Origin of the sequence: Pacificibacter maritimus (assembly GCF_003814915.1) — a bacterium.
GTDB classification, from domain to species: Bacteria; Pseudomonadota; Alphaproteobacteria; order Rhodobacterales; family Rhodobacteraceae; genus Celeribacter; species Celeribacter maritimus.
Map to the genome: position 1 here is coordinate 115,344 of NZ_RKQK01000001.1, position 228,771 is coordinate 344,114.

Genomic DNA, 228,771 nt, shown 5'->3' on the forward strand with positions numbered 1-228,771 from the left:
GCGTTTGAAAACCGATCACGTTGATCTCTACCAACTGCATTGGCCGAACCGTGGATCATACCATTTCCGCCAAAACTGGACCTACGACCCTGCGCAGCAACCGTCTAAAAACGAGATTCTGGACAACATGCGCGCGGTCAACGAGGTGATGGGCGACTTGCAAAAAGCGGGCAAGGTTCGCGCCTTTGGCACGTCAAATGAATCCGCATGGGGCATGGCGCAGTGGCAACGTGTGGCCGAGGAAACAGGCGGTCCGCGCATGGAGACCATCCAAAACGAATATTCCCTGCTGTGCCGCCTCTACGATACCGATTTGGCTGAATTTGCGGTGCACGAACAGGTGACTTTGCTGGCCTATTCTTGTTTGGGCTGTGGCCTTTTGACGGGCAAATATAATGGCGGCACCACAGTGGCACCTGACTCGCGCATGGGGTTGAATGGCGATCTGGGCGGACGTGTAACACCGCAGGTTTGGACCGCGACCCAAAGCTATTTGGATGTGGCGAAAAAGCACGGGATTGATCCTGTTGCCATGTCGATTGCTTGGACAATGACGCGCCCCTTTGACGTCATGCCTATCATTGGCGCGACATCTGTAGCGCAGTTGGAACAGTCTTTGGCGGGTGAAGATCTGGTCTTGTCGCAAGAGGTTTTGGATGACCTCACGCAAGCGCACCGCGCCCATGCGATGCCATTTTAATGCGGTTGCCGTTTGTGCCTGTGCGCAGCCTGAGCCGAGTATGTGCCTTGGGACTGATGGTGACTTTGATGGGCTGTATGCCTGACAATGAAGCCTCGGCCCCATTGGGCTACGGCTTGGCAGGCTATGATCCCAATGCGGAAGTGCGCGCAGAAGAAAGCTGTCTTGCGCGCGGTGGCACCTATGGAACAGGCGGGGCCGCGGGGCTTAAGGTTTGTTATGAGACGCCGAAAGACGCAGGAAAATCTTGCAGTAAATCAACGGATTGCGAGAGCCAGTGTTTGGCGCGCAGTAAATCTTGTGCGCCGCTCAAACCCGTGTTCGGCTGCTCATCTATATTGGACAGTTTAGGGCGCGAGGTTACGCTATGCACCGATTGAGTTTTCAGGTCACAGCCGCGCTTCTTATGGGGTTGACCCTGACCGCCTGTAGCAAGCCGAGCGAGGTTGCAGTGGGGCCACGCGATCAATCCGTGCCTATGTCGTCTATGGCTGGCTTTGATCCAGCACGTTTTTCTGGGCGGTGGTATGAGGTCGAAGCCTATGTGCCCGCGGGCGCTTCTTGTGTGATGGGCGCCGTCACCTTTAGCCCCCAAAAATCAGGTGATATGATCGTGACCGAAGGTCCATGTGCCGATGGTGCGCCGCGTCGAGGTGTGGCTATGCGCACAGGCCCTGGGCGTTTCACATTCGAAGGTGATGCGCTTTGGGTGCTTTGGGTCGATCAAAGCTACGATGCGGCGGTCATCGCGACCCCCACAGGCAAGGCGCATGTTCTGAGCCGTGCCTTGACCATTCCCGCCGACAAACGCCGTGCTGCGCGTGACATTTTAACGTGGAACGGCTTTGACATTTCAGGGCTGACCTCTGCGCGGCGCAAATAGTCCGACAAGAAAGGAAAGTTATATGCGTATTCTCTTTACAGGTGGGTCCGGCAAGGCGGGCAAACATGTTGTGCCCTATCTTTTGGCGCGTGGACACCGCGTGGTAAATGCTGATTTGGTGGCGCTTGACGTTGAGGGTGTCGACAATCTGATCGTGGATATTACAGACAGCGGGCAGGTGTTTAACGCTTTGACATCTTATGCAAATTTCGATGAACTTGAACCAGGCACAGGTGTACCAAAATTTGATGCCATCGTGCATTTCGCCGCCATTCCACGCATCATGATCAAGCCTGATAATGAAACCTACCGTATCAACACCATGAGCACATATAATGTGTTGGAAGCGGCAGTGAAGCTTGGGATCAAAAAGGTGATTTTTGCGTCAAGCGAGACCACCTATGGTGTTTGTTTTGCCGATGGCGAACGCAAACCTGACTATATTCCGCTGGATGAAGAACATCCCGTGATCCCCGAAGACAGTTATGCCATGTCCAAGGTTGTGAATGAGGTGACTGCAAAATCGTTCCATCAGCGGTCTGGCTTTGATATCTATGGCATTCGCATCAACAACGTGATCGAGCCGCATGAATATGCGCAGAATTTCCCTGATTATTGCGCAAATCCTGATCAACGCCGCCGCAATTTCTTTGCCTATATAGACACGCGCGATTTAGGACAAATGGTCGATTTGATGTTGCACAAAGACGGGTTGGGCTTTCAAATTTTCAACTGCGCAAATGAAGGCCATTCGGTTGATCTCACCACCGATCAAATCATTGAGCGCTATTATCAAGGCGTACCCCAAGCTGCCAAAATGGGAGAGGATGAAACATTCTTTTCCATTAAAAAAGCCAAAGACATGTTAGGGTTTGCCCCGCAATACGACTGGCGCAAACAGCTATAACAACTGAATAAGCAACGGATACGGCGCCTTAGCCTTGTAAAAGCGCCGTATCCGCAGTTCAAAATTTGTTGTCCTAGCCATTCCAAAACATCGTCAAAAGTTACCCTTTTTTGACTCGGCACTGTTACAGTTTGCCCCTATAGGCTGTCTATGACTCAGATTGATATGACCCCCGATTCCCATCCCGAGCGTAGCTATGCCACGCATGCGCGTAGTATTTTGATCCTTGGCCTGCCCCTTGCGGGCAGTCAATTGGCGCAATTTGCGGTGCATATGACGGATGTCATTATGATGGGGTGGTACGGGCTAGATGAATTGGCCGCGCTGGTTTTGGCAGCAGGCTATTGGTTTATCACATTTATTTTGCTCGGTGGTTTTGCCTTCGCCGTGATGCCTTTGGTGGCCAAAGCCATAGGTGAAAACGACACGACTTTGGTGCGCCGCGCGACGCGGATGGCGATGTGGCTGTCGGTGATCTTTGCTGTGCTGGTCTATCCAATATTTCTATTTTCCGAGAGCGCTTTGATCGCTTTGGGTCAACAGCCCCATATCGCAGCGCTTGCACAGCCCTATTTGATCATCACGGGGATTGAAATGATCCCTGCTTTGATTGTGGCTGTGTTTCGGTCGTATTTCTCAGCTCTTGAACGCACACGGGTTGTTTTGATGGCGGTCATCGCGGCAGTTGCCGTGAATTTCGTGCTCAACTACGCCTTTATATTTGGCAACTTTGGCCTGCCTGAAATGGGCATGGCGGGGGCTGCATTGGCATCTGTAATGGTCAGCACTTTGATGATGATTGGCTTGATGGTCTACGCACAGATCGCGACCCCTGAAAATGATCTGTTTCGCAATCTGTTCAAACCCGATTGGGACGTCTTTGCAGCCGTTTTCAAAATGGGCGTGCCTATCGGACTGACATCTTTGGCAGAAGTCAGCCTGTTCAATGTGGCAGCAATTATGATGGGTTGGATCGGGACAACCACTTTGGCCGCGCATGGCGTGGTACTGCAATTGTCAGCGATCGCCTTTATGATGCAACTGGGATTTGCGCAGGCCGCGACCATTCGGGCAGGCAATGCTTTTGGGCGCAAGGACGAGGCGGATTTGCGCCGTGGCGCTTTGGTTGTGACACTGCTGTCCTTGGGGATGGCTGCGATCACATGCCTTGTGTATTTGGCCTTTCCAGAGCAATTGATCGGCGTCTTTATTGCGCCAGATGAACCCGCACGTTTGGAGGTTTTGCAGATTGGTGCAACGCTTTTGATCTTTTCAGCGCTGTTTCAATTCTCAGATGGGGGACAAGTGATTGCCCTATCTTTGCTGCGTGGCTTGCAAGACACGGCGATCCCTATGTGGTTGGCCAGCCTGTCATATTGGGGCATCGGTTTGCCCATCGCCTATGTCTTGGGATTCGTCGTCGATTGGGGCGCATCTGGCGTTTGGATCGGACTTTTGGTCGGGCTAAGTGCCGCTTGGGTACTTATGGGCTGGCGTTTTTGGTTGATCAAATCGCGCCTGACAACAGTTGACTAAACAAGGTTTGAAGCGGGCTTTACCCTGCTTCAAGTCTCTTTGTTCAGAATGCGATCAGCTTTTTTGCGCACCAAAACCGTGCGCAGGTCGTGCATCGCCATCAAAATCGCATCTGTTACATTTTCAAGCTGTTCAGGTGTTGCACGCGATTGCGCCCAATGCGTTGTCAGGTTGAGGTAATCCACAGCACGGTGAATGTCATCGATATCGCGCTGCGCCAATAGCGCCACACGATCCGCCATCCATGTATCAATAGCTTGCATATCGGCGGCAGACAGGTCGCGGCCACCATGAGGTTTTACATCGCCGTTCTTGATATTGACGACGGCGATCTGATCCATTTCGATCCGTCGTTGACGGTTTTCTGTGTCAACACGGAACACAAAAGCGCCGTTTTCGCGCACACGAAAGTAATAGTCGGGCAGGTCTGCGCTCATTTAAAGTCTCTATATTTACTATGGTTTTACCAAGGGGCGCGGCAGTGATGCGCTGCGATGGGACCATGCTAACAGCCCCATCTCAGAGTTTCTAGGGCGTGTTAGCTTAAACCTGCGCAGAAGGTTTGAATGCGTGTGCAGGCGTCTAATAACGCATCATCTGATGTGGCATAAGAAACGCGGAAATTGGGAGACAATCCAAAAGCCGCGCCAAAGACCACTGCGACGCCGGTTTCTTCCAACAAAGCCGTTGCGAAAATTTCGTCATTTTCGATCAAAGTGCCCGCTTTAGATGTCTTGCCGATACAGCCTGAAATATCAGGGTAGACATAGAAAGCGCCCTCAGGTGTCGGGCAAGTGACGCCTTCGATATCATTTAGCATGCCGACCACCAGATTGCGGCGGCGCACAAACACCTCATTGTTCGCAGATAAATAATCTTGCGGTCCGTTCAAGGCCTCGACCGCTGCATATTGTGATACGGAACAGGGGTTAGACGTGGACTGCGATTGCACTTTGCGCATGGCTCCGATCAATTCCAATGGGCCTGCTGCATAGCCAATGCGCCAGCCCGTCATCGCATAGGCTTTCGAGACTCCATTGATGGTCAATGTGCGGTCGTAAAGCTTGGGTTCCACTTGCGCAGGGGTGCAAAACTTGAAGCCATCAAAGGCCAGATGTTCGTACATGTCATCGGTCATCACCCAAACATGAGGGTGGCGCAGCAAGACATCTGTGAGGGCTTTCAATTCATCATGGGTATAGCCCGCGCCTGTGGGATTCGAAGGCGAGTTGAAAATCAGCCATTTTGTTTTTGGCGTGATGGCCGCTTCCAGTTGCTCTGCTGTCATTTTAAAGTTGTTGGCCAATGTTGCTTCGACCGCAACAGGCGTGCCGCCAGCCAGTAAAACCATATCGGGGTAGGAGACCCAGTAGGGGGCTGGGATGATCACTTCATCGCCCTCATTACAAGTGGCCATCAGTGCGTTGTACAAAACCTGTTTGCCGCCTGAGGAGACAGACACCTGTTTGGGCTCATAGTCTAAGCCATTGTCACGCTTGAGTTTTGCGCAGATTGCCTGTTTTAACTCAATGATACCATCTACAGCTGTGTACTTGGTTTTGCCCGCATCAATGGCACGTTTCGCCGCGTCTTTGATGTTTTCAGGGGTGTCAAAATCAGGTTCGCCTGCGCCCAGACCAATCACATCTTTACCAGCAGCTTTCAGCTCTTGCGCTTTGGTGCTCACGGCAATGGTCGGGGATGGTTTTACACGGGCAAGCGTATCGGACAGGAATGGCATATCAGGACCTTTGGGACAATTGCGTTCGCCCTTTGATAGCCTTGCGTCGCACTTGCGCCAAGACGTCCCTTGCGCATCTTCAGATCAAAGTGCAAAAACAAGACAAAATGGAGATATCAATGTCACAGCAATCTCAATCCCCTCGTGTCGATGAGACGCATGAACACCGTTTGAAGCGCCTGAAAATCCGTGCTTGGCGGCGTGGTATTAAAGAAATGGATCTGTTGGTTGGCGGCTATGCAGATGCGCATTTGCACAAGATGACACCGCAAGAATTGGATGATTTTGAAATGCTCATGTCCGAGCATGATCAGGATCTTTTGGCATGGGCGACAGGGCAACATGAGGTTCCTGTTGAACTAAAGCCGACCCTAGATCGCATGCTGGCTTTTGCGGCTGACAAAGGCGTGGCGCATGGGGGGGTAATGTAGCCTATTATGGTTAACATAACACCCTGTTTTTATTCATATATATGAATACTCATTAATAGTTTGGAACTGCGGAAAATTTCCCTAAAAAAAGTCGCGTCATTTAACAGAATTTTGGGGAATTGCAGGCAAATTAAACTCCTACATACTAACGATGGAGTACCTAATGAGTATGCATTCCGCGATCACAAAACCCAATGAAGCAAGCTTTATGGGGCAATACCTAGAAGCCCTTTCTTTGGTCGAACGTCTGCACAGACTTCTTCTTGATGTTATCAAAGATGAATTCGAACGTGTCGGTGTTTTGGAAATCAATGCCGTTCAGGCCCTGTTGCTGTTTAATGTTGGCGAAAACGAAGTCACAGCGGGCGAACTGAAATCCCGTGGTTACTATCAGGGATCTAATGTCAGCTATAATCTAAAGAAATTGGTTGATATGGGCTATATGCACCACCAGCGCTGCGAAATTGACCGTAGGTCTGTGCGCGTAAAGCTAACAGAAAAAGGCCGCCATGTGTCTGAAACAGTCTCAGAATTGTTCGAACGTCACGCAGAAGGTCTAGAGAAAAAGGCAGTGCTAACACCGAGCCATATTGATGAAATCAACACATCATTGCGGCGAGTCGAACGCTACTGGACTGATCAAATCCGCTACATCTACTAAACGACCATACGGCGCGATAATGGACAGAACGTCCAGTCCGTCGCAAATTTAAACACAACACTTACACACTACCCAACCACATTCTAGATGCCACAAAGCGCCCCGCCACAACAGCGAGAGCGCCTTTTTTATGTCTAACGCCATGCGCAATTTGCGCTCAGCAATTTGGTCTTACCAGCTACCAGTGTTGCCCATAGAGGCCCAAGGTTCTTGTTCTGGCAAGCTGTCGCCCAGCTGAAGCAACTCAATCGAAATATTGTCAGGTGAGCGCACAAATGCCATATGCCCATCACGCGGCGGGCGGTTGATGATCACGCCATTGTCTTGCAAGCGTTGGCAAGTTTCATAAATATTTTCAACACCATAGGCCAAATGCCCGAAGTGACGGCTATCTGACGGCAAAGCATCATCGCCATCCCAGTTATATGTCAATTCGACGGGACAATCCTCATCACCCTCTGCGGCCATGAAAATTAATGAAAAACGCCCAGCTTCATTATCGATGCGGCGCGTTTCTTTTAATCCGAGCAATTCAAAAAACGCCATTGTTTTTTCAAGATCTTTAACGCGTACCATCGTGTGTAGATATTTCATGTGATGCTCCTTTATTTTGGGGGATAGTAACAAGGGCAGTCAAAACATCCAGAGCGAAGCTCGCGAAGCCCCTTTGCACTTTTAGTCTGATGAATTTCACCGTACAAATACCCAAGAGCCAAATGGGAGACGACAAGTGCAGCAGTATCACGACCAATTGCAGTTGATTTTGGACAAGGGCGAACGCACAATTGATCGCACTGGCACTGGCACCACCTCTTATTTTGGATTGCAAGCGCGCTATTCTATGGCCGATGGTTTTCCACTGGTGACGACCAAAAAACTACATTTGCGGTCGATTATGCACGAACTTTTGTGGTTTTTGACGGGCGATACCAATGTCAAATACCTGCAAGACAATGGTGTTTCGATTTGGAATGAATGGGCGGATGAGAATGGGGATCTTGGCCCCGTTTATGGCCATCAGTGGCGCCGTTTCCCCGCATTGGAAAAAACCAACGAGACCTTGAATGGCGAACCGCTGTTTATCGCCAATTCTGTTGACCAGATCCAAAACCTCTTGGATATGATCAAACATTCGCCAGACAGCCGCCGCTTGATGGTCTCTGCGTGGAATCCCGCGGATGTGCCCAATATGGCTTTACCTCCTTGTCATACTTTGTGGCAGGTGAAGATTCTCGGCGGGAAGCTACACCTGCAATTGTACCAGCGTTCTGCAGATATGTTCCTTGGTGTCCCGTTTAACATTGCATCCTATTCCATGCTTTTGCTGATGCTTGCACAGGTCACAGGCTATGAACCTGGTGATTTTGTTCATTCTATTGGCGATGCACATATCTATTCCAACCATATGGAACAGGTCGAATTGCAGTTGTCACGCAAACCCAAACCCTTGCCGCAACTGCGATTGAACCCTGATGTAAAATCCTTGTTCGATTTCAAATACGAGGATTTTGAAGTTCTCAACTACGACCCAGATCCGATGATCAAAGCCCCAGTGGCCGTATAAGTGCCCAATTTCAGGAGAGCATCATGATCACATTGATCGTCGCACGTGATCGCAATGGCGCGATTGGCAAAGGCAATGAAATCCCTTGGTATGCCCCAGAAGATTTGGCGTTTTTTAAACGCGAAACCTTGGGGGGCGCTTGTATTATGGGGCGCAACACATGGGATAGCCTTCCGTTTAAGCCTCTGAAAAATAGATTAAACTTGGTGGTCTCATCACAGGGTGTTGATCATGACCATGTGTTCACCACGCTGCCCGAAGCCATCGCATATGCGACGCAACACAATTATCGCCGTATCTATGGCATGGGCGGGTTTGGGATCTACAAAGCGATGCTGCCCATGGCTGACCGGCTTTTGATTACCGAAGTCGACCTTGAGATCGCAGAAGCTGACACGCATTTTCCCGAATTCGATCCCGATGATTGGACAGAACTTGGTCGTCAGCCTGTGCGTGCGTCTGATCCAAAGTGTGACCTAGTCGAATTTATGCGCAAAGCGTGATTTGATCTTGAGCTAAGACAAAGCAATCAGATCGGGCACATTGTTGCAGCTATCGAACCAATACGGCCAGTTTTGTGGTAAACTAAAATTGACCCACCACACCTTGTGGAGTAACTTTTGTGCATATGAGCAAAGCTCGGTTATGTTTGGAGTAGGAAAATGGTCGTGAAATCTTTTTTAGCTGCAGTGGCAATGGTCGGACTGTCTGGGGCTGCATTTGCAGACAGCACACAAGCCTACAGTCCAAGCGTTACATTGTTCGCTTACGAAAAAGGCGTTGAAAACTTTTGTCCCGCAGGCACGCAACCGATCCGCTACATGGGCGTCGTTTGCTGCGGTGTGCCCAATGCGACAGGTTATTCGGACGCGCCTGTGATCCATCGCAAGGTTGCACAGCGTATGGCCCCCACATATTCCGCGCGTATTCCTTTGGGGAAAAGCCCGAATTCTTACGACGGCATGTGATCCAAGACTTGATCTGATGCGTAGCCTTACCGAACAGGAGACGATATGCAGATCATAATACTATACATTTCGACCGTCGTGGTTTTCTTGGGCGTGGACGCTGTTTTTTTGAAAAACGTCCTGCGGCCAGTTTTCGAGACGCATCTCAACGATTGGTTGTTGGATGATTTTCGGATCGGTCCAGCTGCCGTGTTTTATCTGGCCTACATTGGGGGCGTTTTGTTCTTTGTATCATGGCCGGCGATGGATGCAGGCAGCTTAACCAGCGTGTTTTGGAAAGCGGCTTTGTTAGGGATGATGGCCTACGGCACATATGAATTCACAAATTACGCAACTTTGACCCGCTGGGATCCTACGATGGTGGCGATAGATGTGGTTTGGGGAGGTGTTTTGACAGGGCTTTCGGCGTCAGTCGGCCTATGGATTACACGTGCTGTAACTTAAGTCGTGGTCAAGGGTGAGTGAGTGCTCACCCTTGATCCGTTTTAGTCTTCTTGTACTTCAGATGTGATAAAGTCAGCCACTGCGACGCCTAAGCGGGCGTGTGCCTCTTCATTCAAATGAATGCCATCTACGGTCGATGTTTTGACAACGCTTCCAGCATCGAAAAAAGCTATGTCCCGCGCCTCGCACAGGGCTTTCAGGCCAGCTGTGACTTGTGCTGTTTTAGATGCGGCCCCCGCAAACTCATCTGCCAAAGGGCTGATTTCGGCGCAAAGTGGTGGCGCAATAATGATCGGTTCAAAACCACCATGGCGCGCTTGCATTTCATCAGACAGGCAGACATCCAGAAAAAATGAAGCGCCCGCGACAACATCACTTGGGCTCGCCTCAAAATGTGCTTTCAGATCGTTGGTGCCCAACATAATCACAACAGCATCAAGTGGCCCATGACTTTCAAGCGCCATAAATAGCCCTACGCGCCCATCCATATGTGGCCCCATCATCGGGCAAGGATACTGAAAAGTACGCCCTGGCAATCCTTCTTCTATCAAGGTCCAGCCTAGTTTTTCGGCCATGCCTATGGGCCAGCGCTGCGCCATACGGGGTTGGATGTGATCCAAGTCTGATATGGGCGGGGTGCCATAAGTATTGCTATCGCCAAAACATAGAATCGTCGGCATGGGGGGATCCTTACATAGAAAATGGCCCCCTTCATGCGATGGGAGCCAAGTGAATTCAAGTCATAGCAGGCGTCTTAAAGCGCTTGCAAATCCGTCGCAGAAGATCGGCCATCGCGACCTTCGCTCAGTTCAAATGAAATCTTTTGATTGTCTGCCAAACCTGTCATTCCTGCACGCTCAACCGCAGAGATGTGAACAAATACGTCACTGCCTCCGCCGTCAGGTGCAATAAAGCCGAAACCTTTTGTTGTGTTAAACCATTTTACAGTGCCAGTGGGCATGGGTCGTATCCTCTCAATATCTTTGCCGCAGCGTGCGGTAACCGGCGATGCACAGTCTTATTTTGGAAGCCGGTTCCGAAAAGGAGCGTCTTATATAGAAAGTGGCAGTCACCCTTAAACTGTGCCGCAACCGTGAAAAAACTCAAGCCACAAAATTGTAACGCTGCAATTTGACGAGAAAAAGCGTGATTTTGGGCTGATTTTTGCACGTAACATGGGCTAAAAGAGCCATAATCAGTGAAAAAACCAGAAAACAAGGACTGCGCTATGACTAAACTTTATGGGATCAAAGCCTGCGATACATGCCGTAAAGCGGCTAAAACTCTGGCTGTCGACATCTCAGATATTCGCGCAAACCCATTGCCTGCGTCAGATTTAAAACGGTTCTATGCGCAATTTGGCGACGCTTTGGTCAATACGCGCTCCACGACATGGCGGGGCCTATCCGAGGCGGAACGCGCCCGTCCGCCATTGGACTTATTATCTGAACACCCGACTTTGATGAAGCGGCCCGTTATTGAAAAAGACGGCGCACTTTTCTTAGGGTGGGGCAAGGATGTTCAGGCCGAATTGGGCGTCTAAACCCTTTTGCCTATGCGCTTTTTAACGATGGCATCCAGTGATACTGGGCCAGCACCAAGCCCGAGCAAAGTTAATAAACCGAGCACCCAATAGGCGCGTTGATCCAAAATCAGCGCGTCTGAAGCGCGGTCAAACCATGCACCAATCGTGGCCGCATCCGCGCCATGGCCCACAATGTCAGTCACGCTTTGCACCACGATAAATCCGATCATCCCCAAGGCTGCGGGGCGCGTGGCGAGCCCGATGATCAACAAGGCTGGCAAGATGAATTCTGCATATGTGCCTGCCATAATGACCAGCCAATGAAACGCGCCAAAGGCGGAAACATCATAGCCTGCGGCCTCCATTTGGCGCGGGAAAATTTGTGCGTAAGCCCCAAGGGAAGGGGTGAAGACTCCGTCCAATTTGGTCAAAGCTGAGGCCCAAAAATAGCGTGCCAAAACCGCTGCAAATACGAACCGCGCTAACAGTGGAAGGTGGCGCGCAGTAAAACGATCTAAGCGATCAAACATGGTCGTACTCCAATTTTGTGATGGCGGCCCCCGAGATGAGCGTGCTGATAAATGTGGTTAAATCTAGGCTGTCTGGCGCGACTTCGATGGCCTCGCCCAAGGGCATTCCTGCTTGCAGGGCTTCGATGATTTTGGCCGTGCCACTTGGAAATGCTGTGGCTATAGGATCTAGATCAGGTCGCGTGATGATGACATCTTGTGCCTGCGCGGTCGGTTTGGGGCCGCCCAGTGCCGCCCTACGGATGTCGCAGGCTGGAAACTTAAACCTGAGGACTAACATCGCGGGGGCGAACTGTACGCGCGCTGAAAATACATTCGGGTTTTCAAAGCTTTCAGCAGCTATGGGGGCGGCGTCCGCTGCATGATAACTGCGCCGCAACGCGTATTCGAGGGTGGCGACTTCAGCCAAATAGGGCAGGCCGGCGGCGGGTTGGAATTGCGCAATAAACTGGGCAAATTCTGCGCCATACAGTGCCAAAATGGGTGACCGAGGTGGGGTCTTACGAATGTAGATATCTGTCATCGCCGCGAAAAAATCTTTGCCGACAAGCGATTCTACTGCAGGAAACCCATCTTGCATCGCCGCTTTCAGGCCAACCATGATATTATTTTGGTAAACCGCGAACCGCTTTGGGGCAGCGCCCCCATCGGGACCGACGATGCCCTGTGGAACGGGTTTATTGGGATCCATCGCAGCCGAGATGAATTGTTTTTGGCTTATCGTCTGTGTCATGCGGAAACTGGTGTCAAAAGATCGGCTGCGCGTTGGGCTTCGGCTGTCAAAACAGACCATTCAGGCACATCTGTATCCCATTCAATCAAGGTCGGTTTGGGGCCGCTTTTGGCAATTGTATGCTGATAAAGCGCCCAGACAGGGTCGGCAACTTCGCGTCCGTGGCTGTCAATCAACAGTGGTGCGCCGTGATCGTCGATATCCTCATCATGTCCACCCAGATGGATTTCGCCGACAGCTGCAAGCGGGAAGGCATCTATATAAGCGCGCGCATCCATTTGTAGATTTGTCGCAGAGATAAAGACATTGTTTACATCCAGCAGCAATCCGCAACCTGTGCGCTTTGTCACCTCGGCTAGGAAGTCAACTTCGCTCAGAGTGCTTTCTGCAAACGCCAAATAGCTGGAGGGGTTTTCCAGCAACATTTGTCGCCCAAGCGTGTTTTGAACCTCGTCGATGTGATCGCAAACTGTTCTCAGCGTTGTCTCGGTATAGGGCAGGGGCAAAAGGTCATTATAAAAACCCATATCATGCGTGGACCAAGCAAGGTGTTCGGAAAAAGACGCAGGCTGCAGCCAGTCATTGAGATACTTCAACCGTCCTAGGTGGTCTGGATCAAGGCGGGTTTCTCCGCCGATCGACAGGCCAACACCGTGAACAGAGAGGGGAAAATGGTCAGATAAGGCGCGTAGTTGCGCCAAGGGGCGTCCGCCTGCGCCCATGTAATTTTCGGCATGGATTTCAAGCCATGTGACAGGGGCTGCACCTGCCAAAATATCGGAAAAGTGCTGCGGTTTATAGCCCACCCCCACAGAATTTGGCAGTGATTGTTCGATATGTGTCATTGCTTCCCCCCTTGTCTTTTTGATCAGAAAGTGAGCTGCCGCAACGGGGGCGGCAGCTCTGGCGTGCTTAGGACGCCATGTCGCGATCAAGTGGTTCCAACGACCCTTTGCGCATCATATCGTCCATGCCTGCTGGCAATTCCATTGTTTCACATGTGCCCGCTGGGACCAACGACCAAGCGTTGCCTTGGTAATCAACTGTCGAGGTGCCTGCGCAAGTTGTGCCTGGACCTGCTGCACAATCATTTTCACCTGCAAGTGAAACGCCGTAGCATTTTTCGGTTGCGCCTTCGGCTGCAGCCGTTGTTGCGTGAGCAGACAAAGCAGCAGCAAGAGCGCCAGCGAGTGCGATTGATTTTGTGTGTTTAGACATGAGGTATCTCCCAAAGTTTCATGCGTTTGCGCCAGATTTGGCGGTAAAGGCATGATGGGCGACAAGGGTTGTAACAGACCAGTCACAGGGTCGTGTCCCACGTGTGTGTCAGAAAATGAAACAAACGAAAATGTGTATTGCTTGTGAATGGTCATGAAAAAAGCGACCCTGAATGAGGGCCGCTTCTTTTTTTTTCAATAGCTTATCGTTTATGCAAGGTCGGGTGCAGTTGCTTCGATCTTGAGTTGCGCGATCAAGTCGTCCAAGCCCGAGACCGATGTTTGTTTCTCACCGAGGCGTCGAACTGAAACAGTTTTCTCTTCGACCTCACGTGCACCGACAGCCAATATTACAGGAACCTTGCCCAAAGAATGCTCGCGCACCTTGTAATTGATCTTTTCATTGCGGGTGTCTGCTTCGGCGCGCACACCTGCGGCACGCAGTTGCGCGACCACATCATGAACATAGTCATCTGCATCCGAAATAATCGTCGCAACAACCACCTGACGCGGGGCCAGCCAGAAGGGCAATTTACCCGCATGGGATTCGATCAAGATGCCGATGAAACGTTCGAATGAGCCCAAAACAGCGCGGTGCAACATCAAGGGGCGGTGCTTATTGCCATCTTGCCCGACATAGCTTGCATCCAGACGTTCGGGCAAGTTCGGATCAATTTGCAGCGTGCCACATTGCCAGTCGCGGCCAATCGCATCGGTCAAAACGAATTCCAACTTAGGCCCGTAAAACGCCCCTTCGCCTTCTTGGATTTCATACTCATAGCCCGCCGCTTTGATCCCGTTGGCCAAAGCCGCCTCGGCAGCATCCCAGCTTTCTTCAGACCCAACACGTTTTTCTGGGCGGGTGGACAGTTTGACTTTCCACTGATCAAAACCAAGATCCGCATAGACTTTCGCCAAAAACGTCACGAATTTCTTGGTTTCATCTTCGACTTGATCATCTGTACAGAAAATATGCGCATCATCTTGGGTAAAGCCGCGCACACGCATAATGCCGTGCAATGCGCCTGAGGGCTCATAGCGATTACACGAGCCAAATTCGGCCATGCGCAAGGGCAGGTCGCGATAGGATTTCAGGCCTTGGTTGAACACCTGCACGTGACAGGGGCAGTTCATTGGTTTCAGCGCATTGATGGCCTTTTCGCGGGCATGTTCTTCGTCGACTTCAACGATAAACATGTTTTCTTGGTAGTTTTCCCAGTGGCCCGATTTTTCCCACAGCTTGCGATCCACAACCTGTGGCGTGTTCACTTCGACATAGCCGTCGGCCTCTTGCATGCGGCGCATGTAGTCTTGCAATTGTGTGTAGATTTTCCAGCCATTCGGATGCCAAAAAATCTGACCTGGCGCTTCTTCTTGCATGTGGAACAGGTCCATTTCGCGGCCCAACTTGCGGTGGTCACGTTTGGCGGCTTCTTCCAGCATCGTCATATGCGCTTTTAGATCGTTGCGGTTTTTGAAGGCCACGCCGTAAATACGCTGCAACATCGGGCGTGAACTGTCGCCAAGCCAGTAGGCCCCTGCAACATGGGTCAATTTAAACCCGTCCGCAGGCACTTGGCCTGTGTTTTGCAAATGCGGCCCACGGCACAGATCTTGCCAATCGCCATGCCAATACATGCGCAGGTCTTCGCCTTCGGGGATCTTGTTGATCAGCTCGACTTTGAAGGGTTCGCCTGCATCCTCGTAATGTTTGATGGCGCGGGCGCGGTCCCAAGTTTCGGTTTTGACGTCATCGCGCGCATTGATGATTTTTTTCATCTCGGCTTCGATGGTGCCCAAATCTTCGGGTGTGAATGGCTCTTTGCGATCAAAGTCGTAGAACCAGCCATAGTCGCGCACAGGGCCGATGGTGACTTTGACATCAGGCCAGATCGCTTGCACGGCGCGCGCCATGATATGCGCCAGATCGTGACGGATCAGTTCAAGCGCTTGATCGTCATCTTGCAATGTGTGGATCGCCAAAGACGCATCCGCATGGATAGGCCATTGTAAATCAAAGTGATTGCCATCGACAGTTGCGGAGATTGCTTTTTTACCCAAAGACTTAGAAATGTCAGCAGCCACTTCGCCGGGCGTGATGCCTGCGTCATATTCGCGGATTGAACCATCTGGAAGGGTGAGTTTGACTTGGGCCATTTGGGCTCTCCTCGTCATTTTGGCGCCTACCAAGCGCCCGGTTGCGGGTCTGTGTTCGCCCGCTTTTTGGTCTTACAAAAGGGGCAAGTCAACCCATTTTGATGCTGGCTCACAATTGCAAACAGCGGTCGGCCTTGATACCGAGTATACAGATATACGGAGCGAGCGATGACAGAGTTTCTTGAAACGCCCTCAGGGCGCAAAATTGCCTATCACAGAACCGAAGGCACTGGGGTTGGCGTGGTTTTCCTAGGCGGCTTTATGTCCGATATGGAAGGCACCAAAGCTGTGGCTTTAGAGGTTTGGGCCAAATCTCAGGGGCGGTCGTTTTTGCGCTTTGATTATTCTGGCCACGGGCAAAGTTCAGGCGAATTTCAACAAGGCTGTATTGGCGATTGGGCCGAGGACGCACAGGTTGCAATCACGCAGTTGACATCAGGTCCGCAAATTTTGGTGGGGTCATCCATGGGGGGATGGATTTCTTTGCTTTTGACCCAGCGTCTGCCTACAGACAAGATCGCAGGGCTGATAGGTATCGCAGCCGCCCCTGATTTCACCGAAGACAGTATGTTTGCAGGGTTTTCTGAAGATCAACTCGCGGAATTGAACAGCACAGGTGTGGTGCTGCTGCCATCAGATTACGGCGCACCTTATCCGATCACCAAGCGCTTGATCGAAGATGGACGGCAAAATCTAGTCTTGCGCAGCCCTTTGCCTGCCCCTTTCCCTGTGCGGTTGTTGCAAGGCACGCAGGACACCTCCGTTGATCGCGCCGTTGCTTTGAAGCTGCTCGATCACATCGACGGCGATGATCTGCGTTTGTCCTTTGTTAAAGGGGCCGATCACAGTTTTTCCAGCCCCAGTTGTTTGACGCAAATTGAAGCGGCGCTGAGTGAAGTTTTGTCTGCACTTGAGGCATAATACACAGCGATCGCCATAGTCTCGGCGATTTGTAGCCGCAAAACGCTGAGCTGGCTTGACCCCGTGGCAATCCTTCGCATTCTGGGCGCAATTGATGGAAAAAAGGCGCAAACCAAGATGAACGAACCAGTTGTGCTTATCCCCGGATTTATGTCGGATGGGCGGGTTTTCGTAGATCAGATCCCCGCTTTAAGCCGCAATAGATCGGTGCAGGTTGCCCCTTTGTTGGGGGAAACTTTAGAAGACATAGCGGAATTCGTTTTGGCGCATGCACCGCCTAAATTTGCTGTTGCGGGCCATGATTTGGGTGCGACTGTTGCCACTGAAATCTTGCGCCGCGCTCCAAGCCGCGTGACCCGTTTGGCGCTGATCTGTGCATCAGCGCAAGGCGAAACACCAACTGCGGCCGCTGCACGAGAACCACGTTTGGTGCGCGCCAAAGCGGGACGTTTGGGGGAAGTGCTGTTAGAAGAATTGCCCAGCACCACTTTGGCCGAAAGCCCGCACCGCAATGCCATTCGGGATCACTGGATTGATATGGCTTTGGAAATAGGCACAGAAGCCTATCTGCGCCAGACCAAGATCATGCAGCGCCGCCCTGATTTTCAAAATGTCCTGCGTCGCGCGCGTTTGCCATGCATGGTGATCGGCGGGGCTGCAAACACCTTAGTGCCGCCTCGTCGCCAAGAATTTATGGCCGAACTTATGGCGCGCGCTGACTATGTTTTGCTGCACGGGGCAGGGCATCTACCAATGCTAGAGGCGCCAAACGCCTTGACGAAGGCATTGCTAGATTGGCTCGATATAGAAGCGCCCTTACTGTTGCGTTAAACACCAAGGGCCATCGAGACCGTGAAGATTGCGTCAGCCCGCGTTTTCGTCGATGAAATCTAACACCAGCGGGCGAATGTTATTGCGCCAGCTTTTACCTGCAAAGATGCCGTAGTGGCCCGCACCAGGCTCAAGGTGAAAAGCCTTTTTGCTGTCAGGCAGTCCAGTGCATAAATCAAGCGCAGCAACACATTGGCCGGGGGCGGAAATATCGTCTTTTTCGCCTTCAACCGCTTTTACGGCGACATTGGTGATTTGGCCGATGTCGACTTTTTTGCCTGCGACCACGAATTCATTCTTCGCGATTTCCAAGCCTTTAAAGATGCGGTCTACGGTCGATAGATAGAATTCAGCAGTCATGTCCATCACTGCCAGATATTCATCATAGAACTTATTGTGGCGGTCATGGTCGCTCGCCTCACCTTTGGCCGCGCGATTGATCTGATCGCTGAATGCTGTGGCATGGGTTTCGGCGTTCATCGAAATAAAAGACGAAAGCTGCAAAAGTCCCGGATAGACTTTGCGACCAACGCCTTTGTATTTAAAACCAACGCGTTGGATCATGCTGTGTTCAAGCTGGCCCATGGTGACGCTCCGCCCAAAGTCGGTCACATCCGTGGGCGCAGCGTCTGGATTGATCGGTCCGCCGATCAAGGTGAGTGATCTAGGCTGCGCTTTGGGATCGTCTTGCGCCAAATAGGCCGTGGCAGCTAATGTCAAAGGTGCGGGCTGGCAGACGGCAATGACGTGAATGTCTGGCCCTAAATGTTTCATAAATTCAACAAGGTATAATGTGTAATCTTCCACATCAAACTTGCCTTCGGACACGGGGATGTCACGCGCATTGTGCCAATCGGTGATATACAGTTCACAATCGGGTAGCAGCGAGATCACGGTTGAACGCAACAAGGTCGCGTAATGGCCAGACATGGGCGCGACCAATAAGACTTTGCGCGGCATTTCCTCACGTCCTTGTACCTTGAAATGCACCAGATCGCCGAAAGCCTTGTTCACTTCGATATCGATATCGACCAAATGATCGCGGCCATCTTCACCGACAACTGTGGTGATGCCCCAGTCAGGTTTTGTCGCCATGCGAGAAAAGGACCGTTCTGTGACTTCTCCCCATGCTGCCAGCCATTGCAGGGCAGGGTTTGGCATCAAAGCGGCCGCAGGATAGGCACCCATAGCTTGTGCAGACGCCCCCAACCATTGGTTGGTGGTGCGGAGGGTTTCCATCAAATCGTAGCTCGCCATTAACCGCATCTTGGTCTCCGTTCTGCCGAAATCTTCGGCCTATCTCGCGCTTGCCACTTGGAAACGCTGCGCCTTCGTGCTCTCTTTAAGGAGTGTATAGGCAATTCGTTTGTATGATATATTAAATTGCTGCAGGTGCATAATAATTTAAGCGAGGGCGACCAGATGACAACCCATGACGATGCTGGAAATGATGCAAAGGGCCGTGATTTGGATGTTATGACGGCCAATATCGCCAAAATCGAGGCTCTGTCGAACCGTTTGATTGCCGCGATGGCCCGCAAAAAACCTATACCCGTCGCGCTGCAAGGGCCAAGTCAGGATCTTTTCGCCAAGGCGTCATCGGCCTATGTGGCGGAAATGATCAACAATCCCGCGAAGATCATTGAACATCAGATCGGATATTGGGGTAAAACCATGACCCATCTGGCTGAGGCACAGACAAAGCTGGCCAAGGGCGATTACACGCCAGCGCCAGATGATGGTCCAAAGGATCGCAGATTTTCCAATCCTTTATGGGACACGCATCCCTACTTTAATTTCGTTAAACAACAGTATTTGTCCAATGCGCAGGCCATGACACAGGCCGTGCAGGATATCGAAGGGCTGAACGCGACCGACCGCAAGCGTATGGATTATTTTGCCAAACAGATCGTCGATATGCTGGCCCCAACCAATTTTCTGGCCACCAACCCTGACGCCTTGGAACAAGCTGTGGCGACCAATGGCGATAGTTTGGTGGCGGGGCTGGAAAACCTTGTGCGCGATGTGGAAAACAACGACGGTGAAGTTGTGGTGAGCTTGGCGGACACAGAGGCCTTTGAGGTCGGGCGCAATCTTGGCACAACCAAGGGGTCAGTTGTGTTTCGCAATCGCATGTTCGAATTGATCCAATATGCGCCCACGACTGAGCAGGTCCATGAAACGCCCCTGTTGATCTTTCCCCCATGGATAAACAAGTTTTATATCCTTGATATGAAAGAGAAAAACTCTCTGATCAAATGGGTTGTCGATCAGGGCTATACCCTGTTTGTAGTCTCTTGGGTGAACCCCGATGAAAGCTATGCACAGGTGGGGATGGACACCTATATCGACGAAGGTTTCCTGACCGCTATAGATCAAGTCAAACAGATTACGCACAGCGATCAGATCAACGTCACGGGCTATTGTATCGCGGGAACGACCCTTTCAATTGCCTTAGGACTGATGGCGCAGCGCAAGGATACATCTGTGAGATCCGCCACCTTTTTTACAACCTTGACCGATTTTTCAGATCAAGGCGAGGTAGGCGTCTTTTTGGATGACGATTTTGTCGATGGGATCGAAGCAGAGGCCACACGTGCGGGCATCATGCGATCCTTTTACATGTCGCGCACCTTTTCATACCTGCGTGCCAATGATTTGATCTATCAGCCTGCCATTCGATCCTACATGTTGGGCGAGGCGCCGCCTGCCTTTGACCTGCTGTACTGGAACGGCGATAGCACCAATTTGCCTGCAAAAATGGCTGTCGAATATTTACGAAACCTCTGCCAAGGTGATCTTTTGGCCACCACTGGATTTCCTGTTCTCGATCACACTGTACAACTGTCAGATGTTTCTGTGCCTGTTTGCGCTATTGGCTGCGAGACAGATCATATTGCCGCTTGGACCAGTTCTTACGCGGGTGTGCAGAAAATGGGATCGCCCGATAAAACCTTTATCCTCTCTGAGTCAGGACATATCGCAGGCATCGTAAATCCGCCCAGCAAGCTGAAATACGGCCATTATCTGAATGCCGATATGTCCTTGCCCGCTGAGGCTTGGAAGAAAGGCGCTGACTTTACCAAAGGCAGTTGGTGGCCCACTTGGGACGCATGGCTCAAACCGCAGTCAGGCCCATTGATTCCTGCGCGTCGCATTGGCGATTCTGGCGCTTCGGTTTTAGGTGACGCGCCTGGAACCTATGTGAAAGGCGGCTAAGGCTTTGCTAAGCTTGAGTTTTGGCAATCAAATGCTGCAATGCAGAAACTTCACTTGAAATGCTGCACTGCAGCACGTATATTGTTGCTGCGATACAAGCGGATCTGTTTGAGAATTCCCTCAGACGCCTCCGCACAGAACATAAGTTCAGGAGATTACACCATGGCCGCGAATGACGATTTTACAAAAATGATGAAAGACATGATGGGCGCGTTCCCAGTCGACATGACTGCATTTCAAGACGGTTTTAAAACCAATGCTTCACTTGGCGATAAAATGTCCAAGGTTGCTATTTCTGCAGCGGAGAAATCTTCCGAGATTTCAGCCAAATGGACAAAAGAAACTTTGGCAAAAGTGTCTGATATAACAGCCGTCAAAGACGAACCAACAGATTACACCAAAGCTTTGACAGATTTCGCTTCTGCGCAGGCTGAATTTGCTGCCGAAAACATGGCCGCTTTCGCAGAAGTTGCGAAAACAGTGCAAATGGAAACAGTCGAACTGATGCTTGCCGCGGGCAAAGACATGAGCGAAGACGTGACCGCAGCTGCCAAAAAAGCGACTGAAGAAGTAACCAAAGCGACGAAAAAAGCGACAGCGACAGCGAAATAAGCTGACGCATCTTTCGCGATCACACGTTTAAAAAGCAGGCCCCTTATTTCAGCGGGCCTGCTTTGCTATTTCTAGCTCTCGCTCACGGTTGATTTTCTATTTCCCCGCCTTTTCTTTTGCTTTTCATTCTGCGCAGGCATAGTCTCTTTAAACGCGAAACTTAGAAAGGCGAGCCCATGTCAGACAGCAAAAACGAGACGCTTTTGATCAAGCGATATGCGTCGCGCAGGCTCTACAATACCGAAACGTCTGACTATGTAACCCTTGATGATATATCGGTTTTCATTCGCGAAGGGCGCGATGTGCAAATCATTGACCTCAAGTCGGGCGATGATCTAACCCGTCAATATTTGCTCCAAATCATCGCCGAAAACGAAAGCAAAGGCGAAAGCGTTTTGCCACTTGATGTCTTAACGGATTTGGTGCGCAGCTACACGACCGAAGTCAATTCTGTGGTGCCGCAATTCTTGGCGCAAAGCTTTGAAATGCTACGTGGTGGGCCTGCTGGCATGATGGATAACATCGGCGCTGGGATACCCAAGATCCCCGGTATGGAAGCTCTGCAAGCACAACAAGAAGTGTTTTTAAAAGCGATGACAGGCGGCATGTCTGGCGTTTGGCCACCCCAATCCGCCTCCGCGCCCAAAGATGACGATGCAGCACGTGACAAAGAAGATCTGGCAACGATCAAACAACAATTGGCAGAGTTGCAAGAAAAACTATCAAAGATCACCTAGAGTCTTTGCCAGCCCAAAGACCTGAAAAGCCGCAGTGATTTGCGGCTTTTTCTATATTTCCCCCTCACAGCACAGCTAGGGGCTGACAGCCTGCCCATATCGCCCTAGCGTGCAATCAGAGATACAAAGGGTTTCGGAATGAATGATACTGCCGCACGGCTTAGTCTTTGGGGATTAGAAGTCTTCCTTGCCGCGGCTGACGAAGGCTCCGTTTCGGCAGCTGCCAAACGATTGGGGGCATCGCCATCCTCGGTGTCGCAACAATTGTCAAATTTAGAAACGGCCCTTGGAACTGAGGTGCTAAACCGTCGCGAACGCCCGATGACCCTGACACCTGCAGGGCGTATTTTGCGGCGACGGGCTTTGACGATTGTCAGCGAAGCCTCCCATGCACGATCCGAAATCGCAGGACTTGATCTGTCGCAACTCAGTTCTTTGCGTCTTGGAATGATTGAAGATTTCGAAGCTTCCGTGACCCCAAGCCTTTTATCGAATATGGCGGGGTCTTTGACGCATACGCGCTTTGAATTGGAAACGGGGCCGTCACACCGTTTGTTGGATCACTTGGAACACCGTAGCCTAGATGTGATTGTTGCCGCTGAATTTTCTGCTGCGGATTGGATCATCTCGCATCCGCTTTTGACCGATCCCTTTGTCGCAGTCACGCCCAAAGGGATGGGCGCGTCTTTAGATGACCTACAGGGCGTGGCTTTCATCGAATACACGCGTCGCCATGCGATGGGGCGCGAACTTGCCACGCATTTGTCGCACCAAGGGTTTCATCTGTCGCATCGGTTTGAAATGGACAGCTACCGCGCGATGATGGCCATGGTTGCAGGCGGTGTAGGCTGGACGATCTTGACAGCTCTTGGCGCGCAACATGCTGGGCGCTACGCCAATGAAATCGAAGTCCACCCTCTGCCTTTCGCGCCGATGTCGCGGGGTATTTCGGTCTCGGTACGCAAAGACGGGATGGAAGATATGGCCGCTGAAATAGCGGGGCAATTGCGGCCTTTGATCAATGCACAATTGGTCCAGCCCGTTATAGAGGCTTGCCCGTGGCTTGATGGACAATTGAAACTTTTAGCGTAAAACGCCGCGCAGTTGATCCGCACGACGTTCGATTTGTGCAATTTTTACAGACTACTCGGCAGCTTGAGCCAATGATTTCGCCGCCGCTGCGGCTTCGATCAAAGCGTTTGAAATATAGTCTAGATCGTTTTGCTTTAAGCGCGCAGGCAAGCGGGTGTCACAGGCCTTTGACAGCATTTCACGTGTTTTGGGCAAATCAGGTGTTTCGCCCAAGAATTTCCAATTCCAAAAGGCGCGCGCATTGTCGGTGGACAGGCCAAACACCTGTACAGAAACACCTCGATCTTTTGCTGCGGCTTGGAAAGCAAGCGCTTCATTGCGGCTGAAATCCACCAAGTTAAACTGCAAGCTATCAGGGGCACGCAGTTCTTTTTCCAACTTGTCGGGGACTGTCAAAAAAGGCGTAGCCTCTAGTTTTGCGGCCACATAATCATGATTGGCACGGCCATCGCGCACGCGGCGGGGCACTTCGCCCAATTGCGGACGCACGACGGTTGCAGACAGATTGGACAGACGTTGGTTGTACAGCGGCAATTGATTTTGCCAACGATCAAAGGCCGCATCAAGTTCGGCACTTGGGTTGTCTGTGTGTTTCTTCCAATTGTGCTCATAGGCGCCAGACATGATCACCGCGCGGGCGATGATGTTTTCATCGTCGGTCACCAAAATCCCGCCCTCGCCTGCGTTCAAAAGCTTGTAGGATTGGAATGAAAAACAACCGATTTTGCCGATGGTGCCGATATTTTTCCCGTCCCATACAGTGCCCAAAGAATGTGCGGCATCTTCGATCAAGGGGGTGTTATGGGCCGCGCAGAGTTCCACAATGGCATCCATATCTGACGTGTGGCCCCGCATGTGTGAAATCAAAACAGCGCCAATATCATCGGTGAGCTTGGCTTTGAAATCATCCATATCAATGCGGTAATTATCGCCACATTCGACCAAAACGGGCACACATTCCGCATGCACAACCGAAGAGGGCACAGCTGCGAATGTGAAAGCGGGGATCAGCACTTTCGTATCGCGCGGCAGGTCGAGTGCTTTGAGTGACAAGAATAAAGCGGCGGAGCATGACGAGACTGCCAGCGCATATTTTGACCCGAGCATCTGGGCAAATTCGCGTTCCAATAGGGTGACTGGCGCGTTTTCGGCAGCTGTATAGCGGAACAAATCGCCTGTGTTGAGCAGATTTTCGATCTGGGCGCGGGCGCTTTCAGGGATCGGTTCTGCATCGTATACATTTGGTCCAGAAGTCATGACTTTCACCATTCTTAAATTCTCTTTTCGGATTTACTGTATGAGTTCCGCAAATAAAAAGATATAGCTGTGGTCGCCCGCAGGCGGGTTTTTGCAAAAAATTCACATTCAAAGAAAACCGCGATTAGCGGATGATTTGCGGCCTAAAACGCAGCTTTTGACGCTTTTCTTGCGGCAAATGACGGTTCAAGCGTTTATTGACAGCGCCGAACAGCAGGATCACGATCAAGATCAACAGCACGAAATACCCCGCAACAATCGGGTAGGGCACGAAAGGATTAAAGGTCTTTTCTGCAAAATAGGACGCATAATACAAAGCATCGCCCTTTTGTTGCCAAGCGGGAAAGCCCGAGAAAAACACGATCGCAGTGGCGTGAAACAAAAAGATAGCTTCATTGGTATAAGCGGGCCAAGCGAGGCGCAGCATTGTCGGCCAGGTGATGCGTTTAAACCGCAGCCATCCGATCAGACCATATGCATCTGCCGCCTCAATATCACCTTTGGGGACTGAGCGCAGCGCACCGTAAAAGATTTCAGCGGTATAAGCGGATGTGTTGAAAAACAGCACAATCAATGCGCCCGCCCAAGCCCGCGTAAGATTGCCAGTTTCCAAAGTGATCCCGAAAATATCGATCCCCGCTTTGGGCAATTGTACAAAAAGTTCATAAGCCAAAAAGAATTGAATAAATAAAGGCGAGCCGCGAAATATAAAGATGAACCAATCCGCAGGTTTGCGCAGCCAAGGGGATGATGCGTTTTTCATCACCGCCAAAAGCGTGGCAAAGCCAAAACCAAGCGCGAGGGCAAGCACACCAAAATAGATGTTCCACAACATACCAGAACCGATCAAAGTCACCTGCTCACATAGGGTAATATCGGTTTTGGGCAGCAAACGCGGACCTTGGCCGATTGACCGAAGCGCATAATCTGAAATGGTTTGCAGGCAGCTCATGCGGCTTTCCTTTGTTGCTCACCTGCCATGGTGGCTTGGCCTTTGGACAGGCGGGCGGTGATGCGGGCCAAAACGATTTCAGAGAGCTTTGTGAAACTCAGGTAAAAAACCAAGAGCGCCAAGAAATACCACAAGCGCCAATCGGGGTGGGGATAGGTGAAATGACTGGTCTTGGCGGCCCCAAGTTCACGTGCCCAATAAACGATGTCTTCAACGCCCAAGAGGAACAAAAGCGGTGTGGATTTGATCAAAATCATCCAAAGGTTCGAGAGGCCAGGCAGGGCGTAAATCCACATTTGCGGCACTAAGATGCGCCAAAAACTTTGACGCGGAGTCATGCCATAGCTTTCTGCCGTCTCCAGTTGTGCGCGGGGCACAGCCCGCATTGCGCCTGAAATGACATTTGCAGAAAAAGCGCCAAACACGATGGCAAAAGCCAAAACCGCGAGAAGAAAGCCATAGATTTCATGCACTGTCTGCGGGGCACTGCCGAGGGGCAGTTTTGCCTCAGCGCAGACCAAAAAGTCATTGCCTTGCCGAATTGGATCGCTCCAATCGGGACATAAGATTTTATGGCGGATCGTTTCAAACCCTTGGTCCAAGGCCAAAGGCACGAAAAGAAAGAAGACGATATCAGGAACGCCGCGCACCATTGAGGTATAAAGCGTGCCAAACCAGCGCAAAGGCGCGATTTTGGATCGTGCCGCAATCGCCCCCAAAAAGCCAACGCCAAGCGCGATGGGCGCAGTCACCGCCAAAAGCGTGAGCACCACAAGGAAGCTTTGATAGAACAAAACATGTTTGCCTGTTGTGAGGTAACAGGCGAACCAGTTGAGGCCTTCCAGCGTTGAGGGGTCTGTGCACTGTGAAAACATGATGGGCTAACTTAGGGAAAGGGGCGGCGCTGACCCGCGCCGCCCCAAATCTGATTAGTAAGTGATGACGTCTTCGCCGAAGTATTTGACCAAGAGCGTGTTCAAAGATCCGTCCGCTTTCATCGCGTCGATTGCTGCATCGAATTTGGCTTTCAACTCGGTGTCGCTTTCGCGCAGACCGATGCCGATGCCGCCGCCCAGCAATACATTCTCGCCTTCAAACATAAAGCCTTGCTCAGCAACAAAAGGAGCAAGCGCGTCTTTGTCTGCGAAAACGGCATCAACTTCGCCATTTTTCACAGCTGCGATAGTGTCATCGAGCGTTGAAAATTCAACCAATGTTGCACCTGTTGTCGCGATGTGGCTGGCTTGGATGGTTGACGCTTGTGCCGCAATAACGCCGCTTGACAGGTCGACGCCTTCAGACATTACAACGTAAGCGGATGCGGTTGGTGGGTAGTAGTCTGTTGTGAAATCAATAACTTCATCGCGCTCGTCTGTGATCGACATGCCTGCGATGATCGCGTCATAGTTGCCAGACAAAAGGTTTGGAATAATGGTGTCCCATTCGTTTGTGACCCATTCACATGTCAGTTCTGCAATCGTACAAAGTGCATCGCCCACTTCGCGTTCAAAACCTGCAACTTCGCCGTTGTCATCGATGAAGTTATAGGGAGGGTAGGCGCCCTCTGTGCCCATGCGCACTGTATCTGCAAAGGCGGCGCCAGCTGAAAGCGCCAAAAGAGCTGTGGAAAGAACTAGTTTTTTCATTTTTGAATCTCCCGTTGGGGTGTGTGGTCGTCTTGGTATCAGTTTTATGCTGGCAAAGTGGCTTGTAAAAACTGTTGCAAGCGTTCTGATTTCGGGGCGCCAAATAGTTCATTTGGGCTGCCTTGTTCTTCGATAAGGCCTTGATGCAAGAACACAACTTGATCCGACACATCTGCCGCCATGCGCATATCATGGGTGACGATCATCATCGTGCGCCCTTCGCGTGCAAGGTCTTGGATAACGCGCACCACTTCTTGTTCCAATTCAGGATCAAGGGCCGAAGTTGGTTCATCAAACAACAGGGCTTTGGGTTCCATACATAATCCGCGTGCGATCGCGGCGCGTTGCTGTTGCCCCCCTGACAGTTGCGCGGGGTAGACATCGCATTTGTCACCGATGCCGACTTTATCAAGATAGCTGCGTGCGCTGGCTTCGACTTCGGCAGGGTCGCGGTTTAGAACCGTGATGGGTGCTTCCATGACGTTTTCTAGGATCGTCATGTGAGACCACAGATTGAACTGCTGAAAAACCATCGACAGGTTGGTTCGAATACGGGTGACTTGTTTGCGATCACTGGGATGACGGTTGGCGCCAGTCCCTTTCCATTTGATCGGTTCGCCTTGAAACAAAATCTCGCCGCTTTGGCTGTGCTCCAATAGATTGGCGCAGCGCAGCAAGGTCGATTTTCCAGATCCAGAAGATCCGATCAAAGACAAAACTTCGCCGCGTCCCGCAGTTACGGACACGCCTTTCAGCACGTCTAGATCGCCGTAGGATTTGTGCAAATCACGGATTTCGATCACAGGGTCGGTTTTTGAGTCATTGGTCAACATTAGACAGAGTAATGTAAAGTTTTGCTCCAGATGCAATGATCTTTGTGCAATTTCCGTAGCGTCACGAGAGAGAAAATACGCAAATGGACGCTAAACCAGCATAGCATCTGTGCCGCGCATGAATTCTGCGCAGGTAAAACGCGATTAAGCCGATCAATCAGCCTGATCTAATCTGTCTGATGCACGCTGACGCGCCTGCGCGCTTTCCATGTCCGTGAGACCTAACAGATTGGACACAAGGCGCAAAACCGTGTCTTCTGCGTGATCACGACTGCCATCAATCAGGACGACCGACCACATGGCTTCGATCACGCCAGCGCGGTCTTCAAAAGGCACCGCATCCTTGATCGCACGGGTAAAGCGCACTGTGTCTGGGGCCTCGGCTTCTAGGGTTTCCGCTTGCTGGCGCAGGTCCACCGCGCTTTGCTCATCTAGATCAAAGCGTTTGCGTAAAACAGCCGTGATTCTGGCCACCTCGGCAGGGTCATAGTGACCATCTGCGCGTGCGATCCGTACCAAAAGCGCCGCCAGAGCAAGGCTGGCATCGAATCCAGACAACCGATCTGGCTGCGGCTGGATGAGGTTTTTCAAAAATTCACCAAACATAAACAACACATAGAGCTTAGCGCGCAAAAGGAAAAGGTTCGGCGCAGTCACAACCGTGTTAGCGGGAGTGCCGCTAGTATTTTGAGGGCACGTATAGGTCTCGCGGCAGCACGGCACGTTCATAATCTTTGTTATAAACGCGTTCGGGAAGGGCGATTTCATCATGCGGCACATCTGTATAGGGGAACATCGACAAAAGATGATCTATACAGTTCAAGCGCGCGCGCTTTTTGTCATTGCCCTCAACGATATACCAAGGTGCTTCGGGAATATTGGTGCGTGCGAATGTGTCTTCTTTGGCTTTGGTGTAATCTTCCCAGCGCACGCGAGATTGCAGATCCATCGGCGACAGTTTCCACTGTTTCATCGGGTCATGAATGCGCATCAAAAACCGCATTTGCTGTTCTTCGTCAGAGACAGAAAACCAATATTTCACAACTTTAATACCAGAACGCACTAACATGCGTTCGAATTCGGGAACGTCTTGGAAAAACTGTTCCACTTGGTCTTCGTTGCAAAAGCCCATGACCCGTTCAACACCTGATCGATTGTACCACGACCGATCAAACAGCACCATTTCTCCGGCCGCAGGCAGATGCGGCACATAGCGTTGAAAATACCACTGTGACTTTTCGCGATCCGATGGGGCGGGCAAGGCGACTGTGCGTACGATGCGCGGATTTAGGCGCTGGGTGATGCGCTTGATCACGCCCCCTTTGCCTGCAGAATCGCGGCCTTCGAACAAAACGACGATCTTTTCGCCACTGTGCTGCACCCAATCTTGCAAACGGATCAATTCAGCTTGCAAGCGCAAGAGGTCGTAAAAATATTCAGGACGTTTCAAGGCATCTGGATGGGCTTTTTGGTATATTTTCTTGATTTCTTGGCTCAAAAGAGCGTCTTCAAGTTCAAGTTCAAACTCTTCGTCTAGAGTGTCTGCAAGTTCTGCTTCAAGCCAATCTTGCGCGTCTTTTTCAAATGCCATCTTTAAATTTTCCTCAAAGCGGTCCGCGAGTCATATGCCGCGAGCTTGCCTTAAATCATAGGAATATGACAGTTTCTTAATGCAATAGGATCGGCACCAAAGACGCCACCAACAAGGCTGCCATGGTCCAGTTGAACAGGGCCAAGCGGCGTGCGTTGGTCAAAAAACGCCGCAGTTCTGTGCCCATCCAAGCCCATAAAGTGATCGCGGGAAAATTCACCATCAAAAAACCAAGCCCCACAAATAGCGCAGCCAACCATGTGTCCCCTTGCGCATAATTTGTTTGTGCGCTGATCGCCATGATCACAGCTTTTGGATTGACCCATTGAAAGGCTGCAGCTTGCAAAAAGGTAAAGGGCTTGGCCGTCACATCGCCACCTTTCGGGGCGGCGGCATGTGCGATTTTCCATGCAAGCCAAAGCATATAAACGATAGAGACCACAGTCAGAACATTGCGCAGCATAGGCAGGCTATGAAACGCCTGCGCCAAGCCTAAACCGATCACAAAGACCATAAAAGAATGGCCCAGTGAGATGCCCAGCATATGCGGCAACGTGCGTTTAAATCCAAAGTTGGCCCCCGATGCCAAAAGCATCAGATTGTTCGGTCCTGGTGTGCCTGAGGCAACGAAGGCAAAGCCCAAGAGGGCCAAAAAAAGCGTCATATCCATGGGGTGAAATATAGGGGTGTTTTCGAATATTATATTGCAAAATAAGCTTGATATGCAGAATGTTTGCAATATAATTCGGTCATGGATCAATTAGACAGTAAAATATTGCGCCTTCTTGAGCGTGATGGCCGTTTGACGAATCTGCAACTCTCAGAGCAAATTGGATTGTCGCCTTCTGCCACATCGCGCCGTGTCACAGATTTGGAACGCAGCGGCGTGATTACGGGATACCGTGCTGTTTTGGATCGCGAAAAACTGGGGCAGGGGTTTTGCGCCTATGTCACAGTCGGCCTGTCCAAACATACCAAAGAATCGCAGCAGGCTTTTGAACGTGCTATTTCACGCGCCCCTGAGGTCAAAGAATGTCATAATGTGACGGGTGTGTTTGAATATATTTTGCGCGTGGAAACGGTGGATTTAACCCGCTACAAAACCTTTCACACCGACGTTTTAGGGGTTTTGCCGCAAGTCAATTCCATCACGTCTTATATCGTGATGGACAGTCCCAAAGATATGCGCGCGTAAACCCGCTTGTGCCTTGCGGCGGTTTATTGCTTTTGCGGCGCGCGCTGTACAAATCGGCGCTACTGTTTCGTTGTGCGCGTGATAAACATATTGGGTATTCAAACAAAGGCTTGCCCATGTACCGCCCAAAAAACTCTGCGATCGACGACCAAAATGTGCTGAGTGCAGCCGTGGATCAAATTGGATTTGGGGCTTTGGTTACCTTTCACGAGGGTGCTTTCGAAACCAGTTATCTGCCTGTCGTGATCAAACAAACGCAAACCGAATTCATCATAGAAGCCCATTGCGCGCGCGCCAACACCCATTGGAAAATCGCCGATAAAGGGACATCGATGTTTATGTTCCAAGGCCCGCATGCCTATGTTTCGGCGGGGCATTACGCAACCAAATCCGAGACGGGAAAGGTTGTGCCCACGTGGAACTATATCGTTGTGCATGCCCATGGCACGCTGCAAGCGATGAAAGACCCCAATTGGCTTGTTGCGCATTTAGATGAGCTGACGGCCAAAAACGAAGAGGGGCGCGCAGAGCCTTGGCAGGTGTCGGATGCACCTGTCGCCTATATCGCGGCTTTAAAACGCGGCATCGTGGGGTTACGCTTTCGGGTGAATAAGTTCGAAGGGCGTTGGAAGTTGGAACAAGCCACGCCAGCGAAAGATCGCGCAAGCTTGGTGCAAGGCCTGTCGAACGAGGGCGATATGGCGCGGGATTTGGCCGAGGCTTTGCATTATTTTCCGCAAGCAGAAGACTGAAAAACAACACAGTGATGACATGAAAAAAGGCGCCGCAAAGGGCGCCTTTCTTGATTTGGTTGAAGGCTTTTGGCCTTAGACCAAGCGCGAATTTTCTTTGGCGGCCCGCACGAAATCTTTGAACAATGGTGCAGGCGCAAAGGGTTTGGATTTCAATTCGGGGTGGAACTGAACGCCAATGTACCAAGGGTGATCTTGGATTTCGACGATCTCTGGCAAACGTCCATCGGGCGACATGCCTGAGAAGATCAAACCATGTTCTTCCAACTGCGCGCGGTATTTGGTGTCGACCTCATAGCGGTGACGGTGGCGTTCTTCGATTTCGGTTGTGCCATAGGCTTCGGCAACGCGAGATCCTGCTTTCAAAGTTGCAGAGTAGGCGCCCAAACGCATGGTGCCGCCTTTGTCATCGGTGGATTTGCGGCGTACTTTGTGGTTGCCTTGTACCCATTCTTTTAGGTGGTAAACGACAGGTTCAAAACGGTTTTTTCCAGCTTCGTGATCGAATTCTTCCGACCCTGCTGCTTCAATTCCTGCCAAGTTGCGGGCGGCTTCGATCACGGCCATCTGCATCCCCAAACAAATTCCAAGGTAGGGAATTTTGCGTTCGCGTGCGAATTGGGCCGCTTTGATTTTGCCTTCTGTGCCGCGCTCACCAAAGCCGCCTGGCACCAAGATCGCGTGGTAGCCCTCAAGATAGGGGGCTGCGTCTGCTGAATCGAACAGTTCCGCATCCACCCATTCAACTTTCACCTTAACACGGTTGGCCATGCCGCCATGTGTCAGCGCCTCTGCAATAGATTTATAGGCGTCTTCAAGCTGCACGTATTTGCCAACGATGGCGACTTTTACTTCGCCTTCAGGGTTAAACACGCGGTCTGCTACGTCATGCCAAACAGTGAGGTCTGGTTTTGGTGCAGGGGCAATGCCAAAGGCGTCAAGCACAGCTTGGTCCAAACCTTCGCGGTGGTAGGCAAGTGGCGCCTCGTAAATAGACTTCAAATCTGGGGCTGCAATCACATCTTCTTTGCGCACGTTACAGAATAGGGCGATTTTTTCGCGCTCTTTTTCTGGGATCGGGTGCTCAGAGCGGCAGACCAAAACATTTGGCTGCAAACCGATGGTGCGCAATTCCTTGACAGAGTGTTGCGTTGGCTTTGTCTTCAACTCACCAGAGGCCGCAATGTAAGGCAGAAGTGTGAGGTGCATGAAAATACATTCGCCGCGCGGTTTGTCTTGGGCAAACTGACGGATCGCTTCAAAGAAGGGCAGGCCTTCGATGTCGCCAACAGTGCCGCCGATTTCGCACAGCATAAAGTCAACTTCGTCGTCGCCGATATCAATAAAATCTTTGATTTCATTGGTCACATGCGGAATCACTTGGATCGTTTTACCCAAATAATCGCCGCGACGTTCTTTTTCCAAAACATTGGTGTAAACGCGGCCAGATGAAATCGAATCTGTATTGCGTGCGGCAACCCCAGTGAAGCGTTCGTAGTGGCCAAGATCCAAATCAGTTTCTGCGCCATCATCCGTGACAAACACTTCACCGTGTTCAAAGGGGCTCATCGTACCCGGATCGACATTGAGATAGGGGTCAAGCTTACGCAGACGAACGGTGTAGCCGCGTGCTTGGAGCAAGGCGCCCAAAGCTGCTGAGGCAAGGCCTTTGCCAAGTGAGGAAACAACACCGCCGGTGATGAAAACGTATCGTGCCATAATGGGTGTAGCTCCCGTGAGTGATCAAAAATAGCTTGGTACGCGGCGTTAAAAAAACGCCACGTTCACGGGATTTATGGACTAACAGATTCGGCAATCCCGCACAACCGAACCGCAACATATTGCGCGAAAAAACGCGCGATGCCCAAAGTATCGATAGGGTAGATTATTCAGCGCGTGGTGGTGCCAATGGCGCATCCGCAGCAGAAGGCGGCAGCAATGAGCTTCCATCTGGCAAGGCTGGCGTGGATGTGCCTGTTTCTTCCAAAACAACCCCGTCCAGGACAGAAGATGTTGCAGCATCGCGTCGCGCCAAGATGGTTAGGGCCAAAGATGTACAAATAAATCCAATCGCAAGGATCCATGTGATTTTGGACAAAGCCGAAGCCGCCGCGCGTCCGCTCATCACGTCGCCGCCACCGCCGCCACCCATACCAAGGCCGCCACCTTCTGAGCGCTGAAGCAAAACGATGCCAATCAAGCACAATGCAAGGATCAGGTGGACGATAAGGATGACGTTTTCCATGGGAGAGGCCTTCGGATGAGTTCGATGCGGGTATTTAGGTAAAATGCGCGGCGCACGCAACCCCCTGCGCTGCCTGTGAGGCAAATGAGATGAAAGTTTTCCGTAATAGTGGCAAACTTGGGTGAGTTTGTTAGCATCTGCACCGTATTCATGGGAATGTTTCTATGCGCTTTCAATCAAAATACCCGCGCCTAGATCTGCGCTTGGCGGCATTTATTGCGGCATCTAGCATATGTTTGATTTGGGTGTTTTTCACCAATAATGCCTTTTTTGATTGGGCGTTTACCCGTCATCAAAATACCTATTCATGGTTGATGCGCCCCATTTTGATTGTGCCTGTTTGCTGGGCGGCATGGCATCAAAGCCTGTCTGGGATCATGTTGGGAATCTTTTTGATGCTGTCATCCATGTTTTGGTTTCCAGCCCCGCAAATCCCAAATCCCGAGGTGGCTTTGTTTTTGCAAAGTGAGCGTGCGATTCTTCAAGCGGGGTGGACCTTGCAAAACATTAGCGGTGGTTTGGCTGTCTTGGCATACGGCGTATTCATTTTGCGCGCCTTCTGGTTGCGATCTTGGCGACTGGGATCGATGGGGCTTGTGATTGGCGCTATTGCAAAAGGCATGTGGTCGATTGTTTTTAGTCCTGATGCAGGTTTTGCGGCCTTGCCTTATGTTGCTGTCACTCTTTTGGGTGTCGCTGTTTTTGCGGTCTGGCGACATGTGGCATCAAATCGATGATGCGTTGCCATTTAAAGATGCTTTGATACAAACGGTTTATGTCTAAAGATATCACACTGCGCCCCGCAACATTGAATGACACCCATGCGATTGCCACGGTGCAGGTCGATGTGTGGAAATCCGCGTATAAAGGCATCGTGCCAGATGCTTTGATCGACCGAATGTCCGTCTTTGACCGTGAAAAAGGCTGGACCAAGATTTTGTCCAGCTATGCAGAAAACGGGCTGGGCGCTTGTTTTGTTGCGGAAATTGATGGTGAGATACAGGGCTTTGCATCCTGCGGCCATCAACGCGACCCTGATTTAGAGCAAGACTACCCAGGTGAAATTTCAGCAATCTATGTCCAAGACGCCCAGCAGCGCTGCGGGATAGGCCGTCGCCTGATGAAGACCTGTTTTGAGACGATGAACGCGATGGGGCTGCAAGGGGCTGCCCTTTGGGTCTTGGCTGAAAACCAACAGGCGCGGTCTTTCTACACTGCTTTGGGCGGTGAACTGATCACGCAGCGCGTGGAGGATCAGCCTGACGGCACGCTAAGCGAAGTGGCCTACGGTTGGCCCAAGCGCTCAGATCTGAGCTGAAACAAGAATCGTCTGTCGAAAATCAGAAAGCCAGCGCTGGTTGCGCGACCGAAACGATGCGTTTAGATGAGAATTTCAGGCCATTTCAACGAATTTAAGACAGCAAATGCAATGAAGCACGCGGATTTGCCCTTTTGAGGTTTCATCATAGGGCACCAATGGCTATACCGACGCGGGTTTCATCCAATCCAGAGGAATTAGGATATGGCAAACGTCGTCGTAGTCGGCGCCCAATGGGGTGACGAGGGTAAAGGCAAGATTGTAGATTGGCTTTCTGAGCGTGCAGATGTGATCGCACGTTTTCAAGGCGGTCATAACGCGGGTCATACGCTCGTTATCGATGGGAAAGTTTACAAACTCGCAGCACTGCCATCTGGCGTTGTGCGGGGTGGAAAACTGTCTGTGATCGGCAACGGTGTTGTGCTTGATCCGTGGCACTTGGTGAAAGAAATCGCATCAATTCAAGAACAAGGCGTGGATATTTCCCCCGAAAACTTGATGATTGCAGAAAATACGCCGCTTATTTTGCCAATTCATGGCGAACTTGACCGTGCGCGCGAAGAAGCGGCTTCAAAAGGCACAAAGATTGGCACCACAGGTCGTGGTATCGGGCCTGCTTACGAAGATAAAGTTGGCCGTCGTTCTGTGCGCGTGGCTGATTTGGCTGATGAGACCACGTTGATCGCGCGCGTTGATCGCGCTTTGCAGCATCACAATCCGTTGCGCAAGGGTCTGGGCATTGCCACGGTTGACCGCGATGAATTGATCCAGCAGCTCAAAGACATCGCGCCAAGCATCCTGCAATACGCAGCTCCTGTGTGGAAAGTTCTGTCCGAGAAACGCAAAGCAGGCAAGCGCATCTTGTTTGAAGGTGCTCAAGGCGCTTTGCTGGATATCGATTTCGGCACATACCCGTTTGTGACATCTTCAAACGTGATCGCAGGCCAAGCCGCTACAGGTGTTGGTATGGGACCAGGTGCGATTGATTACGTTTTGGGCATCGTAAAAGCCTATACAACACGCGTAGGCGAGGGGCCTTTCCCTGCGGAACTACAAGACGCAGATGGTCAGCGTTTGGGCGAACGTGGTCACGAATTTGGAACAAACACTGGCCGTCAACGCCGCTGTGGTTGGTTTGATGCCGTGCTTGTGCGTCAAACCTGTGCAACGTCAGGTGTGAACGGAATTTCATTCACAAAGCTTGATGTTTTGGATGGCTTTGAGACACTGAAAATTTGTGTTGGCTATGAACTTGACGGCAAAGAATTGGACTACTTGCCAACAGCCGCAGATCAGCAGGCGCGTTGCAAACCAATCTATGAAGAAATGCCTGGATGGTCAGAATCAACAGAAGGCGCACGGTCTTGGAATGATTTGCCTGCAAATGCAGTCAAATACGTCCGCCGCGTCGAAGAATTGATCGGTTGTCCCGTTGCGATGTTGTCGACTTCGCCTGAGCGTGAAGATACAATTCTGGTAACGGACCCGTTCGAAGATTAATCGGTAAGGAAGTGCACCATGGTCCTGTCTTATAAAACTCGTCGTCGTTTGGCCTTATTCGTGCTTGTGGTCGGCTTGCCCGTCTACATCGCGCTGTGCTGGAAAGTGACAAGCCTGTTTGATCGTCCTTCGATCTGGCTGGAACTGGCGGTTTATATCGGCATGGGCGTGATCTGGGCCTTTCCTTTGAAATCTTTATTCAAAGGGGTTGGTCAATCTGACCCCTCTGACCCACCCAAATAGGCGCTGGTTTCTCGGATTAGATACGCCCGACATCACTTAAAAAAGGCCGCTCGATTTGAGCGGCCTTTTTGTGTGTGTAAGCGTGTTCCTTGGTCCCGTTCTAGCTGGCTTGTGCATCTGGCTTGAAACGTGTGCCATCGGCGACAACGAATTGACCGCGCTTGATCTTGCGGATTTTACCTTGGCGCAAAAGCTGACCAAAAGACCGTAGACGTTCTTCCAGCGGAAATTCTTCTGGCATGGCTTCGCTTGCAAGGCGCATGATTTGGGGGCGTGTCACGGTTTCGCGACCTTCAACAAAATTGGAATAGGCCGTGGCCGCTTCCAACAGGTCGCTCAGCCCGTCAGCACCCAAGGTTTCAACATAATCTGCAAAAGATGCGACGCCCGCGTCTTTCAAAGATCCAGATTGCGCCTCATCACGTGCAACATTTTGAAAATCCATTTCTTCGTCTTGCTGTTCTTGAACAGCCAAGGCCGCAGCAGAGACACGACGGGGCCGTACTGGCGCGATATTTGCCCCAGGGACAATGTCTTTCGGGGCGTCGATGCGCTGTTCGGAGACAAGCATCAATGGAGCAAGACGACGCTCGGATGTTCCAGTTGATTCGCTAGGACGGCTCGGGCGCACAACGCGCGCCAAATCTTCGCGGTATTGATCCGCTTGGTGATCTTCGCCCTCTGCTTTGGCTGGGCTGACGTCTTTTTCGGCGCGTGTTGCTGCAACCGCTGCTTTTAGATGTTGGATCGCATTGCGACGGCGCGTGTTTTCCCCGTTTTCCATTTCGCGTTCTGCTGTGTCGAGCAGGCGTGATACGGATTTGTCGGATTCATCAAACACGTTGCGTGTGGCATCGTCGTCATCGACGTCGAAATCATCGTCATGCAGGCTGTCATCAAGGCGAAAATCGTTTTCTGCTGCTAAGTCGTCAGCTGGAGTTTCTTTTGCAAGATTATCGTCAAGGTTTGCAGCTTCTACAGCTTGAAAAACAGCAGGTTCTGCATCTTGAGTGCTTTCATCGACCTCATCTGAAATGATGTCTGCGGCGACTTCTGTTTGCGCATCTGGACGAGGCGTTACTTCGGCCAATTCGCGCATCAATTCGTCTTCTGCATCATCATCAAGGGATGAAGCGCCTAGTTCCTTACGCAATAACGCGGCCAAATCGTCATTTTCGTCCTCGCCGTCTTGATCTGACTGCGCAGCAATATCTTGGGTAGATGCTTCGGTTTCAGGTGTTTCATCCTCCGCAGCATTCAGCTTTTCAGCAAAGCTTGCAGGATCGAAAGGCGCGTCGTCAGAGACGGCCGCAGGCGCATCGGCGCGGCGCATTTTTACCACACGCGCGCGAACGCGGCGCAGCGGATCAGGTTGATCCGTCGATGTTGAGGTCTCAGCTTGCGTGGCTTTGGCGATATCTTCTGCCAAAGAGGGGTCCATCTCGTGCAAGGCAGAATCCGCGTCTTGTGTTGTGGTGTCGGCCGCAACCTCTGTGGCGTCTTCTATGTCGGCTTGCGCGTCTTGTGGAGTTTCTGCAACTTGATCTGCGATGTTTTTCAGGCTTTTTGCCTCTTGTGCATCGGTGTCATCAGGTGTGTTCTCAGCAACCTCAGCAACCTCAGCAACCTCAGCAACCTCAGCAACCTCAGCAACCTCAGCAACCTCAGCAACCTCAGCAACCTCAGCAACCTCAGCAACCTCAGCAACCTCAGCAACCTCAGCAACCTCAGCAACCTCAGCAACCTCAGCAACCTCAGCAACCTCAGCAACCTCAGCAACCTCAGCAACCTCAGCAATTTGCTGCTGTTGTTCTTCGGCTTCTTGTGCGGCTTTTGCTTTGGCCTCTGCCGCTGCTTTCAAACGCTTCTTTCGCGCAGCTTTCGCTGCTGTGCGTTGTTTCGCCGCTTGGGCTTGGGCTGCTAATTGTTCTTCATCATCGGAGCGCTCTGCGGATGTAGCAGTGCTTTGATCTGTCTCTTGAGTTGGCGCGGCCATAACGGCTGCTGCAGGTGACTGTTGGGTCACTTGTGTCGCATCTTCACCAGCTTCGTCATCTGCTGCGTGCTGATCTTCGGCGTAGTCAGACGTGTTGCGCTGAGATACTGCGGCGCGGATACGTTCCAGCTTGTCCGCGATCGAGGCGGATCCCGCGCTTGCGATTTTCGGTGTGGCGATATGTTCGGCGCTAGAGGGCGTAACAACCACGTCTTCTACTGCGGTGTCGTTTGCGTCAGCCAGTGCGTCGCTTGTTGAGACTTCCTTTGCACTTGAGGCATTTTTCACGGCGGCGACAGGCGCGGCCGCAACGGTTTCAAACGCCTTCCCTTTTGGATCGGCTTTTGGCGCATCAGATGGCGTAACATCTGAATTTTGCTTTTGTTTTTGCTTGGCAGCAGCTTTGCGTTGCAATGCGCGGGTGTTTCCAGGCTTGCCAGCTTTCTTTGCCTTCTTTTTCTTTCCAGCTTTTTTGACAGCAGATTTCTGAGCAGTGATATCTGTGTCTTTGGCGCTTGATGCGGGCTGAGCAGCTGCGACCATGGGGGAATCTAAAGAGGGGTTGGATGAATCAAGCTGACGCAAAACCACTCCGTTGTCTTGCACTTGAGCTTCGACGCGACGTTTGATTTCTTTTTCGGCAATTGAGTGCAACATATTGGCATCGGGGGTGGGCGGCTCTGCCCCGAAATAGCGGTCGTCTGCCGCGAGGTCCCGAAAGTATTCCGCAATGCCGCGCATTGTTGAAAAAGGATCATCGAATCCCTCTAGCGTACAGGAAAAGGTTCCATAGGAAACCGTAAGAATCTTGCTATCATTTACCATGTTAAACTCGCTTTCTACTCATGCTCAGCAACTGCATATTTACCATGAATTGGTTCGCAAATCAGAACAGAACAGTGAAAACAGATTGATTATTTCGTGTTTTAATTGTGGCATAAAGTTTAGTCTGACATAGTAGATGTGATGATTAACCCTATTCTATCATATCCCAAAGGCGTGACTTTGCTGGGGGGCGGGGCAGTGACGCCCCAGGCCCTAGAGGCCGCATTGCAGCTTGCGCCGCACCTTGTCGCAGCCGACGGGGCGGCTGATGTTGCTTTGGATTTAGGCTATCAGCCAGAGGCTGTGATCGGTGATTTTGACAGTTTGAGTGATCAGGCGCGTCAGAAATTACCACCCAGTTCTTTGTACCATATTACAGAACAAAACAGCACAGATTTTGAAAAATGTCTATCCTGCGTGGGGTCTAAGCTGATTTTGGGCCTTGGATTTATGGGGCGGCGTATTGATCATGAGCTCGCAGTTTACAACACTTTGGTGCGCTTTCCCCAAAAACGCTGTATCATCGTTGGAGAGATCGACATTTGTTTTCACGCTCCGCGCCATTTACAGATCGCCTTGGATATTGGCACGCGGGTGTCCTTGTTTCCCTTCAAGCCCGTCTCTGGCCGAAGTAAAGGTTTGCTTTGGCCTATTGATACAGTTCCCTTCGCGCCAGCGGGGCGGGTGGGCACGTCCAATGAGGCAAGCGCCGAAAACGTCGATTTGGAATTTTACGATGATGGGATGCTGATGATTCTTCCCAGACGCTGTTTGCCAAACCTGCTGGATGCGCTGGGCTATGATTTACCATAAAGGCAGTGCAACTATCGGCTTGGGCGCGTCACGATATAGATGGCTGCTGCGGTTATGCACAGCAGTTGAACAATCATAACCCCGAGTGGCACACCCAGAATGAAGCTGACACATAGAGTCAGCCCCATCATCCCAATCGCGAGTTTTTTGATCTTGGGGGCGATCGCGCCTGTGCGTTCCCAATCAAGGATCGGTGGCCCGAATGTCGAATGCTGTATCAACCAAGCGCGTAAATGTGGTGACCCTTTGGTGAAAAAATAAGCCGCAAGGATTAAAAATACGGTGGTTGGCAGCAAAGGCAACACCGCGCCGATCACGGCCAAGGCGATACAAGCCCATCCCAAAACGAGGTGTAAGACACGCGTTACTGCTTTTGACGGGCGTTGCATTATGGGGGGCTCCGGCCGGTAGGGCTTGGACTGGCCAAGCCTCAAGGGATGGGTTTTTGGCGTGGCGATAAGTGCTGGCTGTGCTCTACATAGTCAGCTTTGGGGCGCAATGAACCCCCCAAAGTGCAATTCACCCTATCACCATAGATCATGAGGCTCTATAAGAGGCTAACTTTGCCACATGTATTTGGGGCGCCATAAGGCCGTACTTGCATTACAAGCGTGCAGACAACCACGGAGAGCTCTATGTCTGATACTTTGTCCCCCATCGACACCGCCAAATTTGTGGCCGCGAAACGCGCTGTGCAATATGTTGAAAGCGGCATGAAGTTGGGCTTGGGTACAGGATCAACAGCGGCATGGATGGTGCGACTTTTGGGCGATATGGTGCGCAACGAAGGGCTAAGCATCACGGGCGTGCCCACATCCACACGCACCGCCGAATTGGCGCGTCAACAGGGCATCAAGGTGATGTCGTTGGATGAAGCCAAGTGGCTGGACTTGACCATTGATGGCGCAGATGAATTTGACAGCGAACTGAACCTGATCAAAGGGGGCGGCGGCGCTTTATTGCAAGAAAAAATCGTTGCCACCGCTTCGGATCAGATGATCGTGATCTCGGACATCTCTAAACAGGTCGACACTTTGGGCGCATTTCCATTGCCTGTCGAAGTGATCCCATTTGGTTGGCAAACCACCAAAGCCTTGGTGGAAGAAACGCTCGTGTCGATGGATGTGCTGGGCCAACGTTCGACCCTGCGCATGAATGGCAATGCGCCTTACTTTACCGATGAAGGCAATCACATCATCGACTTGCATGTGCAACGTATCGGCAATGCGCGACAATTGGCGTTGATTTTGAACCAAATTCCAGGCGTTGTGGAAAATGGATTGTTTATAGATATTTGCGATATCGTCGTGATCGGCCATGGTGATGGACGCGTGGAAACCCGTGACATCAATTCTGGTGAGACAACCGAAGATACCGTTCGTTTTGCGGAAAGCGAAAATATCTTTGCCGATATGGGCGCTGACTAAACCGTTATCATCGCGTTACAATCAAAGGTGCCGCGGGATCACATCATTCGATGTGGGGGGTGCTGTGCATGTTCAACGGGCGGCTCCGACACTATCAAGTTCTCATCGCGCTGAATACTTTGGCAATTTGCATCACGGATCACCTTTCGGTGAATAAGGGGGATCTGTATCGAAAAACTTGTTGTGCTGGGTTGTCATCTTTGAACTGGTGGGGGATTGTTAATGTAAATGTATATTTACCGTTGGATGATCGCATGAAAAATATTTCCCTCGCAGCCCTTATTTTATCAACCTCACTTGTTGCATTGCCTGTCGCGCTTGCCGCGCAAGAGGCAGATCAAGCCGCAGCAGAAACTCAGACTGCAGACGCGGCGGATGCCAAAGCCCAAGAAAAGGCCGATAAGCAAGCCGCACTTGTTGCGTTGCGTGACGCCCTGAAAACGCTACGCACCACTAAATCGGGTGATGCAGATGCACAGGCGCTTGCTTTGGTTCAATCCGCCGCTGATGAGGGGAATAAAGCGGCCGAAACGGGTTTGGCAGGGTATTTGATCTCGCGCGATTCCGAGGCTGCTGTTGCCTTGTATGAAAAGGCAATTGCATCGGGAAATATGAACGCAAGCTTTGGTCTTGCCAGAGAATACTGGTCGGGTCGAAACATTGAAAAAGACCGTGAGAAAGCCGCTTCATATATGGTGCAAGCCGTTGAGCAAGACAATAAAAACGCGATTTATACTTATGCATCGTGGCTTCCCCTGATTGATCGAGAAGGTGGCGCAAAAGCTGCGATCAGCCTGCTTGAGGATCACGCAGATATTCTGGATGAAGAAAAAGTGAAACCTTTGATGTCAGCGGCAAAGCTAAAAGGCGACCTAGACTTTGGGGCGCGCGCTGATGTTGCTGAGTGGATAAGTGATCTGCCTGCAAACCAGCAAGATGGCGAAAGATTTTCCATGATTGGTAAAGATAAAAACCTTTACGTCTGGTTGATGCAAGATGTCATGGCAAATGGTGGGCACTATTCTGGCGCTCAAAACGGCCTTTTGACATCCTCTACCATTCGCGGCTTTGCCAGCTTATGTGCAGATCTTGATATTGCTGATGACTGCGTTCGCGGACCATTGAATCGTCAATCTGCCCGCGCGCTGTCTCTCGCTTTGAAAGATGCTGCGAACTAACGAACACAGCGTAGACACATTAACGATTTTCCAAGGGCATGTGCTGAGCGCGTGCCCTTTGGCATTCGTCGGGGCTGCAATGATCTTTGCGTGATGACGGCTTGTACGTCTTTTCATCCGGACGCAAACCTCTTACATCTATGCCAAGTTTAGAAATGTTCCAAATTGGGTGATGACAGATGGCGTTTGATTTTGATCTCTTCGTAATTGGTGGTGGGTCTGGTGGTGTGCGTGCTGCCCGTTTGACCGCGGCAGGTGGCGCCAAGGCGGCCTTGGCCGAAGAGTTCCGCATGGGGGGCACCTGTGTGATCCGTGGCTGCGTTCCCAAAAAGATGATGGTGTTTGCGTCGCAGTATTCCGAAGCGGCAAAGGAAGCAGATAAATACGGTTGGGACATTTCTATCGGCGATTTCAATTGGCCGTCCTTTCAAGAGCGTCTCAGCACTGAATTGTCGCGTTTGGAAGGCATCTACACCAAAAATGCAAACAATGCTGGCGTTGAAATTTTTCATCAGCGCGCCACGATCAAAGACGCCCATACTGTTGTTTTGGCCGATGGCACTGAAAAGACGGCCAAACATATTTTGGTCGCCACAGGCGGTACGCCATTTGTGCCCGACAATGTGCCAGGCATTGAACATGTCATCACCTCCAACGAAATTTTCGATATCCCCGAGTTGCCCAAGCGTATCTTGATTGTGGGTGGGGGCTATATCGCGTCTGAATTCGCTTGTATTTTTAATGGTCTTGGGGTCGAGACATCACAATATTACCGTGGTGCACAGATTTTGCGTGGCTTTGATGATGAAGCACGCGGGCATCTGTCTGAATTAATTTCAGAACAGGGCGTTGATTTACATGTCGGCACTGATGTGGAACGGATCGACAAAAAAGACGATGGTCTGCATGTGAAATCAACCGACGGCAAAGTCAAAATCTTTGATGTGGTACTCTATGCCACTGGGCGTGCGCCAAACGTAAAAGATTTGGGTCTTGAAGATGTGGGTGTTGAACAAGGGCGCGGTGGCGAAATTGTTGTGGATGAATACAGCCAGACCAATATTCCATCTATCTATGCTGTGGGTGATGTCACCGACCGTATTCAACTGACACCCGTTGCTATTCGCGAAGCGGTCGCCTTTCATGAGACCGTGTTCAAAGGCAACCCGATGACGCCAGATCACGCCAATGTGCCCTCTGCTATTTTCACGCAACCCGAATACGGTGTTGTGGGATTGACTGAAGAACAAGCCCGCAAAGATGGCCCGATTGAAGTTTATTCCACCGCCTTCCGCCCCATGCAAAACGCCTTTATTGGCAAGCCAGAGCGCGTGATGTTCAAGTTGATTGTCTGTGCCAAGACACGCAAGGTTTTGGGCTGTCACATCATCGCGCCACATGCAGGCGAAATGATCCAGCTCGCGGGGGTTGCCGTTAAAATGGGGGCGACAAAAGAAGATTTCGACGCCACAGTCGCGGTACACCCGACAATGGCCGAAGAAATCGTGTTGATGAAAGAGCCTGTGCGCAGTTTTGACTAGAAGGTCAGAACCGCTTTGGGACGGTTTGAGGCAGTTTTTAGGGAAAAATCACCCTATTGCGGCGCGCTTTGACGCGCTGCCCTTGAAACCTGCCCCTAAAAAGAACACTTTACACCCGAGACGTGGCGCTGGGCGATAGAGCCCCAGCGTTTAAGGTTTTTGAGAGAGGAACAGACCTAGATGGCCAGCAATAACGGCGGACCATGGGGATCAAGCGGCGGTGGAAACCGCGGCAACGGATCTTCGGACAATGACAGCGGCAAGTCCAATGACGACCGTCGCCCCAAAGGTGGCAACCAGCCGCAAATCCCTGAGATCGACGAGTTGCTGGGCAAAGGCAACGAGTATCTAAAAGTCTTGATGGGGGGCAAGGGCGGCGGCAACGGATCCGCTCCGCGCGGTCCAAACGGGCAGGGCGGTATCCCCAAAGGTATGATCGGACTGGGCCTGCTTGGCGCTATTGGTGTCTGGTTTGTGAGCTCTTTCTATACAGTTCAAACCGAACAAAACGGTGTCGAGCTGTTCTTGGGTCAATATCATCGCACCACCACTGAGGGGCCACATTTGGCACCTTGGCCTTTCATCACCTACGAAAAAGTCAACGTCACTGGCCAGCGCTCTGAAAGCATTGGTGTGGCAGGATCTGGTGATAACGGCTTGATGCTGACCACGGACGAAAATATTGTTGATATCGATTTCCAAGTGGTTTGGAACATCAATGATTCATCCAAGTACTTGTTCAACTTGGCTGACCCACGCGGCACTGTGCGCGCTGTGTCTGAATCCTCCATGCGCGAAATCATTGCGTCTTCTGAACTGTCACCGATCCTTAACCGTGATCGTGGGCTGATTTCTGATACGGCCAAGATATTGATCCAATCCACATTGGATGGTCTGGATTCTGGTATTACTGTTGTGCGTGTCAACTTGGACAAGGCTGATCCGCCCAACGAAGTGATCAACGCCTTCCGCGATGTTCAGGCCGCAGAACAAGAACGTGACCGTTTGGAACGCCAAGCTGACGCCTATGCCAATACTGTTGTGGCTGGTGCACGTGGTACTGCTGCGCAGATCTTGGAAGAAGCCGAAGGATATCGCGCCCGCGTTGTCAATGAGGCCCAAGGTGAAGCATCACGTTTCACAGCCGTCTTAGGCGAATACAAAAATGCCCCCGAAGTGACACGCAAGCGTTTGTACCTAGAAACACTTGAAGAGGTCTACGGCGGTATCGATAAAATCATCTTGGATGAAAGCGCGGAAGGATCAGGCGTTGTACCGTATTTGCCGCTCAATGAACTCAAGAAAAACGGGGGGGCAAACTAATGAATAAGCTCGTAATCTTTTTCATCGCCCTCGTTGTGATTGCCGTTGTTGTTTTGTCGTCTGTGTTTATCGTTGATGAACGCCAAAAGGCTTTGGTGATCCAATTTGGTCAAATTAAAGCGGTCAAAGAAGATCCAGGTCTGGCCTTTAAAATCCCGGTGATCCAGGAGGTCGAATACTATGACGACCGTATTTTGTCGCTTGAGACAGCTGAAACCGAAGTCACCCCATCTGATGATCGCCGCCTCGTGGTTGATGCTTTCGCACGCTACCGCATTGTGGATGTGGTGAAATTCAAACGCGCTGTGTCTACAGGCGGCATGCGCAAAGCTGAAGTTGATCTTGAAGGTATTTTGATCGACCGTATCCGTGCAGTGCTGGGGGCTGACGGTGTAACATCAAACACCATCCTTTCGTCTGAACGGACTGTTTTGATGGAACAAATCACCCGCCAAGCAGATGCGCGTGCTGACCAATTGGGCGTTGATATTCTGGATGTGCGTTTGAAACAAACCAACCTTCCAGAGCAAAACTTGGATGCGACTTTTGCCCGTATGCGTGCAGAACGTGAACGTGAGGCTGCTGATGAACGTGCGCGTGGTGAAGAAGCCGCGCAACGCGTGCGCGCGCAGGCAGATCGCTCTGTTGTAGAACTTGAATCCATTGCCCGCAGACAGGCTGAAATTGCCCGTGGTGAAGCAGACGCAGAACGGAACCGCACCTTTGCGGAAGCCTTTGGTGAAGACCCTGAATTCTTTGAATTCTACCGGTCACTAAATGCTTACCGTCTTGGTCTTTCAGGTGACACAACCACCATGGTCCTGTCACCAGATTCCGAGTTCTTCGATTACTTTAAATCGTCTGAAGGTCGGTAATCACGCAAGTGTTACAGTTTTGAAAGGGGCCGGTCATCGTACTGGCCCCTTTTTTATGCCCTTGTTTTGAAAGATTTTTGGACCATATGCTAAAAGATAGGGGGAAATTTTTGCTATTTTCCGCTTTCAACCGTCACGTGCCTATCACATCGTGTTGAAGGAACGCGACTGACGTTGTGTTGCGGCAAATCATGCTTATCTCTACCCATAGGATACGCGCCCAGACTTTGCGCGTTCCATATACTAGCGTGTTTCACGGAGGAACGAGTCCAATGACCAAGGCAATCGCCATTCCCTTTAACAGCCCCGCACGGTGGACCGATATTCGGTTGATGTTCGTGGCTTTGCTCAGCGCTTTTGCACTGCTCTTGCAAACCGCCACAGCCGATGCACGCGGGGCGCCTGAAAGCTTTGCTGATCTGGCTGAAAAGGTTAGCCCAGCAGTTGTAAACATCACCACCACAACCATCGTTGAAGCATCCACAGAGACGATGCCGATGGTGCCAGAAGGGTCCCCCTTCGAAGACTTCTTCCGCGATTTCATGGAACGTGGTCAAAACCCAAACGGCAACACAGCCCCCCGTCGCAGTAATGCATTGGGATCGGGTTTCGTGATTTCCGAAGACGGTTTTATCGTGACCAATAACCACGTGATCGAAGGCGCAGATGAAATCGAAATCGAATTTTTCGAAGGTTTCTCACTGCCCGCCACTCTGGTCGGCACTGACCCCAAAACAGATATCGCAATTCTCAAAGTTGAAAGCGACAAGCCTCTGAAATTCGTCAATTTTGGTGATAGCGACACAGCTCGCATGGGGGATTGGGTTATGGCCATGGGCAACCCACTTGGCCAAGGGTTTTCCATCTCAGCAGGTATCGTTTCGCAGCGTGGCCGTGCTTTGCAAGGTGCCTATGATGATTACATCCAGACAGATGCAGCGATCAACCGCGGCAACTCAGGTGGCCCTTTGTTCAACATGGATGGCAATGTGATTGGCGTGAACACCGCGATCTTGTCACCCAATGGTGGCTCCATCGGGATCGGCTTTTCTATGGCATCCAATGTGGTGTCTAAAGTTGCTGATCAGTTGATCGAATTCGGTGAAACCCGTCGCGGTTGGTTGGGTGTAAAAATTCAAAACGTGACCGATGATATCGCCGAATCCAAAGGCATGGAAACAGCCTCTGGTGCTTTGATCAGCGATGTGCCCGAAGGCCCCTCCAAAGAGGCAGGTATCGAAGCGGGTGATGTGATCATTTCTTTCGATGGCAAAACGGTTGACGATGCCAATGCTTTGGTGCGTACGGTCGGCGAAGCTGAAGTCGGCAAAGCCGTGCGCGTAGTCGTGTTGCGCGATGGCAAAACCAAAACTTTGATGGTGACGCTCGGGCGCCGTGAAGAGGCTGAAAACACAGCATTCCCAGCCCCTGAAGCCGAAACCCCTGCCGAAGACACAACCATGCTTGGTCTGACCTTAACCCCGTTGAATGACGCGTTGCGCGAGGAACTTGTCGTACCACGCGGCGCAGAAGGTTTGGCTGTGGTCGATGTCGATGAAGCCTCAGAAGCCTTCGCAAAAGGCCTGCGTTCAGGGGATGTGATCGTCCAAGCTGGTCAGCAACCTGTCGCATCGGCTGATGACCTACGTGAACGCGTCGAGGCTGCGCGCGATGCAGGACGAAAAACTGTCTTGCTTTTGGTGCGCCGCGCAGGTGAACCGCGCTTTGTTGCCTTGGGTGTGGATGAGTAAAGGCACCCTCATAATCCAACAAAAAGGGCAGCGTGTTGGCTGCCCTTTTTCATGTCTGAACACTGCTAAAACAGCGGATTACTGTGCTGTGTCTCGGTCGTCACGGGGCAGGGCAACCAGTCCAAGTTTGCGCGCCGCAGCCAATGATAAAATCTCACTGTCCAAGCCCTGCGCGGATTGATAGGCGCGAATAGCGCGGCGCGTGGCGCGATCCATTTTGCCGTTGGCATTGCCCGAATACTGCCCGCGCACAGCCAAAGCGCGTTGGACCGATGCCACGAAATCGGGCGTCAGAGCATCTTCGCATAGGGTTTCAAACCACAGCTCTTTACGCTCGCGCACGATCTCTTGACGCGTTTCCGTACGGTAGGTCGCAGGGTATGACACCGTGCCGTCAGCACTGATTTGTGGGGGCTGCACGACGACCTGTTCTGTGACGGTTTCCACAATTGCAGGCGTTGTGTGGCGCCCAAAACATGCTGCGGGATCTGCACCAGGGGGCGCAGTCGCGGCATCACCCGCGCGCAGAATTTCATCATTGGGCGCAGCCATTTGACAGGCGGCAAGCCCCATGCACATCACGGCAGCGCTCCAGCGCAACCTGCGCGTTTGGTTGTAGAAAATAGAAGCCTGTTTCATTTGCTCACATGTCCATTTTAGGATCATTTGATCCACCTTAACGCGAATATCCGTTTCGCGAAAGGGACTGAATTTTGCACAGATCCGCGATAGGTCATGCCATTTGCCCAACATGGCGATTGGGGCTGAAAAAAAACGATATCGTGGGCAATCCTCTCTTTTCTTGGGCGCATTGGCACGATAGCGTCTCTCAACTCTAAATTTCTGAATGGTAGGATATCCGATGGCCAAAATCACTTATGTCGAATTCGGCGGTACAGAACATGTTGTAGACGTTCCAAACGGTCGCACGGTAATGGAAGGCGCGCGTGACAATGGCGTGCCTGGTATTGATGCGGATTGCGGCGGTGCTTGTGCCTGTTCGACCTGTCATGTCTACGTTGCACCTGAGTGGGTTGAAAAGCTCGCGCCGGTTGATGCGATGGAAGAAGATATGCTTGATTTCGCCTTTCAGCCTGATCCCGCGCGGTCACGTTTGACCTGCCAAATCAAAGTGACCGATGATTTGGACGGCTTGGTTGTGAACCTGCCAGAAAAACAAATCTAATGCGGAGGTTTGTCGCGGCAGCATTCCTTGCCGCCGCGCCAATTTCGGCATTTGCAGACTGCGTATCTGTGGTCTCGGCAAACTTGATCGAGCCCACGGATGCATATGGTCACGGGGCTGTGCCTAAGGGTGAATTTGCAGGGCTGTCACTTGGGTATCAAGGCGCTGGATCGCCCAGCATCCTGTCCAGTGAAATTCGCCTCAGCACTGAAACAGCTGTTTTTGAAGACACTCAGGCACGTGTTGTCGATTTGGATGCGGATGGCTGTGCAGAGGTTGTCGTCACAACATCAAACCAGCAAAGTGGTGCTTTTGTATCGGTTTACGGTATGGCGTTTGTGCCTCGTCCAAGTGCAGATATTCCCGCCAATAAACAAACCCAAACTGTGCCGATGGTTTTACCGCTCGGAAGCAATGCACCCATCGGTGCGCGCCATCGCTGGCTTGCGGTTGTCGGCATCGCCGATTTTGATGGGGATGGGGTGCAGGATATTGCCTATATTGATCGCCCGCATTTGGCCAAAACCTTGCGTGTTTTACGCACTGTTCCGTCAGGTATAGTGAAAGGGCGTCAAATGTTTACCTTTGACCCCTTAGCCAGTGTGACTGGATTGACCAACCACCACTATAAGGCCCCGCAGATCGAAGGTGGGTTGCGAACTTGCGCAGGTGAGGCGCCTGTGATTGTGACCGCCGATGCCGCTTGGGCGCATATTATTGAGACCCGCTATGATGCTGGAAACATGCGCAGCCAGAGAGTGGCCGCATATGTCAATGCCAAGAGCTTTGCCCCATTTTTACAGTGCGATGAAGCCAAATAACTTTTCAGGCGTTTGGTCAGTCATTTTTGGCTGGCATTCGTCATTTCCTATGTCAAAAAGAACATACAGGTTTTTATAAGGACACGCCCATGACTTCACATGTTTTGACAGTCGTCTGCCAATCCAAACGCGGAATTGTTGCGGCTATTTCGGGCAAACTCGCCGAACTTGGCTGCAATATCACAGACTCTGCGCAGTTTGATGATCCTGGCACGGGCCAGTTTTTTATGCGGGTGAGTTTCGTGTCTGAGACGGGCGCAGAGCAGGCCGAACTTGAACGCGGTTTTGGCCCTATCGGCCAAGATTTCGATATGCAATGGGCCATGCATGATGACGCGACCAAGATGAAAGTGATCTTGATGGTTTCGCGGTTTGGTCACTGTTTGAACGACCTTTTGTATCGTTGTCGTATCGGCGCTTTGCCGATTGATATCGTTGGCGTGATCTCAAATCACATGGACTATCAAAAGGTTGTGGTGAATCAAGATATTCCGTTCCACTGCATCAAAGTGACAAAAGAAAACAAACCGCAGGCTGAAGCAGCCATCATGCAGGTTGTGCAGGACACAGGTGCTGAGCTGATTGTTTTGGCGCGCTACATGCAGATTTTGTCAGATGATATGTGTCAGAAAATGTCAGGACGCATCATCAATATTCACCATTCATTCTTGCCGTCTTTCAAAGGGGCAAACCCCTATAAGCAAGCGTTTGAACGTGGCGTGAAACTGATCGGCGCAACGGCGCATTATGTGACGGCCGATCTGGATGAAGGGCCGATTATTGAACAAGACACAGTGCGCATCACCCATGCGCAAAGCCCAGAAGATTACGTGTCATTGGGGCGCGATGTCGAAGCGCAGGTTCTGTCGCGCGCTATACATGCGCATATCCATCACCGCGTGTTGATCAATGGCAATAAAACAGTGGTTTTCCCTGCCAGCCCTGGTTCCTACGCGTCAGAGCGTATGGGCTAATATCTGCGTTTTTCGCGTTAAAACAACAAAAAGGCGTGCCGTTCGAGCACGCCTTTTGCATTTGCTAACCCCGCTGTTGGCTTTGCCATCAGTCACATTCAAATCACGGGTTTCACCCATTGGGTTACAAGACCTTTATATGTGATTAACCTTAAGAAACAGTAAAGAATACCAATACCTTTTTACAGGGGGGCGCATACGAAAACGCCGCCTCAGATCTGGGCGGCGTCTTTTTTTGGTGCAAAGGATAGGATCAATTAAAGCGCGCGCCAGCCAATATCAGTGCGGTTGAACCCTTCGGGCCAATCGATTTGATCGACCATGGCATATGCGGCATCACGCGCCTCTTGCAAAGATGCGCCGCGCGCTGTCACATTCAAGACACGGCCGCCTGTGGCCACGATAGCGCCGTCTTTGCTGCCTGTTCCTGCGTGAAAGACCATGCGATTGCTATCAGCAGAAAGCGCGTCAAGACCTTTGATTTCAGTACCTTTTTTGTAGGCGGCAGGATATCCATTGGCGGCCATCACGACCGTGATCGCGTGATCATCGGCCCAATTGACTTGTGCCTGATCCAGCGTACCTTCGGCTGTGGCAATCAACAAATCCAGCGCTTGTGCGCCAAGGCGCATCATCAAAACCTGACACTCAGGATCACCAAAACGACAGTTATATTCCACAAGACGTGGTTGACCGTCTTTGATCATAAAGCCTGCGTAGAGAACACCTTGATAAGGCATGCCGCGCTTGGCCATTTCGACCACCGTTGGCTTAACGATTTCATCCATCGCTTTTTGTACAATGGCGTCATCCATGACTGGGGCAGGAGAATAGGCGCCCATGCCACCTGTGTTTGGGCCAGTGTCGCCGTCGCCGACGCGCTTGTGATCTTGGGCTGTGCCCACGGGCAATACGTTTTCGCCGTCACATAAGATAAACCAAGAGGCCTCTTCGCCCTCCATGAATTCTTCGATCACAACTTCCGCACCTGCCGCGCCAAATTCACCGCCGAACATGTCGTCAATCGCATCCAGTGCCTCGGCTTCGGTCATTGCAACAATCACACCTTTGCCTGCGGCCAGACCATCTGCCTTGACCACAATCGGTGCACCTTGGGCGCGAATATAGTCTTTCGCGGCATCCGCTTGGGTGAAATGCGCGTAGGCTGCAGTGGGCGCGCCAGACGCGTCACAGATTTCTTTGGTAAAGTTTTTTGATGCCTCAAGCTGTGCGGCCGCTTTCGAAGGCCCGAAGGTCAAAACATTGGCGGCGCGCAGAGTATCAGCAACGCCTGCGGCCAAGGGGGCTTCTGGGCCGATGATGACAAATTCTATCGCATTTTCTTCAACGAAACTTAACACCGCATCGCCGTCATTGATGTCAAAGCTTGCGCATTCTGCAATGGCTGCAATGCCTGCATTGCCTGGAGCGACGATCAGCTTGTCACATTTAGGGTTTTGCAACACGGCCCATGCCAATGCATGTTCACGTCCGCCAGATCCGAGAATGAGAATGTTCATCGCGCCAATTCCTATGCTTCACCTTTTGTTGTTGGCGTTCTAAGGTCTGGCTTAAGTTGACACAAGTCCTCCACCTCGCAAAACAAGGCCCATATAGTTAATGTCCGACCTTTTTGAAGATGACGCCCCAAATGGCACCTCCAACGCTCCTGAGTTTTCGGTCTCCGAATTGTCTGGTGCTGTCAAAAAGATGATCGAAGGCGAATTTGGCTTTGTGCGCGTGCGTGCAGAAGTGGGGCGCGTGTCTTTGCCGCGCTCTGGACATATGTATTTCGATCTCAAAGACGATAAGGCCGTGATCAATGCTGTGTCTTGGAAGGGTCAAGTCGCGAAAATGGAACACCGCCCAGAGGAAGGTATGGAGGTCATCGCCACAGGACGCATGACCACATTTCCGGGTGGATCGCGCTATCAGTTGATCGTTGAAAGCATTGAGCCTGCGGGCGCGGGTGCTTTGATGGCGATGTTGGAAAAGCGCAAAAAACAGCTGGCAGCCGAGGGGCTTTTTGATCCGCAGCGCAAGCAAGCTATCCCTTACCTTCCCGAAGTGATCGGCGTTGTGACATCGCCTTCTGGCGCTGTGATCCGCGATATTTTGCACCGTTTGCGCGATCGTTTTCCGCGCCATGTATTGCTTTGGCCTGTTGCGGTGCAGGGACAAAATTCCGCGCGCGAAGTCGCCAATGCGATCGAGCAATTCAATGCTTTGCCCAAGGGCGGCAAAATTCCGCGCCCTGATTTGTTGATCGTCGCGCGCGGAGGCGGTTCGGTCGAAGACCTGTGGGGCTTTAATGAAGAAATCGTGGTGCGCGCTGCTGCTGCTTCGAGTATTCCACTGATTTCCGCTGTGGGCCACGAGACAGATACCACATTGATCGATTTTGCCTCAGACATGCGCGCCCCTACGCCCACGGCCGCGGCTGAAATTGCGGTGCCTGTGCGACGCGAACTTTGGGTGACGATTCAAGAACAAAAGGGCCGTATGGCGCGGGGGCTGACCCAAGGTTTGGAACGTCGCCGCCAACGTTTAAATGATTTGGCGCGGATCATGCCCACCTCTGACCGCTTGTTAGATGCGCCGCGTCAGCGGTTTGATGTGTTAGAGGCGCGTTTGAAACAAGCGCTGACTTTGAGTGTCACCGCCAAGCGTCATCACCTAAACACAAGCGCCGCAGGGCTGCGTAAATCTGTTTTGACCGCCCAAGTGAATCGCAGTCGGGATCGTTTGACGTCGCTTTCGCGCAGTCTTGATCCCTCAAAGCTTGCGCAGGTGCTGCAGCGCAACCGTCAAGGGTTTGGTCAGCTTTCGATGCGCTTGTCGCGCGCGGCTCAAGGCCAAGAACAACAAAGACGTCAAAGACTTGAGCGCTTAGAAGCCATGCGCCAAGCTATGGGGTATGAAGAAACCCTGCGGCGTGGATATGCGGTGGTGCGCGATGCGCAAGATCAGTTGGTCACATCTGCCGATCAGGCGGATCGTATCGCACAGATCCAATTTGCAGATGGGCGCGTTGATGTTGGGGCAGGGCGCGAAGCTGCGCAACAGCCAGCCCAAAAACCCGTGCAAACAGAAAGACCCAAGCCAAAAGCCAAGCCCGTAAAAGGCGCAAGCGATGATCAAGGATCGTTGTTTTAAGGCGATCAAACAGCGCGAAGATCGTTTAAACGCCAAGCCCTGGCGCCATGCAAGACAAGCTTCCCAGTGAATCCCATGCCTCATAGACGACAGTGGACTCTCCTGCGTCGAATTCAGCGATTAGCTTGTCGTCTTCCAAATAAAAGGTCCAACATTGCGGGGCACTGTTATCTTGATAAGCGAAACAAATTTGGTCTGCTTCTTCGTACCAACGCCCTTCCAAACAGGTTTGTGACCCCGCAGCCCAACGCACACGTTTGTTTGGCAGATACTGCTCTGACCCATAGGGTTTGCCGTTTTCTGCAAAGGTCAGCGTTTTACCCGTGGCGTAGGCGTCAAACTGCGCCCCTGTTAAAGGCTCTGCCGCGAAGGTTTGCTGTGCGACGCAAAGCATAAAGATTGAATAGATGGCGTGTTTCATCATTTTGCGACCTTGCCACGAAATTGTTGGCGGGGCCAGTTTCTTCTTTTCGGTCAGTGAACTTCTGGCGCCGTCATCACCGTAATGCGGTCCACCCGCTTGTCCATCACGCGCCGCCACAAGGGCGGACAAAGCGCCAGTGTCGCCATAGTGGGTAAAGGGCGCGGCAAAAGGGGGTCATCGTCAGCCAGTTCCAGCCCCACATAGGGGGTCATCGGATGGGCGTGATGATCCGAATGGCGCGGCGCATTTAGCAAAAGGTATGAGCTAAACCAATGGGGGGAATTCCACGCGTGTTTGGGGCCAACGGGATCAAATTTACCATCAGCGCGCGGGTGGCGTCGCAAGCCGTAGTGTTGAACATAATCCGACAGCATCAATTGTGCGCTGGTGTATAAACAGATCAAAACATAGGCGAAAACACCGCCAAATCCGCCAATCAGGGCCGCGATACAAAGACATAAAACCGCGCCCAAAACATAGCTCACATAGGGATGTGCCCCGCGCGCTTTGCCGCGCGCCCTTTGTGTGTTTTCGGCAAGAAAGCCAGCTTTTAACGATCCGATCCACGCGCGCGGGAAGAACTGGTAAAAAGACATGCCTTTGGGCGCAGAATTGGGGTCTAGGTCAGTTGCGACATATTTGTGGTGCACCTTAGGGTGGGCTGAGGCATGGTGGCCAAAGAGCACTGAAATATACACCCAAGTACCAAGGCGGCGCAAAGTCGTATCGGTTCTATGGATTAATTCATGGGCGTTAGAATTTGAAACCTGTCCGCAGAATTGACCTGCGGCCAAAAACAACCAGATCTTTTGCCATCCCGTCAAAGTGTCATGCGAAAGGGCATAGATGACCATGGGCAGCACTGCGAAATGTGCCAGTGCTAAGGCAATCGAAAGCGTATTTGCTGCGGGGAATTCGGATTCTGGATCTTCTGGCCTGCGGGCAAATCGCACCAGCATATCCAAGGCGTAGGAAAACACGGTCATGTAAACCAAAGACATAGCGGGCCAGATCCCGCCCCAAAGGCTTGCTGTCATAATCAGAACAATCGGAGCCAAAGTGGTGACGGCAAAAAAGTAAACACTGTGTCGGCTGGTTTGTATGTCTTGTTCCATCGGGTCACTTTCAGGGCTGATGTGCCCTTTTATATACGCTTTGATTTGAAATCACGCCATAAAACACGCGACTTGGTGCGCTGGCCCTTCCATCTAAGGGGATTCGGCATTAAGTCTGCGCAATCTACAATATGGTGGGTCTTTATGTCGCTCTTTGGTAAGTTAAAAAACAGATTGCTTAAAACCTCGTCCAAACTGGACGAGGGGTTGGATGCAATTGTCTCAGAGAAAAGTGAAGACTTGGGGGGGGAACCTTCTGTGGATGCGACAGCTGAACAGGCTACGCCCACAGTTGATATCGCTGAAAAACCGTCCGTTTCACCAGCAACAAACCCAGTTGAGCCGCCCAAAGAGGCCAAACCAGACGCAGAGAAAACGCCCACAATCGCGACCCCGCCTGTTGAAGGTGAGGCAGCCGAAAAGCCAAGTCTGTTGGGGCGTGTTTTAGGGCGCAAAGCCAGCACAGCAGGCCCGCGCCGCGTGCTTGACGACGAGATGCTAGAGCAACTTGAAGAACTGTTGATCAGCACGGATATGGGCGTTGAAACTTCGTTGCGTGTGACTGCCGCTATGGCCGAAGGACGGTTTGGTCAAAAGCTGTCCTCTGTGGAAATCAAACAGCTTATGGCCGCAGAAATCGCGCGTATCATGGAACCTGTTGCCACCCCGATGCCGCTCTACCAAAAGACGCCACAGGTGATTTTGGTCGTCGGTGTCAATGGGTCGGGGAAAACCACAACAATCGGTAAACTTGCATCGCAATTTCGCGCCGCTGGCAAATCGGTTGTGATCGCGGCGGGCGATACATTTCGCGCGGCGGCTGTGGAACAATTGCAGGTTTGGGGGGATCGCGCAGGCGTACCTGTTTTAACCGCGCCCGAAGGATCTGATCCGGCGTCCTTGGCCTTTGATGCTATGACAAAAGCCCAAGAAAGCGGCGCTGATCTGCTGATGATTGACACAGCGGGTCGACTGCAAAACCGCGCTGACCTGATGGAAGAATTGACCAAGATCGTGCGCGTGATCCAAAAGAAAGATCCATCCGCGCCCCACAACACTTTGCTGGTGCTTGATGCCACGACCGGGCAAAATGCGCTGAACCAAGTGGACGCTTTTCAAAAGCTTGCCGATGTGTCTGGCTTGGTGATGACCAAGCTTGATGGCACTGCACGCGGTGGTGTTTTGGTGAGCCTCGCTGATAAATATGGTCTGCCGATCCATGCGATCGGTGTTGGGGAACAGATTGATGATCTGGCGCCCTTTGACCCCAAAGACTTTGCCACAGCCCTGATGGGCCTGGAGGACTAATGCTCGAAATTCGTAAAGCCGTTGGCCCCGACAATTGGGTGACCGAAGGCGATGGTGTCGCCCGCCGTGAAGCCATGCAGGATCTGTTCTTTGATCATGCGCTTTGCCCGTCTCAAACCGAAGAAGAATGGCCCGAAGATCGCCAACTTTATTCGGAAATGGTGGTTTTGGATGGTCCGCGCGTTGTGGGCACAGCTATGCTTGTGCTTGATCCTGAACGCGAAGATATCCAATTGCGCGTCTTTGGCGTGGGGCTTTTGCCTGAATATCGCACAGATTTCATTATCACGGCACTCGAGGAACAGCTGATCAAAGACAGCTACCTTGATGACAGTATCCCCTTTATCGAAGGGGCAGATGGACGCCTGATCACCAATCCTTTGGTCGAAATGGAAGGGCTTCCACTGCGCGCAAAGCGCTTGGCGGCTTGATACGCCCTGTATGACAGCTTGGATCACCTCACTTGAGGGTACCGAACTGGGGCATCAACTGGCGTTGATCCTTGCTGTTACGGCTGCCATTTTACATGCGTTTTTTGGCGCATTGCAAAAAGGGCGTCACGATCCTTGGTTATCACGCGGCGCGATGGATTTTTTCTACGGTATCATCGCAGCCCCTTTCGCTTTGTTCATCGTCCCATGGCCAGAACCGCATATGTGGCTGATATTTGCGGGCATGTTTGTCATTCACACCGCCTATAAAATTGCCCAAGCCTATACGTATACCAAAGGCGCCTACACTGTGGTTTATCCTGTCGTGCGCGGCACGGGGCCCTTGTTTACGGTGATCGGGGCAGGGATTGTTTTCGGTGAACATTTCTTACCTATGCAGTGGTTTGGTGTGTTTGTTCTTGTGTCGGGTATTTTTGGTTTGGCGATCTACAATTTGCGCACCATTACAATCGGTCGCGAGACAATGGTGCCAGCTTTGCTTTTGGCTGTTTTAACAGGCGGCTTTGTCGCGCTATACACGACCTATGATGCCTATGGCATTCGTGCGACCGCCGATCCCTTTACGTTTTTGGCTTGGTTCTTCTTTCTTGACGGCTTTGTGATGCCTGTGGTGGCCGCAGTGCGCTACCGTCGAATGGATATAAAGCCATCCCTGATGCCCTTAATGAAACGCGGATTTTTGGGCGGTATGATTGCCTATTTTTCCTTTGGTTTCATTATGTTGGCGACACGTTTGGACAATGTCGGTGAAGCGGCTGTGCTCCGCGAAACCTCGACCGTCTTTGCCGCCTTGATCGGCTGGTTGGTGCTAAAGGAAAAGGTCGGCCCACGGCGATTGATGCTGATGGCTTTGATCGCCTTGGGGGCTGTGATAGTGGAAATGGGTGGATAGTTTCAGGAGTCTTTGATGTCAGAGAAAAACGTAAAACCTTGGGTGAAAACGGCGCTTGAAATGGGGCCTGTTTTGGCATTTTTCATCGGCTTCGTTTTGTTGAAAGAACGCGAATTTATTGTGTTCGGCGAAACCTATACTGGCTTTGTCGCCATGACAGCTTTGTTCGTGCCGCTTTTGGCCCTGTCCACCCTTATCCTTTGGCGCCTGACGGGAAAACTGTCCGCGATGCAAATCATGACGCTTATTTTGGTCGTTGTTTTTGGCGGATTGACGATTTTCTTGAATGACGAACGGTTCTTTAAAATGAAACCCACGATGATCTATGCGCTTTTCGCGGTGATCTTGGGGTTTGGCCTGTTGCGCGGCAAAAGTTATCTGCGTGTGGTGATGGGAGAGTTTCTGCCGATGGATCACGCAGGCTGGATGACGTTGACCCTGCGCATCACGTTGCTGTTTGTCGCGCTGGCCTGTGCCAACGAATTGATTTGGCGCAATATGACGACAGACACTTGGGTCAAATTTAAAACCTTCGGTCTGCCGATTGTGATGTTCGGATTTTTCATGACCCAATCAGGCTTGCTACAGCGCCATGCGATCGCGGAAAAAGACAGGGATCCCTCTTAATTTCCTGTGACCGTATAGGGGAGATGGGCGATGGCCAAAGCCGCTTTCCCAGTCAGGTTTGCGCCCAAGATCAGCAAATCCTGACCGGGTTCGCCTTCAATCACACGGTTCATCAAGGCGCCGGAGCGCACCATTTTGATCAAAGCAGGGGACGAGGCGTAAGTGTCATGGTTGAGGAAATCACGCGATGACACATCACTGACGTCAATCACGGCGGCACCTGCGCGCCTGATGTCTTCGATGTTTTCAGTGGTGCCAACCCTTGGGTGACCGCCTGTCAAAACTGTAGACAGCTTCAAGGCTCGGTCGCGCCCAGAGGCCATGACTGCGACAAACTGCCGATCAAGATCGACATCTGCCATTTGCGCGCGAAACACATCTGTGTCGATATCGGGTTGCGCCAAAACCACGCCATCTATGCGCGATAGGGTTCTGGTGTCTTGTTCCAATGTCAGGCGTTTTAATGCTTCCATCGCCAAAAAACCGCCCATGGAGTGGGCTAATATGGTGATTTTTCGCGCTTGACTGCGCGCCAATGTGGCGAGCGTATTGGCCAGATCAGCACGAGCAAACAGCACGCTATCACGATCATAGGCATAGCCTGAAATCCGCGCAGAGGAAGGCCAGCCGAACAAAACAACAGGCATGTCCAATTCAAAATCTGTGGCAATTTGTGCGGCACGAAAGACTGAAGCCGCATAAGACACATTATACCCATGCACAAAGACCAAAAGATTCCCATCTGGATCGGTAGACCCGCGCAATTCACTGTTGAGATGTGAAATAAATGGCTGTGGGCCTTCGAATTTGTCAGTGCGCGCCACATAGAATTCGCGCTCGGGATCTAAGCTGCGTTTGGGAAAGGAGAATGACCCGAGTGTGCGATTGCTTGGGATCGAAATATCGTAGCTGAGATAAGACAATTCGCTGGCGCGGCCATCTTGGAACTGCTGCAATGTATCGGGTGACACAGTGCGATTGGTCACGGCCATGACTTTGCGCGTTACGGGTGTGCCAGAAAAGGGCGCAGATAAAAGTTTGGGCTGCGGGGCACAGGCCGAAAGACCTGCTGTTCCCGTTGCTAAAAGCCCCAAGGTCACCGAGCGCCGCGATAAATGTGTCATATGTTTTAAAGCCTATGCTGTCGCCTTAACCCTATAGCGCAAGCTTAAGGTTTTTGGCCAAACATATTCTTTTGAACCTCTTTATCTTTCGCAGCGTCATCTTTGCGTCTGTCTGCTCCCAAAGCGCGACCACGCTGAACAGCGGGGCGCGCACCGACTGTTTCAAGCCATCGTTTCATATGCGGCTTGTCGTCGAGCGTTTGTTGCTGACCTTCCCATAGGCTGGCCCAGCCCCAAATCGACATATCTGCGATAGAGTAAAAATCGCCCGCGACATATTCTGTTTTGGCCAGTTGGCGGTCCAAAACCCCATAAAGTCGCGCCGTTTCAGATCTGTAGCGATCTTGCGCATAGGGCAAAATCTGCGGCGGGTCCATCAAAGGCGCGTATTTCAAGAAATGATGCGCTTGCCCCGCCATGGGCCCAAGCCCCCCCATCTGCCACATCAACCATTGATCAACGGCAATTCTATCCCTTTGAGTCGGTCCACAAAACAGGCCTGTTTTGCGCGCGAGATACTGTAAAATCGCACCACTTTCAAAAATGGAAATAGGCGCGCCATCAGGCCCCGCTGGGTCAATAATGGCAGGCATTCGATTGTTTGGGGCTATGTCTAAAAACGCAGGCTTAAACTGATCCCCCGCACCGATATCTATGTAATGGGTCTTATAGGCCAACCCACATTCTTCGAGTGCGATTGAGATTTTCCAGCCGTTTGGCGTGGGCCAGTAATACAGATCGATGGGTTGCGACATGGTATTCCCCTTTGTTTAGATCCAGAATGTCGTCTTTCAAAGAAATGGCAAGGGCTGATCCAACCGCCGCCCAATACGCCGCCCAATCCATTGGCAAGAACCAAGTGCAGCATGCGGCATAGTAAGCACCCTCGTTTTCCGCCCAGTATATTGACAGGGACCGCAGGCGCCGATACCACATTGCCCAAAGACGCGGTGATTTGTTCACCGGATTGCGGGCCGCGTCGATGTAGGTCTTTGACTACATTTTTCATACCGCTAAAGAGGTCAGGACGAGACGCAATGCGCGCCCCCGCTCTTGATCACACTGGTACCTCAGTGGATCACACGGGGGTTTTTTATTGAGCTATAGGAGCCAGATATGGGCAATTCAAACTGGAAAATGCGCACGAAATTGGTGCATGAGGGTGCGCGCCGTTCGCAATATGGCGAAGTATCGGAAGCCCTGTTTTTGACCCAAGGTTTTGTCTATGACAGTGCTGAGGCCGCAGAACAGCGTTTCATTGAACTCGGGTCCGATGAATTCATCTATGCACGCTACGGCAACCCCACGACGCGCATGTTTGAAGATCGCATGGCCTCGATCTTAGGCTATGAAGATGCCTTTGCCTGTGCATCAGGTATGGCGGCCGTCAATGGCGCTTTGATGTCGTTGCTCAAAGCAGGCGATCATGTGGTGTCTTCGCGGGCCTTGTTTGGATCTTGCTTGTATATCCTAGAAGACATTTTGGTGCGCTTCGGTGTTGAACTCACTTTGGTTGATGGCACCGATTTGGACGCATGGAAAACAGCCATTCGCGACGACACGGCCTTGGTGTTTTTGGAAAGTATTTCCAACCCGACTTTGGAAGTGATCGACCTGAAACAGGTCTGTGATATCGCCCATGCCAAAGGCGCGATTGTTGTAGCAGATGATGCCATGGCGACGCCGATCTTTTCATATGCACAAAGATGCGGTGCTGATCTGACCGTTGTTTCAACCACCAAACATGTGGATGGTCAGGGCCGCGTTTTGGGCGGGATTATCGCAGGTAGCAAAGAGGTTATTCGCGGCCAAGTCGAAGCCTATATGAAGCACACAGGCGGCGCGATGAGCCCGTTTCATGCATGGGTCCAACTCAAATCTTTGGAAACTCTCGATCTGCGCGTACGCCAGCAATCCAGCACAGCTTTGGCCATCGCTGAGGCTTTGAACGGGCATGCCAAATTGAATGCTGTGCGTTTTCCAACGCATGAGGCGCATCCGCAATATGAATTGGCGAAATCCCAATGCGAAAGCGCTGGCACTGTTTTGGCAATTGATGTGAAAGGCGGCAAGGACGCTTGTTTCAAGTTTCTGAATGCCTTGGATATTTTTACGATTTCCAACAATTTCGCCGATGCAAAATCCATCGCAACACACCCAGCCACCACCACTCATGCGCGTTTGCCACAAGAGCAAAAAGACGTTTTGGGGATCACAGAGGGCTTGGTGCGCATTTCGGCAGGCTTAGAAGACCCATCCGATTTGATCGCCGATCTCAAGGCGGCTTTGGAACAGGCTTAAACGACTTTGCGCGCTCAAGAAATTGGGCGCGCCAAAAAATTCTTAATAAAATTTTAGGTCCAATCCTGTTTGTTCCGCGTAACCTTTATAAATATGGGCAGAAGGCCTATATTGAGTTTGCCGGCGAAGGAAATTGCCAATGAACATTCGCGAGACCAATATGAACAAAGATGATGATCACTCAGAGGTGCGCGCAGCCCTAGATTTGTTACGGACTTGGGCGACGCATGCGACACCAACTGAAGTGGCTGAACTTGATCCAGCGATCGCGCGTTTGTTGCCTCAATCGCAAGACTTAGCCAATTATCCTGCTCTGCGCCGTGCCTATCCCGAAGATTTCGCAGTGGATCAAGCTTACCGCGATACGCTGCCTGATCTGCAAAATGGTCCTGAAAGCCTGATAAAAGGCGCGAAACAACACATTCAACATGTTGGGATTTCCAATTTTCGTCTACCCATTCGGTTTCACACCCGTGATAATGGCGATTTGACGCTGGAAACCTCTGTGACGGGCACTGTGTCGCTCGAGGCAGAGAAAAAAGGCATCAACATGTCCCGCATCATGCGGTCTTATTACAAACATGCCGAACGGACCTTTTCGTTTGATGTGATTGAAGCCGCTCTTGACGACTATATTACTGATCTAGAAAGCTTTGATGCGCGCATTCAAATGCGCTTTTCCTTCCCGATGAAAGTGCCCTCATTGCGCTCTGGTTTGGAAGGCTATCAATATTACGATATCGCGTTGGAACTGGTCGAGCAGGGCGGTGTTCGCAGCAAAATCATGCATCTGGATTATGTGTACAGCTCAACCTGTCCTTGCTCGTTGGAACTGTCCGAACATGCGCGCGCCACACGTCAGCAATTGGCCACGCCGCATTCGCAACGCTCGGTGGCGCGCATTTCTATCGAAATCCTGCCTGACCAAAATATTCTGTGGTTCGAAGACCTGATTGATCTGTGTCGCCAAGCGGTCAGTACAGAAACCCAAGTCATGGTAAAGCGTGAAGACGAACAAGCCTTTGCAGAATTAAACGCAGCCAATCCGATTTTTGTCGAAGATGCCGCGCGATTGTTCTGCCAAGCCATGCAAAGCGATGGCAGGATCGGCGATTTCCGTGTGATTGCATCGCATCAAGAAAGCCTGCATTCCCATGATGCTGTTTCAATTTTGACCGAAGGCGATACATTCGCAGCCAATAGTCTGGATCCAAAACTCTTTAGCACCTTGATCCACGTGGGCTAAGTACGGCTTTGGGCGCGGCTGACTGTCGCGCCCGATGCACCCTGTGATTTCGCGGCTTTCCTTTGCCCCCTTAGCGGTATAGGACAGCCCGCGATGAAACGTTTTCTTCACATACTGCTGTTTTTGGGCGTGGCCTGTGGTCTGATTGTGCCTAAATCCACGGTTCTCTTGGCGGAACTGGGCGTGATCAGCGGACAGGTTATTGTGATCTGTACAGGCGAGGGCTTGCAGAAAATCACGCTCGATGCAGATGGCAACCCTGTTGAAGTCGATATGGAAACAGATCCTTGTGCCTTGAGCCATGTGATCGCAGGCGCCGATCTGTCTAATTTTGGTGCGCCTTATCCCAGCTTTGTTGAATTGGCGAATTATCCACGCCCCCACGAAGTCGCGGGGCCTGGTGCTGCCTTTACCAATCCGTTTTCACGCGCTCCGCCCGTGGTTTGATTTGATCTCACTTTAAATTTCAAATTCAAACCTCCCATGTAAACAGCAGCCCTTGGCGGGCGCTCTATCATGGCAATTCGGAGAGACCCAATGGTCACGACTGATCAAGTCACGCCGTCAACAGACAGGCAAACCCCCAACCTGCATTTTGCCAAGTTTTACCGCGCCGCATGGCGTTGGCATTTTTATGCAGGGCTATATGTCATTCCCTTTTTCATCATGCTTGCGACCACTGGGATGCTTATGATGTGGATCGCCTTTATCGATGGGCGCGATGGTGAACGTACACAGGTTACCCCGCAAGAGGCACCTTTGGCAGTCTCTATCCAAGCTCAAGCGGCGCTTGAGGCCATCCCAAGCGGCAATTTGGTCCAGTATGTTGCCCCGCGTGCCGATGATCTGGCGGCAATCTTTCGCATAGACCGTGATGGCGAAGCGATGATGGTGGTTTTGGACCCTTACACCGCCAAGGTGCTGGACAGTTTTCCGCGCAGGTCTGGGCTTTATGATCTGCTTGATAATATTCATGGATCGCTTTTGCTTGGGGTCACGGGCGACCGTATGATCGAAATTGCTGCCTCTTTGGGGATGATCTTAATCGCGACAGGCCTGTTCATGTGGTGGCCGCGCGCGGGGGCGGGACCGTCAAAATCTGCACTGCGCCCAAATCTAGCGGCAGGGGGGCGTAGCCTTTGGAAAAGCCTGCATAGCGTTGTTGGGTTTTGGTCAGCCGCAATGCTGGTGATCTTTCTAATCTCTGGCCTATCTTGGGCGGGTGTGTGGGGCGAAAAAATGGTCCAAGCTTGGTCAAGCTTTCCAGCCCAAAAATGGGGAGCACCACTATCGGATGTGACCCATGCATCTATGAATGAAGGGCCAAAAGAAGTGCCTTGGGTGCTCGAGCAAACCCCCATGCCTGCCTCTGGATCTTTGGCGGGCAAAGACGGGATTGCGGCAGGTGTGCCTGTCACATTGGACAGTATAGATGCCCTTGCGCGCGCAATCGGATTTGAGGCGCGTTACCAGTTGAACCTGCCCAAGGGGGACACAGGCGTTTGGACAATGAGCCGCGATTCCATGAACACGGATAGCGTCAACCCCATGTCGGATCGTACTGTGCATATCGATCAATACAGTGGTAAAATATTGGCTGATGTAAAATTCGCCGACTATGGCTGGATGGGCAAAGCCATGGCGGTTGGGATCGCCTTTCACATGGGCACTGTGGGGTTGCCGATTATTTTGCTGAATTCGGTGTTTTGCCTGTCGATCGTGTTTCTGTGCATTTCAGGCGTTGTCATGTGGCTTAAACGTCGCCCTGCTGGTCAAAAGGGATTGGTGCCTCCGCCCGCGCCCCGCGATATGCCGCTGTGGAAGGGGGCTGTGGTTTTGGCCTTGGTGCTTGGGGCAGCCTTTCCCATGGCTGGGCTTGCGATGATTTTTGCTCTGGCTATCGATTTTTGCGTGATATCGCCTTTGGTACGGCGCAAACGCGCAACAATTTAACTTCAAAACGAGGGCCAAATGATCACGTTTGGCCCTTGCTGCACGTCACGTCTTGACTTGTAACTTGCACAAGGCCAAGCCTGTCAAAATGGATGATTTAAGACCTGTCGGATATGTAATCGGCTTTCTCGTGGCCGCATTGGGTTTGACCATGCTCATCCCGATGGGCGTTGGTTTGTTTGCGGATAACGGCGAATGGGAAGTGTTCTTTGAAGCAGGGGTCATTACCTTTGTTGCAGGCGGGGCAATTGCTTTGGCCTGTTCCAATGGCGTGTCAGACCGCTTGTCTATTCAACAGATTTTTCTTTTAACGACAGTGATTTGGATCGCTTTGCCGCTGTTTGGCGGTTTGCCATTCATGCTGGGCGCGACCGAAGCCTCTTTGACCGATGCATTTTTTGAAGCCATGTCTGGGGTCACAACCACAGGGGCCACGGTCTTTATTGGCCTTGATGATTTGCCGCCGGGTATTTTGCTGTGGCGGTCTATGCTGCAATGGTTTGGCGGCGTCGGGATCATTGTTGTCGCCATGGTGTTTTTGCCCGAACTGCGCGTGGGCGGCATGCAGGTTTTTCGGTCTGAAGCCTTTGACACCGATGGCAAGGTTTTGCCGCGTGCCGCACAGATCGCCAACAGGATTTCCAGCATCTATGTGGTGCTGACCTTGATGTGCTACCTGAGTTACATTCTGGTGGGCATGCCTGCTTTTGATGCGCTGAACCATGCCTTGACGACCATCTCTACAGGCGGTTTTTCCACCCATGACGCGTCTTTTGGTGTGTATCAGGGGCCAGCGGAATATGTCGCTGCCGTCTATATGATTCTTGCCTCATTGCCCTTTGTGCGCTACGTGCAATTGCTACAAGGGACGGCAAAACCACTGTGGCGGGACACGCAAATCCATGCCTATCTGGCGGTGATTTTCACCTTTGTAATCTTGTTTTCCATCTACCGTATGGTCGTGAACGATGATCACCTTGAACATTCGCTGCGTGAAGGTTTGTTCAATGTCACATCGATCATTTCAGGCACGGGTTATGCGTCTGTCGACTATCAGCTCTGGGGCGCTTTCCCTGCGGTGGCCTTCTTTTTCATTGGGTTGATTGGAGGCTGTGCGGGGTCGACCGCCTGTTCGATCAAGATTTTCCGCTATCAATTGCTGATTGCATCTGTAAGAGCGCAAATTCGAAATATCCACTCGCCACACGGTATTTTTGTGCCGCGCTATCAAGGGCGTGCAGTTTCAGAAGATGTCCTGTCATCGGTCATGGCATTTTTCAGCATGTTTATCGTTACTTTAGGGGTCACAGCCGTGCTTTTGGCTGCAACGGGACTTGATTTTGTCACTGCTATATCGGGCGCGGTTGCGACTTTGGCCTGTATTGGGCCAGGCCTTGGGGAAATTATTGGGCCTGCGGGAAATTATGCGACCATAAACGAACCTGCAAAATGGATTCTCGCCATCGCAATGCTCGTGGGGCGGCTTGAAGTCATGTCGGTGTATGCGCTGTTTACCATTCGGTTCTGGCGCGGATAGGGCAGGGGCGCGATTGGCCTCACCGTCAACAAGATGTAAAAAAGCCCCGCATGATACATTCAGCGGGGCTTTTCAGTTGTGTGATGTCTTAGTTCCAGCAACTCACCAAAGTGGTGACGTCGCGCCCGTAGGTGACCAATTCCAAATCTGATAGGTCACGGTCTGAATCGGCTGCTGAGACTGTGATGCCATTGCTCGATAAAAATCCGCTGATCATTTCGATGTCATAGGCGAACCCTGTATCTTCAGGCAGGGCGCGGTCTGTATTTGGTGCAGGAGTCAACATGCCGATCACGCCACCAGAGCTTGCCAAAACAGGCCCTCCAAAATCGCCAGCCTGTGTCGCGACGGACAGGCGCAAGATCCCCTCTTCGCCATTCAGCCCCTTATGTTCGGCCATCATTCCATAGCTCAATGACGCAGCGCCTAAGCGGCCTTCATAGGGGTAACCCGAAACCATGATTTCCGATTGTAACCTTGGCAAACGCAGATCGAAATTGGCCTGCGCCAAGGGGGATAAGTTTCCGTTTGGTGTCAGCAAGGCCATGCCTTCTTGCGTGGCGGTCACGGTTGCGGGATATGTGTCATCCAACAAAATTTGCGTGCATTGATCGACGACAGAACTTGCGGTCAAAACAGATCCAGCGGCGTCCACATAAAACCCAGACCCTGTGATATCGGCACGACGGATATCTAGCCCAGCCAACAAATCAATATCTTGCGCTGCGCCATCGCCGTAAGCATCAGGCAAAACAGCCTCGGTGGCGGACCATTTGCGCATCGCAGCCAAGGCCATGTCGCGGCGCTGAAAATCGCCATTGGGCCAAATTAAAGTAAAGCCTTTGATCGCCCCATTTTGCAGGCGCGCTTCCGTGGTCGAAGTCATATCGGCATCGCGACCCGTTAGGGTAAAGCTGTTTGAATCGCGGCTGCGCGGCCCTTCTAGGGGAACAATTTCAAGGGTTTGCATGATTTCGTACAAACCGCCCAAGGTCGCCTCATCCCCTGATTGCGAAATCAACAGCACTTCGACACCGCTGTCGTCTTTGGCTTTGTATTTGGCAAAAGGCGGTACATATGAATCGAATTCGACCAAGCCAAGCGGCAAGTCGATTGTCAGCCCTGCAACATCATCATCGACTGAGGTTAATCCAAGGCTGGCCACAAAGTCGCGGTAAGTCCCGACCACTTCGTTGCGCTGTTTGGTGGTCAAAATGCCAGTCGCTTCATAGCCTTTGTCGGCCTGCCAAGCGGCCATTGAACCGCGTGTGCCACGCCCGAAAGATCCATCAATGGTGGATTTGTAAAAGCCAGCAAAACGCAATGCGATTTGCAATTCTTCGCGTTCGGCGCGGGTCAGGGTTGCTTCTGATCTGCGCGCTTCAGCAGGCGTTTCTTCGGCTGGCAAAGGTTCGGCAGGTTGCTCTATTGGGGTCGCTTCAACGGCTTGTTGGCTGGGAGCCTCAACATTGGCTTGCGGCGTTTCGACGGGTGCAAGTGTCGCCAAGCCGCCCACAGGCCAGAACTGTTGGCGAAAATTTGCGCCATCTGAAATATAGCTGTCGCGCGGGATCAACCCTTGGGCGCGCAAATTTCGGCGCGCCAAATCTGCATCTTGATCCGTTGCATATGGTCCCAAAACAATCGCATGCCAACGGCCTGCCAATTTGAATCCTGCCACATTGGTCAGCGTATTTGCGTAGACGCGTGCAGATTGGGTTGCTGCGGTTAATGTGGGTTGAGCTTCGATTTGAACCCATGCATCAGCCAATGCCGTACCAGAGTAAAGTGAGGCGGCAAGTCCCAGTTGGAGGGCAACAAAGTAACGTGTCATAAAAAGCCTTGGTCCTGATTGAGTGTTTCACTCTTTTCTTTGTGTTGAACAAGAAAGCACCAAAGCACCAAGGTCAATGTCTGGACCGATGTTTTTAATCGGATTTAGGCCCAAGCTGCGCGATTGTCGCGCCTTTGACACGGCCAAATCACACTATCAAGGCGAATGGTGGGAATGAAGCCCAATATGGTCCGGCTTTCGATTGACGCGCCTGCAGCGCTTGCCTATTTACAAGCCGCATTCACCTTTGAAAATATGCGCGCTCTTGGGGGCGCAACGGACAGCAGACAGACACAGATTGACAAGGGATATCCATGTCGCAGACACTTGAAAAACCCCGCTCCTTTCAGGAGATCATCCTAAGACTTCAGGCCTATTGGGCCGCAAAAGGCTGCGCTATTTTGCAACCTTACGACATGGAAGTTGGCGCGGGCACATTTCACCCTGCGACGACTTTGCGATCTTTGGGCTCAACCCCTTGGGCTGCGGCCTATGTGCAGCCTTCGCGTCGTCCAACCGATGGGCGTTACGGCGAAAACCCCAATCGTTTGCAACATTACTACCAGTACCAAGTTTTGATCAAACCAAGCCCCCCTGAGTTACAAGAGCTGTACCTTGGGTCTTTGCAAGCCATCGGTATCGACGCAAAGTTGCACGATATTCGCTTTGTCGAAGATGATTGGGAATCCCCCACATTGGGCGCTTGGGGTCTTGGCTGGGAAGTATGGTGCGACGGCATGGAAGTGTCGCAATTCACTTATTTCCAACAAGTCGGCGGCCATGACTGCGCGCCTGTTTCTGGCGAATTGACCTACGGTCTAGAACGCTTGGCTATGTATATCTTGGGCGCGGACCACGTGATGGATATGCCGTTTAACGATCCAAGCGCGCCGACACCGCTCACTTATGGTGATGTGTTCAAACAAACCGAAGAAGAATACGCACGCCACAACTTTGATGCCGCAGACACAGAAAAGCTGTTGCGCAATTTTGAAGAAGCCGAAAAAGAATGCCACGCTTTACTTGATCTGCCCGCTGAAGATCCCAAAACTGGCAAACGCATCATCATGGCGCATCCCGCTTATGATCAATGCATCAAGGCCTCACATATCTTCAACCTATTGGATGCGCGCGGCGTGATTTCTGTAACCGAACGCCAAGCCTATATTGGCCGTGTGCGCGCCTTGTCGAAAGCCTGTGCTGATGCATTCGTGCAAACCAAAGCTGGCGGATATAGTGCCGAGGCTGCACAATGAAAGGCTCCATCGTGGCAGGCGGGATAGTTGCATTCACGGCCATCTTCGGCGCGGGGTTATACTATAGCCAGACCTATGCCTATTATGAGCCAATCAACACCAGCGCGGTTGAGGCGCAGGTCTCAGCCACAACCCTTTCTGGCACGCGCGAGGATTTGCTGGCCGAAAACTTCGAAGGTATTGATGCGGATACATCGCCCATCAAATACCGCGCCTGTTTTTCGACCCCACTGTCACAGGCCATGTTGACTGAAACCTTTGTGATCCACGACGCGCCGACCCCTTTGACCGCGCCCTCATGGTTCGACTGTTTCGACGCGCAAACTTTGACGGCCGATCTAGAAGCAGGGGCTGCAATTGCCTTTATGGGCACAGAAAATATCACCTATGGTGTGGACCGCGTTGTCGCCGTCTACCCAGATGGTCGCGCCTATGCGTGGCACCAAATTAATGACTGTGGCGCAACCGTTTATGACGGTGAAGTCGCCCCCGAAGGCTGTCCGCCAGCCCCAACATTTGTTGGCGAATAAGCCGAAAAGGATAGAACCATGCCCGATCTTTTGATTGAATTGTTTTCCGAAGAAATTCCAGCGCGTATGCAAAAACGTGCCGCTGAGGATTTGAAAAAAATGGTCACAGACGGCCTTGTTGAAGCGGGTTTGACCTATGCTTCTGCGGGGGCTTTTGCCACGCCGCGCCGCCTTGTGTTGTCCATCGAAGATCTTCTGGCCCAAAGCCCGACCACGGTCGAAGAACGCAAAGGCCCCCGCGTTGACGCCCCCGAAAAAGCCCTGACAGGTTTCTTGCGCGGCGCAGGTGTGGCCAAGGAAGATTTGGAAATCCGTGATGAGAAAAAGGGCCAAGTTTACTTTGCCAAAATCACCAAAAAAGGCCGCCCTGCTGCGCCGATTATTGCAGAGGTTTTGGAAAATGCGATCCGCAATTTCCCATGGCCAAAGTCAATGCGTTGGGGCACAGGTAGCCTAAAATGGGTGCGTCCTTTGCATTCGATCTTGTGCATCTTGAGCGCTGAAGATGGTGCCGAAGTGGTTGCACTTGAGGTCGATGGCATCAAAGTTGGCAAATCCACGCGCGGTCACCGTTTCATGGCGCCAGACGCCTTTGATGTGAATAATTTCGATGATTACAGCAACAAGTTGAAATCCGCATTCGTGATGCTCGACGCCAATGAACGTGCTGATCACATCTGGCATGATGCGACGAACCAAGCCTTTGCGCAAGGGTTGGAAGTGGTTGAAGACAAAGGTCTTTTGGCCGAAGTCGCAGGGCTGGTCGAATGGCCCGTTGTGTTGATGGGCAATATTGGCGCAGACTTTTTAAACCTGCCGCCAGAGGTATTGCAGACCTCGATGAAAGAACACCAAAAGTTCTTTTCCGTGCGCAATCCCAAAACGGGACGCATTGAAAAATTCGTCACGGTTGCCAACCGTGAAACCGCAGACCAAGGCGCGACGATTTTGGCAGGCAACGAAAAAGTGCTTTCTGCGCGCTTGGCCGATGCAAAATTTTTCTGGGATAATGACATCCGCACCGTGGAGCGTGAGGGCTTCGAAGCCATGGCCGCGCCTTTGGCCAATGTCACATTCCACAACAAACTTGGCAGCCAAGCCGATCGCATTGGACGCATTGCGGCTTTGGCCCGCGAAATCGCGCCTATTGTGGGCGCCGATGCGGATGAAGCAGAGCTGGCAGCCAAAGTGGTCAAGGCCGATCTGTCCTCTGAAATGGTCTATGAATTCCCAGAATTGCAAGGGATCATGGGGCGTTACTACGCAAAAAAAGCGGGTCTTTCGGATGCTGTGGCCGACGCCTGCCGCGATCACTATTCGCCACTTGGCCCGTCTGACGATGTGCCAACCGATCCTGTGTCCGTTGTCGTGGCTTTGGCCGATAAACTCGACACATTGACGGGCTTCTGGGCGATTGATGAGAAACCAACGGGCTCGAAAGACCCGTTCGCGCTGCGTCGTGCTGCTTTGGGTGTTATTCGGTTAATCCTAACCAATGATCTGCGGTTGTCTTTGAGTGCCGTATTGTCCAATGGATATGAGGGTGCGGATGCGACTGACCTTCTTTCCTTCTTCCACGACCGCCTGAAAGTCTTCCTCAAAGACGAAGGCATTCGTCACGACGTGATCGATGCTTGCCTCGCGATGGATGGGGCGGATGACATCACTTTGCTGGTTAAACGTGCACGGGCTTTGTCTGAAACACTTGCCACAGAAGACGGACAAAACCTGATCCAAGGCTTCAAACGCGCCAATAACATTTTGACGCAGGCCGAAGAAAAAGATGGCGTTGAATATTCCTTTGGCCCTGACATCAAATTCGCCGAAGACGATGCGGAAAAGGCGTTGTTTACAGCCCTCGACACCGCAGAGGCCGCGATCAAACCCGCTATGGCGGATGAAGATTTCACCAGCGCCATGTCCGCAATGGCCGCATTGCGCAGCAGCGTGGATGCGTTTTTCGAAGCGGTGCAGGTCAATGCCGACAACGATGTGGTGCGCCGCAATCGTTTGAATTTGCTGGGCCGTATTCGTGATGTCTGTCTTGCGGTTGCAGATTTGACCAAGCTCGACGGGTAAATCCCACTAAAAGCAGCGCGGGGTGCATGTTTTGATTGCACCTCGCCGCTTTAGGCGCTTAATCTTTGGGCTCAAAGGGAGTGCCGCAGTGCAGCAAAAACACGACAGTCTAGGATATACCCGCATTCGGCGCGTGGCCCCCATTGCGGTCAATACCCATGGTGGACGGGCCAAGTGTCTGCAGCGTTTGATCCGCTTGGATCTGCCTGTGCCAGAAACTGTCGCCCTGTCATTTGATGCCGTGCGAAAACTGGCCGATGGGCAATCGGTCGATGTCAAAGACATGCTGAACAGCTTTGGTCCAAGGCCGCTTTTATGTGTCCGCCCTTCCTCAGAAGACCCCGATTGGGGTGGTCCTGGTGCGATGCTCAACATTGGCATGAATGATCAACGCCACGCGGAATTGACGAAAAGTCACGGGGCCGAGGTTGCCGATGCGCTCTATCTTCGATTTGTGCAATCTTATGCCATTCATATCGAACGTTTGGACCCCGAAGAGTTCGAAAATGAAAAGTCACTCCCGTCAGACCAAGCGCTAAAAGCCGCGCTTGATGCCTATGAAAACGAAACCGACGAGGCCTTTCCGCAAGAGGTCGAGGTGCAGGTGTTTAAGGTTTTGCGTTCGATGGCGCGGGCGTGGTTGGGGACAACCGCACGATTGCTGCGCCAAGCAAAAGGCGCGCCCGCCGATGCGGGGCTGGGGCTTATCGTTCAGGCCATGTCTTTTGGTGTAGGGCCTGGTGAAAGTGGTACAGGGCTGATCCAGATGATCGACGAAGACACAGGTGCTCCGTTGATCCGTGGGCGTTATAAGCGCCAATCTTTGGGGCGTTTTCGCCTGAGCGATGACACAAAAGCACTCTACCTGACAAGCGACCCGCGTGGGCCATCCTTGGAACAGGATTGTCCAGATGTGTTCGACAAGCTGACCACATATAGTGCTCTGTGCCGCAGCAAGCTGCGCGAAGAAATGCAGATCGAATTTGTTGTGGAAAACGGCAAGCTTGCGATCTTGGATGCGGTGCGGGTGAACCGATCTACGCGTGCAGCCTTGCGCACGGCCGTGCAATTGGCCGAAGACGGTATCATTCCAAAATCCGAGGCTGTGCTGCGCATTCCGCCGCGCTCTTTAACCGAATTGTTACACCCGCAAATTGATCCCTCCACCCAGCGCGATGTGATTGCCAGCGGCATTGCCGCCAGTCCAGGTGGCGCTGTGGGGCGCTTGGTGTTTTCATCGGCGGCAGCTCAGGCATCCAGTGCGCGCGGTGAATCCTGCATCTTGGTGCGCCGCGAAACTGCCCCTGAAGACATTCGCGGCATGCATTCTTCGGTTGGCGTGCTTACCGAACGTGGGGGCGTGACATCACATGCGGCTGTGATCGCGCGCGGCATGGGGGTGCCTTGCGTGGTCGGGGCCTCTGTCAGCATAAACACGCGTAGCAAAACAATCACCGCCAGTGACGGACGTGTCTTGAAGGAAGGTGATACGATCACGCTGGATGGGTCTGCCGGCCAAGCGCTGTTGGGCGCCACAAAAATGCTGCCGCCTGCCAAAGACTATTGGTATTTGCAACTGATGGATTGGGCGGATGACATTCGTGATATAGATGTGCGTGCCAATGCCGATACGCCTGCTGATGCTGCGATGGCACGTGGGTTTAAGGCGCAAGGCATCGGTCTATGCCGCACAGAGCATATGTTTTTCGATGGTGACAGATTAACGGTGATGCGCGAAATGATTTTTGCCGCCACCGATGCAGATCGCCAAGAAGCGATTGCGCGCCTTTTGCCAATGCAGCGGTCCGATTTTATTGAATTGTTCCGCATTATGCAGGGGCAACCTGTATGTATTCGCCTGCTTGATCCGCCGTTGCATGAATTTTTGCCCTCGGACAGGGCAGGGGCCAAAGAACTGGCCGAAGCTTTGGACATGCCTTTGTCGGATGTGACGCGGCGCATTGAATGGTTGTCAGAATTTAACCCGATGCTTGGGATGCGGGGCGTGCGTTTGGGCATCACCTTCCCTGAAATTTATGCAATGCAGGCCCGCGCTATTTTTGAAGCCACGATTGAAGCTTCGAAAATTGGTGATCCAGTTGTGCCCGAGGTCATGATACCCTTGGTCTCTGCGATGCGAGAAGTCGAAATGGTGAAAACCCAAGTCGATGCCGTCGCCGCAGCTGTGCGCAACGAAAAGGGGGCTGATTTCACCTATCGCCTTGGCGTGATGGTTGAAACGCCACGTGCCGCATTGCGTGCTCATGAAATTGCCCAACATGCAGCGTTTCTGTCTTTTGGTACCAACGACCTGACACAAATGGCCTATGGGTTGTCGCGTGATGATGCAGGGCGGTTTATGAACTCATATATTCAGCAAGGCGTCTTCCCCGAAGACCCTTTTCATACGCTGGATGTTGATGGGGTCGGCGAACTTTTGACCATTGGCGCAGACCGTGGTCGCAAAGCCGCGCCAGATATCACATTGTCCGTTTGTGGCGAACACGGGGGCAACCCCGAATCTATCGCCTTTTGTCGGGCTGCGGGATTTGATTATGTGTCCTGTTCGCCCTTCCGCGTGCCTGTTGCGCGCTTGGCCGCTGCGCAATTAGTCGCCGCCGAAGAAAAGGCGTCAAACTTGCGGCGTAAGTGACTTGATTGCTTTGATATTTTAGCGCCTTCAGTCCAGAAAAGCGCTGGAATTCTACCCGCTTTCGCGGCGCTGGCAGCGGTCAAAACGCCCGTGGGTGGACCTTTTTTCATTTTTGGTCTAAATCAGCGCTCGAAAAGGCGCGCAAAGTTTATTTTTTACGCGCTTGAAACAAAGATAAAGACGTGAAAATGAGATTGAAAACCTTTGCAATGACAGCTCTGATTGGGGCGCTAAGCCTTCCTTTTGGGGCCTTGGCAGACGTGACCCTCAGTACGTCCAATCACCCCGATCCCGTGATTGACGCTGAAGTTTCTTCATTTATCGACTCTCATGTGACACAGATTTTGGAACATGAGCGTGCCTCAGTTCAGGCGCTTGAAACAGATGCCATTGCAAGAATTTTGGCCAATTTCAAACCACAGGCAAAACCAACCCCGCCCCTGAAAGTGGAATATACCAAAAGCTTTTTGGCCGAATTGCCTCAAGCCACTGGTGGCGAAGCGCTGGAATGTTTGACCGAGGCTTTGTATTTCGAAGCGCGTGGTGAAAGCGTTAAGGGTCAATTCGCGGTCGCGGAAGTGATCATGAACCGCGTTTCATCTGCGAAGTTTCCGAATTCTGTCTGCGGTGTGATCCAACAAGGTACGGGCAAGAAATACCAATGCCAGTTTACATATACCTGTGACGGACGCGCAGAAGTCATACATGAAAAATCCGCTTGGAACCGCTTGAGCAAGATTGCACGTTTGATGCTTGATGGTGCGCCGCGTCGTTTGACCGAAGGTGCCACACATTATCACACAACAGCCGTAAATCCCCGTTGGGCGCGCATTTTTCCACGCACAGCGTCGATTGGTGTGCATCGTTTTTACCGCATGCCGCGCGCTTAAGGAAAGCTGACGCTTATAGATTATGTGCTTTTCAAGCCCTGCCAAATCTGGTGGGGCTTTGCTTTTTCCGACATAGCACTTGGACAGCAGCGCGAAAACCGATAGCAAGGCGCAACAGGTTTTTGGGCGGGTGTTCCGCATAGATCCCACTATTTTACGTCTCCACAGAGGAACCTCTTGTCCAATGTCAGATATTAAACTTGCGTTTGAACACCCCGAAGCGCGCGCCAGTGTCACAGGTGGTGATGCCCCTTTAGATCGACTGTCTTTACGCGATCATGTGGTCGAAGTTGAAATCGGCGCGTTCCAAGCTGAACGCGGTGTGTCGCAACGGGTGAGTTTCAATATCGTGGTTGAATTGACCCCCGCTACAGGCCCGATTGATGATGATGTGGACCGCATTCTATCCTATGACGCCTTGACCGAAGCCATTCATATCGAATTGGCAGCCGAGCGGTTGAATTTGCTCGAAACCCTAGCAGAACGCATCGCCACCCGCATTCTAACAGAGCCGCGCGCCTTTCGTGTGTTTGTACGCATCGAAAAACTCGACCGTGGGCCTGGCGCATTGGGGGTGGAAATCGTGCGGTCAGATACGCAGATGAATACAGCTGCGACTGTGATTGACGCGCCAGCCCTGCATCCGATCATCGCCTATATCGATCCAGTCGTTTTGGATGAGGCGGCTTTGAAGACCTTGCTCGATCAGCTTTCAAACGCGGCGCGCCCTGTCATTTTGGCCGTAGGCTTACCCCAAGGCGACTGGCCAAAATCCCACACCAAAGTGACCCAACGGCGTATTGATCTTTTGGCGATTGAACAAAACGCGTGGGTTTTGGCCTCGCGTGATGCGCGCTGTGTTGTGCGCGCGTCACGAACCGAATTGGATTGGGCGATCAAGCAAGGCCAGCTTTCGGTCTGGGCACCCTCTAAAATGGTACTGGATTCGGTGAACGGACCTAAAGGCAATGCTTTGGATATGGCCGCTTGGCTGGGGGCAGAATTGGGCGCGACCGCGCTTTTGGTGATGGGCGAAGATTTGCCACAAGAGTGTAACATTCCAGTTCGGCCTCTTGACCCCGAAGGCCCTGTGACCCCTTTGTAAGTCGCAAAAGGATCATAAATGCCTGACGAGACATTCTATTACCGACCTTTGGTTCAAACGGGGCCAACCCGTCCTGACGGCGCATTGGAATTGGCTGGGGGATGGACTTGGTTCACCCATGTGGAACGTCTTGCACGTGATCAAGCCGCCCAGATTATGCCTGCAAAAGACATCCCGCCCCACGCTTTAAGCCGTCTCACGCAGCCCCGCGCGCAAATCGCAGGTCTTGATATGGGGCAGGTGTCTTTGATGGGCATCTTGAATGTTACGCCTGATAGTTTTTCCGATGGCGGCAAATTTATTGCGCCACAAGCGGCCATCGATCACGCCCTAACCATGTGTGAGGCTGGCGCGGATATGATCGATATCGGTGGCGAAAGCACGCGCCCTGGTGCTGCCTATGTTGACCCGCTTGATGAAATAAACCGAACAGCCCCCATCATCCGTGCCATTCGTGATGTCAGCGCTGTTCCCATGTCGATTGATACCCGTAAAGCCGATGTGGCGGATCATGCCGTGCAAGCAGGGGCGACTTTAATCAACGATGTTTACGCCTTTACCCATGATCCAGATTTGGCCAAAGTTGCAGCCCAGTCTCGCGTGCCTGTGTGTTTGATGCATGCCCAAGGCGATCCCGAAGTCATGCAAGACAATCCTGCCTATAAAAACGTGTTGCTGGATGTCTACGACTTTTTGGACGCCCGTATCAAATTGGCCGAAGCAGCAGGTATTCCGCGTGACCAGATTATGGTCGATCCCGGTATCGGATTTGGCAAAACGGTTGCCCATAATCTTGAAATACTGTCACGGATTTCCCTGTTTCACAGCCTTGGCTGTGCCATTTTACTCGGTGCCTCGCGCAAACGCTTTATCGGGGCGATAGGGCAGGAACCTGATGCGATCCAACGTTTGGGTGGCTCAATTGCTGTTGCTTTGCAAGGTGTTGCTCAAGGCGTGCAAGTCCTGCGTGTTCACGATATAAAACAAACAAAACAAGCGCTTGCCCTGTGGCTTGCCGCGAGCAGTGGAGAATATAACGATGTCCCGTAAGTTTTTTGGCACCGATGGTGTGCGTGGCCGCGCCAACTCCAGTCCTATGACCGCAGAGATGGCGCTCAAACTTGGGGCCGCAGCGGGGCGCTATTTTCGCCGCGATGGCGGTGGTGAGCACCGTGTCATCATCGGCAAAGACACGCGCCTGTCTGGATATATGTTTGAAACGGCGATGACCGCGGGTTTCACCTCGACGGGGATGAATGTGTTTTTGCTCGGCCCCGTGCCGACCCCTGCGGTTGGTATGATGACCACGTCGATGCGCGCAGATGTGGGGGTGATGATTTCAGCCTCGCATAACCCTGCCGAAGACAACGGTATCAAGTTCTTTGGCCCTGATGGGTTCAAGCTCTCCGACGAGGCTGAAGAAGAAATCGAACGCCTTTTGATGGGCACAATCGAACCCGCACAGGCCCGCAACATTGGGCGTGCCAAACGCATTGATGATGCGCGGTTTCGCTATAACGAACGGATCAAAAGCACGCTGCCACGCGGTATGACCCTTGCGGGCCTTAAGGTTGTGATCGATTGCGCCAATGGAGCCGCCTATAAGACCGCGCCAGAAGTGCTTTGGGAACTTGGGGCGGATGTGATCCCCGTTGGAACTGTGCCCAATGGTTACAATATCAACGACAATTGTGGGTCAACTTCGCCGCAAACTGCGGCCGAGGCGGTGATTGCGCATGGGGCTGATGTGGGTATCTGTCTTGATGGTGATGCAGACCGTGTGATGATTTTAGATGAACACGGCCAAGTGGCAGATGGCGATCAGTTGATGGCGCTATTGGCCAAAAGCTGGGCGGATCAAGGCAAGCTTGCAGGCGGCGCTTTGGTGGCCACTGTGATGTCAAATCTTGGGTTGGAGCGCTATTTGATCGAACAAGGTCTGCGCCTCGAACGCACAGCCGTGGGGGACCGCTATGTTGTCGAACGGATGCGCCAAGGTGGGTTTAACTTGGGCGGCGAACAATCGGGCCATGTGGTTATGACCGATTATGCCACAACAGGCGATGGGCTTTTGGCGGGGCTGCAATTTTTGGCCGCGATGATCGAGACGGGTAAAAAGGCATCCGAGCTGTCGCAAACCTTTGAAACCGTACCACAATTGTTGAAAAATGTGCGCTACGCGACAGGGCAGACACCGCTGGACAATGACGCTGTGAAACGGGCGATTAACGATGCAGAAAGCAAACTGTCAGGGAATGGGCGCTTGCTTATTCGCAAATCTGGCACGGAACCTTTGATCCGCGTGATGGCTGAAAGCAGTGATGAAGATACTTTGAACGCTGCTGTGAATAGCATTGTCGCCGCTGTGGAAAGCGCCACGCGCTAACGCCTTCGTTGGTTTGATGAAACGCAAAGGCCCGCGGTTTCCCGTGGGCCTTTTGTCGTTCAAGTTGTTTTGTCTGCGCGCCTAGCGCCCCAGCGGAATTGTGATGCCCGTGCCGACAACACCGTAAAAATCATCATCATATCCTGTGGCCACATTCACAAAAATATATTTGTGGTTCAGTTGTATAGACGGCGCGATCCCCGTGTAGCCATCGCCGAATGAATGAATATAGGCGCCAACAATGCCCGCTTGTGTGTATTGGCCGATATCCCACATTTTGGCAGCAGACAGGTGCAATGCAGTGGCTGATTTGCTGTCTTTGTAGGCGCCGATGCTGTAATTCAGCCCAGCCAAGCGGTCTTCCCATGTCAAAATAACGCCCGGATTGAATTCATTGAAATCCGATGACTCTCCCCAATCACCAAAGTGATGTGAAGCCAGCGGAATTTGCAAAACATCAGGGGCAAGTGATCCATCTGCTGTGGCTGCAAGCGGGGCAAGGGCCACGGATAGGGCGGTGAAAAACGATTTGATTTGCATAATGGGCCTATGGATTTGAAACCTTAAAGCCACGCTACCGCGCAGTCTGCGCGGAGCCAAAGAAAAAGGGCGCCCCAAGGGACGCCCTTTCAAACATGTTGCGCGATGGTCGCGTGAGATCGCTTAGTTGCGCTCTTTGTCGACCATTTTGCCTGCGGAAATCCAAGGCATCATAGCGCGCAATTTTGCGCCAGTTTCTTCGAGCAGGTGCTCGTCGTTTGCACGGCGAGACGCTTTGATTGTTGGTTGGCCAACAGCGTTTTCAAGCATGAAGTCACGTACGAATTTACCAGATTGGATGTCTGCAAGAGACTCTTTCATGGCTTTCTTTGTTGCTTCGTATGGCAAGATGCGCGGACCAGTCACGTATTGACCGTACTCAGCTGTGTTAGAGATTGAGTAGTCCATGTTCGCAATACCGCCTTCGTAGATCAAGTCCACGATAAGTTTGGTTTCGTGTAGACACTCAAAGTACGCCATTTCAGGTGCATAGCCAGCTTCAACAAGTGTTTCAAAGCCGCAACGGATCAATTCAACGATACCGCCACAAAGAACAGCCTGCTCACCGAACAAGTCAGTTTCACATTCTTCACGGAAGTTTGTCTCAATGATGCCTGAACGACCGCCGCCGATAGCGGAACAGTATGACAGGCCGATTTCCAAAGCTTTGCCAGTTGAGTTCGTGTCAACAGCAACAAGGCATGGCACGCCGCCGCCTTTGGTGTATTCGCCGCGCACTGTGTGGCCTGGGCCTTTTGGCGCCATCATGATCACGTCAACGCCTTCTTTTGGCTCGATCAAGCCGAAGTGTACGTTCAAACCGTGTGCAAACGCGATTGCGGCACCTGGCTTGATGTTGTCGTGAACGTATTTTTTGTAAGTCTCTGCCTGAAGTTCGTCGGGCATTGTGAACATGATCACGTCACACCATGCAGCCGCTTCTGCGATACCCATAACAGTGAGGCCTTCAGCTTCTGCTTTTTTCGCAGATGGAGAGCCTTCACGAAGAGCCACAACAAGGTTTTTTGCGCCAGAATCACGCAGGTTCAACGCGTGTGCGTGACCTTGAGAGCCGTAGCCCAAGATTGCAACTTTAGCTTCTTTGATGAGATTTACATCGCAATCGCGATCGTAATAAACGCGCATGATGGGCGCTCCTTTTATGGGTTATATCGTCTGGAGGGCATAATAGGGGATGAAACAACAAAGGCGAGTTCAAAATTTGACGATTTACCGTTGTTTGTGATAAAATCATTCGTGATATAATGCAAAGATGGTGATTTAATGCAGATAGATGACACGGACCGCAGGATTTTGCGTCAATTGCAAGCAGACCCAGAGGAAGCGGTGACCATTTTGGCGGCCCGTGCCAATGTGACGGCCGCGACCTTTGCACGCCGTGTGGAAAAGATGCGTGAAAACGGCGTGATCCTTGCTATTCGCGACGAAATCAATTGGCGCGCGCTGGGGTATACCGTCGAAGTGTCCTTGCGCTTTACCTTGGACAAAACCGAACCGCGTGCTTTTGATCAATTTATAGAGGCTGCGCGTGGGGTGCCTGAGGTCATTTCTATCGGTACATTTTTAGGTCAAGTGGATGTGCGCCTTTTGGTGATCGCGCGTGATATGGCGGATTATCAGCGGATTTACCGCGATAAAATCCTGACACTGCCGCATATTTCAGACATCGAAGCGCTTATGCATGTGGCGCAAGTCAAAGACCGCCAAGAGGTGCCTGTGTGATGCTGGAGCTGGATGATATTGATCGCGCTTTGATGCAAGCCCTATGCGTTGATGCGACCCAATCGGCTGGCGCTTTGGGGCGCGCATTCAACTTAAGTCAGCCTGCCACTTGGCGGCGGATCAAGCGCCTGCGCGATGCAGGGGTGTTTGGACCGCGCCGTGTTGATTTAAACCTTGAAAAATTGGGTGTCGGGGTGACGGTGTTCTTGGGTATCAAGCTGGCCACCAAAGGTCGCGTGTCTTTGGAAGACTTCGAACGGGCGGTCAGCGCCATTCCCGAAGTGCAAACTGTGCAGCATGTTTTGGGGGTTTACGATTACCGCCTGCGGGTTGTTGCGCAGGATTTACCTGATTTCGAACGCGTGCTGAGGCGGCGGGTGATGACCCTGCCTGGTGTGGGCAATATCGAGGCCAATGTGCTCTTGTCCGAGGAACGCAGGGCAGGGCCGATTTAAATCTGGCGGCATAAAAAAGGGGCCAGATGGCCCCCTTTGTGCGTTTAGTTGTGCGTTTAAAAATCGAGCGGCTATGCCCCCAAAATACGCGTTACCATTTCTGTGGTATCGCCACTTAGGTTCGGCGTGCCCAAGATGCGTTTCAACTGATCCTTGATCATACTTTGGCGATCTGCATCATACCGTTTCCACGTCTCGAAAGCCCCGCACATACGCGCGGTGGTTTGCGGGTTGAGCGGATCCAGCTTGATCAACCAATCGGCCAGAAGCTTGTAGGCCGCGCCATCAGGGGCGTGAAAACCGCCATGGTTGCCCTGCAAAGCGCCAAAGACCGCACGGAAGCGGTTTGGATTTTTCATATCAAAATCAGAATGATGCGTTAAATTTTGCGCGATATGCGCTGCTTCTAGTGGGGCTGCGACTGCGATTTGCATCATGAACCACTTATCCATCACCAAACGGTCATGGAACCACTGAGCATAGAAACTGGCCAATTCTTCTTGGCCTATACCCGCAGACAAAAGCGCCATCAAAGCGCCTGCCTGTTCGGTCATATTGTCTGCTGTTTCGAACAGCTTTTGCGCGGCTTTGCCTTGGTCATTCAAGGTGAGCAAAGACAATACCGCCATGCGCAGGGCGCGTTTGCCCGACCCTTCGGCATCAGGTTTGAAAGCACCCGCATCGTTTTTGTCATAAAGGTCTGGCAATATGTCTTGCAAGAAGCTGGCCAAGATATGACGCAGTTCTTCGCGTTGCTCATAAATCGCCATCGGGTCAGGCGTCGTTCCTGCGTCAAATAGCGTTTGCGCGATATCATCTTGGGATGGCAAAGCCAGACAAAGCGCACGAAACGCAGGATCTTTCGTCTCATCGCTGAGCATCGTTTTCAGCGCATCCAGATAGTCTGTCGTCGGCGGCGTGCCTTCGGTGATCATGGCGACCAATGTGTCTTTGGCCAACATGCGCCCCATTTCCCACACATTGAACGGGTCTGTGTCATGGGCCAGCAAAAATGCGCGTGTCTTTGCGTCAATGTCGCGTTGCAAAATCACAGGCGCGGAAAAGTCGCGCAGGATCGACGTCACTGGGCGTTCTGCGAGGTTGTCGAAGGTAAAGCTCTGCGTGCTTTCAGTCATTTCCAGCACTGTGTTTGGCACCACTTCGCTGCCATCTGGCGCGATCAACCCGATCATAATGGGTAAGACTTGTGGGCGTTTATCATCTTGGCCGGGGGTGGGGGGCGTCGATTGCGTAAAGGTCAGCGTCAAACTGCCGTCAGCCCAGCTTTCAGTCACAGACAGGCGCGGCGTGCCTGCTTGGGAATACCATTGTTGGAAATGTGTAAGATCGCGCCCTGTCACATCTTCAAAAGCTTTGATCCAATCTTCGATGGTTACGGCCTGTCCATCATGGCGTTCAAAATACAGATTGCAGCCTTTGTAATAGGCTTCATCCCCGATCAAACGGCGCAGCATGCCGATGATTTCAGCGCCTTTTTCATAGACCGTTGCCGTATAGAAATTGTTGATTTCTACAAAGCTTTCAGGGCGGACATTATGGGCCAGTGGGCCATTGTCTTCGCGGAATTGGCGCGCACGCAATTGCAGAACTTCTTCAATGCGTTTAACGGCATGGCTGCGCATGTCGCCCGAAAACATTTGATCGCGGTAGACGGTCAGGCCCTCTTTCAAACACAGTTGAAACCAATCGCGACAGGTGATGCGATTGCCTGTCCAGTTGTGGAAATATTCATGGGCGATGATGCCTTCGACGCGCTCGAAAGTGGCATCCGTCGATGTTTCAGCAGAGGCCAAAACACAAGAGCTGTTAAAGATGTTCAGACCCTTGTTTTCCATAGCGCCCATGTTGAAATCATCCACGGCCACAATATTGAAAATGTCCAAGTCGTATTCACGCCCGTAAACCTGTTCATCCCAGCGCATGGAATCGATCAAAGCCTGCAGACCAAAGGCACATTTGTCTTCATCGCCTTTGCGAACGTAGATATTCAGATCGACGGTTTTACCAGACATGGTTGTGAACTGACCTGAGTGGGCCAAAAGGTCGCCTGACACCAAGGCAAAAAGATAGGCAGGTTTGGGCCAAGGGTCGTGCCATTCCGCCCAGCCCTCGCCAGAGGCCTGCGGGTTGCCGTTTGACAGCATAACGGGCAGATCGCTTTCGACGCGCACCGTAAAGACGCCCATCACATCGGGGCGGTCTGGGTAATATGTGATCTTGCGAAACCCTTCGGCCTCGCATTGGGTGCAATACATGCCCGATGACATATATAGCCCCTCTAGTGCCGTATTGGTTTCTGGTGAAATTTCCACTTCTGCTTCGAAGGTGAAAGGGCCATCAGGCAAATCTGCCTGTTTCACAATCAAATGCCTGTCTGTTTGCTCATGTGGGATCGCCGCGCCATTGATGCGCGCGGACAACAAAGTTAGATCCTCGCCGTTCAAAATCAGATCGCCTGTATTGGCCTCATTTGGTTTGAAAACGATCTTAGACATCACGCGCGTTGCACGCGGGGCAAGTTTGAATGTCAAATGCACCGTGTCGACCCAATGATGGGGTTCAGCGTAGTCTTTTAGAAAAATCGTTTGGGGGGCGAGGGCTGTCATACCGGACTTTCACTTTACTCTGAATCTGTGTTGGCCTGACCGTAGTGCGGGGCTGTGGCAGCTGCAAGGTACTGTCTTTGGTCGGATAGCTTTGATGCTGCGCTGAGTGCCTAAATCTTAGTCATCTGCGTCAACATTTCTTATGTGCGTTTCTATACAGGGCCCTGCGCGGCGATCTCGCTTTTCTTCATCTGGCTCAAGCCTATGTTGAGTGAGCAAGACTAAGAAAGGATGCCCCCATGACACGGCCCATCGTTGGAATTATCGGCAATAATGATCTGTTACACGGGGATTATCCAGTTGTCAGCAGCGGCAAAATCAATGTGGATGCCATTGCGCAGGTGGCAGATTGTGTCCCCTTGGTGATCCCAGCTGATCCAAACATTATGCAGGTCGAAGAGCTGTTGGAAATCTGTGATGGTTTCATGTTGACAGGCGGGCGCCCAAATGTGCACCCCGAAGAATACGGCGAAATAGCAACCGAGGCGCATGGCACATTTGATCGCGATCGTGATGCGGTTGCGCTGCCTTTGGTGCGCGCCTGTGTGGAGCGCGGTCAACCTATATTTGGCATTTGTCGTGGGTTCCAAGAGGTGAACGTGGCCATGGGCGGCACGCTTTATCCCGAAATTCGCGATTTGCCAGGGCGGGACAATCACCGCATGCCCCCTGATGGCACGCCAGAGGAAAAGTTTGCCCTACGCCACGAAGTGACCGTGAGCGAAGGGGGCGTGTTTCACAAAGTACTTGGGGCGACCAAGGTCATGACAAATACATTGCACGGCCAAGGAATCAAAACAGCGGGTCCGCGGGTTGTGATTGATGGCTATGCGCCCGATGGCACGCCTGAGGCTATATATATTAAGGATGCAAAGGGCTTTACCCTGTCGGTTCAATGGCATCCCGAATGGAATGCCGCGCTTGATCCTGTGTCGCGCGCTTTGTTTTCTGCCTTTGGACGCGCAGTAAAAGACTATGCGCTCGCTCAAAACTAAGTCTTATCGCGCGCAGACAAATCCTTTTCCATGCGGAAATTTTCGATCCCAACACCGTTCCGTATAATCACCTGTTGCGCTGTCACGCGCCAACCGCGCTTTTCTAAAAACCTTTTGGCCAGATGCGAGGCTTGGGTATCTATGACCTCCAGCCCTTTGGCTCGGGCCTCAGCTTCGCATGCCTCATAAAGCGCGCGCGCGGTGCCTTTGCCCATCTCATTTGGTAAAACGTAGGCAAAATCGATATGGCCATCATCGCCCATGACAAAAAAGCCAACCAAACGCCCAAAGCGCGTGGCACCTAGGGAAAATCCCGTTGTGATATATGCGGACAAATCAATATCCATGGCGCTGGGGGCCCAAGCAAAGCGTTGCTCTTGCGTATAGTGAGACTGTGCGCCGATATGGACAGCCTGATAAAATACCTCGGCACAGGCTTTGGCATCTGATTGGGTGAGGGGGCGAAGCTTCATGGTTTCATCCTAGCGCGCTTGTCGCGGAACTGCCAATCCCACGTGACGTCGGGGGTGATAGAAACCTAGCTGTAGGGTGAACTTTTGTCAGGCGGGGTTAAATCGACCTGATATGTTAGTTCCGCTTTCCCCCGCCTTTGCTTTGCGCTATGACGCTACGTGACTTTTGATTGGGCCACATAGAATTTCACTATGATGGCACAGCTTTAATCTGCGGCGATATGTGTAAATGCGCTTGATATACGGGCTAAAAGACGCTGGTATGCCGCAGAAAATTGGCTGACCATGTTTATCGCGGAATGTTAGCGCAACAATGTTGTGCTGCTAAAAACTTCTGCTAGGGATTGTGCGACGTCAAAAGACTTTGACTGGGGAAGAAGAGGAAAAATACGTGAAGATCGGTGTTCCTAAGGAATTATTTGAAGGCGAGGCGCGCGTCGCCTTAACGCCTGACAGTGCCAAACAGCTGCAAAAGCTTGGCTACGATTGTTTGATTGAAACGGGCGCAGGGGCGCTCGCTGGCTTTGCTGACAAAGATTATAACGACGCGGGTGTCGAAGTGGTGAAAACCGCCGCAGCATTGTGGAAAGCCGCTGACATCGTTGCCAAAGTACGCCAGCCCAATGAGGCTGAACTCAAGCGTCTGACCAAAGGTAAGACCTTGATTTCCTTCTTTAACCCTGCGGCGAATGACGCAGGTATGGAAGCCGCGAAATCCAAAGGCGCCAATGTGATTGCCATGGAAATGGTGCCACGCATTTCACGCGCTCAAAAAATGGATGCTTTGTCATCTATGGCCAATATCGCGGGCTACCGTGCGGTGATCGAAGCGTCAAACAACTTCGGGCGTTTCTTTACAGGTCAGATCACGGCCGCTGGTAAAGTGCCCCCTGCGAAGGTTTTGGTTGTGGGCGCTGGTGTTGCTGGCTTGGCCGCGATCGGCACATCCACATCGCTTGGCGCGATCACATATGCATTCGACGTGCGTCCAGAAGTGGCCGAACAAGTCGAATCCATGGGCGCTGAATTCGTCTACCTCGACTTCGAAGAAGAACAAGCAGACGGCGCAGCAACTGGCGGGTATGCCTCAGTGTCCAGCCCAGAATTCCGCGAAGCCCAGCTTGCGAAATTCCGTGAATTGGCCCCTGAGGTTGATATCGTCATCACCACAGCGCTTATTCCAAACCGCGAAGCCCCTGAGCTTTGGACAGAGGACATGGTTTCAGCCATGAAGCCTGGTTCTGTCATCGTCGATTTGGCGGCTGAAAAAGGTGGCAACTGCAAGCTGACCGTGATGGACGAGAAAATCGTCACAGAAAACGGCGTGACCATCATCGGTTACACAGATTTCCCATCGCGCATGGCCGCACAAGCCTCGACTTTATACGCGACCAACATCCGTCACATGATGACTGACTTGACCCCTGAAAAAGACGGTCAAATCAATCACGACATGGAAGACGATGTGATCCGTGGCGCGACTGTGACCTACGCAGGCGAAATCACATTCCCGCCGCCCCCTCCTAAAATTGCAGCCATCGCAGCCAAACCTAAAGAGGCTGTGAAAGAACTTACACCCGAAGAAAAACGCGCCGAAGAAGTGGCCGCGTTTAAAAAGCAAACCAAAAACCAAGTCACTTTGCTGGCCGTTGGCGGTGCTTTGTTGCTGGCCGTTGGCCTTGTGGCGCCAGCCAGCTTTATGCAGCACTTTATCGTGTTTGTTCTGTCTGTCTTCATCGGTTTCCAAGTGATTTGGGGCGTTGCGCACAGCTTGCACACACCGCTTATGGCTGTGACCAATGCGATTTCATCCATCATCATCTTGGGTGCTTTGATGCAGATCGGATCAGGATCCTTCCTTGTGATCCTATTGGCGGCTTTGTCTGTCTTTATGGCAGGTATCAATATCTTTGGCGGCTTCCTCGTCACACGGCGCATGCTTGCCATGTTCCAGAAATCTTAAGGAGTATAGGATTATGGAATTCGGATTTACGACAGCGGCCTATGTGGTCGCAGCGGTTCTTTTCATCCTGTCTTTGGGTGGTTTGTCTGGCCAAGAAAGCGCAAAACGCGCTGTATGGTATGGTATCGTGGGTATGGCTTTGGCTGTATTCGCGACGCTTGTGGGACCGGGCGCTGGCCTTTGGTTCTTGTCCCTCTTGCTGATCGCCGCTGGTGGCGCGATTGGCTATGTTGTGGCGACACGCGTGCAAATGACTGAAATGCCGCAACTTGTGGCTGCGATGCACTCACTTGTGGGTTTGGCTGCGGTTTTTGTCGGCTTGATCGCGCATATCGAATTGGGTCGCGTTTTGGGCATGGATCATGCCACACGCGAAACACTTGATGGTTTTGCAGGCTTGCTTGCACATAAATCAGCGGTTGAGATCAACATCCTGCGCGTTGAATTGTTCTTGGGCGTCTTCATCGGTGCTGTGACATTCACGGGCTCTGTTGTGGCTTACGGCAAACTTGCGGGCAAATTGTCTTCAAACGCCTCTAAGCTTCCAGGCGGCCACATGCTGAACGCGGGCGCTGCGGCGCTCTCACTGATCTGCTTGATCTGGTACTTTAACACAGGCGGCTTCTTCCCGCTGTTCATCATGACCTTGGCGGCTTTGTTTATCGGTTACCACTTGATCATGGGTATCGGCGGCGCGGATATGCCAGTTGTTGTCTCCATGTTGAACTCCTACTCAGGTTGGGCGGCAGCTGCGATTGGTTTCTCACTCGGCAACGACCTGTTGATCGTTGTGGGCGCTCTTGTTGGCTCTTCAGGTGCGATCTTGTCCTACATCATGTGTAAGGCGATGAACCGTTCGTTTGTTTCTGTGATCTTGGGCGGCTTTGGCGGCACAACTGGTCCTGCAATGGAAGTTGAAGGCGAACAGGTTGCGATCGATGCGGATGGTGTTGCCACAGCTTTGAACGAAGCGGACAGCGTTATCATCGTGCCAGGCTACGGTATGGCGGTTGCACAAGCGCAAGCGGCTGTGTCTGAGCTCACAAACAAGTTGCGCGGCAAAGGCAAAAACGTGCGTTTCGCCATTCACCCCGTCGCTGGCCGCCTGCCAGGTCACATGAACGTTCTTTTGGCTGAAGCCAAAGTGCCATATGACATCGTGATGGAAATGGACGAGATCAACGAAGACTTCCCTGAAACGGATGTTGTCATCGTGATCGGGTCTAATGATATCGTGAACCCTGCGGCGCAAGAAGATCCAAATTCACCCATCGCGGGCATGCCTGTGTTGGAAGTTTGGAAAGCCAAGCAGGTGTTCGTATCAAAACGCGGTCAAGGGACTGGGTACTCTGGTATCGAAAACCCACTGTTCTACAAAGAAAACACACGTATGTTCTATGGCGATGCCAAGGATTCAGTGAACGCTTTGTTGCCTAAGATTGACTAAGTTAAATCAGGCTGAATGATTAAAAAGGGCGCCTTTCGGGGCGCCCTTTGTGCATTTCTGGCTGTGCCTATTGATCTGCGCTATGCTTGCTGAATGGTGACACTGCTGCTGAGGCTTTGACCCTTTACATGGATCGCCTCAACGGTTGGTTCCGTGCGTCCCAGCCATGCCAGAGCATGCGCTTCATCAAGGGTCACATCGTGGTGAAAATTGCTCATGCTGTCCACAACTTGATCGGCCATGCGCATCATTCCATAAATGGCTTCGCAGGATACCAAGATCATGACTTTGCTATCTTCGTCAAATCTATCAAAGGATTTGTTGATACTTAGAAAACTGCGGTACACTTCTAAATACCGACTATCGAAATCCGTCAATTCGCGTGCGTCCACCAATGTCGGATAGCTTGCGGAAAAATCAGGCCGATATGTATAGCTTGAGATCAGGTCAGCGCCAGCACTGGCTGTCATGTTGCCAGACAGCGTAAGTATCGAAATTTTTAGATCGTGATAAATGTCTACTCTGCGAAGCATGCGAACCAACCTTGTTGGACATCAACGTCGATGAAATCTATTAAAACTTACCCGCTATGGTTGCGCCAAATGCGCAGAAAGTCGAGAAAAACTTTCATCCTTGTTTTATTCCCCACCTTCTACTGCGCGATGTCATATCTTTTATGCCATTATTTCAATAGACTGACTGAAATGTGTTCGCCTGTTATGACCTTGTTTAACGACAGATAACACGGCCTGTGCCAAGGTGATTTCATGGAATACCTCTTTGCATATGGCGCAGGATTGCTGACCTTGATCAATCCCTGCGTGTTGCCAATCTTACCGATTGTGCTCGCGAGCGCGATGCAATCGGGGCGGGGTGGTCCGCTTTATATGGCCGTGGGTATGTCCGTGTCTTTTGTCGTTTTCGGCATGTTCGTGACCACATTTGGCTTTGCCATCGGCTTGGATGAACAGCGTTTGGGGCAAATCGGTGCCGTGATGATGCTGGTGTTTGGCGTCATCTTGTTGGTCCCCGCACTTTCAGAACGCTTTTCCAGCCTCACTGCGCGCTTTGCCAATTCTGCTGACGCTCAAATCGATCAGCTTCAACGTGGCAGTGTCGCGGGGCAGGTCGGGACAGGCGCCCTGCTTGGCATCGTGTGGAGCCCCTGTATTGGTCCAACCTTGGGGGGCGCGATTGCTTTGGCGTCGCAGGGGGAAAGTTTAGGGCGGGCTGCGCTGATTATGACCGCCTTTGCGCTGGGTGTTTCGACACTCATCCTTGGCCTAGGCTATGGCGCGCGGTCGTGGGTGTCGCAAAACCAAAAGTTGATGCAGGCGATTGCTGCAAAATCGCGTCCGATTTTGGGGGCGGTGTTCTGTGTCGTCGGCCTTGGGCTTTTACTAAAAATTCACCATGTGATCGAAATCTGGGCGATCCAGAACTTGCCCGCTTGGCTGATCGATCTATCTGTTTCGCTGTAACCTACAGGAGATTTGTAACCTATGAAACGCCGTGATTTTATTCTCACAAGTGCTGCGCTTGTTTCTACATCTTTTGCGGCAACGCCTTTGGTTGCAGCTGTTCCCTATGTTGAAGGGTTGGTTGCCACTGAACTGGCCGCTGGTGCAACAGTGTTCTTGGATTTCAAAGCCTCATGGTGCACCACATGTGCGGCCCAAGAACGTGTTATCGAAAAGCTGAAAGCTGAAAACCCTGCCTATGAAAAATCGGTGGTCTTCATTGATGTCGATTGGGATGAATTCGGCCGTTCTGATTTGGTCAAGCGCTTGAACGTGCCGCGTCGCTCGACCTTGATCGTTTTGAAAGGCGATGCAGAAATTGGCCGTATTGTTGCGGGCACCAACGAGGCTGAGATCAAAATGCTGATGGATCGCGCACTCGCGACCACTTTGGCGTAAATCTAGCTTGCATCGGTCTTGATATGCCGTCCCATGCGCGTGCCTCTTGCGCTTTCAGGACAACAGCTTATTGCTAGTTTTGTTGTTGAATTTCGGAGCTGACCATGCCTGTAAAAAACCGCCTTGCTGATATGCAGCCACAAATCGCTGAATGGCGTCAAGACATTCACGCGCATCCTGAACTGTTGTTTGAAGTGCACCGCACGGCGAAAAAAGTGGCAGATCTATTGCGCGAGTTTGGCTGTGATGAGGTTGTCGAAGGCATCGGCCGCACGGGGGTTGTTGGCGTGATTAAGGGGCGTCAAACAGTCTCTGGTCGCACGATTGGCCTGCGTGCTGATATGGATGCCTTGCCGATTTTAGAAGAAACTGGCGCTGAATATGCATCGACCAACGCTGGTGTGATGCATGCTTGTGGTCATGACGGGCATACTTCAATGCTGTTGGGCGCTGCGCAATATTTGGCAGAAACCCGCAACTTTGACGGCACCTGCGTGGTGATCTTTCAGCCCGCAGAGGAAGGCGGCGGTGGCGGTCTTGAGATGTGTAAAGACGGTATGATGAGCCGCTGGAACATCGACGAAGTCTACGGCATGCACAATTGGCCTGGTCAGCCATTGGGTCAGTTTGCCATCCGCACTGGTCCTTTTTTCGCTGCAACAGATCAGTTTACAATTAAAGTCGAAGGAAAGGGCGGCCATGCGGCCAAGCCCCATGAAGCCATCGATAGCACCGTTGTGGCCTCGCATCTGGTGGTTGCCTTGCAAACCATCGCAGCGCGCAATGTGGACCCGACCGAACAGATCGTTGTCTCAGTCACGTCATTTGAAACCTCATCGAAAGCGCATAATGTCTTGCCGCAATTTGTTGATTTGCGCGGTACGGTGCGCAGCCTCGATAAAGATGTGCGCCTACAAGGGCAACGCAGGGTTGAGGCCATCGCCGCAGGTATAGCCGCCACATTTGGGGCTGAGATTACCGTCGATTACGAGTTGGGCTATCCTGTTATGGTGAACCACGCGCGTGAAACTCAATACGCGATTGAAGCCGCCACCAAGGTTGCGGGCTCATGCGACCACGCGCCTTTGGTGATGGGCGGTGAAGATTTTGCCTATATGCTAGAAGAACGCCCTGGCGCCTATATTTTGGTTGGCAATGGTGACAGTGCCCCTGTGCATCACCCTAAGTTCAACTTCAATGATGAAATTCTGCCCATTGGGGCCTCGTGGTATGCCGAAATGGTTGAAAGCCGATTACCTGTCGCCTAAGGGGATAGCCCTTTTGCGTGGCAGTCAGGCGTTTTTCGGTAATGGAAAAATCTTGTCATAGAGGTAGTTAAAGACGAAAGCATAGATCACGTAGAAAACGATCAAGCTGATGTCCAAAACCAAAGCCTGCCAAAGACTGATCCGCAGATAGAGCGCGATCAGGGGGAGGGTGACAATCAATAGCCCAACTTCAAACAGAAAACTGTGCAACACCCGCAAAGGCAGGGTTTTGTGAACCGTGCCGCGCAGCCGTTTTGAAGCACGGTCAAACAGGATGTTGAAGATGTAATTCCACAGGGTGGCGATCAATGAAATCGCAATGGCGACCACACCTATATCGCCAACTTTCATATTAAAGCCGTATAATGCCAATGGGATAACCAACAGCAGCCCGATAATTTCAAAGCTAACGACATGGCGAATTCTATCTGCAGTGCTGCGCATCATGACCTCTTGTTCCTCTGGGTCGTCCCAGTGATTATACCCGCATCAGGTCCAAGCCCTGTTTTTGGGGGAGGTCGTCCTCACAGCTCAAATATAGCTGTGCTCAAACGGATGTCTAGCCCGTGGGCCTGAGATTTATCCGCCAGTATGCGACATGTGGCGGGTCATTTTCCCGCCTTCCACCTGACGTGAATAATCGAAATCATGCCCCTTAGGTTTGCGGGCAATCGCTGCTTCTATTGCCGCAATCAAAGGCGCATCACTGGCCGAGCTGCGCATAATATCGCGCAAAGATGCGCTGTCTTCTTGGCCCAAACACATAAACAATTCGCCCGTGCAGGTCATGCGCACGCGGTTGCAGCTTTCGCAAAAATTATGTGTCAAAGGCGTGATGAAACCGATCTTTTGATCCGTTTCATCCAAGCGTTCATAGCGCGCAGGGCCGCCCGTGCGCTCGCTCAATTGCGTAAGCGAGTATTTTGTTGCTAGATGCTTGCGCAAATCTTCGAGTGACCAATATTGCCCAACGCGGTCTTCGCCGCCTAAATCGCCCATGGGCATGACTTCGATGAAGGTCAGGTCCATGTCATTGGCAGCGCACCACTGCGTCAGTTCAAACACTTCGTCTTCGTTAAAACCTTTCAAAGCGACAGTGTTGATTTTGACCCGCAATCCAGCTTTGCGCGCGGCCTCAATGCCGCGCAAAACCTGTTCCAGCTTCCCCCAGCGTGTAACACGGGCAAATTTATCGGCATCCAGCGTGTCCAGCGATACATTTATGCGACGCACGCCAGCTGCAAACAGGTCATCCGCAAAACGTTCTAACTGTGATCCGTTGGTGGTCAGGGTCAATTCATGTAAGGCGCCACTCTCAAGATGGCGCGACATTGCGCGGAAAAATGACATGATATCGCGGCGCACCAAAGGTTCACCGCCCGTGATCCGTAACTTATTGACGCCAAGCCCGATAAAGGTTGAACACATGCGGTCCAGCTCTTCTAGCGTCAGCAATTCTTTTTTGGGTAAAAACGTCATGTTTTCAGCCATGCAATAGACACAGCGAAAATCGCAGCGATCTGTCACAGATACGCGCAAATAATTAATTTCACGCGCAAAAGGGTCAATCAAGCGCGGTGTCGTATTGGGGCTATGTGTCAAGGTTTGCGTCATTCTAAAACACTAAGGCGCTTGACCTAAAGAGCCAAGCGCCATCTCACGTAAATCTGCGCAAACTTTAGCTGTCTTATTCGTCGTGAGCGATGATATCATCATCCGCGTCAAGGTCATCACCCGCGTCATCTTGGGGACCACGGTAAATCGCACGCGCGCGCTTGTAATCGTGTTTCGCCAAGCTGCGCAGCCAAGACTGTGCCGTGCGGTGCACATCTTTACTTTCATCAGCAATGGCATCGGGCAGCCACTCACAAATACGATCAATCGCGATGGTTTCACGCTCAGAGGGGTGGGGGGCTTTTGCCAAAAATTCAGTCAAACCCAAAGCTGCGCGGCGCTGCAAAGCATCTTCGTGGCGCATCAACTTGTAGACTTTGTTTATGCGTGAATTGTCTGCCGCCAGACGGCGTTGACCCGCAGAGCATAGCGCATCGATTTCTGCCCAAGTGGTCGCCTGTGCCAACCAATCGGTGATATGGGCCCAAACATCTTGGTCGTCTTTGATCCGTGCTTGGGTCAGCAATTTCGCAGCCATCAAACGCGCATCGAAAATGCCAGACATCCACAAAGCATTTGCAAGCTCTAGACGTTCGGGAAAGGCCACTTCTTTGCGCCATGCGCGGGCCATATCTTCCAAACGACCTGGAGCAATACCAATATAGGTGTTGGAGGCACCAAAGTGAGATTTCTGTTTCGCAGCGCGTGCTTCATCCGCTTCGGCATTGAGTGCATCAATTGCAGTTTCGGGTGTCATATCAGAGTGTCCTTTTTCGAGACAAAGTAAGGCAAAAGACGCATATCCTGCGGCAAGCTTTGTCTCCTATAGCACGCTTTACGCGCTGGCTAGAGGAGAATCCAAATTGGGTTTGCGCCAGTTGATAATTTTGGCGCCAAGCCCTAGCGAAATAGAATAGGGCCAGCGCCTATTCCACTGTCACAGATTTCGCCAGATTACGCGGTTGATCCACATCTGTGCCTTTGGCAACGGCTGTATGATAGGCCAAAAGTTGCGCGGGAACGGCGTATAAAATTGGGGCCAAGGCATCGGGCACAGTTGGCATTTGAATGCTTTGCCAAACGCCGTCACTTGCCTCTTTCAATCCCTGTTCGTCAGAAATCAACAAGACTTTGCCGCCCCGTGCCATGACTTCTTGCATGTTGGACACGGTTTTTTCAAACAGCTTGTCACGTGGGGCCAAGACGATGATCGGAGTGTGTTGATCGACAAGCGCAATAGGTCCGTGTTTCAATTCGCCTGAGGCATAGCCCTCTGCATGTATGTAGCTGATTTCTTTCAGTTTTAAAGCGCCTTCAAGAGCCAAAGGATACATGGCGCCACGGCCCAAAAACAAAATGTCACTTGATTCGGCCAGCTGGGCTGCAACATTGGCAATGGCGTCACTTTGTTCCAGTGCCACGTTCAAAAGGCCAGGCAAACTGCGCAAATGCGTCAGTTGGGTTTTGACATCTTCATCGCTTAACGCGCCGCGATCTTGTGCGGCTTTTAAGGCGAGCATCAACAGCACTGTGAGCTGGCACGAAAACGCTTTTGTCGAGGCCACGCCCACTTCGACACCCGCCAAAATAGGCAAAGACATATCGCTTTCGCGCGCCATCGAACTTTCACTGGAATTGGTCACGGTCAAAATACTGGCGGCTTTGCCCGCTGTGTAGCGCAAAGCGGCCAAAGTGTCTGCCGTTTCGCCCGATTGGCTGACATAGATTGCCAAAGTGCGTGGGCTGATCGGCGCTTCGCGGTAGCGGAATTCGGACGCAATATCGACCTCGACGGGGATTTTAGCGATCTGTTCGAACCAGTATTTGGCGGTAAAACAGGCGTAGAATGCCGTGCCACAGGCCACCATAACGATGCGGTCATATTGCGTGAAATCAATGTCGGGATCGGGCAAAACAACCGACCCGCCGTCTTCAGACATGTAGAAATTTAACGCCTCGGAAATCACAGTGGGCTGTTCGGCAATTTCTTTTGACATGAAATGCTTGTGGCCCGCTTTTTCGATCCGCGTTGCATCGATCTTAATTTCGCGGCGGGCGCGTTGCACTTGGGCACCGCTTTCATCGAAAATTTCAAGGCTGGTGCGTGTCAGAATCGCGCGGTCGCCTTCTTCCATATAGGTCACTTGATCCGTCATAGGAGCCAGCGCGATGGCATCGGAGCCAATAAACATTTCGCCGTCCCCGTGGCCGATGGCCAAAGGCGACCCTTTGCGCGCTGCGATCATCAGATCATCTTGGCCTTCGAACAAGAAACACAAAGCGAAAGCACCTGTGAGAGCATCAATCGTCGCATTGGCCGCCTCAATCGGGGATTTTCCAGCATCAACAAAGCTTTGCGCCAAAAGCGCGACGGTTTCTGTGTCTGTTTCTGTGACGAATTTATAGCCTTTTGTGGCCAGCATTTCGCGCAATTCGCGGAAATTTTCGACGATGCCATTGTGCACAACGGCCACAGGGCCCGCCTTATGCGGGTGGGCATTTGTGACGCTCGGCGCTCCATGTGTGGCCCAACGGGTGTGGCCAATGCCAGATTTACCCGCCAAAGGATTATGCACCAACTCATCGGATAGATTAACCAATTTGCCGACCGCGCGACGGCGATCTAACACGCCTGCGTTCACAGTCGCGATGCCAGCGCTGTCATAGCCGCGATATTCAAGACGTTTGAGTGCTTCAACCAAAATAGGGGCAGCTTCATGCTTGCCCAAGACACCGACAATACCACACATATTATTGACCTTTCTCGGCTTTTTTCGCCTTGAGGGCGCGTAACTTTAAAAACAGCTTTACGGCCAGCATGGGTTTATTTTCTTGTTTAGCACGCGCGAGCGCCAATGCGCCATCGGGCACATCTTTGGTAATCACCGATCCGCTGGCGGTCATAGCCTCAGTGCCGACAGTGACGGGGGCAACAAGCATGGTGTTTGAGCCAATAAAAGCATCACGGCCTACAGTGGTGCGATGCTTGAACACGCCATCATAGTTGCAAGTGATTGTACCCGCACCGATATTTGCGCCATCGCCGATATCTGCATCGCCAATATACGTGAGATGGCCCACTTTGGTGCCTTCCCCGATTTGCGCGTTTTTCACTTCTACGAAATTGCCAACATGGGCGTTGTTTGCCAGCTCTGCACCTGGGCGCAAGCGCGCGAAGGGGCCAGCATCAGCGCCCGTGGATACGTGACAGCCCTCAAGATGGCTGAAAGATTTGATCCGCGCACCGCTTTCAATCGTCACATTCGGACCAAAGACGACATTAGGATCAATCACAGCATCGCGGCCGATATAGGTATCCAGCGAGAAAAACACAGTTTCAGGGGCCACAAGCGTTACACCATTTTCTAGCATTTCAGCGCGTTTGGCAGCTTGAAACAACCCCTCTGCACGGGCCAGTTCTGCGCGGGTGTTGACGCCCAAAGTCTCAGATTCATCGCAGGCTACGGATGTGGCTGTCAGGCCTGTTTTCCAAGCGATTTCAACCACATCAGGCAGATAATATTCGCCAGAGGCATTGTCGTTTCCAACTTGTGACAACAGCCCAAATAGGGTCTTTGCATCTCCACATAGCACGCCTGAGTTGCACAGGGTGATCGCGCGTTCTTCTTCCGTTGCGTCTTTGAATTCTACAATGCGCGCAAGTTTATCGCCTTGCATTACCAAACGGCCATAACGGCCCGCGTCGGCGGCCTCAAATCCAAGCACCACCACATCGTGGGTCGCACGCGCGCTTTGCATATTTTCTAAGGTCTGAGCAGAAATAAATGGTGTGTCGCCGTAAAGCACAAAGACATCGCCTTCGAAATCTTTCAAAGCCTCTTTGGCCTGCAAAACAGCATGAGCAGTGCCAAGTTGTTCAGTCTGGGTGGCAATCTCAATAGTGTCATCCATAGCACGCGCCGCTGCCGCGACCTGTTCGCCGCCATGGCCGACAACAACAACAGTACGTTCGGGACAAAGCGCGGCGCCCGCATTCAGCCCATGGGCAAACAACGGAGCATTGCCTATTTGGTGCAACACTTTTGGCAGGTCCGAATTCATGCGTGATCCCTGTCCAGCGGCAAGTAAAATGAGGGCTGTAGCCATTGTTTTGTCCCGATCTGCTCTTTTCTTTATCTGTGTGTCGTTTTACCCATGTCGCATAGCACCGCAAGGGGCGGAGCTTCACATATTTTGACCGCAAGTTACATCAGGTGACACATCTCGGCATCCCTTCGCCGATTGGTCAATGTAAAGTAAGGGGAATATTTTGAAAGGGCTGACGATGCGCTGCGTTATTTTCGATCTCGATGGAACCTTGGCAGACACTTCGGCCGATTTGATTGCTTCGGCCAATTATTGTTTCAACGCGTTGGGTTATGGAGATGTCTTAGATCCGATCAAAGATGCATCAACGGCCTTTCACGGGGGGCGGGCGATGTTGAATTTGGGGTTTGGGCGGGTCAAACCTGACTTTGATCAAACAGATATCGACACGCAATATCCGGTGTTATTACAGGCCTATGGTGACGCAATAAATGTTCACACCAAACTCTATGATGGGGCGGTTGAGGCCATCGAAGGCCTGAAATCCGCGGGCTACGCCGTGGGGGTTTGCACCAATAAGCCCAGCGGTTTGGCGGAAAACTTGCTGCAAAAACTGGGCGTGCGCGATTTGTTTGCGTCGATGATTGGCGCGGATACCCTGCCTGTGCGCAAACCAGATCCTGCGCCCTATGAGGCTGCGGTTGAACAGGCGGGGGGCACTTTGGCGATGAGTTATCTTGTGGGCGATACCATAACGGATCGCAAAACAGCAGCGGCTGCGGGCGTGCCTTGTGCGCTTGTGACCTTCGGGCCTGATGGAGAGGCTGTGCGCGCGTTAAAACCCGAAGCCTTATTGTCATCATATGCCGATTTGGCGCGCGTCACCAAGGAGCTGATCGGATGAGCGAAGTCTTCAAAGGCAATTTTACCCAGCAAGAACCGATCTCAGAAGACGCAATCGAAGCGGCCGTAGCCGTGATGCGATCAGGCCGCTTGCATCGCTATAATACCTTGCCAAATGAGGCGGGGGAGGTGGCTGAGCTTGAGCAAGAGTTTGCCGCCTCTGTCGGGGCCAAGTATTGTCTTGCCGTGGCTTCGGGTGGCTACGCCTTAGGCTGCGCTTTGCGTGCTGTCGGCGTGGGGGCAGGGGATACGGTTTTGACCAATGCGTTTACGCTTGCGCCTGTTCCTGGTGCAATCTCGGCCTTGGGCGCTACGCCTGTTTTTGTTGGCGTGACCGACGGTTTGGTGATTGATCTGGATGATTTGCAGGTCAAAATTCATACCAGCGGCGCAAAGGTTTTGATGCTGTCACATATGCGTGGCCACATCGTGGATATGGATGCTTTGATGTATATCTGTAATGGCGCAGGTGTGATCGTGATCGAAGATTGTGCACATACGATGGGGGCCACTTGGGATGGCGTTCCATCAGGGCGCCACGGGGCGGTGGGCTGCTATTCCACACAGACCTACAAGCATATTAACTCAGGCGAGGGCGGATTTCTCGTCACCGATGATGATGAGATAGCGGCAAAAGCCATCATGTTATCAGGGTCTTATATGTTATACGGCAAACATACAGCCGCCCCCGCGCCGCAGGTGTTTGAGGCGATCAAATATGACACACCGAATGTATCGGGGCGGATGGATCATCTGCGCGCTGCGATCTTGCGCGTGCAATTGCGGAATTTGCCAGCGCAGGTCGAACATTGGAATGCGCGCTACAGGACCGTTGAAAATGGTCTGCGGGATGTAGAGGGGCTCACGATCATTCAGCGCCCCCAAGCCGAAGGCTATGTTGGGTCATCGTTTCAGTTTTTGCTGCTTGATTGGCCTGACGACAAGATCGAAGCTTTGGTTGCAGCCTGCCTCAAGCGCGGTGTTGAATTGAAATGGTTTGGCGCGCCCGAACCTGTGGCATTCACCTCGCGCTATGACAGTTGGCGCTATGTCGATCCGCAGCCTTTGCCCGATAGTGATCGCGTTTTGAAAGCTATCGTAGACATGCGCTTGCCTTTGACGTTTTCGGTTGAGGATTGCGCCCAGTTGGCGCGGATCATCAAAGATGAAGTTCTCGCGACCCTGTAGTGGGCTGTACAACACGGGAGCAAAGCGGACAGTCTATTGCGACCTTCGCTGTGTTTTGGCGCGATCATTCTGGCTGGAGTGCAGGGGGGGGAACTCGAAATCCGACTAAAAATATCAGGTAATCACTTCGAATCAACATTGGTGATTAAGGGTTAATCAACTGTGTCCACCTGCGACAAAAAACTTTGTACTTGCCTTGAAACAAAGGCTTTTCAATGCCTCCGCTGTGTTGACCCCACCCCCGCAGAGGGCTAAACCACTTGCAGCTTTAGCACACGCGCGCCCGCTATCCCGTGGGCCCATATAAGGAGCCGCTCGTGGAAGACTTGCTTCGGGATTTTCTCCCAGTCATAATTTTTCTCGGCCTCGCCATCGCGCTGGGTCTTGTTTTCATTTTTGCAGCCTTGATCATTGCCGTGCGCAATCCTGATCCTGAAAAGGTGTCTGCCTACGAATGTGGGTTTAACGCTTTTGACGATGCGCGGATGAAATTCGATGTTCGTTTTTACTTGGTATCGATCCTCTTCATCATCTTCGATCTGGAAATCGCATTCCTCTTTCCTTGGGCCGTCGCGTTCAAAGATGTGGGTCTTGTTGGGTTCTGGTCTATGATGGTGTTCTTGGGCGTGCTCACAGTGGGCTTTGCCTATGAGTGGAAAAAAGGAGCCTTGGAATGGGCGTGATCACTTCTGCCAATACAGCTGGCGCGGATAAAGAAGTCGCGACGCAGGCTTTGAACAACGAATTGCAAGACAAAGGCTTTTTGCTGACGTCGACAGAAGACATCATCAACTGGGCCCGCACAGGGTCGTTGCACTGGATGACCTTTGGTCTGGCGTGCTGCGCGGTTGAAATGATGCACACATCTATGCCGCGTTACGATCTTGAACGTTTCGGCACAGCGCCGCGCGCCTCCCCACGTCAATCTGACTTGATGATCGTGGCTGGCACGCTGACCAACAAAATGGCGCCAGCTCTGCGTAAGGTTTACGACCAAATGCCAGAACCGCGTTACGTGATCTCGATGGGGTCTTGTGCGAACGGCGGCGGGTACTACCATTACTCTTATTCTGTTGTACGTGGTTGTGATCGGATTGTGCCTGTCGACATTTATGTGCCTGGCTGCCCTCCGACAGCCGAAGCCTTGCTGTATGGTATCATGCAACTGCAACGCAAAATGCGCCGCACTGGCACGATTGCCCGCTAAGGAGACGGACCTATGAGCGAAGCTCTCGAAATTCTTGCAGCTCACCTAGAGCTCAAACGCCCTGATGATGTTGTCTCAACCGAGATTACTTTTGGCGAATTGACGGTCACAGTGTCCCCTGCGGGCATCGTTGACTTTGTCGAGTTTCTGAAAACGGATGCGACTTGCAAATTCTCAAGTCTTGTTGACATCACGGCAATTGATAACCCGTCGCGCCCTGAGCGTTTCGATGTGGTGTATCATTTCTTGTCGATGTACCAAAACCACCGCATCCGCATCAAAACGGCTGTGCGTGAAGATGAAATGATCGCATCTATTGTTGATGTGCATCCGTCAGCAAATTGGTTTGAGCGTGAAGTCTTTGACATGTTCGGCATTATCTTTTCAGGCCACCCTGATTTGCGTCGTCTGCTCACTGACTACGGTTTCCGTGGCTATCCTTTGCGCAAAGATTTTCCGACAACAGGCTATACTGAAGTTCGGTATGATGACGAACTCAAGCGCGTGGTCTACGAACCTGTGTCCTTGACGCAAGAATACCGCCAGTTTGACAATCTGTCCCCTTGGGAAGGCGCGAAATACATCCTTCCAGGTGATGAAAAGCAAGAGGCCTGATAAGTGACGCAACCTGTGTTCATGTTCTGTGTCGGTGCGACCAAGGCGGGTACGTCTTGGCTGTACGACTATTTGCATGGGCACCCTGATTGCAAACTTCAGGCCGTGAAAGAATCGCATTTTTTCGACACGATCGAAAAGCCGCATATGAAGCCGCAAATCGATACGTGGAAAAACAACCGCGATACTTTTAAGCTCCGTTTGGCGCAGGCCACTCTGGCTGGGGATAGCGCAAAGATCGACCGTTTAAGCCGTCAAATCGAGGCCCTCAACAGCTTGATCAAGGCTGTGCGCAAACGCGATGAAGGCTTGGATCAATATTTGGCCTATGTGCGTTCCGACAGCGATAACGCGAAATTGGTTGGCGATTTAACACCGTCTTATGCTTTGCTGGGCGAGGCACGGTTGGACAGCATGTCAAAACTTGATGAGGATGTCAGGTTTGTCTTTTTGATGCGTGATCCGATTGATCGCCTTTGGTCCCATGTGCGGATGACTGCCAAACGCAGTACGGATAGTGCGGCAGAATTCGAAGCCAAAGCGCGCGCCGTGTTGAAACGCACTGCGAATGGCGGCGAAACCCATATCACCACGCGCGGGGATTACCCTGCGATTGTGCAAAAATTACAACGTGTGATCCCAAAGGATCGGTTGCATTTCGAATTCTTCGAAGAGCTTTTGACCGATGCTGGGGTGCGTAAACTCTGTGATTTCTTGGGCATTTCTTATGTGCCCGCAGAAACTGATCGTAAAGTCCACGAAGGCAAAAGCCTGAACATGGATGATGAAATGCTTGGCTGGGCGGCTGACGTAACAGCGCCGCACTATGCTTTTGTGAAAGAAACCTTCGGTGCGCTTCCTCAGCGGTGGCAAACCAATATGGCGAGGGTCAACTAGATGGATGGCAACGTGAGCGACGTATTGACGGGCGAACAAAAGATCCGCAACTTTAACATCAACTTTGGGCCTCAGCACCCTGCGGCGCACGGCGTTTTGCGTATGGTGTTGGAACTTGACGGCGAAATCGTTGAGCGGGCTGACCCGCATATCGGCCTTTTGCACCGTGGCACTGAAAAGTTGATGGAAAGCCGCACTTACCTGCAAAACCTTCCCTACTTGGATCGCCTCGATTATGTGGCGCCGATGAACCAAGAACACGCTTGGTGTCTGGCGATTGAACGTCTTGCAGGCGTCGAAGTGCCGCGTCGTGCCTCTTTGATCCGCGTGCTGTTTTCTGAGATTGGCCGCGTGTTGAACCACCTTTTGAACGTCACCACGCAGGCGATGGATGTCGGCGCGCTCACACCACCGCTTTGGGGGTTTGAAGAACGTGAAAAGCTGATGATCTTTTACGAACGGGCTTGTGGCGCACGCTTGCACGCGGCCTATTTCCGTCCAGGTGGTGTGCACCAAGACCTGCCGCCAAAGCTAATTGACGATATCGAAACATGGGCCAATGAATTCCCGAAAATGATCGCGGACATTCATACGCTTTTGACCGAAAACCGTATCTTCAAACAGCGTAACGCAGATATCGGCATCATTTCCGAACAGGAGATCCTTGATTGGGGGTACTCTGGCGTGATGGTGCGTGGTTCAGGTTTGGCGTGGGATTTGCGTCGCTCTGAGCCTTATGAGCTTTACGACGAGTTTGATTTCAAAATCCCTGTGGGCAAGAACGGCGATTGCTATGATCGCTACCTCGTGCGCATGGCGGAAATGGAAGAATCCACCAAGATCATTCTGCAAGCGATTGAAAAATTGCGAGCCCCCGAGGGCCAAGGTGATGTGCTTGCGCGTGGTAAACTCACACCGCCCAAACGCGGCGATATGAAAACCTCAATGGAAGCGCTGATCCACCACTTTAAGCTCTACACAGAAGGGTTCAAATTGCCTGCAGGCGAAGTCTACGCCGCTGTGGAAGCGCCAAAAGGCGAATTCGGCGTTTACATGGTGTCTGACGGCACCAACAAACCTTACCGTGCTAAACTCCGCGCTCCGGGGTTCTTGCACCTTCAATCGATGGATCATGTTGCGAAGGGTCACCAATTGGCTGACGTTGCAGCGCTCATCGGCACTATGGATATCGTATTTGGGGAGGTGGACCGCTAATGCTACGCCGTCTGCACGCTGAACAACCCGCTTCTTTTGAATTCACACCCGCCAATCAGACATGGGCTGAAGCTCAGATCACAAAGTACCCCGAGGGGCGTCAGCAATCTGCTGTTATTCCTCTTTTGTGGCGTGCACAGGAACAAGAAAGTTGGTTGACCAAGCCCGCGATCGAACACATCGCTGACATGTTGGGCATGCCTTACATTCGCGTGCTCGAAGTGGCGACATTCTACTTTATGTTCCAACTCAAACCCGTGGGAACAGTCGCGCATATCCAAATCTGTGGCACATTGTCTTGCATGATTTGTGGCGCCGAAGACCTGATGGCCGTGGCAAAAGAAAAAATCTCACCCACGCCGCATACTGTGTCTGCGGATGGCAAGTTTTCTTGGGAAGAAGTCGAATGTCTTGGCGCCTGTTCAAACGCCCCTATGGCGCAGATTGGCAAAGACTATTACGAAGATCTTTCCACCGAAAACTTTGCAAAATTGATCGATGATATGGCGGCTGGCAATGTGCCGCTTCCGGGTCCTCAAAACGGTCGTTTCGCGGCTGAACCTTTGTCTGGCCTCACCTCTCTGGATCAAGGCGAAACTGATACAAATCAATACAATGCCTCAGTCGCTTTGGCGGCTGAAATTGGCGACACGCTCAAGCGCATTGATGGCACCGAAGTGCCATTGCTGACACCTTGGTTGGATGGCGGCAAGCGCACGGGCGCGAAACCACCGAAACCTGCCGCGACCGCTAAGTCTGCCGTACAGCAAGCCGCAGATCAGAAAGCTGTGAAAAGCTCTGCGACCTCTAAAGGCAAGCCTAAGACAGAAGTCAAAGGCAATACACCAACCAAATCAACTGCTAAAGTTGACAAAACACCTGCGGCAGCTGCGCCAGCCTCCGTTGCAGAACAAAAGAAACCCCGCACCATGAAAGCCCCCCGCAAAGCAGGGGCCGATGATCTGAAAATGATTAAAGGTGTCGGACCGAAGCTTGAACAAACACTCAATGAATTGGGATTTTGGCATTTTGACCAAGTGGCAAAATGGACACCCGCCGAAATTGCTTGGGTTGATGATAACTTGAAATTCAAAGGTCGCATTGAGCGCGACGGTTGGATTGATCAAGCGAAAACCCTAGCTGAAGGTGGTACAACCGAATTCTCAAAACGCGCTAAATACTGATTTTACGACCAAACGGGCCATAGCCAATAAGAGCCAAGCCCAAGTTCAACAGGGACAGTAAGGAGTACGGAAATGACTGAGACAACTTCGGGGAAGACCCAAAAGATTTGGCTGATTGCGGCCATTTCGGGCATTGTGGCGTTTTTGGCGCTGCTTTCATTGGCTGGTTATTCGACAGTGGCATCACTGATCGTCGGTGTATTGGTTGCCATTTTGGTGGCGATTTTGCTTTGGATTGGGTGGTTCAAAGACGTTGAGGCTGAAGAGACCGTTTCATCTTCTGCTTCACCTTCGATACCTGCCTCTGAAGCGGTCTCTACTGACGGTGTTGTTTCGGCAGGACCGACAAAAACATCTGCAGGCGTGGTTGAGCCTGTCACAGATACTGTTCCAAGTGCAGCACTTGATATGGGATCTGTGGCAACGACCTCTGCTGCTGCTGAGGCTGTAGAACCTGCCGCCAAACCAGAGGCCGCAGCGGCACCTGTGGCGACAGCGGCAGTTAAAAAATCAACTGCTAAGAAAACTGCAACGGCAAAACCCGCAGCAAAAGCCAAGCCAGCCGCAAAAGCCAAGCCAGCCGCAAAAGCAACGACTGCTAAAACGGCGACTGCTAAAACGGCGACCGCAAAGCCTGCTGCGAAAAAAGCCGAGCCTGCGAAAGCAGCTGATGCAAAAGCTAAGGCAGCGAAACCTGCAACAAAAGCGCCAACAAAGGCGCCCGTGGCCAAAGACGGCAAACCGCCAGTTTTGACCGCAGCACGCGCCGAAGGGGCTGACGATTTAAAATTGCTCAAGGGTGTTGGTCCGAAATTGGAACAAACGCTAAATTCTTTGGGCTTTTACCATTTCGATCAGATCGCTGGCTGGCGCAAAAAAGAAATTGAATGGGTGGATAACAATCTTAAATTCAAAGGTCGCATTGAACGCGACGGTTGGGTTGCCCAAGCAAAAATTCTCGCCAAAGGCGGGGAAACTGAATTTTCCAAGCGCTCTAAGAAATAGAGTGTGAGGTAGACTGAAGATATGTCCCAAGACACGGATCAGTATTTGGCGAAGAAAACGCGGCTTGTGTCGCTTGTCATCGCAGGTGCTATGATTTTGTGGATTGGGGCGCAATGGATCGGCAGCTTACTGGGTATCGATACCCGATATGCAGTGCTGTTCGATCTCTTGGCGCTCGCGGCTTTTGCTTGGGCGTTTGTGGTGATTTATCAGATTTGGCGTGCGCGCCAAAAAGGCTGAAGGAACAAAGCTATGCTCAAAGATCAAGATCGGATCTTTACCAATATCTACGGAATGCATGATCGCAGCCTAAAGGGCGCGATGTCGCGTGGGCATTGGGACGGCACCGCCGGCATCATCAAAAAAGGTCGTGACTGGATCATCGACCAGATGAAGGCCTCTGGATTGCGTGGTCGTGGCGGCGCGGGTTTCCCGACTGGGTTGAAATGGTCGTTTATGCCAAAAGAATCTGATGGTCGCCCATCATATTTGGTGATCAACGCCGATGAATCCGAGCCAGGTACATGTAAAGACCGCGAAATCATGCGCCACGATCCGCACACGCTGATCGAAGGGGCTTTGATCGCGTCCTTTGCGATGAATGCCAATGCTTGTTACATTTATCTGCGCGGCGAATACATTCGTGAGCGTGAGGCGTTACAGCTCGCGATTGATGAATGTTACGCGGCGGGTCTTGTTGGTAAAAATGCATCGAAATCTGGTTGGGATTTTGATATTTACCTGCACCACGGTGCTGGCGCTTATATTTGTGGTGAAGAAACCGCATTGCTGGAAAGCCTTGAGGGCAAAAAAGGCATGCCACGGATGAAGCCACCGTTCCCTGCTGGTGCGGGACTTTATGGTTGCCCGACCACTGTGAACAACGTTGAATCTATCGCTGTGGCTCCGACTATTTTGCGCCGTGGTCCTGAATGGTTTGCAGGCTTTGGTCGCGCCAATAACGCAGGCACAAAACTGTTTGCGATTTCTGGCCACGTCAACAACCCTTGTGTTGTCGAAGAAGCCATGTCGATCACATTCGAAGAGCTGATCGAAAAGCACTGCGGCGGTATTCGCGGCGGTTGGGACAACCTTTTGGCTGTGATCCCTGGTGGGTCTTCTGTGCCATTGGTGCGCGGCGAAAAGATGCAAGACGCAATCATGGATTTTGATTACCTGCGCGGTGAGCTTGGCTCGGGCCTTGGCACGGCGGCGGTTATCGTCATGGACAAATCCACTGATATCATTAAAGCCATCCACCGCTTGTCTATGTTCTATAAGCACGAGTCATGTGGGCAATGTACGCCATGCCGCGAAGGCACAGGCTGGATGATGCGCGTGATGGATCGCTTGGTGAAAGGCGAAGCAGAGCTGGAAGAAATCGACATGCTTTGGGACGTGACCAAACAGGTTGAAGGTCACACAATCTGTGCCCTCGGCGATGCGGCAGCTTGGCCGATCCAAGGTCTGATCCGCAACTTCCGCGAAGAAATCGAAGACCGTATCAAAGCGCAAAAATCGGGCCGTATGGGCGCGATGGCGGCGGAGTAAACATCATAATGCAGCCCATTGGCACACATATCGCGGAACTGAACATCGGACGGCTGATTGCGCCGACCGATGATCCGCGCGTGGCTGATTTCATGGGCGCATTGGATCTGGTGAACGGGCTTGGAAAACGCATGCCAGGCTTCGTGTGGATGATGGAAGGTTCGGGTGAACCAGCCACTGGAAATACTGAAAACAGCATTGGCGATGATCCACAATTCGTCGCCAATATGACCGTATGGGAAGACGTACAAAGCCTAGAGCATTTCGTTTTCATCACGGTGCATAAAAAATTCTACGACCGCCGCGAAGAGTGGTTCCAAATCTTGGGTGGCCAGCACTTTGTTATGTGGTACGTAGAGGTCGGGCATAAGCCCAGCTTGGATGAGGCGCTCGAACGCCTTGCCTATAAAGACGAACATGGGGACAGCGACTATGCCTTTGGCTGGTCGTATCTGAAAGAGGCGCAACTACATGTGACAAAAGCATGCGCGCCACAGACTATGGAGTCTTCTTATGCACAGCTATAAATCTGTTTTTTGGGCCGCAACTTTGGTGGCCAGCATCGCTGGAACAGCATCTGCGAAATCTTTGCGCGATGAGCCAACGATTGATCGCCCGATGCTAAGTGTCGCTTTGGCGATAGAAATTTCTGATAAATGCTCCAGCATTGAGGCACGCAAACTCAAGGGATTGAATTACCTTTGGGGGTTAAAATCTGCGGCGTCAAAACTGGGGTATTCAGATGACGAAATCAAAGAATATGTGGAAAGCGATGCGGAAAAATCCCGTATCCGCGGTCTCGGCGAAGCTTACGTGCGCTCTAAGGGATTGAACCCGACCAGCGATGCGGATCTTTGCACATTGGGCGAACAAGAAATTGCTTCAAATACCCTCACAGGGTCTTTGTTGCGCAGTCGAAATTGAGGGCCTAGGCCCTTGTCTTCAGTTTCCCGCGAGTTTCGTGGGTGAAATCATACTGGCGCTGTAAAAAGCGTCTTACAAATACCGAAGGTGCGGCGCAGTTCCGCGTGCGGCACCTTCATGAAACACAGGTGACGTGATATGGCAGATACGCGCAAACTTATCATTGACGGAAATGAAGTCGAAGTCGATCCGGCGATGACCCTCTTGCAGGCTTGTGAAGTCGCAGGCATCGAAGTGCCGCGCTTTTGCTACCACGAGCGTCTTTCAATTGCTGGCAACTGCCGCATGTGTCTGGTTGAGGTCGTGGGCGGCCCGCCCAAACCCGCAGCCTCATGTGCGATGCAGGTCAAGGATTTGCGTCCCGGCCCAGAAGGTCAACCGCCCGTTGTAAAAACCAATTCACCGATGGTCAAAAAGGCCCGCGAAGGTGTGATGGAATTCTTGCTCATCAACCACCCGCTGGATTGTCCGATTTGTGACCAAGGCGGCGAATGTGATTTGCAAGACCAAGCCATGGCATATGGTGTTGATTTCTCACGTTTCACCGAAGCCAAACGCGCGACCGAAGATCTGGATCTCGGCCCTCTCGTGGCGACAACCATGACGCGCTGTATTTCTTGTACCCGCTGTGTGCGCTTCACGACTGAGGTCGCGGGCATCACGCAAATGGGCCAAACAGGGCGCGGCGAAGATTCTGAAATCACCAGCTATTTGAACGAAACATTGGTATCTAACCTGCAAGGCAATATCATTGATCTTTGCCCCGTTGGTGCGCTGACATCCAAACCCTACGCCTTTACAGCGCGTCCTTGGGAATTGACCAAAACGGAAACCATCGATGTGATGGACGCTTTGGGGTCAAACATCCGTGTGGATACAAAAGGCCGCGAAGTGATGCGCATTTTGCCACGCAACCATGACGGCGTGAACGAAGAATGGATTTCCGATAAAACGCGTTTCGTTTGGGATGGCCTGCGTCGTCAGCGTTTGGACACACCCTACATCCGCGAAAACGGCAAGTTGCGCAAAGCCAGCTGGTCAGAAGCTTTGGCATTCGCGGCCAAGGGCATGAAAGGCAAAAAGATCGCTGGCCTTATCGGTGATCTCGTGTCTGTCGAAGCTGCCTTTGCCTTGAAGCAATTGGTGGAAAGCCTCGGCGGCAAGGTTGAATCCCGTGTCGATGGGGCGAAATTGCCTGCGGGCAATCGCTCTGCTTATGTGGGCACGGCCACGATTGCTGATATCGATGATGCGGATATGATCCAATTGATCGGAACGAACCCGCGCGAAGAAGCCCCAGTGTTGAACGCGCGTATCCGTGCGGCTTGGGCGCGTGGTGCAGATATAGGTCTGATCGGTGAAGCTGTCGATCTGACTTACGATTACCACCATGTTGGCACAGATCGTGCCGCTTTGGTTGAACTGGCGGATCGTGAAATCTCTGCTGAAACACGCGATGAGAAAAACACTTTGGTTATTGTCGGGCAGGGTGCCTTGCAAGAGGCGGACGGCGAAGCAGTTTTGTCGCAAGCGATGAAATTGGCAGAAAACACTGGTTCTAAATTGTTGATCCTGCACACAGCTGCGTCACGCGTTGGCGCTCTGGATATCGGTGCGGTGACCGATGGGGGGCTTGACGCCGCATTGGACGGTGCCGAAGTGATCTATAACTTGGGCGCTGACGAGGTGGAAATTTCTGGCGAAGCCTTCGTGATCTACCAAGGATCGCATGGGGATCGTGGTGCACACCGTGCTGACGTGATCTTGCCTGGTGCGGCTTACACAGAAGAATCCGGCTTGTTCGTCAATACAGAAGGCCGCCCACAACTGGCCGCACGTGCGTCTTTCCCTCCTGGGGATGCAAAAGAAAACTGGGCCATTTTGCGCGCTTTGTCAGCGGAACTGGATGCAACATTGGCCTATTCCACAATCGCAGGCCTGCGCTCTGAGTTGATGGAAGTTGCACCGCATTTTGCTGATCTTGATGTTGTGGCTGAAAATGCATGGAACCGTGTCCCATTGCGCAAACCAGCCAAAGCGTCTGTGCGCTACACGGTTAAAGATTTCTATCTCACCAACCCAATCGCACGGGCGTCAACTTTGATGGCTGAATTGTCTGCCGCTGCCAAAGCGCGCAGCCAAGAAACATTGGCTGCTGAGTAAACATGACGGCTGCGCACACATATAAAGCTGCTTTTCACAGTGCCACCAAAATTGCCCTTGGGTGTGTTTTGTTGGCCACTGTGGTGGGCTGTGCGCAACCCGATGCTGAGGTCACGCGCGCCGCGGCCACACCGACTTATTTGGGGGTGGAAACACGCCTTTTGGACGGGGATTTGGTGAATTTCATTGTTTCAATGAAAGATACCACAAGCCAAAACGACGTAGCAGCATATTCTGAATGTGCCGCTGCGCAATACGCACTGATCCGAGGTTTCGGGTTTGCGCGTCACTTACGAACAAATGTCTCACAAGAGGCTGGAATTTGGCGTGCAGATGCTGTTTACACCATCTCATCAGCGCTCCCAGATGGTTTGCGAACGATTGATGCAGAAGTCATCGTTTCAAACTGCCGCGAATTTAGAATACCGACGGTGTGAAGGACTACGAAATGGTCGAATTTTTCACGACAACAAATTTGGGCATTGCGCTCTTGATCCTCGGACAATGTCTGTTGGTTCTTTTGCCTTTGCTCGCTGCTCTTGCCTTCTTGATGTATGGCGATCGCAAAGTCTGGGCGGCTGTCCAGATGCGCAAAGGCCCCAATGTGGTTGGTGTCTTTGGTTTGCTGCAATCATTTGCAGACCTTTTGAAATATGTGGTCAAAGAGGTGGTTGTACCTGCAGGCGCTGACAAATTTGTCTTCTACCTTGCTCCAATGATCACCTTTGTGATGGCAGTCATCGCTTGGGCTGCAATTCCTTGGAATGACGGCTGGGTGATCTCGGATCTCAATGTCGCGATCTTGTACATTTTCGCGATCTCATCGCTGGAAGTTTACGGCGTGATCATGGGGGGCTGGGCCTCTAACTCAAAATATCCCTTCTTGGGCGCATTGCGGTCAGCAGCGCAGATGATTTCCTACGAAGTTTCAATCGGGCTGATCATTATTGGCGTTATCATCTCATCAGGGTCTATGAACTTCGGTGACATCGTTGCCGCACAAGATGGACGCTTTGGCATCTTCTCTTGGTACTGGATCCCGCATTTCCCAATGGTGGTGTTGTTCTTTGTGTCAGCCTTGGCTGAAACCAACCGCCCCCCATTTGATTTGCCAGAAGCGGAATCCGAATTGGTTGCTGGCTACCAAGTTGAATATTCTTCAACACCGTTCTTGTTGTTCATGATCGGTGAATTGATGGCCATTGTTTTGATGTGTGCCTTGATCACGCTCATGTTCTTTGGTGGTTGGTTGTCACCTATCCCAGGCCTGCCTGATGGCATTTTCTGGATGATCCTAAAAATGGGTTTCTTCTTCTTTATCTTCGCAATGGTAAAGGCGATCACTCCGCGCTACCGCTACGACCAATTGATGCGCATCGGCTGGAAAGTCTTCTTGCCATTGTCCCTCGCATGGGTCGTTCTCGTGGCGTTCTTTGCGCAATTCGGTGCATTCGGCGGCGCATATGCTCGCTGGGCGATTGGAGGCTAAATCATGGCTCAAGCAAAATCAGATTTCGACTACACCCGCGCGGTCAAATACTTCTTGATGACAGATGTCATCGCCGGTTTCCGGATCGGTCTGCGGTATTTCTTTAGCCCGAAAGCGACGATCAACTACCCGCATGAAAAGGGGCCTTTGTCGCCTCGTTTTCGCGGGGAACATGCGTTGCGTCGTTACCCGAATGGCGAAGAACGCTGCATCGCATGTAAATTGTGCGAGGCCGTGTGCCCCGCGCAAGCGATCACCATCGACGCGGAACCCCGCGATGATGGCTCGCGCCGCACAACGCGTTACGACATCGATATGACGAAATGCATTTACTGTGGGTTCTGCCAAGAAGCCTGCCCAGTGGATGCGATCGTCGAAGGCCCGAACTTTGAATTCGCAACCGAAACCCGCGAAGAGCTGTTCTATGATAAGGAAAAGCTTTTGGATAACGGTGCGCGTTGGGAAGCGGAAATTGCCCGCAATCTTGAATTGGATGCGCCTTACCGATGAACGATTTTAAAAAGCTATTCGAAGATATGACTGCCCAAGGCCAAAAAATGGCTGAAGCATTCAATCCAGCGCTCAAAGATTTTGAGATGCCGAAACTCGATAAGCTTTTTCCCACACTGTCCAAAGATCAAATGGACATGCTGTGGGGCACGAAATTGAACCCCGAGGGTTTGGACGCCAAAACGCGTCTTCTCGTGGTTTTGGCCGGTCAAACGGTTTTGGGTGTGCAAGCAGAGGCGCCGTTTAAAGCGGTTTTGCGCAACGCACTTAAAGCAGGGGCCACACAACAACAGATCGGTGAAACGATCACTCAAATGTCGATGCTGGGCGGTTTGCCAGCAATGTCAAAGGCGCTTGGCCTCGCAGCCGAGGTTTTCGCCGAAAAGCAGGAGGACAGTGCATGACTGTCGCGGATTACGCATTTTACCTTTTCGCCATCCTATTGGTGGCATCGGGTCTGTTTACAGTGGTGGCGCGCAACCCCGTCCACTCTGTGCTCTGGCTCATTTTGACTTTCTTGTCCGCTTCGGGCCTCTTCGTGCTTTTGGGCGCGGAATTTGTCGCGATGCTTTTGATCATCGTCTACGTCGGCGCTGTTATGGTGCTCTTCTTGTTTGTGGTGATGATGTTGGATGTCGATTTTGCGCAGTTGCGCGGTGGCATGGCCAAGTTTATGCCCTTTGCATTGCTCATCGGCATCGTTGTCTTAATGCAATTGTCAATCGCCTTTGGCGACTGGACTGCAGCTGATGGATCACAAGCACTGCGTGCTGCTGTCACGCCAGACCTTACCGAAGTCCATAACACCGCCGCTTTGGGTCAGTTGATGTATGATGACTTCTTGTTGTTGTTCCAACTTGCAGGCTTGATTTTGCTGACCGCGATGATCGGCGCGATTGTTTTGACATTGCGTCACAACCCGAACGTAAAACGCCAAAACGTGATGGCGCAGATGCACCGCGATCCAGCCAAAGCGATGGAATTGAAAGACGTAAAATCAGGGCAGGGGCTTTAAAGCCTTTGCGCCGATTGTAAAACCGACGGGCGGACCACTGCCCTGAACTGAAAAGCCGCCATCAAGGCGCGAAAAAAGAACTGAGGGACGACATGGTCGGACTTGAACATTACCTAGCAGTCGCAGCAGCGCTGTTTGTCATCGGGATTTTCGGGCTCTTTTTGAACCGAAAGAACGTGATCATCATTTTGATGTCCGTTGAATTGATCCTGTTGTCGGTCAACATAAATCTTGTGGCTTTCTCATCCTTTGCGGGTGATTTGGTCGGTCAGATTTTCACCATGCTGGTCCTCACGGTCGCAGCAGCCGAGGCCGCAATCGGTCTGGCTATTCTTGTAGGCTTCTTCCGCAACCGCGGCACGATTGATGTCGAAGACGTCAATGTGATGAAAGGGTAAGGGCACATGGAAAAGATTATCCTCTTTGCCCCACTGTTGGGCGCGCTGATCGGCGGCTTTGGCTGGCGTATCATTGGCGAAAAAAACGCGCAGTATTTGACAACAGGTTTGCTTATGCTTGCAGCCTTTTTGTCATGGATCGTGTTTTTGACCTTTGACGGCACCACGCAGCACATCGAATTGTTCCGTTGGATTGAAAGCGGTGAGTTGTCGACATCTTGGGGCATTCGCCTTGATCGTCTGACTGCGATTATGTTTATCGTTATCAACACTGTATCGGCCTTGGTTCACCTGTATTCCTTCGGATACATGGCCCATGACGAAAACTTTTCTGATGACGAACCTTACCGCGCTCGTTTCTTTGCCTACCTGTCGTTCTTTACCTTCTCGATGCTCATGCTCGTGACCTCCGACAACTTGGTGCAAATGTTCTTTGGTTGGGAAGGCGTGGGCGTTGCCTCATACTTGCTAATCGGGTTCTACTTCAAAAAGCCATCCGCAGGTGCGGCCTCTATGAAAGCCTTTATCGTCAACCGTGTGGGTGACTTCGGCTTTGCGCTTGGTATTTTTGGCCTGTTTTACTTGACGGGTTCTATCGACATGGATGTGGTTTTCGCGAAAGCGCCTGAACTGGCGAACACGCAACTACATTTCTTGTGGACAGACTGGAATGCGGCGAACTTGCTGGCATTCTTACTGTTCGTCGGTGCGATGGGTAAATCAGCGCAACTGTTCTTGCACACTTGGTTGCCAGACGCGATGGAAGGCCCGACACCTGTGTCTGCTTTGATCCACGCGGCGACCATGGTGACGGCGGGTGTATTCTTGGTGGCACGTATGTCGCCATTGTTTGAATACGCACCGCAAGCTCAGACATTCATCGTCTACATCGGCGCGTCGACTGCTTTCTTCGCGGCGACTGTTGGCTTGGTGCAAAACGACATCAAGCGCGTCATTGCTTATTCAACCTGTTCGCAGCTCGGCTACATGTTTGTGGCTGTTGGCGTTGGCGCTTACGGTCCTGCGATGTTCCACCTTTTGACGCACGCCTTCTTTAAGGCGATGTTGTTCTTGGGCGCAGGTTCTGTCATTCACGCGATGCACCACGAACAAGACATGCGCAACTACGGTGGTTTGCGTAAGAAAATTCCAGCAACATACTGGGCCATGATGATTGGCACGCTGGCCATTACAGGTGTTGGTATTCCTTTCACGCATTTCGGTTTCGCAGGCTTCTTCTCTAAAGACGCGATCATCGAAAGTGCTTATGCGTCAGGTATTAGCTACGCATTCTGGATGCTGGTTGTGGCGGCTTTGTTTACATCCTTCTATTCATGGCGCCTGATTTTCTTGACCTTTTACGGCAAACCTCGCGGCGACAAGCACACACATGATCACGCGCACGAAAGCCCGAAAGTCATGTTGATCCCTCTTGGCGTTTTGGCCTTCGGTGCGGTCTTTGCTGGGATGATCTGGTACGGATCTTTCTTTGGTGATCACAACAAACACAATGAGTTCTTTGGCATCCCGACACATCACGCAGAAGCAGATGGCGCACATGGCGATGATCACAGCGGTGATGCTGCTGACGATCATGGCGTGGATACGCATGCCTCAGAAGAAGTCACTGCAGAGGACCACGGCGTTGATTTGGTTGTGGGCGAAGCACCTCAGGGCGCGATCTATATCGCAGCAGACAACACAATCTTGGATGATGCGCACCATGTACCTGCTTGGGTAATCTTGTCGCCATTTATCGCGATGGTGCTAGGTTTTATCACGGCTTGGGTGTTTTACATCAAAAAGCCCGATCTGCCGCGCAAACTGTCGGAAGATCAGCAGCCATTGTACCAGTTCTTGTTGAACAAATGGTACTTTGACGAACTCTACACCGCGATTTTCGTCAAGCCATCCTTGGCCTTAGGCCGCTTCTTGTGGCAGCGCGGTGATGTGAAAACTATCGATGGCGCCATCAATGGTTTGGCGCTTGGCATCGTGCCGTTCTTTACGCGACTTGCGGGTCGTTTGCAGTCCGGCTTTATCTTTACTTATGCATTCGCGATGGTTCTGGGGATCGTTGTTTTGATCACCTGGATGTCGATCGGCGGAGGGGCTCACTAATGGATTACGTCCTTTCCTTTATCACCTTTCTTCCGGCTGTAGCGGCTTTGGTTCTTGCGCTTTTCTTGCGCGGGGATGACGAAATTGCGCAGCTGAATGCAAAACGTCTTGCGCTCTTTGCAACGGTGATCACTTTCTTGATCTCGCTTTTTGTGATCGCACAATTCGACCCCAGCAACACAGGGTTCCAAATGGTCGAACAGGCCGAGTGGATCATGGGCTTGCAATATAAAATGGGCGTCGACGGAATTTCGGTTCTGTTTGTCATGCTCACAACATTCCTTATGCCGCTGGTGATCTGGTCGGCTTGGGATGTGAAAATCCGCGTTAAAGAATACATGATCGCGTTCTTGTTGCTCGAAACGCTGATGCTCGGCGTGTTCTGTGCGCTTGATTTGATGCTGTTCTATGTCTTCTTTGAAGCTGGCCTGATCCCGATGTTCTTGATCATCGGCATTTGGGGCGGGGCGAACCGCATCTATGCATCGTTCAAATTCTTCCTCTACACATTCCTTGGCTCTGTCTTGATGTTGGTTGCGATGATCGCGATGTACATGGATGCGGGCACCACAGATATTGTTGCCTTGATGGCGCATGAGTTTTCGACTGAAAGCTTTAGCGTCTTGGGCATTCATGTTGTTGGCGGCGTTCAATTGCTGGCGTTCTTGGCCTTCTTCGCGTCCTTCGCGGTGAAAATGCCAATGTGGCCCGTGCACACTTGGTTGCCTGATGCACACGTGCAAGCGCCAACAGCAGGTTCTGTCGTGCTGGCCGCGATCTTGTTGAAAATGGGTGGCTACGGTTTCTTGCGCTTCTCGATCCCGATGTTCCCAGTGGCGTCACACATGATGGCGGATATCATTTTGTGGTTGTCTGCCATCGCGATTGTCTACACGTCATTGGTCGCCTTGGTGCAATCTGACATGAAAAAGCTCATCGCTTATTCATCAGTTGCGCACATGGGCTATGTGACGGCGGGTATCTTTTCGCTGAACCAACAAGGTGTTGATGGTGCGATCTTCCAAATGATCTCACACGGGTTCATTTCTGGCGCACTCTTCTTGAGCGTCGGTGTGATCTACGACCGTATGCACACACGCGAAATCGATGCCTACGGTGGTCTCGTCAACCGCATGCCAGCTTACGCTTTGGTTTTCATGTTCTTCACTATGGCCAACGTTGGTTTGCCAGGTACATCTGGGTTTGTCGGTGAATTCTTGACGCTAATGGGCATGTTCCAAGCCAACACTTGGGTTGCGATGATCGCGACAACGGGTGTTATTTTCTCAGCAGCTTACGCCTTGTGGCTTTACCGCCGCGTGGTCTTGGGGGAGCTGATCAAGGAAAGCTTGAAAACGATCCAAGACCTCACCCCGCGCGAAAAATGGATCATTGCGCCGCTTGTGGCTATGACATTGCTTTTGGGCGTTTACCCGAGCTTGGTCACAGACATCATTGGCCCATCAGTGACAGACCTACTTATCAACTATAATGCTGCATTGCCGACTGAAACTGTCGCCGCAGCCGTAACCCACTAAGGAGCCGCGATCATGACTTCTGTTGATTTTTCGATCGTCCTTCCAGAGTTCCTTCTGGCTGTCTACGCCTTGGCGGCGCTACTTTTTGCTGTCTACACGGGCAAAGACAAAACAGCGGGGCTTATCTCTTGGTTGACCGCTGCTGTCTTTGTGGTGCTCGCAATCCTCATCGGATCGCGCAGCACAGGCGCGCAGTCTGCATTCAACGGCATGTTTGTCGATGACGCTTTCGCCCGCTTTGCCAAAGTCGGTATTTTGCTGGCTGGCGCTGCTGTTTTGGCGATGTCGCAAGACTACTTGAAAAAGCACGATATGCTGAAATTTGAATTGCCAATCATTGTTGCGCTTTCGACCATTGGTATGATGGTTATGGTGTCTGCTGGCGATTTGATGGCGCTCTACATGGGCTTGGAACTGATGTCTTTGGCGCTTTATGTTCTCGCGTCTTTCCGCCGCGATTCAACACGGTCTTCGGAAGCGGGTCTTAAATACTTCGTGCTTGGGTCCTTGTCTTCGGGCTTGCTGCTGTATGGCGCATCCTTGACATACGGTTTCGCTGGAACCACCAACTTTGCGGGCATTCTGTCTGTTGTAAAAGATGGCGCACCTTTGGGCGTGTTGTTTGGCTTGGTCTTCATGATCACAGGTATGGCGTTTAAAGTGTCGGCCGTTCCCTTCCACATGTGGACACCTGATGTTTACGAAGGCGCGCCAACACCCGTGACCGCTTTCTTTGCAACAGCGCCAAAACTCGCTGCTATGGCTTTGTTTGCACGCGTTCTGCATGACGCATTCGGTGGTATTTCCAGCGATTGGTCACAGGTCGTCGCTTTGATCGCTGTCGCGTCTATGTTCCTTGGTGCCATCGCAGGTATCGGCCAAAAAGACATCAAACGCTTGATGGCCTATTCTTCGATCTCACACATGGGCTTTGCCTTGATCGGTGTCGCATCAGGTACAGTTGGCGGTGTTCAAGCGGCGCTGATCTACATGGCGATCTACATTGTGATGAACATCGGCACATTCGCCTTTATCATGACAATGGAACGTGACGGTCAACCCGTGACAGAAATCAAAGCGCTCAACAGCTACTGGAAAGTAAGCCCGACAAAATCATTGGCGGTGTTGTTTTTGATGTTCTCAATGGCTGGTGTTCCGCCAATGGTCGGGTTCTTCGGCAAATTGGCAGTGCTTCAGGCCGCGGTTGAGGCCAATATGACTTGGCTTGCAACGGCGGGCGTGGTCGCATCCGTTATCGGTGCATTCTACTACCTGCGTGTGGTCTACTACATGTTCTTTGGGAGCGATGTCGAACCGCTTGATGATACCAAAGGTGGTGTCGCAAATATCGCGGTGCTTGTGGTTGGTTTGATCATGTTGGTCGGTATTATCAACCTGTTTGGTGTGGATACACTGGCTCTAACTGCGGCAGAGGCTCTTGTCCGCTAACCTGCATAGCTGGCCCGAAGGGGTAGGGCGAATTGTCTTACCGCAAACGGACAGTACGATGAAAGAGGCCGCGCGCGTTGCGGCCTCTTCCCCGTTTTCTCAATGGATTCTTGCGCTGGATCAAACTGCTGGTCACGGGCGTCGCGGACGGCCTTGGACGATGCCCAAAGGCAATTTTGCAGCCACGCTGGTGAGCTTTCCTGATGAACCGCCCCAGCAGGTTGCGCTGCGCTCTTTTGTGGCTGCCCTTGCCTTGTTTGATGCGGTTGCGACTGTCACAGGCCGCGCAGATCTGATGGCACTGAAATGGCCCAATGATGTTTTGCTGAATGGGGGGAAGTTCGCGGGCATTTTGCTAGAACGCAGCGCCAATCATCTGTCTGTTGGCATAGGGGCCAATCTGGCCGCTGCGCCGATCGCGGCAAATGTTGAGCCTAGCCCGTTTCCGCCTGTGTCTTTGGTCGGAGAAGCGGGGATACTTGTAACGCCCGAAGACTTTCTGAACGCTCTGGCCCCTGCTTATGCCCATTGGGAAACGCAACTGATGACTTATGGCTTTGATCCGATCCGCACCGCATGGCTGGCGCGTGCTGCCAAATTGGGCGAACCTATCAGGGCGCGCACCACGACTGCGGAACATCATGGAACATTTGAAACCATTGATGATCAAGGCAATCTTGTCTTGCGCCAGTCCCAAGGCGCGCTTTCAATTCCAGCCGCTGAGGTCTTTTTCTAATGCTTCTATGTATCGACACTGGCAACACAAATACGGTGTTTTCCATATGGAACGGCACTGAATTTATCGCCACATGGCGCACATCGACCGAGGTTCAGCGCACGGCCGATCAATATTATGTCTGGCTCTCGACTTTGATGAACTTTCAAAAGATTGAAGCCAATATCACAGAAGTGATCATTTCCTCAACCGTGCCACGTGTGGTGTTCAACCTACGGGTTTTCGCCAATCGTTACTTTGATTGCAGGCCTTTGGTGGTTGGCAAGCCTGAGTGTTTGCTGCCCATTGATGCACGTGTGGACGAGGGGACAACCGTTGGCCCCGACCGTTTGGTCAATACTGCAGCGGCTTATGATCGTTTTGGCGGCAATCTGATTGTGGTTGATTTCGGCACTGCAACCACGTTTGACGTTGTGGCAGATGATGGCGCCTATGTGGGGGGGGTGATTTCACCAGGTGTGAACACATCTTTAGAAAGCCTGCATTTAAAAGCCGCAGCCTTGCCGCATGTGGATGTGACCATGCCCTCCAAGGTCATCGGCACCAATACCGTGGCCTGTATGCAATCTGGTATTTTTTGGGGCTATGTCGGTTTGGTCCGTGAAACCTGTAACCGAATTAAAGACGAATATTCCCACCCGATGCGGGTGATTGCGACTGGTGGCCTTGCGCCGCTGTTCAATCAGGGCCACAAGCTCTTTGACGAATTCGATGAATTCCTAACCATTCATGGCCTTGTGGTCATCCATCAATATAATAAGGACCAAGGCAACTTATGAGTAAGAACCGTCTATTGTACCTGCCGCTCGGCGGCGCTGGCGAAATCGGCATGAACTGCTACGTTTATGGCTACGGGCCTGCTGGTAAAGAGCGTTTGATCGTTGTCGACCTTGGCGTGACCTTCCCTGACATGGATGGCACACCTGGCGTTGATTTGATTTTCGCTGACATCGCATGGCTTGAAGAGCGCAAAGATCAGATCGATGCCATCTATATCACGCACGCGCATGAAGATCACATTGGCGCGATTGGCCACCTGTGGCCGCGTTTGGGCGCGCCTATTTATGCACGTAAATTTACATCCCATTTGGGTCGTCTCAAATTTGACGAACATGGTTTGGATCAAAATCAGATCATCACTGTGGGGGCTTGGCCTGAACAGACCAAAACTGGCCCGTTCAATGTGGGCTTTTTGCCTGTGTCGCACTCAATTCCTGAAAGTTCCGCGCTTGTGATCGACACGCCTGAGGGCCGCATCGTGCACACTGGCGATTTTAAAGTGGACCGCACACCGCTTGTGGGCGAGGCCTTTGATGACGATCTATGGGCGGATGTGTCCAAGGATGGCGTTTTGGCGCTTGTTTGCGATTCCACGAATGTGTTCACACCCCACGCAGGCCGTTCAGAGGCCGAGGTTGTGGAGCCGTTGACACAATTGATGAAAGATCTTCCGGGTTTGGTCGCTGCGACGACCTTTGCTTCCAACGTGGCCCGTGTGAAAACATTGGCCGAAGCAGGTGTCGCCGCAGGCCGTTCGGTGGTGTTGATGGGGCGCGCGATGCGCCGCATGGTCACCGCTGGGATCGAAACTGGCGTGATCAAGAATTTTCCGACAACTTTGTCGCCCGATAATGCAGGCGATGTACCACGCGAAAATCTGTTGCTTTTGACCACAGGGTCACAAGGCGAACGCCGCGCTGCGACTGCGCAATTGTCGCGTGGTAAATACTTGGGCATGAAACTGGCCGAAGGCGATACAGTGATCTTTTCGTCTAAAACTATTCCGGGCAATGAGACTTCTGTAAGCCGGATCGTGAACTCATTTTCCGAAATGGGCGTTGATGTGATCACAGATTCAGATGGGCTTTACCATGTGTCGGGGCACGCCAACCGCCCTGATATTTCCGAAGTCCATAACATCGTGAAACCCAATTTGGTCATCCCGATGCACGGTGAACACCGTCATTTGCGCGCTCATGCGCGCTTGGCCGAAGAAAATGGTTACAAAGCGATCATTGCGCCGAATGGAACAGGTGTTGATTTGGCATCGGGTGCCGCAAAAGTTGTTGAGTTCGTTGAAACTGGCCGTACCTATTTGGATGGCTCCATTCAAATAGGCGCTATGGATGGTGTCGTCCGCGACCGCATTCGCTTGGCTTTGAACGGTTTGGTCGTGTGCACTGTGATCATCGAAGATGACGCGCCCTTGGGCGATTGCTGGTGTGAAATCAAAGGCCTGCCAGAAACGGGCAAGTCAAACGCGTCTTTGGTGGATGTCCTAGAAGAAGATCTAAACCAATTCATGATGCGTGCTAAAAAACGCACTTTGTCGGATGATGACAAGCTCGAAGAAGAAATGCGCCGTATCATTCGTCGCACTGCGCAGATCGAGATTGGCAAAAAACCCGAAGTTCAGATCGTTATTTCGCGTCTTTCAAACTGATCTGAAAGCCGATCAAAATTTCAAAGGCCCGTTGTTCTCAGCGGGCCTTTTGTTTTGCGAGCCTGTCAGGATACGCGATGCAAAATGTAAAAAGCCCCGCACATTTCTGTGCGAGGCTTTGAGTGTTGTGTGCTGATGGTCGCTGGCTTAGCTTGCCAAGCGATCTTCAAAGCTGAGTGCGATAAAGGTTGGCAAGTGATCGCCAAGTCCCACAACAGTGTTCTTTTCATCACGCGGGTAACGTCCACGACCACGATTGCCAGAGTTGCGGTTGGTGTCGCGATCATTGCTCGGGCGATCTGTGTGTGTGTTGCGCTGATCAGTCGCCTTCGTGCCTTGCGTGGTGCTTTCAATTGGCTGTACGGCTTGTTGCGCGTTGTCATCGCTATTCGCGTTTGAACGTCCTCGACCACGTCCACCACGGCTGCGCGGGGCGGGGCGATCAGATGTAGCTTCGGCAGATTGCGCTTGTATTTCAGTGGGCGCATTGTCTGCTTCTGCAACTTCAGTCGGCTTATCCTCTGTGGTCGCTTGTTCTGTGGCGGTCGCAGATTTTTCCGCAGAGGAGCGGCGCCGGCGTGTCCGTGTACGCTTGGGTTTTTCAGTCTGTGCGGCGTCATCGGCTTCTGGAGCCTCTGCCGATTTCGCCTCAGTGGCCTCAGCTTTGGCTGCTTCAGGTGCAGCTGCACTTGGGTTGCCAAACGGATTGTCCAAACGTGGGATCGCTTTCGCAAGCAATCGTTCTACGTCTTCAAAGTTTTTCTCGTCACGTGGTTCACAAAGCATAATTGCTTTGCCATCACGTCCCGCACGACCTGTGCGACCAATACGGTGCACGTAATCCTCAGGATGGCCAGGCACGTCAAAGTTAAACACATGGGTAACTGACGGTACATCGAGACCGCGTGCAGCTACATCAGAGGCCACGAGGATTTTGATCTCGCCATTGCGGAAGCGTTCGAGCGTGGCGTTACGTTGAGATTGATCCAGATCGCCATGAATGGGGGCAGTATCATACCCGTATTTTTTCAAAGACTTGGCAACGATATCTACATCAGTTTTGCGGTTGCAAAAGATGATCGCGTTATCAAGTGTTTCTTTTTCAGCATCAATCAAGGCACGCAAAAGTTTGCGTTTTTCAGTCGCCGCACGATCACGGCGTTCGGCTTTCACCATCACGACATGCTGTTCAATTTGCTCTGAAGCAGAAGACTGACGCGCGATTTCAACACGCGCGGGGGCTGATAGGAACGTGTTGGTGATACGTTCGATTTCAGGGGCCATAGTGGCCGAGAAAAATAGCGTTTGGCGTGTGAAAGGTGTCAGACCAAAGATGCGTTCGATATCGGGGATAAAACCCATATCAAGCATACGGTCGGCTTCATCAACCACCATGATTTTCACATCGGTCAAAATCAATTTGCCACGTTCAAAATGGTCCAGCAGACGACCCGGTGTGGCGATCAAAACATCGACACCTTTGTCGATCAGCTTGTCTTGTTCTTTGAAGGACACGCCACCGATCAGCAAAGCTTTGGTAAGCTTGTGATACTTGGTGTAAGTGTCGAAATTTTCAGCAACCTGCGCGGCCAATTCGCGTGTGGGGCACAGCACCAGCGAACGCGGCATCCGCGCGCGTGCGCGGCCTCTTGCGAGGCGAGTGATCATCGGCAAAGTGAAAGAAGCGGTTTTGCCTGTGCCTGTTTGAGCGATGCCCAAAACGTCTTTGCCCTCAAGAGCTGGGGGAATCGCCCCAGCCTGAATCGGCGTCGGCTCCGTATAGCCAGCATCATCAATCGCTTTGAGAACCTTTTTATCAAGGTTAAGATCGGTAAATTTTATCATGTATATCCGTGGTTTTACGGACATATCAGCGCCCGTTTCGTCGAATAGGGTTTCCGGCTTGATTGCCACCTCGCGCTTCGAGGCCCTTAAAAGCTGGCTTTCACTACCCCAAAATGACCCAAAGGTCAATGAAAGGCTGTGGGCGTTCTCGGTTACGAAAATGGCCCCTACTCAAAAAGAGTGGGGGCCATTGGATTTAGGGGTATGCGGGACGTTTTAGACCATCAATTCGCGTGTCGATGACAAAGTCAGATCAGGGTAGTCGCGCTCAACGCGGTCGATGTCCCATTGTAGCCGCGTCATATAAACCACATCCCCGTTATGGTCGTGAGATATGTGCTGTTGATTGACCGACACAAAGGCATCGACCTTGGCTTTTGGCCCTGTAACCCAGCGCGCTGAGGTGAATTGTGATTGACCAAAGCTCACTGGCAGGCCGTATTCCATCTCAATGCGCGAGGCCAAAACTTCGAATTGCAAAGCGCCGACAACGCCGACGATAAAGCCCGATCCAATCGCGGGTTTAAACACTTTAGCAGCACCTTCTTCGGCGAATTGCATCAGCGCTTTTTCCAAATGTTTGGATTTCATCGGATCGCCTGCGCGCACCGATTGCAACAATTCTGGCGCGAATGACGGAATGCCTGTCACGCGAATGTCTTCGCCTTCGGTCAATGTATCGCCGATGCGCAATTGCCCGTGGTTTGGGATACCTATGATATCGCCCGCCCATGCTTCTTCCGCCAATTCACGGTCAGAGGCCAAAAACAGCACGGGGTTTGAAATCGCCATCTGTTTTTTCGAACGCACATGCGTCAATTTCATCCCGCGTTTAAAGTGCCCAGAGGCCAGACGCACAAAAGCCACGCGGTCGCGGTGTTTCGGATCCATGTTGGCTTGGACTTTAAACACAAAGCCCATAACTTTTTTCTCGTCAGGAGCAATTGAACGCGGCTGCGCTGTTTGCACTTGGGGCAGGGGGCCGTAATCGCCCATACCATCCATAAGCTCTTTGACACCAAAGGAATTGATTGCAGAACCGAACCAGATGGGGGTCATGGAGCCTTCTAAAAACGCCTCGCGGTCGAAGGCTGGCAACAGCTCGCGTGCCATTTCCAGCTCTTCTTTGAGCTGCTCAAGCTGCGCTGCGGGCACATGTTCCGCCAACTTCGGATCATCCAAACCGTCGATTTGCACGCTTTCCGCAACCTTATTGCGATCGGCGCGGTCCATGATTTCCAGACGATCATTCAAAATATCATAGCAACCAACAAAATCGCGCCCCACACCGATGGGCCATGAGGCTGGCGTCACGTCAATCGCTAGGTTTTCTTGAATTTCATCAATAATTTCAAATGTATCACGGCTTTCGCGATCCATCTTATTACAGAATGTCAAGATCGGCAGATCGCGCATACGGCAGACTTCGAAAAGTTTCTGCGTTTGGCTTTCAACGCCTTTTGCCCCGTCAATCACCATGATCGCGGCATCTACGGCCGTCAAAGTGCGGTAGGTGTCTTCCGAGAAATCCGAGTGACCAGGCGTATCAACGAGATTAAAGCGGTACTTGCGAAAATCAAACGACATAGCAGAAGCAGACACGGAGATGCCGCGGTCTTTTTCCATCTGCATAAAGTCTGAACGCGTGCGGCGTGCTTCGCCTTTGGCACGCACCTGACCCGCCATCTGGATCGCCCCGCCGTAGAGAAGGAATTTCTCAGTCAGCGTGGTTTTCCCAGCGTCAGGGTGCGAAATAATCGCAAAAGTGCGCCGACGGGCAATTTCGTCAGGCAAATCAAGGGCGGTATGTGAAGCATTGGTCATGGGGCTGTCTATAGCTGTGCGCGATCCTGCGAGCAAGAATGAAGACAGACCCATATCAATTTGTCTGATCAGGATTTAGCGCGACAGTGAAACCGATGTGGTGGTTTGATAGGAAAAGCCATTCAAATAGAGCGTGCTGTCGCCTTTGGTGAAGGCAAATCCTTTTTTCGATTTTGTGCCCGCTGAATAACCGTTGGCCACAAGTGACTTGCGAACATAGGCACCTGCTTCTTGCACACCGAAAAAGTTTCCGAGGCCGATGGTACAGGTTTTGCCTGTGGCGTTAAAGGTTGTGTTGGACAGGTTGATCCGATCCATCGTTGTTGTGCCACGGGGTTTTTTATAGCCAACAAGCGCCTTTTTATAGCCAAGCGATGCCATTTTTTCCGCAGAAACAGGCGTGCCCTGTGCCAAAGTTGTGTAACAGATGGGAAGCAACGGCGCGAATTCTTGGGAAATCGTTTGGGCTGCCGAAGCCGCAGTCGCCGCGCGTTGCTGGGATTTTTGTTCTTGATACGCAGGATCAGACGTCTGACATCCTGCTAAAATAGTCACACTTACCGCAGTAATAGCACCGAGCTTTGCAATCGACATGGGGCCCTCAATATTTTGGTTCGAAATGGTTCATGCGAAACTTGAACAAAGCGCACTGCCAAGTAAAATTACACATAGTTCATGTACTAGGTCTATGTGCAAGCTCTACGAGGTTGCGACCGAACGCAACAGTTTTGCAGCGTCTTCGGGCTCTATCAACATTTCTGAAAGCTCAAACCCGCGCGTAGGTTCGTGAAATTCCACTGAACTGGATAAACGCGCCTGCACATCTGCTGGCAGATATGGCTTGACCTGCGTGTCCACAAACATGCTTTCGGCCGCAATGCCTTCGGCATAGATGATCTCGTGATTGTCGAACAATAGCTGGTAATATTCAACAAAACCGCCGTCTGATTGTACCACGTTAACGCCGTTGACCAAAAGCTTGGCCTTCACCAAAACTTCGGCGCGATCTGCGCGCAGGCGATCTTTGCGTTGATAAATAAAAATGCGGTGATTGGGACTGACCGTCAGATCATTTTCGTTATTCAACGCCCCTTTTTTGATGATAATCGGCGCGAATGATCCCGTCGCGCGTACCGTTTGGTGGCCGATCCAACGCACTTCGCGGGGGCCATGATCGCGGGTCAAAACACGGTCGCCAACATTTAACTGCTCAATCGGTTTTTGCAGACCATTGGCCATGGTAATTAAAGTGCGACGCGTGAAGGACACACAAGCCACTTCAGCCAAGCGTGTGCGGGCATTTTCACGATCCAGCGTGACAGCCGAATAATCTTGTTTCTCTAGTAAGGGTGCGAGAGGCAACATATAGGTCGCCTCAATCATGCCCCTGTCGTCGGTTTCAACCAAAATCAGAACTTCGACTGTGGCTCCGTCTGGTGCCATCAAGGTGACGACACAGTCCAAATGCACATCGGCGCCAACAACCCCAAGGTCGGATCCTTCGGCGATCGTAATGGCATTGTCGTGTACGTTAATGGCCAGACGTGCGCGTTCAGCGTTATTTTCCAGCTGATAGGTGTCATCCAGCTCAATCTCATCCGCATGAGAAATGGGATCGCCAAAATTCGCGCCGTTGATAACGCGAAAATCCTCTGCCAAATAGACAGGCAGATTTTGGGTCGGCACTGCCCCACTGTTTAAAGTGAGTGAATTTTCAAGATCTGGTAAATCTGTGTGCATTGGGTTCATCATACTCGTACAGTCGTCACGGCGCGGACCCGTGTTCGCCCGTCGTGACCTCCTGCAATCTTGGCAGAATCGTTTGGCCGTGCGGATATATTTCGTTGTGCGCTTAGATTTTGCCAGAAAATGAAATGATTGTATACCGTTACACTGGGGAACATTGTGCAGGACCTCTTACAAAACTTTGTTATTTGAACGGTATTGACGAACAATGGCGTCAATTGGGCGAAATTGGACAGAACAGGGAAACTTTACTGAAAAATTTGCCACAATTATTAATTTTTACTTCGGTTTTTATCTATTTTCATTGGCGAAACTGGACTGAATTGCGCGGAAATTGGACAGGCCGATTCCCCAAAATGCTAGGTCAGTCTGACTTGTTCTGATCTTCATACTGTGATCATCTCTGCTCAAACGACGCGATTTACACGATGGATCGCGAAAATCGCCTTGGACACTGAGGCGAAAGAAGTAAGCAAAAATTGAGAGGGATATCGAATGGATCTGGGAATCACAGGGAAACGCGCATTGGTCTGCGCATCGTCCAAAGGCTTGGGGCGCGGTTGCGCAGAGGCATTGGCAGAGGCGGGTGTCGATTTGATATTGAATGCGCGGGGGCAAGACGCGCTTGAAGCCACAGCAGCCTATATTCGGGACAGGTATAAGGTTAACGTCACAGCCATCGCCGCCGACATCACAACCGACGCAGGGCGCGCTGAGGTGCTGAAAGCCGCAGGCGACATCGACATTTTGGTCACGAATGCGGGTGGCCCGCCCCCTGGATTATGGACCGATTGGGATCGCGATGATTTTATCGCAGCTCTCGATGCCAACATGTTGACCCCAATTGCTTTGATCAAAGCCCTCGTGCCTGCGATGATGACGCGCGGCTGGGGTCGTGTTGTGAATATCACGTCGGTCTCTGTTAAGGCGCCTATTCCTGTTTTGGGCCTCTCGAATGCGGCGCGTACAGGCCTTACGGGCTATGTCGCAGGCACCGCGCGCCAAGTGGCGGGCAGTGGTGTGACAATAAACAACCTGTTGCCGGGCCTGCATGATACAGACCGCATGATCGCGCTCGATACTGCGGCGTCAAAAAGTTCTGGCGACAGCTTTGATGACGTGCGCGCGGCAAAATACGCGGCGATCCCAGCAGGGCGATATGGTGATGCGGCGGAATTTGGGGCCACCTGCGCCTTTATGTGTTCGCAACATGCGGGCTTTATGGTTGGGCAAAATATCTTGCTGGATGGTGGTGCGACCGTTTCCACCATGTAAAATGGCCCGCGACGGTGGATTTTTTCCATCGCCGCGGTCCATCTCGGCCCGACTGGTTGCCAAGCGTTTGGGCCGCTGATAGGACATGGCACCCTTAGAGTTTTTGTCGGATACTGCGTATGAATACCCAAGTCCAAGATCCAGTGTCTCCTAAGCCCATGCCTGAACCTGCCCGATTGGAAATTCGCAACCTGCGCAGAAACTTCCAAGGGCGTGAGGTCGTAAGTGATGTTTCGCTCAAGGTCATGCCGGGCCAAGTGACTTGTCTTTTAGGGCCCTCGGGCTGTGGTAAATCCACGACTTTGCGTATGATTGCTGGCGTTGACATGCAAGACAGTGGCGAAATTTACGTCGACGGTGCGCTGGTCTGTGACACGGTGCACCGCGTGCCCCCTGAAGCGCGCTCTATTGGGCTGATGTTCCAAGATTTCGCGCTTTTTCCCCATCTCAGCGTCGCGCAGAATGTCGGATTTGGTCTCAGTGGCACGCGCGGTGAAAAACAAGCACGCATCGAAGATTTACTCGAAAAAGTAGGGCTTCTGTCGGCCTTGAAAAAATTTCCCCACGAACTTTCGGGGGGCGAACAGCAACGTGTCGCTTTGGCCCGCGCGCTGGCGCCACGCCCGTCTGTTATGCTTATGGATGAACCTTTTTCAGGTCTGGATGAACGTCTCAAAGATGAAATTCGCGATAGCACGCTAGAAGTGCTTAAAGCAGAAGGCGCGGCTGTTTTATTGGTGACGCATGAACCCGATGAAGCCATGCGCATGGCCGATGAAATCGCACTAATGCGCGATGGGCGGATCGTGCAACAAGGGGCGCCATACAATATTTACAACGCGCCTGTTGATAAACGCTCTGCAGCCTTTTTTAGCGATATCAATGTTATACGTGGCGAAGTGCAGGGCGCTTTGGTCTCTACTGCATTTGGCGAATTCCTCTGCCCTGGTCATGCGGATGGCACGCCCGTCGATATCGTGATCCGCCCTCAGCACTTGCGGATCGACTTTGATCGTGCAGGGCGCGGCCCCAATCCGACCCCTCAAGACGGTACGCCCGCGCGCGGTATCGTTGAGCGGTCGCGCTTTATGGGGCGCGAAAGTTTAGTGGAATTTCGAATGGATTTTGATGGATCTTTGCTACGTGCCACAGTGCCATCGGTGTTCTTGCCCAAGGTCGGAACGCCGCTCTGGTTGATGCTGCGCCGCGAACGTTGTTTCGTTTTTCCCGCGCTGTAATGCCTCTAAAGTCTGTTGGGCGCTTGCCTCAGCTTTAGAAAATCGTCCAGCCCAGTGCCAACCTCGTCATCAAACGTCGCGCCAGTGTCGATCAAAGATTGAATGCGATCGACACGAAATTCGCAAAAATCGCGCTGTGATCTGCACCACGCAACCATGGTCCAAACCCGCCCCCAATAGTTCAACTGCAAGGGGTGGATCAACTCTGTGCTTTGCGCTCCGTCTTCGGATAAGAAACTGATCCGAATGAGTTTTTTATTGCGCACTGCATCGCGCAATAGGGGCATATGTTTAAACCCCGCTGCGGTATCTGCGAAGGGATGGATGGCAAACCCCCATTGCGTGCTGGGCGGACCTGTGTTTTCGGGCAGGGCGGCATCAATTTTAACAGCCAGACTTTGCGCTGATTTCGCCAGCTCAGGATCTGTGGCCTCGGTCAAAATCGCGACAGCCAGATGTAGGGCTTCGAACTCGCCCATGCTCAAATTCAAAGGCGGCAATGTGACTTGTGCCGTCACGCGATACCCTGCACCAGGCGTGCCATCGACGGGTAACCCAGAAGCGCGCAGGGTCGCCATGTCGCGCCAAATTGTGCGCGGCGTTACCGCAAGTGCGTCGCCCAAGTCGCGGGCTTTGTGCAGTTCCCCATCGCGCAAAATTTGGATCAGTGCCATAAGTCGGTCACTGCGCTGCGCCGCTGATTGCTTGCGTCCTGTCATAACGATCCTTGGTGGTTGTCTTTGCGGGAGGGAGCGCAGAAATGCGATTCGATTGCTCTAAAATACACTGCATATTAACTGACATAAACCTGTCAGTAGTGCGATGATGCTCTCACATTGCGCGCCAATGTTGTGCAAGCAGACAAAATTGCGCATTTCGCGCTTTTCCTCGGCGAAATCTTCGTTACTTCTAAGACAGATGAATTTTTAGGCGGGTGAAAGCACCCCGCACACAGGAGAAAGACTATGCTGAACAATATCGGTATTCCGGGCCTTTTGCTGATCGCTGTTGTGGTCTTGGTTCTTTTTGGTCGCGGCAAAGTGTCGGGTCTAATGGGCGAAGTGGGTAAGGGCATCACAGCGTTCAAAAAAGGTGTGAATGATGGCACCAAAGAAATCGAAGACGAAGCCGCAAAAGTTGATGAAGAAGCCTCTGAGACTGTTGAAAAAGACAAAGTCTAAGCTTTCATTCTTTTTCAATTTCGGCGCTTGGGCGATCTTGTTTTGTAGGTCGCCCCTGTGCTTTGCGTGGCGTTTTTGAAAGGCGGCTCAACATGTTTGACATTGGTATGTCTGAACTTTTGATCATTGGGATCGTGGCCCTTATCGTGGTTGGGCCGAAAGATTTGCCAGGGATGTTTCGCACCCTTGGCCGCTTTACTGCCAAAATCAAAGCCATGGGACGCGAGTTTTCGCGTGCAATGGAAAACGCCGCGGACGAAGCGGGCGTTGGTGAGATCAAAGACAGTTTGAACGCGGCTGCAAACCCGAAAAAATTTGGCTTGGACAAGTTGAAAGAGGCGGCTTCTGATTTTGAAGATTGGAACCCGCTGAATGCAAAAGCCCCACCCAAAATCGAGATGACCGAAGCGCGCGCGGCTGAAGCTAAGAAAATTAGCGAAAGTGCTGCGGCTAAGGCAACGGCGCGCAAGGCAGCGCAAGACACCGCAGATCAGGGTGATGTGACGCCTGCCAAACCTGTTGCTGCAAAGGCAGCTGCCAAGAAGGCACCCGCGAAAAAAGCACCTGCGAAAAAGCCAGCGGCAAAGGCAGCACCAGCGAAAAAAGCACCCAGCAAAACAACAACCCAAAAAGCTGGCAGCAAAACTGCCGCGAAAAAAGCAGCTCCCAAATCTAAGAAAGAAGGCGACGCATGAGCCAGAATGAAATGCTTCATGACGAAGTTGAAGACAGCTCAGCGCCATTAATCGAACATTTAGCGGAATTGCGCACTCGGCTTATCCGCGCTGTTTTGGCGTTTTTCGTGGGTATGGTGATTTGTTTCACCTTCGGCGGGGCGATCTTGGATTTCTTGCTGATGCCAATTGAAAAAACCATGCGCAGTTTGGGCAATCCCAACCCTGTGATGCAATACACAGCGCCGCAAGAATATTTCTTTACCTTGATCCGCATTTCGATGGTTGGCGGCTTGATGTTGTCCTTTCCTGTGATCGGCACGCAGCTTTGGCGCTTTGTTGCCCCTGGTCTGTACCGCAATGAAAAGAATGCGTTTTTGCCGTTTCTCATTGCATCGCCAGCATTGTTTTTGCTGGGCGCGGCCTTTGCGCATTACGTTGTTGTGCCTCTGGCGATGGCGTTTTTCTTAGGCTTTGCGGATCTGCCATCCTTTGTTGCAGCCCTCGTGGTGGCGCAAGGGGATGCCGATGTGGCCTCCGTCAAATCGGGCATCGACATCGTGTTTAACGGTAAGGTGAACGAGACGCTTGATATCACTTTGAAAATGATCGTGGCCTTTGGTCTGTGTTTCCAACTGCCTGTGCTTTTGACATTGATGGGCAAGGCGGGTCTGGCCACAGCACATGGTCTGCGGTCAACGCGCAAATACGCGGTTGTCGGCATTTTGCTGGTCGCAGCTTTGGTGACACCGCCTGATGTGACCACCCAGTTGATCTTGTTTGTGGTGGTTTATGGCCTCTATGAGGTGTCGATTTTCCTTGTGGGACGTGTTGAGAAAAAACGCACAGAGGAATTGCGTGCGGCGGGGATTTTGGACGAAGACGAAGACTTGTATGACGACTATGAAGATCACGAATAAAAGGGTCAGTCATGGCGCATAAAACGATGAAACGTATTGCAGAGGCCTTGGAACGCATGGCGCCTGCGCCCCAAAAGACGCCCGATTTAGAGGCGGCAGATGCCTTTGTTTGGCACACGGGGCCTGATCGGCTGGAACCAGTGCACAAGGTTTCGCGTGTTGATGTGGATCTGTTGGTCGGTATTGATCGGTCGCGTGATACTTTGTTGAAAAACACGCTTCAGTTCGCCAATGGCATGCCTGCGAATAATGCTTTGCTTTGGGGCGCGCGCGGTATGGGTAAATCATCCTTGGTCAAGGCTGTGCATGGGGCGATTTGTGCCCAAGGCCTGCCTTTGAAAATCGTCGAAATGCAGCGCGAAGACTTGCCATCTGTGGCGCGCCTTTTAGGTCATTTGCGTAGCTCGAAACATCGTTTCTTGCTGTTTTGTGATGACTTGTCGTTCAGTCATGACGATCAGCATTACAAATCGTTGAAAGCGGTCTTAGATGGCGGGATCGAAGGGCGTCCTGAAAATGTGCTGTTTTATGCCACGTCAAATCGTCGTCATTTGATGCCGCGCGATATGATCGAAAACGAACGCTCATCTGGGATTAACCCCTCGGAAGCTGTCGAAGAAAAGGTGTCTTTGTCAGATCGTTTTGGCCTGTGGCTTGGGTTCCACCCGTGCAGCCAAGACGACTATCTGGCAATGATCCGTGGCTACTGTGATGCGCATAAAGTCGTCATCGACGACGAGACCCTGCGCGCTGAGGCCATCGAATGGCAGGCCACACGTGGATCGCGTTCGGGCCGCGTGGCTTGGCAGTATTTTGTCGATTTGGCGGGTCGCGAGGGCGTGACTTTGTCGTAACCCCAGCGCGCATACTGTGTAAGAATGAAAAAAGCCGCCCAAGTCCGAGGGGCGGCTTTTTTTGATAAAACGTGGTCTTAGTTCAGGTAGGGAGAAGGATCTACCGTTTGCGTTCCCTTAAATACCATGAACTGCAAGGCATTGAATTCATTCGAAGTCACCTTGGCAATCGACTGACCTTTGGACACTTTGTCACCCTTTTTCACCGACAGATTGTCGATGAAGCTATAGGCGGTCTGCAAGCCGTCTCCGTGATCAATCACGACGATTTGCACCCCATCTGCATTGGTCGATACCAGTTTCACAGTGCCCGCTTTGGCCGCTTGCACATTGGTCCCAGAGGGGGCGGAGAACAGGACAAATTTTGATTTGTCTTTATCGTAATCACGAATGATTGGCCCTGACACGGGTTTGGTCATTTCAGCGCTAGATGTCTGAGTGCTGCCTAAATTGGCTGCAGGCTTCACAGGCGCGGCGGGCGCTGGTGTGGCTTCTTTTACATCTGGCAAAGGCTCGGCCGCAGATGGCGGCGTCGGTGCAGCTGATCCTGTGCCTGGCGTGGGTTCTGCGGCAACAGGCGCTGTTGTGGTCGCTGCTTTTACAGGGATCAAAACATAGCGGCCTTCTTGGACGGCCAAATCTGATCCCAGTCCGTTCCAGTCAGACAAAGCCCGAACCGAGATACCGTATTTGCGTGCGATAGAATAGGCGGTTTCGCCGCGCTGAACTTGGTGACGCACAGGTTCGGTTGAAATGTTCGACATGTTTTGCTGCAGGGTCGGTGTCGCAGCTGCCGATGGTGCAGGGGCATCCAGCGGTTTGGATGTGAGCGCCTCATTGGCCAAGGATGTCACATCAATGCGTTCGCCTGTCGCGATCGTTCCTGTCGGTGTGGCAACGGTTGAGACCTGATCAACACGGCGCGGCAAGGCGATGACTTCACCCGCGCGCAGGGTCACGCCCATAGGGATACCGTTGTACTGCGCCAATTCTTGCGACGACATACCAATACGGTTGGCCAATGTGTCGATAGTGTCATTCTTGCGTGCGATGGCAACTTGGTAGTTGGGGTAGGAAATGATGCCATTGGCATCAGGTTTTGGTTTGGCAACTGTCTGTGCCTCAAGGGCTGCGGGGGCCGTCGAAAAAGCATCTGTCAGCCCGCGTAGATCAAAGTCGAGAGGCTTATCACAGGCCGTCAAGGCAAGGGCCGCACAGCCTGTAAAGGCAAGGCGACGCAAACTGTTTTTACTTTGGGCTGGCAATTGAATAAATGTCATAGCTCGATCCTCAGTTTTCGGGTCATTGCCCGCAGGGGGAGTAGTCTCCCCAGAAAATTGGCCCAAACGCGGGCGGTTACTCTTGACCCATCCCTTCAAGCAAAGGGACAAAACGCACTGAGCGCAGTTCTTGATAGTCAAAGCCTTTTTCAAGGCGCGTGACTTTAATCAGGCTTTGCACCGTATCGGACTGGCCCACAGGCACAACCATAATACCGCCAACACGCAGCTGCGCCAAGAGGGGGCCAGGCGGGTCTTCTGCGGCGGCAGTCACGATGATGCGATCAAACGGCGCTTGGTCGGTCAAACCATGACTGCCGTCCGCTGAAAAGGCGGTGATATTGACGATGCCAAGCATGTCAAACACCTCTTGCGCTTCGCGCACCAAACGCGAAAACCGATCAACGGTATAGACACGCCGCGCCAATTGGCTGAGCACAGCTGCCTGATAGCCCGACCCTGTGCCGACTTCCAAAACCTTATCGCGCGGCTGCACATCTAAAGCTTGGGTCATCAAGCCCACAACCGAAGGCTGGGAAATGGTTTGGCCGCATGCAATGGGCAAAGGCATGTCGTCATATGCACGATCTGCAAAATGCCCCCGCACAAAAGCTCCGCGATCAATGCGCTCCATTGCTGACAAGGTGCGCTTGTCTGTCACCCCTTTTGAGCGCAGGGTGTAGAGAAATTGCATTTGTTGTTCAGGGCCAAAGTTCATTTTAGCGCAGCCTCAACGTCATTCATTGCATCATGGGCCGTGAGATCAGCACGCATTGGCGTTACAGAAATCTGCCCAGCCATATTGGCGCTGACATCTGTCCCTTTGCCTGTCTCAACATTTTGCGGTGATCCTGTCACCCATAGAAAACGGCGCCCCGATGGGGACATCTGCGCTTCTACCCCAAAGCCAGATCCCTGTCTGCGGCCCTGACGGGTCACAGCTATACCGCCTGTTTGTGCGGCAGGCACAGGGGGGAAATTGACGTTGTAGAACAGGTTGTAGTCCTCGCCGCCCCAAGGGGCCGAAGACAATAACTTGCGGATCACAGCGGCACCGTGGGCTTTAGCGCTTTCAAAGGGATCGTCTAAATCTTTGTTTTCGTCACCAAAAAATTGGCTCAAAGCGATGGCTTTGACATCTTGCAACGCGGCTTCCATCGCTGCCCCGATCGTGCCCGAATACATGCAATTTTCGCCTGCGTTATTGCCGCGATTGACGCCGGACAATACCAAATCAGGCCGCTGAGGCATCACGTCATATAGCGCGGCCAATACGCAATCTGCGGGCGACCCTTCGGCGGCCCAGCGACGCGGGCCAAGTTCGGATATCATCGTGGGATGGGCATAGGAAATACAATGCGCAACGCCCGATTGTTCAAAGGCAGGGGCGACAACCCAGACTTCACCCTCTGGGCCTGCAAGCTGATGCGCGATGCTTTCCAAAGTCGCCAAACCTGGCGCGTTAATACCGTCATCGTTGGTGATAAGAATGCGCATCTGTCCGCCGCCCTTTGCCCTCAAGTTCTCTCCTCCATAAAGCAGGTCGCGAATCACAGCAAGACAGGGTTGCGTCTTGTTGGCGGTTGAGCGCATTCTTTGTTGGAAATCGGAGATATTTTTATGCCCAAACCTGTTTTAGATGCCATTGCGGTGAGTGCTGTTGATATTGCGCGTGCCAAAGAATTTTACACTTTGCTTGGCTTCGACTTCGAAGGCGGTTTTGAAAGTGATGATCATGTGGAACCGATACGGCGTTTGGGCGAACCGCGTTTGATGATCGACAGTGCCGCTTTGATGGAGAAACTGACAGGCGAGGTGCCGCGCGCGCCGAACCATTCGATTTTTGCCATGCTCTGCGCCACACCCGCCGAAGTGGATGAACATGTGGCCAAAATCAAAGCGGCTGGTTTTGATGTTTTGACCGCACCTTGGGATGCTTTTTGGGGCCAGCGATACGCCACTGTGGCCGATGCAGATGGCTACCGCATCGATCTTTTTGCACCGCTCGCCCCTGCTGCCACAGCTTAGATTAGGCCTAGGCTTTTCAACAAACGTGGGGCTTCGTCACGTGGATGGGTCAGTGCCGCTTTGCCTTCACCGGGGTGAAAACGTGCCCGTGTGCCTGTTGGCATCGGATTGGGCTGCACAATGTGAATACGCGGTGCTTTTTCTGAATTCTGCGTTTCTGCCTGCCAACTTTTGGCCATGGCGATCTGCGCGGCTTTCGCAGCGCCGTAAGCGCCATAGAATTTTTCCCCTGCGTGAGGATCATCGAAAAACATAACATCCGCGCGGCGAGGGCCCATGTTTAACAGTGGGCCAACCATTGGGATCAACTTGCCTGTGGCCGTGACATTGGTGCCAATGGTGCGGTCAAAATCTTTCGGGTCCAAGTGATCTGCTGGCGATAAAAGTTGCGCATAGATCGCCGTATGCGCCCAGAAATCCAGATAGCCCCAGCGGTCGTAAATGCCGCGACACAGATGCGCCATAGCATCTGGATTGGTGATATCCATAGGCGCTAAAGTCGCATCGCCACCCTTGGCTTTGATCCGATCATCTAGCTCTTCAAGTGCGCCTGTGGTCTTGGCCACGGCAACGATGTGATACTCAGGCGCAAGCGCTTCGGCCAAATGAAATCCAAGGCCGCGTGACGCCCCTGTGATCAGGGCAATTTTTGTTTTCTCAGTCATAGGCTTGGTCTGCTTTCGAAAGGCTGAAGGGTCAAGACGAAAAGGGGGGCAGCAGGCGCTCTATTGGACACTGCCAAGATCGTCGCGGTTTACGGTGCCTGTGGCCTCGTAAAGCGCCAAAAGATCGTCCAAAGAAATATCGGTCGCGCCACCAAAAAGCTGCGCCTTCGGGCGGGACTCCCTATCGGAAAACGTGAGTGCGACGGCCGCGCCCAAGGGGGCGACGGGCCCAAGCTCTGACGACAGTTTGCCAACCGCCGTTTCAGGTGCAGGACCACCGTCAAAGGTCTCAACATAGGCGTAAAAACAATCATCAGGCACCTTGACCCAAATCGCGAAAATCACGTGATCTTCGGATCCACGGATCGCCAATGTCAAAGCGGCGCAGATGAAACGCTGGTCGGAAAAACGGCAAAGTTCTGATGCCAGTTGGTCATCACCGACTTTGATAAATGGCTCAGCGCCACGTTCGCCATGGGTCCACGCGCTGGGGTGGTCAAAGCCGATATCCATCACGCCGCCCATATCTTGTAAGGCGCGCCAGCGGGGATCGAGGTCTAAAGGTGATGTCATACTGTGGCCTTTGCCAAATAGGATCTGTGCCCCTGTCCCATAAAAGAACCGCCGCCCCAAATCAATGGGGCGGCGGTGGAATGATAGTCTGTGGCAAGCCCGCTTATTCTGCGGCGGTCTTCATTTCAAAACCTTTGGCGATCATATCGCTTGGCACCACGGGATATTCGCCAGAGAAACAGGCATCGCAATATTTTGGCGCTTTCGCATCGCGGCCCTCAGGCACGCCAGCGGCGCGGTAAAGCCCGTCTAGCGAGATGAACTGCAATGAATCCACACCCAAATGCGCACACATTTCATCGACAGACATATTCGCCGCCAATAATTTATCGCGGTCAGGCGTATCCACGCCGTAAAAACATGGCCACATGGTGGGCGGTGAGGCAATTCGGAAATGCACTTCGGCGGCACCCGCATCCAGCAACATGTCTTTGATCTTTTGCGATGTCGTTCCGCGCACCACAGAATCATCGACCAAGATGATGCGCTTGCCGCGGATCAGCGCACGGTTCACATTGAGTTTCAGACGCACGCCCATGTTACGGATCTGCTCTGACGGCTCAATAAAGGTGCGGCCCATATATTGGTTGCGGATGATACCCATGCCGTAAGGAATGCCAGATTCATGGCTAAAGCCAATCGCAGCTGGCGTGCCTGAATCTGGGACTGGGCAAACAAGATCGGCCTCAACAGGTGTTTCGCGTGCCAGTTCTACGCCGATTTGGCGGCGTGTTTCATAGACAGAGCGCCCGCCCAAAATACTGTCTGGGCGTGAGAAATAGACCTGTTCGAAGATGCAAAAACGGCTGGCTGTGCGTTCAAACGGGTGGTAGCTTTCTACTTTCCCATCAGAAATGACAACCATTTCGCCTGGTTCGATTTCGCGCACGAATTCTGCGCCGATGATGTCTAAGGCGCAGGTTTCAGATGAAAGCGCATAGCCCTTTTCACCGACTTTGCCCAACACAAGTGGTCGCACACCGCGTGGGTCGCGCACACCGATCAATTTGGTGCGGGTCATGGCGACCACTGAAAACGCACCTTCGACGCGGCGCAGGGCATCTTTCATCCGCTCAGGAATGTTGCGCTGCAAAGAGCGCGCCATCAAGTGAATGATACATTCGGAATCTGAGGAAGATTGAAAGATCGACCCGCGGTCAATCAATTCACGTTTCAGTGCATCGGCATTTGTGATGTTGCCGTTATGGGCGATCGCGGCCCCGCCCATGGAAAATTCTCCAAAGAAGGGCTGCACATCACGGATCGCCGTGGCGCCTTTTGAGCCTGCTGTTGAATAACGAACATGGCCAATGCCAACTTCGCCTGGCAGGGTTTCCATAACTTTTTGGCTGGTAAAGTTATCGCGTACATAGCCAAAGCGACGTGCGGAGTTAAAGCCAACTTCGGGGTCGAATGTGACGATCCCGCCTGCTTCTTGTCCACGGTGCTGAAGCGCGTGTAGGCCGAGTGCGATAAAGTTGGCTGCGTCGGCCATGCCGACAACGCCAAACACGCCGCACTCTTCTTTCAATTTATCGTCGTCAAACGGGTTTGCAGGGGGCATCTGGCGCATGGCATCAGGCTCCGAATCCAAGGGCGTGCATTTCGTCTTTCGTTTAGAGCCTATCGGGGGATATGTCACGAAAGGATCACAAAAGAATTTCGAATGTTTGGTCAAACTTTGCGATTTTCCCGCTTTGCTCTTTGGGAAACCGATCCTTCAATATAGAATTGGCGACCCAAGCTTGCCGCCTGTGTCGCCAATTTTGAAAAGAATTTCGGATCAAACCTATTCAGTACAGATGCTGACCAGACCTTCGTAGCGTGCTGTGATCCAACCTGGCGCATCTTCTGGAATGCTTTCATCAAGGCGGCTTTGTGAACGGTCAAAGACTTTGACGGTGCGCGAATCTTCCAAAACGGCGATGCGGTCGCCTGTGGAAATGCGGTCCACGATGACCAAAGTGATCGCAACCAAAACAACACCACGGATCACGCCGAACAAAAAGCCCAAGCCCTGATCAATACTGCCAAGCGCCGAGCGCTGGATGGCGGATGATAACAAAGGCGTAAAAATCGATACGATGATCAAAGCCAAAGCGAAAACGCCGAAAAAACCACCAATTACGGATAATTCGCAACTGTCGGATATGTAACCGCCCAAAACGGGAACTTCTTTGACCAAAGGCACCGCCTTGGGGGCAAAAAGATACCCTAAAACGGCCGCAACGATCCAGCCAGCAATGGCCATGCCTTCGCGAACAAAACCGCGAGAATAGGCCAAAAGCGCGGATACAATGATCACCAGCGCAACGATAGCATCAACAATGGTAAAGCCGTCCATGAAGCTTTGCCTTTCTATATATCGGGTTTGTGCACCACCCGTTTATCCCTCACGTGCTAAATAGATCGCAGTAAATACGCACTATCAACCCGCACCAAAAACTTCGCCAACAAAGCCCACTAGATCGTCCATATAGCGAATCTGCATGCCTGTTCCATCACCAGCTTTAGACCGAGATGGGGCGATTGCCGATGAAAAACCAAGTTTTTGCGCTTCTTTCAACCTGTTTTCTGTTTGATTTACGGGTCTGAGGCCTCCAGACAACGACAGTTCCCCGAAAACCACACAGTCTTTAGGGATTGCTGTGTCTTCTCGCGCGGATAAAAGCGCGGCCGCCACGGCTAAATCTGCGGCGGGTTCCGACACTTTCATGCCACCCGCGACGTTCAAATAGACATCAAGCCCAGCAAAAGGAATACCGCAACGCGATTCGAGCACGGCCAAGATCATCGACAAGCGGCCCCCGTCCCAACCCACAACCGTGCGTCGTGCTTGGGCATTAGGGGAGGGGGCAACGAGCGCTTGGAATTCGACCAGCACGGGTCGCGTGCCTTCGATTCCTGCGAAGACAACAGACCCTGCGGTGGGTTTGTCACGCTCAGATAGAAACAAGGCCGATGGGTTTGTCACTTCGCTCAATCCATCGCCTGTCATTTCAAAGACGCCGATTTCTTGCGCAGGACCGAAGCGGTTTTTGACAGCACGCAACAAACGGAAATGATGGCCGCGTTCCCCTTCGAAATACAAAACCGTGTCGACCATATGTTCGACCACACGTGGCCCTGCAAGCTGCCCGTCTTTGGTGACATGGCCGACGATGATCACTGCCACATTGCGCGATTTGGCAAAGGTCACGATTTCATGGGCCGCAGCACGCACTTGGCTGACAGATCCAGGCGCACTTTCGACGTTATCGGCCCACATGGTTTGAATAGAATCGATCACGACCAGATCGGGGGCTTCGGTTTCCAGCGTTGTTAAAATATCGCGCAGATTGGTTTCTGCGGCCAATTGCACGGGGGCATCCCCCAAGCCCAATCGCTGGGCCCGCATACGGACCTGTGCGCTTGATTCCTCGCCCGAGACATAAATCGTTTTCAACCCCGCGGTCGCAAAACGCGCAGCAGCCTGCAACATCAATGTGGATTTACCGATGCCCGGATCGCCGCCCACCAAAATGGCTGAGGCAGGCACCAGTCCGCCGCCCAAAACGCGGTCCAATTCGCCCATGCCGCATTGCGTGCGGGGGGGCGGGGCTTCTTTGGTGGATAGGTCGCTTAAAGGCACCTGTTTGCCACGCATCCCGCCCAAGGTTTTCTTGGCAGGTCCAGATGTGGATAGGGGCTTTTCTTCGACGATAGTGTTCCAGTCGCCGCAGCTGTCACAGCGCCCCGACCATTTGGTGAAACTGGCAGCACAGGCGCTACAGGTGTATTTTACTTGGGCTTTGGCCATGGTGTGCTCCGCTCGTTATTGATTTTGTTCGCGCTATGTTCTTGTTGGTTTGTTTTAGCGTCATGCGCGCGCATCATTCAACCCCATCTGCGACAGTTGAGCCTTTTCTGCTGCACAAACTGATCACCAGCGCGGTGAGCACGCAGGCCGTAAACAAATACAGCCCCCATGCGACATCTAGGCGGCCAATGCGCAGCCCTTTTGCCAAAGTGATGTAAATAGCGATGAGAAAGATATCCGCCATCGCCAAACGCGCCAAAACGAAGATGGCGGGTTTTAACTTTGCGGGCAGGTATCCGGAGAAAGTCAGTTCTACGGCTATGACTTTGATGATCGGGGCAAATACCGCGAAAAACACCACGATGCTTGCCAGCACAATATCCGTTTCCCACAGGCTTTTTATGCCCGACAGCACCGATATTTCGGTCATGCCAAACAGCGGTAAAAGCCCCGCACGCAGCAAAGGGGCTGTCCAAGCGAGGGGAAAGAAAATCAGCAAAGACAGGTTTAATGCGCGCAATATCTTAGCCGTGAAGTCGCGCTTTGGTGCAGGCCTGTGCAACATCTGCGATTTTGTCATGGTCCTAATTTGGCCGATCAAGCCCTGTCGTGCGCAAGTCACCTAAGTCCGCGGCGGGGCTCGATTTTCCGCTTGCGCTGGGGGATAGAGCGATCACTTTTCCCTCGTTATCTGTTGGGGCAGACAGGGGCAATTCGCCTTGTTCGTCATCTAATTCATATCCCAACTGAGGCAGGATTTCTTTCAGGTCTTTTTCAAGACGATCCATTTGACGGTTGGCTTCTAGTTCTGAAGCTTCAACATCGCGTTGCCAGCGCTGCAACTCTTGAGTCACCGTTAAAGCAAGGCTTAGGTTTTCATTGAATGTATCGAGTTCTTGCTGGCGTTGACGCAGAAAATCGCGGGCGCGGGTGACTTTGTCTTTTGAATAGACCAAAGCCAAATCGCGGGTCATATGCGACATCTGCGCGGCCAATTCTAAAATCTCTGGTTCCAAATGCCCCAGATCGGGATGTTTGCGTGCATGTTCCAAACGGGCGCGTACATCTTCGAACTCTGTGGACAGCGCAAAAACGCCTTCGCGGTCTGCCGCATGTGACATGCGATAGGCTGTGGCGATGTCTTTCATCGAAATCTTAAAATCACGATGGCTGCGTTCCAAACGCTGGATTTGATATACGCTGGGCAAAAAGGCGCAAAGCCCGACCAGCACAGCTGTGCCTGTGATTTGCAGCCAAAGCGCGCTGTCTGGAGCACTGTCAGGACCAAGGGGCATCCAAGGGATCACGTTGAAAGCAGACAGAATAGTCGCCACCGATGCCGCCGCCGCCAGCCCAATCAGAATCCACATCGATATGATTTGGAACAGATTGCGTAGGTTTTGCTTGGCCGTCATCGCGGCTGGTTCTGGTAACTCTGACATCATTAATTCCCCAAGATTAACTACCGAATAGGTAACCAAACTAAGGCGTAAAAATCAATGTTTTAGGGGAATATTTGGATATTGTCCCATGTGAGGAAACAAAGGCGGGACTTTGAGTGGTTTAGCTTCAAATCCTGTGATGACCTAAGGTTAGATCAGAAAAAGCGACGGGTGATCAGCGCAAAGTTTCAATCGGCCCCGTCGGCGCGCCGGTAATGAATTGCTGCACATAGGGGTCTTGCCCTGAATCGATATCCGCGGCCTTGCCAGTCCAACGAATTTTACCGCCGTGCAGCATGGCCACTTTATCGGCAATGGCGCGCACGGATGTCATGTCATGGGTGATGGTCATCGCCGTCGCGCCCATTTCTACGACGATCTCGCGGATCAAATCATTGATGACCCCCGCCATGATCGGGTCCAGCCCTGTCGTGGGTTCGTCAAAGAAAATGATTTCAGGATCGGCTGCGATAGCACGGGCCAGCCCCACACGTTTTTGCATGCCTCCCGACAGCTCAGCGGGGAATTGGTCGGCCACATCGGGGGACAGCCCCACACGGCGCAGCTTTTCAATGGCAATTTCGCGGGCCTCTGAATGAGGGCGTTTTAAGGTGCCGCGCAACAGGCGAAAGGCGACATTTTGCCAAACAGGAATGGAATCAAACAGCGCAGCCCCTTGGAACAGCATGCCAAATCGGGACAAAAATGCATCGCGGTCTCCTGTCTGCGTCACCTCTTCGCCATCGACTTTGATCACGCCTTGATCAGGGGCAATCAGGCCCAAGATGCATTTGAGCGTCACAGATTTCCCTGTGCCTGATCCGCCGATAATCACAAAGCTTTCACCACGCGCAACCGACAGGTCAACACCGCGCAAAATCTGTTTAGACCCAAAAGATTTATGGACGCCAGAAAGTTCAATCATATCGCGAAAAATGCCTGTGTCAGAATGAAGTTCGCCGCAAGTATTAAGATCGCTGCGGCCACAACAGAAGATTTGGTTGCATTGCCCACGCCCTGTGCGCCGCGCCCCGATTGCATGCCGTAATAGCAGCCCATCAGTGTGGCGATAAATCCGAATGCCGCGCCTTTTGCGAGCGATGAAATGATATCGCTGGGTTCAAGGAAATTCACTGTGTTTTGCAGATAGGTTGCCGGATTAAAGCCTAAGGATTGCGTGGCCAAAAGCCAGCCGCCAAAGATCCCGATGATGTCCCCCACAGCCACCAGCAAAGGCACAGAGATAAGCCCCGCCAGAACGCGAGGCACGGTGAGATACTTCATCGGATGGGTCGAGAGTGTGACCAAAGCGTCGATTTGTTCGGTGACCTTCATGGTTGCGATTTCTGCCGCGACCGAGGCCGTGACCCGTGCTGCAATCATCAGGCCAACCAAAACAGGACCAAGTTCGCGCACCATGCCGATGGCGACAATCTGCGGCACCACGGCTTCGACTGAAAAGCGCGATCCCCCTGAATAGATTTGCAACGCCAAGGCTCCGCCTGTGAACAGAGCTGTTAGCCCCACCACGGGTAGGGATAAAAATCCAACATTTATAAGGCTTTGGGTGAACTCTCTTAGGTAAAACGGTGGCGTGACCATATGTCTGAGCGTCGATAGCGCAAAGAGGACGATCCGACCGATTCCCGCCAAAGCGCCAAGGCTTGTACGCCCGATGGTGGCCAAAAGACGCGTGACTGCGTTCGACGTTAAACCCGTTGTCATGGGCGATACCTGCGTGTGTAGCGGTGGCCCAATGATGTCAAAACTTCATAACCGATCGTGCCTGCAATATCGGCCAAATCATCAACCGTCTGATGAGCGCATAAAAGATCAAGCGACCGTGGTTTATGATCAAGATGGGTGACATCCACTGTGATCAAATCCATCGATACGCGCCCTAAAAGTGGGCAGGGGGTGTCGCCATCAAACAGCACAGATTGATTTGAAATATGCCGCGTTATCCCATCTGCATAGCCCGCAGCAACTGTGGCCACACGTGAGGGGGTTTCTGCGATCCAAGAATTGCCGTATCCGACGGTTTCACCAACGGCCACGTCGCGAATTTGAATGACGGGGCATTCGACGCGCACTGTGGGTTCGGCATCGTCAAAAGGCAAACCGCCGTATAGACCGATGCCAGGACGTGTGAGATCAAAATGATAGTCCGCTCCCAGTAATATGCCGCCTGTCGCAGCCAAGGATCGCGGTACATCTAACCCGTCTGTCATGTCTTTAAACGCCGCCAATTGCTGGGCGTTCATGGGATGATTTGGTTCATCGGCGCAGGCCAAATGCGACATCACCAGCATAGGTTTTTTGCCAATCACCAAGTCGCGCACCGTGCTCCATTCGTTGGCTTCAAGCCCCAAGCGGTTCATCCCAGTGTCGAGTTGTACACCGAAAGGATGATCAGGCAAGGCATTGAAATGGCGGGTGATTTGATCAAGCGAATTGAGCATTGGGGTCAATTGCATATCTAAAACCATATCAGTGTCGCCAGCCATATGGCCGCTAAAAATGCAGATGCGCGGTGTGGGTCCAACAGCTTGGCGCAGGATCACACCTTCCTCGACTGCTGCGACGAAAAAGGTTTTCACGCCCGCTTTCATCAATGCGCGCGCGACTTTGCCAACGCCAAGCCCATATCCGTCGGCTTTGACCACTGCGCAGGTTTGAACAGAAGCATCAGATTTTGCATCAAGTGCGCGCCAATTGCGCGTCACTGCGCCCAGATCGATATGAAGTATAGATGTGCCCATAAACGTGTTTTGACGGGCTACGGCATTGGGTGCAAGCCAAATCCGAAGCCTGTCTGTCTCCTAAAACTCGATAAACTTAGTATTCTTCGGCGTCTGGCAAATGATGTTCGTAAGCCAAATTACCAAAGCGCGTGAATTCCGCTGTGAACGACAAGGTCACAGTCCCGATCGGACCGTGACGCTGTTTGCCCAAAATGACTTCGGCCTTGGCGTGCAGGCGTTCCATTTCCTCTTGCCAAGCTGCGATGGCTTCGTGGTTGTGATCATCTGGCTTTTCACGCTCTTTGTAATACTCACCGCGATACACAAACATGACAACATCGGCATCTTGCTCGATTGAACCAGATTCACGCAAATCCGACAGTTGAGGGCGTTTGTCGTCGCGGCTTTCCACCGTCCGCGACAGCTGGGACAGGGCGATCACAGGGATGTTCAATTCTTTGGCGATGGCTTTTAGACCCATGGAAATTTCGCCGATTTCCTGCACACGGTTGCCTTGGGTGCTGGGCGTTCCGCGCACCAATTGCAAATAGTCGACGATCAAAACATCCAAACCATGCGTACGTTTCAGGCGCCGCGCACGTGCTGCCAATTGCGAAATCGGTAGGGCAGGCGTGTCATCAATATATAATGGACAGGTCTCAAGCGTTTTTGCCGCTTCAATGAGGCGGCGAAATTCGTCTTCTTCCATGTCACCTTGGCGAATTTTATGCGATGAAATCTCAGCCGCTTCGGCCAAAATACGTGCAGCCAACTGTTCGGCGCTCATCTCAAGCGAATAAAACCCAACAACGCCGCCTTGAATTGCGCCCTCTTTGCCTTCAGGTGTCATGCCCTTTTTATAGGCTTTTGCCACATTATAGGCGATGTTGGTCGCAAGCGAGGTTTTCCCCATTGATGGACGTCCCGCCAAAATGATCAAATCCGATTTGTGCAAACCGCCCATCTTTTTATCGAGATCAATCAAGCCAGACGAAATCCCCGCCATGCCGCCCCCGCGCTCGTAGGCCGCGTTGGCATTCAAAACAGCTTGGGTCACGGCGGAAAGAAAGGATTTAAAGCCCGTATCGGCCTTGCCTTGTTCTGAGAGCGAGTACAGCTTTTGTTCAGCGGATACGATCTGTTCAACAGGTTCGCGCGCATCCAAACCGCTGGCGGCAGACCCTGCAATTTCATTGCCCAGTTCAATCAACTGGCGACGAATATACAGATCGTAAATCAGTTGCGCATAGTCGCGCACAGCATAGGTGGAAATCGCTGAGGCTGCCAAACGCGCCAGATAGGCTGGGCCGCCCAATTCCTGCAAACCTTTATGGTCTTCCATATAGGCTTTTAGCGTCACGGGCGAGGCAAGCATGTTTTTCGCAATCCGTTCTGCCGCTTTTTCGTAAATATCGCGGTGAACTGGATCGTAGAAATGTTCAGACATGATCACAGATGCAATTTTGTCGAACACATCATTGTTGGTCAAAAGTGCGCCCAAAAGCTGTTGTTCGGCTTCTGTATTGTGGGGCATCGCACCATCGTAAGATGAAATCACCGTGCCAGATTGCGTTGCCACGGCTGTGCCTGCCTCGCTGTGCATTTCTGATGTGTTCGCTGTGTCAGGCATATCTGTATAGCCTGGATCGTCCGAATTCTGCGTGTCCTTGAGCGTTGCGATATCGTCATTCATCCGGTGCGGCCTTGTCGTTTTCATGGGTTGTTGTGTTGTAACGACCCTGATGGGGAAGGTTCAATCTGTATCTTTCTGTGGATAACTTCACCCCTACTGAATCTAGCGTGAAGTGCCTTTTGTCCCTCTAAATCTTGTAAATCGGTGGTAAGAAAAAATAAACGCCGCAGATTGACCTGCGGCGTTTTTCAGCTTGCGCATTTCGGGATGACCCGAATGTTTATGTCTTTTTATTGGCCTCTTGCCAGTCGCGTGGCGCGTTGAGAAACTTCTCAACTTCGGCCAAGGTCTCGGCATCAAAGGCTTTTTGCAGTTTGGCTTCCGCCAAGACATCCCACCATGTGCACAAAGAATGCAGTTGAATGCCGTGATCGCCCAAGGTTTTTTCTGTCTCGGGGAAAATGCCATAGTAAAAAATCACAGCCGTATGCGCACAGGTTGCGCCTGTGTCGCGGATCGCGTCAACAAACGACAATTTCGACCCGCCATCTGTTGTGAGATCTTCGACCAAGAGCACGCGCTCGCCTTCGGTCATTTTACCTTCGATCCGCGCGTTGCGCCCATAACCTTTAGGTTTTTTACGCACGTATGTCATTGGCAATGCCAAGCGTTCAGCAACCATGGCCGCAAATGGAATACCTGCCGTTTCGCCGCCTGCGATGTTGTCGAAGGCTTCAAAACCCGCATCGCGCATCACGGTGACCGATAGGAAATCCATCAAGGTCGACCGAATACGTGGGTATGAAATCAATTTACGGCAATCCACGTAGGTCGGGCTAGGCAAGCCTGATGCCAATGTGAAGGGCTCAGCTGAGTTGAAATCAACGGCTTTGATTTCAAGCAACATGCGCGCAGTCAGGCGGGCAATTTCCGTGGAGTCTGGAAAGGAAGTAGGGATCATAACTGTGTCCTTGGTATCTTAAATCTTAGGCCTCAACCGACCAATGCAGCGGCATCAGCGGGTCGAAAACAGTGACGGGGCCTTCGGGCGTGGCAATGTTTTTGGGGTACTCTACGGGCGCACCTTTGCGCAGGGTGATCGTGCCTTCGTTGACTGGCAGCCCATAGTGATTGGGGCCGTTGAGTGATGTAAATGCTTCAAGGTTGTGCAGTTTACCTTCGGCTTCAAAGACTTCTGCCAGAATTGACAATGTGTTTGTCGCGGTAAAACAGCCTGCGCAGCCACATGCATTTTCTTTCAAATGGTCTAAATGCGGTGCGGAATCTGTGCCCAAGAAAAAGCGCTTATCCCCTGATGTCGCCGCCTCGACCAATGCCAAGCGGTGTTCTTCGCGTTTGGCCACTGGCAGGCAGTAGTAATGGGGTTTGATACCGCCAACCAAGATGTGGTTGCGGTTGATGACGAGGTGGTGCGTTGTGATGGTCGCAGCCAAACCGCTGTCGGCCGATTTCGCGTAATCCACACCATCTTTCGTGGTGATATGTTCCATCACGACCTTCAAATCAGGGTTGGCGCGGCGGATTGGGTCCAAAATCGTATCGATGAACACGGCTTCGCGGTCGAAAATATCCACGTCAGCCGTTGTCACTTCGCCGTGCAAACACAAAGGCAGGCCTATTTCGGCCATTTTTTCCAGCACAGCACGCACGTTGTCAAAGTTACGCACGCCTGAATTGGAATTGGTCGTTGCCCCCGCTGGGTACAATTTCACCGCTTTCACCAAACCGCTGGCATGTGCGGCTGCCACATCATCTGCATCCGTGTCTTCGGTCAAATACAGGGTCATCAGCGGTGTGAAATCTGCGCCCTTTGGCAAAGCGGCCAAAATGCGATCGCGATAGTCACTGGCATCGGAACTTTTGACCACAGGGGGCACAAGGTTCGGCATGATGATAGCACGGGCAAAATGGCGTGCAGTTTCGGGCAAGACGGCCTGCATCATAGCGCCATCGCGCAGGTGCAAATGCCAGTCATCGGGGCGGCGGAGTGTGAGTGTATCGGTCATGGCTTTCGCATAGCGCGTCTGGCGCAAAAGCGCTAGAGGGCGCGCGTCAGATGCTGTGCCATTTTTTTGAACAGCTGGTCATATTTCCCTGCCGTTTTCTTTGGTGACGAAGTTTTGTTGGCTTTGGCACAGGTTTGCCTGCCGCGCAGCACAGACTATGAATGGGGGGACGCAGGGCAAGGTAATTCACGTGTCACCTGTGCGAAAAGCGCATGCGAATTTGTCTCCTCATGGGGTTCGATGCGGACCGAAGTGACTTGGCGCAAGGAATAAAATCGCGGATCATTCAACACTGTGTCGGGCAGTTTTGCGATATCAAAGACTTCATGGGCTGTCTGTTCAATCACAAGCTCGCCTGCGAAACCTGAGAAAGGGCCTGAGTTGCGCAATTGCACAAAGCGCGTTTCCAACGCATGTTCGCGCGCGCGCAGTTCCGCGATTGAGTTCTTGATTTGAGCGAGTTCATCAACGGGCGAGTTGGACATTTGCATTTTAACGACTTTCTATCGTGGGGGCTGGGTGAGGGTTGCGGCCAGTGGGAGTAAGGTTATGCGGGCATTCCTATGATGCGGCGCGACACAAACGGCGTGTCGTGATCGATCAACTTTGGCATCTGTTGCAGATCTTCGCCTTGCGCCACATGGGCGTCATAGTCCGATTGTAAGGCTTGCGTGTCCTCAAGCGCTTCTTGATCGGCGGACAAGGGCATTTCGTCATCGTCGATGTTAAAAGCGGCTTCCAGATCGTCATCATAGAGCCCGCCGAGGGGCTGCAGTTGCGGATGATCCGTTGCGCGCAGATCAGCGGGGCTGTCGTGTTCTTGTGCTGTTTGTGCAATTTCATGTGCATCCAAAATCTGCACTGAGAGGTCGGGTCCATCGGTCACTGCGTCTGTCGGTATATTCAGCGCGGCAAAATCAGCTTCGGTCTGTGCTGTCGCCGCGGTCAAAGGGGCCTCGTCTAGGTGGTCGGCTAGCTGGTCGTCGGGTAGCTGGTCGTCGTGCGGTGCGTCAAATTGTGCTGCGCTTGTCTCGCTATCGAAAACATCAACTGTTTCAGCATCACATTGGGGTTGCGCTATGTCTTCAGAGAATTCTGCAGATGCATCGGGATCAATTGGGTCAAATTCAGGAGCCGCTGAGAGTTCTGTAGCGTCGGTTTCAATGTCAGTTGCGGGGGCGTATTCCGTCTCATACAATGTCTCGGCAGGCGTCGGCATCGTGATCAATTCGGAAGGCGCGGCCTGCACAGCATCGGCGGCAGATTTAGAACGGGGCCAAAGCAACACATAGGTTTGCTTGGCTTGGGTATACATCGCAGGATCGTTCAGAATATCGACAGGCAAAAGGGTGGTATCAAGCGACCGTGTGGTGCGGGTTTCGATCACTGCAACACGGTCACCGCCGTTGATGCGCTGCACCGAAAGCTCTGACGCGTTGGCACGAATTTCATCGCATAATTCTTCTTCGCGCTCGCGCAATTCTGATAGGGTTTTACGCAAGGCAGTCAGTTCGTCGACGGCAGGCAGCACCATATTATTCATAATCAAGATCTCCTTAACCACCATTTGAGGGCGAGTCGGTTAAAAAAGTCCGAATTGCCCACGGCTTGATGGCAAGTAGATCAAGTTTTTGACATTTTTTTTGATATCCCCTCAAAATAGCATCCGCTTTGAGGGGCTGCGGATTAATCCGCGGTGTCAGCCTTGTCCGATAGGTTTTGCCGCGCTGCTTTTAAAGCTTTACGAAACCGCCAACCATTGCGGGATTTCAACGCATGTTCGCACAATTGTATCGTCAACTGAGGGCGCTTTTTCGAGGTTACTTCAGTTAAAAGGCGACGCAAATAGCCCCCGTGTTCACGTCGATTGCGTAGGGCTTGTGTCAATTTGCGTTGGGTTAAACCATCACTCATGGCCGCTTTAACAATCGGTTCTATGGCCTTCATTTCGAGGAGTTCGAATTCGGGGTCAGTGCCAAAGTTGCGGATGGGGCGCAAAGTGGTGTGGGGTCGATTGAACAAAGCCGCGTGCATGGCATCATCTGGTACAGTTGGATCATAAAGAACCCAGACGTTATCTGCGGCATCCACCATATCTGGGGCAAAGCCATAGCGGGTTGAAAAATCCATACGGCGCAGGCCATCAAAGCGTTTGTCCCACGAGGCAAGGCGGGCATCCAATGTGGCTTGTGGCGCGATTGCGATCACAGTGGCGCCGGGGGCTGCGACAGAATAAGCGCTTGCTGCATATCCGCTGGCACCTGCGCCATAGAAAACGACCTTGTCAAAATCTTCAAAAAAGCCTTCTTCAACGAGGCGATCAAAATAGCCGTATATAAAGTGACTGCGGAACCAATGAGATTTCAGATCTTGCGCATGGGCCAAGATCGTCAGGTGTGACCAATCGTGACTTTGGGCCAATGTGTGACCAATGGGCAGGCCAGTATCACTGCGCTCTGTGATGCTTTCATAGGTTTCGAAGGTCACCAAAAGACTTGGGGATCTGTCGCCAAACATCACGCTATGATCTGGTCCTAGGGGTTCAAAATACCCAATATCTTCGCCAAGATCTTCGACCGCATCCAGCCATTGCTCGACAGGCAGATCCGAAATGTCATCCATTTCAGCTGTCGGGCCTTTGATGGTTTGGTTTGTATCTGGTGTTAACTTATCCATGTCTCACGCGTCTTTCGAGGTAAACCTAAAGTGTGCTCACGTTTGGCAGGGGCCATTGAGGGCACTTAAACTTGGTTAACTGATGACTCGTCATTAGGGCGTTTTAGCGTTCTTCAAAAGGAGATTTTTGCCTAAATGGTTAAATGTTTCTTACAGCGAAACGGTCACCGCTTGAATGTATTATTGATCAAAAAACATCACAGACTAGGGCGGAATTGTGACGGGCTTTCAAGGGAATCAAGTCTTCGCTTGCTTTTCAAAGCTGGCCATCAACGCCGCGCAAAAGTCATGGTTGCGCAGACCATCCATGTGGTCGCGTGCAGGTAAATCGGATTCGAAGCGTCTACGACCAAGAGCATGCAGTCGCAATGTGATCGCGGGGGAGGTCTATGACAAAATCGCGCCGATGGTCACAGCGCCAAGGCCGATCGCGGAAATCATCAAAGCCACCAAATTAAGCGCAATGACGCGCTGTAAACGGGCGCGTATGTCTTCGTCTGTCCCACCTTGTTTTTTGGCTTTTGCAGCTTGCACGATGCAATAGATCAAAAGGGCCACGCCACTTAGGGTTAAGGCAACGCCTGCATAAATTAAAATGTCCATCGCTGGTCCCTTTCGACTGCTGTGCCAATATGATCTGTCGCCTACAGTGCATGGGCCATTTGTGCAAGTTTTTGCGACTCCATTGGCGATTTTATAACTGATCTGATCCATTGGCGCGGGGGCAACAGTTTGCCGATTGCGCCCGTTCACGGTGGGGCTGTCTCTTGCTTTGAAGGCAAGGTGGCGCTAGGGATCACCGCAACTTATGGCCCCGCGCCAATTCACATTTGAAAATAAAGGTCCCGCTATGATCGATGATGACAACACCCCCTCTGGCCCAGATGCATCTTACCGTGTAACGGCCGATGAGTTGCGCCAATTCGTTGAACGCTATGAGCGTCTTGAAATGGAAAAGAAAGACATCGCGGATCAGCAAAAAGAAGTGATGGCCGAAGCCAAGGGGCGCGGATATGACACGAAAGTGCTGCGCAAAGTGATCGCCTTGCGTAAAAAATCTACCGATGAAATTGCCGAAGAAGAAGCTGTGCTGGAAATGTACAAAGAAGCGCTGGGCATGGGGTGATATTGGTCATCCCTTGTGACGAGATTGCCATTGGGCCGCGCCAGAAAGACCTTGCATGACGCAGATACGCCTGAGAACAAAGACCATGAAGCGACGCATTGTGTTGTCTTTTCTGGCTTTGATCTTGGGCTTTTCTTTAGGGCTTTTGGCCTTTGGTGGCAGTCCTGTTTTGGCGGCGCTATGCCCGCAGTGTTTCGGTTTTAGCAAAGTTAGCCCGAATTTATATATTGAAGCGCGCGCCTCGGGCCGTGGCCCAGAGCTGTTGAACCGTATTCAAAGTGCCAAGCAAAAGATCGCACCCGCTTTTGAAGGGCTGCCTGCCGCCGCGCAGCCCAAAGCCCCACGGATCGTGGCCTGCGTGACGCCAACTTGCGACTCCTTTATGGGCGGGGCAAATACCTTGGCCGAAGCATACGGCGCACAGTTTATCTATCTCGGCCCAAGTGGTTTGGATCGGTCGATCATCGCCCATGAGCTGGTGCATACGACCTTGTCGCAGGTTTTGGGCTGGCGACAAAAACACAGTTTTCCTGCTTGGGTGGATGAAGGATTGGCTGTCTATATCAGTGATGATCCGCGCTTTGATCTTGATCCAGCAACCTGTCAGGTATCGATTGACCCTTGGCCAGAAAAAGCCCGCGATTGGCGACATATAACAGGTCAAAACGGCGCGGCACAAAGTGCGGCCTATTACGGATCAGCGGGCTGTGCTGTTTCTAAATGGTTTGCGACGCATCCTGAAAAGGATTTGCACGATCTCTTGACGCTGCATATGACGCCTTGAGGTCTGTGTCATGCAAGACGAAAACACTTCTATTGGCCCCAATTGGGGCCTGACGTCCTAGGGTTGAATAAACCGTACACCTGGAATGTCTTCGATCTCGTATAGGTCATCTTCATAGCGATCGGTAAGCCGCGTGATCAGCGCATCATCCCATCCAGGTAGGTCTATTTCTTCTTCGATGGCGTCTTCGTCGACGTATTTGTCAAGAAAAGCCGCCAAAATGCGGCGTCTTTGCAGTTCGTTTTGCGGCCTATGCGTATTCAAATAAGTGCGCAGGCGCTTCATGCCCTCGCGTTTCATAATCATCGCCAAAATATCTAAACCGCCATCAATAGGCACCATCGGGCCAAGTCCCGCAAGTTCGCGCATAATCTGCGCCCATGTGAGCGGAGTGTCTTCATAAGCAAAAACAGTCACAGGCACGTCAGGGCAGGCCGCGCGCACCGATTTGATAAAATCCGACCACAGAATGCTATCCAGATCCGTTTCCCCAATGAATTCTGCATAGCCCGCAGGGTCGGGGACGGCTTCTGGAATAAAGGTCGCAGGATTGCGCACCCCTATGTGAAATTCCATTTCGCTATTGGGAAAGACATTGCGCAGCCATTTCAGCTTAAACTGCGCTTTGCCATACAGGCGTCCACCATGAAAAATTGCCTGCGGTTGACAGATCAGATCTTCGTAGCTCATGACCACCCGGTCGCAGGCGTCCATCTCTGTGATGTCTTCTATGATGATCTGTTCTGCTTCTGCCGTGGCGCGGCTGTTTTTCACCCGCTTCATCATCTGCGGCAAAACTTCGCGGTACCGCGCGGGAGAAGGCACGATAATGCCGTGCTGTTCTAGGGTCGACCTGTTTTTCAACAACCCCCGCATCAAAGTGGAGCCGTAAGTGTAATGCGCGCCGATATGGAAAGAAATATTCATAAAAGCGGCCTTTTCTCGCGTCATATTAAGACCTGACATTGCGTCAGTATCCTTGGTGTGTGTGGGGGTAGTATATGCGCTTTTCTGGACAGTTAAACTGGTTTCGCGTATGCGGTGCGTAGAATGACCTACCAAATTTATCAACCACTGCGCTGCGCCGCCTGAACTGGGGTTTTAAATGTCACTGGCACCTGCCTCATCCGATAAGTCTACTCCCAGTCCAAAATCGCGTTTGAAGCGGGTCAAAGGCATCAGCATTTGGTCTTTGGGGGCAGCGGTGATCGCCGCATTCGTTTTGTTGCCTATTTTGGCTGTGCTTTGGGTGGCGCTCAATCCAACAGAAAATATCTGGCCGCATTTGATGGCCACGACTTTACCACGCTACGCTATCACCACGGCTGTTTTGACATTTGGTGTGGCCTGTCTTGCAGCCTGTGTCGGCACAGGCGCGGCTTGGCTTGTTACGATGTATCGTTTTCCTTTGTCCAAACCTTTGCAATGGTTACTTTTGTTGCCCTTGGCGATTCCTGCCTATGTCGGGGCCTATGCTTTGGTCGATTTTCTGGAATACGCGGGCCCTGTGCAAACTTTGTTACGTGATCTGTTTGGCTGGCGGTCCTCACGTGATTACGCTTTTCCTGAAATCAGATCTCTTGGATCTGCCATCATCGTCTTGGCTGCGGCTTTAACCCCATACGTGTTTTTAATGACACGGGCTGCATTTCGGGAACAATCTGGATCGATCTATGAAGTGTCGCGCGCATTGGGGGCAGGGGGATTTGCACGGTTTTGGCGGGTCGGTGTGCCCATGGCGCGTCCCGCCATTGCAGCAGGCACCGCGATCGTCATGATGGAAACCGTATCGGATTATGGAACAGTTTCTTATTTCGCTGTGCAAACCCTGACCACGGGAATCTTTTCCACTTGGCTAGAGGCAGGGAACGCAGGCGGGGCGGCGCAAATCGCATCTGTCGTCTTGTTGGTCGTGTTTTTGATCATCGCCTTTGAAAAACTCTCTCGCGGTCGGGCCCGTTACCACGGGGGGGCGCGTCATCCGCGTCCGATCACTGCGATCAGACTAATAGGGTGGCGCGCGGCTTTCGCCTGTGTGGCCTGCCTTGTTCCGTTTCTTGTGGGCTTTGTGTTGCCCGTCTCCGTTATCTCTATGCATGCGCTGGGCGAGCCTGAGCAATGGGTCAAACCGGGTTTGATCCAAGCCTTCCGCAACACAATAACTGTCGCGGGGAGTGCTGCTTTCATAACCGTGGCCGCGGCTTTGTTTATGGTTTATGGCGTACGCCTTACGGGGCGCAATCTGCCGCGCCTTTTATTGCCATTTTCAACCCTCGGTTACGCAGCCCCTGGCGCTGTGCTGGGGATCGGTATTTTGATTCCTCTGGCGGCCTTCGACAATGCCTTGGCTGATGGGATTCTCGCGCTCACAGGGCATGATATCGGGCTTTTGTTAACTGGGTCTGCCTTTGCCATTATTTTTGCCTATGTGGTTCGGTTCTTTGCTATCGCGCAGGGCGCTGCTGATTCCGCTATGGGACGGATTGCGCCCTCTTTACCCATGGCTGCCCGCTCTTTGGGGCAAACCTTGGGGGGCACGTTGCGCCGTGTCTATATCCCCCTCATTCGTGGTTCTGTTGGAACCGCTTTGCTGTTGGTTTTTGTAGATTGCGTGAAAGAATTACCTGCGACACTTCTGTTGCGCCCCTTTAACTTCAATACCTTGGCCACGCGCGTGCATGAAAAGGCATCCTTGGAGCACCTTGAAGAAGCCTCTCCTGCGGCGCTTTTGGTCATCGGTGTCAGTTTGGTCGCGGTGATTTTAATGGCGCGGTCAAAAGATGCCTCTGACGTGACCTAACCAAAATGGAATCGCGTGAGCAGATGCGACCAATGTGAACAGACGAGTCGCCCAAATCCTATGAATCGATCCGCAAATGGCTTTATTGTGATTTGTTAAAGGGTGGGGGCACAAGATTTTTTAGGCCAACAGAGCGCTATTTTTAGACGCTTGATTTGTGGTTTTTCTAACAAAAAAAGGGCTTTGCTGTGATGTCGATCGCAGCCTCTCTAAAACTTTTAAAAATAGTTCAAAAAACCCTCAAAAATCCTCTTGCACCCCCCCAGTAAAATCCTTAAACGACCCTCAGTGCCCCTATAGCTCAGCTGGTAGAGCAACTGATTTGTAATCAGTAGGTCCGCGGTTCGAGTCCGTGTGGGGGCACCATTTTCACATCCAGTAATATACCAAGACATCCGATAAGCCATTTGTTATAAGGGTTTTGCGGCGTTTCTTTGTCCGATGGCGTTTTAGGCCGTCCGATACGATGCCCCCAGATTGGGGGGCTTTCTGGGGGCTCCGCGTTGGACGTGAAAAAGCGAGGCCCCCAATGCCATTAAGTGATTCAAAGATTCGAAATTTGAAACCCAAAGACAAATCGTTCAAAGTTTCTGACTTTGAGGGGCTCTATATTTTGGTGAAACCCAACGGCTCCAAGCTTTGGAATTTCAAATACCGTTTGCATGGCGCGGAAAGGAAATTATCGATTGGAGCCTATCCCGATGTCAGCTTGGCGCAGGCGCGTAAAATCAAGTCTGAAGCCCGTGCACAGGTCGCAGCAGGCATCGACCCAAGCGAGGCCAAGCAAGAGGCCAAGGCCCAAGCCCGCGAAGCGCATGGCAACACATTTGAGAAAATCGGCGCGGCGTTTCTCAACAAGCAACAGATCGAAGGCAAATCCAAAGCCACTTTGGACAAGACGGCCTATCACCTGAAATTGGCGAACGCAGCTTTTGGGCGCAAACCGATCACAGAAATCACTGCGCCGATGATTTTGAAATGCCTGCGCAAGGTCGAGGCCAAGGGCAACTATGAGACCGCTCACCGCCTGCGCGCCCGCATTGGCTCTGTCTTTCGTTATGCCGTGGCCAGCGGGCTAGCGGAGACTGATCCTACCTATGCCCTCAAAGACGCGCTGATAAAACCAACCCGCGTGCACCGCGCCGCAATCACCGATCCCAAAGCCTTTGGCGCGCTGTTGCGTGAGGTGGACGCCTTTGAGGGGCAGGTGACCACGCGTATTGGTCTGAAATTCTTGGCCCTCACAGCCCAAAGACCAGGCGAGGTGCGTCATGCAAAATGGGAAGAGTTTGATTTTCAGGAAAAAGTCTGGGCATTGCCCGCCGCTAAAATGAAAATGCGCCGCGATCACTATGTGCCACTGTCAGAGCAAGCCATCGCACTTTTAAATGAGTTGCGCATGATCACGGGCAATGGGGTTTATTTGTTCCCCTCTTTGCGTTCTTGGCAACGTCCCATGTCAGAAAATACCCTTAACGCAGCTTTGCGTCGCATGGGGTATTCTGGTGAGGAAATGACTGCCCACGGCTTTCGCGCGAGCTTTTCAACCTTGGCCAACCAAAGCGGCCTGTGGAATCCCGACGCGATTGAAGTGGCTCTTGCACATGTTGAGCGCAACGAGGTGCGCAAAGCCTATAATCGCGGGCATTATTGGGATGAACGCGTAAAGCTTGCAGATTGGTGGGCGACGGTATTGGATGATCTCAGACAAGGTTAAAAGGTGTTTGAGAAACGATGTCTGATAGAGATCAATTGGTTCGCATGGCGGTGGAACGCCATTTCATTGAGTGGGCCTACAACGAAAAAGTTGAGAATGCTTTGTGTTTAGGTGCTTCTTACGAGCGCAATGTGGATTTGTTGATCGAAAAAGTGAGTTTTGCGCGCAGTGCTGTTGAGGCTGAACTTAAAACGTTTCCTGAGCAGCAGCTCCGTTATGCCGCTGGACTAGATGGGGCAATATTAGATGTTCATTTAGAGCAAAAGCTTTCCAAGCTGTGTTCTGATGCTCGTGGATATTTACCAAGCTATTCACGGTACGAATTGATCTCAATTGGCATGTATCCAGATGAGCTTGCAGACTACAGCCATTGGGCAATGCGGGATCAATTTGATTCACACGATTTCGTCTGGCTTTCTATAGGGTTAGAGCCTGATGAAAGGTTAGTTAAGTATTTGGGACAAGCTCAAGATACTGTTCGTCCTCCTAAGCTTGATGCAACTTTGAAAAAAGAGGCTGAACGGCGGCTGGCATTGATAACTACAGCGCAAAAACTTGACCCAATTCTTAAGCATGTAAAAATTGAGTTGGCCTATGAGTGGTATAATACCGTCGAATTAGATGCACCAATTGGTTTTCAAAATGCTTTAAAAATAGGGTGGGAACGCCTCCAAAAAGCGTCCAAAGCAGTGATAGAGGATACACCTTACGCTAATGACAAAGCTCCCGATCCGCGCGCTATTCGCACACTTTCTCAGATCATAGCTGCGATGGCCATTGATGGTTATGGCTTTGACCCCAATTCCAAGCGGAGCGCGATTCCTAAGGAAATAGAATCGGCGTGTGATACATTTGGAATCAGTGTGACAAAAGAAACCATTCTCAAATATATAAGACTTGGTTTGAAAGATGCAGACATAGGAAACTAATCGTTGAACGAATAGATTTAATTAAGTATCTGAATTTTAACAATTAAGCTATTTCGTTTATGCGTTTCGCTATTCGCCCTCACCACAATAAAACCATGTCAGCCTTGTTCCATCTTTAACGAACGAGGTGACACAATGTCATTTGAGCAGAACTTTCCTCGCACAGGGTTTGTGCGACTTTCCCAAATTCTAGGACCCAAAGGTCCGATTCCAGTTTCCAAGTCCACTTGGTGGCAAGGCGTCAAAGACGGGCTATTCCCAAAACCGCAAAAATTAGGCCCTCGCACAACCGTGTGGAAGGCCGAAGACATCCGCGCTTTGTTTGAGGGGACAGGGCATGAGTAAGCGAGCCAACCCGATGGCTGTAAAAGCTGCCCTCACATACGATATTTTCGAGGCCGCAAAAGCGCTCGACAAATCCCCCGCAACGATCCGCAATTGGATCAAAGACGGCTTGCCCGCAATGACATCGAGTAAGCCCTATCTGATCTCGGGGGCTGACATTCGCGACTATTTACGCGCCAAATATCAAGCCTCAAAATCGCCATTGGCACCTGATGAGCTGCGTTGCTTGTCTTGTCGGGCAGGGCGCAGGCCCGTTGATATGTCTGTCGTAGCCTATCTCAACACCCCCCAAACCACGCGCTTGCATGGCGTTTGCGTGCGCTGCGGAGGGCGTGCGAGCCGCATTATTTCCAACGCCAAGCGCGATGAGTTTGCCCAAACCTTCCAAATCAAAAGCAATGCAAACAGCGATGCCTAAATGACGCCGATGTCATCCGTCTAAACTTACATTTACATAGGAGCGCCACATGACGCGTAAAATCCACGAAGAAAACGAACGAATGAAGCGCCGCTATTTGCAATATCGCAAACGCGCACAACGCAAAGACATTAAGTCAGTCGAGAAAGATGCCGAAGGCATTTTGCGGTTTGAACAAAGCACAGGCTTCAAAAGCTTTAAGCGCTTTCACATCGAGCAAGTAATCAAGTTCCAAGACCAACTTGAAACCCAGATGAGCAAGGCCACAGGCAAGCCTTTGTCGAAATCGACCATTCGCAGCATCTTGATGGCCAACAAGCGGTTCTTCTTTTGGCTCGCAGATCAAAACGGATACAAAAGCCGCATTCGCCATACCGACGCTGATTATTTCAACATGGACGCTAAGGGCGCGCGGGTGGCAAGTGCTGTGCGTGATACGCCTTATCCGTCTATGGAAATGGCCCGCCATGCATTTTCATATATGCCCGAAGTCACTGAGATCGATAGGCGCAACAAAGCGCTGTTCGCGTTCTTTATGCTGACAGGTGCGCGGGACGGGGCCGTGGCGTCTTTGCGCCTTAAACATATCAACCTGATCGACGGCTGCGTGTATCAAGATGCGCGCGAGGTGAAGACCAAGAATTCCAAGACCTTTACGACTTATTTTCTACCGCTTGATGCCGAATATCTGGCCTCGTTCACGGATTGGGTCACATATTTGCGCACTGAAAAGCTCTTTGGCCCTGATGACGCTTTGTTCCCACCTCCGCGCATTCAGGCTGTGGACGGGGCTTTCACTGTGACAGGCCTCAAACGCGAGATTTACCAAAACGCCAATGCTATCCGCGCTGCCATCAAAGAGGCATTCTTGCGCGCAGATCTGCCCCAATTCACCCCGCACGCCTTTCGCAAAACCTTGGTGAAATGGGCCGATACAGCCTATCCAACCCGCGAAGCCTTCAAAGCCTTTTCGCAAAATATCGGCCATTCCAGCGTCATCACCACCGTCAGCGCCTATTGCCCTGTTGCGATTGAACGACAAGCGGAGTTGATAAAAAAGAAGTCCTAGATTGAAACTCTTTAAAATGCGTGGCTTACTCCGAAGATAGGATTATTTATTTTGGGGAAACGCGTGGATATTGAAGCGTTTATTGAGCGTTGGCAGGGGTCTGGTGGTAGCGAAATGGCGACCGCGCAGACCTTTTCTATTGAATTGACAGACCTTTTAGGGGTCGAACGCCCGTATGTGTCCGACAAAGATGGTGACTTTCTGGACTATCGCTTTGAGCGCCCTGTCACGCTGACCCATACTGGTCGCACCCGCAATGGGCGCATCGATCTATATAAAAAGGGCCACTTTATCCTTGAGGCCAAACAATTCACGTCCACCGACATCAAAGACAAAAACACCCTTGATATGTTTCTCGCCAAAGACACGCCCAAACAATCGGGACATGGCAAACGCGGCACCGCTAAATTCGATGACACCATGCTCAAAGCGCGTAACCAAGCCGACAATTACGCCCGCGCTGTCTCCAAAGAGGACGGTTGGCCGCCGTTCTTGATGATTGTCGATGTTGGCCATGTGATCGAGCTGTATTCTGATTTCTCAGGCCAAGGGCAGGGCTATACCCAATTCCCCGATGGCAACCGCTATCGCATTTATCTTGAGGACCTACGCCAACCCGAAACGCTTGATCTGTTGCGCGCGATTTGGATGGACCCGCAAAGCCTTGATCCGTCGCTGAAATCCGCCGAGGTCACCCGCGATATTGCAGCACATCTGGCCGAGCTTGGCAAAAGCTTTGAGGGGCAAGGCCATGACAGCGAAACCGTGGCGCGGTTTTTGATGCGCTGCCTGTTTTCCATGTTTGCCGAAGACGTCGATCTGATCCCTTATGGCAGCTTTACCGAGCTTCTTAAAAAACTACGTGGCCACCCCGAACATGCCGAGCCCTCTTTGAAAGGCCTCTGGCAGACCATGGATGGCGGCGGGTTTTCTCAGGTGCTGATGCATGACCTCAAACGCTTCAACGGTGGGCTGTTCAAAGACGCCGATGCCCTGCCTTTGGACAACGTACAGCTTGGCCTATTGATCGAAGCCGCCGAGGCCGATTGGAAACAGGTCGAACCGGCTATTTTCGGCACTTTGCTGGAGCGCGCTTTGGATGCCAAGCAACGCCACAAACTGGGGGCGCATTACACCCCGCGCGCCTATGTCGAACGCCTCGTGACGCCGACGATCATGGAGCCCCTGCGCGAGGATTGGCGCAACGTCCAGATCGCTGTGCAACGCCTCAACGCGGATGGCAAAACCGATAAGGCGCTCGATCTGGTCAAGGACTTCCACCACGACCTGTGCGAGGTGCGGGTTTTGGACCCTGCCTGTGGCTCGGGCAACTTCCTATACGTCGCTTTGGAAATGATGAAACGGCTTGAGGGCGAGGTCACTGCTCTTATGTATGAATTGGGCGATACCAAGCCACTCTACACAGTCGACCCGCATCAATTCCTTGGCATCGAGCTGAACACTTGGGCCGCCAATGTGGCCGAGCTGGTGCTGTGGATCGGCTATCTGCAATGGCACTACCGCACCCATGGCATCGCGGCACCCTCTGAGCCTGTGTTGCGTGATTTCAAGAACATTGAAAACCGTGACGCCGTGCTGGAGTGGTCCGCGCGCACGCCGCGTGTGGATGACACGGGCGCGCCTGTGACCCGTTGGGACGGGGTGACAACCATCCGCCACCAAGTCACCGGCGAAGAGGTGCCAGACCCCGAGGCCCGTGTGCAGGTCTATGACTATGCCAAACCCAAAGCGACGACGTGGCCCAAGGCGACCTTTATCGTCGGCAATCCGCCGTTTATTGGCGCCAGCCGTCTGCGCGACAGTCTGGGCGATGGCTATGTCGAGGCTTTGTGGTCCGCCTATCCCAAAATGCCGCAAAGCGCGGATTTGGTGATGTTTTGGTGGGATAAGGCCGCTTTGGCAGCGAGAGGCTTTAATGCCAAAACTGGTGCAGGCACGCGGCGCTTTGGCCTGATCACCACCAACTCTTTGCGCCAGACGTTTAATCGTCGCGTGCTGGAGCCGCATTTGAACGACGCGAAAAAACCGCTGTCGCTATTGTTCGCGGTGCCAGATCACCCTTGGGTGGATACACAGTTGGCAGCGGCTGTGCGTATTGGGATGACTGTTGGTGCATTGGGTAATCATACTGGTCGGCTTTTAACCATTGTGACAGAGACAACGGACAAGAAAGATGACGTCAACGGTCGGTCGGTGACCTTTGAGACCGAGATTGGAAAGATTTTCCCAAATCTAAAAATTGGGGCGAATGTAGTAGGGGCAAAGCCCTTACAGGCAAATTTGGGGTTGTCGTCTAGGGGCGTCCAATTGATTGGGTCAGGTTTTATTGTCTCGCCCGAAAAAGCAAAGTCACTTGGGCTGGGAACCGTACCAAACACAGACAATCATATACGAGAATACCGAAATGGCCGTGACCTCACTGCAACCCCACGAGGTGTGATGGTCATTGATCTATTCGGCTTAACCGAGCAAGAAGTGCGCACTCACTTTCCATTGGTCTATCAACATTTAGCGGACACAGTGAAGCCAGACCGCGACCAGAACAATCGTGATTCATATCGCAAAAAATGGTGGATTCATGGTGAACCCCGTAAAGAATTACGTCCTGCACTTAATGGGCTGGTAAAGTATGTCGCGACGGTCGAAACATCAAAGCACCGGTTTTTCACGATGCTTGATCACAAAATCCTACCTGACAACAAATTGATTGCACTTGCCGTCAATGGAGTTGAAAGCTTTTCGATACTCTCATCGAGAATTCATGAAGTTTGGGCGCTGGCAACGGGATCTCAACTCGGCCCAACGCCCGTTTATGTAAAAACTCTTTCATTTGACGCCTTCCCATTCCCCGACCTCACAGACCCCCAAAAGGAAAGGCTCCGCGGCTTGGGTGAAGAGCTTGACGCGCACAGAAAACGCCAGCAGGCGGCGCATCCGAAACTGACGCTGACCAATATGTACAACGTGCTGGAAAAACTCCGCGCGGGTGAAGGCATTGAGGGCAAGGACAAAGAGATTTACGACCAAGGTCTGATTGGAATCTTGCGCGATCTGCATGATCAAATCGACGCCGCCGTGGCCGATGCTTACGGCTGGCCCAAAGACCTGAGCGACGAAGACATCTTGATGCGCCTTGTCGATCTCAACAAAACCCGCGCCGCAGAGGAAGCCACAGGTCACATCCGCTGGCTGCGCCCCGAATACCAGAACCCCACAGGCGTGCAGGTGGAAAAAGGCAAGACCGCAGATATGGATTTGGGCGTTGTCGCCAAGGTCGAAAAAGCCCCATGGCCCAAAGGCCTGCCGGATCAAATCGCCGCCGTGCGCGAGGCGCTGGTGGATATGGGCGAGGCCTCCCCCGAACAAATCGCCCGCTGTTTCTCCCGCGCGCGCACCACAGCCGTGCAGCCTTTGCTGGAAAGTTTGGCAGCGCTTGGGCAGGCGGATAAATTGGATGACGGGAAATATGCAGCCTGAAGACATGACGCCCGCGCAACTGCGCAAACGTATAAAGGCCTTGAATGCCGATACGCCGCGTTACAAAGCGCTAGAAGCCGCGCTGGGCGAGGGGGTCGGATATGGGCATGCTTGGTACGCCACGCAAAAGGAACATTGGTTAGGCTGGTTGTCAGAATATTCGGGGGCTGGGGCATATGGGCGTAAAGTCGGCCCAAAGCGTTCTGCGCAGTTTGTCTATAATCATATTCAGTGTGCGCCAATGTTGTTTTGGTTGTCCGAAGCGCTTGATGTTGAGGATGAACTGTTGGACGACGCCTTTGCTGCGGTTCTTGCGGCCCCTGCGCGAAATGCAAGCCAATGCGCGGCGCTTAGACGGGTGATATCATGGCAGAAAGTGCATGCAATTCTCGTAGCACAATCGCCCCCAACACTGGTGGGCAAGATTAGAAATGCGATTTTGTAGATACCGATGGAATGCTTGCAAAAAAGGCATTTGGGGGCCTCAATGGGGGCTTTGGTGTAAATCGAATTTATTTTTAAAATTTAGATCAGATAATTAGCATGTAAATGAGGGTCCGTGTGGGGCACCATTTTCACATCCAGTAATATCCCAAGACATCCGATAAGCCCTTTGTTATAAGGGTTTTGCGGCGTTTCTTTGTCCGGCTGGGTTTATGCTGTTCGATACGATACGCCCAGTGACATTTACTGTTTCAAGGTTTCTAACTTTGAGGGGTTCTATATTTTGGCACAAACAATGTTTCAAAGTTCTGTCTGTTCAAATACCGTTTTGCTTGGCACAGAAAGCGAACAAAGCAGGCGTCTAGGACACTAGGGACGCCTCAGGTTTAGAAAAAATTACGACGGACACCTGCGAAAAAATACTGGTATTTCAAGCGTTAAATAGATAGGTAAAACTGTCTTTATTCAGGTGCCTTATGAAAGTTTACATCCATATTGGATTTCCAAAGTGTGCGTCGTCTTCACTGCAGGCTACTCTATTTGAAAATGAAGCAAAACTTAAGAAAAATGGCGTGTTGTATCCCAAACTGGGACGCCAAGTTGGTGGGTATCGAAACCATACACCTATTATAAAACTTGATTTTCCAGTCGCTGAGTATGTGGAAGGTGCGTTGAAAGAGGCCTCCAGCAACAAATGTGATAAAATTATTATTTCTACAGAAAGCATTGTCGATAATTTGAGACTTGAGAGAGTTCAGGAACGATGCAACACTTTAGCGCAGAACTTTAAAAGTCATGCGGATGTGTCTGTTGTAACTTTTTCTAGATCTCCTTCTTCCGTGATAAATTCATCATTTGCGCAATTCCTAAAAGCAGGTTTGTGGGCCTTAAATAGAGATGAATTTTTCAAATCCACGGACGGAACAATAGACGGATTTCTCGATTTCTTTCATGAAAAGTGGGGCTTTGATCTGTGGCAGTTTGAAAACTTGTACAAGATGGCCATCGAGGTCTTTGAAGTTGATAGCCTTGTTGATTTTCGCATTCAGGATGGCACTGATGTCATTGAAACGTTCACTAACTTTGTGGAAAATGGCCTAAGCTTGACCCCGAGTTCGGTCACGAATAAACGTTTTTCACTCGAAAAACTGTACTTGATTAGGCAATTTATTTCTCAATATGGCTTGGCCAGTTTTCAAGAAAACGCTCCTATTCTGAAGGGGCAAGTTACATTCGACAAAAAAATCATTTCATCCGAACAAGCTCAACGCGACGGGATGTTGTTATCGCGTAAATACAGTCTGCTTTTGAATGAACTCGACACCAGAACACAGGGTGTAAAGGTCTTTGCTAAAAATGACTTGCTGCGCAGCTAACTTCTGAAAGCAGCTTAACGTCAACGCCATTGGTTCTGTATGCGGCGTGGTTTTCCTGTGTTGAAGCTTGAGCGTTTGACAAAGCTAAAGCGCATTTAACATTGCTGTTGGCGCTTGATCGTGCAGTGATAGGAACCTTTGCGGGGGGAGAAGCTCAGGCCTATTAAACTCAGGTTCAGTAAACCCATGTTCAGTAAACCTAGGCCCAATAAACTCAGGCGCGTCACTCACGAATAAACACCTGTAGATCAGCAACATTCGTGCCCGTCGCGCCGATTTTCAACAGATCTCCTGTGGCCTCTAGTGCATGGTAACTATCGTTGCGCGCAAGCACATCATCAAGATCAAGCCCTGCTGCAACCAAGCGCGCAGTCGTCGCATCATCCACAATTCCACCCGCTGCATCCGTCGGCCCATCACGTCCATCCGTGCCGCCAGACAAAAAGGTAAAATTGGTGATCCCCTGCGCCTTTGCGCGCTTTACGACCTGTAGGCAGAGTTCTTGATTGCGTCCGCCCAGTCCATCCCCAGTCAGGGCCACGGTCGTTTCACCACCAAACAAATACACACCTTTCCCTTCACCAGCGCTTTGGGAAAAGTCGATGATCTTTTGCGCGGCCTCCCCCACATCGCCCACCAATGGCGAAGGATAAACATGCACGGGCGCCTCAGCTTGTGCGAGCGCAACCATAGCATCAACCGAATGTTGATTTGATCCGACAAGAGTGATTTCACTGTCAGGCAAAGGACCAAGATCGGGTTCTGGCGCAGTTAAATGTTCTTGCACCGAGCGTGGCATTTTTTCCCAAATATTTAGATGCTTCAATGCTGTCACAGCATCCTCGCGGGTTCCGATTGGGGCGATAGAAGGACCTGAAGCAATCACACGCAGGTCGTTATCTACCACGTCAGACAGCGCGAGTGTGGTGACAAATGAGGGGGCTGCAGCGCGCAATAGGCCGCCGCCTTTCAGGCGGGACAATTGTTGGCGCACAAGGTTCATGGTGCCGATATCGGCGCCTGATGCCAAAAGGACTGCATTGACTTTGGCTTTGTCTTCAAGGCTTACGCCCATCACAGGGGCAGGTAAAAGCGCAGAACCGCCGCCAGAAATCAATATGACCACATCGCCTTGCGCCATGCTTAACGCCTCTTCCACCCGCAGCGCGGCGCATGCGCCTTCTGCATCAGGAATAGGGTGGGCGGCTGCGATGACTTCTGCGCCCGCTAAGGGCATAGCATTTTCGTAATTGGTTACGACGATAACAGTTTCTGGTGACATGTGGCGCAGGGCTGCCTGTGTCATAGCGCGCGCGGCTTTACCAATCGCGATGAGAGTGGGGTTTGAAAATTTAGCCCCTGCAAGGGCTGCTTCGACGCCCCGCTCTGGATCTGCGGCGTCGACACCCGCAGTAAAGTAATTCATCGCGCGGGTGCGCGTATCCATATAACTATGGGGCTCAGGCGGGGCTGAAAGTACGGTATGCATACCTTAGTCTTGCATGTGTCGCGCCCGAGGTCCAGCGGCGTTACACAAATACGCGAAACAGAAAAAGAACATGCGTGCGATGTTGCTAACTTGTTTTGAATTCAGCGTTTTTGCCCTAATTTTAGTCGATCTACATCACCGATCAGTCTTTCGAAAAAGTGGCCTCACAAAAATTTGTAAAGCGCGCTGGTGTCTAGGTCTTACTCTGCATCAGCGTCAGGCAACCTATGCGGCGCCTTGTACAGGTTTGATGCTAAATTAGGCTTTTTTGACGTGCAACGACCACAGCATGTGTGCGATTTTTCGCATCCAATTTGGTACAAATCGAACGCATCTTCATTTTAATGGCCACTTCAGTGCTGTCCGTTTCCGCGGCGATCATTTTGTTGGTTTTACCTTCCGAGACAGCCATCAAAATGAATCGCTCCCGATCATCAATTTGAATTTGCGTATCCGTGATCTTAGCGCCTCGGCGCGACAATGCCATCGGCACAAACTCATTTCCGTCCGCGATCAATCGCAAAGTTGTGGCAAAGCTTTTAAAGGGCTGTTCTTTTGAGATAAATCCTTTGGCCCCTAGTTCGATTGCACGCCAAATAAATTCGTCATCCGACGTGCCTGAAAACACCACCACAGCGCTATTCTTAGCCACCTCTATCACCTGCGACACCGACCGCAGTCCATCCATCCCAGGCATAGAGATGTCGAGCATTATAATATCAAACCGACGTTCATCACTTTGTAGGAGTTCCAGCGTGGCTGTTAAGTTTGAACTGGTTTCGCTCGTAAAATCTGGTTCACTGTTTAACACTGCTTGCAAGGCATCAGCCACAAGGCTGTGATCATCTGCGATCAAAACAGAAATTTTTTCAACGGAACTGGATTGCAAAGGAAACTCTGACACAAGATGCCTATGGGTTAAAAGGGTTCACATAATGATATTCACCCTGTTTAACCGCGAAATCTTTAGAAAATGACAATTTTTATAGCCCTCCAGTTTCGGGATAAAACTAGGATGATTGGCAACCGAAGTATCAAGGTCCGATTTTAGCAAAATTTAATCATATTGGAGCATGCTCATCGGCATGACAAAATATATCTTCGCTCAAATGCTATACGCCCCGCTTTCGAAAAACACATCCAACGCGACCAATGCTATGACAGGCCTAAAAGGCATCTGGCTTTGCGCTTTGACCGTGGTAACTCTCATCATGTCGTCCATGCCCGTGGCAGCAGACGGCCCAGTGCTGTTGTCTGTTATCAACAAATCGACGGATCAAACCGTTCATCTGACTGACAAAGACTTAACATCGCTTCCGCAACAGAGCTTTGAAACAGGCACGACATGGACAGAAGGTACACAAACCTATCAGGGACCATCGCTAAGTTCAGTTTTAAACCTGACAGGGCAGGTTGACGCAAAGGCGCAAATCAAATTTACCGCGGCCAATGACTATGCAAGCATCGTATCCCTTGACCTGATTTCGAACCAATACCCGATTGTCGCAAATCGCATTGATGGCGCAGAGTTTTCGGTCAGGCAAAAAGGTCCGCTGTGGATCATGTACCCTTTTGATACCTTCCCAGACTACAAATCGGAATCTTACTTTTCAGCGGCAGCTTGGCAGGTAATCAAGATTGAAATCATTCCCGAATGAATTTGTTTGCACAGGATGCTGGGTCACCACGGCGCACAGCGATCGACCGGCTGCGATTCACAATTGTGGGTATCGCAGCCAGCATAATGATCGTCCTATTGATCACGATGTCGGCCTTTATCTCAAGTAAGGTGCGTGAATTTTCATTCGCGCGCAGCGACAGTTTGACATGGAATGTCTCGCAGGTAGAGGTCGATTTTCGCAGGTTTCAGGTGGCGCTCGCGCAATCTATAATTCAGTCCAGCCCGTCAATTGCGCTGTCCAAAGCTGATCTCTCGCAAACGACACAAAGCTTCGATCTCTTTTATGCCCGTATCGACGTGATCCTATCGACCTCAAAGTCATATAGCTATGACCCCACCTTGATAGATGACATCGAAAAAATCGTTCAATTCCGCGATACCTTAGTGGAGGATATTGATAGACCAGACACTAAGTTTCAGTCGGATTTGAAACGATGGATGCAAGTCTCTGCAGACATCGAAAACACGATCAGGGGGGTTGTAACACGATCGTTGCAAGATGCGGCTGTACGCCAAGAAGATGCGCGTGCTTCACTTCATTCCGCGTTAGAACGTTATCTGATAATCTCGCTGGCAGTATTGTTTTTTGCCTGTGCGACGATTGCGATCATGATGTATCTGCAGCGTCAAATTTTTCGAAAATCAGAACAACAAAAAAGAATATCTTCTTTTTTAAATAACGTCTTAACCGCCTCACAAGATGTTATATTTATTCTTAACTCGGACTATTGCGTTATTGAATTGAACCCTGCTGCATTGCGGTTCTTAGACTCTGCGCGCGATGATGTGGTCGGGGCATCAATACTGGAAAGTTTCACCCCAAAACGATTGCAAAGCTCCTTTCAAGAGGCATTGGATAGTATCTTAAATCAACCCTCCAACAGTCGAAATGGCGTTGTGCGCAAACAAGTCTGGGCTCGCAAAACTGCAAAAAAACTAGTGCCAGGTGAGCTCACCATGGTCAGAGACGTAGGGCTGAACGGGGAACCAATCCTGATTGGCTTTTTTAGAGATACCTCCAGAGAGCTGAATGCATTGCGCATAACGCGGCGTGCTTTAGGCGCAGCCCGACGCGATGCGGCTGCCAAAAGCCTGTTTTTGGCCACGATGAGCCACGAAATGCGCACCCCATTGCACAGCGTCATTGCCGCGCTCGATATTATAGACGCAGAACCGTTGAGCGCCGCCACCAATGCCTATATCGCACAGGCCAAGCTCGCGAGTGAAACCGCCCTTGCGCAAACAAACAACGTCTTAGACATTACAAAAGACAAAGCGCAGAACAGCCATAAAGACGTCTCGGCATATAAACCAAAAGAAATTATTCAAAATATCTGTACGCAGGTGGATGCTCTTGCGCAAAAACGCCAAACGAAGATCACCTTCACATGGTCTGGACCCGAAACCAATTATGGCACGCCCAAACTTGTCTTAAAAGCAATGTATAATTTGGTCTCAAACGCTCTTAAATTTACGGAAAGCGGCGTCATTACCATCAAAGGCGAAAATGCGATGAGTGAAGGTCGGCTCATCACCCGCTTTGAGGTGACGGACACAGGTATCGGAATCAAAGAGCACCTGTTCTCAAGCATCTTTGAAGACTTCTATTCAGATACATCAAACGGCGATGGCACTTTGCCTGGAACAGGGCTTGGTCTGGGCATTGTTAAGCGTTCTGTTGAAGCCATGGGGGGGACATATGGCTTCTCGTCACAAGAAGGAGTGGGGAGTACATTTTGGATTAGCTTCCCTTCACAGATCACTGGAACGCAGTTGAATGACGGCGCAGAAACACTAAAAATTGACAAAGAGCCACCCGTCGAAAGCCCCCAAGGCGATGTTGCGGCACCAAAGTCCCTGACAATTTTGGTCGTTGAAGACCACGCTATGAATCGCCAGTTTCTTCAAATTATGCTTGAACGTATGGGGCATCATGTGGAAACGGCAAAAGACGGCTATGAAGGCGTGCAATCCGCCTATCAGACCGCGTTTGATCTTGTTCTAACCGACATCAACATGCCGCAAATTGATGGACGAAACAGTGCTGTTTGTATGCGCCTATGTGGCAAATCCAAACACGCCTGCATTATCGCGGTGACAGCACAAACAACAATGGAAAACGAGGAAACATTAGATATTTTTGCCGATGGCATCGATGGCATCATCACAAAACCGTTCACACAGACGCAACTTAAAGATCGCATTTCAGAGATCTTACAAGAACGTAATGAAGCCCTCGAAGACCACCCTCAAACAGAGCAGCCGCAACATCCGCAACAAGAACTGATTGATATCGGCATGGATCCCGCTGAAATCGCGGATATGCTCGATGAAGCCGTTACAGATGCACAGACCCTACAGGCAAAGTTGCAGCCTGCGCTGACAGATCCACAGGGTGTCGATTGGACCAAATTGGCATCTGAGGCACATTATGCGGCAGGTGGACTTTTTGCCCTTGGCGTCCACGAAATGGGATCCGTTTTGATCGCAATCGAAGTCGCTATAAATGCGTCGAATGAACGCCGTTTGCAGGGATTGATGTGGCTTCTAGCAGCAGAAATCGCTGCGCAAAAATCCTTAGAGCGGGTCTCATAAGTCTCTTGGGAAAACCGCTTAGCTGCGGCAATTTTCTTAAATTTTATCGTCAAAAAACGACAAAAAAATTAAATACACTGATGCAAAATTTTCTGCGACGGAAAAGACAGGTTGAGCCGTATCCATTAAGAACGGTTCGCCAATGAAAGCTATATCTGTGCGCAAAAAAATCATTTTTATCAGCCTCGCCGCCGCAGCCCTATTGGGGTTGTATGCCTTTTCTCTCGGACGTCCCGATGCTTCGAAAGCTGGACAAGAGACGGCGGAAGGGCAAGCCGAAGCACCGCGAGATCCTGCTGCGGGTCAGCGCCGCGCAGGTGGTGGAGGCGGACGCCAAGCCACAACAGTGATCACCCAGCCGCTTGAACTTCTGCCCTATCTTACGGTGTTAAACGCAATGGGTGTTTCGTCTTCCGCGCAAAGTGTTGAAGTCGTCGCAAGTGCCGCAGGTGAAGTGGTCGCACTTGATATTGCCGCCAATACGCGGGTCGAGGCGGGTGATGTTTTGCTGCAACAAGATGCGCGCACACAGTCATTGAACCTTGAAATCGCGCAAGCTCAATTGGACCAAGCCACTGAAACCGTGGCCCGTTATGAACGTTTGCGCGCAAACGGCAGTTCCACTGTGACGGACGTGACCCTATCCGATGCTCGCATTGCGCAGCGGCTGGCTGAGGCCAATGTGGGTCTCGCCGAAATTGCCTTAGAAGATCGCACAGTCCGCGCGCCCATCGCGGGTAAGTTGGGACAAAGTGATGTCGAAATCGGCGACACTTTGAGTGCCAATTCCGCAATCGTGACCATCGACAATGATGCCGCGCTGCAAGTGACATTTGAATTGCCTGAGCGCGCCATCTCAATGTTATCTGATGTTTCCACAGTCGCAGCCAGTACGCCAAGCTTCATTGGGCGTGTTTTTGACGCCGAAATCCTATCCTATGACAGCCGTCTCGATAGTGTCACCCGATCTGTCACAGTCAAAGCGCAGATCGATAACAGCTCTGGCGAATTGTGGCCTGGTATGACCTTTTCGGTACGAATTGAAAAAGAAAGCGAACCGACCGCAGCAATTGCATCAACTGCGGTAACTTGGTCTCGCGATGGGGCGAGTGTCTGGATTGATGCGCAGGGCAAAGCACAGCAGGTGCCGATCACAATCGTGTCTCGCCGTGACGAAACAGTTTGGATTGATGCTGATATCGAAGAAGGTCAGCCTATCGTGACCGAAGGCGCACATAAATTGCGCGAGGGCGCGGCCCTTCAGGCGCAATCGGCATTTCAACCTCGCGGTGAGCGCCCTGAACAACCCCCGCGCAGTGACGACACAGCTTCACGAGAGCTTGCGCCCGAAACGAATAAGCAGGGCGACACGCCAACCCCCACAGCTGGTGAGGACAGATCATGAGCACGCCAAACAACACCGCACAAAAAGCGGGAAAATCTGGCATGGCCGATCTTTTTGTTGGCCGTCCCCTTTTAGGTATCGTACTGAACTTACTGATTTTAATCGCGGGCCTAACCGCGTTGGGGTCTGTTGATGTGCGAGAAATGCCTAATGTGGACCAACCTGTCTTGTCGGTGCGCACTCAATATGAAGGCGCTGTGGCCAAAACGGTTGACCAAGAGATCACGCAGGTTTTGGAGGATGCGCTGAGTGCGCTTGAGGGGCTGACCTATATGGAGTCCACTTCCTCTACAGGGTCCAGCCGCATCACAATTGATTTGTCAGATAGCACTGATGTGGATGTGGCAGCAAATGAAGCACGTGAAATTGTTGCCGCGACCCTGCGCCAACTGCCAAGCAATTTAGAAGACGACCCAACAGTTTCCAAAAGCGACAGCAATGCCGATGCCATCGTACGCTTGGCCTTGCTTGGCGATGCCAGTTTTGACGAATTGACCGAACTGGCGGAAACCACCATCTATGATCGCCTTTCAACCATTGATGGCATTGCAGAGGTCACCGTTCTGGGCGCGCGCTCAAATGAGTTTCGTGTCTCTTTGGATATGCGGTCCTTGTTCAGCCGCGGATTGGTTGTCTCTGATGTCACCAATGCACTGACCACTTTGCGCGATGATACGCCTCTTGGGTCTTTAAGCACTGACAGTCAGACTTTGGCTTTACGGGTCGGAAATGCCGATGCGACAGTTGAAACCATTGAAAACGTTTCGATAAACCCGACCACCCGCGTGTCAGACGTGGCTTTTGTTCAACTTGTGCCAGAAGACAATGACGTATCTTCGCGCGTGAATGGTCAATCTGCGGTCAGTATTGATATCACCCGCCAATCCGTGGGCAATACGTTGACGATTTCTCAAGCTGTAAATGAAGCTGTGGTTGAATTGCGTGAAGTCCTGCCAGAAGGCATCGAATTGGTAATCACAGCCGACGACGGCATTTTTATCGAAGGATCAATTGACGAGGTGGTGAAATCCATCGGCATGGCGACTGCCATCGTTGTGGCTGTGATCTTTGGCTTTTTGCGCTCGCCTCGTGCCACGATCATCCCTGCTGTCACGATCCCAGTGTCATTGGTCGGTACAATCGCTGCGATCTGGCTGACAGGATTTTCTGTCAACTCCATTAGTCTGTTGGCACTTGTTTTGGCCACTGGGATGGTGGTCGATGATGCGATCGTTGTCATCGAAAACATCGTGCGCAAGCGCAAACAAGGCCTTGGTGCTTTCGCGGCTGCTGCCGAAGGGACCAACGAAGTGTTCTTTGCCGTGATTTCAACGACAGCCACCTTGGCGGCCGTGTTTATCCCGATTTCGTTTTTGCCAGGTCAAGCGGGGGGCGTATTCAGTGAATTTGGCTTTGTTTTGGCCTTTGCTGTTACCTTATCGTCTCTTACAGCACTCACTTTGGCGCCAGTCATGGCGGCATTCTTGGATCCAGGAAAACCCGGCAAATCCACGGTTGAAAAGATAAAGCCAAGCAAAGCCTCGGAAATGTTTGATCGGATCATGGACCGCGCCATCAAAGCGCCAGTTGTGGTGGTTTGTGTTGCGCTTGCATTTGCAATGATCGCCTTGTTCGCATCGCAAAACATATCATCGACGGTGACACCTCAAGAAGATCGCGGATTTTTCTTGATACAAGCGCGCGGCGCGTCAGACACAACGGTAGACTACCTTGACACCCAAGTTGACATGATCGAGGACATCCTTGATCCCTACCGCGAGGAAGGCCAAATCGAGGCTATCCAAAGCATCATCGGGATCGGTGGCGGCACCAGCGCTTTTATTATCGTGCGCTTGCCACTTTGGGCGGATCGCGATTTTTCCCAGTCTGAATTGGTCGCAGAAATCAGCGCAAAATTAGGGTCTGTTCCTGGCGTGCAGGTCAGCGCGCGCACAACCAACAGTTTGAATATTCGGGGCGCGGGCCAAGGTCTTGGTTTTGCCGTCACTGGTAAAAATGTCGATGACATGACCGAAGCCGCAGATGCATTGGTTGCTGCTATGGCTCAAGACGACACGTTTTTGAACCCACAGCTGTCTGGGGATCGTGTGCAGGTGGAATATGAGGTCCAAGTCGATCCAGAAATGGCCAGCGTATTCGGGTTAAGCGAAGCGGAAATTACCCAAACCATCAGCACGATGATCCAAGGCAGAGTGCCTGTGACCGTCTTTGAAAACGATACAGAAACCGATGTAAATGTCGTGCCTGCGGGGCCGCCAATCGACGATCCCACCGATATTGAATCTATCTTCTTGCGTCTGCCAAGTGGGGGGTATGTGCCTGTGTCATCGGCCGCAACAATCACACCCGTGGTCAGTAAATCGGCGATCACACGTCTGGGCGGCACACTTGCGGTCCAAGCACAGGCCAATCTCGGTGAAGGTGTTGATTTGGGCACTTCGATGACGCGGCTGACAGCTTTGGCTGACGAGATATTGCCAGACAATATGGGCATTACCTTCACTGGTGAAGCGGCTTCATTGTCGGATGGGCAATCCGCTATGTATAAGGTGTTTGGCATTGCCATCTTGATCGTTTTCCTTGTGCTTGCTGCGCAGTTTGAAAGCGTTGCAAGTTCTGTCGTGATCATCTTGACGGTGCCCTTCGGCTTGGCCGCTGCGCTGTTTGCGATATATTTATCTGGCGGTTCGCTGAACTATTACAGTCAAATTGGCTTGGTCATGTTGATTGGGGTGATGGCGAAAAACGGGATTTTGATCGTCGAATTTGCCAATCAGTTACGCGAAGAGGGGCAAGACATTGACAGCGCCATTCGGGATTCTCTGCGCTTGCGTATTCGTCCTGTTATGATGACCATGGTCTCGACTGTTTTCGGTGGTTTGCCACTCGTATTGACCTCAGGCGCGGGGGCTGAGGCACGTATCGCCGTTGGTTGGGTCATTGTCGGAGGCTTGGGATTTGCCACGATCTTCACGCTATTTTTGACGCCTATCCTGTATCGCTACATCACGGTCTGGGCAACAGAACCTGGTATGGCGACGAAACGTCTGCGACGCGAAACCTCGCAAGCCACATCCTGAGCGCGACATGGCAAGCCCCTTCAACATAGCTGTTGCCGGAAATAAAACGTTCTTGGCAAAACATGATAGGAGATTGACGATGAAGACGTGAGGGGCGCCATTTGCACTGGAAAACCTGCCAAGTTTTCCTAAGGTTCCAAGGGCGCGTTTAGGCCTGTTTCAGTTCGCCAATTGGCACATATGAGGCCATTGGCAAGGGGATATCTTCGGCGGGATGCACTGTGCATGGCGTTTGCGGTGATGTGAAACAATTCTCTCACTCTGTCCTTGCTACTTGTTGTTTCGCTCGTCTAGGCTCATCATGGGCCTGAACGGCTGGGTGTATAAGGAACGACTATGAAACTCACGCGACGCGATGCTTTGACACTTGGGTTGGGGGCGACGGCTGCATCATTGCTGCCAACGCGGGCCAGTTCTGCATCGGCGGATGCCATTGCTGAGTTTACGCATGGCGCTGAAATTGGTCTGGGCGATATGACCCTGCATGTGCCGAGCAAAGTTTCCGTCGGCGCGGAGGTTCCCATTCAGATTACGGCGACTGGGGCTGTTTGCGTTCTTGTTTTAGCCACAGAAAACCCGCGTCCAAATGTGGCGACCTTTAGCTTTGGTCCTATGCTGTCCGCTCAAACCGTGACGACCCGTATCAGGCTGTCTAAAACCCAAGACATTATCGCCATAGCGAAAATGGATGATGGTCGGTTCGTGAAAAGTCAATCCAAGGTTGCGATCACGCAAGACCTGTAGCTGACAGAAAACCAACGCAAAAAGGAGCTTTGGCCAATGGCATTAGGTGTTATTCCGCATGTGGATCTGCCGCAATCTGTTGCGATTGGCGAAACTGTTGTGTTGAAAACCTCAATCACGCATCCGATGGAATCTGGCCTGCGCAAAGACAGCAATGGCAAGGTTATCCCAAGATCTATCATCAATCGTTTCTCATGCGATTTTAACGACCAACCTGTGATAGACGTCAAAATGGAAGCCGCCATCGCGCAAAATCCGTATTTCGAATTCACCGCTGTGGTGCATGAGTCTGGTACTTTCACATTCCGGTGGTATGACGACGATGGTGATATCTATGTTGAAACGAAAGATATCGCCGTTGTGTAGCAATGAGATTTTGGAATGAAAATGGACTGGATCGATCGGTTTGCGGGGCTGTCTTCGTTGGATGCGGCTTTGCGCGATATTTTGGTTTCGAAATCCAAAATCGTTACCCTGCCCAAAAATTCTGTGTTGTTTGGCCCCTCCAAGACGCCTGACAATTTATTGCTTCTTTTGGACGGCGTGGTGCGTGTGCAGCAGGTCAGCGAAGCAGGTCGCGACATCGTGCTCTACCGCGTATATGCGGGGGAAAGCTGCGTTTTAACAACGGCATGCTTGCTGGCATATGATGATTATTCCGCTGAAGGGATCGCAGAAACCGAAGTCGAAGCCGTGGCCATTCCGCGTGTTGTGTTTGATGATCTTGTGGCAGGCTCAAAGCCGTTTCGCAATTTTGTTTTCTCTGCCTATTCGCGCCGTATCACTGATTTGTTTCACGTCATCGAAGAAATCGCCTTTCAAAAGGTTGATATCCGCTTGGCGCATAAGCTGGTTGAATTGGCTGGCTCTGACGACAAATTGGTCGCCACACATGCGCAGCTGGCCGCAGAATTGGGCACCGCGCGCGAAGTGATTTCGCGCCAGTTGCAAGAATTTCAACGCCGTGGATTTGTCACCACGGCACGCGGCTCTGTCACCTTGACCGACAGGGCGGCATTGGCTGAGCTGGCACAGTCAAAATAGCGCCGATTGCAAATGCACATATTGTATATCTGCAAGAAAAAGGGCGGGCATCCGATGGATACCCGCCCAAAATGTTCGATAAGTGCAAGAGTTTAATCGAGTTCTTTAAACGCCATTGCAGCGCCGTCTTTGATGCCAGAGAACCAGCGCGCCGTGACGGTTTTGGTTTTGGTGTAGAATTTGAACGCATCTGGGCCGTATTGGTTCAAATCGCCGAAGGCTGATTTTTTCCAGCCGCCAAAGCTAAAGTATGACAAAGGCACAGGCACAGGGAAGTTGATCCCAACCATGCCAACATTGACGCGCGATGCAAAGTCACGGGCAACATCGCCGTCTGCAGTGTAGATTGCAGTGCCGTTGCCGTATTCATTGTCCATCACCAATTCGAGCGCTTCTTCATAGCTGTCTGCGCGGTAGTTACATAGAACTGGGCCAAAGATTTCTTCTTTGTAAATGTCCATGTCTTTGGTGACATTGTCAAAGAGTGACGGTCCGATAAAGTAGCCATCTTCGTAACCTTGCAAAGTCAAACCGCGACCGTCGGTCACCAGTTTTGCACCTTGTTCAACACCTGATCCAATCAAACCTGTGATGCGTTCAAGCGACGCAGGGGTGATGACGGGGCCGTAGTCTACATCGTCACCAGACGTGTATGGGCCGACTTTCAACGCTTCGATACGTGGAACAAGCTTGTCGATCAATTTGTCGGCAGTCTCTTTGCCAACAGGCACCGCAACCGAGATCGCCATGCAGCGTTCGCCAGCGGCACCAAAACCCGCACCGATCAAAGCGTCTGCTGCTTTATCAAGGTCCGCGTCAGGCATGATGATCATGTGGTTTTTCGCACCACCGAAACACTGGGCACGCTTGCCGTTTGTTGCCGCACGACCGTAGATATATTGCGCGATTGGCGTTGAACCTACAAAACCGACAGCCTGAATAGTGTCGTTGTCCAGCAGAGCGTCAACAGCTTCTTTATCGCCATTCACAACTTGCAAAACGCCATCGGGCAGGCCCGCTTCCGTCAACAATTCAGCCAAACGGAGTGCTGTTGATGGCACGCGCTCGGAAGGTTTCAAAATCATTGAGTTGCCGCAAACAAGGGCAGGGGCCATTTTCCACAATGGAATCATCGCAGGAAAGTTGAACGGCGTAATGCCCGCAACCACACCCAAAGACTGGCGCATAGACATCAAATCGATGCCTGGACCTGCGCTGTCCATGAATTCACCTTTGAGCATCGCAGGCGCGCCCATGCAAACTTCGACAACTTCTAGGCCGCGCTGCACATCACCGCGTGCATCAGGCAGAGTTTTACCGTGCTCGCGTGACACCAGTTCAGCCAACTCGTCCATGTGCTCGTTGATCAAAGCACCAAACTTCATCATGACGCGTGCGCGACGCTGTGGGTTGACTTTGGACCACGTTTTTTGAGCTTCGGCAGCTTTCGCGATGGCTGCATCAATTTCTGCAGGTGTCGCCAGTGGGAGTTTACCCAAAACTTCGCCGGTCGCCGGATTGTAGACGTTTGAGAAGCGGCCAGATGTGCCCTTAACGTGTTCGCCGTTGATGTAATGCGTAAATTCTTTCATGGGATCCTCCTTGAATCTTTGATCCACTTTACTCTTGCATAAATGCGGCAAAAAGGGGCAAGTTCTCAAAAACGAAATGCAAAAATGCAAAGGTTTGGTGACGCATTTTTCGGTAAAAAGGCACCAAATCATAAAGGTGGGACTGATGAATTGGGATGATATTAGGGTCTTTTTGGCCGTCGCGCGCACCGAAAGCCTATCTGGGGCTGGGCGTGGGTTGAAAATGGACCCTGCTACAGTCGGGCGACGTATTGCGCGTTTGGAAGACAGTGTCGGGGTGACGCTTTTTGCGAAATCACCACAAGGTTATGAGCTCACCCGTGACGGGGCGCGTTTGCTGGCGCATGCCGAAGAGGCCGAAAAAGCTGTCACTTTGGGAACCTCCGATTTGGAAGGTGGTGGCGAAACACTGTCTGGTGTGATCCGCGTTGGAGCGCCTGACGGATGTGCGAACTTTGTCTTGCCGCGGGTTTTGGCACGTATTGCGGCGTTGCATCCTGATTTGGAAGTGCAAGTCGTCGCGCTGCCAAGGGTGATCAGCCTGTCTAAACGTGAAGCAGATATGGTGATTTCAGTCAGCGCGCCGCAAACGGGACGCCTTTTGGTGCAAAAGATCACGGATTATCACCTGTCTTTGGCCGCCATGCGTTGGTACCTGCGCCAAGAAAACGAGATCACAACATTGGCTGATATCAAAGATCACAAAGTTGTCGGTTATGTGCCTGATCTGATTTTTGATAAAGAACTGGACTATCTCGACACTCTGGGCGTTCAGCGCTTAGGGGTGTCTTCCAATTCGGTGTCTGTGCAGCTGAACATGGTGAAAGCTGGTCTTGGCGTTGGTGTTGTGCATGATTTTTGTCTGCCGCATGTCCAGCGTATGGTGCGGATTTTGCCGAATGAATTCCGTCTGCAGCGTTCGTTTTATCTGATCCGTCACGCCGATGATCGCAAGGTCGAACGTTTGTCGCGCTTTGCGGAACTATTGGTGAGCGAAATGAAAACTGTGGTGGAGGAGCTTGAAGGAGAAGCTTGACAGAAGCTCTTTCGTAACAGACCCTTAACACAGGAGCGGGGAATTGAAGGAGAACCTATGTTAGTTGGTCAGATTTTAAAAGAAAAAGCCATCACCCAGACGGTGACCATCGCGCCAGATAAAACGATCGCCGATGCGGCAGAGATTTTGTCGTCCAAGCGCATTGGCGCGATTATCGTTCAATCTGGCGGGGCTGGCTATGATGGAATTCTGTCTGAACGCGATATTGTGCGCGAACTTGGAAAAGTCGGCGCAGAGGTTTTAAACCTAAAAGTATCAGACCTCATGACGCAAAAACTGCAAGTCTGCGCCCCCGATGATACGGCTTTGGCTGTGCTTGAACGCATGAGCACAGGGCGGTTCCGCCACATGCCTGTCATCGATAAGGGTGACTTGGTTGGACTTGTCTCTATCGGTGATGTTGTTTCAGCACGTTTGGCTGAGCTCGCGATGGAAAATTCCGCGCTTGAAGGCATGATTATGGGGCATTGATGCCCTTTTGACTTTCACGGTTGCTCCAAACAGGCGTCGGGTTTGCTCTGTTTGGGGCATGCGGTTTTTGCTGTAGGGCGTAGAGATTTGACCTGATAGGCCGCACATGTCTGCTAGTGCTTGCAATTTGTTACACAATATTGTTGCTTGCGATCATTAAAGGGAGATTGCAATGCGCATTGGACTATATCCTGGAACCTTCGATCCAGTCACGCACGGGCATTTTGACATCATTCGTCGTGGTTGTGCTTTGGTGGATCGCTTGGTCATTGGTGTTGCAATCAATCGCGACAAAGGCCCGCTGTTTTCGCTCGAAGAGCGTGTGGAAATGTTGCAGCCCATGTGTGCGCGACTTTCCGATGAAACAGGCTGCGAAGTTGTGGTGCACCCGTTTGAAAACCTATTGATCCAATGTGCCGCAGATGTGGGGGCGTCAGTGATTGTACGTGGTCTGCGTGCTGTTGCCGATTTTGAATATGAATATCAAATGGTTGGCATGAATAGGGCTTTGGACGATTCCATCGAAACAGTGTTTTTGATGGCCGAAGCGCGTCACCAAGCTATTGCGTCGAAACTGGTGAAAGAAATTGCCCGACTTGGCGGGGATGTGTCAAAGTTCGTTGCCCCTGATGTTGAGGCACGCCTTTTGCACAAATACAAAAGCTAACGCGCTATTGATGTCTGCCTGCGATGGATCGCGCCCTGATTAAAAAGGCGGGATAACACCAATCGCGACAAAGCCTTGCAAAACCGTATCAACTGCCACTGCGGCCAAAACCATGCCCATAACACGGCTGACAATGGCCGCCCCTGTGTCGCGTAAGACTTTCAAGATGGGCGCTGCTGCCAGCAAAATAATCAAGGTGATCAGCAAAACCACGGTCATAGTTGCCGCTGTCATTGCTTGATGGGCAATGGAAAAACGGTCGTTATCTGTCAACATGACCACGGCCAGCATCGCGCCAGGCGAAGCGATTGACGGCATGGCCAGCGGAAACACTGCCACGCGGCGCGCGAGTAGCGCTGGCGACACCGATTTGGGTTTGCTCAGGTTTTCTTCTTGGGCGGGTTTCCCATCGCCAAAAATCATCATCATCGCAAATAAGAATAGCACCATGCCGCCCGCGATTTGGAATGAGGGCAGACCCAATCCCAAAGCATCGAGCACGATTTGGCCAAACATAATGAAGACCAACAAGATGACAAAAGCAACCACTGTCGATCTGATGGCGACAGAGCGCGACAAGCGTGGGCTAAGAGACGCCGTCGCCGCGATGAAAACGGGAAGGGTGCCGATTGGATCAATGACCACCCATAGGGTGATGAATTCGCTCAGTATCGTTTGAAAATCAAGCATTTTAACGGGCATCACATCTGTCTAAGGTCGGGGCGGGGCATGCGGGTGGCGTTTGATATATAAGGGGTTCGGCCAATCTATCAACGCAGTTTCCCGTTATATTGAAACTATTGCGCAATTCCTTTTCAACAGTGATGCTGTTGCCACCTGATATGAAAAAGCCCCGCACTTGGCGGGGCATTTCCAAAGGTCTCGACGTCAGTCTTTATAGGAATTTACCCATGAGCTGCGGCTGTATCTGACATACGGTTACAAAAAAGCCCCGCACTTGGCAGGGCTTTTCCACAGGTCTAGACGTCAGTCTTTACAGGAACTTGCCCATGAGCTGCGGCTGTATCTGACATACGGTTGCGAAAGTCCTGCTTTAGCAGGGTTTCCACAGGTCTAATCGTCAGCCCTTATAGGAACTTGCCCATAGCGACGGCTGTATCTGACATACGGTTGAGAAAGTCCTGCTTTAGCAGGGCTTCCACAGGTCTAATCGTCAGCCCTTACAGGAATTTACCCATAGCGACGGCTGTATCTGACATACGGTTAGAGAAACCCCATTCGTTGTCGTACCATGTCAAAATCCGTACCATTGTGCCTTCCATGACCTTAGTTTGGTCTGTGTGGAAGATGGATGAATGGGGATCGTGGTTGAAGTCGGATGAAACGAGAGGCGCGTCGGTGTAGCCAAGTACGCCTTTGAACGGACCGTTGGCCGCGTCACGGATCAACTGATTTACTTCTTCGATAGTCGTGTCACGTGCCGCTTCGAATGTGAGGTCTACAACAGAAACATTCGGTGTGGGGACGCGGATAGAAACGCCGTCGAGTTTGCCGTTCAATTCTGGCAAAACAAGGCCCACAGCTTTCGCAGCACCCGTGGATGTCGGGATCATAGACAAAGCTGCCGCACGTGCGCGGTAGAGGTCTTTGTGCATCGTGTCCAAAGTCGGCTGATCGCCCGTGTAGGAGTGGATCGTGGTCATAAAGCCTTTAACGATACCGATGTTGTCGTTGAGAACTTTGGCCACAGGGGACAGACAGTTGGTTGTGCAAGATGCGTTGGACACAACGATGTCGTCGGCAGTCAATTGGTCGTGGTTCACACCAAACACGATGGTTTTGTCAGCGTCTTTGCCTGGCGCAGAAATCAACACGCGGGAAGATCCGTTATCAAGATGCGCTTGGCAGGCTTCTTTGGATGTAAAGATGCCCGTACATTCCATGACCACGTCAACATCTGACCAAGGCAGGTCCGCAGGGTTGCGGATGGCTGTCACTTTCATCGGGCCGCGGCCCACGTCGATGGTGTCTTCAGTGTGGGTCACTTCGAAAGGGAAGCGGCCGTGGACTGAATCATATTGCAATAGATGTGCATTGGTGGCCACTGGGCCAAGATCGTTGATTGCGATCACTTCGATGTCTGTACGACCAGATTCGATGATGGCACGCAAAACATTACGACCGATCCGACCAAATCCATTGATTGCGACTTTTACCGCCATTTCAGCAACTCCTTGACGCTATAATTCTGACAGCCTTACTGTCCTTTGGCAAAGGTGAAGGCACCTTTTGCGTTAACGCTAACATCGCTATTCAGCCCAAAAGGTCAACCGAAAAAGCAGTAAATTTAGCGCCAAAATGCCACGAGATCACTCAAAGACATGAATTTTCGTGCTAAAAATAATGAAGCCGCGCCGCTATTGAACATGATATCAAGCGCGACCGAGATCACGATGAGTAAAGCTAAAGCTGTTGAAAGGCGGTCCATTTGGCAGTGTCCTTTTTATCGTGGATACCATGACGTAAGCGCAAAAGGATGAAAAGCCCGCCACGTGTAAAAAATAATACGGTTCCAGTCGAGCTGCTAGTGGGGCTGCCAGTTGGGCTGTATGGCCCACAAAAAATCCCAGCGATCAAACAATCACTGGGATTTTGCGATTTAACCGGTCGTGACGTTTAGTGCATCAAGTGGCCCATAGCGCCTGCCACGTCTGCCATACGCGACGAAAAGCCCCATTCGTTGTCGTACCATGCCAAAACGCGCACAGTCCGCCCTACGACCTTGGTCTGATCAGGTGCGAAAATGGAACTGTCTGAGGTATGGTTGAAGTCGATGGAGACCTTTGGCTCATCGTCATAGCCCAAAACCATGCCCATGTAGCCGTTGGCGGCTTCGCGCACGATTTCATTGATATCGTTGACGGTGACGTCTTTCCCAGCTTGGAAAGTCAAATCGACAGCGGATACATTTGGTGTCGGAACGCGCATAGATGTGCCATCAAGTTTGCCTGCAAGTTCGGGCAAAACCAGACCAAGCGCTTTTGCTGCACCTGTTGATGTCGGGATCATCGCCATTGCGGCCGCACGCGCACGGTAAAGATCATTGTGACGACGATCCAAGGCGGGCTGGTCGCCCGTGTAAGAATGGATTGTTGTCATGATGCCGCTTTCGATGCCCACTGCATCGTTCAACACTTTTGCCAAAGGCGCTAGGCAATTGGTGGTGCAAGAGCCGTTGGAAATCATGCGCTCATCGGCCAGCATATCGCGGTGGTTCACACCGTATACAACCGTGCGGTCCACATTGGTCGCAGGCGCAGAGATAAGCACTTTTTTCGCACCGCGATCCAAGTGAACAGCCGATTTTAAACCGTCATTGAATTTGCCTGTGCATTCCAAAACGACGTCGACACCTTCCCAATCCAATTCCTGTGGATCGTAGGTGGACATCACTTTGATCGGGCCACGGCCCAAATCCATTGTATCGCCCTCAACACGGATATTACCGCCGAACCGACCATGGACTGAATCGTATTTGAGCAAATGCGCGTTGGTTTCAATCGGGCCAGTTGCGTTGATTTTTACAACTTCGACATCGTTGCGCGCGGCTTCGGCGATATGCGCCAATGTGCAGCGTCCGATGCGGCCAAAGCCGTTGATCCCTAGGCGAATGGTCATTTGCGTGTCTCCTGGTGCTCTCTTCGGCGACGGGGGTCACCGCTCAGATTTATGCGATCTCGTGACAGGCTTTGGGGGGCCGCCCTTGGCCTGTCTTGGTTCGTATAGGGGAAGGCTGGTGGTAAAAAAAGACGTTTAGCGCCAACATGTTAGCGTAAACATGGGGTGGTTGCGCTAACAGGTGTGATCTTGGTGTCAGATGGGATGTGAAAGGGGGGATTGCTCGCTGCGCGCATTGAAGACATCAAAGATCAACATGTATTTTCCACGAAAAAAGCCCGCGCAATCTTGCACGGGCTTTCCAATTCGTTTTCTGTGAGATGGCTTATGCCAAAAGGGCTTTGACCTGCGCCACCACGTTTTCAGCAGTGATGCCGAATTTCTCATAGAGCTCATCAATCGGAGCAGAGGCACCAAAGCGATCCAAACCAACAAAGGCTTGTTTTTGCTCACGCCCACGTTCGCCCAAGAGCAGTTTGTCCCAACCGCCAGCGCGTGCGCCAGCTTCAACACCAACACGCACAGGGCCTGCTGGCAGAACTTTGCGGCGATAAGCCAGATCTTGCTCTGCGAACAATTCCATACAGGGCATAGAAACAACGCGTGTGCCGATGCCTGCCTCTTGCAAAATGTCGCGGGCTTTCATTGCGATTTCGACTTCAGACCCTGTTGCGATCAAGATCGCTTGGCGTTTGCCATCAGAATCGGCCAAAACATAACCGCCTTGTGCGACCAAGTTTTTCACTTTGTGGTCTTTACGCAAAGTTGGCAGGCCTTGGCGTGTGAGCGCCAAAACCGTTGGCGTTTTTTGCGATGTCAGGGCGATTTCCCAAGCTTCAGCCGTTTCCACAGTATCACATGGGCGGATGGTCAATGTGTTTGGTGTGGCGCGACAAATGGCCAAATGCTCAACAGGCTGGTGTGTTGGGCCGTCTTCGCCAAGACCGATGGAGTCGTGGGTCATCACGTAAGTGACAGGCACTTGCATCAAAGCAGACAGGCGCATCGCAGGGCGGGCGTAGTCTGTGAAACAGAAGAATGTGCCACCGTAAGGACGCACACCACCGTGCAGCGCCATGCCGTTCATCGCAGCCGCCATACCGTGTTCACGGATGCCGTAGTAGATGTAGCGACCTTTGCGGTTGGTCTCGTCAAATGTACCCATATCCGCAGTCAATGTGTTGTTTGATCCTGTCAAATCAGCAGAGCCGCCGATGGTTTCAGGCAACACGGGGTTGACCACTTCCAACACCATTTCGGATGATTTGCGTGTGGCAACCTTCGGGGCGCTTTCGGAAATTTGCTTTTTCAAAGCGCGGATGACTGAGGACAGTTTGTTGGGCGCTTCGCCTGCAAATGTGCGGGCGAATTCGGCTTTGCGGCGGTCTGATTGTTCATCAAGGCGCGCTTCCCATGCGGCACGTTCTTCGCGACCACGTGACCCGATGGCTTCCCACTGTGCTTTGATCTCTGCAGGCACTTCAAATGGCGCTGCTGTCCAGCCGTAAGCTTCCTTCGCGGCTTTCATTTGATCCGCATCGGTCAAAGCGCCGTGGCCTTTGGATGTGTCTTGCTGTGCATGGCCCAAAGCGATGTGCGTTTTGCACGCAATCATAGAAGGCTTGCCTGTGTTTTTCGCGGCTGTGATCGCGGCATCGATTGCCTCTGGATCGTGACCATCGATTTCTTGCACATGCCAACCTGCAGCTTTGAAACGCTGAGGCTGATCTGTGCGATCAGACAGATCAACAGTGCCATCAATGGTGATGTTGTTGTTGTCCCAGAACACGATCAATTTGCTGAGCTTTTGACGACCAGCAAGCGCGATTGCTTCATGGGAAATGCCTTCCATCAAGCATCCATCACCCGCAATACAATATGTGTAGTGGTCTTGCAGTTTTTTACCGAAACGCGCGCGCAAAGTTTCTTCTGCGATGGCAAAGCCAACAGCATTGGCAATACCTTGTCCCAATGGGCCTGTGGTCGTTTCAACGCCGTCCAACAAGAAGTTTTCAGGGTGACCCGCTGTTTTTGCGTTCATCTGCCTGAAGTTTTTCACTTCTTCCAATGGCATTTCCGCATAGCCTGTGAGGTAGAGCAAAGAATAGACCAACATGGACCCGTGGCCCGCTGACAAGATAAAGCGATCACGATCGTGCCACAAAGGGGCAGAGGCATCGAATTTCAGGTGCTTTTCAAACAAAACTGTTGCCACATCAGCCATGCCCATTGGCATGCCTGAGTGACCTGAGTTTGCGGCAGCAACTGCATCTAGTGTCAAAGTACGGATGGCTGCAGCGCGCATCCAGTGTTCAGGGTGCGCCGTGCGCAGTTTGGCGATGTCCACGGGTGGATCTCCTTGCTCGAACTTGGCGACTGTGCCCCCGAAAAGGCTTTCAATGGTCACAGCCATTCGCATTTGGTGATAACGATGTTCGGCAAAAGTGCAAGCCAGACAGTCACGATTGCGCGTATAGTCAGCGTATTTTAGTCAGCTTTATGGTCGCTTTTCGGCAAATTTTGCCCAAGCAGTTGGTAAAGCTTCTGTCATAGGCTATCTTGCGAATCGAACGGTCTTTGTTTTTCAATGACCTATGTCGTTTTGTTCAGGTTGAAACCTGCGTAAAGCAATCTGCCTTTAACTGTATTTTAGGGGCCGAAGCATAGGGCCAATTGATGTAAGCAATTTAACTATGGCCGATATAAGACTTAGGTGACAGGTATGTGGCAATGAGCGAAATTTCCCAATTTGAAACACGGATCACGGCAGCCCTTGAACGTATCGGACGGGCGGTTGCCATGGCCGAAGAACAAGCCGCAACTGCGAATGGTGGCATTGCCTCCGAAGAAATGGCCGCAGAGATGGGCCGTTTGCAAGAAACGCTGGAGGCTGAGCGCGAAACCAATGCGCAGCTTGAGCAACGCGTGCGCGCTGTGCATGAGAAACAAGAAAACCATGTGGCCGCATTAGAGGCCGAGGTGGAAACCCTGCGCACGCAAATGATCGCACATGACGCTGAGTTGCAAAAGCTGCGCAGCGTGAATGGGCAATTGCGCGAAAATAACACCGCGCTGCGTGAGGCAAATATCAATGCTATGGGGGATCCGTCTTTGGTCAATACGGCTTTGATGACCGAATTGGCTGCACTGAAAGCGGGCCGCGAGTCGGATTTGGCTGAACTTGGTGCGATTTTGACAGAGTTAAAGCCCTATGTTGCGGATAGGCCCGCAAGCGTTTCAGCGACTCCAGCACCTGACATGACGCAAGCCCCGCAAGAGGAGGTATAAGATGCCAGAGATTAAAATCACCATTGGTGGGCGTGAATTTGAAGTGGCTTGCCAAGAAGGCGAGGAACATTTTTTGAAATCTGCTGCGCAGTTTTTGGACAATGAGGCGACCGTTCTATCAAGTCAAATCGGCCGTTTGCCCGAAGCACGTATGTTGCTGATGTCAGGCTTGATGCTGGCGGATAAGACTGCTGGCATGGAAGAACAGATGCGCGCCTTGGAGGCCAAACTTGGCGCTCAAGAAGCTTTGATCGAAGAATTGCGCTCTGCGCCCGCACCTGAACCTGAACGGATCGAAGTGCCTGTTGTGCCTGCCGAAGTGAATGACACATTTGCAGAACTGGCGGCCCGTACGGAAGCAATGGCAGCAGCCTTGGAAGACCGCGTAGGCCTGTCGTCTTAAGCGCAGGCTTTCAGACATGAAAAAGGCGGGAAAGATAACTTTCCCGCCTTTTTAATTTTTTAAATCTGATGCTTACGCGTTTGCTGCGCGCACTTGATCTGCTTTTTCTTTGTCGAATGCGACGCCGTTTGTTTCAAACAATGTGTCCAATTCGCCTGACAAAGTCATTTCAGTGATGATGTCACATCCGCCAACAAACTCGCCTTTGACGTAGAGTTGTGGGATGGTTGGCCAATCTGAATAGTCTTTGATGCCTTGGCGAATATCGGCGTCAGCCAGAACATTCACATCGTGATAATCAACGCCCATAAAGTTCAAAACGCCAGCCACGCGGGATGAAAACCCACATTGCGGCATCATTTTATCGCCCTTCATGAACAAAACGACATCGTTTTCTGTGACGGTCTTTTGGATCGTGGCTTGTGCGTCGGACATGGGTCCACCTTTCGATTATGCGCCGCGCATCACGCGGCAAATTCGGTCAATATTATTCGGGGGCGCGTGTAGACAGCGCCAAAGCGTGCAGATTGCCGCTATCAATTTCGGCTTTCAAAGCTGCGTTGACCGCACGCTGTTGTTGTACGCGGTTTTTGCCGCGAAAGCTTTCATCAATCACTTCGGCTGCGAAATGTTGTCCGTCATCGCCTTGCACGACAATTGATGCGTCAGGAAAAGCTGTGCGGATTAGGGTTTCGATATCTGCGGCAGTGATGGCCATTAGGCGCTCCTTCAAGGGATCGGTGTTAGGGGAAATGTAAGACGCTGCGCGCGTGCCTGCAAGGTGCAGTCGTGATTAAGATGTCTGTGTTTTTGCCACGGCTTTTAAAAATGTGTTGAACCGCTTGCGCAAACTATCGGTATCGGCCCAAACGCGCGATGTGCGCGCAATCAGGGCAATGCGTTCTGATTCCAGCGCATCTGGGAGTGATTTCGCACCAGCTTCGACCAATTGTTGCAACCGTTCATGCAAGGGGCGTAGGTTTTCGAAATCGCGCATCATGGCAAAGATCAATTCGGGGTGGTCTTGCCATGTTTCACCGTTAAACCGCATTTGCGTGACCCTTTGACCAGCCCCTGCGCAATCGAATTTGATGCAGCCTTCGAAACCTTTATCTTTTAAGTCGGCATGGATTTTGCAGCGATGCGATTGATCAAGGTTGGGGCAGGGCGTGCCTGAAGGTTTGTCGATGGCAAAGTCATCGCCTTGTTGAAATGACAGCCCGATACAGCAAAGTCCAGCGCATTGGCTGCAATCGGAAGTGAGCTGGGGAATATCCATAGATCCGTCCTTGGCTGTTTTGGGGTGCTCTGGGCTGTAAATGCATAAGGCCCGCACGATTGCGCGGGCCTATAGGATGTATCTTAGATGACAGTTTAGGCGAAGGTTTCAGCGAATGTGCCGTTGAAGACTGCGCTGAGGGTCGCAAGTGGTGCATCTGATCCGCCAAGTTTCACCGTGTCACCGCCGAACTTACCAACGGTTGTTAGTGTGACGCCCGCTTGACCCGCTGCAACCATGAGCGCTTCGGCTTGATCGAAAGAACAGGCCACAAGGTAGCGCGCTTGATCTTCGCCAAACAATTCAGCCGTGTCACCGCTGTCCAATGTAAGGCCAAGGCCAGCTTTGTCTGCCAGTTCGAATGCCGCCAAAGCCAGACCACCATCTGACAAATCTGTGGCCGCATTGATCAAGCTCCGGTTGGCTTTAAGGAATTCACCGTTGAGCTGTTCGAGGGCCAGATCGACATGGGGCGCATCGCCGTCTTCGCGGTTGAACACTTCGGCCAGCAAAGCAGATTGACCCAGATGCGTGCCTGTGCCGCCAATCACAACGGCCAGATCGCCGTCATTTGCCAGACCTGCGATCAATTCATCTTCATTTGCAATCAGGCCAACAGCGCCGATGGTGGGGGTTGGCAAAATACCAACGCCATCGGTTTCATTGTACAAGGACACGTTGCCAGACACGATGGGCATATCTAGGAATTTCACGGCTTCGCCGATACCCTGCAGGGCGCCCACGAATTGGCCCATGATTTCAGGCTTTTCAGGGTTGCCGAAGTTCAGGTTGTCGGTCGTGGCCAGTGGTTTCGCCCCGACGGCTGTGAGGTTGCGGTAGGCTTCGGCCACGGCTTGTTTGCCGCCTTCAACAGGGTTGGCTTTGACGTAGCGCGGCGTCACATCCGATGTGAAGGCCAGCATTTTTGGCGTGTCATGCACGCGGATCACGCCCGCGCCAAGGCCAGGTGTGCGCACAGTGTCGCCCATGACTTGGCTGTCGTATTGCTCATACACCCATGATTTATTTGCGTAGTTTGGCGATGCAAGCAGGGCTTTCAAGCCGTCGATTGGATCAATGCTAGGAACATCCGCCAAAGGTTCTGCCGCAGGTGTTGGCACCCATGGGCGATCGTATTCTGGAGCTGATGAGGCAAGTGTCGACAAAGGCAAGTCACCTTTGACTTCGCCGTTATGCATGATCAAAAAGCGATCTTCTTCAAGGGTTTCACCAACGATGGCAAAATCCAGATCCCATTTTTCAAACACAGCGCGCGCTTCGGCTTCAAGTTCTGGTTTGAGCACCATCAACATGCGTTCTTGAGATTCTGACAGCATCATTTCATAGGCGGTCATGTTGAGTTCGCGCTGCGGCACGTTTTCAAGATCAAGACGCACGCCCAATTTGCCTTTGTCCCCCATTTCAACGGCAGAACAGGTCAATCCAGCGGCGCCCATGTCTTGGATCGAAATCACAGCGCCTGTGGCCATCAATTCCAATGTGGCTTCCATCAAGCGCTTTTCGGTGAAGGGGTCACCGACTTGCACTGTGGGGCGTTTTTCTTCGATTGTGTCGTCGAATTCAGCTGAGGCCATAGTTGCCCCGCCCACGCCATCACGACCTGTTTTCGCGCCCAAGTAGACTACAGGCATGCCCACACCAGAAGCGGCTGAGTAGAAAATCTTGTCGGTGTCCGCCAAGCCAGCTGCAAAAGCGTTCACAAGGCAGTTGCCATTGTAAGCAGAGTGGAAACGCACTTCGCCGCCAACAGTCGGCACGCCGAAACAGTTGCCGTAGCCGCCCACACCTTCGACAACACCGTGAACCAACTGCTTAGTTTTGTGGTGCTCTTTGACGCCAAAGGACAATGAGTTCATCGCCGCGATCGGACGCGCGCCCATGGTAAACACATCGCGCAAAATGCCGCCAACGCCAGTCGCAGCACCTTGGTATGGTTCAATGTAAGAGGGGTGGTTGTGGCTTTCCATTTTGAACACAACGCATTGACCATCGCCGATATCAACGATGCCTGCGTTTTCGCCTGGACCGCAGATCACTTGGGGGCCATCGACAGGCAGGCCGCGCAGATGTTTCTTGGAGGATTTGTAGGAACAATGTTCATTCCACATGGCCGAGAAAATGCCGAGCTCGGTGTAGGTCGGCTCGCGGCCCATGATTTCTAAGATTCGCGCATATTCTTCGCCGTTCAGGCCATGTGCGGCAATCAAATCATCGGTAATTTTCGGATCGGTCATGGAAAGTCCCCCAAAAGGTGATCAGAGCCTTGCGCAGTGCATCACTTGTACTTGCGCTAAAGCATGTCTCAGTCAGGCGTTCTCTTAGGCTATCGCTGGCCTTTGGGAAAGAGGGCAGATGCAGGGAATCTGCCTGAAGCGATGCATTTTACGCCTATATGAAAGATAATCGCGCGAATCTGCGGCTAGGGCGCTTTGAGCGGAGAGGAATTCGGCAGGGGTGCATACATCAAGTGAAAAAAAAGGCCGAGCATAAGCTCGGCCCAAGTCCAACAGGGAGGTGAAGCTGCTAAGAGTTTCCTCTATCAGCCGCTTCGATGACTGATTTATGTGCGCTTTGTGAATCCTTCAAGGGCGAACTGTTAAAATAGGCGCAAAGCCGCTATGCGCATATTGCATATCGGTGGCGGTATATAGTGAGATTCGAATGACAAGGCGCGCCACGCGTCTTTGTGTATCGCGCGGGTGGCGCGGCACTTAATCTATTTGCAAAACGTCAAGCTGGGGCGCTTGCTAGCTGTCATCACGCAAGCGGCGACGATAATCTGTGATTTCTGAGGTTACGAAATCGCGGAACACTTCGATACGCTTAGAATGGCGCAGCTCTTCGGGGTAGGCCAAGAAAACAGGTACTTCGTTGCTTTCTACATCCTCCAAGATACGCACCAACCGTGGCGCGCTATCGACCAAGTAATCTGGCAAAACACCGATTCCAAGATCATTGAGCACTGCTTGCAAGACGCCAAAGTAGTTGTTTACGAACAAACGTGATTTGGCAGTGTGTTCGGTTAGTTCGTGCGTCAAGCTTGCGCCTGCTGCCACTTGTGCGGATGAAGGGTTTTGCGAGATCAGGCGGTGGTCGCCCAAATCGTCAAGATCTTTTGGTGTGCCGTATTTATCCAAATAGCTTTGTGTGGCGAACATACGCATACGAATGTTCATCAAGCGTTTGCGGATCAAATCTGCTTGTGACGGCTCTTTCATGCGGATGGCCACATCGGCTTCGCGCATAGGCAAATCCAACACGCGTTCTTCTAGCATGAGATCAATCGTTAGGTCTGGATATTTATCGTAAAGCTTGCTCAGGCGTGGTGCCAGCCAAAGCGTGCCAAACCCCGTGGCGGTTGTGACGCGCAGTTCGCCGTAGACTTCTTCTTCGCTGTCTTTAATGCGGGCTGCGGCTGCATCAAGGCGCTTTGCCATGGCGCGGGTTGCGTCAAATAGCAATTCACCTTGTTCGGTTAGAATAAGACCACGCGCATGGCGGTGAAACAATGTCGTGCTAAGCGATTCTTCGAGCGCACGTATCTGGCGCGAAACGGCGGATTGACTTAGGTGCAGCGTATCGCCTGCATGTGTGAGTGATCCTGCATCTGCAACTGCATGAAAAATGCGTAACTTGTCCCAATCCATACCCGAAACCTTTTTCCTCTTCCTCTGACAATATAAGTGCAACTCACCTAAAAGCGAGGATTTTGCGCTCTGTGACGGGTTTTGCACGGGATGCGCAAGGGAAGAATGGCATATTTGCATAGGTTTCACTAAGATTTTTCTGATTTGATCGATCCTTGCGCGTTTTGCTGCCTTTAGCGCTGAAATGACCTGTCAAAATCATTGAAATTGGGGGCGTTTTTCCTGTCACAATCGCGATGCATGTCGCCGCACCCCCTTGACGAAGGCGGTCAAGGAGATGACGTTGTCACGCAGATATAACAAAAGCGAAGACAGCTTCGCGCAGGGGTCTAAAGGACCAGTTTTGATATGGCAGTTGGTATTTTTGACAGTGGTCTTGGTGGTTTAACGGTTTATGACGCGGTAAATAAGCGCTTGCCCGATGTGCCATTGGTCTATTTCGGCGATAACGCACATGCCCCATATGGTGTGCGCGATGCGGATGACATTTACGAGCTCACAACGAAAGCTGTCGAACGCCTTTGGGACGCGGGCTGTGATTTGGTGATTTTGGCGTGCAATACTGCCTCAGCTGCGGCTTTACGTCGGATGCAGGAAAGCTGGATTCCGAATGACAAGCGCGTCTTGGGCGTTTTCGTGCCGCTGATCGAAGCCCTGACTGAACGCAATTGGGGTGACAATTCGCCCCCCACTGAGGTGGCTGTTAAATCCGTTGCTTTGTTTGCCACACCTGCCACCGTGGCATCGCGTGCGTTTCAGCGCGAATTGGCCTTTCGGGCAATCGGTGTCGATGTCGAAGCGCAAGCCTGCGGCGGGGTCGTGGATGCGATCGAAGATGGCGATATGATTTTGGCCGATGCATTGGTGCGCAGCCATGTCGATGCACTCAAACGCAAGTTGCCCAAACCTGATGCGGCGATTTTGGGCTGCACGCATTACCCTATTATGGAAAGCGAATTCCAAGACGCTTTGGGCGCGGATGTAAAAGTATTCTCACAGGCCAATCTGGTTGCCGAAAGCTTGGCCGACTATCTGGACCGACGCCCCGAAATGGTTGGGAAAGGCACGCAGCGTTTGTTTTTGACCACGGGAGACCCTGCAAAAGTCAGCCGCGGTGCGACGCGTTTTTTGAAGCGCAAGGTTGAATTTCAAAACGCGTGATCAAAGTGACGCGTGGCCCGCAATTGCGCTTTGCTGTGACTGTCCTTACATAGGGCGCATTGGCATAAGGCTGGGCCTTATATTGGATCAAAGAGAGACCACATGACCTATAAAATCGCTATTCTCGGTGCCTCTGGCTATACGGGTGCTGAACTTGTTCGTTTGATTTCCACCCATCCTATGATGGATATCGTGGCCCTGTCTGGCGACCGCAAAGCGGGCATGGCGATGTCTGAGGTCTATCCGCATCTGCGTCATCTTGATTTGCCTGCGCTTTGTAAAATTGACGATATCAACTTTGCAGATGTTGATCTGGCTTTTTGTGCCTTGCCCCATGCCACATCACAGGCTGTTATTTCGAAACTGCCAACAGATTTGAAAATCGTCGATCTGTCGGCTGATTTCCGTCTGCGTGACCCTGAAAGCTATGCGAAATGGTATGGGCAGCCCCATTCTGCCATAGAGATGCAAAAAGAAGCTGTATATGGCCTGACCGAATTTTACCGCGACGAAATCAAATCAGCGCGGCTTGTGGCTGGGACTGGCTGCAACGCTGCGACAGGTCAATTCATCCTACGTCCGCTTATCGGCGCGGATGTGATTGATCTTGATGACATTATTTTGGATCTCAAAGTCGGTGTCTCTGGCGCAGGGCGGTCATTGAAAGAACCTTTTTTGTTTGGCGAATTGCACGACAATGCCTTTGGCTATTCTGTTGGAGGCAAACACCGTCACTTGGGCGAGTTTGATCAAGAGTTTTCCAAAATTGCGGGGCGCCCTGTTGAAATTCAATTCACACCGCATTTGATTCCCGCCACGCACGGTATTTTGGCCACGGCCTATGTCAAAGGCGATGCGCAAGTGATCCATGAGACTTTGGTGGCGCAATATAAAGACGAATCTTTCATCGAAGTGCTGCCCATGGGGGAAGTGCCTGCGCTGAAACATGTGCGCGCCTCCAATTACTGCCATATCGGAGTGGTCGCAGATCGTCGCACTGGACGCGCTATTGTGATAGCCGCTTTGGACAATTTGACCAAAGGATCATCAGGCCAAGCGCTGCAAAATGCCAATTTGATGTTGGGCTTGGATGAAGTCACAGGGCTGACTTTGGCACCTGTCTATCCGTAAATCTTGCGCGTAATTGTCGAGGGTCTCCAATGAAAAGTTTGAAAAAACAACGTCGCATTCAGATCATTTCCGTGGCTGTCGTGGCGCTTGTGCTTGCGACTGCTTTGATTGGTTTTGCCTTTAAAGATGGAATCAACCTCTTTAGATCCCCCACGCAAGTTGTGGAAGATCCGCCCCGCAAAGGCGAGGTGTTTCGCATTGGCGGCTTGGTGCTTGAGGGCAGTTTGGTCCGTGGAACGGGCACTGCTGTAACCTTTAGCGTGACCGATACAACCACAGATATACCCGTGAGATTTACGGGGGTTTTGCCTGATTTATTTGAAGAAAATCAAGGCATGATCGGCACAGGCACACTGCAAGATGGTGTCTTTGTTGCCTCAGAAATTTTGGCCAAACATGACGAAACTTACATGCCAAAAGAAGTCGTGGATGCGCTGAAAGACCAAGGGGTTTTTCAACCCTCAGCTGATCCTGAATAGAGCGCTGCCGAACGCTCTGGTCCGGCAGCGTTAACTATTTTCAGTCAGCCTGAACTCATCAAATTGGTGGGTTTGGGCATATGAAAACGATACAAGACATAGCGAATGAAATTATCGCTCGTGAGGGCGGTTACGTTGATGATCCTGATGATCTGGGCGGGGCAACCAAATTTGGTGTCACGATTGGCACCTTGCGCAGGCTAGGCATCGACAATGATGGTGACGGCCGTGTTACCTCAGCGGATGTGCGGCTGATCAGCAAAGAACAAGCTTGCGACATCTTTGTGGACCATTATTTCAATGGACCACGCATTGATGAATTACCGAAAGTTCTGCACGCCAGCGTGTTTGATATGTATGTGAATGCAGGATCGAATGCGGTGCGCATTTTGCAACGGCTTTTGGTCGATATGGGGCAACGCATCGTGGTCGATGGCGTCATTGGCCAGCAGACCATTGAAGCCTGCATGATTGCGCAATCCCTTGCACCCGATCACCTGAATGACGCCTTTGGCATTGCACGGCGCAATTATTACTACGCTTTGGCGGATAAGCGCCCCAAAAGTCGCAAATATGCGCGCCGCCGCGATGGGGGCAAAGGTGGCTGGATTACGCGGGCCGAAGAATTCATCTCTCGCCGCTATCATTTAACCGATGCGGAACATGCAGCGCGGGTGGCGTCATGGGGATAGTTTCTTCACTGGCACAGCTTGTATTCGGCGGTTCGCGAAATGTGATCAAAGAAACAGCTGAAGTGTTTTTAGAAAATGCGGAAAATGGGTCTGCACGCGAAACCCAGTTGCGCGCTGCTGCAATGGATCAATTCGCCAAAGAATTCGCCATTGCACGCACAGGGCGCTTTGATCGGTTTATGGATGGTCTCAACCGCATTCCGCGCCCTTTGATGGCCTTTGGCACCATCGGGCTTTGCGTCACGGCGATGGTCAATCCGATCTGGTTTGCCAGCCGTATGCAAGGGATCGCGCTGATCCCAGAACCCTTGTGGTGGCTCATGGGGGCGATTGTCAGCTTTTATTTCGGTGCGCGCTATCAGGCCTCTGGGCAAGATTTTCAACGCTCTATTGCAGCAACCGTTGCTCAAGCGCCAATCGTGACGGCGAATATCCGATCCTTGGAGGCCCTGCGCGCCTTAGAAGCGGGCGCATCGGCACAAGCCAAACCGATTGGCCAAAGCCCCTATGTGGCGGGGCCATCGAGCTCGCTTAGGCAGATGGCTGACAGTGATGTTCTTGGCTTTGATGCAGAAAATCCAGCACTGATGGCATGGAGGGGTAAACATGATGAGTGACGCGCTGATCAATGCTCTGTCGGATCACGGGCCTTGGGCTATCATGGTTTTTTTCCTTTTATACAGAGACTTACAAAAAGATCAGGCCACACGGGCTGTTCTGGACAAAAATTCGCAGATCTTGATCGAGATGACGACGATGATCCGCGAACGCTTGCCGCGAGGGGTGTGAAACTCATGATCACATGTCTGAAAAAACATATGACAGCCTGCAAAACTGCGCTGCTGGATTTCCTTGCAGGGAATGCGTTGGCACGGGCTGTAAGTCGCAACCAAGACGCAGCGCAAGCCTTGGATGCGGCCGTTAAGGAGATGTTGAAACAATGAAACAAGCACTGACTTTATACAGCGTGATCTTGATCATCGCCCTTGCTGGCATGCTGTCCTTGGGGCCCGCGCAAATGGTTTTGGTAGGCCACGGGGCAGTGTCTATCTTGGCTTTATTAATCTCAGGCACTTTTCTGTGGCTTTGGCAAGTGCGCGCCACGCCTTTGGCTTTGGGCATGTCCTTTAGTTGGGCGGGGCTGGGCCTGACACTTGGCTGGTGGTGGGCCATACAGCTGCGCATGAGCGTTGACTGGGGGCTTGAAGCTGCGGTTTTGTTTTTCTTCCTGTCTTTGCTCATGGCTGGCGCAGTGTTGCATTTCGCTGTGATCCAAGGGTCATTTGGCTTTCATGGAATGAGCTTTTTGGTGCCAGTTTTGGGCGCAGTAATGCTGTCTCTAGGGGTTCTTTTGGTGCTGTGACACCCGTATAGCACAGTACCAAAAGATGGGGTGAGGCAGTGAGAAAGGGGGCAATTGGCCTCCTTTCTTGCATGTTTGGCCTCACTTCTTTGCGACATGGTAGCGCATCCCATTGGCGCGCTGCGCCAAGCAGGGTACAACTCTCAAAACAGCCGCTGTGGCTGCAGTTTGGGGAGAACCTTGCATGTTGGTCGAACTTGGACATTTTGCACTCATATTGGCGTTTTTCGTCGCAATTGTTCAGACTGTTGTCCCTTTGATTGGGGCGCAATCTGGTCGACGCGTTTTGATGGATTTCGCTGCTCCTGCGGCTTTGGTGCAATTTGTGCTGGTCTCCTTTTCCTTTGCCGCGCTGACCTATGCTTTTGTTTTGTCAGATTTTTCTGTGAAACTCGTGGTTGAAAATTCGCACACCCTGAAACCGATGCTGTATAAAATCGCAGGCGTTTGGGGCAATCACGAAGGGTCTATGCTGCTTTGGATTTTGATCTTGGCGCTGTTTGGTGCGGCCGCTGCCGTTTATGGCGGCAATCTGCCCAGCACCTTGAAAGCGCGCGTTATCGCAATCCAAGGATCAATCGGCGTTGCCTTTTTGGCCTTTACCCTTTTCACATCGAACCCGTTCACGCGTTTGGCGCGCCCGCCTATGGACGGCCAAGATTTGAACCCCTTGCTGCAAGATCCTGGCCTCGCGTTTCATCCGCCGTTTTTGTACTTGGGGTATGTGGGCCTTTCCATGACCTTTTCCTTCGCCGTTGCCGCCCTTCTAGAAGGCCGTGTTGATGCGGCATGGGGGCGCTGGGTGCGCCCTTGGACATTGGCCGCTTGGGTCTTTTTGACAATCGGCATCGCTCTTGGGTCTTGGTGGGCCTATTATGAACTCGGCTGGGGCGGTTTTTGGTTTTGGGATCCCGTTGAAAACGCATCCTTTATGCCATGGCTGTTTGCCGCCGCCTTGCTGCATTCTGCGATCGTGGTGGAAAAGCGCGAAACCTTGAAATCTTGGACGATCTTATTGGCGATCCTTGCCTTTGGCTTTTCCTTGATCGGCACATTCTTGGTGCGCTCTGGCGTGATCACTTCGGTTCATGCCTTTGCGAATGATCCCGAACGCGGGCTGTTCATCTTGATGATCCTTGGCGTGTTCATGGGCGGGGCCTTGATCTTGTTTTCCTTGCGTGCTGCCGCGATGGAAGCCAAAGGCGTTTTTGCCCTCGCATCGCGTGAAACTGCACTGATTATCAATAACATCTTGCTGGCAGTGGCCGCTTTCGTGGTCTTTATCGGTACCATTTGGCCGTTGATTGCCGAAGCCTTTTGGGATCGTAAGCTCTCTGTCGGCCCGCCATTTTTTGACGCGGCTTTCACTCCATTTTTCACAGCCCTCGCAGTTATCCTGCCTATCGGTGCGATGATGCCATGGAAGCGCGCCAAAATCGGAACTGCACTGCGCAAACTCTTACCATCCGTGATTTTATCTGTGGCGATCTTAGCGCTTATCTATGTGATTCAGACTGGCAAATCTTTGCTGGGGCCAATTGGTCTGAGCTTGGGTGTTTGGCTGGTTGCAGGTGCCACACAAGACATTTTATCCAAACTTGGTAAAACCCGAGATTGGTCGCGATTGTTGCGTTTGCCGCGTGCTGATTGGGGGCGCTTGTTGGCCCATGGCGGCTTGGGCATCACCATCGCGGGCATCGCGGGTCTGACGGCTTGGACCATCGAAGATATCCGCGTCATGAAGATCGGCGAAAGCTTTGAAATCGCAGGTTATAACCTTGTCTTGGACAATGTGTCCCGCAAACAGGGGCCAAATTACATTACGACCATGGCCGATATTTCGCTGTTTAAAGACGAAACGAAACTCGCAACGCTTCATCCCGAAAAGCGTAACTATCCCGTTGCACAGATGCCCACCACTGAAGCAGGGATCGATTCTGGGTTTTTGCGCGATGTTTATGTGGTGATCGGCGATGTGCAAGACGGCGGAGGTTGGGCTGTGCGCACCTATATCAAACCTCTGGCCAACTGGATTTGGGGCGGCACCATCATCATGGCGCTCGGTGGTTTGATGTCTTTGACAGACCGCAGATACCGCGTGGCCGCAGGCGCGCGCCGCGCGAAGCGCCCTCTCAAAGGAGTGCCTGCCGAATGAGATACTTTGGCCTGATCCTAGCTTTCATTTGCGCTTTACCCGCTTATGCCGTGCAACCCAGCGAGGTGTTAAATGATCCTGTGCTTGAGGGGCGCGCGCGTGAAATTTCCAAAGACCTGCGCTGTTTGGTCTGTCGCAATGAGAATATCGACGAATCTAATGCGCTATTGGCACAAGACCTGCGTATTTTGGTGCGCGAACGCCTTGTTGCAGGAGATACGGATGCTGAGGTGATCGACTTTGTGGTCGCCCGCTATGGCGAATATGTTTTGCTAAATCCAACGGTTTTGGGCGCAAATCGTTTGTTATGGATCGCTGGGCCTGTCATGTTGTTCACCGCCCTTGGACTGGTGGCCGTGTTCATTCGTCGACGTCAAACCGAAGATGCGTTGGATGAGCTCTCTGACCAAGAAATCAAGCGTCTTGAAAAGATTTTAAAGCAATAAAACACGCCAGCGCCGAAGTCACATCAGATCAGACTTTCCTTGATGCGATAGATGCGTAAGCTATGAGCACCCTAGAACATTTTGAAAGACGCGCCGATGCAATATGATGCCATTCACTATACCGAAGACAAGGCGATCGCGGTGGTCACTTTGGATCGGCCCAAGGTCAAAAATGCCTTAAATACTGTTATGCGCGCCGAAATAACCCATGCTATTCGCATCGCGCAAAAGTCGGCGCGGGTCTTGGTGATTACGGGCAAAGGGGATGCGTTTTGTTCGGGGCAGGACTTGGGCGATGGCGTCAATGCGGGCACTGCTGATTTGGAACGCACCCTGCGCGATGAATATGAACCGCTGATGATGGCGCTGCACAGCTGCAAAATTCCCACCATCGCCGCTGTGAATGGCGTGGCTGCGGGGGCGGGCGCTTCGCTTGCTTTGGCTGCTGATGTCGTTATCGCAACTGAGAGGGCCTTTTTTATCCAAGCCTTTACTCGGATTGGTTTGATGCCTGATGCAGGCGGAACCTATGCTTTGCCGCGCCAAATTGGTATGGCGCGAGCTATGGGGGCATCCTTGTTCGGCGATGCTATTTCTGCCGATAAAGCCGCGGCATGGGGCATGATTTACGAGAGCGTTGAAGACGATCTTTTCGCAGCACATTGGCAAGCGCGTGCTGCGCATTTGGCCCAAGGTCCGACGGCGGCCTATCAAGCGACGAAAGAGGCGCTGCATGCCTCAGCAGGCAACACATATGCCCAACAGCTAGCACTAGAGGCCAAATTACAGGGCCGCTGCGGCCAGACCCGCGACTTTCGCGAAGGCGTTGTGGCCTTTACCGCCAAGCGTGCCCCTAAATTCGAAGGCCGCTAAGGGATCACATATCCTTCAGGCAAATCGTGGAAATTTCCTGTGATATAAGGCGCATATGCGCGCCATTTGTCTGAACTTTGCGCATATATTTTTTGGCGCACTTGTACGGCAGAGGCTGTGGTCATTGCGCCTTGATCGTCATGCGGACGCAAACAGGCACTTTGCATTTCAAGCCCCAAAGCTGAGATCAACATGGGGATTTGCCGATCGGGATCGATCGTGAGCGCATCGTAGTCTAGCGCGATGATGCGATCTGGAAACTCACGCATCCAACGCTGCATCAAGTTGGTATAGTCTTTATAATAGGCCGTGATATCGTTTAAATCATAGCAATATTGCAAGCCTGTACTGGAAAAGAACTGTTTGTAATTCGACCAACAGGTCGCTTTGGCATCGCGGGTCGTGTGAATGATTATGGCCTCGGGGATGGCTTTGATGATGAGGGCCAAGAGATTGAAATTCTGCGGCATTTTATCAACGACATAGGCAGCCCCTTGGGCATGCGCGGCTATGGATGTCAGGTAGTTATCGCGAAACTCTTGCACAGCTTCGGGCGTGACATCACGCCGCCCAAAAACCAGATCAGAGCCATAGCGCGCCGCATAGGGCAATTCGCCAGCGCCTGAAATTTCGCTATGGCCCGCCAAAATACGCTGGGTCAAGCTGGTGCCTGAGCGCGGCATTCCGACGACAAAAATTGGTGTCACCTCGGCCCGCTGTTCAGGGGGGCGCAGGGGGATGTCTTGCAACAGGTCCGCAGATTTATGCAGCGCGTCAAATCTTTGCCTGTCATGGCTGGGATCATACCCCAATTCGGATTTACGCAGGGCATTGGCTTGATGCAGCAAGATAAAAGCGGTTTCAAAAGCGCCCAAGGTTTCAAACACACGCGCCAATGCAAAGCTGAGATCACGTTTGGCCGTTGCTGTGCTGGCGTGTTGCAGCAAATAGACCATGGTTTCCAAATGTGGATCATCGGCAGTGTAGTGATGCACCGTGCTGAGACCGAGGTGCGCAGGGGTGAAATCAGGGGTTAGGGTGAGGGCTTGCACATAGCTCTGCTCGGCTTTTTCCAATTGGCCAAGACTGCGATATGCATCGCCAAGATGGGTCCATGTCGTCGGGCAGGGGGCATGATCATTGGCACGCAGATAGGCCTCTATGGCCGCTGGGATGTTTTGGGCAGCGCTTTGCGCCAATCCCAAAAGACGCTGCGATGCGGCTAAGGTTTCGGCGGTCTGGGCAGCTATGCGCGTGGCCTGTTGGGCCGCGAAAACCGCCGCAGGGGCGTCTTTCAGTTTCAAACAGGTTTTCGCAAGATTCATCGCTGCCAAATGGTTTTGCGGATCTTGCGCCAGCGTCATCTCGAAACTGAGACGTGCGGATTGAAAGTGACCTTGGCCAAATTGCGCAACGCCCAAGCAACTTAAGATAAAGGCGTTCTGCGGATGATCTGCCAGCAGGTCGTTACACCGCGATTGAAGCCTGTCCCATTGCGCTTGATCGACCAAATCCCTGAGGTTTGATTTTATGGTTGTCAAAGACACATCGGGCATCTGTGCTGTGTCAAAGGGCTGGGCCAGCGGAAAAAGTGGAGCATTCATCATTCTGAGACCTGATTGGGCGTTTGCCTAAATCTGTCTCAAATATCTGCACATTCAGTTAACCGAGATCTGCTATCAGGGGGCAGCACAAAAAAAGACCGCCCAAAGAGCGGTCTTTTGAATTTTTTGCCAAAAAGAAAGCGATCAATCGCGGTCTTCGACGTTGGTGTAGTCGCGCTGAGTGGCGCCCGTGTACAGCTGACGTGGGCGACCGATTTTCATCGCTGGGTCTTCGATCATCTCTTTCCACTGTGAAATCCAGCCAACTGTGCGGGACAGAGCAAAGATAGGTGTGAACATAGATGTTGGGAAACCCATCGCTTCTAGGATGATACCTGAGTAGAAATCGACATTTGGGAACAATTTCTTTTCAGCGAAATATGGATCAGCCAAGGCCGCTTTTTCCAGTTCTTTCGCAACTTGCAAGATTGGTTTGTCTTCGACGCCAAGCAAATCAAGAACTTCGTCAGCAGACTGTTTCATAACAGTCGCGCGTGGATCGAAGTTTTTGTAAACGCGGTGGCCAAAGCCCATCAAGCGGAACGGATCGTTTTTGTCTTTCGCGCGGGCGATGTATTCAGGAATACGGTCAACAGTACCGATTTCTTGCAACATTTCCAAACAAGCTTGGTTTGCACCACCGTGTGATGGGCCCCAAAGACAGGCGATACCAGCTGCGATACAAGCGAATGGATTCGCGCCAGAAGAAGATGCAAGACGCACCGTTGACGTCGATGCATTTTGTTCGTGGTCAGCGTGAAGCGTGAAAATACGATCCATAGCGCGCGCCAAGATCGGATTTACTTCGTATTCTTCAGCAGGCACAGCGAAACACATGCGCAAGAAGTTCGCAGCGTAATCCAGATCATTGCGTGGGTACACGAATGGCTGACCCGTGGTGTATTTGAAGGCCATAGCAGCGATTGTTGGCATTTTCGCGATCAAACGGATGGTCGCAACTTCGCGTTGGTGCGGATCAGAAATGTCAGTGGAATCGTGGTAAAACGCGGACATAGCGCCCACGACACCAACCATAATCGCCATCGGGTGCGCATCGCGGCGGAAACCTGAGAAGAACTTGTGCATCTGTTCGTGAACCATCGTGTGGTTGGTCACAAGGCTTTCAAATTTTTCCATCTCAGCCGCTGTTGGCAATTCGCCATTCAGCAATAGGTAGCAAACCTCAAGGTAGTGTGACTTTTCAGCCAATTCACCAATCGCGTAACCACGGTGCAAAAGCACGCCTTCGCCACCATCAATATAGGTGATCGCACTGTCGCAAGCGGCAGTAGAGGTAAAGCCTGGATCGTATGTGAACACACCTGCTTGGCTGTAAAGCTTGCGGATATCAACAACATCAGGGCCTTCGGTCGGGGTATGAACTGGAAGCTCATAGGACTTGCCGTCAAGCGTTAAGGTCGCTGTCTTTTGTGTTTCTGACATGGTCGTTCCTTCGTTAGGCAGCGGACCATTTCTGGCACCACTGGGGGTCGGGGAGGCGCACAAAAATGTTCGAGCGCCTGTTTGTTGCTAAGAGGGCCGTTGCCCATCTTGTGGTATGGCTTTGCCGTTGTTTACAGCGGCCATGTTACCGGCTTGTGAAATATGCCGGTCTATCGTGACTTGGCCCTAAAACACTGACCAAGGTTCCCTTTGCGCGCAACCTTGCTGCGCCCTTTGGGCTATTCTTGTAATGCGTCCGCCAATCGGGCGAGCGTTTCATCGCGCCCCAAAACGAACATCATATCTAATACGCTCGGTGTTTGGGTGCGTCCTGCAAGAGCTGCGCGTAGCGGTCCTGCAACTTTACCAAAGCCGATGTCTTGCGCTTCCATGACGCGGCCAACAGCCGCCTCTAATGCGTCGCGGTCCCAGCTAGCACTTTGCAGGTGCGGCGTCAATTCGTTCAGTATACCATTGGATACATCGCCCAAATGTTTCTGAGCTTTCTCATCCACGTCAACAGGGCGGGCATTGAGGGCAAAACGTGCTTTTTCAATAAGTTGTGGGTAATTTTTGGCAGAACCCTTCAGGCAGTATAACGCAGCGCTCAAGCGGTCACGCTGTGCGTTTGTCAACGGATCTTGTGCAGATGCAGCAAGGTAGCCTTCGATTTCGCTTAAGATTTGGGCATCTTCCATCACAGCCAAATGCTGCCCACAGATGTTGTCCAGCTTTTTCGTGTCAAAGCGTGCGGGGGCCTTGTTGATTCCATCCAGATCAAACCATTCCATCGCTTGCGCGTCAGAGAAAAATTCATCATCACCATGCGACCAGCCCAAACGTGCCAAGTAATTGCGCATTCCTTGGGCGGGGTATCCCATGGCTTGGTATTCTTTCACACCAGTCGCGCCATGACGTTTTGACATCTTTTTGCCGTCTGGGCCGAAAATCAACGGAATATGCGCGTAGACAGGCAAATCCCATCCCATTGCTTCATAAACCATCATCTGGCGCGCTGAGTTGGCCAAGTGATCGTCGCCGCGAATGACATGGGTCACGCCCATATCGTGATCATCCACAACCACCGCAAGCATATAGGTCGGTGTGCCGTCCGAGCGCAAAACGATCATATCGTCGATCTGGTCATTCTGGATCGTCACATCGCCTTGCACCTGATCGCGGATCACAGTCGCGCCCGTGCGGGGGGCTTTCATGCGGATCACATAAGGCGCATCAGGATGACTGGCTGCATCTGCATCACGCCAAGGCGATTGGTACAGGGTACTGGTCTTGTTGGCGCGGGCCGTTTCGCGAAAGGTTTCGATCTCGTCTTGGGTGGCAAAACATTTATAGGCTTTCCCTGCGGCCAACATTTGCTGGGCCACCTCGACATGGCGCGGAGCTTGTTCGAACTGGCTGACAGCCTCGCCGTCATAATCCAAACCAAGCCATTTCATGCCATCCAAAATGCCTTGGGTCGCATCCGCGCTTGAGCGCGCGCGATCCGTGTCTTCGATACGCAGCAAGAATTTTCCGCCACGGGCGCGGGCGTAAAGCCAGCTGAACAAAGCCGTGCGGGCTGTGCCGATGTGCATATCGCCCGTGGGCGAGGGCGCGATGCGAGTGACGACAGGTTTGTGAGCGGTGTTGGCAGCGTTTGACATGGGGAAATTAACCCTTTGGTAACCATGGTGGCGGTAGTTTCAAGACGATGATGTTGGCGCAGGTCTAAAACATTTCGCAGCAAAGTGGAAATCGCTTTTAGCTCCATTCACGCACAGCAAGTTTGCAACCTGTCAAGCCTATGGCAATTGACACCCTAAATTTGGTTAAGGAAGCCCCCGTGCGGATCGCCTACACCCTTGTTTACGGGTTCTTTGACATCTTTGACCGACAACACGGGCAAATGTTTTTGTGGATGCCTGTTATGCTGGGCCTTGGGATTTCGCTGTATTTCGCAGCCCCGCTTGAACCGCAAATGTTTAGCTACATATGCGCGGCCTGCGTCGCGGCGGTCTGTTTTGCGCTGTTGCTTGTGGTGTCTGATTATTATGCGCCCCCTGTGGCCATTCTGGCCATGGTCGCGCTCGGATTCTTGGTGGCGGGCTACCGTGCACATAGCCTGTCTGCGCCAGTCCTACCCTATCGATATTATGGACCTGTTGAGGGGCGTATCGTCAAAGTCGATCGCTCCGCCAGCGATGCAGTACGCCTCACCTTGGATCAGGTGCGTTTGCGTGGTTTCGCGCGCGAAGACACGCCCGCGCGCGTGCGAATATCCTTATACGGCGACCAAGCCTATATCGATCCCGAACCTGGATTGCCCGTGGCCATAACCGCAAGCCTGTCGCCCCCCGCCAGTGCCGCCGATCCAGGCGGATTTAATTTTCAACGCATGGCATGGTTCGATCAATTGGGGGCGGTTGGCTATACGCGCATCCCCGTGTTGCGCCTTGGGCCTACCGATCCTGATCTGCGATTGTTTGTGCATAAATTGCGCCAAAAACTGTCACTGGCGATCCAGAATAGCCTGTCTGGGCAAGCAGGGGCCTTTGCCGCTGCCATTTTGACAGGCGACAGATCCGCGATTTCTGCGCAAACGGTCGAAAACCTGCGCGCCAGCAATCTATCGCATCTTTTGGCCATATCGGGTCTGCATATGGGCCTGCTTACAGGGGTCATCTTCAGTACGTTGCGCGGCATCCTAGCTCTTATTCCCTATACGTTTTATCACTGGCCCAACAAAAAAATCGCAGCCGTTGCTGCCTTGATTGGGGGAGCGTGCTATCTGGCTTTATCTGGCTGGAATGTCGCCACAGAGCGCGCATATATCATGGTCTCTATGATGTTCATCGCAGTCCTGCTCGACAGGCAGGCCATCACGCTGCGTGCTGTCGCCATGGCCGCGATGTTGATCTTATTGCTGCGGCCCGAAGTTCTGCCCGAACCAGGCTTTCAGATGTCATTCGCTGCCACAACTGCGCTTGTCGCTGTGTTTTCAATTCTGCGTGGCTTTAAAGTTATGTACAAATGGCCGCGCTTTTTAACTGGCGCGTTCACCGTGGTTTTGTCATCTGCTGTGGCAGGCGTGGCAACAGCGCCCGTGGCGGCAGCGCATTTTAACCGCATCGCAGACCTCGGCCTGATTGCCAATGTCATATCAGTTCCCGTGATGGGCGCCGTGGTTATGCCCGCTGCAGTCATCGCGGCGGTGCTTGCGCCTTTCGGGTTGCAACACTGGGCCTTTGCGGTGATGGAACCTGCGATCCGCTGGCTGCTCTATGTGGCCGACCGTGTGGCCCAGATCGAAGGGGCTGTGACTTGGATCAAATCCCCGCCGACCGCCACATTGCCACTCATTGCCTTAGGCGGGCTGTTTGTTTTGTTGTGGAAAGGGCGCTCGCAGTTTTTGGGGCTCTTGCCTGTTATCTTGGGATTCTTGTTTTGGGCAGGGGGCGATAGGCCCAGTCTTTTGGTTTCGTCAGATGGCGGATTGATCGGACGAATGACGGCCGAAGGGCGTGCCTTGAACAAAGACACTGGGGGCAGTTTTGCGGCCTCATCTTGGTTGGAAAACGATGGCGATTTTCCCAGTCAGACAAAGGCCGCCGCGCGGTATATGCCGCCATTGGGGCTTTCAGGTATTTCAATTGCGCATGTGTCAGGCCGTGGCTGGCAAGCACGCGCCGACGCTGCATGTAAAAGCTATGATATTGTAATTTTGAATCAAGATTTGGATTTTTCCGCCGAATTGCCCTGTTTAATGTTGGATTTGTCCTATTTGGAACGCAGCGGTTCACTGGCCTTTTTCGCAGATCCTGACGGCATCCAAATTCAAACCGCACATGGGGCGTCTGGCATAAGACTTTGGACTGCGCCTGACATAAGCATCGGGCGTTATGGTCGCGCGCCTGTCTCGCCAATGGTTTACCGCGACAGTCAGACCCGTCCGATATTCGGTCTGCGCGTCACGCGAAACGGGCAAAGAGTGCCGCTTGCGCCATAGAATGAGCGGCTGAGTTTAAGGCGTGATCAGAATGGTCGATATTCAACACGGCTGTTGCATCCAAAACCCACGCGCCACCAAAAAGCCCGCACCAAGATATGATCAAGGGCGGGCTTAGATTTAAAAAAAAACGTCTTCAGCACTAATAGCTGCGGATCAGGCCCACCAACTTGCCTTGCACTTCGATTTGATCAGCTGCGAAAACGCGGGTTTCAAAGGCAGGATTGGCTGCTTCCAAGGCAATTGAATCGCCCTTGCGCATGTAGCGTTTCAAAGTTGTCTCATACCCTTCGACCATCGCCACAACGATATCACCGTTTGAAGCCTGCGCGGTCTCGCGTATCACAACGATGTCACCATCGTTGATACCCGCTTCGATCATGGATTCGCCTTTGACTTCCAGCGCGTAATGGTTGCCACGCCCTGACAGCATTGAGCCAGGCACAGCGACATTCAAAGCGCCATCTTCAACAGCTTCGATCGGTACACCGGCAGCTATTTTGCCCATGATCGGTAGATTAAATGCGGAAACAGCCACTTCCATCGCTTGCGCGGGCGGCGGCGTGTTGGGGCGGTCGCCTTCGATCACGCGGGGTTCAAATCCAGCCATAGTTGGCGCTGTGGGTTGTCCGCCTAGACTTTCGGGGAGTTTTACAATTTCGATGGCTCGGGCGCGGTGGGCGAGACGGCGGATAAACCCGCGTTCTTCCAAAGCTGTGATCAAACGGTGGATGCCTGACTTTGAGCGCAGATCAAGCGCTTCTTTCATTTCATCAAAAGACGGTGGCACGCCATCTTTATGCATGCGTGTGTTGATGAATTCTAATAAAAGTAGCTGCTTTTTCGTCAGCATTTTTGTGCTCCCGCCGCTTAAAAATTACCCTAGGCGAATTGCTCGCGCCAGATCGATGTGTAACACCTAAGCAATCTCGCGGGTCGGGTTGGCCCGTGATGTATGTAAGGCAACGGGTCGACCAAAACTGCGGTTTTCGGACTGGTGCGGCGGTTGGGGCAGGCTGCGCGGTGCAATGTTTTGCGTGCTTTTAAATGCCACAGGTCCACCTTGATCAATCCGATTCCAGATCACTTGGGTGTTGTGTTCGTTTAATGTTCTATCGGCGTTCTCGTAATGTGTCAACGCTGTTCTCCTGAGCTTGACAGGGCCGCTCTGTCAGGCCCTATCTCAGGATCTATGTGAAGCGGATTTGCCTAAGCTTTGGTTAATGCGCTGCAAAAAGGTTTATGTTTTAGGACTTTAGGTCGCGAACATGTCACCAAATTAATTACAGCAGGATCACATCCACCGTATCACCTGTTGAACTGGCTGGGGCAAAAGGCGGCCGCACGATAAGCGCGTTGGCATCAGACAGAATGCGCAAAAGAGCGCTGTCTTGGCTGTCAAAGGGGGTGACTTGACCCATGTCAATCTGTGCGCGCATGTAGTGGGCGCGGGGGCCGTTTGCGGGTAAATCTTGTGTGAGCCGCGCGGGGTGCAGCGCCACAGGTGTTTCGCCCAAGCCCAACATTTTGTTTAAAGCGGGCAACATAAACAGATGCGCAGTGACCAAGGCTGATACAGGGTTGCCAGGGAGGCCCAGCATCATGGCATCGCCAAGTCTGCCTGCCATCAAAGGTTTGCCAGGGCGCATGGCGACTTTGTAAAAAGCGCGCAAGAGGCCCATCTTTGTGGCCACCTGTCCGACAATATCATGATCGCCAACAGAGGCCCCGCCAATGGTCACGATCATATCGGCATCGCTGGCAAGGCCCAGCACATGTTTCAGCGCGCTTTCTGTGTCGCGGGCAATCGGCAACATGCGCGGGGTGGCGCCTGCGGCTTCGACCATTGCAGCCAGTCCAAACCCGTTTGAGGCAATGATCTGTGCATCATCTGGGGTTTCTCCAGGCATGACCAATTCATCACCTGTGGCGATCAGGGCCACAACAGGTTTGCGCGTGACCGTGATTGTATCGATGTTCATTGCAGCCAAAAGCGCCAGATCGCGCGGCGTAAGCCTGCGCGGGGCTTTTAGCAGATCGCCTGCTTTAAAATCTGCGCCGATCTCGCGAATATTGGTGGTGCGTGAGACAGCGGTTTGGGTGATTTGATCACCTTTGCGCGTCACGTTTTCTTGCATCAAGACCCGCGAGGCACCGCTGGGCAGGGGCGCGCCAGTGAAAATGCGCACGGCTTGGCCTGCGTTAAGTGTCGCATCAAATCTGTGCCCTGCTGCGGCTTCGCCAATCACAGTAAAGGTCGCGCCGATATGGCTTTCGCTGTCTTTTACCGCATAGCCATCCATAATTGAGGCAGAAAAAGGCGGTTGATTGCGGCTGGCTATGGCATATTTGGCCAAAACACGGTTGAGACCTGCACGCAGGGGGATCACTTCGCTTTCAAGGTGAGAGCACAGCGAAAAGACGTGATCCAGCGCCTCAGGAACCGAAATCAAGGGCGCGGAAGTCATCGTGCTTTGTCCGCCGTATAGACGCCAGATTTGCCGCCTTCTTTGCGCACCAATTGGATGTTGACGATCTGCATGCCTTTTTCAGAGGCTTTCAACATATCGTAGATGGTCAAGGCAGCGGTGGAGGCGGCTGTGAGCGCTTCCATTTCCACACCTGTTTGGCCTGATGTTTTGACCGTGGCTGTGATGCGCACACCGGGCAATGTGTCATCGGGGGTCAGATCAAGCGTGACTTTCGTGATCGGCAAAGGGTGGCACAGGGGAATAAGATCGGATGTTTTCTTGGCCCCCATGATGCCAGCAAGGCGCGCCACGCCGAGAACATCGCCCTTTTTGGCGGTGCCTTGGGTGATATGCCCCAAGGTTTCAGGCTGCATTTTGATCGCGGCCTCTGCCACGGCCAAACGGTCTGTCACAGCTTTGCCTGACACATCGACCATATGCGCGTTGCCTGCTTCATCGAAATGGGTCAAATCAGCCATGAGACATCCTTTGTCGTCTTGTTATGCGGGCACAGGGTTGGCCAACAGCGTTTTTGTGGCTTGTGTCACATCCTCTTGGCGCATCAGGCTTTCGCCGATCAAGAAGGTGCGCGCGCCATATTCGGCCATATCCGCCAGATCTTTCGCATCCGTGAGACCACTTTCGCAGACCAAAAGCTTGCCCTTTGGGGTCAGTTTTGACAGGTGGCGGGTGGTGTCCAGCGTGGTTTCAAAGGTTTTCAGGTTGCGGTTGTTCACGCCAAGCAGGGGCGATTTCAACGCAAGAGCGCGGTGCAATTCATCTGCGTCATGCACTTCGACCAGCACATCCATACCCATGTCAAAGGCTGCGGCTTCGAGTTCTTGCGCTTGGACATCAGACACAGATGCCATGATGATTAAAATCGCATCCGCGCCCCAAGCACGGGCCTCAGCCACTTGGTAAGTGTCATACATAAAATCTTTGCGCAGCACTGGCAGGGATACGGCCGCACGCGCTTGCACTAAAAATTCTGGAGCGCCTTGAAATGATGGTCTGTCTGTGAGCACAGACAAGCAGGTAGCGCCGCCGTCCTCATAGGCTTTTGCCAAGACAGGCGGGTTGAAATCTGCGCGGATCAAACCCTTTGACGGAGACGCCTTTTTCACTTCCGCAATCAGACCATAGCCTGTGGCGCTGGCTTTATGCAAAGCCTCAGAAAACCCGCGCGGGGCGGATTGCGCGCCAGCTTGCGCTTCAAGATCGGCGAGGGACACAGACTGTTTGGCTGCGGCCACTTCTTCCAACTTATAGGCTTTGATCTTATCGAGCACTGTGGCCATCGCGGTTTTCCCATTCTCAGTCTTGTGTTTGAAAGCCTTGTTAGAGGCTTATCTGCACATCATCAATGTCTTGAGCCCATGAAAATGCCAAGTGTCTGCATAGAGCGGCTGTTCCGTGAGAGCCAAGTCAGGGCAGCGGTCAAACAAGACAGACAGCGCGATCTTCATTTCGAGCCGCGCAAGGGGGGCCCCCACACAAAAATGGATACCGCCGCCAAAGGCTGTGTTTTGTTTCACCCGCCGTGTGGAGTCAAAGCGATCGGGGCGATCCCATGCGTCATGGTCACGGTTGGCCGCGCCCAGCAAAAGCCCGATTTTGTCACCGCGTTTGAAGTCATGGCCCAAAAAGGTTGTATCCTCATTCACCCAGCGCTGAAACAGGTGCAAAGGCGGGTCATAGCGCAGGATTTCTTCGATCGTGCCATCAACGGTATCGTCCCGCAGCCTGTCTTGAGCCGTCTCAAGGGGCGTTTGATGTTCGATCAAGGTTTTCACCCCAAGGCCGATAGAATGCACTGTGGCTTCATGCCCAGCGTTGAGCAATAAGATGCAGGTGGAAATCAGTTCAGGCGTGGACAGCTTTTCACCGTCTTCTTCGGCTGCAATCAAATGGGTGATCAGATCATCCGCAGGGGATAGGCGGCGTTTGTCGATATAGCTGCGCATGAAATCCGCAAATTCTGTGGCGGCTGTGGCAGCTTTTGTTTGGGTCTGAATATCACATAAGGGCGTGTAGACCGCGACCATGGCATTGGACCATGCCAGCAATTGATCGCCCATATCCTCAGGAACCCCTAAAAGCCGTGAAATAACGCGGATGGGAATGGGCGTTGCATAGGCCGTCAAGAGATCAAAAGGCGCATCCTTGGGAAAGGCATCAATCTGCGCATGGCAGATTTCGGTGATTTCAGGCGCGAGTTCTTTGATTCTGCGTGATGTAAAAGCGCGCAGCACCAAAGACCGCAAGCGTCTGTGACGATCACCTTCGAGTTCCAGCATTGAATGATCATCCACATCGTAAAAGGGACGCAGATGATCTGGAACGACTGGTTTAAACCCGACAGGTGCCTCACGCCCAAAACGGCGATCTTTCAAACCCATCTGTACCCCGTCATAGGAAGATACCACAGCCAGATCCAAATCCTGCCAATAGGCGATAGGGCCCAAAGCGCGCAATTTGTCATAGGTTTCATAGGGATTTTGCACAAAGGCGGGGTTTTTTGGATTTTGGGATAGGGTTTTCATCTAGGGCTTCGCTCGGGTTTGCTGTCGCGCGTGTCTGGGGATGGAACAGGTCGCGCTGTTGTTATTTTGAAATTACTGGCAAAGGGTGGCGCTTGGTGCTTTGCTTTGCAAGCCCGAGTTTCTAAACTGCACAGATGAGCCAAGATCAAAACCACCCACAAAGCACAAAAGCACAGGTCACACAGGCTGCGCAGATTGGTTTGCCCCAAAGCGCGCTGAGGCGGCGTTTGATTGAGGCGCTGATCTTGGTGTTTTGTGTGGGGGTCATAGGACTTGGTACCTATGCTTTGGCCTTTCGTGCTGAATTAGACCAAGCTGCTGAACGGGCAGGGGCCGATTTGGCGCTGTCTTCTGACCGCTTACGCGCTGGGCTGGAACGCTACCGTGAACTTTCGGTTATTCTTGCAGACCATCCGATTATTATGGATCTGGTCACAGCCCGTGCCGCGCCCCCAGCCGGCCTGCAAGCCGCTACATCGCAATTGTTGCAAGCTATGGCGGATCAAACTGGGTCGCATTCTATGATGGTTGTTACGCGCTCAGGCCAAGTGCTTGCGGCGACGGATCGTTTTGCAGCCCCCAAAGGGGTCACTCCCGCCATTCAAAGAGCAATGAACGGTGCGCTTGGCTCTGCGCATTTTGTCGATGATCAAGGTCAGCGCCGCTTTGTCTATGCGGCCCCTGTGTTTCTGAAAGGCGCAGGCGCCCAAGGTGCGATTTTGGTGCATGTGGATTTGGAAACCATTGAGTGGGGCTGGCCTGTTGATCCTTTCGCGGTCTATTTCACGGATGCTTCGGATGTGATCTTTGTCTCAAACCGTACGGAATTGATCTTAGCTGGAGGGGGCGATAAAGCTTTCCCCGCCCAATCCAAACAGGTCATCGCGGGCCATGATGTCTGGACGATGACCGCAGGACCTTACATTCCTCCGCGTGTGTTGCATATCGAGCGGCCTTTGCCGATTGTTGATATGACTGCGGAATTGTTATTCGATCTGCGCCCAGTTATGAATTTGGCTGCGCTGCAAGCGGGTATTGTGGCGGCGATTGCTTTGGCCTTTGGTGCCTTTGTGGTGCTGGCCACCGAACGCAGACGCACATTGTTTGACGCCAACACGCGATTAGAGGCGCGTGTGGCTGAACGCACCCAAGATTTAGAACAACTCAACCGCGATCTTAAACGTGCCCAAGCAGATCTGGTGCAAGCAGGCAAACTGTCGGCGCTGGGCGAAATGTCTGCGGGGATATCGCATGAATTGAACCAGCCTTTGATGGCGATCAGATCCTATTCCGAAAATGCGCAATTGTTCTTAGAGCGGCAAAATCCTGACAAAGCGGCGAAAAATTTGGATCATATCGCCGATCTTGCGCGGCGCATGGGGCGGATCATCAAAAATCTACGCGCTTTCGCCCGACAAGAAAACGAAGCCATTTCCGATGTCGATCTGAGTGCCGTGGTCGATGCGGCTTTGGATATGACCATGGGAAAAATTTCTGGCGCGGGCGTGACCCTGCATTGGCAGCCCGAACCCAATATGATGGTGCGCGGTGGCGAAGTGCGCTTGCAGCAAGTGGTCATCAACCTGATTTCAAATGCCGTGGATGCAATGGCGCAAAGTCCTGAAAAACATATATTTATCGCGCTGGGCGCGTCACCTGTTTCGGGGCCTGATACCCCTGATATGCTGCGCTTGTCTTTGCGTGATACAGGCTCTGGTATCGCCGATCCTGATAAGATGTTTGAACCTTTCTACACCACCAAAGACGTGGGCACAGCCCAAGGCATGGGGCTGGGGCTCTCGATCTCTTACGGGCTGATCCAAAGCTTTAGCGGCAGTATTCGCGGTCGCAACATCAGCCAAGGCGGGGCTGAATTTATCATTGACCTGCCGCGCGCTAAAACTCACACCTAACGTGCAAGATGCTATCAGATCGCAAGAGGCTGCCCAATGAAACGAACCACCGCTGTTGATCGTGTGCTTTTGGTCGATGATGATGCCGCTGTGCGTGATGCTTTGGGGCAAACCCTTGAATTGGCCGATCTCACGCCGACCTTGGCTGGCACCTATATCGAAGCCAAAGATCACATATCGCGTGATTTCGCTGGGATCGTCATCACCGATATTCGTATGCCGGGCAAAGATGGGTTTGCCTTGCTGGATTATGCCCAGTCCGTCGACCCCGAATTGCCTGTGATTTTACTGACGGGCGAGGGGGATATCCCAATGGCTGTAAAAGGGATTTCTGGCGGGGCTTTTGATTTCATCGAAAAACCTTGTTCCGCCAAAGAACTCTTGGCTGTGGTTGAAAAAGCCCTACGCGCGCGGGTTTTGGTGCTGGAAAACCGTCGTTTGAAACGCCAAGTCGAACAGGGCGATGCCGCCGCGCGCCTGTTGCGCGGCACATCTGATCTTTCTAAACGCCTGCGCGAAGATGTGCGGGTTGTGGCGCGCTCTGCGGCTGATGTTTTGGTCACGGGCGAACCTGGTGTTGGCACAGCCAAAATGGCCGAAGTCCTGCATCTGTTGTCTGCTGGATCATTGGCACCGTTTTTGAAACTTTCTAGCGCAGATATGACGCCCGAAGCCTTGGTCAAAGCCTTTAAGGATGCACAAGGCGGATCTGTCTTTTTAGATGAAGTGGCCGCTTTGCCGCTCAATGTGCAGTTTGCCATGTTGGATGTGTTGGAAACCCATGATCGCCCGCGTTTGATTGCGGGCTCCTATGCGGATCTAGCAAGCTTGGCCAAATCGGGCGCATTCTCTGCGGATTTGTTTTATCGGCTTGAGGCAGCAGTGATCCGCATTCCGCCGTTGCGTGCGCGCCCCGAAGACATCCCCGTTTTGTTTCGCCACTATGTCGATATTGCCTGCGAACAAACCAACTTGCCGCTGCCTGACATTACCCCCGATATTATCGCCACTTTGATGGCGCAAGATTGGCCTGGCAATGCGCGCAGTTTGATGAATGCGGCCATGCGATTTGTCATGGGACTCTCAAATGGAGGCACACCTGAGGGAGAGTTGGGGCTGAGTGAACAGATGGCGCAGGTCGAACGCTCACTGTTGATCTCTGCCTTACAGCGTCACAAGGGCAATGCGACAGAGGCCGCACGCGGTCTAAAGCTGCCGCGCAAAACATTCTACGACAAGTTGGCGCGTCATATGATCAAAGCGGAATTGTACCGTTAACTTTTGGTGGCGCCATGGTGGTGTCTTGCATCTGTGCGAAAAACCGCACAGTGAGCGCTGGTGGGTGTGCGATGATCCGCACATTTGTTTTTGTCTGTCTGAGTTAATATGTAAAGATGCCTGTGCATCATGTTGAAATTGTTGTGTTTATAAAAATATAACGCGGGTTAAAATCTTCCCCTTGCTGCCCCGTTCACAAGCTTGTCATCTTAGCCACGAGCCAAATGTCGCTTATCGAAAGCGCAAAGAGGCCAAAGATTTTGACATCTTGTCTGGGAGGACACCTATGAAATTTCTCGCAACTGCAGCCACTGCACTCGCTCTTGCTGTCACTGGCACCTCTGCCATGGCGGCCTGTGATGACGGCGAAATGGTTATTAAATTTAGCCACGTCACCAACACTGACAAACACCCCAAAGGCATCGCGGCCTCTTTGTTCATGGAGCGTGTGAACGCTGAAATGGACGGTAAAGTCTGTGTCGAAGTTTACCCAAACTCCACGCTCTACAACGATGACCAAGTTTTGGAAGCCATGTTGCAAGGCGATGTTCAAATGGCGGCACCAAGCCTGTCAAAATTTGAAACATTCACCAAAATCTACCGCATCTTCGATTTGCCTTTCATGTTCAAAAACATGGATGCCGTGGAAGAATTCCAACAGTCCGAAGTGGGCCAAGATATGAAAGAAGCCATGGTGCGCCGTGGTCTTTTGGGTCTTGGGTTCTGGCACAATGGTCTAAAACAATTCTCAGCCAACAAACCTCTTGTCGCGCCAACAGATGCGGCGGGTCTGAAATTCCGCGTTCAACCATCTGACGTTTTGGTCGCGCAGATGGAAGCACTTGATGCCTCGCCTCAGCCGATGTCATTCTCGGAAGTTTACGGCGCGTTGCAAACTGGCGTTGTGGACGGTCAAGAAAACACTTGGTCCAATATTTACGGCCAGAAATTCTTTGAAGTTCAAGACGGTATCACAGAAACAAACCACGGTCTTTTGGACTACATGGTTGTGACATCTGTTGACTGGTGGGAAGGTCTCGACGCGGACATCCGCGAGCAACTGTCCACAATCATGTCAGAGGTCACAACAGAACGTAACGCGGCCATCGCTGAGGTTGACATGGAGAACCGTCAGGCTGTTTTGGATGCAGGCGGCGTGATCCGTGAACTGGATGCAGAGCAACGCCAAGCTTGGGTTGATGTGATGAAACCTGTTTGGGCGCAGTTCGAAGGTGACGTGGGCGCAGATAACATCGCCGCGGCACAAGAGATCAACGCAAAGCACTAAGTCTTTGACATAAAATAAAAATGGCCCCTCTTTTAATCATGATGAGGGGCCATTTTCGACCCTGTGATCCAGTGTTTGCCGCGCAGCTTTCGGGTCACCCCAAACCTCAAAATAACAAGGGATAAAGACATGTCACTTCCTGATGACAGTCAAGGCACGGCCTTGGGGCGCTTTTTTGACAGCGTCGAAGAAAACCTGATCGCAGCGATACTTGGGGTGATGACCCTGATCACATTTGCCAATGTGGTGCTGCGCTACGTGTTCAATGAATCGCTGATTTGGGGCCTTGAAGTGGTGCTGATCTTGTTTGCTTGGCTGGTGATGTTGGGCATTTCATACGGGTTCAAAAAGACCACACATTTGGGTGTGGACGCCGTGACAAACCTGTTGCCGTCGCGCGGTCAACGTGTGGCAGCGCTTTTGTCGGCTGCGGCGTGTTTCGCCTATGCCGCTTTGCTTATGAAAGGCGCATGGGATTACTGGGCGCCCTTTGCTGCACTGCAACCTACCGAAGGCCGCTGGTTTCCGCTCGGTTTTACCGAAAACACCCGTGATCGTGCCTTCTACATGACAGATCAGGTGCCGATGTTGGGGATTTTGCGTTGGCTTGAAGACGCGATCAATTATGGCGACAGCTACGATAAATTGCCCCGTGTTGTGCCCTATTTCATTATCCCCTTTGGCTCTGCCTTGATCTTGTTGCGCGTTGTGCAGGCATCGATCCGCATCATCAAAGGCGAACAAGCCAGCTTGATTGTCTCGCATGAGGCCGAAGAAGACGTTGAGCGCGTTGCCGCGCAAAACGCACAAGAGGAGTAACCCCCGTGGAAGTCATTCTATTATTCGTGATGGTGCTGGGGCTTTTGCTCATTGGTGTGCCTATCGCTGTGTCCTTGGGCCTGTCGTCCATGATCTTTTTACTCGCCTTTTCAGATACTTCACTGGCTTCAGTGGCACAGTCCTTGTATCAGGCTATGGCGGGTCACTATACGCTTTTGGCGATCCCGTTTTTCATTCTGGCCTCTAGTTTTATGTCTACTGGCGGTGTGGCGACGCGCATTGTGCGCTTTTCCATCGCCTGTGTGGGTCACATGCATGGCGGCTTGGCCATCGCGGGTGTTTTTGCCTGCATGATCTTTGCAGCCCTGTCTGGATCTAGCCCTGCGACGGTTGTTGCTATTGGTACAATCGTGATCGCTGCGATGAAAAAAGTCGGTTATTCCAAAGACTTCGCCGCTGGCGTGATCTGTAACGCGGGCACATTGGGGATTTTGATCCCGCCTTCCATCGTTATGGTTGTTTACGCTTCTGCGACGGATGTTTCTGTTGGGCGTATGTTCTTGGCAGGGGTCATTCCTGGCCTTTTGGCTGGCACGATGTTGATGTTGGCGATTTACATCATCGCACGCATCAAAAAACTGCCAAAAGGCGAATGGGCAGGCTGGGGCGAGATTTGGAATTCTTTCAAAGATGCGTTTTGGGGCTTGATGCTGATCGTCATCATTATGGTTGGTATCTACGGTATTCCAGGCATCACGGGCGCGATCTTTACCCCGACTGAAGCGGCGGCTGTGGCCTCTGTCTACGCCTTCTTTGTGGCATCCTTTATCTACCGCGATATGGGGCCGCTGAGAAATTCCGACGAGCGTATTTCACTGCTGCGCAAACCGCAGGCCGTTGTGACAGCCTTCTTCCACAAAGATACGCGCGCCACCTTGTTTGATGCGGGTAAGTTGACCATCATGTTGATGTTCATCATCGCCAACGCATTAATATTAAAGCATGTTTTGACCGATGAACAAATCCCACAACAGATCGCCAACGCGATGCTTTCAGCGGGCTTTGGTAAGATCATGTTCCTTGTGATGGTCAATGTGATCTTGCTGATCGGCGGGCAATTCATGGAGCCCTCAGGCTTGATCGTGATCGTAGCACCGCTGGTATTCCCAATCGCGATTGAACTGGGCGTGGACCCGATCCACCTTGGAATTATCATGGTGGTGAATATGGAAATCGGCATGATCACACCGCCTGTTGGCCTGAACCTGTTCGTGACCTCTGGGGTTGCTGGCATGCCTATGATGGCCGTTGTGCGCGCTGCTGCACCTTTCTTGGCGATCTTGTTTGTCTTCTTGATCTTGATCACCTACGTGCCGATCATTTCGACCTATCTTCCGACCAGTTTGATGGGGCCTGAGATCATAACCAATTAGCGATGATCCCATACGACCCAATGATAAAGGGCCCTCAGACATGGGGGCCCTTTTGCTATTGATCCTGTGTTGCGGGTTTTGCGGAAAAACGCGCCTTTGGCAGATTTAATCCGCCTTTGGCAGATTTAACCCGCTGAGGTCAGCTTGGCCAAAGCATCCAATTTGGCCAAAGCCGCACCGCTGTCGATGCTCTGCGCGGCCATTTCAACACCCTCTTTCAAGGTCGCAACCTTATCGGCCACGATCAACGCAGCCGCCGCGTTAAACAATACAGCATCGCGGTAGGCTCCGCGTTCGCCTGACAGCATTGAGCGCATCGCAGAGGCGTTTTCAACAGGGGTTCCGCCCAAAATATCGCGCAAAGGATGCACAGGCAGGCCTGCGTCTTCAGGATGGATTTCCAGTGATGTGATCGCGCCATTGGCCAAAGCCGCCACAGTGGTCGGGCCAGAAATCGACACTTCGTCCAAGCCCTCGTGACCATGCACCAGCCAAGCCTTTTCACTGCCCAGCGTCAGCAAAGTTTCCGCCATTGGGTGCAACAAATCAGGGGCAAACGCCCCCGTCATTTGGCGTTTCACGCCCGCAGGGTTTGTCAAAGGACCAAGGATATTGAAAATCGTTTTGCAGCCCAATTCTTGGCGGACAGGCATCACATGTTTCATCGCAACATGGTGCATCGGGGCCATCATAAACCCGATGCCGACCTCATTGATGGCGCGTTCCACCACGTCGATCCCGACCATCACATCAACACCAGAGGCGCCAAGCGCATCAGCCGAGCCAGATTTAGACGACAGATTGCGGTTGCCATGTTTGGCGACAGTCACGCCTGCGCCAGCCACGACAAAAGCCGTTCCCGTGGAAATGTTCAGCGTGCCCAAATTGTCGCCCCCTGTGCCCACGATATCCATCGCGTCCTCTGGGGCTTTGACGGCAAGGCATTTGGCACGCATGGTGGCCGCTGCTGCGGCATATTCCGACACGGCTTCGCCGCGGGCACGCATGGCCATGAGCAACCCGCCGATCTGTGCGTCGGTGGCTTGACCTTCGAACAAAATCTCAAAGGCTTCGGTGGCTTGTGAGCGGCTCATCGGGCCTTCTGATGCTGAAAAAATCAGGGCTTTCATGGCTTTGGCAGGATCATACTCTTGGCTCATTACGCAACCTCTTTGGTATTGGCGAATTGGTTTAGGAATGTGCGCAGCATGTCGTGGCCATGTTCGGACCGGATACTTTCAGGGTGAAATTGCACGCCTTCGATGGGCAAGGTCTTGTGACGCAGACCCATGATCGTGCCGTCTGCCAATTCTGCGGTGATTTCCAAACAATCGGGCAGGCTGGCAGGGTCCACGACCAATGAGTGATAGCGCGTGGCGGCAAGGGGCGAGGGCAGGCCCGCGAAAACGCCTTTACCTTGGTGCAAGATGGCCCCCATTTTTCCGTGCACAATCTCATGGCAGCGCACCACTTGACCGCCAAAGGCGTGACCGATGGACTGGTGCCCCAGACAGACACCAAACAGCGGAATCTTGTGATCGGCGGCCGCTTTGACCAGATCCAAACAAATGCCTGCATCCTTGGGTGTCTTCGGACCAGGTGACAGCAAAATCCCGCTGGGCTTCAAAGCAAGGGCTTCCTCAACGGTTAGGTCATCATTGCGCACCACTTTGGCCGTGACACCCAGCTCGCCGATATAATGGACAAGGTTATAGGTGAAACTATCGTAATTATCGATCAAGAGCAGCATGTGATGTCTTTCCAATCCAGTCCCCAGAGTCATGGCGAAATCTATGACCCGAGATGTATAAAATGTAGCCGATAAGCGGGCATCGGGCTTTGCATGTGCAAAAGGGGATGAACCCCGCGCAAGCACGCGCTATACATGTCCACGAAGGCAGGCGTAGGGTCAAGAGTGGCTCTTGATTTTCATCCTCACAAACGGGACTTTGCGAGGACTGCGCCGTGTAAAATGAAAGATAAGCCAATAAAAATTGGCGTTTTTGTATAAGGCTGAGGGGTGTCGCGCTATGGGACGTGGAATTTTAACAGGACTGGCTTGGGGAACGGTCGTTTGCGTTGGGATCGTCACAGTTGCCAATCAGGTGGTTGATTCCGTCTCCGTAGCGTCGATTTCGCCGCCTATGACAACAAGCGAGACCACACCACCCATCGATAGCGATATTTCTGATGCGCCTTTGGCGGTCGAAACAGAGACGGGGCGTGATGAAAATCAAGCCGCTGATCCTGCGGTTTCTGATGACACTGCTGATGCCGCCGCTGGTGCTGATACGGCGCAAAACGATGCGACAGATGACGCGACCACGCCTGATCCCTTAGATACCGAAATGACGGATGAAACCGCTCGACCAAGTGATGTGGATCTTGCTGCACAAGGCGCCATAGCACAAGAAACAGCGCAAGAAACAGCACAGGAAGACATCGCTGCGCCGCGCGATTTTAATGAAACCCCACCGCAGACACAGGTTGACGCGCCCGCATTGGCTCAAACGCCAATGCCGCAAGACAGTGCTGTCCCGAATGTTGAAAGCGATACACCTGTGCTGGGCACACCGCAGGGGCAAGAACTGGCCGCACCCGCGCCAAGTTTAGCTGACGCGGATCAACCGCAAACAAACACCGATATGGCGGCTGAATCCTCGATGGCCGCACCTGTCAAAAAGATCCAACCCCAAGGGCAAAAGACACTGGGCACCAAAGTGGGCAGTTTCACAGATCGTACGGATTCACTTAAATCTGAGCGTTTGCCCTCGGTCGCGCTGGAGGATGCGCCCGTTGTCGTTGCAGAAGATCTGCCAGCGATTGTGGCCCATGCCGCGCCCTTTAGCAAATTGGGGTCCGCGCCCAATATGTCGATTGTTTTGGTCGATATCGGCGATATAGATCCGACAGAGCCCCAGCTCAAAGACCTCCCGTTCCCTGTGACCTTTGCTGTTGATGCTCTTGCGCCAGGGGCGACAGCGCGGGCGCAATTGTACCGAGATGCAGGTCTAGAAGTCATGGCATTGATCGGCCTGCCTGATGGCGCTTCAGCCCAAGATGTTGCTCAAACATTGTCCCAAGCTGCGCAACTGGTTCCGACATCAATCGGCTTTTTGGATGTGCCTTCAGCAAGTTTTCAAACCTCACGCGAAATCGCAGCACAGGTCGTTGCTTCATCTGGCCAATCGGGCCATGGCATTGTGACATTTCCCAGTGGTTTGAATGCTTTAATGCAAGAATCCCAACGCGCTCAACAGCCCGCTGCCACGGTATTTCGTGATTTTGATGGCAAGGATCAGAACGTTGCCGCCATGAAACGCTTTTTAGATCAGGCTGCATTTCGCGCGGGCATCGACGAAGAAATCGTTTTGGTCGGACGGTCAAAGCCCGACACCCTACAGGCTTTGGTCGAATGGTCCTTGGGCAATCGCGCGGCCACTGTCGAGATGGTGCCAGTCTCGTTTTTGCTGACCTCGCCCGCGCCTTAAAGTCGCCGTTACGATGGTCGCATTTTAACCCTGTTTTTATTCGCCCTGCTTTCAGGGGCGGCCTATTGGAATGGCATTTTGCGTAGAACCGCCCTCCGTCATGCGGTCTGCTGACAGGCCACGTGTCATCTGTGTTGGTGCATTTTGGTTTAGCGGCCTTTGCGAGCTGTCAGCATGAGTGCCAGACCAGACAGGACAATCACAGCTCCGCCCGTCAGTTCCAATGGATCGGGGCGCTCATTAAAGATAAGGGCGGCTAAGATCATGGCGAAGAGCAAGCGCGAATAGCGAAAGGGCGTGACCACAGAAACCTCTCCCAAGCGCATCGCCATCGTCAGCGCTGTATAGGCCGCAACGCCCACAAAGGTGGCGCAGGCAAGCGTTAGGGTTTCCGCGCCAGTGGGGCGCAGCATTTCACCACGCCATGCCAGTAGAATGACACCTGAGACCACCAGCATCGCAAAGCCATACACTCCAAGTTGCGCATAGCTCAAACCCTTGGGGGCAGCGCGTGTTGCCAGATCGCGCCCTGCAAATCCGATCATGCCAAGCACGGCCAAGATCGACAGGCTGGAAAACCCATCCAAGCCTGGACGTAAAACCAACAGCACGCCAACAAAGCCCAACCCGATCAAGCTCCAGCGCAACCCGTTGATCTTTTCGCGAAAAATCACGGCACTGGCTGCGGCCACCAAAAGCGGTGTGGCTTGTAAAATGGCGGAGGTGGTTGAAAGCGCTGTGAGCGCCAAGGAAAGGGTGAAAAACAAACGCCCCAAAACTTCGAACACTGCGCGGATCAAGAGGGCAGGATGTTTCAGGTCTTTGTTGAATATGCGTTCGCCGCGCTGCCATGTGAGACAGGCAAAAATGAATGTACCGCCAAGGCCGAATAAAATCAAAATCTGTGAGACAGGTAAGCGCTGCGACACGTGTTTTAACAGCGTATCTTCCACCGCGAAAAGTGCCATTGCGGCGACCATTGACATGGCCCCCATGAGGTTGCC

At 52.0% G+C, this 228,771-nt stretch carries 225 protein-coding genes and 1 tRNA gene (2 of these 226 running past the window's edge); 135 read left to right on the forward strand and 91 right to left on the reverse strand.

Features of this window, described 5'->3' with window-relative positions; translation table 11 throughout:
* The 5 genes from EDD53_RS00435 to EDD53_RS00455 form a co-directional block, all read left to right on the forward strand.
* Positions 1-700, forward strand: the 3' portion of a protein-coding gene (locus EDD53_RS00435; RefSeq protein ID WP_123791239.1) for an aldo/keto reductase. The gene continues 341 nt to the left of window position 1, outside the view; 700 of the gene's 1,041 nt are visible here — the last part of the coding sequence; its start codon lies beyond the left edge, outside the window; its stop codon occupies positions 698-700.
* Positions 700-1,080 carry a hypothetical protein gene (locus EDD53_RS00440; protein WP_123791240.1) on the forward strand — a complete coding sequence of 127 codons (381 nt, stop codon included), beginning with the start codon at positions 700-702 and terminating at the stop codon, positions 1,078-1,080. Before EDD53_RS00435 ends, EDD53_RS00440 begins: the two co-directional genes overlap by 1 nt.
* Positions 1,068-1,583: a lipocalin family protein gene (locus EDD53_RS00445; RefSeq protein ID WP_123791241.1), complete on the forward strand. Its 516-nt coding sequence runs from the start codon at positions 1,068-1,070 to the stop codon at positions 1,581-1,583. The genes EDD53_RS00440 and EDD53_RS00445 overlap by 13 nt, the downstream gene beginning before the upstream one ends.
* Before the next feature lie 22 nt (positions 1,584-1,605).
* On the forward strand, positions 1,606-2,490 hold the full coding sequence (locus tag EDD53_RS00450; RefSeq protein ID WP_123791242.1) for an NAD-dependent epimerase/dehydratase family protein: 885 nt from the start codon (positions 1,606-1,608) through the stop codon (positions 2,488-2,490).
* A 150-nt stretch (positions 2,491-2,640) separates the two neighbouring features.
* On the forward strand, positions 2,641-4,026 hold the full coding sequence (locus EDD53_RS00455) for an MATE family efflux transporter (RefSeq protein WP_246002124.1): 1,386 nt from the start codon (positions 2,641-2,643) through the stop codon (positions 4,024-4,026).
* Positions 4,027-4,055: 29 nt separating this feature from the next.
* Here the strand turns inward: EDD53_RS00455 and EDD53_RS00460 are convergent, their stop codons facing one another.
* On the reverse strand, positions 4,056-4,463 hold the full coding sequence (locus tag EDD53_RS00460; RefSeq protein ID WP_123791243.1) for a hypothetical protein: 408 nt from the start codon (positions 4,461-4,463) through the stop codon (positions 4,056-4,058).
* Between the two features lie 101 nt (positions 4,464-4,564).
* Positions 4,565-5,767, reverse strand: coding sequence for a pyridoxal phosphate-dependent aminotransferase (locus tag EDD53_RS00465; RefSeq protein ID WP_123791244.1), 1,203 nt, complete (start codon positions 5,765-5,767; stop codon positions 4,565-4,567).
* A 119-nt stretch (positions 5,768-5,886) separates the two neighbouring features.
* Between EDD53_RS00465 and EDD53_RS00470 the strand changes: the two genes are divergently transcribed.
* Both EDD53_RS00470 and EDD53_RS00475 read left to right on the forward strand, forming a co-directional pair.
* Entirely contained in the window at positions 5,887-6,198 is a 312-nt protein-coding gene (locus EDD53_RS00470) for a succinate dehydrogenase assembly factor 2 (RefSeq protein ID WP_123791245.1), read from the forward strand.
* A 163-nt stretch (positions 6,199-6,361) separates the two neighbouring features.
* A complete protein-coding gene (locus EDD53_RS00475; RefSeq protein ID WP_123791246.1) occupies positions 6,362-6,859 on the forward strand; it encodes a MarR family winged helix-turn-helix transcriptional regulator in 498 nt (165 codons plus the stop codon).
* 171 nt (positions 6,860-7,030) lie between these two features.
* Here EDD53_RS00475 and EDD53_RS00480 read toward each other — a convergent pair whose 3' ends face one another.
* Complete coding sequence (locus EDD53_RS00480; protein ID WP_123791247.1) at positions 7,031-7,453, reverse strand: VOC family protein; 423 nt, start codon at positions 7,451-7,453, stop codon at positions 7,031-7,033.
* A 136-nt stretch (positions 7,454-7,589) separates the two neighbouring features.
* On the opposite strand from EDD53_RS00480, the gene EDD53_RS00485 reads away from it, so the two are divergent.
* The 4 genes from EDD53_RS00485 (at position 7,590) to EDD53_RS00500 (ending at position 9,835) form a co-directional block, all read left to right on the forward strand.
* Complete coding sequence (locus tag EDD53_RS00485) at positions 7,590-8,423, forward strand: thymidylate synthase (protein ID WP_123791248.1); 834 nt, start codon at positions 7,590-7,592, stop codon at positions 8,421-8,423.
* Positions 8,424-8,446: 23 nt separating this feature from the next.
* The gene (locus EDD53_RS00490) at positions 8,447-8,926 is read left to right on the forward strand and encodes a dihydrofolate reductase (RefSeq protein WP_123791249.1); all 480 of its coding nucleotides are present in this window, start codon (positions 8,447-8,449) and stop codon (positions 8,924-8,926) included.
* Between the two features lie 165 nt (positions 8,927-9,091).
* Positions 9,092-9,391, forward strand: a complete 300-nt coding sequence (locus tag EDD53_RS00495) for a hypothetical protein (RefSeq protein ID WP_123791250.1) — start codon at positions 9,092-9,094, stop codon at positions 9,389-9,391.
* A 45-nt stretch (positions 9,392-9,436) separates the two neighbouring features.
* Positions 9,437-9,835, forward strand: coding sequence for a DUF2177 family protein (locus tag EDD53_RS00500; protein ID WP_123791251.1), 399 nt, complete (start codon positions 9,437-9,439; stop codon positions 9,833-9,835).
* A gap of 41 nt (positions 9,836-9,876) precedes the next feature.
* Here the strand turns inward: EDD53_RS00500 and EDD53_RS00505 are convergent, their stop codons facing one another.
* Together EDD53_RS00505 and EDD53_RS00510 are read right to left on the reverse strand one after the other, a co-directional pair.
* A complete protein-coding gene (locus tag EDD53_RS00505) occupies positions 9,877-10,515 on the reverse strand; it encodes a GDSL-type esterase/lipase family protein (RefSeq protein WP_123791252.1) in 639 nt (212 codons plus the stop codon).
* Between the two features lie 74 nt (positions 10,516-10,589).
* Entirely contained in the window at positions 10,590-10,796 is a 207-nt protein-coding gene (locus EDD53_RS00510; RefSeq protein WP_123791253.1) for a cold-shock protein, read from the reverse strand.
* 267 nt (positions 10,797-11,063) lie between these two features.
* Between EDD53_RS00510 and EDD53_RS00515 the strand changes: the two genes are divergently transcribed.
* Positions 11,064-11,378 (forward strand): ArsC/Spx/MgsR family protein, encoded by a 315-nt coding sequence (locus EDD53_RS00515; protein WP_123791254.1) that lies wholly within the window; start codon positions 11,064-11,066, stop codon positions 11,376-11,378.
* Here the strand turns inward: EDD53_RS00515 and EDD53_RS00520 are convergent.
* The 5 genes from EDD53_RS00520 to thrS all read right to left on the reverse strand — a co-directional run bounded on the left by EDD53_RS00520 (position 11,375) and on the right by thrS (position 15,997).
* Positions 11,375-11,890 carry a DoxX family protein gene (locus EDD53_RS00520; protein WP_123791255.1) on the reverse strand — a complete coding sequence of 172 codons (516 nt, stop codon included), beginning with the start codon at positions 11,888-11,890 and terminating at the stop codon, positions 11,375-11,377. The genes EDD53_RS00515 and EDD53_RS00520 overlap by 4 nt on opposite strands.
* The gene (locus EDD53_RS00525) at positions 11,883-12,623 is read right to left on the reverse strand and encodes an HvfC/BufC N-terminal domain-containing protein (protein ID WP_170162652.1); all 741 of its coding nucleotides are present in this window, start codon (positions 12,621-12,623) and stop codon (positions 11,883-11,885) included. Before EDD53_RS00525 ends, EDD53_RS00520 begins: the two co-directional genes overlap by 8 nt.
* The gene (gene bufB, locus EDD53_RS00530) at positions 12,620-13,468 is read right to left on the reverse strand and encodes an MNIO family bufferin maturase (RefSeq protein ID WP_123791257.1); all 849 of its coding nucleotides are present in this window, start codon (positions 13,466-13,468) and stop codon (positions 12,620-12,622) included. The genes EDD53_RS00525 and bufB overlap by 4 nt, the downstream gene beginning before the upstream one ends.
* Positions 13,469-13,535: 67 nt before the next feature.
* Positions 13,536-13,841 (reverse strand): BufA1 family periplasmic bufferin-type metallophore, encoded by a 306-nt coding sequence (locus tag EDD53_RS00535; protein WP_123791258.1) that lies wholly within the window; start codon positions 13,839-13,841, stop codon positions 13,536-13,538.
* Positions 13,842-14,050: 209 nt separating this feature from the next.
* Positions 14,051-15,997 carry a threonine--tRNA ligase gene (gene thrS / locus EDD53_RS00540; RefSeq protein ID WP_123791259.1) on the reverse strand — a complete coding sequence of 649 codons (1,947 nt, stop codon included), beginning with the start codon at positions 15,995-15,997 and terminating at the stop codon, positions 14,051-14,053.
* A 168-nt stretch (positions 15,998-16,165) separates the two neighbouring features.
* Between thrS and EDD53_RS00545 the strand changes: the two genes are divergently transcribed.
* Positions 16,166-16,918 carry an alpha/beta hydrolase gene (locus tag EDD53_RS00545; protein ID WP_123791260.1) on the forward strand — a complete coding sequence of 251 codons (753 nt, stop codon included), beginning with the start codon at positions 16,166-16,168 and terminating at the stop codon, positions 16,916-16,918.
* Between the two features lie 117 nt (positions 16,919-17,035).
* On the forward strand, positions 17,036-17,749 hold the full coding sequence (locus tag EDD53_RS00550) for an alpha/beta fold hydrolase (protein ID WP_123791261.1): 714 nt from the start codon (positions 17,036-17,038) through the stop codon (positions 17,747-17,749).
* 33 nt (positions 17,750-17,782) lie between these two features.
* Here the strand turns inward: EDD53_RS00550 and phaZ are convergent, their stop codons facing one another.
* Entirely contained in the window at positions 17,783-19,015 is a 1,233-nt protein-coding gene (gene phaZ / locus EDD53_RS00555) for a polyhydroxyalkanoate depolymerase (RefSeq protein WP_123791262.1), read from the reverse strand.
* Positions 19,016-19,171: 156 nt separating this feature from the next.
* Between phaZ and EDD53_RS00560 the strand changes: the two genes are divergently transcribed.
* From EDD53_RS00560 to EDD53_RS00575, 4 genes are all read left to right on the forward strand, one after another.
* Positions 19,172-20,968 carry a PHA/PHB synthase family protein gene (locus tag EDD53_RS00560; RefSeq protein WP_123791263.1) on the forward strand — a complete coding sequence of 599 codons (1,797 nt, stop codon included), beginning with the start codon at positions 19,172-19,174 and terminating at the stop codon, positions 20,966-20,968.
* Between the two features lie 162 nt (positions 20,969-21,130).
* Positions 21,131-21,580 (forward strand): Phasin, encoded by a 450-nt coding sequence (locus EDD53_RS00565; protein ID WP_123791264.1) that lies wholly within the window; start codon positions 21,131-21,133, stop codon positions 21,578-21,580.
* 176 nt (positions 21,581-21,756) lie between these two features.
* Positions 21,757-22,317: a polyhydroxyalkanoate synthesis repressor PhaR gene (gene phaR / locus EDD53_RS00570; protein WP_123791265.1), complete on the forward strand. Its 561-nt coding sequence runs from the start codon at positions 21,757-21,759 to the stop codon at positions 22,315-22,317.
* A 138-nt stretch (positions 22,318-22,455) separates the two neighbouring features.
* Entirely contained in the window at positions 22,456-23,409 is a 954-nt protein-coding gene (locus EDD53_RS00575) for a LysR family transcriptional regulator (RefSeq protein ID WP_123791266.1), read from the forward strand.
* Positions 23,410-23,460: 51 nt separating this feature from the next.
* On the opposite strand, the gene EDD53_RS00580 is transcribed toward EDD53_RS00575, so the two are convergent.
* The 8 genes from EDD53_RS00580 to EDD53_RS00615 all read right to left on the reverse strand — a co-directional run bounded on the left by EDD53_RS00580 (position 23,461) and on the right by EDD53_RS00615 (position 30,358).
* Positions 23,461-24,666 carry a DegT/DnrJ/EryC1/StrS family aminotransferase gene (locus EDD53_RS00580; protein ID WP_123791267.1) on the reverse strand — a complete coding sequence of 402 codons (1,206 nt, stop codon included), beginning with the start codon at positions 24,664-24,666 and terminating at the stop codon, positions 23,461-23,463.
* Between the two features lie 124 nt (positions 24,667-24,790).
* A complete protein-coding gene (locus EDD53_RS00585; RefSeq protein ID WP_123791268.1) occupies positions 24,791-25,618 on the reverse strand; it encodes an ABC transporter permease in 828 nt (275 codons plus the stop codon).
* Complete coding sequence (locus EDD53_RS00590) at positions 25,615-26,493, reverse strand: ABC transporter permease (RefSeq protein ID WP_123791269.1); 879 nt, start codon at positions 26,491-26,493, stop codon at positions 25,615-25,617. Before EDD53_RS00590 ends, EDD53_RS00585 begins: the two co-directional genes overlap by 4 nt.
* A gap of 54 nt (positions 26,494-26,547) precedes the next feature.
* Positions 26,548-27,264 carry a transporter substrate-binding domain-containing protein gene (locus EDD53_RS00595; protein WP_123791270.1) on the reverse strand — a complete coding sequence of 239 codons (717 nt, stop codon included), beginning with the start codon at positions 27,262-27,264 and terminating at the stop codon, positions 26,548-26,550.
* 44 nt (positions 27,265-27,308) lie between these two features.
* Entirely contained in the window at positions 27,309-28,097 is a 789-nt protein-coding gene (locus EDD53_RS00600) for an ABC transporter ATP-binding protein (RefSeq protein ID WP_123791271.1), read from the reverse strand.
* Between the two features lie 153 nt (positions 28,098-28,250).
* The gene (locus EDD53_RS00605; protein WP_123791272.1) at positions 28,251-28,703 is read right to left on the reverse strand and encodes a tellurite resistance TerB family protein; all 453 of its coding nucleotides are present in this window, start codon (positions 28,701-28,703) and stop codon (positions 28,251-28,253) included.
* Positions 28,704-28,776: 73 nt separating this feature from the next.
* Positions 28,777-29,688 carry a polyphosphate kinase 2 gene (gene ppk2 / locus EDD53_RS00610; RefSeq protein WP_123791273.1) on the reverse strand — a complete coding sequence of 304 codons (912 nt, stop codon included), beginning with the start codon at positions 29,686-29,688 and terminating at the stop codon, positions 28,777-28,779.
* Between the two features lie 76 nt (positions 29,689-29,764).
* Positions 29,765-30,358: a LysE family translocator gene (locus EDD53_RS00615; RefSeq protein WP_123791274.1), complete on the reverse strand. Its 594-nt coding sequence runs from the start codon at positions 30,356-30,358 to the stop codon at positions 29,765-29,767.
* Between the two features lie 81 nt (positions 30,359-30,439).
* Here EDD53_RS00615 and EDD53_RS00620 point away from each other — a divergent pair, with 81 nt between their 5' ends.
* Both EDD53_RS00620 and EDD53_RS00625 read left to right on the forward strand, forming a co-directional pair.
* Positions 30,440-30,883 (forward strand): Lrp/AsnC family transcriptional regulator, encoded by a 444-nt coding sequence (locus tag EDD53_RS00620; RefSeq protein WP_123791275.1) that lies wholly within the window; start codon positions 30,440-30,442, stop codon positions 30,881-30,883.
* A 116-nt stretch (positions 30,884-30,999) separates the two neighbouring features.
* Positions 31,000-31,635, forward strand: coding sequence for an FMN-binding negative transcriptional regulator (locus tag EDD53_RS00625; RefSeq protein WP_123791276.1), 636 nt, complete (start codon positions 31,000-31,002; stop codon positions 31,633-31,635).
* A gap of 75 nt (positions 31,636-31,710) precedes the next feature.
* Here EDD53_RS00625 and EDD53_RS00630 read toward each other — a convergent pair whose 3' ends face one another.
* Complete coding sequence (locus tag EDD53_RS00630; RefSeq protein ID WP_123791277.1) at positions 31,711-33,354, reverse strand: CTP synthase; 1,644 nt, start codon at positions 33,352-33,354, stop codon at positions 31,711-31,713.
* Between the two features lie 166 nt (positions 33,355-33,520).
* Entirely contained in the window at positions 33,521-33,880 is a 360-nt protein-coding gene (secG, locus tag EDD53_RS00635) for a preprotein translocase subunit SecG (RefSeq protein WP_123791278.1), read from the reverse strand.
* Positions 33,881-34,044: 164 nt separating this feature from the next.
* On the opposite strand from secG, the gene EDD53_RS00640 reads away from it, so the two are divergent.
* The 4 genes from EDD53_RS00640 to EDD53_RS00655 all read left to right on the forward strand — a co-directional run bounded on the left by EDD53_RS00640 (position 34,045) and on the right by EDD53_RS00655 (position 36,941).
* Positions 34,045-34,617, forward strand: coding sequence for a hypothetical protein (locus EDD53_RS00640; protein ID WP_123791279.1), 573 nt, complete (start codon positions 34,045-34,047; stop codon positions 34,615-34,617).
* Positions 34,618-34,655: 38 nt separating this feature from the next.
* Positions 34,656-35,198: a GNAT family N-acetyltransferase gene (locus EDD53_RS00645; protein ID WP_123791280.1), complete on the forward strand. Its 543-nt coding sequence runs from the start codon at positions 34,656-34,658 to the stop codon at positions 35,196-35,198.
* A gap of 204 nt (positions 35,199-35,402) precedes the next feature.
* Positions 35,403-36,698: an adenylosuccinate synthase gene (locus EDD53_RS00650; RefSeq protein ID WP_123791281.1), complete on the forward strand. Its 1,296-nt coding sequence runs from the start codon at positions 35,403-35,405 to the stop codon at positions 36,696-36,698.
* An 18-nt stretch (positions 36,699-36,716) separates the two neighbouring features.
* Entirely contained in the window at positions 36,717-36,941 is a 225-nt protein-coding gene (locus tag EDD53_RS00655) for a DUF2842 domain-containing protein (protein ID WP_123791282.1), read from the forward strand.
* Between the two features lie 100 nt (positions 36,942-37,041).
* Here the strand turns inward: EDD53_RS00655 and EDD53_RS14895 are convergent, their stop codons facing one another.
* A complete protein-coding gene (locus tag EDD53_RS14895) occupies positions 37,042-39,762 on the reverse strand; it encodes a hypothetical protein (RefSeq protein WP_211331572.1) in 2,721 nt (906 codons plus the stop codon).
* A 141-nt stretch (positions 39,763-39,903) separates the two neighbouring features.
* Between EDD53_RS14895 and EDD53_RS00665 the strand changes: the two genes are divergently transcribed.
* A complete protein-coding gene (locus EDD53_RS00665; RefSeq protein ID WP_123791283.1) occupies positions 39,904-40,575 on the forward strand; it encodes a thiamine diphosphokinase in 672 nt (223 codons plus the stop codon).
* Between the two features lie 11 nt (positions 40,576-40,586).
* Here the strand turns inward: EDD53_RS00665 and EDD53_RS00670 are convergent, their stop codons facing one another.
* Positions 40,587-40,964 carry a YbaN family protein gene (locus EDD53_RS00670; RefSeq protein WP_123791284.1) on the reverse strand — a complete coding sequence of 126 codons (378 nt, stop codon included), beginning with the start codon at positions 40,962-40,964 and terminating at the stop codon, positions 40,587-40,589.
* Between the two features lie 246 nt (positions 40,965-41,210).
* On the opposite strand from EDD53_RS00670, the gene rpiA reads away from it, so the two are divergent.
* From rpiA to EDD53_RS00700, 6 genes are all read left to right on the forward strand, one after another.
* Complete coding sequence (gene rpiA / locus EDD53_RS00675; protein WP_123791285.1) at positions 41,211-42,002, forward strand: ribose-5-phosphate isomerase RpiA; 792 nt, start codon at positions 41,211-41,213, stop codon at positions 42,000-42,002.
* Between the two features lie 254 nt (positions 42,003-42,256).
* Complete coding sequence (locus tag EDD53_RS00680; RefSeq protein ID WP_123791286.1) at positions 42,257-43,180, forward strand: tetratricopeptide repeat protein; 924 nt, start codon at positions 42,257-42,259, stop codon at positions 43,178-43,180.
* Positions 43,181-43,359: 179 nt separating this feature from the next.
* On the forward strand, positions 43,360-44,721 hold the full coding sequence (gene gor, locus EDD53_RS00685; RefSeq protein ID WP_123791287.1) for a glutathione-disulfide reductase: 1,362 nt from the start codon (positions 43,360-43,362) through the stop codon (positions 44,719-44,721).
* A gap of 180 nt (positions 44,722-44,901) precedes the next feature.
* Positions 44,902-46,044 (forward strand): FtsH protease activity modulator HflK, encoded by a 1,143-nt coding sequence (gene hflK / locus EDD53_RS00690; RefSeq protein WP_123791288.1) that lies wholly within the window; start codon positions 44,902-44,904, stop codon positions 46,042-46,044.
* Positions 46,044-46,919 (forward strand): protease modulator HflC, encoded by an 876-nt coding sequence (gene hflC, locus EDD53_RS00695; protein WP_123791289.1) that lies wholly within the window; start codon positions 46,044-46,046, stop codon positions 46,917-46,919. The genes hflK and hflC overlap by 1 nt, the downstream gene beginning before the upstream one ends.
* A gap of 272 nt (positions 46,920-47,191) precedes the next feature.
* On the forward strand, positions 47,192-48,670 hold the full coding sequence (locus tag EDD53_RS00700; protein ID WP_123791290.1) for a Do family serine endopeptidase: 1,479 nt from the start codon (positions 47,192-47,194) through the stop codon (positions 48,668-48,670).
* Positions 48,671-48,748: 78 nt separating this feature from the next.
* On the opposite strand, the gene EDD53_RS00705 is transcribed toward EDD53_RS00700, so the two are convergent.
* Positions 48,749-49,423 (reverse strand): peptidoglycan-binding domain-containing protein, encoded by a 675-nt coding sequence (locus tag EDD53_RS00705; protein ID WP_342772277.1) that lies wholly within the window; start codon positions 49,421-49,423, stop codon positions 48,749-48,751.
* 109 nt (positions 49,424-49,532) lie between these two features.
* On the opposite strand from EDD53_RS00705, the gene EDD53_RS00710 reads away from it, so the two are divergent.
* From EDD53_RS00710 to purU, 3 genes are all read left to right on the forward strand, one after another.
* Positions 49,533-49,856: a 2Fe-2S iron-sulfur cluster-binding protein gene (locus EDD53_RS00710; RefSeq protein ID WP_123791291.1), complete on the forward strand. Its 324-nt coding sequence runs from the start codon at positions 49,533-49,535 to the stop codon at positions 49,854-49,856.
* The gene (locus tag EDD53_RS00715; protein WP_123791292.1) at positions 49,856-50,677 is read left to right on the forward strand and encodes a VCBS repeat-containing protein; all 822 of its coding nucleotides are present in this window, start codon (positions 49,856-49,858) and stop codon (positions 50,675-50,677) included. Before EDD53_RS00710 ends, EDD53_RS00715 begins: the two co-directional genes overlap by 1 nt.
* A gap of 89 nt (positions 50,678-50,766) precedes the next feature.
* A complete protein-coding gene (purU, locus tag EDD53_RS00720) occupies positions 50,767-51,651 on the forward strand; it encodes a formyltetrahydrofolate deformylase (protein WP_123791293.1) in 885 nt (294 codons plus the stop codon).
* A 257-nt stretch (positions 51,652-51,908) separates the two neighbouring features.
* Here the strand turns inward: purU and purD are convergent, their stop codons facing one another.
* Positions 51,909-53,171 (reverse strand): phosphoribosylamine--glycine ligase, encoded by a 1,263-nt coding sequence (purD, locus tag EDD53_RS00725; protein WP_123791294.1) that lies wholly within the window; start codon positions 53,169-53,171, stop codon positions 51,909-51,911.
* Positions 53,172-53,271: 100 nt separating this feature from the next.
* On the opposite strand from purD, the gene xseA reads away from it, so the two are divergent.
* The gene (gene xseA / locus EDD53_RS00730) at positions 53,272-54,807 is read left to right on the forward strand and encodes an exodeoxyribonuclease VII large subunit (protein WP_123791295.1); all 1,536 of its coding nucleotides are present in this window, start codon (positions 53,272-53,274) and stop codon (positions 54,805-54,807) included.
* A gap of 25 nt (positions 54,808-54,832) precedes the next feature.
* On the opposite strand, the gene EDD53_RS00735 is transcribed toward xseA, so the two are convergent.
* Both EDD53_RS00735 and EDD53_RS00740 read right to left on the reverse strand, forming a co-directional pair.
* Positions 54,833-55,228 (reverse strand): hypothetical protein, encoded by a 396-nt coding sequence (locus EDD53_RS00735; RefSeq protein ID WP_246002127.1) that lies wholly within the window; start codon positions 55,226-55,228, stop codon positions 54,833-54,835.
* A 53-nt stretch (positions 55,229-55,281) separates the two neighbouring features.
* Entirely contained in the window at positions 55,282-56,346 is a 1,065-nt protein-coding gene (locus EDD53_RS00740; protein ID WP_123791296.1) for an alkane 1-monooxygenase, read from the reverse strand.
* A 144-nt stretch (positions 56,347-56,490) separates the two neighbouring features.
* Here EDD53_RS00740 and ftsY point away from each other — a divergent pair, with 144 nt between their 5' ends.
* Genes ftsY through EDD53_RS00760 form a run of 4 tightly spaced genes read left to right on the forward strand, consistent with a single transcriptional unit; the run spans position 56,491 to position 59,625 of the window.
* Positions 56,491-57,654 (forward strand): signal recognition particle-docking protein FtsY, encoded by a 1,164-nt coding sequence (ftsY, locus tag EDD53_RS00745; protein WP_123791297.1) that lies wholly within the window; start codon positions 56,491-56,493, stop codon positions 57,652-57,654.
* Positions 57,654-58,085 (forward strand): hypothetical protein, encoded by a 432-nt coding sequence (locus EDD53_RS00750; RefSeq protein ID WP_123791298.1) that lies wholly within the window; start codon positions 57,654-57,656, stop codon positions 58,083-58,085. Before ftsY ends, EDD53_RS00750 begins: the two co-directional genes overlap by 1 nt.
* Before the next feature lie 10 nt (positions 58,086-58,095).
* Positions 58,096-58,998 carry a DMT family transporter gene (locus tag EDD53_RS00755; protein ID WP_123791299.1) on the forward strand — a complete coding sequence of 301 codons (903 nt, stop codon included), beginning with the start codon at positions 58,096-58,098 and terminating at the stop codon, positions 58,996-58,998.
* A gap of 15 nt (positions 58,999-59,013) precedes the next feature.
* The gene (locus EDD53_RS00760; protein WP_123791300.1) at positions 59,014-59,625 is read left to right on the forward strand and encodes an inner membrane-spanning protein YciB; all 612 of its coding nucleotides are present in this window, start codon (positions 59,014-59,016) and stop codon (positions 59,623-59,625) included.
* On the opposite strand, the gene EDD53_RS00765 is transcribed toward EDD53_RS00760, so the two are convergent.
* A complete protein-coding gene (locus EDD53_RS00765) occupies positions 59,622-60,749 on the reverse strand; it encodes an alpha/beta hydrolase (RefSeq protein ID WP_123791301.1) in 1,128 nt (375 codons plus the stop codon). The genes EDD53_RS00760 and EDD53_RS00765 overlap by 4 nt on opposite strands.
* Positions 60,750-60,793: 44 nt before the next feature.
* Positions 60,794-61,504 carry a glutathione S-transferase N-terminal domain-containing protein gene (locus EDD53_RS00770; protein WP_123791302.1) on the reverse strand — a complete coding sequence of 237 codons (711 nt, stop codon included), beginning with the start codon at positions 61,502-61,504 and terminating at the stop codon, positions 60,794-60,796.
* A 361-nt stretch (positions 61,505-61,865) separates the two neighbouring features.
* On the opposite strand from EDD53_RS00770, the gene EDD53_RS00775 reads away from it, so the two are divergent.
* The 5 genes from EDD53_RS00775 (at position 61,866) to EDD53_RS00795 (ending at position 67,786) form a co-directional block, all read left to right on the forward strand.
* Entirely contained in the window at positions 61,866-63,050 is a 1,185-nt protein-coding gene (locus EDD53_RS00775) for an aminotransferase class I/II-fold pyridoxal phosphate-dependent enzyme (protein ID WP_123791303.1), read from the forward strand.
* Positions 63,051-63,189: 139 nt separating this feature from the next.
* The gene (gene folE2 / locus EDD53_RS00780) at positions 63,190-64,296 is read left to right on the forward strand and encodes a GTP cyclohydrolase FolE2 (RefSeq protein WP_123791304.1); all 1,107 of its coding nucleotides are present in this window, start codon (positions 63,190-63,192) and stop codon (positions 64,294-64,296) included.
* A 93-nt stretch (positions 64,297-64,389) separates the two neighbouring features.
* Entirely contained in the window at positions 64,390-64,743 is a 354-nt protein-coding gene (locus EDD53_RS00785; RefSeq protein WP_123791305.1) for a hypothetical protein, read from the forward strand.
* Between the two features lie 90 nt (positions 64,744-64,833).
* Positions 64,834-66,249, forward strand: a complete 1,416-nt coding sequence (locus tag EDD53_RS00790) for a PepSY-associated TM helix domain-containing protein (protein ID WP_123791306.1) — start codon at positions 64,834-64,836, stop codon at positions 66,247-66,249.
* Between the two features lie 88 nt (positions 66,250-66,337).
* Positions 66,338-67,786 carry a TrkH family potassium uptake protein gene (locus tag EDD53_RS00795; RefSeq protein WP_123791307.1) on the forward strand — a complete coding sequence of 483 codons (1,449 nt, stop codon included), beginning with the start codon at positions 66,338-66,340 and terminating at the stop codon, positions 67,784-67,786.
* Positions 67,787-67,874: 88 nt separating this feature from the next.
* Here the strand turns inward: EDD53_RS00795 and EDD53_RS00800 are convergent, their stop codons facing one another.
* A complete protein-coding gene (locus tag EDD53_RS00800) occupies positions 67,875-69,620 on the reverse strand; it encodes a serine protease (protein ID WP_123791308.1) in 1,746 nt (581 codons plus the stop codon).
* 314 nt (positions 69,621-69,934) lie between these two features.
* Here EDD53_RS00800 and EDD53_RS00805 point away from each other — a divergent pair, with 314 nt between their 5' ends.
* From EDD53_RS00805 to glmM, 8 genes are all read left to right on the forward strand, one after another.
* Positions 69,935-70,876 (forward strand): glycine--tRNA ligase subunit alpha, encoded by a 942-nt coding sequence (locus EDD53_RS00805; RefSeq protein WP_123791309.1) that lies wholly within the window; start codon positions 69,935-69,937, stop codon positions 70,874-70,876.
* Positions 70,873-71,406 (forward strand): DUF6446 family protein, encoded by a 534-nt coding sequence (locus tag EDD53_RS00810; protein WP_123791310.1) that lies wholly within the window; start codon positions 70,873-70,875, stop codon positions 71,404-71,406. Before EDD53_RS00805 ends, EDD53_RS00810 begins: the two co-directional genes overlap by 4 nt.
* A gap of 18 nt (positions 71,407-71,424) precedes the next feature.
* Positions 71,425-73,485, forward strand: a complete 2,061-nt coding sequence (gene glyS / locus EDD53_RS00815) for a glycine--tRNA ligase subunit beta (protein ID WP_123791311.1) — start codon at positions 71,425-71,427, stop codon at positions 73,483-73,485.
* Positions 73,486-73,573: 88 nt separating this feature from the next.
* The gene (locus tag EDD53_RS00820; protein ID WP_123791312.1) at positions 73,574-76,138 is read left to right on the forward strand and encodes a putative PEP-binding protein; all 2,565 of its coding nucleotides are present in this window, start codon (positions 73,574-73,576) and stop codon (positions 76,136-76,138) included.
* Between the two features lie 209 nt (positions 76,139-76,347).
* Complete coding sequence (locus tag EDD53_RS00825; RefSeq protein WP_123792342.1) at positions 76,348-77,028, forward strand: cell wall hydrolase; 681 nt, start codon at positions 76,348-76,350, stop codon at positions 77,026-77,028.
* 184 nt (positions 77,029-77,212) lie between these two features.
* Positions 77,213-78,133, forward strand: coding sequence for a dihydroneopterin aldolase (locus EDD53_RS00830; RefSeq protein ID WP_123791313.1), 921 nt, complete (start codon positions 77,213-77,215; stop codon positions 78,131-78,133).
* An 18-nt stretch (positions 78,134-78,151) separates the two neighbouring features.
* The gene (gene folP / locus EDD53_RS00835) at positions 78,152-79,183 is read left to right on the forward strand and encodes a dihydropteroate synthase (protein WP_123791314.1); all 1,032 of its coding nucleotides are present in this window, start codon (positions 78,152-78,154) and stop codon (positions 79,181-79,183) included.
* Positions 79,173-80,519 carry a phosphoglucosamine mutase gene (gene glmM, locus EDD53_RS00840; protein ID WP_123791315.1) on the forward strand — a complete coding sequence of 449 codons (1,347 nt, stop codon included), beginning with the start codon at positions 79,173-79,175 and terminating at the stop codon, positions 80,517-80,519. The genes folP and glmM overlap by 11 nt, the downstream gene beginning before the upstream one ends.
* 81 nt (positions 80,520-80,600) lie before the next feature.
* Here the strand turns inward: glmM and EDD53_RS00845 are convergent, their stop codons facing one another.
* Complete coding sequence (locus tag EDD53_RS00845) at positions 80,601-81,059, reverse strand: hypothetical protein (protein ID WP_123791316.1); 459 nt, start codon at positions 81,057-81,059, stop codon at positions 80,601-80,603.
* 123 nt (positions 81,060-81,182) lie between these two features.
* Positions 81,183-82,205: a ketol-acid reductoisomerase gene (gene ilvC / locus EDD53_RS00850; protein WP_123791317.1), complete on the reverse strand. Its 1,023-nt coding sequence runs from the start codon at positions 82,203-82,205 to the stop codon at positions 81,183-81,185.
* Between the two features lie 138 nt (positions 82,206-82,343).
* On the opposite strand from ilvC, the gene EDD53_RS00855 reads away from it, so the two are divergent.
* Entirely contained in the window at positions 82,344-82,802 is a 459-nt protein-coding gene (locus tag EDD53_RS00855; RefSeq protein ID WP_123791318.1) for an Lrp/AsnC family transcriptional regulator, read from the forward strand.
* Positions 82,802-83,257, forward strand: coding sequence for an Lrp/AsnC family transcriptional regulator (locus EDD53_RS00860; protein WP_123791319.1), 456 nt, complete (start codon positions 82,802-82,804; stop codon positions 83,255-83,257). Before EDD53_RS00855 ends, EDD53_RS00860 begins: the two co-directional genes overlap by 1 nt.
* 71 nt (positions 83,258-83,328) lie before the next feature.
* On the opposite strand, the gene pepN is transcribed toward EDD53_RS00860, so the two are convergent.
* Positions 83,329-85,884: an aminopeptidase N gene (gene pepN / locus EDD53_RS00865; protein ID WP_123791320.1), complete on the reverse strand. Its 2,556-nt coding sequence runs from the start codon at positions 85,882-85,884 to the stop codon at positions 83,329-83,331.
* 239 nt (positions 85,885-86,123) lie between these two features.
* On the opposite strand from pepN, the gene EDD53_RS00870 reads away from it, so the two are divergent.
* Positions 86,124-86,879, forward strand: a complete 756-nt coding sequence (locus EDD53_RS00870) for a gamma-glutamyl-gamma-aminobutyrate hydrolase family protein (protein WP_123791321.1) — start codon at positions 86,124-86,126, stop codon at positions 86,877-86,879.
* Here the strand turns inward: EDD53_RS00870 and EDD53_RS00875 are convergent.
* On the reverse strand, positions 86,876-87,352 hold the full coding sequence (locus EDD53_RS00875) for a GNAT family N-acetyltransferase (RefSeq protein ID WP_123791322.1): 477 nt from the start codon (positions 87,350-87,352) through the stop codon (positions 86,876-86,878). The two genes, EDD53_RS00870 and EDD53_RS00875, sit on opposite strands and share 4 nt — an antisense overlap.
* Before the next feature lie 391 nt (positions 87,353-87,743).
* On the opposite strand from EDD53_RS00875, the gene EDD53_RS00880 reads away from it, so the two are divergent.
* Positions 87,744-89,315 (forward strand): Re/Si-specific NAD(P)(+) transhydrogenase subunit alpha, encoded by a 1,572-nt coding sequence (locus EDD53_RS00880; protein WP_123791323.1) that lies wholly within the window; start codon positions 87,744-87,746, stop codon positions 89,313-89,315.
* 13 nt (positions 89,316-89,328) lie between these two features.
* The gene (locus tag EDD53_RS00885; protein ID WP_123791324.1) at positions 89,329-90,762 is read left to right on the forward strand and encodes an NAD(P)(+) transhydrogenase (Re/Si-specific) subunit beta; all 1,434 of its coding nucleotides are present in this window, start codon (positions 89,329-89,331) and stop codon (positions 90,760-90,762) included.
* 80 nt (positions 90,763-90,842) lie between these two features.
* Here the strand turns inward: EDD53_RS00885 and EDD53_RS00890 are convergent, their stop codons facing one another.
* Positions 90,843-91,295 (reverse strand): hypothetical protein, encoded by a 453-nt coding sequence (locus tag EDD53_RS00890; RefSeq protein ID WP_123791325.1) that lies wholly within the window; start codon positions 91,293-91,295, stop codon positions 90,843-90,845.
* 234 nt (positions 91,296-91,529) lie between these two features.
* On the opposite strand from EDD53_RS00890, the gene EDD53_RS00895 reads away from it, so the two are divergent.
* From EDD53_RS00895 to EDD53_RS00905, 3 genes are all read left to right on the forward strand, one after another.
* On the forward strand, positions 91,530-92,243 hold the full coding sequence (locus EDD53_RS00895) for a cytochrome c biogenesis CcdA family protein (protein WP_123791326.1): 714 nt from the start codon (positions 91,530-91,532) through the stop codon (positions 92,241-92,243).
* A gap of 21 nt (positions 92,244-92,264) precedes the next feature.
* Positions 92,265-92,681 (forward strand): thioredoxin family protein, encoded by a 417-nt coding sequence (locus EDD53_RS00900; RefSeq protein WP_123791327.1) that lies wholly within the window; start codon positions 92,265-92,267, stop codon positions 92,679-92,681.
* 104 nt (positions 92,682-92,785) lie between these two features.
* Entirely contained in the window at positions 92,786-93,949 is a 1,164-nt protein-coding gene (locus EDD53_RS00905; RefSeq protein ID WP_123791328.1) for a M20 aminoacylase family protein, read from the forward strand.
* Between the two features lie 24 nt (positions 93,950-93,973).
* On the opposite strand, the gene EDD53_RS00910 is transcribed toward EDD53_RS00905, so the two are convergent.
* The 5 genes from EDD53_RS00910 to glmU form a co-directional block, all read right to left on the reverse strand.
* Entirely contained in the window at positions 93,974-94,393 is a 420-nt protein-coding gene (locus EDD53_RS00910) for a PACE efflux transporter (RefSeq protein ID WP_123791329.1), read from the reverse strand.
* 135 nt (positions 94,394-94,528) lie between these two features.
* Entirely contained in the window at positions 94,529-95,563 is a 1,035-nt protein-coding gene (moaA, locus tag EDD53_RS00915) for a GTP 3',8-cyclase MoaA (protein ID WP_123791330.1), read from the reverse strand.
* A 73-nt stretch (positions 95,564-95,636) separates the two neighbouring features.
* Positions 95,637-96,320, reverse strand: a complete 684-nt coding sequence (locus tag EDD53_RS00920) for a DNA alkylation repair protein (RefSeq protein ID WP_123791331.1) — start codon at positions 96,318-96,320, stop codon at positions 95,637-95,639.
* Positions 96,321-96,489: 169 nt separating this feature from the next.
* Complete coding sequence (gene glmS / locus EDD53_RS00925; protein ID WP_123791332.1) at positions 96,490-98,313, reverse strand: glutamine--fructose-6-phosphate transaminase (isomerizing); 1,824 nt, start codon at positions 98,311-98,313, stop codon at positions 96,490-96,492.
* A 1-nt stretch (position 98,314) separates the two neighbouring features.
* Positions 98,315-99,670, reverse strand: a complete 1,356-nt coding sequence (glmU, locus tag EDD53_RS00930; protein ID WP_123791333.1) for a bifunctional UDP-N-acetylglucosamine diphosphorylase/glucosamine-1-phosphate N-acetyltransferase GlmU — start codon at positions 99,668-99,670, stop codon at positions 98,315-98,317.
* Between the two features lie 178 nt (positions 99,671-99,848).
* Here glmU and EDD53_RS00935 point away from each other — a divergent pair, with 178 nt between their 5' ends.
* The 26 genes from EDD53_RS00935 to EDD53_RS01060 all read left to right on the forward strand — a co-directional run bounded on the left by EDD53_RS00935 (position 99,849) and on the right by EDD53_RS01060 (position 124,161).
* A complete protein-coding gene (locus EDD53_RS00935; protein WP_123791334.1) occupies positions 99,849-100,514 on the forward strand; it encodes an HAD-IA family hydrolase in 666 nt (221 codons plus the stop codon).
* On the forward strand, positions 100,511-101,701 hold the full coding sequence (locus EDD53_RS00940; protein ID WP_123791335.1) for a DegT/DnrJ/EryC1/StrS family aminotransferase: 1,191 nt from the start codon (positions 100,511-100,513) through the stop codon (positions 101,699-101,701). The genes EDD53_RS00935 and EDD53_RS00940 overlap by 4 nt, the downstream gene beginning before the upstream one ends.
* Before the next feature lie 317 nt (positions 101,702-102,018).
* Complete coding sequence (locus EDD53_RS00945) at positions 102,019-102,384, forward strand: NADH-quinone oxidoreductase subunit A (protein ID WP_085849298.1); 366 nt, start codon at positions 102,019-102,021, stop codon at positions 102,382-102,384.
* A complete protein-coding gene (locus EDD53_RS00950) occupies positions 102,375-102,908 on the forward strand; it encodes a NuoB/complex I 20 kDa subunit family protein (RefSeq protein WP_123791336.1) in 534 nt (177 codons plus the stop codon). The genes EDD53_RS00945 and EDD53_RS00950 overlap by 10 nt, the downstream gene beginning before the upstream one ends.
* A gap of 12 nt (positions 102,909-102,920) precedes the next feature.
* Positions 102,921-103,523, forward strand: coding sequence for an NADH-quinone oxidoreductase subunit C (locus EDD53_RS00955; protein ID WP_123791337.1), 603 nt, complete (start codon positions 102,921-102,923; stop codon positions 103,521-103,523).
* A 3-nt stretch (positions 103,524-103,526) separates the two neighbouring features.
* The gene (locus tag EDD53_RS00960) at positions 103,527-104,420 is read left to right on the forward strand and encodes a sulfotransferase (RefSeq protein WP_123791338.1); all 894 of its coding nucleotides are present in this window, start codon (positions 103,527-103,529) and stop codon (positions 104,418-104,420) included.
* Positions 104,421-105,635 (forward strand): NADH-quinone oxidoreductase subunit D, encoded by a 1,215-nt coding sequence (locus tag EDD53_RS00965; RefSeq protein ID WP_123791339.1) that lies wholly within the window; start codon positions 104,421-104,423, stop codon positions 105,633-105,635.
* A complete protein-coding gene (locus EDD53_RS00970; protein WP_123791340.1) occupies positions 105,635-106,819 on the forward strand; it encodes an NADH-quinone oxidoreductase subunit E in 1,185 nt (394 codons plus the stop codon). The genes EDD53_RS00965 and EDD53_RS00970 overlap by 1 nt, the downstream gene beginning before the upstream one ends.
* A gap of 72 nt (positions 106,820-106,891) precedes the next feature.
* A complete protein-coding gene (locus EDD53_RS00975; RefSeq protein WP_123791341.1) occupies positions 106,892-107,824 on the forward strand; it encodes an NADH-quinone oxidoreductase subunit E in 933 nt (310 codons plus the stop codon).
* Between the two features lie 21 nt (positions 107,825-107,845).
* Positions 107,846-108,064 carry a DUF5337 domain-containing protein gene (locus tag EDD53_RS00980; RefSeq protein ID WP_123791342.1) on the forward strand — a complete coding sequence of 73 codons (219 nt, stop codon included), beginning with the start codon at positions 107,846-107,848 and terminating at the stop codon, positions 108,062-108,064.
* Positions 108,065-108,076: 12 nt separating this feature from the next.
* Positions 108,077-109,375: an NADH-quinone oxidoreductase subunit NuoF gene (nuoF, locus tag EDD53_RS00985; RefSeq protein WP_123791343.1), complete on the forward strand. Its 1,299-nt coding sequence runs from the start codon at positions 108,077-108,079 to the stop codon at positions 109,373-109,375.
* Between the two features lie 8 nt (positions 109,376-109,383).
* Entirely contained in the window at positions 109,384-109,902 is a 519-nt protein-coding gene (locus tag EDD53_RS00990) for a DUF3291 domain-containing protein (protein WP_123791344.1), read from the forward strand.
* The gene (locus tag EDD53_RS00995; RefSeq protein ID WP_123791345.1) at positions 109,889-110,299 is read left to right on the forward strand and encodes a DUF5333 domain-containing protein; all 411 of its coding nucleotides are present in this window, start codon (positions 109,889-109,891) and stop codon (positions 110,297-110,299) included. The genes EDD53_RS00990 and EDD53_RS00995 overlap by 14 nt, the downstream gene beginning before the upstream one ends.
* A gap of 138 nt (positions 110,300-110,437) precedes the next feature.
* Positions 110,438-112,462 (forward strand): NADH-quinone oxidoreductase subunit NuoG, encoded by a 2,025-nt coding sequence (gene nuoG / locus EDD53_RS01000; protein ID WP_123791346.1) that lies wholly within the window; start codon positions 110,438-110,440, stop codon positions 112,460-112,462.
* A 2-nt stretch (positions 112,463-112,464) separates the two neighbouring features.
* Entirely contained in the window at positions 112,465-112,899 is a 435-nt protein-coding gene (locus EDD53_RS01005) for a hypothetical protein (protein ID WP_246002129.1), read from the forward strand.
* An 11-nt stretch (positions 112,900-112,910) separates the two neighbouring features.
* Entirely contained in the window at positions 112,911-113,951 is a 1,041-nt protein-coding gene (gene nuoH / locus EDD53_RS01010; RefSeq protein ID WP_123791347.1) for an NADH-quinone oxidoreductase subunit NuoH, read from the forward strand.
* 3 nt (positions 113,952-113,954) lie between these two features.
* Positions 113,955-114,461 (forward strand): NADH-quinone oxidoreductase subunit NuoI, encoded by a 507-nt coding sequence (gene nuoI, locus EDD53_RS01015; protein ID WP_123791348.1) that lies wholly within the window; start codon positions 113,955-113,957, stop codon positions 114,459-114,461.
* Positions 114,458-114,865, forward strand: a complete 408-nt coding sequence (locus EDD53_RS01020) for a carboxymuconolactone decarboxylase family protein (RefSeq protein WP_123791349.1) — start codon at positions 114,458-114,460, stop codon at positions 114,863-114,865. The genes nuoI and EDD53_RS01020 overlap by 4 nt, the downstream gene beginning before the upstream one ends.
* The gene (locus EDD53_RS01025) at positions 114,862-115,476 is read left to right on the forward strand and encodes an NADH-quinone oxidoreductase subunit J (protein ID WP_123791350.1); all 615 of its coding nucleotides are present in this window, start codon (positions 114,862-114,864) and stop codon (positions 115,474-115,476) included. The genes EDD53_RS01020 and EDD53_RS01025 overlap by 4 nt, the downstream gene beginning before the upstream one ends.
* 92 nt (positions 115,477-115,568) lie before the next feature.
* Positions 115,569-115,874, forward strand: coding sequence for an NADH-quinone oxidoreductase subunit NuoK (gene nuoK / locus EDD53_RS01030; RefSeq protein ID WP_123791351.1), 306 nt, complete (start codon positions 115,569-115,571; stop codon positions 115,872-115,874).
* Positions 115,875-115,880: 6 nt separating this feature from the next.
* The gene (gene nuoL, locus EDD53_RS01035) at positions 115,881-117,995 is read left to right on the forward strand and encodes an NADH-quinone oxidoreductase subunit L (RefSeq protein ID WP_123791352.1); all 2,115 of its coding nucleotides are present in this window, start codon (positions 115,881-115,883) and stop codon (positions 117,993-117,995) included.
* Positions 117,995-119,533: an NADH-quinone oxidoreductase subunit M gene (locus EDD53_RS01040; RefSeq protein WP_123791353.1), complete on the forward strand. Its 1,539-nt coding sequence runs from the start codon at positions 117,995-117,997 to the stop codon at positions 119,531-119,533. The genes nuoL and EDD53_RS01040 overlap by 1 nt, the downstream gene beginning before the upstream one ends.
* A 12-nt stretch (positions 119,534-119,545) precedes the next feature.
* Positions 119,546-120,982, forward strand: coding sequence for an NADH-quinone oxidoreductase subunit NuoN (gene nuoN / locus EDD53_RS01045; RefSeq protein ID WP_123791354.1), 1,437 nt, complete (start codon positions 119,546-119,548; stop codon positions 120,980-120,982).
* 1 nt (position 120,983) lies between these two features.
* Entirely contained in the window at positions 120,984-121,718 is a 735-nt protein-coding gene (locus EDD53_RS01050) for a biotin--[acetyl-CoA-carboxylase] ligase (RefSeq protein ID WP_123792344.1), read from the forward strand.
* On the forward strand, positions 121,718-122,497 hold the full coding sequence (locus EDD53_RS01055; RefSeq protein WP_123791355.1) for a type III pantothenate kinase: 780 nt from the start codon (positions 121,718-121,720) through the stop codon (positions 122,495-122,497). Before EDD53_RS01050 ends, EDD53_RS01055 begins: the two co-directional genes overlap by 1 nt.
* Positions 122,494-124,161, forward strand: coding sequence for a ribonuclease J (locus EDD53_RS01060; RefSeq protein ID WP_123791356.1), 1,668 nt, complete (start codon positions 122,494-122,496; stop codon positions 124,159-124,161). Before EDD53_RS01055 ends, EDD53_RS01060 begins: the two co-directional genes overlap by 4 nt.
* Before the next feature lie 147 nt (positions 124,162-124,308).
* Here the strand turns inward: EDD53_RS01060 and EDD53_RS01065 are convergent, their stop codons facing one another.
* From EDD53_RS01065 to EDD53_RS01080, 4 genes are all read right to left on the reverse strand, one after another.
* Positions 124,309-126,006, reverse strand: a complete 1,698-nt coding sequence (locus EDD53_RS01065) for a DEAD/DEAH box helicase (protein ID WP_123792345.1) — start codon at positions 126,004-126,006, stop codon at positions 124,309-124,311.
* 216 nt (positions 126,007-126,222) lie between these two features.
* Positions 126,223-127,830, reverse strand: a complete 1,608-nt coding sequence (locus EDD53_RS01070) for a peptide chain release factor 3 (RefSeq protein WP_123791357.1) — start codon at positions 127,828-127,830, stop codon at positions 126,223-126,225.
* A gap of 75 nt (positions 127,831-127,905) precedes the next feature.
* Positions 127,906-128,424, reverse strand: coding sequence for a hypothetical protein (locus tag EDD53_RS01075; protein ID WP_123791358.1), 519 nt, complete (start codon positions 128,422-128,424; stop codon positions 127,906-127,908).
* A gap of 105 nt (positions 128,425-128,529) precedes the next feature.
* Entirely contained in the window at positions 128,530-129,570 is a 1,041-nt protein-coding gene (locus EDD53_RS01080; RefSeq protein ID WP_123791359.1) for a Hint domain-containing protein, read from the reverse strand.
* A 501-nt stretch (positions 129,571-130,071) separates the two neighbouring features.
* On the opposite strand from EDD53_RS01080, the gene EDD53_RS01085 reads away from it, so the two are divergent.
* Together EDD53_RS01085 and EDD53_RS01090 are read left to right on the forward strand one after the other, a co-directional pair.
* The gene (locus EDD53_RS01085; protein ID WP_123791360.1) at positions 130,072-130,851 is read left to right on the forward strand and encodes an SDR family oxidoreductase; all 780 of its coding nucleotides are present in this window, start codon (positions 130,072-130,074) and stop codon (positions 130,849-130,851) included.
* A 119-nt stretch (positions 130,852-130,970) separates the two neighbouring features.
* Entirely contained in the window at positions 130,971-132,089 is a 1,119-nt protein-coding gene (locus EDD53_RS01090) for an ABC transporter ATP-binding protein (protein ID WP_425464042.1), read from the forward strand.
* Positions 132,090-132,094: 5 nt separating this feature from the next.
* Here EDD53_RS01090 and EDD53_RS01095 read toward each other — a convergent pair whose 3' ends face one another.
* The gene (locus EDD53_RS01095; RefSeq protein WP_123791361.1) at positions 132,095-132,808 is read right to left on the reverse strand and encodes a helix-turn-helix transcriptional regulator; all 714 of its coding nucleotides are present in this window, start codon (positions 132,806-132,808) and stop codon (positions 132,095-132,097) included.
* Positions 132,809-133,054: 246 nt separating this feature from the next.
* Between EDD53_RS01095 and EDD53_RS01100 the strand changes: the two genes are divergently transcribed.
* From EDD53_RS01100 to EDD53_RS01115, 4 genes are all read left to right on the forward strand, one after another.
* Entirely contained in the window at positions 133,055-133,270 is a 216-nt protein-coding gene (locus EDD53_RS01100; RefSeq protein WP_123791362.1) for a twin-arginine translocase TatA/TatE family subunit, read from the forward strand.
* A gap of 92 nt (positions 133,271-133,362) precedes the next feature.
* Complete coding sequence (gene tatB, locus EDD53_RS01105; RefSeq protein WP_123791363.1) at positions 133,363-133,965, forward strand: Sec-independent protein translocase protein TatB; 603 nt, start codon at positions 133,363-133,365, stop codon at positions 133,963-133,965.
* Positions 133,962-134,864, forward strand: coding sequence for a twin-arginine translocase subunit TatC (tatC, locus tag EDD53_RS01110; RefSeq protein WP_123791364.1), 903 nt, complete (start codon positions 133,962-133,964; stop codon positions 134,862-134,864). The genes tatB and tatC overlap by 4 nt, the downstream gene beginning before the upstream one ends.
* An 11-nt stretch (positions 134,865-134,875) precedes the next feature.
* Entirely contained in the window at positions 134,876-135,718 is an 843-nt protein-coding gene (locus EDD53_RS01115; protein ID WP_123791365.1) for an ATP-binding protein, read from the forward strand.
* Positions 135,719-135,795: 77 nt separating this feature from the next.
* Here EDD53_RS01115 and EDD53_RS01120 read toward each other — a convergent pair whose 3' ends face one another.
* From EDD53_RS01120 to surE, 3 genes are all read right to left on the reverse strand, one after another.
* Complete coding sequence (locus EDD53_RS01120; protein ID WP_123791366.1) at positions 135,796-136,998, reverse strand: M23 family metallopeptidase; 1,203 nt, start codon at positions 136,996-136,998, stop codon at positions 135,796-135,798.
* A gap of 76 nt (positions 136,999-137,074) precedes the next feature.
* Positions 137,075-137,716, reverse strand: coding sequence for a protein-L-isoaspartate(D-aspartate) O-methyltransferase (locus tag EDD53_RS01125; RefSeq protein WP_123791367.1), 642 nt, complete (start codon positions 137,714-137,716; stop codon positions 137,075-137,077).
* Complete coding sequence (gene surE, locus EDD53_RS01130) at positions 137,713-138,495, reverse strand: 5'/3'-nucleotidase SurE (protein WP_123791368.1); 783 nt, start codon at positions 138,493-138,495, stop codon at positions 137,713-137,715. Before surE ends, EDD53_RS01125 begins: the two co-directional genes overlap by 4 nt.
* A gap of 123 nt (positions 138,496-138,618) precedes the next feature.
* Between surE and EDD53_RS01135 the strand changes: the two genes are divergently transcribed.
* Entirely contained in the window at positions 138,619-139,026 is a 408-nt protein-coding gene (locus EDD53_RS01135) for a VOC family protein (protein ID WP_123791369.1), read from the forward strand.
* Here the strand turns inward: EDD53_RS01135 and EDD53_RS01140 are convergent.
* The 17 genes from EDD53_RS01140 to EDD53_RS01220 form a co-directional block, all read right to left on the reverse strand.
* The gene (locus EDD53_RS01140) at positions 139,023-139,691 is read right to left on the reverse strand and encodes an SDR family oxidoreductase (protein WP_123791370.1); all 669 of its coding nucleotides are present in this window, start codon (positions 139,689-139,691) and stop codon (positions 139,023-139,025) included. The genes EDD53_RS01135 and EDD53_RS01140 overlap by 4 nt on opposite strands.
* Before the next feature lie 60 nt (positions 139,692-139,751).
* On the reverse strand, positions 139,752-140,264 hold the full coding sequence (locus EDD53_RS01145; protein ID WP_123791371.1) for a DUF2199 domain-containing protein: 513 nt from the start codon (positions 140,262-140,264) through the stop codon (positions 139,752-139,754).
* A 103-nt stretch (positions 140,265-140,367) separates the two neighbouring features.
* A complete protein-coding gene (gene purF, locus EDD53_RS01150) occupies positions 140,368-141,837 on the reverse strand; it encodes an amidophosphoribosyltransferase (RefSeq protein ID WP_123791372.1) in 1,470 nt (489 codons plus the stop codon).
* Positions 141,838-142,053: 216 nt separating this feature from the next.
* Positions 142,054-142,608 (reverse strand): CvpA family protein, encoded by a 555-nt coding sequence (locus tag EDD53_RS01155; RefSeq protein WP_123791373.1) that lies wholly within the window; start codon positions 142,606-142,608, stop codon positions 142,054-142,056.
* Between the two features lie 84 nt (positions 142,609-142,692).
* Positions 142,693-144,063: a DNA repair protein RadA gene (gene radA / locus EDD53_RS01160; protein ID WP_123791374.1), complete on the reverse strand. Its 1,371-nt coding sequence runs from the start codon at positions 144,061-144,063 to the stop codon at positions 142,693-142,695.
* Between the two features lie 73 nt (positions 144,064-144,136).
* Positions 144,137-144,643, reverse strand: a complete 507-nt coding sequence (locus EDD53_RS01165) for a paraquat-inducible protein A (protein WP_246002132.1) — start codon at positions 144,641-144,643, stop codon at positions 144,137-144,139.
* A 4-nt stretch (positions 144,644-144,647) separates the two neighbouring features.
* A complete protein-coding gene (locus tag EDD53_RS01170) occupies positions 144,648-145,505 on the reverse strand; it encodes a DNA repair protein (protein ID WP_123791375.1) in 858 nt (285 codons plus the stop codon).
* Between the two features lie 175 nt (positions 145,506-145,680).
* Complete coding sequence (locus tag EDD53_RS01175) at positions 145,681-146,430, reverse strand: ABC transporter ATP-binding protein (RefSeq protein WP_123791376.1); 750 nt, start codon at positions 146,428-146,430, stop codon at positions 145,681-145,683.
* The gene (locus EDD53_RS01180; RefSeq protein ID WP_123791377.1) at positions 146,427-147,230 is read right to left on the reverse strand and encodes an MlaE family ABC transporter permease; all 804 of its coding nucleotides are present in this window, start codon (positions 147,228-147,230) and stop codon (positions 146,427-146,429) included. The genes EDD53_RS01175 and EDD53_RS01180 overlap by 4 nt, the downstream gene beginning before the upstream one ends.
* A complete protein-coding gene (alr, locus tag EDD53_RS01185; protein WP_123791378.1) occupies positions 147,227-148,267 on the reverse strand; it encodes an alanine racemase in 1,041 nt (346 codons plus the stop codon). Before alr ends, EDD53_RS01180 begins: the two co-directional genes overlap by 4 nt.
* Positions 148,268-148,343: 76 nt before the next feature.
* Positions 148,344-149,783: a replicative DNA helicase gene (locus EDD53_RS01190; protein ID WP_246002244.1), complete on the reverse strand. Its 1,440-nt coding sequence runs from the start codon at positions 149,781-149,783 to the stop codon at positions 148,344-148,346.
* 379 nt (positions 149,784-150,162) lie between these two features.
* On the reverse strand, positions 150,163-150,843 hold the full coding sequence (locus EDD53_RS01195) for an orotate phosphoribosyltransferase (protein ID WP_123791379.1): 681 nt from the start codon (positions 150,841-150,843) through the stop codon (positions 150,163-150,165).
* A 25-nt stretch (positions 150,844-150,868) separates the two neighbouring features.
* A complete protein-coding gene (gene pyrC, locus EDD53_RS01200) occupies positions 150,869-151,909 on the reverse strand; it encodes a dihydroorotase (RefSeq protein WP_123791380.1) in 1,041 nt (346 codons plus the stop codon).
* A 155-nt stretch (positions 151,910-152,064) separates the two neighbouring features.
* Positions 152,065-152,394 carry a hypothetical protein gene (locus EDD53_RS01205; protein ID WP_148087088.1) on the reverse strand — a complete coding sequence of 110 codons (330 nt, stop codon included), beginning with the start codon at positions 152,392-152,394 and terminating at the stop codon, positions 152,065-152,067.
* Between the two features lie 62 nt (positions 152,395-152,456).
* The gene (locus EDD53_RS01210) at positions 152,457-153,452 is read right to left on the reverse strand and encodes a hypothetical protein (protein WP_123791382.1); all 996 of its coding nucleotides are present in this window, start codon (positions 153,450-153,452) and stop codon (positions 152,457-152,459) included.
* Positions 153,453-153,595: 143 nt separating this feature from the next.
* Positions 153,596-154,585 carry a phosphoadenosine phosphosulfate reductase gene (locus EDD53_RS01215; protein ID WP_123791383.1) on the reverse strand — a complete coding sequence of 330 codons (990 nt, stop codon included), beginning with the start codon at positions 154,583-154,585 and terminating at the stop codon, positions 153,596-153,598.
* A 387-nt stretch (positions 154,586-154,972) separates the two neighbouring features.
* Positions 154,973-155,188 carry a hypothetical protein gene (locus EDD53_RS01220; RefSeq protein WP_123791384.1) on the reverse strand — a complete coding sequence of 72 codons (216 nt, stop codon included), beginning with the start codon at positions 155,186-155,188 and terminating at the stop codon, positions 154,973-154,975.
* A gap of 247 nt (positions 155,189-155,435) precedes the next feature.
* Between EDD53_RS01220 and EDD53_RS01225 the strand changes: the two genes are divergently transcribed.
* Both EDD53_RS01225 and EDD53_RS01230 read left to right on the forward strand, forming a co-directional pair.
* A complete protein-coding gene (locus EDD53_RS01225; protein WP_123791385.1) occupies positions 155,436-155,711 on the forward strand; it encodes a DUF2312 domain-containing protein in 276 nt (91 codons plus the stop codon).
* 85 nt (positions 155,712-155,796) lie between these two features.
* Entirely contained in the window at positions 155,797-156,495 is a 699-nt protein-coding gene (locus EDD53_RS01230; protein ID WP_148087089.1) for a hypothetical protein, read from the forward strand.
* 57 nt (positions 156,496-156,552) lie between these two features.
* Here EDD53_RS01230 and EDD53_RS01235 read toward each other — a convergent pair whose 3' ends face one another.
* Complete coding sequence (locus EDD53_RS01235) at positions 156,553-157,422, reverse strand: hypothetical protein (protein WP_123791387.1); 870 nt, start codon at positions 157,420-157,422, stop codon at positions 156,553-156,555.
* 178 nt (positions 157,423-157,600) lie between these two features.
* Between EDD53_RS01235 and EDD53_RS01240 the strand changes: the two genes are divergently transcribed.
* From EDD53_RS01240 to EDD53_RS01285, 10 genes are all read left to right on the forward strand, one after another.
* Positions 157,601-159,295: an ABC transporter permease gene (locus EDD53_RS01240; RefSeq protein WP_123791388.1), complete on the forward strand. Its 1,695-nt coding sequence runs from the start codon at positions 157,601-157,603 to the stop codon at positions 159,293-159,295.
* A gap of 290 nt (positions 159,296-159,585) precedes the next feature.
* Positions 159,586-159,661: transfer RNA gene (locus EDD53_RS01245), tRNA-Thr, on the forward strand.
* A 163-nt stretch (positions 159,662-159,824) separates the two neighbouring features.
* Positions 159,825-161,012, forward strand: a complete 1,188-nt coding sequence (locus EDD53_RS01250) for a tyrosine-type recombinase/integrase (protein WP_123791389.1) — start codon at positions 159,825-159,827, stop codon at positions 161,010-161,012.
* A 17-nt stretch (positions 161,013-161,029) separates the two neighbouring features.
* Complete coding sequence (locus EDD53_RS01255; protein WP_123791390.1) at positions 161,030-161,941, forward strand: hypothetical protein; 912 nt, start codon at positions 161,030-161,032, stop codon at positions 161,939-161,941.
* A 135-nt stretch (positions 161,942-162,076) separates the two neighbouring features.
* Positions 162,077-162,286, forward strand: coding sequence for a helix-turn-helix transcriptional regulator (locus EDD53_RS01260; RefSeq protein WP_123791391.1), 210 nt, complete (start codon positions 162,077-162,079; stop codon positions 162,284-162,286).
* Positions 162,279-162,704: a helix-turn-helix domain-containing protein gene (locus EDD53_RS01265; protein ID WP_123791392.1), complete on the forward strand. Its 426-nt coding sequence runs from the start codon at positions 162,279-162,281 to the stop codon at positions 162,702-162,704. The genes EDD53_RS01260 and EDD53_RS01265 overlap by 8 nt, the downstream gene beginning before the upstream one ends.
* 49 nt (positions 162,705-162,753) lie before the next feature.
* A complete protein-coding gene (locus tag EDD53_RS01270; RefSeq protein ID WP_123791393.1) occupies positions 162,754-163,773 on the forward strand; it encodes a site-specific integrase in 1,020 nt (339 codons plus the stop codon).
* A 63-nt stretch (positions 163,774-163,836) separates the two neighbouring features.
* Positions 163,837-167,271 carry a class I SAM-dependent DNA methyltransferase gene (locus EDD53_RS01275; protein ID WP_170162653.1) on the forward strand — a complete coding sequence of 1,145 codons (3,435 nt, stop codon included), beginning with the start codon at positions 163,837-163,839 and terminating at the stop codon, positions 167,269-167,271.
* Complete coding sequence (locus EDD53_RS01280) at positions 167,249-167,716, forward strand: hypothetical protein (protein WP_246002133.1); 468 nt, start codon at positions 167,249-167,251, stop codon at positions 167,714-167,716. Before EDD53_RS01275 ends, EDD53_RS01280 begins: the two co-directional genes overlap by 23 nt.
* A 475-nt stretch (positions 167,717-168,191) precedes the next feature.
* Entirely contained in the window at positions 168,192-169,091 is a 900-nt protein-coding gene (locus EDD53_RS01285) for a hypothetical protein (RefSeq protein WP_123791394.1), read from the forward strand.
* 223 nt (positions 169,092-169,314) lie between these two features.
* Here the strand turns inward: EDD53_RS01285 and EDD53_RS01290 are convergent, their stop codons facing one another.
* Complete coding sequence (locus EDD53_RS01290; RefSeq protein ID WP_246002134.1) at positions 169,315-170,580, reverse strand: glycerate kinase type-2 family protein; 1,266 nt, start codon at positions 170,578-170,580, stop codon at positions 169,315-169,317.
* Between the two features lie 253 nt (positions 170,581-170,833).
* Positions 170,834-171,484 (reverse strand): response regulator transcription factor, encoded by a 651-nt coding sequence (locus tag EDD53_RS01295; RefSeq protein WP_123791395.1) that lies wholly within the window; start codon positions 171,482-171,484, stop codon positions 170,834-170,836.
* Positions 171,485-171,665: 181 nt separating this feature from the next.
* Between EDD53_RS01295 and EDD53_RS01300 the strand changes: the two genes are divergently transcribed.
* The 7 genes from EDD53_RS01300 (at position 171,666) to EDD53_RS01330 (ending at position 181,150) form a co-directional block, all read left to right on the forward strand.
* On the forward strand, positions 171,666-172,238 hold the full coding sequence (locus EDD53_RS01300) for a putative pterin-binding protein (protein ID WP_123791396.1): 573 nt from the start codon (positions 171,666-171,668) through the stop codon (positions 172,236-172,238).
* Complete coding sequence (locus tag EDD53_RS01305) at positions 172,235-174,856, forward strand: PAS domain-containing hybrid sensor histidine kinase/response regulator (protein WP_123791397.1); 2,622 nt, start codon at positions 172,235-172,237, stop codon at positions 174,854-174,856. The genes EDD53_RS01300 and EDD53_RS01305 overlap by 4 nt, the downstream gene beginning before the upstream one ends.
* Before the next feature lie 142 nt (positions 174,857-174,998).
* Positions 174,999-176,261, forward strand: a complete 1,263-nt coding sequence (locus tag EDD53_RS01310) for an efflux RND transporter periplasmic adaptor subunit (RefSeq protein WP_123791398.1) — start codon at positions 174,999-175,001, stop codon at positions 176,259-176,261.
* Positions 176,258-179,362 (forward strand): efflux RND transporter permease subunit, encoded by a 3,105-nt coding sequence (locus EDD53_RS01315; protein WP_123791399.1) that lies wholly within the window; start codon positions 176,258-176,260, stop codon positions 179,360-179,362. Before EDD53_RS01310 ends, EDD53_RS01315 begins: the two co-directional genes overlap by 4 nt.
* A gap of 336 nt (positions 179,363-179,698) precedes the next feature.
* Positions 179,699-180,106: a thiosulfate oxidation carrier protein SoxY gene (locus EDD53_RS01320; RefSeq protein WP_123791400.1), complete on the forward strand. Its 408-nt coding sequence runs from the start codon at positions 179,699-179,701 to the stop codon at positions 180,104-180,106.
* Positions 180,107-180,142: 36 nt separating this feature from the next.
* Complete coding sequence (gene soxZ, locus EDD53_RS01325) at positions 180,143-180,472, forward strand: thiosulfate oxidation carrier complex protein SoxZ (protein ID WP_123791401.1); 330 nt, start codon at positions 180,143-180,145, stop codon at positions 180,470-180,472.
* Positions 180,473-180,487: 15 nt separating this feature from the next.
* Positions 180,488-181,150 carry a Crp/Fnr family transcriptional regulator gene (locus EDD53_RS01330; RefSeq protein ID WP_211331573.1) on the forward strand — a complete coding sequence of 221 codons (663 nt, stop codon included), beginning with the start codon at positions 180,488-180,490 and terminating at the stop codon, positions 181,148-181,150.
* A gap of 92 nt (positions 181,151-181,242) precedes the next feature.
* Here the strand turns inward: EDD53_RS01330 and EDD53_RS01335 are convergent, their stop codons facing one another.
* Positions 181,243-182,742, reverse strand: coding sequence for a CoA-acylating methylmalonate-semialdehyde dehydrogenase (locus tag EDD53_RS01335; RefSeq protein ID WP_123791403.1), 1,500 nt, complete (start codon positions 182,740-182,742; stop codon positions 181,243-181,245).
* 145 nt (positions 182,743-182,887) lie between these two features.
* On the opposite strand from EDD53_RS01335, the gene EDD53_RS01340 reads away from it, so the two are divergent.
* The 3 genes from EDD53_RS01340 to coaD all read left to right on the forward strand — a co-directional run bounded on the left by EDD53_RS01340 (position 182,888) and on the right by coaD (position 184,937).
* Complete coding sequence (locus EDD53_RS01340; RefSeq protein WP_123791404.1) at positions 182,888-183,778, forward strand: LysR family transcriptional regulator; 891 nt, start codon at positions 182,888-182,890, stop codon at positions 183,776-183,778.
* A gap of 57 nt (positions 183,779-183,835) precedes the next feature.
* A complete protein-coding gene (locus EDD53_RS01345) occupies positions 183,836-184,270 on the forward strand; it encodes a CBS domain-containing protein (RefSeq protein ID WP_123791405.1) in 435 nt (144 codons plus the stop codon).
* A 172-nt stretch (positions 184,271-184,442) separates the two neighbouring features.
* On the forward strand, positions 184,443-184,937 hold the full coding sequence (coaD, locus tag EDD53_RS01350) for a pantetheine-phosphate adenylyltransferase (RefSeq protein WP_123791406.1): 495 nt from the start codon (positions 184,443-184,445) through the stop codon (positions 184,935-184,937).
* Positions 184,938-184,976: 39 nt separating this feature from the next.
* Here coaD and EDD53_RS01355 read toward each other — a convergent pair whose 3' ends face one another.
* From EDD53_RS01355 to tkt, 5 genes are all read right to left on the reverse strand, one after another.
* Positions 184,977-185,627 (reverse strand): MarC family protein, encoded by a 651-nt coding sequence (locus EDD53_RS01355; RefSeq protein WP_123792352.1) that lies wholly within the window; start codon positions 185,625-185,627, stop codon positions 184,977-184,979.
* A 491-nt stretch (positions 185,628-186,118) separates the two neighbouring features.
* Positions 186,119-187,120 carry a type I glyceraldehyde-3-phosphate dehydrogenase gene (gene gap / locus EDD53_RS01360; RefSeq protein ID WP_123791407.1) on the reverse strand — a complete coding sequence of 334 codons (1,002 nt, stop codon included), beginning with the start codon at positions 187,118-187,120 and terminating at the stop codon, positions 186,119-186,121.
* 125 nt (positions 187,121-187,245) lie between these two features.
* Positions 187,246-187,386 (reverse strand): hypothetical protein, encoded by a 141-nt coding sequence (locus EDD53_RS14750; RefSeq protein ID WP_170162654.1) that lies wholly within the window; start codon positions 187,384-187,386, stop codon positions 187,246-187,248.
* A 188-nt stretch (positions 187,387-187,574) separates the two neighbouring features.
* On the reverse strand, positions 187,575-188,576 hold the full coding sequence (gene gap, locus EDD53_RS01365; protein WP_123791408.1) for a type I glyceraldehyde-3-phosphate dehydrogenase: 1,002 nt from the start codon (positions 188,574-188,576) through the stop codon (positions 187,575-187,577).
* Positions 188,577-188,901: 325 nt separating this feature from the next.
* Positions 188,902-190,923 (reverse strand): transketolase, encoded by a 2,022-nt coding sequence (gene tkt / locus EDD53_RS01370; RefSeq protein WP_123792353.1) that lies wholly within the window; start codon positions 190,921-190,923, stop codon positions 188,902-188,904.
* 383 nt (positions 190,924-191,306) lie between these two features.
* Between tkt and EDD53_RS01375 the strand changes: the two genes are divergently transcribed.
* Together EDD53_RS01375 and EDD53_RS01380 are read left to right on the forward strand one after the other, a co-directional pair.
* Positions 191,307-191,864 (forward strand): hypothetical protein, encoded by a 558-nt coding sequence (locus tag EDD53_RS01375; protein WP_123791409.1) that lies wholly within the window; start codon positions 191,307-191,309, stop codon positions 191,862-191,864.
* Position 191,865: 1 nt separating this feature from the next.
* A complete protein-coding gene (locus EDD53_RS01380) occupies positions 191,866-192,267 on the forward strand; it encodes a cell division protein ZapA (RefSeq protein WP_123791410.1) in 402 nt (133 codons plus the stop codon).
* Between the two features lie 72 nt (positions 192,268-192,339).
* Here the strand turns inward: EDD53_RS01380 and grxD are convergent, their stop codons facing one another.
* The 5 genes from grxD to EDD53_RS01405 all read right to left on the reverse strand — a co-directional run bounded on the left by grxD (position 192,340) and on the right by EDD53_RS01405 (position 197,214).
* Complete coding sequence (gene grxD / locus EDD53_RS01385; RefSeq protein WP_123791411.1) at positions 192,340-192,702, reverse strand: Grx4 family monothiol glutaredoxin; 363 nt, start codon at positions 192,700-192,702, stop codon at positions 192,340-192,342.
* Between the two features lie 52 nt (positions 192,703-192,754).
* Positions 192,755-192,985, reverse strand: a complete 231-nt coding sequence (locus EDD53_RS01390) for a BolA/IbaG family iron-sulfur metabolism protein (protein ID WP_123791412.1) — start codon at positions 192,983-192,985, stop codon at positions 192,755-192,757.
* Positions 192,986-193,060: 75 nt separating this feature from the next.
* The gene (locus EDD53_RS01395; RefSeq protein ID WP_123791413.1) at positions 193,061-193,546 is read right to left on the reverse strand and encodes a hypothetical protein; all 486 of its coding nucleotides are present in this window, start codon (positions 193,544-193,546) and stop codon (positions 193,061-193,063) included.
* A 95-nt stretch (positions 193,547-193,641) separates the two neighbouring features.
* Positions 193,642-195,801 (reverse strand): phosphoribosylformylglycinamidine synthase subunit PurL, encoded by a 2,160-nt coding sequence (purL, locus tag EDD53_RS01400; RefSeq protein ID WP_123791414.1) that lies wholly within the window; start codon positions 195,799-195,801, stop codon positions 193,642-193,644.
* A gap of 513 nt (positions 195,802-196,314) precedes the next feature.
* A complete protein-coding gene (locus EDD53_RS01405) occupies positions 196,315-197,214 on the reverse strand; it encodes a LysR family transcriptional regulator (protein ID WP_123791415.1) in 900 nt (299 codons plus the stop codon).
* A gap of 348 nt (positions 197,215-197,562) precedes the next feature.
* On the opposite strand from EDD53_RS01405, the gene murI reads away from it, so the two are divergent.
* The 11 genes from murI (at position 197,563) to EDD53_RS01455 (ending at position 205,514) form a co-directional block, all read left to right on the forward strand.
* Positions 197,563-198,375, forward strand: a complete 813-nt coding sequence (gene murI / locus EDD53_RS01410) for a glutamate racemase (RefSeq protein WP_123791416.1) — start codon at positions 197,563-197,565, stop codon at positions 198,373-198,375.
* A gap of 102 nt (positions 198,376-198,477) precedes the next feature.
* Positions 198,478-199,506: an N-acetyl-gamma-glutamyl-phosphate reductase gene (gene argC, locus EDD53_RS01415; RefSeq protein ID WP_123791417.1), complete on the forward strand. Its 1,029-nt coding sequence runs from the start codon at positions 198,478-198,480 to the stop codon at positions 199,504-199,506.
* Between the two features lie 29 nt (positions 199,507-199,535).
* Positions 199,536-199,985, forward strand: a complete 450-nt coding sequence (ccmE, locus tag EDD53_RS01420; RefSeq protein WP_123791418.1) for a cytochrome c maturation protein CcmE — start codon at positions 199,536-199,538, stop codon at positions 199,983-199,985.
* An 80-nt stretch (positions 199,986-200,065) separates the two neighbouring features.
* Entirely contained in the window at positions 200,066-200,677 is a 612-nt protein-coding gene (locus EDD53_RS01425) for a holin-associated N-acetylmuramidase (protein ID WP_123791419.1), read from the forward strand.
* Positions 200,668-201,294, forward strand: a complete 627-nt coding sequence (locus EDD53_RS01430; RefSeq protein WP_123791420.1) for a holin family protein — start codon at positions 200,668-200,670, stop codon at positions 201,292-201,294. Before EDD53_RS01425 ends, EDD53_RS01430 begins: the two co-directional genes overlap by 10 nt.
* Positions 201,287-201,466: a hypothetical protein gene (locus EDD53_RS01435; RefSeq protein ID WP_246002135.1), complete on the forward strand. Its 180-nt coding sequence runs from the start codon at positions 201,287-201,289 to the stop codon at positions 201,464-201,466. The genes EDD53_RS01430 and EDD53_RS01435 overlap by 8 nt, the downstream gene beginning before the upstream one ends.
* Positions 201,467-201,495: 29 nt before the next feature.
* Entirely contained in the window at positions 201,496-201,621 is a 126-nt protein-coding gene (locus tag EDD53_RS15020; protein WP_281277918.1) for a hypothetical protein, read from the forward strand.
* Entirely contained in the window at positions 201,618-202,040 is a 423-nt protein-coding gene (locus EDD53_RS01440; protein ID WP_123791422.1) for a hypothetical protein, read from the forward strand. Before EDD53_RS15020 ends, EDD53_RS01440 begins: the two co-directional genes overlap by 4 nt.
* Before the next feature lie 184 nt (positions 202,041-202,224).
* The gene (locus tag EDD53_RS01445) at positions 202,225-204,195 is read left to right on the forward strand and encodes a heme lyase CcmF/NrfE family subunit (RefSeq protein ID WP_123791423.1); all 1,971 of its coding nucleotides are present in this window, start codon (positions 202,225-202,227) and stop codon (positions 204,193-204,195) included.
* Positions 204,192-204,641 carry a cytochrome c-type biogenesis protein gene (locus EDD53_RS01450; protein ID WP_123791424.1) on the forward strand — a complete coding sequence of 150 codons (450 nt, stop codon included), beginning with the start codon at positions 204,192-204,194 and terminating at the stop codon, positions 204,639-204,641. The genes EDD53_RS01445 and EDD53_RS01450 overlap by 4 nt, the downstream gene beginning before the upstream one ends.
* Positions 204,642-204,737: 96 nt before the next feature.
* On the forward strand, positions 204,738-205,514 hold the full coding sequence (locus EDD53_RS01455; RefSeq protein ID WP_123791425.1) for an enoyl-CoA hydratase-related protein: 777 nt from the start codon (positions 204,738-204,740) through the stop codon (positions 205,512-205,514).
* Here the strand turns inward: EDD53_RS01455 and EDD53_RS01460 are convergent.
* From EDD53_RS01460 to gltX, 3 genes are all read right to left on the reverse strand, one after another.
* Positions 205,511-207,118, reverse strand: coding sequence for a tetratricopeptide repeat-containing sulfotransferase family protein (locus EDD53_RS01460; protein ID WP_170162655.1), 1,608 nt, complete (start codon positions 207,116-207,118; stop codon positions 205,511-205,513). The genes EDD53_RS01455 and EDD53_RS01460 overlap by 4 nt on opposite strands.
* Positions 207,119-207,262: 144 nt before the next feature.
* Positions 207,263-208,561 carry a citrate synthase gene (gene gltA, locus EDD53_RS01465; RefSeq protein WP_123791427.1) on the reverse strand — a complete coding sequence of 433 codons (1,299 nt, stop codon included), beginning with the start codon at positions 208,559-208,561 and terminating at the stop codon, positions 207,263-207,265.
* Positions 208,562-208,800: 239 nt separating this feature from the next.
* The gene (gene gltX, locus EDD53_RS01470) at positions 208,801-210,225 is read right to left on the reverse strand and encodes a glutamate--tRNA ligase (protein WP_123791428.1); all 1,425 of its coding nucleotides are present in this window, start codon (positions 210,223-210,225) and stop codon (positions 208,801-208,803) included.
* 140 nt (positions 210,226-210,365) lie between these two features.
* On the opposite strand from gltX, the gene EDD53_RS01475 reads away from it, so the two are divergent.
* Positions 210,366-212,567 carry a ComEC/Rec2 family competence protein gene (locus tag EDD53_RS01475; RefSeq protein ID WP_123791429.1) on the forward strand — a complete coding sequence of 734 codons (2,202 nt, stop codon included), beginning with the start codon at positions 210,366-210,368 and terminating at the stop codon, positions 212,565-212,567.
* 142 nt (positions 212,568-212,709) lie between these two features.
* Here the strand turns inward: EDD53_RS01475 and lexA are convergent, their stop codons facing one another.
* From lexA to EDD53_RS01505, 6 genes are all read right to left on the reverse strand, one after another.
* Positions 212,710-213,420, reverse strand: coding sequence for a transcriptional repressor LexA (lexA, locus tag EDD53_RS01480; protein WP_123791430.1), 711 nt, complete (start codon positions 213,418-213,420; stop codon positions 212,710-212,712).
* A gap of 66 nt (positions 213,421-213,486) precedes the next feature.
* A complete protein-coding gene (locus EDD53_RS01485; RefSeq protein WP_123791431.1) occupies positions 213,487-213,705 on the reverse strand; it encodes a hypothetical protein in 219 nt (72 codons plus the stop codon).
* Positions 213,706-213,850: 145 nt separating this feature from the next.
* Positions 213,851-215,020 (reverse strand): molybdopterin molybdotransferase MoeA, encoded by a 1,170-nt coding sequence (locus EDD53_RS01490; protein WP_123792354.1) that lies wholly within the window; start codon positions 215,018-215,020, stop codon positions 213,851-213,853.
* Positions 215,021-215,031: 11 nt separating this feature from the next.
* Entirely contained in the window at positions 215,032-215,517 is a 486-nt protein-coding gene (moaC, locus tag EDD53_RS01495) for a cyclic pyranopterin monophosphate synthase MoaC (RefSeq protein ID WP_123791432.1), read from the reverse strand.
* 21 nt (positions 215,518-215,538) lie between these two features.
* Positions 215,539-216,339, reverse strand: a complete 801-nt coding sequence (gene trpC / locus EDD53_RS01500; protein ID WP_123791433.1) for an indole-3-glycerol phosphate synthase TrpC — start codon at positions 216,337-216,339, stop codon at positions 215,539-215,541.
* A 48-nt stretch (positions 216,340-216,387) separates the two neighbouring features.
* The gene (locus EDD53_RS01505) at positions 216,388-217,584 is read right to left on the reverse strand and encodes a cytochrome P450 (RefSeq protein ID WP_123791434.1); all 1,197 of its coding nucleotides are present in this window, start codon (positions 217,582-217,584) and stop codon (positions 216,388-216,390) included.
* Positions 217,585-217,718: 134 nt separating this feature from the next.
* Here EDD53_RS01505 and EDD53_RS01510 point away from each other — a divergent pair, with 134 nt between their 5' ends.
* The 5 genes from EDD53_RS01510 to EDD53_RS01530 all read left to right on the forward strand — a co-directional run bounded on the left by EDD53_RS01510 (position 217,719) and on the right by EDD53_RS01530 (position 224,276).
* Complete coding sequence (locus tag EDD53_RS01510; RefSeq protein ID WP_123791435.1) at positions 217,719-219,497, forward strand: sensor histidine kinase; 1,779 nt, start codon at positions 217,719-217,721, stop codon at positions 219,495-219,497.
* Positions 219,498-219,533: 36 nt separating this feature from the next.
* On the forward strand, positions 219,534-220,775 hold the full coding sequence (locus EDD53_RS01515) for a sigma-54-dependent transcriptional regulator (RefSeq protein WP_123791436.1): 1,242 nt from the start codon (positions 219,534-219,536) through the stop codon (positions 220,773-220,775).
* Positions 220,776-221,061: 286 nt separating this feature from the next.
* Positions 221,062-222,063, forward strand: coding sequence for a DctP family TRAP transporter solute-binding subunit (locus tag EDD53_RS01520; protein WP_123791437.1), 1,002 nt, complete (start codon positions 221,062-221,064; stop codon positions 222,061-222,063).
* Between the two features lie 129 nt (positions 222,064-222,192).
* Positions 222,193-222,882, forward strand: coding sequence for a TRAP transporter small permease (locus tag EDD53_RS01525; RefSeq protein WP_123791438.1), 690 nt, complete (start codon positions 222,193-222,195; stop codon positions 222,880-222,882).
* A gap of 5 nt (positions 222,883-222,887) precedes the next feature.
* Positions 222,888-224,276: a TRAP transporter large permease gene (locus tag EDD53_RS01530; RefSeq protein WP_123791439.1), complete on the forward strand. Its 1,389-nt coding sequence runs from the start codon at positions 222,888-222,890 to the stop codon at positions 224,274-224,276.
* A 125-nt stretch (positions 224,277-224,401) separates the two neighbouring features.
* On the opposite strand, the gene trpD is transcribed toward EDD53_RS01530, so the two are convergent.
* Together trpD and EDD53_RS01540 are read right to left on the reverse strand one after the other, a co-directional pair.
* Positions 224,402-225,436, reverse strand: a complete 1,035-nt coding sequence (gene trpD, locus EDD53_RS01535) for an anthranilate phosphoribosyltransferase (protein WP_246002136.1) — start codon at positions 225,434-225,436, stop codon at positions 224,402-224,404.
* Positions 225,436-226,026 carry an anthranilate synthase component II gene (locus EDD53_RS01540; protein ID WP_123792356.1) on the reverse strand — a complete coding sequence of 197 codons (591 nt, stop codon included), beginning with the start codon at positions 226,024-226,026 and terminating at the stop codon, positions 225,436-225,438. The genes trpD and EDD53_RS01540 overlap by 1 nt, the downstream gene beginning before the upstream one ends.
* 280 nt (positions 226,027-226,306) lie before the next feature.
* Here EDD53_RS01540 and EDD53_RS01545 point away from each other — a divergent pair, with 280 nt between their 5' ends.
* On the forward strand, positions 226,307-227,767 hold the full coding sequence (locus EDD53_RS01545) for a divergent polysaccharide deacetylase family protein (RefSeq protein WP_123791440.1): 1,461 nt from the start codon (positions 226,307-226,309) through the stop codon (positions 227,765-227,767).
* Between the two features lie 149 nt (positions 227,768-227,916).
* Here EDD53_RS01545 and EDD53_RS01550 read toward each other — a convergent pair whose 3' ends face one another.
* Positions 227,917-228,771, reverse strand: the 3' portion of a protein-coding gene (locus tag EDD53_RS01550) for a DMT family transporter (protein ID WP_123791441.1). The gene runs 33 nt beyond the window's last position; only the last 855 of its 888 coding nucleotides appear in the window; its start codon lies beyond the right edge, outside the window; the stop codon is at positions 227,917-227,919.

Excerpts from the sequence above, each read along its gene's own strand:
- EDD53_RS01175 (WP_123791376.1), bottom strand. The coding sequence starts at position 146,430 with ATGATTGAACTTTCTGGCGTCCATAAATCTTTTGGGTCTAAACAGATT.
- EDD53_RS00575 (WP_123791266.1), top strand. The coding sequence starts at position 22,456 with ATGAATGATACTGCCGCACGGCTTAGTCTTTGGGGATTAGAAGTCTTC.
- EDD53_RS00445 (WP_123791241.1), top strand. The coding sequence starts at position 1,068 with ATGCACCGATTGAGTTTTCAGGTCACAGCCGCGCTTCTTATGGGGTTG.
- EDD53_RS00640 (WP_123791279.1), top strand. The coding sequence starts at position 34,045 with ATGCGCTTTCAATCAAAATACCCGCGCCTAGATCTGCGCTTGGCGGCA.
- EDD53_RS01170 (WP_123791375.1), bottom strand. The coding sequence starts at position 145,505 with ATGTCAGAGTTACCAGAACCAGCCGCGATGACGGCCAAGCAAAACCTA.
- EDD53_RS01190 (WP_246002244.1), bottom strand. The coding sequence starts at position 149,783 with ATGCCCCACAATACAGAAGCCGAACAACAGCTTTTGGGCGCACTTTTG.
- ccmE (WP_123791418.1), top strand. The coding sequence starts at position 199,536 with ATGAAAAGTTTGAAAAAACAACGTCGCATTCAGATCATTTCCGTGGCT.
- EDD53_RS00920 (WP_123791331.1), bottom strand. The coding sequence starts at position 96,320 with ATGACACCCGAAACTGCAATTGATGCACTCAATGCCGAAGCGGATGAA.
- tatC (WP_123791364.1), top strand. The coding sequence starts at position 133,962 with ATGAGCCAGAATGAAATGCTTCATGACGAAGTTGAAGACAGCTCAGCG.
- EDD53_RS01155 (WP_123791373.1), bottom strand. The coding sequence starts at position 142,608 with ATGGACGGCTTTACCATTGTTGATGCTATCGTTGCGCTGGTGATCATT.
- EDD53_RS01505 (WP_123791434.1), bottom strand. The coding sequence starts at position 217,584 with ATGAAAACCCTATCCCAAAATCCAAAAAACCCCGCCTTTGTGCAAAAT.
- EDD53_RS01430 (WP_123791420.1), top strand. The coding sequence starts at position 200,668 with ATGGGGATAGTTTCTTCACTGGCACAGCTTGTATTCGGCGGTTCGCGA.
- EDD53_RS00810 (WP_123791310.1), top strand. The coding sequence starts at position 70,873 with ATGAAAGGCTCCATCGTGGCAGGCGGGATAGTTGCATTCACGGCCATC.
- EDD53_RS01210 (WP_123791382.1), bottom strand. The coding sequence starts at position 153,452 with ATGAATAATATGGTGCTGCCTGCCGTCGACGAACTGACTGCCTTGCGT.
- trpD (WP_246002136.1), bottom strand. The coding sequence starts at position 225,436 with ATGAGCCAAGAGTATGATCCTGCCAAAGCCATGAAAGCCCTGATTTTT.
- EDD53_RS01395 (WP_123791413.1), bottom strand. The coding sequence starts at position 193,546 with ATGGATATTCCCCAGCTCACTTCCGATTGCAGCCAATGCGCTGGACTT.
- nuoL (WP_123791352.1), top strand. The coding sequence starts at position 115,881 with ATGGAAAAGATTATCCTCTTTGCCCCACTGTTGGGCGCGCTGATCGGC.
- EDD53_RS00895 (WP_123791326.1), top strand. The coding sequence starts at position 91,530 with ATGGAATACCTCTTTGCATATGGCGCAGGATTGCTGACCTTGATCAAT.
- EDD53_RS01280 (WP_246002133.1), top strand. The coding sequence starts at position 167,249 with ATGACGGGAAATATGCAGCCTGAAGACATGACGCCCGCGCAACTGCGC.
- secG (WP_123791278.1), bottom strand. The coding sequence starts at position 33,880 with ATGGAAAACGTCATCCTTATCGTCCACCTGATCCTTGCATTGTGCTTG.
- EDD53_RS01425 (WP_123791419.1), top strand. The coding sequence starts at position 200,066 with ATGAAAACGATACAAGACATAGCGAATGAAATTATCGCTCGTGAGGGC.
- EDD53_RS01230 (WP_148087089.1), top strand. The coding sequence starts at position 155,797 with ATGAAGCGACGCATTGTGTTGTCTTTTCTGGCTTTGATCTTGGGCTTT.
- EDD53_RS01450 (WP_123791424.1), top strand. The coding sequence starts at position 204,192 with ATGAGATACTTTGGCCTGATCCTAGCTTTCATTTGCGCTTTACCCGCT.
- EDD53_RS00940 (WP_123791335.1), top strand. The coding sequence starts at position 100,511 with ATGAGCGAAGTCTTCAAAGGCAATTTTACCCAGCAAGAACCGATCTCA.
- EDD53_RS00870 (WP_123791321.1), top strand. The coding sequence starts at position 86,124 with ATGACACGGCCCATCGTTGGAATTATCGGCAATAATGATCTGTTACAC.
- EDD53_RS01545 (WP_123791440.1), top strand. The coding sequence starts at position 226,307 with ATGGGACGTGGAATTTTAACAGGACTGGCTTGGGGAACGGTCGTTTGC.
- EDD53_RS00595 (WP_123791270.1), bottom strand. The coding sequence starts at position 27,264 with ATGAAAAAACTAGTTCTTTCCACAGCTCTTTTGGCGCTTTCAGCTGGC.
- glmM (WP_123791315.1), top strand. The coding sequence starts at position 79,173 with ATGTCCCGTAAGTTTTTTGGCACCGATGGTGTGCGTGGCCGCGCCAAC.
- EDD53_RS01090 (WP_425464042.1), top strand. The coding sequence starts at position 130,971 with ATGAATACCCAAGTCCAAGATCCAGTGTCTCCTAAGCCCATGCCTGAA.
- EDD53_RS01165 (WP_246002132.1), bottom strand. The coding sequence starts at position 144,643 with ATGACAAAATCGCAGATGTTGCACAGGCCTGCACCAAAGCGCGACTTC.
- soxZ (WP_123791401.1), top strand. The coding sequence starts at position 180,143 with ATGGCATTAGGTGTTATTCCGCATGTGGATCTGCCGCAATCTGTTGCG.
- EDD53_RS01085 (WP_123791360.1), top strand. The coding sequence starts at position 130,072 with ATGGATCTGGGAATCACAGGGAAACGCGCATTGGTCTGCGCATCGTCC.
- gor (WP_123791287.1), top strand. The coding sequence starts at position 43,360 with ATGGCGTTTGATTTTGATCTCTTCGTAATTGGTGGTGGGTCTGGTGGT.
- gap (WP_123791407.1), bottom strand. The coding sequence starts at position 187,120 with ATGGCGGTAAAAGTCGCAATCAATGGATTTGGTCGGATCGGTCGTAAT.
- EDD53_RS00770 (WP_123791302.1), bottom strand. The coding sequence starts at position 61,504 with ATGTCGCAACCCATCGATCTGTATTACTGGCCCACGCCAAACGGCTGG.
- EDD53_RS01070 (WP_123791357.1), bottom strand. The coding sequence starts at position 127,830 with ATGACCAATGCTTCACATACCGCCCTTGATTTGCCTGACGAAATTGCC.
- EDD53_RS00680 (WP_123791286.1), top strand. The coding sequence starts at position 42,257 with ATGAAAAATATTTCCCTCGCAGCCCTTATTTTATCAACCTCACTTGTT.
- nuoK (WP_123791351.1), top strand. The coding sequence starts at position 115,569 with ATGGTCGGACTTGAACATTACCTAGCAGTCGCAGCAGCGCTGTTTGTC.
- EDD53_RS01040 (WP_123791353.1), top strand. The coding sequence starts at position 117,995 with ATGGATTACGTCCTTTCCTTTATCACCTTTCTTCCGGCTGTAGCGGCT.
- EDD53_RS15020 (WP_281277918.1), top strand. The coding sequence starts at position 201,496 with ATGACAGCCTGCAAAACTGCGCTGCTGGATTTCCTTGCAGGGAATGCG.
- EDD53_RS00900 (WP_123791327.1), top strand. The coding sequence starts at position 92,265 with ATGAAACGCCGTGATTTTATTCTCACAAGTGCTGCGCTTGTTTCTACA.
- EDD53_RS00790 (WP_123791306.1), top strand. The coding sequence starts at position 64,834 with ATGGTCACGACTGATCAAGTCACGCCGTCAACAGACAGGCAAACCCCC.
- EDD53_RS00855 (WP_123791318.1), top strand. The coding sequence starts at position 82,344 with ATGCAGATAGATGACACGGACCGCAGGATTTTGCGTCAATTGCAAGCA.
- EDD53_RS14895 (WP_211331572.1), bottom strand. The coding sequence starts at position 39,762 with ATGGTAAATGATAGCAAGATTCTTACGGTTTCCTATGGAACCTTTTCC.
- EDD53_RS00590 (WP_123791269.1), bottom strand. The coding sequence starts at position 26,493 with ATGTTTTCACAGTGCACAGACCCCTCAACGCTGGAAGGCCTCAACTGG.
- purL (WP_123791414.1), bottom strand. The coding sequence starts at position 195,801 with ATGACCGATCCGAAAATTACCGATGATTTGATTGCCGCACATGGCCTG.
- EDD53_RS01300 (WP_123791396.1), top strand. The coding sequence starts at position 171,666 with ATGACAAAATATATCTTCGCTCAAATGCTATACGCCCCGCTTTCGAAA.
- EDD53_RS00950 (WP_123791336.1), top strand. The coding sequence starts at position 102,375 with ATGGGCGTGATCACTTCTGCCAATACAGCTGGCGCGGATAAAGAAGTC.
- EDD53_RS01020 (WP_123791349.1), top strand. The coding sequence starts at position 114,458 with ATGAACGATTTTAAAAAGCTATTCGAAGATATGACTGCCCAAGGCCAA.
- EDD53_RS00525 (WP_170162652.1), bottom strand. The coding sequence starts at position 12,623 with ATGACACAGACGATAAGCCAAAAACAATTCATCTCGGCTGCGATGGAT.
- EDD53_RS00580 (WP_123791267.1), bottom strand. The coding sequence starts at position 24,666 with ATGACTTCTGGACCAAATGTATACGATGCAGAACCGATCCCTGAAAGC.
- EDD53_RS01055 (WP_123791355.1), top strand. The coding sequence starts at position 121,718 with ATGCTTCTATGTATCGACACTGGCAACACAAATACGGTGTTTTCCATA.
- pepN (WP_123791320.1), bottom strand. The coding sequence starts at position 85,884 with ATGACAGCCCTCGCCCCCCAAACGATTTTTCTAAAAGACTACGCTGAA.
- bufB (WP_123791257.1), bottom strand. The coding sequence starts at position 13,468 with ATGACACATATCGAACAATCACTGCCAAATTCTGTGGGGGTGGGCTAT.
- EDD53_RS01540 (WP_123792356.1), bottom strand. The coding sequence starts at position 226,026 with ATGCTGCTCTTGATCGATAATTACGATAGTTTCACCTATAACCTTGTC.
- EDD53_RS01115 (WP_123791365.1), top strand. The coding sequence starts at position 134,876 with ATGGCGCATAAAACGATGAAACGTATTGCAGAGGCCTTGGAACGCATG.
- thrS (WP_123791259.1), bottom strand. The coding sequence starts at position 15,997 with ATGGCCCAAGTCAAACTCACCCTTCCAGATGGTTCAATCCGCGAATAT.
- EDD53_RS00755 (WP_123791299.1), top strand. The coding sequence starts at position 58,096 with ATGACAGCTTGGATCACCTCACTTGAGGGTACCGAACTGGGGCATCAA.
- EDD53_RS00715 (WP_123791292.1), top strand. The coding sequence starts at position 49,856 with ATGCGGAGGTTTGTCGCGGCAGCATTCCTTGCCGCCGCGCCAATTTCG.
- EDD53_RS01135 (WP_123791369.1), top strand. The coding sequence starts at position 138,619 with ATGCCCAAACCTGTTTTAGATGCCATTGCGGTGAGTGCTGTTGATATT.
- EDD53_RS00705 (WP_342772277.1), bottom strand. The coding sequence starts at position 49,423 with ATGTTGGGCAAATGGCATGACCTATCGCGGATCTGTGCAAAATTCAGT.
- EDD53_RS00615 (WP_123791274.1), bottom strand. The coding sequence starts at position 30,358 with ATGGATATGACGCTTTTTTTGGCCCTCTTGGGCTTTGCCTTCGTTGCC.
- EDD53_RS01340 (WP_123791404.1), top strand. The coding sequence starts at position 182,888 with ATGAATTGGGATGATATTAGGGTCTTTTTGGCCGTCGCGCGCACCGAA.
- EDD53_RS01515 (WP_123791436.1), top strand. The coding sequence starts at position 219,534 with ATGAAACGAACCACCGCTGTTGATCGTGTGCTTTTGGTCGATGATGAT.
- EDD53_RS00795 (WP_123791307.1), top strand. The coding sequence starts at position 66,338 with ATGGATGATTTAAGACCTGTCGGATATGTAATCGGCTTTCTCGTGGCC.
- hflC (WP_123791289.1), top strand. The coding sequence starts at position 46,044 with ATGAATAAGCTCGTAATCTTTTTCATCGCCCTCGTTGTGATTGCCGTT.
- folP (WP_123791314.1), top strand. The coding sequence starts at position 78,152 with ATGCCTGACGAGACATTCTATTACCGACCTTTGGTTCAAACGGGGCCA.
- EDD53_RS00965 (WP_123791339.1), top strand. The coding sequence starts at position 104,421 with ATGGATGGCAACGTGAGCGACGTATTGACGGGCGAACAAAAGATCCGC.
- EDD53_RS00455 (WP_246002124.1), top strand. The coding sequence starts at position 2,641 with ATGACTCAGATTGATATGACCCCCGATTCCCATCCCGAGCGTAGCTAT.
- EDD53_RS01235 (WP_123791387.1), bottom strand. The coding sequence starts at position 157,422 with ATGAATATTTCTTTCCATATCGGCGCGCATTACACTTACGGCTCCACT.
- EDD53_RS00645 (WP_123791280.1), top strand. The coding sequence starts at position 34,656 with ATGTCTAAAGATATCACACTGCGCCCCGCAACATTGAATGACACCCAT.
- grxD (WP_123791411.1), bottom strand. The coding sequence starts at position 192,702 with ATGTCCGACGCACAAGCCACGATCCAAAAGACCGTCACAGAAAACGAT.
- EDD53_RS00935 (WP_123791334.1), top strand. The coding sequence starts at position 99,849 with ATGCGCTGCGTTATTTTCGATCTCGATGGAACCTTGGCAGACACTTCG.
- glyS (WP_123791311.1), top strand. The coding sequence starts at position 71,425 with ATGCCCGATCTTTTGATTGAATTGTTTTCCGAAGAAATTCCAGCGCGT.
- EDD53_RS01320 (WP_123791400.1), top strand. The coding sequence starts at position 179,699 with ATGAAACTCACGCGACGCGATGCTTTGACACTTGGGTTGGGGGCGACG.
- EDD53_RS00515 (WP_123791254.1), top strand. The coding sequence starts at position 11,064 with ATGACTAAACTTTATGGGATCAAAGCCTGCGATACATGCCGTAAAGCG.
- EDD53_RS00980 (WP_123791342.1), top strand. The coding sequence starts at position 107,846 with ATGTCCCAAGACACGGATCAGTATTTGGCGAAGAAAACGCGGCTTGTG.
- EDD53_RS01345 (WP_123791405.1), top strand. The coding sequence starts at position 183,836 with ATGTTAGTTGGTCAGATTTTAAAAGAAAAAGCCATCACCCAGACGGTG.
- EDD53_RS01005 (WP_246002129.1), top strand. The coding sequence starts at position 112,465 with ATGACGGCTGCGCACACATATAAAGCTGCTTTTCACAGTGCCACCAAA.
- tatB (WP_123791363.1), top strand. The coding sequence starts at position 133,363 with ATGTTTGACATTGGTATGTCTGAACTTTTGATCATTGGGATCGTGGCC.
- alr (WP_123791378.1), bottom strand. The coding sequence starts at position 148,267 with ATGGGCACATCTATACTTCATATCGATCTGGGCGCAGTGACGCGCAAT.
- EDD53_RS00995 (WP_123791345.1), top strand. The coding sequence starts at position 109,889 with ATGCACAGCTATAAATCTGTTTTTTGGGCCGCAACTTTGGTGGCCAGC.
- rpiA (WP_123791285.1), top strand. The coding sequence starts at position 41,211 with ATGTCTGATACTTTGTCCCCCATCGACACCGCCAAATTTGTGGCCGCG.
- EDD53_RS01440 (WP_123791422.1), top strand. The coding sequence starts at position 201,618 with ATGAAACAAGCACTGACTTTATACAGCGTGATCTTGATCATCGCCCTT.
- EDD53_RS00510 (WP_123791253.1), bottom strand. The coding sequence starts at position 10,796 with ATGCCCACTGGCACTGTAAAATGGTTTAACACAACAAAAGGTTTCGGC.
- EDD53_RS01180 (WP_123791377.1), bottom strand. The coding sequence starts at position 147,230 with ATGACAACGGGTTTAACGTCGAACGCAGTCACGCGTCTTTTGGCCACC.
- ftsY (WP_123791297.1), top strand. The coding sequence starts at position 56,491 with ATGTCGCTCTTTGGTAAGTTAAAAAACAGATTGCTTAAAACCTCGTCC.
- EDD53_RS00585 (WP_123791268.1), bottom strand. The coding sequence starts at position 25,618 with ATGAGCTGCCTGCAAACCATTTCAGATTATGCGCTTCGGTCAATCGGC.
- EDD53_RS01435 (WP_246002135.1), top strand. The coding sequence starts at position 201,287 with ATGAGTGACGCGCTGATCAATGCTCTGTCGGATCACGGGCCTTGGGCT.
- EDD53_RS00800 (WP_123791308.1), bottom strand. The coding sequence starts at position 69,620 with ATGACACGTTACTTTGTTGCCCTCCAACTGGGACTTGCCGCCTCACTT.
- EDD53_RS00500 (WP_123791251.1), top strand. The coding sequence starts at position 9,437 with ATGCAGATCATAATACTATACATTTCGACCGTCGTGGTTTTCTTGGGC.
- folE2 (WP_123791304.1), top strand. The coding sequence starts at position 63,190 with ATGAACATTCGCGAGACCAATATGAACAAAGATGATGATCACTCAGAG.
- EDD53_RS00825 (WP_123792342.1), top strand. The coding sequence starts at position 76,348 with ATGACAGCTCTGATTGGGGCGCTAAGCCTTCCTTTTGGGGCCTTGGCA.
- EDD53_RS00650 (WP_123791281.1), top strand. The coding sequence starts at position 35,403 with ATGGCAAACGTCGTCGTAGTCGGCGCCCAATGGGGTGACGAGGGTAAA.
- EDD53_RS01125 (WP_123791367.1), bottom strand. The coding sequence starts at position 137,716 with ATGAACTTTGGCCCTGAACAACAAATGCAATTTCTCTACACCCTGCGC.
- purF (WP_123791372.1), bottom strand. The coding sequence starts at position 141,837 with ATGCGCCAGATGCCCCCTGCAAACCCGTTTGACGACGATAAATTGAAA.
- EDD53_RS00480 (WP_123791247.1), bottom strand. The coding sequence starts at position 7,453 with ATGAAATATCTACACACGATGGTACGCGTTAAAGATCTTGAAAAAACA.
- EDD53_RS01335 (WP_123791403.1), bottom strand. The coding sequence starts at position 182,742 with ATGAAAGAATTTACGCATTACATCAACGGCGAACACGTTAAGGGCACA.
- EDD53_RS00750 (WP_123791298.1), top strand. The coding sequence starts at position 57,654 with ATGCTCGAAATTCGTAAAGCCGTTGGCCCCGACAATTGGGTGACCGAA.
- EDD53_RS00665 (WP_123791283.1), top strand. The coding sequence starts at position 39,904 with ATGATTAACCCTATTCTATCATATCCCAAAGGCGTGACTTTGCTGGGG.
- EDD53_RS00785 (WP_123791305.1), top strand. The coding sequence starts at position 64,390 with ATGAAACGTTTTCTTCACATACTGCTGTTTTTGGGCGTGGCCTGTGGT.
- EDD53_RS00630 (WP_123791277.1), bottom strand. The coding sequence starts at position 33,354 with ATGGCACGATACGTTTTCATCACCGGCGGTGTTGTTTCCTCACTTGGC.
- phaR (WP_123791265.1), top strand. The coding sequence starts at position 21,757 with ATGTCAGACAGCAAAAACGAGACGCTTTTGATCAAGCGATATGCGTCG.
- EDD53_RS01525 (WP_123791438.1), top strand. The coding sequence starts at position 222,193 with ATGTCACTTCCTGATGACAGTCAAGGCACGGCCTTGGGGCGCTTTTTT.
- glmU (WP_123791333.1), bottom strand. The coding sequence starts at position 99,670 with ATGGCTACAGCCCTCATTTTACTTGCCGCTGGACAGGGATCACGCATG.
- pyrC (WP_123791380.1), bottom strand. The coding sequence starts at position 151,909 with ATGACCGATACACTCACACTCCGCCGCCCCGATGACTGGCATTTGCAC.
- EDD53_RS00845 (WP_123791316.1), bottom strand. The coding sequence starts at position 81,059 with ATGCAAATCAAATCGTTTTTCACCGCCCTATCCGTGGCCCTTGCCCCG.
- EDD53_RS00735 (WP_246002127.1), bottom strand. The coding sequence starts at position 55,228 with ATGAAACACGCCATCTATTCAATCTTTATGCTTTGCGTCGCACAGCAA.
- EDD53_RS01065 (WP_123792345.1), bottom strand. The coding sequence starts at position 126,006 with ATGATAAAATTTACCGATCTTAACCTTGATAAAAAGGTTCTCAAAGCG.
- argC (WP_123791417.1), top strand. The coding sequence starts at position 198,478 with ATGACCTATAAAATCGCTATTCTCGGTGCCTCTGGCTATACGGGTGCT.
- EDD53_RS01100 (WP_123791362.1), top strand. The coding sequence starts at position 133,055 with ATGCTGAACAATATCGGTATTCCGGGCCTTTTGCTGATCGCTGTTGTG.
- EDD53_RS00975 (WP_123791341.1), top strand. The coding sequence starts at position 106,892 with ATGACTGAGACAACTTCGGGGAAGACCCAAAAGATTTGGCTGATTGCG.
- EDD53_RS01240 (WP_123791388.1), top strand. The coding sequence starts at position 157,601 with ATGTCACTGGCACCTGCCTCATCCGATAAGTCTACTCCCAGTCCAAAA.
- EDD53_RS01250 (WP_123791389.1), top strand. The coding sequence starts at position 159,825 with ATGCCATTAAGTGATTCAAAGATTCGAAATTTGAAACCCAAAGACAAA.
- lexA (WP_123791430.1), bottom strand. The coding sequence starts at position 213,420 with ATGCTGACGAAAAAGCAGCTACTTTTATTAGAATTCATCAACACACGC.
- hflK (WP_123791288.1), top strand. The coding sequence starts at position 44,902 with ATGGCCAGCAATAACGGCGGACCATGGGGATCAAGCGGCGGTGGAAAC.
- EDD53_RS00600 (WP_123791271.1), bottom strand. The coding sequence starts at position 28,097 with ATGTTGACCAATGACTCAAAAACCGACCCTGTGATCGAAATCCGTGAT.
- EDD53_RS00760 (WP_123791300.1), top strand. The coding sequence starts at position 59,014 with ATGTCAGAGAAAAACGTAAAACCTTGGGTGAAAACGGCGCTTGAAATG.
- EDD53_RS01080 (WP_123791359.1), bottom strand. The coding sequence starts at position 129,570 with ATGCACACAGATTTACCAGATCTTGAAAATTCACTCACTTTAAACAGT.
- EDD53_RS01205 (WP_148087088.1), bottom strand. The coding sequence starts at position 152,394 with ATGTCCAACTCGCCCGTTGATGAACTCGCTCAAATCAAGAACTCAATC.
- ppk2 (WP_123791273.1), bottom strand. The coding sequence starts at position 29,688 with ATGGCATTTGAAAAAGACGCGCAAGATTGGCTTGAAGCAGAACTTGCA.
- EDD53_RS00465 (WP_123791244.1), bottom strand. The coding sequence starts at position 5,767 with ATGCCATTCCTGTCCGATACGCTTGCCCGTGTAAAACCATCCCCGACC.
- EDD53_RS01290 (WP_246002134.1), bottom strand. The coding sequence starts at position 170,580 with ATGCATACCGTACTTTCAGCCCCGCCTGAGCCCCATAGTTATATGGAT.
- EDD53_RS00875 (WP_123791322.1), bottom strand. The coding sequence starts at position 87,352 with ATGAAGCTTCGCCCCCTCACCCAATCAGATGCCAAAGCCTGTGCCGAG.
- purD (WP_123791294.1), bottom strand. The coding sequence starts at position 53,171 with ATGAACATTCTCATTCTCGGATCTGGCGGACGTGAACATGCATTGGCA.
- EDD53_RS00450 (WP_123791242.1), top strand. The coding sequence starts at position 1,606 with ATGCGTATTCTCTTTACAGGTGGGTCCGGCAAGGCGGGCAAACATGTT.
- moaC (WP_123791432.1), bottom strand. The coding sequence starts at position 215,517 with ATGGCTGATTTGACCCATTTCGATGAAGCAGGCAACGCGCATATGGTC.
- EDD53_RS01095 (WP_123791361.1), bottom strand. The coding sequence starts at position 132,808 with ATGACAGGACGCAAGCAATCAGCGGCGCAGCGCAGTGACCGACTTATG.
- EDD53_RS01310 (WP_123791398.1), top strand. The coding sequence starts at position 174,999 with ATGAAAGCTATATCTGTGCGCAAAAAAATCATTTTTATCAGCCTCGCC.
- gltA (WP_123791427.1), bottom strand. The coding sequence starts at position 208,561 with ATGTCAGAAACACAAAAGACAGCGACCTTAACGCTTGACGGCAAGTCC.
- EDD53_RS01225 (WP_123791385.1), top strand. The coding sequence starts at position 155,436 with ATGATCGATGATGACAACACCCCCTCTGGCCCAGATGCATCTTACCGT.
- EDD53_RS01260 (WP_123791391.1), top strand. The coding sequence starts at position 162,077 with ATGTCATTTGAGCAGAACTTTCCTCGCACAGGGTTTGTGCGACTTTCC.
- EDD53_RS01510 (WP_123791435.1), top strand. The coding sequence starts at position 217,719 with ATGAGCCAAGATCAAAACCACCCACAAAGCACAAAAGCACAGGTCACA.
- EDD53_RS01375 (WP_123791409.1), top strand. The coding sequence starts at position 191,307 with ATGAGCGAAATTTCCCAATTTGAAACACGGATCACGGCAGCCCTTGAA.
- EDD53_RS00625 (WP_123791276.1), top strand. The coding sequence starts at position 31,000 with ATGTACCGCCCAAAAAACTCTGCGATCGACGACCAAAATGTGCTGAGT.
- EDD53_RS00670 (WP_123791284.1), bottom strand. The coding sequence starts at position 40,964 with ATGCAACGCCCGTCAAAAGCAGTAACGCGTGTCTTACACCTCGTTTTG.
- EDD53_RS00535 (WP_123791258.1), bottom strand. The coding sequence starts at position 13,841 with ATGTCTAAACACACAAAATCAATCGCACTCGCTGGCGCTCTTGCTGCT.
- EDD53_RS01315 (WP_123791399.1), top strand. The coding sequence starts at position 176,258 with ATGAGCACGCCAAACAACACCGCACAAAAAGCGGGAAAATCTGGCATG.
- EDD53_RS00605 (WP_123791272.1), bottom strand. The coding sequence starts at position 28,703 with ATGTTTGGTGAATTTTTGAAAAACCTCATCCAGCCGCAGCCAGATCGG.
- phaZ (WP_123791262.1), bottom strand. The coding sequence starts at position 19,015 with ATGCGGTTAATGGCGAGCTACGATTTGATGGAAACCCTCCGCACCACC.
- EDD53_RS01075 (WP_123791358.1), bottom strand. The coding sequence starts at position 128,424 with ATGTCGATTGCAAAGCTCGGTGCTATTACTGCGGTAAGTGTGACTATT.
- nuoI (WP_123791348.1), top strand. The coding sequence starts at position 113,955 with ATGGCTCAAGCAAAATCAGATTTCGACTACACCCGCGCGGTCAAATAC.
- EDD53_RS01120 (WP_123791366.1), bottom strand. The coding sequence starts at position 136,998 with ATGACATTTATTCAATTGCCAGCCCAAAGTAAAAACAGTTTGCGTCGC.
- EDD53_RS00460 (WP_123791243.1), bottom strand. The coding sequence starts at position 4,463 with ATGAGCGCAGACCTGCCCGACTATTACTTTCGTGTGCGCGAAAACGGC.
- EDD53_RS01390 (WP_123791412.1), bottom strand. The coding sequence starts at position 192,985 with ATGGCCATCACTGCCGCAGATATCGAAACCCTAATCCGCACAGCTTTT.
- EDD53_RS01455 (WP_123791425.1), top strand. The coding sequence starts at position 204,738 with ATGCAATATGATGCCATTCACTATACCGAAGACAAGGCGATCGCGGTG.
- EDD53_RS01025 (WP_123791350.1), top strand. The coding sequence starts at position 114,862 with ATGACTGTCGCGGATTACGCATTTTACCTTTTCGCCATCCTATTGGTG.
- EDD53_RS00490 (WP_123791249.1), top strand. The coding sequence starts at position 8,447 with ATGATCACATTGATCGTCGCACGTGATCGCAATGGCGCGATTGGCAAA.
- EDD53_RS00970 (WP_123791340.1), top strand. The coding sequence starts at position 105,635 with ATGCTACGCCGTCTGCACGCTGAACAACCCGCTTCTTTTGAATTCACA.
- EDD53_RS01305 (WP_123791397.1), top strand. The coding sequence starts at position 172,235 with ATGAATTTGTTTGCACAGGATGCTGGGTCACCACGGCGCACAGCGATC.
- EDD53_RS01255 (WP_123791390.1), top strand. The coding sequence starts at position 161,030 with ATGTCTGATAGAGATCAATTGGTTCGCATGGCGGTGGAACGCCATTTC.
- EDD53_RS01405 (WP_123791415.1), bottom strand. The coding sequence starts at position 197,214 with ATGGATTGGGACAAGTTACGCATTTTTCATGCAGTTGCAGATGCAGGA.
- EDD53_RS00740 (WP_123791296.1), bottom strand. The coding sequence starts at position 56,346 with ATGGAACAAGACATACAAACCAGCCGACACAGTGTTTACTTTTTTGCC.
- EDD53_RS00475 (WP_123791246.1), top strand. The coding sequence starts at position 6,362 with ATGAGTATGCATTCCGCGATCACAAAACCCAATGAAGCAAGCTTTATG.
- nuoG (WP_123791346.1), top strand. The coding sequence starts at position 110,438 with ATGGCAGATACGCGCAAACTTATCATTGACGGAAATGAAGTCGAAGTC.
- EDD53_RS01355 (WP_123792352.1), bottom strand. The coding sequence starts at position 185,627 with ATGCTTGATTTTCAAACGATACTGAGCGAATTCATCACCCTATGGGTG.
- nuoF (WP_123791343.1), top strand. The coding sequence starts at position 108,077 with ATGCTCAAAGATCAAGATCGGATCTTTACCAATATCTACGGAATGCAT.
- EDD53_RS00470 (WP_123791245.1), top strand. The coding sequence starts at position 5,887 with ATGTCACAGCAATCTCAATCCCCTCGTGTCGATGAGACGCATGAACAC.
- EDD53_RS00655 (WP_123791282.1), top strand. The coding sequence starts at position 36,717 with ATGGTCCTGTCTTATAAAACTCGTCGTCGTTTGGCCTTATTCGTGCTT.
- EDD53_RS00955 (WP_123791337.1), top strand. The coding sequence starts at position 102,921 with ATGAGCGAAGCTCTCGAAATTCTTGCAGCTCACCTAGAGCTCAAACGC.
- EDD53_RS01060 (WP_123791356.1), top strand. The coding sequence starts at position 122,494 with ATGAGTAAGAACCGTCTATTGTACCTGCCGCTCGGCGGCGCTGGCGAA.
- moaA (WP_123791330.1), bottom strand. The coding sequence starts at position 95,563 with ATGACGCAAACCTTGACACATAGCCCCAATACGACACCGCGCTTGATT.
- EDD53_RS00700 (WP_123791290.1), top strand. The coding sequence starts at position 47,192 with ATGACCAAGGCAATCGCCATTCCCTTTAACAGCCCCGCACGGTGGACC.
- radA (WP_123791374.1), bottom strand. The coding sequence starts at position 144,063 with ATGGCCAAAGCCCAAGTAAAATACACCTGTAGCGCCTGTGCTGCCAGT.
- xseA (WP_123791295.1), top strand. The coding sequence starts at position 53,272 with ATGTCCGACCTTTTTGAAGATGACGCCCCAAATGGCACCTCCAACGCT.
- EDD53_RS01285 (WP_123791394.1), top strand. The coding sequence starts at position 168,192 with ATGAAAGTTTACATCCATATTGGATTTCCAAAGTGTGCGTCGTCTTCA.
- EDD53_RS00990 (WP_123791344.1), top strand. The coding sequence starts at position 109,384 with ATGCAGCCCATTGGCACACATATCGCGGAACTGAACATCGGACGGCTG.
- EDD53_RS00775 (WP_123791303.1), top strand. The coding sequence starts at position 61,866 with ATGGGCAATTCAAACTGGAAAATGCGCACGAAATTGGTGCATGAGGGT.
- EDD53_RS01380 (WP_123791410.1), top strand. The coding sequence starts at position 191,866 with ATGCCAGAGATTAAAATCACCATTGGTGGGCGTGAATTTGAAGTGGCT.
- EDD53_RS01460 (WP_170162655.1), bottom strand. The coding sequence starts at position 207,118 with ATGAATGCTCCACTTTTTCCGCTGGCCCAGCCCTTTGACACAGCACAG.
- EDD53_RS01475 (WP_123791429.1), top strand. The coding sequence starts at position 210,366 with ATGGCAATTGACACCCTAAATTTGGTTAAGGAAGCCCCCGTGCGGATC.
- EDD53_RS01145 (WP_123791371.1), bottom strand. The coding sequence starts at position 140,264 with ATGACATCACCTTTAGACCTCGATCCCCGCTGGCGCGCCTTACAAGAT.
- EDD53_RS00910 (WP_123791329.1), bottom strand. The coding sequence starts at position 94,393 with ATGCGCAGCACTGCAGATAGAATTCGCCATGTCGTTAGCTTTGAAATT.
- nuoH (WP_123791347.1), top strand. The coding sequence starts at position 112,911 with ATGGTCGAATTTTTCACGACAACAAATTTGGGCATTGCGCTCTTGATC.
- glmS (WP_123791332.1), bottom strand. The coding sequence starts at position 98,313 with ATGTGTGGTATTGTCGGTGTCTTGGGCAAGCATGAAGCTGCCCCTATT.
- EDD53_RS00885 (WP_123791324.1), top strand. The coding sequence starts at position 89,329 with ATGGAATTCGGATTTACGACAGCGGCCTATGTGGTCGCAGCGGTTCTT.
- EDD53_RS01445 (WP_123791423.1), top strand. The coding sequence starts at position 202,225 with ATGTTGGTCGAACTTGGACATTTTGCACTCATATTGGCGTTTTTCGTC.
- EDD53_RS00560 (WP_123791263.1), top strand. The coding sequence starts at position 19,172 with ATGACAACCCATGACGATGCTGGAAATGATGCAAAGGGCCGTGATTTG.
- gap (WP_123791408.1), bottom strand. The coding sequence starts at position 188,576 with ATGACCATTCGCCTAGGGATCAACGGCTTTGGCCGCATCGGACGCTGC.
- EDD53_RS00905 (WP_123791328.1), top strand. The coding sequence starts at position 92,786 with ATGCCTGTAAAAAACCGCCTTGCTGATATGCAGCCACAAATCGCTGAA.
- EDD53_RS00565 (WP_123791264.1), top strand. The coding sequence starts at position 21,131 with ATGGCCGCGAATGACGATTTTACAAAAATGATGAAAGACATGATGGGC.
- EDD53_RS00860 (WP_123791319.1), top strand. The coding sequence starts at position 82,802 with ATGCTGGAGCTGGATGATATTGATCGCGCTTTGATGCAAGCCCTATGC.
- EDD53_RS01140 (WP_123791370.1), bottom strand. The coding sequence starts at position 139,691 with ATGACTGAGAAAACAAAAATTGCCCTGATCACAGGGGCGTCACGCGGC.
- EDD53_RS01195 (WP_123791379.1), bottom strand. The coding sequence starts at position 150,843 with ATGATCCCTACTTCCTTTCCAGACTCCACGGAAATTGCCCGCCTGACT.
- EDD53_RS00620 (WP_123791275.1), top strand. The coding sequence starts at position 30,440 with ATGGATCAATTAGACAGTAAAATATTGCGCCTTCTTGAGCGTGATGGC.
- coaD (WP_123791406.1), top strand. The coding sequence starts at position 184,443 with ATGCGCATTGGACTATATCCTGGAACCTTCGATCCAGTCACGCACGGG.
- EDD53_RS14750 (WP_170162654.1), bottom strand. The coding sequence starts at position 187,386 with ATGGACCGCCTTTCAACAGCTTTAGCTTTACTCATCGTGATCTCGGTC.
- EDD53_RS00710 (WP_123791291.1), top strand. The coding sequence starts at position 49,533 with ATGGCCAAAATCACTTATGTCGAATTCGGCGGTACAGAACATGTTGTA.
- surE (WP_123791368.1), bottom strand. The coding sequence starts at position 138,495 with ATGCGCATTCTTATCACCAACGATGACGGTATTAACGCGCCAGGTTTG.
- nuoN (WP_123791354.1), top strand. The coding sequence starts at position 119,546 with ATGACTTCTGTTGATTTTTCGATCGTCCTTCCAGAGTTCCTTCTGGCT.
- EDD53_RS01330 (WP_211331573.1), top strand. The coding sequence starts at position 180,488 with ATGAAAATGGACTGGATCGATCGGTTTGCGGGGCTGTCTTCGTTGGAT.
- EDD53_RS00520 (WP_123791255.1), bottom strand. The coding sequence starts at position 11,890 with ATGTTTGATCGCTTAGATCGTTTTACTGCGCGCCACCTTCCACTGTTA.
- EDD53_RS00890 (WP_123791325.1), bottom strand. The coding sequence starts at position 91,295 with ATGCTTCGCAGAGTAGACATTTATCACGATCTAAAAATTTCGATACTT.
- EDD53_RS00830 (WP_123791313.1), top strand. The coding sequence starts at position 77,213 with ATGTCAGATATTAAACTTGCGTTTGAACACCCCGAAGCGCGCGCCAGT.
- EDD53_RS01220 (WP_123791384.1), bottom strand. The coding sequence starts at position 155,188 with ATGGACATTTTAATTTATGCAGGCGTTGCCTTAACCCTAAGTGGCGTG.
- EDD53_RS00550 (WP_123791261.1), top strand. The coding sequence starts at position 17,036 with ATGAACGAACCAGTTGTGCTTATCCCCGGATTTATGTCGGATGGGCGG.
- ilvC (WP_123791317.1), bottom strand. The coding sequence starts at position 82,205 with ATGCGCGTTTATTACGATCGCGATTGCGATGTAAATCTCATCAAAGAA.
- EDD53_RS01270 (WP_123791393.1), top strand. The coding sequence starts at position 162,754 with ATGACGCGTAAAATCCACGAAGAAAACGAACGAATGAAGCGCCGCTAT.
- EDD53_RS00545 (WP_123791260.1), top strand. The coding sequence starts at position 16,166 with ATGACAGAGTTTCTTGAAACGCCCTCAGGGCGCAAAATTGCCTATCAC.
- EDD53_RS00505 (WP_123791252.1), bottom strand. The coding sequence starts at position 10,515 with ATGCCGACGATTCTATGTTTTGGCGATAGCAATACTTATGGCACCCCG.
- EDD53_RS01215 (WP_123791383.1), bottom strand. The coding sequence starts at position 154,585 with ATGGATAAGTTAACACCAGATACAAACCAAACCATCAAAGGCCCGACA.
- trpC (WP_123791433.1), bottom strand. The coding sequence starts at position 216,339 with ATGGCCACAGTGCTCGATAAGATCAAAGCCTATAAGTTGGAAGAAGTG.
- murI (WP_123791416.1), top strand. The coding sequence starts at position 197,563 with ATGGCAGTTGGTATTTTTGACAGTGGTCTTGGTGGTTTAACGGTTTAT.
- purU (WP_123791293.1), top strand. The coding sequence starts at position 50,767 with ATGACTTCACATGTTTTGACAGTCGTCTGCCAATCCAAACGCGGAATT.
- EDD53_RS00440 (WP_123791240.1), top strand. The coding sequence starts at position 700 with ATGCGGTTGCCGTTTGTGCCTGTGCGCAGCCTGAGCCGAGTATGTGCC.
- EDD53_RS01520 (WP_123791437.1), top strand. The coding sequence starts at position 221,062 with ATGAAATTTCTCGCAACTGCAGCCACTGCACTCGCTCTTGCTGTCACT.
- EDD53_RS00805 (WP_123791309.1), top strand. The coding sequence starts at position 69,935 with ATGTCGCAGACACTTGAAAAACCCCGCTCCTTTCAGGAGATCATCCTA.
- EDD53_RS00765 (WP_123791301.1), bottom strand. The coding sequence starts at position 60,749 with ATGACACATTTATCGCGGCGCTCGGTGACCTTGGGGCTTTTAGCAACG.
- gltX (WP_123791428.1), bottom strand. The coding sequence starts at position 210,225 with ATGTCAAACGCTGCCAACACCGCTCACAAACCTGTCGTCACTCGCATC.
- EDD53_RS01265 (WP_123791392.1), top strand. The coding sequence starts at position 162,279 with ATGAGTAAGCGAGCCAACCCGATGGCTGTAAAAGCTGCCCTCACATAC.